The sequence below is a fragment of the Janthinobacterium sp. NKUCC06_STL genome, assembly GCF_019345455.1.
Classification (GTDB): Bacteria; Pseudomonadota; Gammaproteobacteria; order Burkholderiales; family Burkholderiaceae_D; genus Janthinobacterium; species Janthinobacterium rivuli.
In genome coordinates this window covers 1-230686 of the sequence record NZ_JAHKQY010000010.1, presented here as the reverse complement: position 1 = coordinate 230686, position 230686 = coordinate 1, and the positions used below count along the sequence as shown (strand labels likewise).

The 230686-nt window shown below is 54.9% G+C and carries 219 protein-coding genes and 10 pseudogenes (1 of these 229 cut by a window edge); 113 read left to right on the top strand and 116 right to left on the bottom strand.

Annotated elements, in window-relative coordinates; translation table 11 throughout:
- The 12 genes from KO539_RS25170 to KO539_RS25115 form a co-directional block, all read right to left on the bottom strand.
- A protein-coding gene (locus tag KO539_RS25170; protein WP_219312600.1) for a hypothetical protein crosses the window boundary here: on the bottom strand, nt 1-428 show its 5' portion. It extends 91 nt beyond the left edge of the window; the window shows 428 of its 519 coding nt (coding positions 1-428); the start codon lies at nt 426-428; its stop codon lies off the left edge, out of view.
- 20 nt (nt 429-448) lie between these two features.
- Nucleotides 449-970, bottom strand: a complete 522-nt coding sequence (locus tag KO539_RS25165) for a hypothetical protein (RefSeq protein WP_219312585.1) — start codon at nt 968-970, stop codon at nt 449-451.
- 431 nt (nt 971-1401) lie between these two features.
- Nucleotides 1402-1686 carry a hypothetical protein gene (locus tag KO539_RS25160; protein WP_219118457.1) on the bottom strand — a complete coding sequence of 95 codons (285 nt, stop codon included), beginning with the start codon at nt 1684-1686 and terminating at the stop codon, nt 1402-1404.
- A 9-nt stretch (nt 1687-1695) separates the two neighbouring features.
- Nucleotides 1696-1890: a hypothetical protein gene (locus KO539_RS25155; RefSeq protein ID WP_219312583.1), complete on the bottom strand. Its 195-nt coding sequence runs from the start codon at nt 1888-1890 to the stop codon at nt 1696-1698.
- 112 nt (nt 1891-2002) lie between these two features.
- On the bottom strand, nt 2003-2335 hold the full coding sequence (locus KO539_RS25150) for a hypothetical protein (protein ID WP_219312581.1): 333 nt from the start codon (nt 2333-2335) through the stop codon (nt 2003-2005).
- Between the two features lie 41 nt (nt 2336-2376).
- Nucleotides 2377-2643: a hypothetical protein gene (locus KO539_RS25145; RefSeq protein ID WP_219312579.1), complete on the bottom strand. Its 267-nt coding sequence runs from the start codon at nt 2641-2643 to the stop codon at nt 2377-2379.
- Nucleotides 2644-2654: 11 nt separating this feature from the next.
- Nucleotides 2655-2927, bottom strand: coding sequence for a hypothetical protein (locus KO539_RS25140; protein ID WP_219312577.1), 273 nt, complete (start codon nt 2925-2927; stop codon nt 2655-2657).
- A gap of 205 nt (nt 2928-3132) precedes the next feature.
- A complete protein-coding gene (locus tag KO539_RS25135) occupies nt 3133-3312 on the bottom strand; it encodes a hypothetical protein (protein ID WP_219312575.1) in 180 nt (59 codons plus the stop codon).
- 7 nt (nt 3313-3319) lie between these two features.
- On the bottom strand, nt 3320-3577 hold the full coding sequence (locus tag KO539_RS25130; RefSeq protein WP_219312573.1) for a hypothetical protein: 258 nt from the start codon (nt 3575-3577) through the stop codon (nt 3320-3322).
- 15 nt (nt 3578-3592) lie between these two features.
- Nucleotides 3593-3874, bottom strand: a complete 282-nt coding sequence (locus KO539_RS25125) for a hypothetical protein (protein ID WP_219312571.1) — start codon at nt 3872-3874, stop codon at nt 3593-3595.
- Between the two features lie 597 nt (nt 3875-4471).
- The gene (locus tag KO539_RS25120; protein WP_219312569.1) at nt 4472-4780 is read right to left on the bottom strand and encodes a hypothetical protein; all 309 of its coding nucleotides are present in this window, start codon (nt 4778-4780) and stop codon (nt 4472-4474) included.
- A 17-nt stretch (nt 4781-4797) separates the two neighbouring features.
- Nucleotides 4798-5019, bottom strand: coding sequence for a hypothetical protein (locus KO539_RS25115; protein ID WP_219312567.1), 222 nt, complete (start codon nt 5017-5019; stop codon nt 4798-4800).
- Between the two features lie 181 nt (nt 5020-5200).
- Here KO539_RS25115 and KO539_RS25110 point away from each other — a divergent pair, with 181 nt between their 5' ends.
- Together KO539_RS25110 and KO539_RS25105 are read left to right on the top strand one after the other, a co-directional pair.
- The gene (locus KO539_RS25110; protein ID WP_219312565.1) at nt 5201-6910 is read left to right on the top strand and encodes a TnsD family Tn7-like transposition protein; all 1710 of its coding nucleotides are present in this window, start codon (nt 5201-5203) and stop codon (nt 6908-6910) included.
- Nucleotides 6911-7405: 495 nt separating this feature from the next.
- A pseudogene (locus KO539_RS25105) lies at nt 7406-7792 on the top strand (ATP-binding protein); the annotation flags it as partial.
- Nucleotides 7793-7819: 27 nt separating this feature from the next.
- Here KO539_RS25105 and KO539_RS25100 read toward each other — a convergent pair.
- Complete coding sequence (locus KO539_RS25100; protein ID WP_219312563.1) at nt 7820-8362, bottom strand: fimbrial protein; 543 nt, start codon at nt 8360-8362, stop codon at nt 7820-7822.
- Nucleotides 8363-9162: 800 nt separating this feature from the next.
- On the opposite strand from KO539_RS25100, the gene aqpZ reads away from it, so the two are divergent.
- Complete coding sequence (gene aqpZ / locus KO539_RS25095) at nt 9163-9852, top strand: aquaporin Z (protein WP_219312562.1); 690 nt, start codon at nt 9163-9165, stop codon at nt 9850-9852.
- Nucleotides 9853-9996: 144 nt separating this feature from the next.
- Here aqpZ and KO539_RS25090 read toward each other — a convergent pair whose 3' ends face one another.
- The 3 genes from KO539_RS25090 to KO539_RS25080 form a co-directional block, all read right to left on the bottom strand.
- The gene (locus KO539_RS25090) at nt 9997-10224 is read right to left on the bottom strand and encodes a hypothetical protein (RefSeq protein WP_219312559.1); all 228 of its coding nucleotides are present in this window, start codon (nt 10222-10224) and stop codon (nt 9997-9999) included.
- Nucleotides 10225-10607: 383 nt separating this feature from the next.
- A complete protein-coding gene (locus KO539_RS25085; protein ID WP_219312558.1) occupies nt 10608-11384 on the bottom strand; it encodes an SDR family oxidoreductase in 777 nt (258 codons plus the stop codon).
- Between the two features lie 73 nt (nt 11385-11457).
- Nucleotides 11458-11736 carry a hypothetical protein gene (locus tag KO539_RS25080; RefSeq protein ID WP_219312556.1) on the bottom strand — a complete coding sequence of 93 codons (279 nt, stop codon included), beginning with the start codon at nt 11734-11736 and terminating at the stop codon, nt 11458-11460.
- A gap of 299 nt (nt 11737-12035) precedes the next feature.
- Between KO539_RS25080 and KO539_RS30400 the strand changes: the two genes are divergently transcribed.
- The 3 genes from KO539_RS30400 to KO539_RS25070 all read left to right on the top strand — a co-directional run bounded on the left by KO539_RS30400 (nt 12036) and on the right by KO539_RS25070 (nt 13578).
- Nucleotides 12036-12164 (top strand): hypothetical protein, encoded by a 129-nt coding sequence (locus KO539_RS30400; RefSeq protein WP_257626457.1) that lies wholly within the window; start codon nt 12036-12038, stop codon nt 12162-12164.
- Between the two features lie 206 nt (nt 12165-12370).
- Complete coding sequence (locus tag KO539_RS25075; protein ID WP_219312554.1) at nt 12371-13276, top strand: EAL domain-containing protein; 906 nt, start codon at nt 12371-12373, stop codon at nt 13274-13276.
- On the top strand, nt 13273-13578 hold the full coding sequence (locus KO539_RS25070; protein WP_257626456.1) for a hypothetical protein: 306 nt from the start codon (nt 13273-13275) through the stop codon (nt 13576-13578). Before KO539_RS25075 ends, KO539_RS25070 begins: the two co-directional genes overlap by 4 nt.
- An 84-nt stretch (nt 13579-13662) precedes the next feature.
- Here the strand turns inward: KO539_RS25070 and KO539_RS25065 are convergent, their stop codons facing one another.
- The 11 genes from KO539_RS25065 to KO539_RS25015 all read right to left on the bottom strand — a co-directional run bounded on the left by KO539_RS25065 (nt 13663) and on the right by KO539_RS25015 (nt 27872).
- Nucleotides 13663-14898 carry a fimbrial protein gene (locus tag KO539_RS25065; protein WP_219312552.1) on the bottom strand — a complete coding sequence of 412 codons (1236 nt, stop codon included), beginning with the start codon at nt 14896-14898 and terminating at the stop codon, nt 13663-13665.
- 194 nt (nt 14899-15092) lie between these two features.
- Nucleotides 15093-16250 carry a fimbrial protein gene (locus tag KO539_RS25060; protein ID WP_219312550.1) on the bottom strand — a complete coding sequence of 386 codons (1158 nt, stop codon included), beginning with the start codon at nt 16248-16250 and terminating at the stop codon, nt 15093-15095.
- Nucleotides 16251-16352: 102 nt separating this feature from the next.
- The gene (locus KO539_RS25055) at nt 16353-18977 is read right to left on the bottom strand and encodes a fimbria/pilus outer membrane usher protein (protein ID WP_219312548.1); all 2625 of its coding nucleotides are present in this window, start codon (nt 18975-18977) and stop codon (nt 16353-16355) included.
- Between the two features lie 10 nt (nt 18978-18987).
- Nucleotides 18988-19752 (bottom strand): molecular chaperone, encoded by a 765-nt coding sequence (locus tag KO539_RS25050; RefSeq protein ID WP_219312546.1) that lies wholly within the window; start codon nt 19750-19752, stop codon nt 18988-18990.
- Nucleotides 19753-19825: 73 nt separating this feature from the next.
- Nucleotides 19826-20479 carry a fimbrial protein gene (locus KO539_RS25045; RefSeq protein ID WP_219312544.1) on the bottom strand — a complete coding sequence of 218 codons (654 nt, stop codon included), beginning with the start codon at nt 20477-20479 and terminating at the stop codon, nt 19826-19828.
- Nucleotides 20480-20931: 452 nt separating this feature from the next.
- Nucleotides 20932-21603 (bottom strand): response regulator transcription factor, encoded by a 672-nt coding sequence (locus KO539_RS25040; RefSeq protein ID WP_219312542.1) that lies wholly within the window; start codon nt 21601-21603, stop codon nt 20932-20934.
- Between the two features lie 167 nt (nt 21604-21770).
- Entirely contained in the window at nt 21771-23138 is a 1368-nt protein-coding gene (locus KO539_RS25035; protein WP_219312540.1) for an EAL domain-containing protein, read from the bottom strand.
- Nucleotides 23139-23269: 131 nt separating this feature from the next.
- On the bottom strand, nt 23270-23581 hold the full coding sequence (locus tag KO539_RS25030; protein ID WP_257626455.1) for a helix-turn-helix transcriptional regulator: 312 nt from the start codon (nt 23579-23581) through the stop codon (nt 23270-23272).
- Nucleotides 23582-24036: 455 nt separating this feature from the next.
- Complete coding sequence (locus KO539_RS25025; RefSeq protein ID WP_219312538.1) at nt 24037-25278, bottom strand: MFS transporter; 1242 nt, start codon at nt 25276-25278, stop codon at nt 24037-24039.
- A gap of 15 nt (nt 25279-25293) precedes the next feature.
- Nucleotides 25294-27624 carry an ATP-binding protein gene (locus KO539_RS25020; protein WP_219312536.1) on the bottom strand — a complete coding sequence of 777 codons (2331 nt, stop codon included), beginning with the start codon at nt 27622-27624 and terminating at the stop codon, nt 25294-25296.
- A gap of 17 nt (nt 27625-27641) precedes the next feature.
- A complete protein-coding gene (locus tag KO539_RS25015) occupies nt 27642-27872 on the bottom strand; it encodes a hypothetical protein (RefSeq protein ID WP_219312534.1) in 231 nt (76 codons plus the stop codon).
- Between the two features lie 446 nt (nt 27873-28318).
- Here KO539_RS25015 and KO539_RS25010 point away from each other — a divergent pair, with 446 nt between their 5' ends.
- Nucleotides 28319-31081: a pitrilysin family protein gene (locus tag KO539_RS25010; protein WP_257626454.1), complete on the top strand. Its 2763-nt coding sequence runs from the start codon at nt 28319-28321 to the stop codon at nt 31079-31081.
- A gap of 97 nt (nt 31082-31178) precedes the next feature.
- On the opposite strand, the gene KO539_RS30775 is transcribed toward KO539_RS25010, so the two are convergent.
- Nucleotides 31179-31352 carry an IS3 family transposase gene (locus KO539_RS30775; protein WP_219312530.1) on the bottom strand — a complete coding sequence of 58 codons (174 nt, stop codon included), beginning with the start codon at nt 31350-31352 and terminating at the stop codon, nt 31179-31181.
- Between the two features lie 187 nt (nt 31353-31539).
- Between KO539_RS30775 and KO539_RS30770 the strand changes: the two are divergent.
- Nucleotides 31540-31733: pseudogene (locus tag KO539_RS30770) on the top strand (transposase); the annotation flags it as partial.
- A 174-nt stretch (nt 31734-31907) separates the two neighbouring features.
- Here KO539_RS30770 and KO539_RS24995 read toward each other — a convergent pair.
- The 5 genes from KO539_RS24995 to KO539_RS24975 form a co-directional block, all read right to left on the bottom strand.
- Nucleotides 31908-33899 (bottom strand): prolyl oligopeptidase family serine peptidase, encoded by a 1992-nt coding sequence (locus KO539_RS24995; RefSeq protein ID WP_219312528.1) that lies wholly within the window; start codon nt 33897-33899, stop codon nt 31908-31910.
- Between the two features lie 109 nt (nt 33900-34008).
- Complete coding sequence (locus KO539_RS24990) at nt 34009-36786, bottom strand: TonB-dependent receptor (protein ID WP_219312526.1); 2778 nt, start codon at nt 36784-36786, stop codon at nt 34009-34011.
- 771 nt (nt 36787-37557) lie between these two features.
- Nucleotides 37558-37839, bottom strand: coding sequence for a hypothetical protein (locus tag KO539_RS30395; RefSeq protein ID WP_257626453.1), 282 nt, complete (start codon nt 37837-37839; stop codon nt 37558-37560).
- A gap of 131 nt (nt 37840-37970) precedes the next feature.
- On the bottom strand, nt 37971-38876 hold the full coding sequence (locus tag KO539_RS24980) for an EAL domain-containing protein (RefSeq protein WP_219312524.1): 906 nt from the start codon (nt 38874-38876) through the stop codon (nt 37971-37973).
- A gap of 575 nt (nt 38877-39451) precedes the next feature.
- Entirely contained in the window at nt 39452-40225 is a 774-nt protein-coding gene (locus tag KO539_RS24975; protein ID WP_219312522.1) for an SDR family oxidoreductase, read from the bottom strand.
- A 115-nt stretch (nt 40226-40340) separates the two neighbouring features.
- On the opposite strand from KO539_RS24975, the pseudogene KO539_RS24970 reads away from it, so the two are divergent.
- Nucleotides 40341-40542 (top strand): annotated as a pseudogene (locus KO539_RS24970) (transposase); the annotation flags it as partial.
- Nucleotides 40543-40696: 154 nt separating this feature from the next.
- On the opposite strand, the gene KO539_RS24965 reads toward KO539_RS24970, so the two are convergent.
- The 4 genes from KO539_RS24965 to KO539_RS24950 all read right to left on the bottom strand — a co-directional run bounded on the left by KO539_RS24965 (nt 40697) and on the right by KO539_RS24950 (nt 46473).
- Nucleotides 40697-41602 (bottom strand): LysR family transcriptional regulator, encoded by a 906-nt coding sequence (locus tag KO539_RS24965; RefSeq protein WP_219312520.1) that lies wholly within the window; start codon nt 41600-41602, stop codon nt 40697-40699.
- A gap of 322 nt (nt 41603-41924) precedes the next feature.
- Nucleotides 41925-43418 carry an ATP-binding protein gene (locus KO539_RS24960; protein WP_219312518.1) on the bottom strand — a complete coding sequence of 498 codons (1494 nt, stop codon included), beginning with the start codon at nt 43416-43418 and terminating at the stop codon, nt 41925-41927.
- 12 nt (nt 43419-43430) lie between these two features.
- Nucleotides 43431-45611, bottom strand: a complete 2181-nt coding sequence (locus KO539_RS24955; protein WP_219312516.1) for a Mu transposase C-terminal domain-containing protein — start codon at nt 45609-45611, stop codon at nt 43431-43433.
- Nucleotide 45612: 1 nt separating this feature from the next.
- Nucleotides 45613-46473, bottom strand: a complete 861-nt coding sequence (locus KO539_RS24950) for a TnsA endonuclease N-terminal domain-containing protein (RefSeq protein WP_219312514.1) — start codon at nt 46471-46473, stop codon at nt 45613-45615.
- Nucleotides 46474-47561: 1088 nt separating this feature from the next.
- Between KO539_RS24950 and KO539_RS24945 the strand changes: the two genes are divergently transcribed.
- The 4 genes from KO539_RS24945 to KO539_RS24930 all read left to right on the top strand — a co-directional run bounded on the left by KO539_RS24945 (nt 47562) and on the right by KO539_RS24930 (nt 52915).
- Nucleotides 47562-48074 carry a DUF2844 domain-containing protein gene (locus KO539_RS24945; protein WP_219312512.1) on the top strand — a complete coding sequence of 171 codons (513 nt, stop codon included), beginning with the start codon at nt 47562-47564 and terminating at the stop codon, nt 48072-48074.
- A 13-nt stretch (nt 48075-48087) separates the two neighbouring features.
- On the top strand, nt 48088-49296 hold the full coding sequence (locus KO539_RS24940; RefSeq protein ID WP_219312510.1) for a DUF3443 domain-containing protein: 1209 nt from the start codon (nt 48088-48090) through the stop codon (nt 49294-49296).
- Nucleotides 49297-49417: 121 nt separating this feature from the next.
- Nucleotides 49418-51505 carry a hypothetical protein gene (locus tag KO539_RS24935; RefSeq protein ID WP_219312508.1) on the top strand — a complete coding sequence of 696 codons (2088 nt, stop codon included), beginning with the start codon at nt 49418-49420 and terminating at the stop codon, nt 51503-51505.
- 471 nt (nt 51506-51976) lie between these two features.
- Entirely contained in the window at nt 51977-52915 is a 939-nt protein-coding gene (locus KO539_RS24930) for an IS5 family transposase (protein WP_219312653.1), read from the top strand.
- Between the two features lie 269 nt (nt 52916-53184).
- Here KO539_RS24930 and KO539_RS30390 read toward each other — a convergent pair whose 3' ends face one another.
- From KO539_RS30390 to KO539_RS24885, 9 genes are all read right to left on the bottom strand, one after another.
- A complete protein-coding gene (locus KO539_RS30390; RefSeq protein WP_257626452.1) occupies nt 53185-53553 on the bottom strand; it encodes a transposase in 369 nt (122 codons plus the stop codon).
- Between the two features lie 112 nt (nt 53554-53665).
- The gene (locus tag KO539_RS24920; protein WP_219312506.1) at nt 53666-53839 is read right to left on the bottom strand and encodes a hypothetical protein; all 174 of its coding nucleotides are present in this window, start codon (nt 53837-53839) and stop codon (nt 53666-53668) included.
- Nucleotides 53840-53858: 19 nt separating this feature from the next.
- The gene (locus KO539_RS24915) at nt 53859-54047 is read right to left on the bottom strand and encodes a hypothetical protein (protein WP_076572324.1); all 189 of its coding nucleotides are present in this window, start codon (nt 54045-54047) and stop codon (nt 53859-53861) included.
- Nucleotides 54048-54061: 14 nt separating this feature from the next.
- Nucleotides 54062-54448: a DUF6283 family protein gene (locus KO539_RS24910; protein WP_219312504.1), complete on the bottom strand. Its 387-nt coding sequence runs from the start codon at nt 54446-54448 to the stop codon at nt 54062-54064.
- Between the two features lie 14 nt (nt 54449-54462).
- Complete coding sequence (locus KO539_RS24905) at nt 54463-54714, bottom strand: hypothetical protein (protein WP_219312502.1); 252 nt, start codon at nt 54712-54714, stop codon at nt 54463-54465.
- A 41-nt stretch (nt 54715-54755) separates the two neighbouring features.
- A complete protein-coding gene (locus tag KO539_RS24900; RefSeq protein WP_219312500.1) occupies nt 54756-54944 on the bottom strand; it encodes a hypothetical protein in 189 nt (62 codons plus the stop codon).
- A gap of 33 nt (nt 54945-54977) precedes the next feature.
- Nucleotides 54978-55232, bottom strand: a complete 255-nt coding sequence (locus KO539_RS24895) for a hypothetical protein (protein WP_219312498.1) — start codon at nt 55230-55232, stop codon at nt 54978-54980.
- Between the two features lie 70 nt (nt 55233-55302).
- Nucleotides 55303-55500 carry a transcriptional regulator gene (locus KO539_RS24890; RefSeq protein ID WP_257626451.1) on the bottom strand — a complete coding sequence of 66 codons (198 nt, stop codon included), beginning with the start codon at nt 55498-55500 and terminating at the stop codon, nt 55303-55305.
- Nucleotides 55501-55514: 14 nt separating this feature from the next.
- Entirely contained in the window at nt 55515-56174 is a 660-nt protein-coding gene (locus KO539_RS24885; protein WP_219312494.1) for a site-specific integrase, read from the bottom strand.
- Between the two features lie 73 nt (nt 56175-56247).
- Here KO539_RS24885 and KO539_RS24880 point away from each other — a divergent pair, with 73 nt between their 5' ends.
- Together KO539_RS24880 and KO539_RS24875 are read left to right on the top strand one after the other, a co-directional pair.
- Nucleotides 56248-57114, top strand: coding sequence for a tyrosine-type recombinase/integrase (locus KO539_RS24880; RefSeq protein ID WP_219312492.1), 867 nt, complete (start codon nt 56248-56250; stop codon nt 57112-57114).
- A gap of 224 nt (nt 57115-57338) precedes the next feature.
- The gene (locus tag KO539_RS24875; protein ID WP_219312490.1) at nt 57339-58127 is read left to right on the top strand and encodes a DUF5677 domain-containing protein; all 789 of its coding nucleotides are present in this window, start codon (nt 57339-57341) and stop codon (nt 58125-58127) included.
- A 76-nt stretch (nt 58128-58203) separates the two neighbouring features.
- Here the strand turns inward: KO539_RS24875 and KO539_RS24870 are convergent, their stop codons facing one another.
- The gene (locus tag KO539_RS24870) at nt 58204-62154 is read right to left on the bottom strand and encodes an ATP-binding protein (RefSeq protein ID WP_219312488.1); all 3951 of its coding nucleotides are present in this window, start codon (nt 62152-62154) and stop codon (nt 58204-58206) included.
- 598 nt (nt 62155-62752) lie between these two features.
- Between KO539_RS24870 and KO539_RS24865 the strand changes: the two genes are divergently transcribed.
- Nucleotides 62753-66508 carry a hypothetical protein gene (locus KO539_RS24865; RefSeq protein ID WP_219312486.1) on the top strand — a complete coding sequence of 1252 codons (3756 nt, stop codon included), beginning with the start codon at nt 62753-62755 and terminating at the stop codon, nt 66506-66508.
- 99 nt (nt 66509-66607) lie between these two features.
- Nucleotides 66608-67438 (top strand): hypothetical protein, encoded by an 831-nt coding sequence (locus tag KO539_RS24860; RefSeq protein ID WP_219312484.1) that lies wholly within the window; start codon nt 66608-66610, stop codon nt 67436-67438.
- 133 nt (nt 67439-67571) lie between these two features.
- Here KO539_RS24860 and KO539_RS24855 read toward each other — a convergent pair whose 3' ends face one another.
- The 5 genes from KO539_RS24855 to KO539_RS24835 all read right to left on the bottom strand — a co-directional run bounded on the left by KO539_RS24855 (nt 67572) and on the right by KO539_RS24835 (nt 72354).
- Nucleotides 67572-69473, bottom strand: a complete 1902-nt coding sequence (locus KO539_RS24855; RefSeq protein WP_219312482.1) for a hypothetical protein — start codon at nt 69471-69473, stop codon at nt 67572-67574.
- A 53-nt stretch (nt 69474-69526) separates the two neighbouring features.
- Nucleotides 69527-70273: a hypothetical protein gene (locus KO539_RS24850; protein ID WP_219312480.1), complete on the bottom strand. Its 747-nt coding sequence runs from the start codon at nt 70271-70273 to the stop codon at nt 69527-69529.
- On the bottom strand, nt 70270-70419 hold the full coding sequence (locus tag KO539_RS24845; RefSeq protein ID WP_219312478.1) for a hypothetical protein: 150 nt from the start codon (nt 70417-70419) through the stop codon (nt 70270-70272). The genes KO539_RS24850 and KO539_RS24845 overlap by 4 nt, the downstream gene beginning before the upstream one ends.
- 254 nt (nt 70420-70673) lie before the next feature.
- Entirely contained in the window at nt 70674-71573 is a 900-nt protein-coding gene (locus tag KO539_RS24840) for a hypothetical protein (RefSeq protein WP_219312476.1), read from the bottom strand.
- Nucleotides 71574-71706: 133 nt separating this feature from the next.
- Nucleotides 71707-72354: an SOS response-associated peptidase family protein gene (locus tag KO539_RS24835; protein WP_219312474.1), complete on the bottom strand. Its 648-nt coding sequence runs from the start codon at nt 72352-72354 to the stop codon at nt 71707-71709.
- A 123-nt stretch (nt 72355-72477) separates the two neighbouring features.
- On the opposite strand from KO539_RS24835, the gene KO539_RS24830 reads away from it, so the two are divergent.
- The 3 genes from KO539_RS24830 to KO539_RS24820 all read left to right on the top strand — a co-directional run bounded on the left by KO539_RS24830 (nt 72478) and on the right by KO539_RS24820 (nt 79214).
- Entirely contained in the window at nt 72478-77853 is a 5376-nt protein-coding gene (locus KO539_RS24830; RefSeq protein WP_219312472.1) for a hypothetical protein, read from the top strand.
- A gap of 175 nt (nt 77854-78028) precedes the next feature.
- Nucleotides 78029-78781 carry a hypothetical protein gene (locus KO539_RS30385; RefSeq protein WP_257626450.1) on the top strand — a complete coding sequence of 251 codons (753 nt, stop codon included), beginning with the start codon at nt 78029-78031 and terminating at the stop codon, nt 78779-78781.
- A 148-nt stretch (nt 78782-78929) separates the two neighbouring features.
- Complete coding sequence (locus tag KO539_RS24820; RefSeq protein ID WP_219312470.1) at nt 78930-79214, top strand: hypothetical protein; 285 nt, start codon at nt 78930-78932, stop codon at nt 79212-79214.
- Between the two features lie 102 nt (nt 79215-79316).
- On the opposite strand, the gene KO539_RS24815 is transcribed toward KO539_RS24820, so the two are convergent.
- On the bottom strand, nt 79317-79529 hold the full coding sequence (locus KO539_RS24815) for a hypothetical protein (protein ID WP_219312468.1): 213 nt from the start codon (nt 79527-79529) through the stop codon (nt 79317-79319).
- 760 nt (nt 79530-80289) lie between these two features.
- On the opposite strand from KO539_RS24815, the gene KO539_RS24810 reads away from it, so the two are divergent.
- Nucleotides 80290-80634 carry a hypothetical protein gene (locus KO539_RS24810; RefSeq protein ID WP_219312466.1) on the top strand — a complete coding sequence of 115 codons (345 nt, stop codon included), beginning with the start codon at nt 80290-80292 and terminating at the stop codon, nt 80632-80634.
- Between the two features lie 36 nt (nt 80635-80670).
- On the opposite strand, the gene KO539_RS24805 is transcribed toward KO539_RS24810, so the two are convergent.
- Together KO539_RS24805 and KO539_RS24800 are read right to left on the bottom strand one after the other, a co-directional pair.
- Nucleotides 80671-81609, bottom strand: coding sequence for a hypothetical protein (locus tag KO539_RS24805; RefSeq protein WP_374106489.1), 939 nt, complete (start codon nt 81607-81609; stop codon nt 80671-80673).
- Between the two features lie 297 nt (nt 81610-81906).
- A complete protein-coding gene (locus tag KO539_RS24800; protein WP_219312464.1) occupies nt 81907-82368 on the bottom strand; it encodes a hypothetical protein in 462 nt (153 codons plus the stop codon).
- A 608-nt stretch (nt 82369-82976) separates the two neighbouring features.
- Here KO539_RS24800 and KO539_RS24795 point away from each other — a divergent pair.
- The 4 genes from KO539_RS24795 to KO539_RS24780 all read left to right on the top strand — a co-directional run bounded on the left by KO539_RS24795 (nt 82977) and on the right by KO539_RS24780 (nt 86339).
- On the top strand, nt 82977-84047 hold the full coding sequence (locus KO539_RS24795) for a YhcG family protein (protein WP_374106488.1): 1071 nt from the start codon (nt 82977-82979) through the stop codon (nt 84045-84047).
- The gene (locus KO539_RS24790) at nt 84040-84624 is read left to right on the top strand and encodes a recombinase family protein (RefSeq protein WP_374106487.1); all 585 of its coding nucleotides are present in this window, start codon (nt 84040-84042) and stop codon (nt 84622-84624) included. The genes KO539_RS24795 and KO539_RS24790 overlap by 8 nt, the downstream gene beginning before the upstream one ends.
- Nucleotides 84625-84856: 232 nt before the next feature.
- Complete coding sequence (locus KO539_RS24785) at nt 84857-85732, top strand: DNA-binding protein (protein ID WP_219312462.1); 876 nt, start codon at nt 84857-84859, stop codon at nt 85730-85732.
- A 175-nt stretch (nt 85733-85907) separates the two neighbouring features.
- Nucleotides 85908-86339, top strand: coding sequence for a helix-turn-helix domain-containing protein (locus KO539_RS24780; protein ID WP_374106492.1), 432 nt, complete (start codon nt 85908-85910; stop codon nt 86337-86339).
- Between the two features lie 67 nt (nt 86340-86406).
- Here KO539_RS24780 and KO539_RS24775 read toward each other — a convergent pair whose 3' ends face one another.
- The 7 genes from KO539_RS24775 to KO539_RS24745 all read right to left on the bottom strand — a co-directional run bounded on the left by KO539_RS24775 (nt 86407) and on the right by KO539_RS24745 (nt 98927).
- Complete coding sequence (locus KO539_RS24775; RefSeq protein ID WP_219312458.1) at nt 86407-87657, bottom strand: tyrosine-type recombinase/integrase; 1251 nt, start codon at nt 87655-87657, stop codon at nt 86407-86409.
- Nucleotides 87654-88454, bottom strand: coding sequence for a hypothetical protein (locus tag KO539_RS24770; RefSeq protein WP_219312456.1), 801 nt, complete (start codon nt 88452-88454; stop codon nt 87654-87656). The genes KO539_RS24775 and KO539_RS24770 overlap by 4 nt, the downstream gene beginning before the upstream one ends.
- Before the next feature lie 1481 nt (nt 88455-89935).
- Complete coding sequence (locus tag KO539_RS24765; RefSeq protein ID WP_219312454.1) at nt 89936-90526, bottom strand: transposase; 591 nt, start codon at nt 90524-90526, stop codon at nt 89936-89938.
- A gap of 2771 nt (nt 90527-93297) precedes the next feature.
- On the bottom strand, nt 93298-93369 hold the full coding sequence (locus KO539_RS30765; RefSeq protein WP_374106491.1) for a hypothetical protein: 72 nt from the start codon (nt 93367-93369) through the stop codon (nt 93298-93300).
- Between the two features lie 2437 nt (nt 93370-95806).
- Nucleotides 95807-96796 (bottom strand): ParB/RepB/Spo0J family partition protein, encoded by a 990-nt coding sequence (locus tag KO539_RS24755; RefSeq protein ID WP_219312452.1) that lies wholly within the window; start codon nt 96794-96796, stop codon nt 95807-95809.
- Entirely contained in the window at nt 96793-97839 is a 1047-nt protein-coding gene (locus KO539_RS24750) for a ParA family protein (protein ID WP_219312451.1), read from the bottom strand. The genes KO539_RS24755 and KO539_RS24750 overlap by 4 nt, the downstream gene beginning before the upstream one ends.
- Before the next feature lie 815 nt (nt 97840-98654).
- Entirely contained in the window at nt 98655-98927 is a 273-nt protein-coding gene (locus KO539_RS24745) for a hypothetical protein (RefSeq protein WP_219312449.1), read from the bottom strand.
- Between the two features lie 1109 nt (nt 98928-100036).
- Between KO539_RS24745 and KO539_RS24740 the strand changes: the two genes are divergently transcribed.
- A complete protein-coding gene (locus tag KO539_RS24740; RefSeq protein WP_219312447.1) occupies nt 100037-101386 on the top strand; it encodes a replication initiation protein in 1350 nt (449 codons plus the stop codon).
- Between the two features lie 92 nt (nt 101387-101478).
- On the opposite strand, the gene KO539_RS24735 is transcribed toward KO539_RS24740, so the two are convergent.
- Together KO539_RS24735 and KO539_RS24730 are read right to left on the bottom strand one after the other, a co-directional pair.
- Nucleotides 101479-101826, bottom strand: coding sequence for a hypothetical protein (locus tag KO539_RS24735; protein ID WP_219312445.1), 348 nt, complete (start codon nt 101824-101826; stop codon nt 101479-101481).
- Nucleotides 101813-102778, bottom strand: a complete 966-nt coding sequence (locus tag KO539_RS24730) for a tyrosine-type recombinase/integrase (protein WP_219312443.1) — start codon at nt 102776-102778, stop codon at nt 101813-101815. The genes KO539_RS24735 and KO539_RS24730 overlap by 14 nt, the downstream gene beginning before the upstream one ends.
- A 622-nt stretch (nt 102779-103400) precedes the next feature.
- On the opposite strand from KO539_RS24730, the gene KO539_RS24725 reads away from it, so the two are divergent.
- From KO539_RS24725 to KO539_RS24710, 4 genes are all read left to right on the top strand, one after another.
- Complete coding sequence (locus tag KO539_RS24725) at nt 103401-104345, top strand: hypothetical protein (RefSeq protein ID WP_219312441.1); 945 nt, start codon at nt 103401-103403, stop codon at nt 104343-104345.
- A gap of 11 nt (nt 104346-104356) precedes the next feature.
- On the top strand, nt 104357-105634 hold the full coding sequence (locus KO539_RS24720; RefSeq protein WP_374106486.1) for a DUF1173 family protein: 1278 nt from the start codon (nt 104357-104359) through the stop codon (nt 105632-105634).
- Between the two features lie 1823 nt (nt 105635-107457).
- Nucleotides 107458-107769 (top strand): hypothetical protein, encoded by a 312-nt coding sequence (locus tag KO539_RS24715; RefSeq protein ID WP_219312437.1) that lies wholly within the window; start codon nt 107458-107460, stop codon nt 107767-107769.
- Between the two features lie 294 nt (nt 107770-108063).
- Nucleotides 108064-108240 carry a hypothetical protein gene (locus tag KO539_RS24710; protein ID WP_219312435.1) on the top strand — a complete coding sequence of 59 codons (177 nt, stop codon included), beginning with the start codon at nt 108064-108066 and terminating at the stop codon, nt 108238-108240.
- 49 nt (nt 108241-108289) lie between these two features.
- Here the strand turns inward: KO539_RS24710 and KO539_RS24705 are convergent, their stop codons facing one another.
- From KO539_RS24705 to KO539_RS30760, 7 genes are all read right to left on the bottom strand, one after another.
- On the bottom strand, nt 108290-108721 hold the full coding sequence (locus KO539_RS24705; protein ID WP_219312433.1) for a tol-pal system YbgF family protein: 432 nt from the start codon (nt 108719-108721) through the stop codon (nt 108290-108292).
- A 3-nt stretch (nt 108722-108724) separates the two neighbouring features.
- Entirely contained in the window at nt 108725-109141 is a 417-nt protein-coding gene (locus tag KO539_RS24700) for a hypothetical protein (RefSeq protein ID WP_219312431.1), read from the bottom strand.
- Between the two features lie 500 nt (nt 109142-109641).
- Nucleotides 109642-110088, bottom strand: a complete 447-nt coding sequence (locus KO539_RS24695) for a hypothetical protein (RefSeq protein ID WP_219312429.1) — start codon at nt 110086-110088, stop codon at nt 109642-109644.
- A gap of 12 nt (nt 110089-110100) precedes the next feature.
- Complete coding sequence (locus KO539_RS30375) at nt 110101-111645, bottom strand: PAAR-like domain-containing protein (protein WP_257626447.1); 1545 nt, start codon at nt 111643-111645, stop codon at nt 110101-110103.
- Complete coding sequence (locus KO539_RS24685; protein ID WP_219312427.1) at nt 111642-113102, bottom strand: DUF2169 domain-containing protein; 1461 nt, start codon at nt 113100-113102, stop codon at nt 111642-111644. Before KO539_RS24685 ends, KO539_RS30375 begins: the two co-directional genes overlap by 4 nt.
- Before the next feature lie 6 nt (nt 113103-113108).
- On the bottom strand, nt 113109-115262 hold the full coding sequence (locus KO539_RS24680) for a type VI secretion system Vgr family protein (RefSeq protein WP_219312425.1): 2154 nt from the start codon (nt 115260-115262) through the stop codon (nt 113109-113111).
- Nucleotides 115263-115458: 196 nt separating this feature from the next.
- Nucleotides 115459-115602 carry an RRXRR domain-containing protein gene (locus KO539_RS30760; protein WP_219312641.1) on the bottom strand — a complete coding sequence of 48 codons (144 nt, stop codon included), beginning with the start codon at nt 115600-115602 and terminating at the stop codon, nt 115459-115461.
- A gap of 807 nt (nt 115603-116409) precedes the next feature.
- Here KO539_RS30760 and KO539_RS24670 point away from each other — a divergent pair.
- The 5 genes from KO539_RS24670 (at nt 116410) to KO539_RS24650 (ending at nt 120639) form a co-directional block, all read left to right on the top strand.
- Nucleotides 116410-116790, top strand: a complete 381-nt coding sequence (locus KO539_RS24670; protein WP_219312422.1) for a hypothetical protein — start codon at nt 116410-116412, stop codon at nt 116788-116790.
- Between the two features lie 538 nt (nt 116791-117328).
- On the top strand, nt 117329-117895 hold the full coding sequence (locus tag KO539_RS24665) for a hypothetical protein (protein WP_219312420.1): 567 nt from the start codon (nt 117329-117331) through the stop codon (nt 117893-117895).
- Nucleotides 117896-118032: 137 nt separating this feature from the next.
- Nucleotides 118033-118293: a hypothetical protein gene (locus KO539_RS24660; protein WP_219312418.1), complete on the top strand. Its 261-nt coding sequence runs from the start codon at nt 118033-118035 to the stop codon at nt 118291-118293.
- Nucleotides 118294-118370: 77 nt separating this feature from the next.
- Nucleotides 118371-119396: a primase-helicase zinc-binding domain-containing protein gene (locus KO539_RS24655; protein WP_257626446.1), complete on the top strand. Its 1026-nt coding sequence runs from the start codon at nt 118371-118373 to the stop codon at nt 119394-119396.
- A 175-nt stretch (nt 119397-119571) separates the two neighbouring features.
- Entirely contained in the window at nt 119572-120639 is a 1068-nt protein-coding gene (locus KO539_RS24650) for a DUF932 domain-containing protein (protein ID WP_219312416.1), read from the top strand.
- A 624-nt stretch (nt 120640-121263) separates the two neighbouring features.
- Here the strand turns inward: KO539_RS24650 and KO539_RS24645 are convergent.
- Both KO539_RS24645 and KO539_RS24640 read right to left on the bottom strand, forming a co-directional pair.
- Nucleotides 121264-121401, bottom strand: a complete 138-nt coding sequence (locus KO539_RS24645) for a hypothetical protein (RefSeq protein ID WP_219312414.1) — start codon at nt 121399-121401, stop codon at nt 121264-121266.
- Nucleotides 121402-121892: 491 nt separating this feature from the next.
- Nucleotides 121893-122585, bottom strand: coding sequence for a S24 family peptidase (locus tag KO539_RS24640; protein WP_219312412.1), 693 nt, complete (start codon nt 122583-122585; stop codon nt 121893-121895).
- Between the two features lie 339 nt (nt 122586-122924).
- Here KO539_RS24640 and KO539_RS24635 point away from each other — a divergent pair, with 339 nt between their 5' ends.
- The 28 genes and pseudogenes from KO539_RS24635 to KO539_RS30370 all read left to right on the top strand — a co-directional run.
- On the top strand, nt 122925-123263 hold the full coding sequence (locus KO539_RS24635; RefSeq protein ID WP_219312410.1) for a hypothetical protein: 339 nt from the start codon (nt 122925-122927) through the stop codon (nt 123261-123263).
- A 709-nt stretch (nt 123264-123972) separates the two neighbouring features.
- Entirely contained in the window at nt 123973-125883 is a 1911-nt protein-coding gene (mobH, locus tag KO539_RS24625) for a MobH family relaxase (RefSeq protein WP_219312406.1), read from the top strand.
- A 5-nt stretch (nt 125884-125888) separates the two neighbouring features.
- Nucleotides 125889-127799, top strand: coding sequence for a conjugative transfer system coupling protein TraD (traD, locus tag KO539_RS24620; protein WP_219312404.1), 1911 nt, complete (start codon nt 125889-125891; stop codon nt 127797-127799).
- Entirely contained in the window at nt 127796-128413 is a 618-nt protein-coding gene (locus tag KO539_RS24615) for a DUF4400 domain-containing protein (protein ID WP_219312403.1), read from the top strand. Before traD ends, KO539_RS24615 begins: the two co-directional genes overlap by 4 nt.
- Nucleotides 128414-128719: 306 nt before the next feature.
- A complete protein-coding gene (locus tag KO539_RS24610; RefSeq protein WP_219312400.1) occupies nt 128720-129106 on the top strand; it encodes a hypothetical protein in 387 nt (128 codons plus the stop codon).
- A gap of 132 nt (nt 129107-129238) precedes the next feature.
- Nucleotides 129239-129796 carry a lytic transglycosylase domain-containing protein gene (locus tag KO539_RS24605; RefSeq protein ID WP_219312398.1) on the top strand — a complete coding sequence of 186 codons (558 nt, stop codon included), beginning with the start codon at nt 129239-129241 and terminating at the stop codon, nt 129794-129796.
- A gap of 272 nt (nt 129797-130068) precedes the next feature.
- Complete coding sequence (locus KO539_RS24600; protein ID WP_219312396.1) at nt 130069-130503, top strand: OmpA family protein; 435 nt, start codon at nt 130069-130071, stop codon at nt 130501-130503.
- 182 nt (nt 130504-130685) lie between these two features.
- Complete coding sequence (locus KO539_RS24595; protein ID WP_257626445.1) at nt 130686-131066, top strand: hypothetical protein; 381 nt, start codon at nt 130686-130688, stop codon at nt 131064-131066.
- Nucleotides 131067-131110: 44 nt separating this feature from the next.
- Nucleotides 131111-131410 carry a type IV conjugative transfer system protein TraL gene (gene traL / locus KO539_RS24590; RefSeq protein ID WP_219312394.1) on the top strand — a complete coding sequence of 100 codons (300 nt, stop codon included), beginning with the start codon at nt 131111-131113 and terminating at the stop codon, nt 131408-131410.
- Between the two features lie 16 nt (nt 131411-131426).
- On the top strand, nt 131427-132029 hold the full coding sequence (traE, locus tag KO539_RS24585; protein ID WP_219312392.1) for a type IV conjugative transfer system protein TraE: 603 nt from the start codon (nt 131427-131429) through the stop codon (nt 132027-132029).
- Nucleotides 131980-132786, top strand: coding sequence for a type-F conjugative transfer system secretin TraK (locus tag KO539_RS24580; RefSeq protein WP_219312390.1), 807 nt, complete (start codon nt 131980-131982; stop codon nt 132784-132786). Before traE ends, KO539_RS24580 begins: the two co-directional genes overlap by 50 nt.
- A 6-nt stretch (nt 132787-132792) precedes the next feature.
- A complete protein-coding gene (locus KO539_RS24575; protein WP_219312388.1) occupies nt 132793-134163 on the top strand; it encodes a TraB/VirB10 family protein in 1371 nt (456 codons plus the stop codon).
- A complete protein-coding gene (locus KO539_RS24570) occupies nt 134147-134923 on the top strand; it encodes a DsbC family protein (RefSeq protein ID WP_219312386.1) in 777 nt (258 codons plus the stop codon). The genes KO539_RS24575 and KO539_RS24570 overlap by 17 nt, the downstream gene beginning before the upstream one ends.
- A gap of 2 nt (nt 134924-134925) precedes the next feature.
- The gene (locus tag KO539_RS24565) at nt 134926-135588 is read left to right on the top strand and encodes a TraV family lipoprotein (protein WP_219312384.1); all 663 of its coding nucleotides are present in this window, start codon (nt 134926-134928) and stop codon (nt 135586-135588) included.
- 26 nt (nt 135589-135614) lie between these two features.
- Nucleotides 135615-138182, top strand: a complete 2568-nt coding sequence (gene traC, locus KO539_RS24560) for a type IV secretion system protein TraC (RefSeq protein WP_219312382.1) — start codon at nt 135615-135617, stop codon at nt 138180-138182.
- A gap of 5 nt (nt 138183-138187) precedes the next feature.
- Nucleotides 138188-138532 carry a hypothetical protein gene (locus tag KO539_RS24555; RefSeq protein WP_257626444.1) on the top strand — a complete coding sequence of 115 codons (345 nt, stop codon included), beginning with the start codon at nt 138188-138190 and terminating at the stop codon, nt 138530-138532.
- Nucleotides 138529-139053: a conjugative transfer signal peptidase TraF gene (gene traF / locus KO539_RS24550; RefSeq protein ID WP_374106485.1), complete on the top strand. Its 525-nt coding sequence runs from the start codon at nt 138529-138531 to the stop codon at nt 139051-139053. The genes KO539_RS24555 and traF (KO539_RS24550) overlap by 4 nt, the downstream gene beginning before the upstream one ends.
- A gap of 81 nt (nt 139054-139134) precedes the next feature.
- Nucleotides 139135-139761, top strand: coding sequence for a type-F conjugative transfer system protein TraW (traW, locus tag KO539_RS24545; protein ID WP_219312376.1), 627 nt, complete (start codon nt 139135-139137; stop codon nt 139759-139761).
- Nucleotides 139758-140765, top strand: coding sequence for a conjugal transfer pilus assembly protein TraU (traU, locus tag KO539_RS24540; RefSeq protein WP_219312374.1), 1008 nt, complete (start codon nt 139758-139760; stop codon nt 140763-140765). The genes traW and traU overlap by 4 nt, the downstream gene beginning before the upstream one ends.
- A complete protein-coding gene (gene trbC, locus KO539_RS24535) occupies nt 140755-141528 on the top strand; it encodes a type-F conjugative transfer system pilin assembly protein TrbC (protein ID WP_219312372.1) in 774 nt (257 codons plus the stop codon). The genes traU and trbC overlap by 11 nt, the downstream gene beginning before the upstream one ends.
- A 2-nt stretch (nt 141529-141530) precedes the next feature.
- Nucleotides 141531-142844: a conjugal transfer protein TraN gene (traN, locus tag KO539_RS24530; protein ID WP_219312370.1), complete on the top strand. Its 1314-nt coding sequence runs from the start codon at nt 141531-141533 to the stop codon at nt 142842-142844.
- A complete protein-coding gene (locus KO539_RS24525) occupies nt 142838-143251 on the top strand; it encodes a hypothetical protein (protein ID WP_219312368.1) in 414 nt (137 codons plus the stop codon). Before traN ends, KO539_RS24525 begins: the two co-directional genes overlap by 7 nt.
- Entirely contained in the window at nt 143248-144111 is an 864-nt protein-coding gene (traF, locus tag KO539_RS24520; RefSeq protein WP_219312366.1) for a conjugal transfer protein TraF, read from the top strand. Before KO539_RS24525 ends, traF (KO539_RS24520) begins: the two co-directional genes overlap by 4 nt.
- Before the next feature lie 12 nt (nt 144112-144123).
- Complete coding sequence (locus KO539_RS24515; protein WP_219312365.1) at nt 144124-145545, top strand: conjugal transfer protein TraH; 1422 nt, start codon at nt 144124-144126, stop codon at nt 145543-145545.
- A gap of 26 nt (nt 145546-145571) precedes the next feature.
- Entirely contained in the window at nt 145572-148445 is a 2874-nt protein-coding gene (locus KO539_RS24510; protein WP_219312364.1) for a conjugal transfer protein TraG N-terminal domain-containing protein, read from the top strand.
- Between the two features lie 446 nt (nt 148446-148891).
- Nucleotides 148892-149461 (top strand): hypothetical protein, encoded by a 570-nt coding sequence (locus KO539_RS24505; protein ID WP_219312363.1) that lies wholly within the window; start codon nt 148892-148894, stop codon nt 149459-149461.
- Between the two features lie 300 nt (nt 149462-149761).
- Nucleotides 149762-149941, top strand: a complete 180-nt coding sequence (locus KO539_RS24500; RefSeq protein ID WP_219312362.1) for a hypothetical protein — start codon at nt 149762-149764, stop codon at nt 149939-149941.
- A 304-nt stretch (nt 149942-150245) separates the two neighbouring features.
- Nucleotides 150246-150534: pseudogene (locus tag KO539_RS30370) on the top strand (IS481 family transposase); the annotation flags it as partial.
- Nucleotides 150535-150631: 97 nt separating this feature from the next.
- Here the strand turns inward: KO539_RS30370 and KO539_RS24490 are convergent.
- Nucleotides 150632-150775, bottom strand: a pseudogene (locus KO539_RS24490) (IS5/IS1182 family transposase); the annotation flags it as partial.
- 120 nt (nt 150776-150895) lie between these two features.
- On the opposite strand from KO539_RS24490, the gene KO539_RS24485 reads away from it, so the two are divergent.
- The 11 genes and pseudogenes from KO539_RS24485 (at nt 150896) to KO539_RS24435 (ending at nt 158098) form a co-directional block, all read left to right on the top strand.
- Nucleotides 150896-151186, top strand: coding sequence for a hypothetical protein (locus KO539_RS24485; RefSeq protein WP_219312360.1), 291 nt, complete (start codon nt 150896-150898; stop codon nt 151184-151186).
- The gene (locus KO539_RS30365; protein WP_257626443.1) at nt 151113-151703 is read left to right on the top strand and encodes a MauE/DoxX family redox-associated membrane protein; all 591 of its coding nucleotides are present in this window, start codon (nt 151113-151115) and stop codon (nt 151701-151703) included. The genes KO539_RS24485 and KO539_RS30365 overlap by 74 nt, the downstream gene beginning before the upstream one ends.
- Nucleotides 151697-152317 carry a peroxiredoxin gene (locus KO539_RS24475; RefSeq protein ID WP_219312358.1) on the top strand — a complete coding sequence of 207 codons (621 nt, stop codon included), beginning with the start codon at nt 151697-151699 and terminating at the stop codon, nt 152315-152317. The genes KO539_RS30365 and KO539_RS24475 overlap by 7 nt, the downstream gene beginning before the upstream one ends.
- Nucleotides 152292-152675 (top strand): hypothetical protein, encoded by a 384-nt coding sequence (locus KO539_RS24470; protein WP_219312356.1) that lies wholly within the window; start codon nt 152292-152294, stop codon nt 152673-152675. The genes KO539_RS24475 and KO539_RS24470 overlap by 26 nt, the downstream gene beginning before the upstream one ends.
- Nucleotides 152676-152679: 4 nt before the next feature.
- Nucleotides 152680-153315 (top strand): annotated as a pseudogene (locus tag KO539_RS24465) (integrase core domain-containing protein); the annotation flags it as partial.
- Nucleotides 153316-153570: 255 nt separating this feature from the next.
- Nucleotides 153571-154053, top strand: a complete 483-nt coding sequence (locus tag KO539_RS24460; protein WP_219312354.1) for an Ivy family c-type lysozyme inhibitor — start codon at nt 153571-153573, stop codon at nt 154051-154053.
- 512 nt (nt 154054-154565) lie between these two features.
- A complete protein-coding gene (locus tag KO539_RS24455; RefSeq protein ID WP_219312352.1) occupies nt 154566-155222 on the top strand; it encodes an OmpW family protein in 657 nt (218 codons plus the stop codon).
- A gap of 22 nt (nt 155223-155244) precedes the next feature.
- Nucleotides 155245-155635: pseudogene (locus KO539_RS30610) on the top strand (recombinase family protein); the annotation flags it as partial.
- A gap of 570 nt (nt 155636-156205) precedes the next feature.
- Nucleotides 156206-156589, top strand: a complete 384-nt coding sequence (locus KO539_RS24445) for a hypothetical protein (RefSeq protein WP_219312350.1) — start codon at nt 156206-156208, stop codon at nt 156587-156589.
- A 7-nt stretch (nt 156590-156596) separates the two neighbouring features.
- The gene (locus KO539_RS24440; protein WP_219312348.1) at nt 156597-157241 is read left to right on the top strand and encodes an adenylosuccinate synthase; all 645 of its coding nucleotides are present in this window, start codon (nt 156597-156599) and stop codon (nt 157239-157241) included.
- A gap of 50 nt (nt 157242-157291) precedes the next feature.
- Nucleotides 157292-158098 (top strand): DUF2971 domain-containing protein, encoded by an 807-nt coding sequence (locus KO539_RS24435; RefSeq protein ID WP_219312346.1) that lies wholly within the window; start codon nt 157292-157294, stop codon nt 158096-158098.
- A gap of 72 nt (nt 158099-158170) precedes the next feature.
- On the opposite strand, the gene umuC is transcribed toward KO539_RS24435, so the two are convergent.
- The 5 genes from umuC to KO539_RS24410 form a co-directional block, all read right to left on the bottom strand.
- Nucleotides 158171-159475, bottom strand: coding sequence for a translesion error-prone DNA polymerase V subunit UmuC (gene umuC / locus KO539_RS24430; RefSeq protein ID WP_219312344.1), 1305 nt, complete (start codon nt 159473-159475; stop codon nt 158171-158173).
- A 1-nt stretch (nt 159476) separates the two neighbouring features.
- Nucleotides 159477-159944 carry a LexA family transcriptional regulator gene (locus KO539_RS24425; protein ID WP_257626441.1) on the bottom strand — a complete coding sequence of 156 codons (468 nt, stop codon included), beginning with the start codon at nt 159942-159944 and terminating at the stop codon, nt 159477-159479.
- A gap of 94 nt (nt 159945-160038) precedes the next feature.
- Nucleotides 160039-160527: a hypothetical protein gene (locus tag KO539_RS24420; protein ID WP_219312342.1), complete on the bottom strand. Its 489-nt coding sequence runs from the start codon at nt 160525-160527 to the stop codon at nt 160039-160041.
- A gap of 60 nt (nt 160528-160587) precedes the next feature.
- Complete coding sequence (locus KO539_RS24415; protein WP_219312341.1) at nt 160588-161010, bottom strand: hypothetical protein; 423 nt, start codon at nt 161008-161010, stop codon at nt 160588-160590.
- Between the two features lie 64 nt (nt 161011-161074).
- The gene (locus KO539_RS24410; protein WP_219312339.1) at nt 161075-161869 is read right to left on the bottom strand and encodes a DUF5131 family protein; all 795 of its coding nucleotides are present in this window, start codon (nt 161867-161869) and stop codon (nt 161075-161077) included.
- Between the two features lie 657 nt (nt 161870-162526).
- Here KO539_RS24410 and KO539_RS24405 point away from each other — a divergent pair.
- The 7 genes from KO539_RS24405 to KO539_RS24375 all read left to right on the top strand — a co-directional run bounded on the left by KO539_RS24405 (nt 162527) and on the right by KO539_RS24375 (nt 167120).
- Entirely contained in the window at nt 162527-163525 is a 999-nt protein-coding gene (locus tag KO539_RS24405) for a S49 family peptidase (RefSeq protein ID WP_219312337.1), read from the top strand.
- Between the two features lie 678 nt (nt 163526-164203).
- The gene (locus KO539_RS24400) at nt 164204-164374 is read left to right on the top strand and encodes a hypothetical protein (protein WP_219312335.1); all 171 of its coding nucleotides are present in this window, start codon (nt 164204-164206) and stop codon (nt 164372-164374) included.
- Between the two features lie 172 nt (nt 164375-164546).
- On the top strand, nt 164547-164786 hold the full coding sequence (locus tag KO539_RS24395; protein ID WP_219312333.1) for a hypothetical protein: 240 nt from the start codon (nt 164547-164549) through the stop codon (nt 164784-164786).
- A 120-nt stretch (nt 164787-164906) separates the two neighbouring features.
- Entirely contained in the window at nt 164907-165161 is a 255-nt protein-coding gene (locus KO539_RS24390; RefSeq protein ID WP_219312331.1) for a hypothetical protein, read from the top strand.
- 1068 nt (nt 165162-166229) lie between these two features.
- Nucleotides 166230-166520, top strand: coding sequence for a hypothetical protein (locus KO539_RS24385; RefSeq protein ID WP_219312329.1), 291 nt, complete (start codon nt 166230-166232; stop codon nt 166518-166520).
- A gap of 22 nt (nt 166521-166542) precedes the next feature.
- The gene (gene tnpB / locus KO539_RS30755) at nt 166543-166776 is read left to right on the top strand and encodes an IS66 family insertion sequence element accessory protein TnpB (protein ID WP_219312634.1); all 234 of its coding nucleotides are present in this window, start codon (nt 166543-166545) and stop codon (nt 166774-166776) included.
- Nucleotides 166764-167120, top strand: coding sequence for a hypothetical protein (locus KO539_RS24375; protein WP_076567848.1), 357 nt, complete (start codon nt 166764-166766; stop codon nt 167118-167120). The genes tnpB and KO539_RS24375 overlap by 13 nt, the downstream gene beginning before the upstream one ends.
- A 95-nt stretch (nt 167121-167215) precedes the next feature.
- Here the strand turns inward: KO539_RS24375 and KO539_RS24370 are convergent, their stop codons facing one another.
- Together KO539_RS24370 and KO539_RS30350 are read right to left on the bottom strand one after the other, a co-directional pair.
- Nucleotides 167216-168523 carry an IS66 family transposase gene (locus tag KO539_RS24370; RefSeq protein WP_257626439.1) on the bottom strand — a complete coding sequence of 436 codons (1308 nt, stop codon included), beginning with the start codon at nt 168521-168523 and terminating at the stop codon, nt 167216-167218.
- A pseudogene (locus tag KO539_RS30350) lies at nt 168489-168656 on the bottom strand (transposase); the annotation flags it as partial. The gene KO539_RS24370 and the pseudogene KO539_RS30350, both read right to left, overlap by 35 nt.
- Here KO539_RS30350 and KO539_RS24365 point away from each other — a divergent pair.
- Entirely contained in the window at nt 168600-168947 is a 348-nt protein-coding gene (locus tag KO539_RS24365) for a hypothetical protein (protein WP_219312661.1), read from the top strand. The pseudogene KO539_RS30350 and the gene KO539_RS24365 overlap by 57 nt on opposite strands.
- Nucleotides 168948-168966: 19 nt before the next feature.
- On the opposite strand, the gene KO539_RS24360 is transcribed toward KO539_RS24365, so the two are convergent.
- The 3 genes from KO539_RS24360 to KO539_RS24350 form a co-directional block, all read right to left on the bottom strand.
- A complete protein-coding gene (locus KO539_RS24360; RefSeq protein WP_219312327.1) occupies nt 168967-169275 on the bottom strand; it encodes an H-NS family nucleoid-associated regulatory protein in 309 nt (102 codons plus the stop codon).
- A 280-nt stretch (nt 169276-169555) separates the two neighbouring features.
- Complete coding sequence (locus KO539_RS24355; protein WP_219312325.1) at nt 169556-169822, bottom strand: hypothetical protein; 267 nt, start codon at nt 169820-169822, stop codon at nt 169556-169558.
- Nucleotides 169819-170892, bottom strand: coding sequence for a PRTRC system protein D (locus KO539_RS24350; protein ID WP_257626438.1), 1074 nt, complete (start codon nt 170890-170892; stop codon nt 169819-169821). Before KO539_RS24350 ends, KO539_RS24355 begins: the two co-directional genes overlap by 4 nt.
- A gap of 1282 nt (nt 170893-172174) precedes the next feature.
- On the opposite strand from KO539_RS24350, the gene KO539_RS24345 reads away from it, so the two are divergent.
- The 3 genes from KO539_RS24345 (at nt 172175) to KO539_RS24335 (ending at nt 174364) form a co-directional block, all read left to right on the top strand.
- Nucleotides 172175-173248, top strand: a complete 1074-nt coding sequence (locus tag KO539_RS24345) for an integrase domain-containing protein (RefSeq protein ID WP_219312323.1) — start codon at nt 172175-172177, stop codon at nt 173246-173248.
- A 73-nt stretch (nt 173249-173321) separates the two neighbouring features.
- Complete coding sequence (locus tag KO539_RS24340) at nt 173322-173855, top strand: restriction endonuclease (RefSeq protein WP_219312321.1); 534 nt, start codon at nt 173322-173324, stop codon at nt 173853-173855.
- A gap of 83 nt (nt 173856-173938) precedes the next feature.
- Nucleotides 173939-174364, top strand: coding sequence for an SAM-dependent methyltransferase (locus tag KO539_RS24335; protein ID WP_219312630.1), 426 nt, complete (start codon nt 173939-173941; stop codon nt 174362-174364).
- Between the two features lie 388 nt (nt 174365-174752).
- Here KO539_RS24335 and KO539_RS24330 read toward each other — a convergent pair whose 3' ends face one another.
- The 5 genes and pseudogenes from KO539_RS24330 to KO539_RS24310 form a co-directional block, all read right to left on the bottom strand.
- Nucleotides 174753-175670: a hypothetical protein gene (locus tag KO539_RS24330; protein ID WP_219312319.1), complete on the bottom strand. Its 918-nt coding sequence runs from the start codon at nt 175668-175670 to the stop codon at nt 174753-174755.
- 271 nt (nt 175671-175941) lie between these two features.
- Nucleotides 175942-176199, bottom strand: coding sequence for a hypothetical protein (locus KO539_RS24325; RefSeq protein ID WP_219312317.1), 258 nt, complete (start codon nt 176197-176199; stop codon nt 175942-175944).
- Nucleotides 176196-177628 (bottom strand): annotated as a pseudogene (locus KO539_RS24320) (IS481 family transposase). Before KO539_RS24320 ends, KO539_RS24325 begins: the two are co-directional and overlap by 4 nt.
- Before the next feature lie 105 nt (nt 177629-177733).
- Entirely contained in the window at nt 177734-177892 is a 159-nt protein-coding gene (locus KO539_RS24315; protein ID WP_219312315.1) for a hypothetical protein, read from the bottom strand.
- Between the two features lie 193 nt (nt 177893-178085).
- A complete protein-coding gene (locus KO539_RS24310; RefSeq protein WP_257626437.1) occupies nt 178086-180170 on the bottom strand; it encodes an ATP-dependent DNA helicase in 2085 nt (694 codons plus the stop codon).
- Nucleotides 180171-180788: 618 nt separating this feature from the next.
- Between KO539_RS24310 and KO539_RS24305 the strand changes: the two genes are divergently transcribed.
- Nucleotides 180789-181625, top strand: a complete 837-nt coding sequence (locus KO539_RS24305) for a hypothetical protein (RefSeq protein WP_219312313.1) — start codon at nt 180789-180791, stop codon at nt 181623-181625.
- 220 nt (nt 181626-181845) lie between these two features.
- On the opposite strand, the gene KO539_RS24300 is transcribed toward KO539_RS24305, so the two are convergent.
- The 5 genes from KO539_RS24300 to KO539_RS24280 all read right to left on the bottom strand — a co-directional run bounded on the left by KO539_RS24300 (nt 181846) and on the right by KO539_RS24280 (nt 185953).
- Nucleotides 181846-182235 (bottom strand): hypothetical protein, encoded by a 390-nt coding sequence (locus tag KO539_RS24300; protein WP_219312311.1) that lies wholly within the window; start codon nt 182233-182235, stop codon nt 181846-181848.
- 1243 nt (nt 182236-183478) lie between these two features.
- Nucleotides 183479-184114, bottom strand: a complete 636-nt coding sequence (locus KO539_RS24295; RefSeq protein ID WP_219312309.1) for a hypothetical protein — start codon at nt 184112-184114, stop codon at nt 183479-183481.
- A 381-nt stretch (nt 184115-184495) separates the two neighbouring features.
- The gene (locus tag KO539_RS24290) at nt 184496-185035 is read right to left on the bottom strand and encodes a hypothetical protein (protein WP_219312307.1); all 540 of its coding nucleotides are present in this window, start codon (nt 185033-185035) and stop codon (nt 184496-184498) included.
- A complete protein-coding gene (locus KO539_RS24285) occupies nt 184978-185343 on the bottom strand; it encodes a hypothetical protein (RefSeq protein WP_219312305.1) in 366 nt (121 codons plus the stop codon). The genes KO539_RS24290 and KO539_RS24285 overlap by 58 nt, the downstream gene beginning before the upstream one ends.
- 76 nt (nt 185344-185419) lie before the next feature.
- On the bottom strand, nt 185420-185953 hold the full coding sequence (locus KO539_RS24280) for a hypothetical protein (RefSeq protein ID WP_219312303.1): 534 nt from the start codon (nt 185951-185953) through the stop codon (nt 185420-185422).
- A gap of 975 nt (nt 185954-186928) precedes the next feature.
- Here KO539_RS24280 and KO539_RS24275 point away from each other — a divergent pair.
- From KO539_RS24275 to KO539_RS24235, 11 genes are all read left to right on the top strand, one after another.
- On the top strand, nt 186929-187195 hold the full coding sequence (locus KO539_RS24275) for a PspA/IM30 family protein (protein WP_219312301.1): 267 nt from the start codon (nt 186929-186931) through the stop codon (nt 187193-187195).
- Nucleotides 187141-187638, top strand: a complete 498-nt coding sequence (locus KO539_RS24270) for a PspA/IM30 family protein (RefSeq protein WP_219312299.1) — start codon at nt 187141-187143, stop codon at nt 187636-187638. The genes KO539_RS24275 and KO539_RS24270 overlap by 55 nt, the downstream gene beginning before the upstream one ends.
- 112 nt (nt 187639-187750) lie before the next feature.
- Nucleotides 187751-188680, top strand: coding sequence for a hypothetical protein (locus tag KO539_RS24265; RefSeq protein ID WP_219312297.1), 930 nt, complete (start codon nt 187751-187753; stop codon nt 188678-188680).
- A 9-nt stretch (nt 188681-188689) separates the two neighbouring features.
- Nucleotides 188690-188929 (top strand): hypothetical protein, encoded by a 240-nt coding sequence (locus KO539_RS24260; protein WP_219312295.1) that lies wholly within the window; start codon nt 188690-188692, stop codon nt 188927-188929.
- A 117-nt stretch (nt 188930-189046) separates the two neighbouring features.
- Complete coding sequence (locus tag KO539_RS24255; protein ID WP_219312293.1) at nt 189047-189628, top strand: hypothetical protein; 582 nt, start codon at nt 189047-189049, stop codon at nt 189626-189628.
- Nucleotides 189629-189704: 76 nt separating this feature from the next.
- Entirely contained in the window at nt 189705-189995 is a 291-nt protein-coding gene (locus KO539_RS30750) for a DUF6283 family protein (RefSeq protein ID WP_374106484.1), read from the top strand.
- Between the two features lie 1215 nt (nt 189996-191210).
- Nucleotides 191211-191489: a transposase gene (locus tag KO539_RS30345; protein WP_374106483.1), complete on the top strand. Its 279-nt coding sequence runs from the start codon at nt 191211-191213 to the stop codon at nt 191487-191489.
- Complete coding sequence (locus KO539_RS24250; RefSeq protein ID WP_219312291.1) at nt 191395-191736, top strand: transposase; 342 nt, start codon at nt 191395-191397, stop codon at nt 191734-191736. The genes KO539_RS30345 and KO539_RS24250 overlap by 95 nt, the downstream gene beginning before the upstream one ends.
- Nucleotides 191737-192064: 328 nt before the next feature.
- The gene (locus tag KO539_RS24245; protein ID WP_219312289.1) at nt 192065-192415 is read left to right on the top strand and encodes a hypothetical protein; all 351 of its coding nucleotides are present in this window, start codon (nt 192065-192067) and stop codon (nt 192413-192415) included.
- 89 nt (nt 192416-192504) lie between these two features.
- Nucleotides 192505-192810 (top strand): hypothetical protein, encoded by a 306-nt coding sequence (locus KO539_RS24240; RefSeq protein ID WP_219312287.1) that lies wholly within the window; start codon nt 192505-192507, stop codon nt 192808-192810.
- Between the two features lie 171 nt (nt 192811-192981).
- Nucleotides 192982-193740 (top strand): adenylosuccinate synthase, encoded by a 759-nt coding sequence (locus tag KO539_RS24235; protein WP_219312286.1) that lies wholly within the window; start codon nt 192982-192984, stop codon nt 193738-193740.
- Between the two features lie 313 nt (nt 193741-194053).
- Here the strand turns inward: KO539_RS24235 and KO539_RS24230 are convergent, their stop codons facing one another.
- The 3 genes from KO539_RS24230 to KO539_RS24220 all read right to left on the bottom strand — a co-directional run bounded on the left by KO539_RS24230 (nt 194054) and on the right by KO539_RS24220 (nt 196987).
- Nucleotides 194054-195142 carry a GIY-YIG nuclease family protein gene (locus KO539_RS24230; protein ID WP_219312284.1) on the bottom strand — a complete coding sequence of 363 codons (1089 nt, stop codon included), beginning with the start codon at nt 195140-195142 and terminating at the stop codon, nt 194054-194056.
- 216 nt (nt 195143-195358) lie between these two features.
- Nucleotides 195359-196279, bottom strand: coding sequence for a hypothetical protein (locus KO539_RS24225; RefSeq protein WP_219312282.1), 921 nt, complete (start codon nt 196277-196279; stop codon nt 195359-195361).
- A 39-nt stretch (nt 196280-196318) separates the two neighbouring features.
- On the bottom strand, nt 196319-196987 hold the full coding sequence (locus KO539_RS24220) for a hypothetical protein (protein WP_219312280.1): 669 nt from the start codon (nt 196985-196987) through the stop codon (nt 196319-196321).
- A 497-nt stretch (nt 196988-197484) separates the two neighbouring features.
- Between KO539_RS24220 and KO539_RS30340 the strand changes: the two genes are divergently transcribed.
- Nucleotides 197485-197631, top strand: coding sequence for an IS66 family transposase (locus KO539_RS30340; protein WP_257626435.1), 147 nt, complete (start codon nt 197485-197487; stop codon nt 197629-197631).
- Nucleotides 197632-198154: 523 nt separating this feature from the next.
- Here the strand turns inward: KO539_RS30340 and KO539_RS24210 are convergent.
- The 3 genes from KO539_RS24210 to KO539_RS24200 form a co-directional block, all read right to left on the bottom strand.
- Nucleotides 198155-198301, bottom strand: coding sequence for a transposase (locus tag KO539_RS24210; RefSeq protein WP_219312276.1), 147 nt, complete (start codon nt 198299-198301; stop codon nt 198155-198157).
- A gap of 129 nt (nt 198302-198430) precedes the next feature.
- Nucleotides 198431-198874 (bottom strand): hypothetical protein, encoded by a 444-nt coding sequence (locus KO539_RS24205; RefSeq protein ID WP_219312274.1) that lies wholly within the window; start codon nt 198872-198874, stop codon nt 198431-198433.
- Between the two features lie 791 nt (nt 198875-199665).
- Nucleotides 199666-199974 carry an RRXRR domain-containing protein gene (locus tag KO539_RS24200; protein ID WP_374106490.1) on the bottom strand — a complete coding sequence of 103 codons (309 nt, stop codon included), beginning with the start codon at nt 199972-199974 and terminating at the stop codon, nt 199666-199668.
- A gap of 1034 nt (nt 199975-201008) precedes the next feature.
- Between KO539_RS24200 and KO539_RS24195 the strand changes: the two genes are divergently transcribed.
- Nucleotides 201009-201614 (top strand): hypothetical protein, encoded by a 606-nt coding sequence (locus KO539_RS24195; protein ID WP_219312270.1) that lies wholly within the window; start codon nt 201009-201011, stop codon nt 201612-201614.
- Between the two features lie 1180 nt (nt 201615-202794).
- Here the strand turns inward: KO539_RS24195 and KO539_RS24190 are convergent.
- The 6 genes from KO539_RS24190 to KO539_RS24165 are packed head-to-tail and all read right to left on the bottom strand — an operon-like array spanning nt 202795 to nt 206937.
- Nucleotides 202795-203592, bottom strand: a complete 798-nt coding sequence (locus KO539_RS24190) for a PRTRC system ThiF family protein (protein WP_257626434.1) — start codon at nt 203590-203592, stop codon at nt 202795-202797.
- A 29-nt stretch (nt 203593-203621) separates the two neighbouring features.
- Complete coding sequence (locus KO539_RS24185) at nt 203622-204266, bottom strand: PRTRC system protein A (RefSeq protein WP_219312268.1); 645 nt, start codon at nt 204264-204266, stop codon at nt 203622-203624.
- Nucleotides 204259-204999, bottom strand: coding sequence for a PRTRC system protein B (locus KO539_RS24180; RefSeq protein WP_219312266.1), 741 nt, complete (start codon nt 204997-204999; stop codon nt 204259-204261). The genes KO539_RS24185 and KO539_RS24180 overlap by 8 nt, the downstream gene beginning before the upstream one ends.
- A gap of 22 nt (nt 205000-205021) precedes the next feature.
- The gene (locus KO539_RS24175; RefSeq protein ID WP_219312264.1) at nt 205022-206050 is read right to left on the bottom strand and encodes a PRTRC system protein F; all 1029 of its coding nucleotides are present in this window, start codon (nt 206048-206050) and stop codon (nt 205022-205024) included.
- Nucleotides 206047-206466 (bottom strand): PRTRC system protein C, encoded by a 420-nt coding sequence (locus tag KO539_RS24170; protein ID WP_219312263.1) that lies wholly within the window; start codon nt 206464-206466, stop codon nt 206047-206049. The genes KO539_RS24175 and KO539_RS24170 overlap by 4 nt, the downstream gene beginning before the upstream one ends.
- A 9-nt stretch (nt 206467-206475) precedes the next feature.
- Nucleotides 206476-206937: a PRTRC system protein E gene (locus KO539_RS24165; protein ID WP_219312261.1), complete on the bottom strand. Its 462-nt coding sequence runs from the start codon at nt 206935-206937 to the stop codon at nt 206476-206478.
- A 563-nt stretch (nt 206938-207500) separates the two neighbouring features.
- On the opposite strand from KO539_RS24165, the gene KO539_RS24160 reads away from it, so the two are divergent.
- The 5 genes from KO539_RS24160 (at nt 207501) to KO539_RS24140 (ending at nt 210578) form a co-directional block, all read left to right on the top strand.
- On the top strand, nt 207501-208082 hold the full coding sequence (locus KO539_RS24160) for a RadC family protein (protein ID WP_219312259.1): 582 nt from the start codon (nt 207501-207503) through the stop codon (nt 208080-208082).
- Between the two features lie 109 nt (nt 208083-208191).
- A complete protein-coding gene (locus KO539_RS24155) occupies nt 208192-208482 on the top strand; it encodes a hypothetical protein (RefSeq protein WP_219312257.1) in 291 nt (96 codons plus the stop codon).
- Nucleotides 208469-209191: a hypothetical protein gene (locus KO539_RS24150; RefSeq protein ID WP_219312255.1), complete on the top strand. Its 723-nt coding sequence runs from the start codon at nt 208469-208471 to the stop codon at nt 209189-209191. Before KO539_RS24155 ends, KO539_RS24150 begins: the two co-directional genes overlap by 14 nt.
- Nucleotides 209192-209328: 137 nt before the next feature.
- The gene (locus tag KO539_RS24145) at nt 209329-210120 is read left to right on the top strand and encodes a DNA adenine methylase (RefSeq protein WP_219312253.1); all 792 of its coding nucleotides are present in this window, start codon (nt 209329-209331) and stop codon (nt 210118-210120) included.
- A 53-nt stretch (nt 210121-210173) separates the two neighbouring features.
- On the top strand, nt 210174-210578 hold the full coding sequence (locus KO539_RS24140) for a hypothetical protein (RefSeq protein ID WP_219312251.1): 405 nt from the start codon (nt 210174-210176) through the stop codon (nt 210576-210578).
- 271 nt (nt 210579-210849) lie between these two features.
- Here the strand turns inward: KO539_RS24140 and KO539_RS24135 are convergent, their stop codons facing one another.
- From KO539_RS24135 to KO539_RS24125, 3 genes are all read right to left on the bottom strand, one after another.
- Nucleotides 210850-213372: a DNA repair protein gene (locus tag KO539_RS24135; protein ID WP_219312249.1), complete on the bottom strand. Its 2523-nt coding sequence runs from the start codon at nt 213370-213372 to the stop codon at nt 210850-210852.
- Nucleotides 213373-213469: 97 nt separating this feature from the next.
- On the bottom strand, nt 213470-214741 hold the full coding sequence (locus KO539_RS24130; RefSeq protein ID WP_219312247.1) for a metallophosphatase family protein: 1272 nt from the start codon (nt 214739-214741) through the stop codon (nt 213470-213472).
- 341 nt (nt 214742-215082) lie between these two features.
- Nucleotides 215083-216411 carry a hypothetical protein gene (locus KO539_RS24125; protein WP_219312245.1) on the bottom strand — a complete coding sequence of 443 codons (1329 nt, stop codon included), beginning with the start codon at nt 216409-216411 and terminating at the stop codon, nt 215083-215085.
- Nucleotides 216412-217058: 647 nt separating this feature from the next.
- Here KO539_RS24125 and iscB point away from each other — a divergent pair.
- From iscB to KO539_RS24090, 7 genes are all read left to right on the top strand, one after another.
- Nucleotides 217059-218486, top strand: coding sequence for an RNA-guided endonuclease IscB (gene iscB, locus KO539_RS24120; protein WP_219312243.1), 1428 nt, complete (start codon nt 217059-217061; stop codon nt 218484-218486).
- Nucleotides 218483-219331, top strand: coding sequence for a hypothetical protein (locus KO539_RS24115; RefSeq protein WP_219312241.1), 849 nt, complete (start codon nt 218483-218485; stop codon nt 219329-219331). The genes iscB and KO539_RS24115 overlap by 4 nt, the downstream gene beginning before the upstream one ends.
- Nucleotides 219332-219624: 293 nt before the next feature.
- Nucleotides 219625-220191, top strand: coding sequence for a hypothetical protein (locus tag KO539_RS24110; RefSeq protein WP_219312240.1), 567 nt, complete (start codon nt 219625-219627; stop codon nt 220189-220191).
- Nucleotides 220192-220527: 336 nt separating this feature from the next.
- Nucleotides 220528-220803 carry a hypothetical protein gene (locus tag KO539_RS24105; RefSeq protein ID WP_219312238.1) on the top strand — a complete coding sequence of 92 codons (276 nt, stop codon included), beginning with the start codon at nt 220528-220530 and terminating at the stop codon, nt 220801-220803.
- A gap of 926 nt (nt 220804-221729) precedes the next feature.
- Entirely contained in the window at nt 221730-222476 is a 747-nt protein-coding gene (locus tag KO539_RS24100; RefSeq protein ID WP_219312236.1) for an autoinducer binding domain-containing protein, read from the top strand.
- A gap of 67 nt (nt 222477-222543) precedes the next feature.
- Nucleotides 222544-223764: a fatty acid desaturase gene (locus tag KO539_RS24095; RefSeq protein WP_257626433.1), complete on the top strand. Its 1221-nt coding sequence runs from the start codon at nt 222544-222546 to the stop codon at nt 223762-223764.
- Between the two features lie 647 nt (nt 223765-224411).
- Entirely contained in the window at nt 224412-224906 is a 495-nt protein-coding gene (locus tag KO539_RS24090; protein WP_219312234.1) for a hypothetical protein, read from the top strand.
- Nucleotides 224907-225031: 125 nt separating this feature from the next.
- Here KO539_RS24090 and KO539_RS30335 read toward each other — a convergent pair whose 3' ends face one another.
- Both KO539_RS30335 and KO539_RS30330 read right to left on the bottom strand, forming a co-directional pair.
- Entirely contained in the window at nt 225032-225226 is a 195-nt protein-coding gene (locus tag KO539_RS30335) for a hypothetical protein (RefSeq protein WP_257626432.1), read from the bottom strand.
- Nucleotides 225227-225272: 46 nt separating this feature from the next.
- Nucleotides 225273-226022: a hypothetical protein gene (locus tag KO539_RS30330; protein WP_257626431.1), complete on the bottom strand. Its 750-nt coding sequence runs from the start codon at nt 226020-226022 to the stop codon at nt 225273-225275.
- 75 nt (nt 226023-226097) lie between these two features.
- Here KO539_RS30330 and KO539_RS24080 point away from each other — a divergent pair, with 75 nt between their 5' ends.
- Both KO539_RS24080 and KO539_RS24075 read left to right on the top strand, forming a co-directional pair.
- On the top strand, nt 226098-226619 hold the full coding sequence (locus tag KO539_RS24080; RefSeq protein ID WP_219312232.1) for a hypothetical protein: 522 nt from the start codon (nt 226098-226100) through the stop codon (nt 226617-226619).
- A gap of 808 nt (nt 226620-227427) precedes the next feature.
- Nucleotides 227428-227737, top strand: a pseudogene (locus tag KO539_RS24075) (transposase); the annotation flags it as partial.
- Between the two features lie 222 nt (nt 227738-227959).
- On the opposite strand, the gene KO539_RS24070 reads toward KO539_RS24075, so the two are convergent.
- From KO539_RS24070 to KO539_RS24050, 5 genes are all read right to left on the bottom strand, one after another.
- The gene (locus KO539_RS24070) at nt 227960-228214 is read right to left on the bottom strand and encodes a hypothetical protein (protein WP_219312231.1); all 255 of its coding nucleotides are present in this window, start codon (nt 228212-228214) and stop codon (nt 227960-227962) included.
- A gap of 95 nt (nt 228215-228309) precedes the next feature.
- Nucleotides 228310-228606, bottom strand: a complete 297-nt coding sequence (locus tag KO539_RS24065) for a hypothetical protein (protein WP_219312229.1) — start codon at nt 228604-228606, stop codon at nt 228310-228312.
- An 18-nt stretch (nt 228607-228624) separates the two neighbouring features.
- On the bottom strand, nt 228625-228921 hold the full coding sequence (locus tag KO539_RS24060; protein ID WP_219312227.1) for a hypothetical protein: 297 nt from the start codon (nt 228919-228921) through the stop codon (nt 228625-228627).
- 66 nt (nt 228922-228987) lie between these two features.
- On the bottom strand, nt 228988-229224 hold the full coding sequence (locus KO539_RS24055) for a hypothetical protein (RefSeq protein ID WP_219312225.1): 237 nt from the start codon (nt 229222-229224) through the stop codon (nt 228988-228990).
- A 1110-nt stretch (nt 229225-230334) separates the two neighbouring features.
- Nucleotides 230335-230686, bottom strand: a 352-nt coding sequence (locus KO539_RS24050; RefSeq protein WP_219312223.1) for a tetratricopeptide repeat protein, incomplete at its 5' end; no start/stop codon positions are given.

Sequence of the window (230686 nt, the reverse complement as noted above, 5' to 3'; positions counted from 1 at the left end):
ACTACGGCTGTAAGAAGGGAGGTCACCAGGTCGCTAATGTCGACGTGGTGCCAGCCGTCAGGGAGAGTTGGCACGACAGGACGGCCGTACGTATAGGCTATTCGGCTATCTGCGGTGCCATTTTTTAAGCTACGCGACTCAGCAGTTGCGGTGTGAAGCAGCCCACACCGGGCTCCCCACAAATCGCCCGCAGTAACCCCCTCCAGCCCGCTGTTGTGATGGGCAAGCATGTACTTATCTACCCACGCAATGAAGTCAGTGCCTTTTGCTTCACCAGTTCCGCTAATCGATAGCCACGCCATTTGGTCTATGGTTGTGTAGACCAGCATCAACGCTGGTAGTCGGTACCCGTTTTGTAAAAGGCAAACAGCAGCCTCCTGCATTTTGAAGGCATGTGCAATTACTGGCGGCAGTGGCGGGTTGGTCATCGTTTTCCTTGAGACTTCGATCAAATTTTTATAGGTGCGAGCGATGACACTGTCGATTCGCGTAGCAAAACGTAATGGACGCCGTTATCGCACATCCCTGAGTGGCAATTTGCAGGCATATGACCATAGATCATCCAGATGCCAATAGCACCTAACCGGAAGTTGCGTTGATTCAACGTCATGACGTCGCGAACAGAGTCGAGCGCATCCCACGCTTTGGTAGTCTGCGGTGGCATTTGCTTCCCGGCTTCCCGTAACAGAAATTGAATCCGTAACCTGGCCTCATAACTCTGATCGGCAATCGTCGTTTCAAGGTTGATGGTGTAGCGTGGGTCCGCATCGACTTCAACCCTATAGATTGCACCGCCTGGCCTGTAGTAACAGCGAGCAACTTCATGTTCCTGCGTCAGATAAATGCCGCGCCCAAAGATAGGATTGGACGCGCAGCGCCGGTATTCAAATTGCGTAAACAGTTCGCTGCTCCCGTGATAGAACTGTCGAGGGAAATCACAGATGCTGTGCATGCTATTGGTCGGAGTCACGCTATCGATTTCCTATTCAGTGTTCGTCGTCGCTCGGTGCAGCTTCCATGATTTGCTAATACGCTGGCCTCTGTCGAGCAACATCACGCACTGATGGATTGCTGCGGCCCATTTCGCAAGTGGAAAGATCCAAGGTATCCGACTGTCGGCCGGAGCATGGACTGTTAGCGCCCCATAGACCACCAATCCCAGAATAAGCACTTGCACCCAACTTAGAAGCAATGCATGGATGACTCTATGCCGTCCCCGAACGATCCAGCGATAGAGTTGAATCCAGCGAACTGGCTTTCTTAGACCTCGACGCTTTTTGGTGAATAACTTAGCCCATTGCTCTCGAATTTTTGTTAGAGGTCGCACAAATACTTTACCTTGTTGAGCCGGCGAGCCGGCCGGAGCGGTGGCGCGTTGCTACGCCGGTATTTTCATCGATCTTATGGCGCTGGTTTCAAGAGTTCAAAAAGCAGCGGCGCCTGAGTACGCTCAGCGGCAAAGTCAAAATTGTCGAGCAGTGCATTGACGCCGTCCTGGGTATCAAATGCAGTGCGTAGATGCGACGCAGGGATAACGACACGGCCATTACCTGCCAGCACCTGTCGAGCCAAACTCGGTCCGATTACGCCACACGGTACGGACAGGGGTCCATCAATTCGGCTGAGCAGTTCGAGATTGGCATGTGGCCTTGGCGTTACGATAACCATGAGTTTTTTATTAGACATGTCGGTTTCCTATCCCTGTACTGGTGGCATCGAGCCAAGCATTTCGACGCGGTCAAACTCGATCCCGGCTTCAAGCACCTGATGTTCTACATCGTCCTTCGACGTGCAGCCAGCCACCCGGCCGTCCTCAACATCGCCACGAAGAATTCGGCCAGCCCATTGACCGCTTGCCGCCTTCCATATTTGCAAAATGACTTCCTTCATGATGTAGCTCTCTTCCGTTCAATCTTGGTTTCATCGCTGGCCAGCATCACAATGGTCTTCTCATTGCACCAGGCCGCGTCGTGAGCGGACGTAGGTGCTGTTGGACGTTTTCCTAGACCTTCGTGGCAGGAAGACGGTCGTACTTCACTGCACCGTTTGAAAGCAGCGTGAACACAATATCGGATTGGATAAAAATGTCCGCTGTCACGCCGTTGTAAATCGAATCGCACAACCATGCTGCCATTGCTGCATTAGCAGCATGCATCTCGATTTCAGTCGTCGGTTTTTTCGCTTTTGCGGCCGCGATCAGCTCTTCGGCGAAGAAGGGAACCGCACCTTCAGTCCAAACCCGTCCGCGCTTACGCGCCCCGGCTTCTCTCGACTCGGCCATAATCGTCAAGCGCAACGCGTCGACTTCCGTCTCTCCTACCAACTTAGTTTGCATGGTCTCATCCATACGATAGACACTTATCAACATACTATTCCCTATTGTTCATCAAGTACTTCAAGCGCCTCTTCACCAGCAAGCGTTGGCATCAATTCAAATTGCGACTCCCAGAGGTTCCCGCTATCGCGTACAAACAGAAAACCAGCGGTCTCCAGATCCTTCGCGGCTTTAGAGAGCTGCTTGCGCTTTACACCAGTCGCTTCGACCGCTTCAGCCAGAAGCTTGCGAGCAGGCGATCCGAGCCTCACTAGAATTACTGCCGATTCCCGTGCTTGCTCCATCGACTCATGGGCGATCAGCATCATCTGGGTATTCCTTAGTATCTATCAACTTCCACTCCACCACGTCGGGCCTTTTTGCGTGCCCCCAGTACAACAATGCCATTCGAACCCGCTGTCCATCCTAGACACATCAAGCCGGTCGTGGCCACAGCCTCAGAGGCGTCAAGTTTCCATATCGCCGTCACCAGCCCCATTACGGCGCTGATCACCAGCACTCCAACGCCTGATTGTGCAGCTACTGCACCCGCCCCGGCTTTGTACCAGGCTTCACGCTCACGGATGAACTGGGGATCCATTTCAGTCATCATTCAGCTCCAGTGTCCTTTTACAATCAACCCGACGATAGCAATTGCGCTTCCCACCAACCACTTCCATTCTTTAGCGCAGAACTTTGCACAGGATCGTATCAGACGTGCTGACCAATGCGCCAGCTGATAAGGTTCACCTAAGTAGTTATAAAATGAGGTGGGCTTTTCATCTCCCCACCATTTTCGGAACCTGTTCATCCTTCTCCTATTCTGCCTTGAGTGCAGCTTGGAGCAGCTTGTGCATGTCGGATTCAGCGATGCTCAGCTTCAACCGGCGAGCTTCCGCCAACGCTGCATTTACCATTACCAACGTGACGTTGTATTGCACTTCGGTTTCCCCGCCCGCACCAACTTCCAGCTGCACCATTCCTAAATCAATCTTCATCTTTTCCCTAGTGAACTGCGGCCGGATATTCAAAGTCTACTTCCGGGGTAAATTCGTACCGCGTCGGATCGCCTTCAAAGACCACGTAGCCCTCAATGCCGCGCTCACGCATACCCTGCACTGCGCGGCGGGTATTCACGACCGCGAACTGATCCAACTGGCCCTGGTCAACCTTGACGCCACCAGTCGATACGCCTTCACCCTCGATCAACAGCGCCATGTCGTCCTTCGATCCGACCTTGCGGCCATAGATTTTATTCTTCATCTTTTCCTTGGTCGATCACTTCATCACGGCAGCAAGAAACGCTTCTGGAGAATCGGGCCACTTAAGCCCATCGCGCTCAGCCGCTTGCCGAAGCGTTGTTTGTCCTGTCGCGCCACAGAGGTTTGCTACCTCTTTAAATTTGACCCACGCAGCGACAGGGACGACAGTATCACCGTCCATTTTGTACACTGCCAGGAAGCCTTGAGGCATCCGGTGCAGTTTGAAGCCGCGTAGACTGGCGGCTACAAACAGTGGCGTTTCGGAAGGATGAAGCTCGATTTCTTCGTTATAGGACATGGGAATTTTCCGGTATCAAATCAGTTCGTCGGCCGGATCAGTTGCCCGGAGTTTTTCCAGCACCTGCTGGTAGTTTGGATGCAGATCCGGCCAACCGGTTCCAGGGCGCAGGGCAGATGCGTCCAAACGGCCCATAGCGACCGCCAGGCGCACGCCAGGATGTCGATGGCCCACGGTTGCCTCCAGCCCGCACATGCAACCTCGGCGCCATCCTTGGACTGGTGGCAGGCGAACATGCTCGCACCGAAGTCTGGTCCCATGTTGCGGGTATCCGGACAGCAGTTCGCCAGGCCTTCCGCCAAACTTAAATCAAAGTGCGGGATGTCTGTCGCGTCCCGGTTGACGCGCCAGGGGCACGATGGGCAAGGCTTAGCGAGAGTGGTCAGCGTACAAGACGACATAGCGATTTCCTTTAACTAATATGCGTTACAGCGCATTGCACGGGTCATTATTTTTTTTGAAGAGGTGAACCGCTCAACCGTTTTCCAGTGTGTTCCAACTTTTTCTAATTTTGAACGCCGCAATCGAAAGGATTGGTAAAGCGCACGGCGCATCTGGCGGATGGAAAAACTTTCACCGCTTTTTTCCGATCTGTATTCAGTGTTTTCGTGCCACAGCAATTCCACGGACCACCAGGTCATTTTTCCACAGCCCGAAGTGACATACCAGCTTGTAGCAGACACGAACGATCAGCAACACGAATTTTGACTGATAGCCTCCGTACTCAGGGGATTGATACATCCGCGAAAATTTGGATTCGCGTACACCAAACCCAAGTTGCCCAGTCAAACGACCAGCAATCAACAGACTCAAGTAGGCTGCGAGTACCCACATCGTGACGATGTGTCCGGTCAAATAGCAGGTGGCAGCGAAGACCGCGACAAGAGCGAGATAAAAATTGCGCATAATTATTTTCCTTTGTCTTACCAGTTCAGTGCATCCTGCGCTACTTTACCGATTACGACGCAAAAACCTTGGCTGGCTTTCCAGTAGTAGAAGTACGGCCCATAGTCCGGCAACAGATGCGGCACCCAAATTTTCACGACATCGATATCGTTCGTCGGCTTATAGTCCAGCATTGCCAGCGCTGCCGCCGCCAGGTCATAGAGGCTCGTTTTCGTTTCCAGAACCTGAGTTGTCGACACATAAAAAAGTTTGACACAACTTGCCTATACAAATCAATGATTTACGAAAAATTCGTAAAAACGATTTTAGAAAAAAGTTTGACACAAACAAACTGGATTTTAAACGACATCGAAATCTTGCAATAAAAAAGTTTGACACAATATCCAAGAGCCCCCCTCTGTCTGTACCACACCGCCCTCGATGCCTGCAAAACTCCTTTTCTTTCCACCTGCGTTCCCTGACGAAACCCTCACTTCGAGGGTCTCACGCTACCATCTAATGTCAGGCAATAGAACTGACCAGTCCACATTTATCGAACTTTTCGGTAGAGCGGGTTTTGGGTTAGGGGCAGTAGTGCCGCCGCATATTAAGGAACTGGCATTACGCCTGCCAGGAGAGCTTGACACCAATGTAGCCACCATCCTCAGGCAGAGCACCTTGCTTCCGGCATTTCGCCCGTTTTTAGGGAGATCAAGCAAATCTCCCTCGCCCCTCAGCGATGAGGGTGAAGAGTGCGCAGGAATCAGCCACCTGCCCAGGCACGTGGTCGGCATGAGCGGAGAGGCGAAACTATGCCTGAGCTGCGCCAAGGATGATGAGATGTTGCATGGCGCAGGGTATTGGCACCGATCACATCAGATCCCAGGAGTGACTGTATGCTGGAAACACCAAGAGGCACTGATTAGCAGTTGTCCGAATTGCCGATATCCGTTTCAACATGCAAATCGACTACTCTCCGTTCCTTGGGAGTCTTGCTACCAATGTAAGCAGCGTTTGAACAAGACTGGCCAAGGGCAGGCCGTATCGGAATTGGAAGTTACGTATGCGAGCTACGCACAAAATTTACTCCAGGAAAACATAACGTCGGTGCCGCCCGACATTCTCATGAACACCTATCGGGAAAAGATCAGACAACGCGGCTATGTTCGAAAGTCCCTAATCGATCTCAAAAGTTTTCAGGAAGCAATGATTCAAGATCTGGGACATCCATTTATCCGCAAGGTGGATCCCGCTTTTTCGTTGAACCGAACCAGCACCTGGCTGCGCTTATCCTACTTGCAGTCAGCACTGGATCTGCCGATTACCCGTCACCTCCTGATGGGAATGCATCTGTTTGGCACTGCCTCTCATTTTCATGTCGAAGTACAAGCGATGCAAAACTCCGGGCATATTTCACTCCGCAAGAAAGCCACGCAGTCCCACGCCAGCCAGAACATGCTGCGAGATGAATTCAGACATAAAATCACAAAGGAATTGAAGAAAAATCCGGCGCTCAGCATGGAAAAACTTTGGAAGAAGCAAGTACGTACGATGGCATGGTTATTCGAGCACGACAAGACCTGGCTGAACAACACACTGACCTCGGGCGCCAGTAGAGAGGCCGATGGGTTAGCGTCCAAAATAAAGGCCGACGATGCCCTCGATCGTGAAGGTGCACGTCAAGTTGAAGAGATATCACGTAAGCTGTTTGAACAGACAGGTAAACCTCAGCGAGTGACGATCAGCAAGATTCTCACGGCTCTCTCCAAGGCAGTAGCCAGCACAGCAGGCAATCGGGAGCGCTATCCACAGTTGTTTGCCACAATCGACCTGTCCAAGGAAACCGCTTGGTGCTTTAGCGCACGCCGGATATTGTGGGCCTTGGGAGAACTGGATCGTTTCGAGGAGACAATCACGGTAGGCAACATCGTGTTGAGATCTGCTGTCGGAACCCGCGCCGTGGAGGAAATATTGCAATTTTGTGGCTGGGATGGAGAAAAACTCAGCAAGACCACGATCAACCCAAAAATCTTACTGGCGAAAGCAGGCATCACGCGCACCTGGCGTGGCCCGTCCGAAAATAAGTTAGGAGAATTTGCTGGCCGCGGCTACGTGTCAAAAGGCACCCGCCGAAAAAAGTTGGCTATTTAACCCAAACTGCACCATCAGTTGTCCAGGCCAACACCAGCGAAAACAAGACGCAGGCCACAGCACTAATCGGGAAAAGCGTCAGGACCACAGGCGCTCTCGACGCACTAGCGCCTCGTGCGCTTGGATATCAATATGGATTGACAAGCCGATTCAATAGCCGTTCTACCTCCTTGGCCAGGGGAGGTCTCAATCTGGCCATATGCATCAACTGCCACGATGGCGGAAAGCCCTGCAGATACATTTCCCGCGCGGCCCAAGACAGTCGGCGACACTGAAATTGCGCCGTCGTCTCCACGCATTCAGCAAGCGCAACAGCGGTCAGAGGCAACTTGATCAACTGTTTTTCCAGCACCGCGAGCCGGCCCATTTTGCGGCCTATTGCCGATCAACTGACTCGAACCGGCTTTCCCAATGCGTAAAGCTCATGGCTACATTCCCGCACAACGTCGGCCATTTCCTGGTCTCGTCGGCCGGTAAAAGGGACAGCGCAAGGTTGGCCATCACGCCAAACAATGGTGCCTGGTGGACGCCGTTGCTCTTGATGAGCTGCGATATTTGCCATTTCCGCCCTTGAGTGGCGCGCTAAGGTTTCATCTGATCAGCCAGCTTTACGAGAAGACCTCCCTGATCATCACCAGCAAACTGTCGCATAGCGAATGGGGGCAAGTGTTTGGCGACGCCAAGATGCCGGCCGCCTTGCTTAATCGAGTCAAACTTCACTTCGACACCCTGAAGACTGGCAACGAGCTCTCCCATTTCAAACAGCGCAAAGGCCGTGCCCAGAGGGAGGGGAAAAGTGAAAAGTACCGGACGCAGATTGACAGGCAAGGAAACGTGCAAGGACATCCGGATCCGCGCACGAGGCCCGTCTTTCCAATTTGACGTAGGCTTGCTAGCCTGCCCGGTGGATTACAGGTAGCTGATCGAGTAAGTAACGCTGCCGCGCACGGTACCGGCAGTGGCTAAGCCAGTGGAAACGTATTGCACGGCGTAATGCAGATAGGTCGTACCGGAACTTTTTATGACATAGCGTGGTTTGCTAGTTTGTACGATATCACCGGCCTTAATCACGAGACCTTTGTTGGCGATGTCAAGCAATTGCAGTTGAGTCTGTTGGGCTGTGCCGGTATTTTTCAGATTGCCAGTGGACGAGTCAACACCGCTGCCTGCTTCAAAATAGGCAAAAGCTTGGGGGGTTGCACCAGAGCATGCGCTTAACGCAATGTAAAAAGCGGTTTGGCCGGCTGTAGTGCTAGCCGTCCCCAGCTTGACCGCCGATACTTTCGGCAAAGTCACGGTCGCAGCGGCAGAGCCGACGCTACCGTTGACATTGACGGTACAAGTCGAATCGAGCAGTGCGCCGGAGAAATTGATTGCGCCATCGGAAGCGTAGGCAGATTGGGCTAGCACAGCGGACAGCAGAACGCCGAAAATTCGGGCATGGGAAATCATATGAGCAACTCCTGGAAGAATGAAGGAAAATGCGCACCTTAAAGTTCGAAAATGCGGCAATTGTGGCAAGTTTCCACTTTAGCGAGACCAGGATTTTATTCATATAGGATTATTCCTAAATGCACTGCAACATTGATATGCAAGTGCCGTCAGCCAAATCCCACTGAAATAACCCCCTGATTTACCAGCCACAGCCTATGCGTTATTGTTACGGATAGGAATAGGACTAAAAATATGACTAGGAACAAGCAAACAATCGAGGTGGTGACGGTGAACCAGGAGCGCCGCAGGCGCTGGTCTGCCGAGGGAAAGCAGCCCTGGTAGCAGTTGAGCAGCAAGCTACGCTACGGGCATTGCATGAAGACCGGTGCAGGCAAGGTCCGCGTTTGTTATTCGCCATGCTGACACCGGTGAGCATTTTAGGAACACTCTTATTTGTTCCACTTATAAACCTCCATATACTTCCCACATCTAAACGTCGGGATAACTCCATGACCGCCAGCGAGCATATTCCCCCATCCATCACGGTGAGCGAGATCCAGTTCGTTCATCGCAGGGCACCCATCATCAACCCGCACTACATTGTAAGGTGAGCGCAAGCTGCGCAGTAAAGTCGCTGACGTGCCGGTTGCAGTGAAGGCGTCGATCGACACTAGCTGCAAACCCGCGATGGACGGGCTTCTTTCCAACAAAATGGAGGGAGATGCCTGCCGTCACGTCTATTGGAAATCGAAATGACCTTAAGTTGAGTTGCTCGGCCCGGGCACTTTTTTTCGTCACTTTAAATGAAGGAATACATCATGAAACAATATGGCGCCGAGTTTCTCGGCACGTTCTGGCTGGTCCTGGGCGGTTGCGGCAGCGCCGTGCTGGCCGCCGCCTTTCCCGGACTAGGTATCGGCTTTGCCGGCGTGGCGCTGGCGTTTGGCCTGACGGTGCTGACCATGGCCTACGCCATCGGCCACATCTCGGGTTGCCATTTGAATCCTGCCGTGTCGATCGGCCTGTGGGCCGGTGGCCGCTTTCCCGCCAATCAACTGTTGCCATACATCATCGCGCAAGTGCTGGGCGCCATCGTGGCCGGCGGCGTGCTGTACGTGATCGCCAGCGGGCAGGCCGGTTTCGATGTCAGTAAGGGCTTTGCCTCAAACGGCTTCGGCACCCATTCGCCGGGTGGCTATTCGATGCTGTCGGCGCTGGTGATTGAAATCGTGCTGACGATGTTCTTCCTGATCGTCATCCTGGGCGCCACCGACAAGCGCGCCCCGGCCGGTTTTGCCCCGCTGCCGATCGGCCTGGCGCTGACCCTGATCCACCTGATCAGCATTCCCGTGACGAATACCTCCGTCAACCCGGCCCGCAGCACGGGCGTGGCCCTGTACGTGGGTGACTGGGCCACCAGCCAGTTGTGGCTGTTCTGGCTGGCGCCGATTATCGGCGCCTTGCTGGGCGCGCTGGCCTACCGCTTGATTGCTGGCAAAAAAGTGTAATTTGAAGCGCCACGAGTTTCCTCGACACCCGTGAGCGCTTCTAAATACCTACGCTCGAACTCAGCTGGCGAAAGCCAGCTATTGGATCCGTGGTGGCGTCCCGGGGCGATGCATTTGGCAGCGTAACCATCAACCAAGTAGGATCTACAACACCTCCAAGTCGTACTTACCTCGCATGAACGACGCGAAGTTGGCGGCGACCAAGGCACCCCAAGGGTAGATTTTATTGTTGATCGTCCAGTCCGAACGCAGGGTGATGAGCAATTGGTCGCGCATGATGAAAGCGGTAGCGTCGTCCGGTTTCGGTAATTTTTTCATGCTGCGTCCATCGCGCAAAAATATCTCGTTGTGATCATGGTCGATCTGACGCACGATGAACTGCCGTTCATAACAACGTTGTGCCGCTTGCGCTCTGCCATCGGCCTGTCGCCAGCGATCTATTTTAACGACAGGATGTCGGTATTAGCAGCGTTAGCTACGGGCGCTTGTGCGTGGACGATACCAGCTGAGGCGAGGCCGAGCAACAAGCTGCCTGCGAGGGTCATACTCCACAGCATGGAAGCGCCATGGCCAATGTCTCTAACTGACACTGCCAGCAATACTGCAGTAGTGTTCTCATACAAGTCATTTGCGCCCATTGAACGCGCTCGTTGGCATTGCAGAAGGCGAGACCAGTAGCGTGCGTAAAAGCATCATCTTTTCCACAACCTCAGCCTCGACCCGCTCCAAAAAAATTTACCTAAGCGCAGTAGCCATCAGTCGTGGTAAGCGATCGATCGGCCGCCATCAATGACAATGGTACTGGCGTTGATAAATGGCGCTTCATCAGACGCCAGAAAAACCGCTGTCATACCGACCTCATCTGGACGACCAATGCGCTTCGGTGGCAGTGCGTCACAAGTAGCTTGCCGTGCTGCAGCGGGATCGGCAAACCTATTCCAGTACTCGATGTTCCGGCGCGTTTCAATGTAGCCTGGTGCAATCGCATTGACGCGCACGCCGCGCGCCGCATACTCTAGCGCCAGTGCCCTGGTCAAGCCGATCACACCGTGCTTCGCGACAGGGTATGGAAAGCATCCCGGGATGATGGAAAAGGACTGAGTAGAAGCCATATTGATAATGCTGCCGCCGCCGCCCTCGAGCATTGCGGGCAACGCAGCTTGGCAACAGTGCCACATGCCATCGAGATCGACTGACATGCACAACTTCCAATCATCCGCTGTCGTTTTCAGCGGGTCCCGGAAAACGTTGATACCTGCGTTGTTAACCAACACGTCGATGCGTCCGAATCGCACCAATGCCGCTGCCACCATTACTCTAACCGATTCGGCTTGGGCCACATCGGTGTGCACAAACAATGATGGGACGCCTTGTGCCGCGAGTTCGCATGCCTTGGCCGCTCCCATTGCTTCGTCCAGCTCAGCAATCACCACACTGGCGCCCTCCCTGGCAAAGCAGTCTGCCACTGCTGCACCAATGCCTTGGCCGCCACCGGTCACGATGCAAATTTTTCCTTGAAGTCGATAAGTCATGTGTTTCCAGTCTCAGTATGTGAGAAATACACCTTGTTCCCTGGATGGTGTACCGTTGTGTGTGGACCTGACGCTATCTATCCAGCCAAGCAGAACAAGCGCCCTCTTGGTCTGGTGGAACTGTATCGCCGCCTTGCTGTGCTTCCGGTAGTGCCAGTAAATGTCGTAGCCCAGCCAGATGAGAGGCAAACCACACGCCTTCAACGCAGTATTTCCATAAAATCAGCGAAAAAAACAATAATATAATTAATAACCATAAAACAAAAAAAGAAAAAATCACCATTAATGCCATCAACATCAATAATGAAATAACTGCAACAACACCAATTGCAAACCCATATTTTTCAGCCACTTCTCCTCGCCCCATTTTTTTGGATATACTACCTCTGCATTGACATAAACATCCTTAGTGCTGCTCATTTCATCCTTCCATAATAAATATATAGAATAGAAATATGCAAAGATCGTAGTTTTTAATTTCAAAATAGGAAAATCGCTTAACCAATGAAAATTTTATTGAAGTAATTCAGAAAAAAATATAAGATTGGTCTGAAAATTAAAATATAAATGTACGATCCCCCCCCTCTGTCAAAATAGTTGTCGCCTCCAGCAATTGGAGTTCTAATCTGCCCTAGGACGATGGATTTGACGATGACAAAATACACCAACGAGAAGAAAGAGCATGCGCTCAGCCAGATGAGCGCGCCGCATAACAAGCCTGTGGCCGCAGTGGCGCAGCTAACCGGAGTGCCGATACCGTTTGGCCATAAACGCGTTTAACTGCCCAGTCATAGGCACATTTCTATCCGAAAAAATAACGCATAGGCTGTGCGTGGAGAACCAATGGCGGTTTCAGAAAATTCCACTTCCAACCGCGATTAGTTGGTAGGGGGGCCACATGAGACTCGACATTTAGGAGTACTCCGATTTTCCCGCTGGATCGAGATTCTTATACTGTGTACTTCTTCTCTAGCGGGAAAAACTCCATGAACGCCTCTGTGCATGCCATTCCATCCGTCATGGCGGGCGAATCCACTTCCTTGCGGCACCCAACCGTGATTATCGATCCGCAACACGGGCACATGCAGGCAGGTGCCACATACTCATCAGCCTTACCTGGTGATGCAGATGCTATCCATGCAATTACCTCGGGTATGGGATTGCGTATCGTCTATCAACCGCAGTATGACCTGCAGACCAGACGCATTATCAGCGCCGAAGCGTTGCTGCGCTGGAGTCATCCGAAGTACGGCGAGGTGCCTCCAACGCTGCTTATTGTCATGGTGAACCGGCTTAACCTCCATAGGCAGCTATTCAACCTTGTCGTCACACAGGTCATCGATGTACTGAGCTGCCTCTGCAACATGGGTGCGGAAGTGCCGATAGCGGTCAACGCTTCGGTCGATACCGTTTGCGAACCGGGCATACAGGATTTTCTAGCCAGCAAGATGTGGAATGCCTGCCTGCCGCCAAGGTTGTTGAAAGTAGAAATGACCGAAGAGTTGCCGGTGCTCGATGAACTATCCCTCTCGGCATGTCTTAACTCGTTGCGGGCAAAGGGGTTTGCACTGTCGCTGGATGATTTTGGTGCAGGTTTCGCAACCTTGAATATGTTGATCAAAATGCCTTTCGATGAAGTCAAAATCGACGGTACCTTTATCCGCGACATGACAACGAATGCGCACTCGCATGCCATCGTCTCGACCATCATTACCCTGGCGCGACGTCTGAAGGTAAAACTGGTTGCTGAAGGCATAGAGAACGAAGCCATGATTACGTCCTTGCGCAAGATGGGTTGCCACATCGGCCAAGGTTATGCATTGTCGCGCCCGATGGAGCGCGGGGACTTTCTCAAGTATCAACTTGAGAATAATATGGGAACTGCATCATGAAAAATAGAGAACAGACGACCCAGTGTCCCGATGACGTCGACGCAAAGTACAACAAGATGAACGCACATGACTATCATGGTGCTGCGGCGCTGCTCGATTGGCTGCTCGTTTATATGGGCCTGCGCAATGATGCCTGTCTGGCGAGGGAGCTAGGCGTGCCGCCATTCACCATTGGCAAATTGAGAACGGGAGCCTCAACGATTGATGCCGATATGCTGATACGCATGCACGAAGCATCGGCGCTCGGGATTGTCGAACTGCGGGCGGGTATGGGCGACCATAGGCGCCGTTTTCATTGCTAGACTATTGTCATGAAGGCAGGCGGAGGATCTGCTGTGGCAAATCACACGCTGACGCTGTTATTCAGAAAACGCATAGCAATCGCCCTATTGGTAGTTCAGCGTGTAAGTCGCCACCGCATTGGCCTTACCCGGTGTCATGCTGGTCTCTGTTTGCAAATACCGCGCACCGAGGCTGATGGTAATCGACTGGGTATTGGCCACAAGCTCGGTGTTCAGCGGCACACTTCGAGATAATGGCATGGGATCACCATTAGCGGAAAGCACCTGTACCCCCACACCGGTCGCCGACTCTGGATCTGCCGACAGACTCAGCACGCCGTTGATGACATCGATAGCTGGTATCGACGGATCCAATCGAAGACTGAGGGTATTCGCTATCCGCGTTCCGGCACTGATCACTGCGTTTTGCGACGAAGCGGGATTAGCAAGGGGGTTACCATAATATCCGGGAAAGCCTGGACACCCGGTCAAGGCGATTACAAAATTGACCGTCGGCGTGTACGAACCTTTTCCCGAGCCTATCCCTTTCTGCGAAGACATTTGCTGTTTGCCCAAGGGCACATTGACGTCGGGGGTCTTACACGTTGTGCCCACGACCTGAATATTGCCAGTCAAGCCCAGGAAGCCGACAAACATGATTGGACTACTTCCAACATCAACAAACATTCTCATCTTGCCCAGAGCACTGCCGCTGATGGTGCCGATACCCACTGGCCCCGTCTTGATCAACACCAGCGCCGTCGTCGAAGGGAACTTCAGCTGACTTGTCCGGCAGCTGCCGATAGGAACTCCGAAAGCCCAGCTACAGTCATTCCGAATGGGGGCGGCAACCTCGGCATTCAAGAGGCTATTTTGGGTCGCGCCGACCGCCCCCACGCCTGACTGTCCGGCGAACCATGCAACACCGATGCCGGGCACGCCGGTCTCATAAATTTTTCCCTTGTACACATTTATACCATCGTTGTAGCCGGTATTGGCGCCAGCGCCATCGATCCAGTAATAGACCGTCGAGGACGCAATGAGCTCAGTGCACTGATATTGGGCGCCGGCACCAGCCTGAATGAAATTCTGCCGGTAAATGATGGTCCCGACAGGCATGTCGCGCGGCACGACGAGGGAATTAATCTGCAAGGCCATATTGCCTGTGAATCCCGCGCTGCCGTTGACGACAGTGCAGTTGACCGCCGCCTGAGCCGCTTGCGCCGCAGCGGATAAACCCAGGACTGCCAAGGATAAACGTACGATTGCCCAAGCTTGCATGTTATCGCCTCCATCAATTATCGCATTGCGAACGATATTTTTTGAACAATAGCCATCCATTCAGCGTACCTGGTACTTCGGTGGTATACCACCATTCCTCCCAATTTTTTGCATTTGACCTGGCGTGAGCCGAGGCTAGCTGCACGCAGTGGGCGCCCGGGCCGCCAGATGCCATGAGACAACTGTCAATCGAGCCTTCAAGAGCGGCCTATGTGGCTTGATGCAAGCCCCCTACTCAAACTACGGCGATAACGCTATTGGTAGCTCAGGGTGTAAGTCATCACCGCATTGGCCCGCCCCCCGGTCATCTTGGACGCCGTTTGAAAATAGCGCGCACCGAGGGAAATGTTGACCGAGTTGGTATTGGCGTCAAGCGCGACGTTCTGGGGCACACTTCGAAACAAGGGCATAGGGGACCCATCAGCCTTAAGTACCTGCACCCCCACGCCTGTCGCAGTGCCAGAGCCTGCAGTTAACCCCAACACACGCTCGCCGGTACTGGCATCAATGACCGTTGTCGATGCATCCAATTGAAGGCCAAGGATATTGGGCGTCCAAGCGCCGACACCGCTCGACGCGGCGAGGGAGGGGTCAGATACTGCGGCACGGCCCGGAAAGCCAGGGCAGCCCGTCAATGCAATAGCAAAGTTCACCGTTGGTGAATACGATCCTGGCCCCGCCCCTATTCCCTTCAACGATGACATCTGCTGTTTCCCCAAAGCTACGCTGACGTTCGGCGTAGTACATGTCACGCCCACAATCTGAATTGTGCCAGTCACGGCAACTTCCGCGTCAATGTACAAATTACTATTACCAATACCCGTAGTCATTTGCGCCCTGCCCAGTGCCGCGCCGTTAATGGTGCCAGTGCCTGCTGGTCCCGTCTTAATCAGCAGCAACGCCGCGTCTGGTGGGAACTTCAACCCACTTGCAAAGCAACTACCAGAAGGAGGAGCGCCTACCCCGGTCGACCCGGCACATCCACCACTAACGGCAGGAGTCTGCGTATATCCTGGGCCGAACGCGCCCACCCCTGCCCCGCCATACCACGCGATACCGATGCCAGGCACGCCCGTCTCATATATTTTTCCCGCATAAACCCCGGCCGAATAGCCAGTGATGCTTGGCGCACTAACGAGTATGAAATAATCAGTCCGTACCCCACTGACGACAGGACATTGCAACGTCAGGCCCATTCCGGGCTGGTTGATCTGTTGCTTATAAAGTATGGTACCCGCAGGCGCGTCTCGTGCCACTGTGAGAGTATTAATCTGCAAGGCAATGCTGCCAAAGTAAAAGTTGGTACCATTTCCTCTAATGCAAACGTCGCCATCTTGGGCCTGGGCGGACTGTGTTGCGACAGATAACGCCAGGGCGGCCAAGCATAAGCGAACTATGGTGCCAACTTGCATGATATCGCCTTTCTAATAAATTTCATTTTAAGTAATTTTATTGATAATGCTTGCCATTGTGCACACAAGCCCACGCCGCAAGCACGGCATTAATATGATGCTTTATCTTGGAGGTCCGTTTTGAGCACTCGGCCTGGCGATAGCGCCGGCCAGTGGCACGCCGGCAGTCACCTTGGTCATCATGACTTCTGGTGAGCACACGGCATCGACCTGCTGCAATTTTCCGCCAAGTCCCTGCATGACAGCGATCGGGATGAGCAAGCCGCAACGCTCATGTGCTTTGCTACCCCAAAAAACAGTCAATCGCCGACTACTTTCCTGGAGGCGCGCATACAATTGGCCGTCCTGACCTACCATGCCTACCGTCAAGCCTTGCTCATCCTTGACAGCGGCGCCGAAGGGCAGCGCCGCGCCGCCGGACAGGCGCACATTGAACAGTACCGCACGGCCCGTGCTGGTGACATACTTCAGGTACACGATGGCGCCATCGCGCGGCGCCACTTGCTGGCTCGTTTCGCGCAGTTCGACATCCATCGATGTCCCCACCGGATCGATCCCTACCTCATTCAATTCATATGGACGCAAATAAGGCACAACCGCATTGCCGTTGGCATCAAGCTTGAGTCCCGCATAGCCGGCCACCTTGGCGCCAGCGGCACCAGGTGCATGCACCACGGCCATGGTTTCGCCACGGTATGGCGACAAGGTCACGCCACCTGGATGGGCAACAACGCTACCGCTCACGTTGAGCGAGGCACTGCTATAGCCCTGACCGCGCCCGAGGGAACCGCCGACGAAGGCTTGCGCCCCCGTGAACTGGCCATTCAGGCTGCTGCTGGTGTTGCGGCCATCACGGCTGACAGATGCGCCGTAGCCAAATTGATTTTCATCGCCGGCGGTGCCACTCAGTGATGCCAACTGGCTGAGGCGGCCATCCGCATTACGCGACACTTGGGCCGATAGCTGCGGAGCAGACAGGCTGCCTCCGCTTCCAAGCGGCAGGCTCAAGGTCAGCTGCAAGCGATTTTCCGTGCTACCGTATGCATTCTTGCCGCGGTTGGCGCTGATGCCGTAACTCGCGCGCCCCAGCTGCTTGTTATAGTTGATCTGGTATTGCATATCCTGGCCGCGCCGGTTCCAGTAATTCTGTGCAAAACCGCTGATGCTGACGTTACCCCAGTCGCCCAGGGCCTGGTCGGCAGTCAGTGATACGCGGTTGCGAGGACGATCCAGCATGTTGGAGGCATAGCCTTTTCGTTCGGCATCGAGCATTTGTATGGCATTGGCAAAATCCAGGTAGCCGCTGGTGGAGAAACGGTAGGCGGCCATCGAGAAATTACTGCCAGTACTGAAGATATTCTTGTTGTACGAGAAGCGCGCACTCTGTCCTTGGGACGTGTCAGCGGAGAGTTTTGCCTGCGCGTGACTCAAGTCGACGGACATGGCGCCGATGGCCGTGGAAAAAGCCATGCCACCCAACACCGATAAATAGTCCGTGCTGGCCTGTATACCGCCATAGCTGGTCATGGTGTTGTTCAAACCATACTGCATCACACCCTGCAGGAATTGCGCCTGCCGGCTCAGATAAGTATTGCGCGTTATGCCAGCGGTCGCACTGAAGCGCAGCGAGCCAGGTCGCAACAACTGACTGACGGCGGCATACGGCACCAAGAAACGCTGCTCGCTGCCATCCGCTTCCAGTACCGTGACACTCAAATCGCCACCATAACCGGTGGCATACAGATCGTCGATAACGAAGGCACCAGGCGCCACCGTAGTTTCTAGCAATAGATTGCCAGCCTGGCGTATGCTTACGCGGGCGTTGGTACGCGCCACGCCGCGCACCACAGGCGCATAGCCGCGCAAGGAGTTCGGCAGCATACGGTCGTCACTGGCCAGTTGCACTCCCCGGAAGGATAGTGAATCGAAGATTTCGCCGGTGGTATTGCTATCGCCCAGAGTCAACTGACTTTTCAACGCGGTAATGTCGCGCCGCACATAGGTATCGAGCACCTGATAATGGCTGCCACCCGTCTGCCAATTCAGCGCGCCATTATGGCGAAAACGCCAGCCACCCATGTTGAAGCTGCCATTGAGGCCTAGATACGCGGAACCCGAAGCAAAACCGCTACTCTTGCTGTGATAACCATTAAAGTTATACGCCAGCATGCCCGCAGTGACGCCGCTGTCCCATAATTCCGGGCTGACATAACCGCGTGCATCGCGCCGCAGCGATGCCTGCGGAATGCTGATATCGACCTGCTGGCTATCAGGCAGGAACACGGCAGTCGCATTATCGATCAGTTTACTCACATCTACGCACTGCCCTTCCTCGAGCAAGGTGACGGCTTCGCGGGACAGGCGCGACAGATTGACGCCCAGCAGTTCGAGAAATTTGCGCGACACACACACCACAGGATGGCTGCCGTCATCATTGGCGTTGATGCGGACATCCTGACGATTTTTCAGCTGGCCATTGAGCGCGATATCGGCGCGGTAGGTACCCGGCAGTACCGGATTTCCCTTCTGATAAGCGGTCAGATCCAGTCCGCGCGAGCCCTCCGGCAAGAAAGCCGCATTGAACTCGACTTCATCCGCATACACCGTTGGCATGGCAAGGAGGCACGATGTCAGCACCACCATCTTGACGACTTTAGCGGTAAAGCGCTTGGTGCCAGAATAACGGCCAGCATGCCGAAGAGAGTGCACATGGAAGTAAACATTCATATATTGTGCCTCAAGGCGCGGGCCGTACGGCAGGCGCTGACAGCGCGCGCCGGGTGATTACTTGCGCACCATAATCATTAATAGCGCTAAATTCCACCTCTGCTCCGGCAACCGGCAAGGCCTTCAGGACGGGCAAAGCAAATTGCATGGCTTCACCAGGCGCCACCATACTGCCCTCAATCTGGCTGCGCTCGGCTCCAGCAATGAGGGACACACCGGCTATCGAAACGTGAAATGCGGACGGATTGAATGCCTCCAGGGCAAAGCCGTCGCCATTGCTGGCTGGTACGGCCCGCCATTGCACCAGCCCGATTGCATCGCTGGCATTGCCGACCAAACCCTCGGGGCGATAAAAAATCTTGATACGCGAACGGAATGCCATCTGCAGGGAATTCACGTCGACCTCTTGCGACTTGGGTGGAATCTCGAGCACATTCAGCCAAAATACCGTTTCTTTCGTCGTCGGCAACGGTGCGCCGACAAACATCAGCCTCAGGCTTTGCCCCTTGCCCGGGTCAACGCGAGACAGGGGCGGCGTGAGCAGAAAAGGCGTCTTGGCCGTGGCGAGCGTCGACGCGACATCGCCGGCATCGACCCATGCTTGCACCAGCGCGGGCTGAGTGCCGTCATTAGTCAGCTTGACCGTGATTTCTTTTTGCTTTTCCAAATAAATCTGTCGCGTGCCCGTGATCACCACGCTGGCCATTGACGAAGAACAAGACAGCAATGCCAGAGTGAGCAGTAGTGCGCGTTGTGCAGGGTAGTAACGGGACATGCGAAGACTCCAGGATCTGTGCAGGAAGCGCACCCCGCCAATTTGGCGAGGGCTTGCTTGCCTGACCGTTGGATTACTGATAGGTGATCGAATAAGTAACGGCACCGATTACGGTACCGGCAGTGGCTACGCCGGTGGAAATGTATTGCACGGCGTAAGGCAGAACGGTAGTGGGAGTGGTGCCGGTGGTATTTTTTTTAATCTTGCTGGTACTGGTGGTTTGTCCGATATCACCGGCCTTGATCACGGTATCGCTGGTGAGGTCAACCAGTTGCAGCGCAACCTGTTTGGCAGCGCCGGTATTTTTCACGTAGCCAGTAACCTGATCAACACCGGCGCCTGATTCAAAATAGGCAGCAGCGCTGGTGGATGTACCAGCGCATGCACTCAGCGTAATGTTAAAAGCTGTCTGGCCGGCTGTAGCTTTATCCGTCGACAGCTGCTTCGCCGATACTTTCGGCAAAGTCACGCTCGCGGCAGCAGGACCGACTGCACCGTTGACATTGACGGTACAAGTCGAATCGAGCAGTTCGCCGGTGAAGTTAATGGTGCCGTCGGAAGCGAAGGCGGATTGGGCTACGACGGCGGACAACAGAACGGCGAGAATTCGGGCCTGGGAAATCATTGTGCAACTCCTGAATGAATGAAAGTAGATGCGTTCTTTTAAGTTGTAGAACGCGGCTTTTGGTACAGAATCGTACTTTACAGAGATCGAGATTTTGTCCATATAGGATTGCTCCTAAATACACTGCAGCATTGACAAATAAGCACCCTAGGCGAATCCGAACTGCAAAGCGCTGCCGGCATACAGCGGCGGCTCTGGATTACACAACTGCGGCACGAGGTAGCCTTTCCCCCGTCACGGTTGAAGGCAGTGCATTTAATGGGATAGGAAAGTTCTACAGCTACGCTAACGCCGGGGGTACACACAGCACAGACGATTTTGCTCTGACTGCATCGAGGGAGCAGAAATGAAGAGGGGAAGGGATGCGAAACTGGGAACGATTAGCCTGCACAGCCATTGCAAACCGTAGCGGTCGCTAGTGGCGTTTGGCAGGCAAGACGGCCGCACCACGCACGACTTGCGCGGGAAGTGGCGCATCAACCCTGCCGGGGAGTGAGTATGGGGTGGACTAAGTTATTGCATGCGAGATGCGCTCGCGCGCGCTTGCCAGCACCTCACGCCTCGCCTATGGTATGCCTGATTTTGAACAGTTCGTTGTTTGATGTGACACCGAGCTTGCGGAAAGCGGCGGTTTTTTGCGAGCTGATGGTTTTAATGCTGCGCTTGAATTTTTCGGCAATTTCAGTCACTGTCATGCCTGCCAGATAGCAGCGGATCACTTCGCGCTCACGCGCTGACAGTGCTGCCCCCACCAAGGTATCGGCGCTGCCATCTGTCGCATCGATGTCACAGGTGGTTGTCGCCTCCGCCACCCGATAGGACATCTCCGCACTGAGGTAGACGGCGCCAGAAGCCACTCTGCGCAAAGCACTGATCAAGTCTGCCATCTGCTCGCCCTTGCCAACAAAGCCCCGCGCTCCTACCCTCAGTGCCAGCGCTACTGTGGCCGGCTCGTGATGCGCGGACAATACCAGGATAGGACAGTCAGGAAACTTGACGCGCAGCGCGCGTATCAGCGAGACTCCATCGAGCTCATCGGGCCCCAGGTCATAGTCGAGTAACAAGATATCGGCCTGACGAAACTGCAGTCCTGCCATCAACTCGCGGCTGCTGCCGTAGGAGCCCACTACCTCAATATCTCGCTCAGCGGCGAGTTGGCTCCCGAGGACATGGCGCACCACAGCATGATCATCAAGCAAGGCAATACGTAAACGGTTCGTTGGCATGAATAGCGACCAGGAAACAAGCAGGGAAAATTTCTTTAGTCAAATTATTCTTATTAATTGACTGCCACACCTACAGTGGCAGTCAATCAAAGAAATGCTCCGCCAAAGCGATTAAAAAAAGACAGCCATATTCAGATAAAGAGCAATGTCGCGACTTTCTTGCCACTTCATACTTTGCGTAAGTATCTATCGGCAATTCTAGCAGGCAGTTGACCTGGCACCTTCCCCACTCCTCGCCCTTTTCCGACACATAAAAAAAAATCATCGAGTTCCATCGGGCGAGCCAGCGCATAGCCTTGTCCGGTACTGCAGCCAAGATCGAACAATGCCGAAATACTCGACTCATCTTCAATACCTTCAACTACCAACTTCATATTCAACAGCCGCGTCAGGGACAGGATAGCGGTAATGACGGCCCGTGAGGAGGCGTTCGTTTCCATATCGTGCACAAACGATCCATCTACCTTCAATTCATCGAAAGTCATCTTTGCCAATAAATGCAGGGTCGCTGAACCTTGGCCAAAATCATCGAGCGAAACCGGAAACCCTTTTGCACGCAAAGTATTGAGCGAAGCAGACAGGCACAGCTCATCGTCGACAGGCGAGTCGCCAGTCAGTTCAATCTTCAACAACTGCGGCGACAGGCCGGCCCGTTGCATCTTTTCAGCCAGCCGTTCAGGAAGTCCTGGTGTGCACACTGTCTCGGCGGAGGCATTCAATGCTATGGGCAATTCCACCTGCTCCTGCTTTAGCAAAAGCAGAACGTCAATAACGCGCGTCTCGATAAAGCTGAACAACAGTAGATGTAAGCCAAGGCGATTGACCATAGGAATCAGTACAGATGGAGACACTTCGCCATAATTTGGGTGATGCCAACGCAACAGCGCCTCTGCCCCGACGATGCGCCGCGTGCACAAATCAAACTGCGGCTGCAACATCACACGCAGATTCTTTCCTGTGGTCAAGGCCTCAATCACATCGGCCTCAGTTGGACCTTCCTCCGTCAAAACCGATACAGCACCGCTCAATGGCGAAGAAGTAAGCAGGAGCTGGCGTAAGGCATCGACAAATGCCACTTTGCCTCCCCCATGCACCATCCCGATATTGATGCGTTCCTGACGTGCCAGCCGAGCATGCAACAACAGCGCCGCCACGGACAGACCGCCGATCCGAGGCCCTGTTACCTTCCCAAAAATCGTTTTTTTCTGCGTGGGAATGACGTTCGCCAATGTGGGCTGACCTACCCATAAAATATGCGGGAAACGTGGCAGATGGCTTGCCACATCCAGCGACTTGAGCAGGCAGGGCAGCATCAAGCCACCATGCTCGACATTGCACACGATCACGTCCACATCGCCTTCGCGCAGACGCGTGGTAGCCAGGCCCAACGACGGAAAATTTTCCACCTTGCCGATACCGAGCGCATCGAGCATGGCATTGAGCCATCGCATGCTATCCATATCTTGACCGGGCACCAGCGTGATCACGCGCAAGGCATTGAACTCGCCGCCCATGGAGGAGATGATGGTTTTCACGGCAGTTTCCTAATTTTAAAAGAGCAGATGATATCGATGCCCCCCAGGCCAACCAATCGGAATAGGACTAAAAAAACGCCGCCCATATGAAAGAAAATAGCCGACAAACAGGGGGAAGGCAGCGAAGTTAACTAATCCTTAATCCCGAAACGCTTGCGGTCGTCACCCATGCATGCCCTGAGTTCTAAAATACTGAGACCACTTACCTCATGCATACGTATCAAGATGGCCGCGCTGACCGGCAAAGTGCCGTTCTTTATTTTTGAGATAATGGGGGGAGATACCTGCAACTCGCGTGCCAGGGCCGCATAATTTTTCAGTCCAAGAAAATCGATAAGTGTATCGAGCAAGTCGGAGTTTCGATAACATATCTCATCATTGTGGGGGCGACGATTGCGAAGTCCTGTTACACGCACTAATGGCTGCTTTAATTTTTTCTTCATGGCTACGACCTTCGAATAGAGAATTTACTGACGCATGCAAGGTATGAACACACAGGGATCAGCGCGGACCTGGCGACGGCATTAATATTTTGACCATTGGCCACCGCCCATACAGAGCAAAGTGTAGCCACACACTTTCCTGGCTGAAATCAGATCAGTCCTAAAATAGGCGATAGGAACCGCAAAAATGATCATTCACGCGCAAGCAAGTGCGGTTGAGTACCGCGACACTACTGACGAAGGCAGAGCTATGATTCAGATGGGGCGCAGACGTGGCGCGACACTTGGCCTTGGCTTGGACAACTCGCAAGGCACGAATAGTGCCTGCCATCCGTGTTGATCAGGCAGGTAGCCGAAACGCGCGATGAGCGGCTAGGCCCGACTTGTCGACGTGGCCCCTACCCTTGTTGAAGTTGTCGGCAGCGGCCTTCATTTCGTGGCCGATGCCGCGACCTTCACGCCCCGGCAACTGGGCAAGCCCTCTGCAGCCTCTTTTTTGCCAGCCAGACTAGCGCTGTGGCCAAAAACAAACTTCCAGTAATACACAGCAGCGCCGCGACCAGCCAGCCCCAAGTGGACTGCAAAGAAAAGAATACTGTCCGGACAAAAAATAAAGGGAACGAAGAAAACGCCATAAAGAATGCAGTCGCGCGCAGGCTCTGGGACGACGCTAGCGACTGGATGAGGGCAGCAAGGCTACCAATATACAGCACGGCGCCCACTCCCATGGTCGCCAACGAGCTCAAAATCACCTGCGCCGGCAGCGGCATTTGCCAGCCCACAAATAACACTCCCCCAACAGCGCCCGTCAGCGGGAGTGCCACTACGAGTATCGTGTAGGAACCATAACGATCAAGCAACCAGCCCCCCACTGGCGCCAGGAGACCGACAAGTGCGTAAGTACCCACGATGAGCCTGATGGTTTTTCCGGGAAAATTCTGTATTTCGCGTAAATATTCCCCATAGACATTAGTTACACCATATAAAGCAAAGGGCAAACACACGCTGGCCAGGGCTAGCAGCAATGGAGCGGGAGACCATACCGACAAGGCGACAGCCGGGGCGTCAGCAACGATCAGTTGCACGCGCGTTTGCACGCTTGCCCCCTCAAACAGGCGTAAAAATAACAAAAATAAAAACAGGAGTAGTAGAACTACGATACCGGCCAGCCACCATGATGACGGGTACCAGCCTCTGAAGTCCGCCAAGGACAGGGGCAAGAAGGGAGTGATGATCCAAGCGATACAGCTAATGAAAGAAAAACAGCCGATGACCATGCCAGAATGTCGTGGAAGATAGCTGACGCCTATGCTGATCCAGGCGCAAGTATAAATGCTCCCGCCGGCGCCGGCCAGGAAGCGCCAACAAGCCACCTCGGAGACTGAACTGGCAACTGCCGTCATCACGCAGGCCACGATCAGCAATGTCAAGCCACACATCAAGGTGTATATACGCGACATGGCCGCTGGCAAAAATACAAGCAACAAGCCGCCCAAGCTCAGGCCCAAGTACTGGCAGAATTGAACCAGCGGCTGGCCCCAGACCTGCTCGGGCAAGCTGAATGGTTGTTGCTGTGATTCTTGCAACACAATACTGGCGTCCATTAATGACAATGCTGTTGTCAACACTTCCGCAAGCAGCGCAATCATGATTGCAAGCGCAGCCTTGTGGGTATTGCTGAGCCTAAGATGAGGCATATGTCCTTTCTTGGATTACTGATATTTCTTACAAGCCTGAAGGGTCGCTTGAAGTGCCAGGACGCAGCGCTCATCGCCAGTAGGGACATTGTGGCGCAGTAGTTGCTCCAGTTCACCGACCGCCGGTGCGACTTCCGCCCACCCCAGCGTCAGCGATGCGCCATACAGCCGGTGCGCGGCGCGTATGGCATTTTCGCTTTCACACAAGGCCATACTTTGCAGCAGGTTGGCGACATCAGCCGCCATGGCCTCGCGCACCAGAAGCATGGATAATGGCGGCGCGCCAATGTCGGCAAGTGCAGCCGGCACCAGCGTCAAACCGCACCAGAGTTCGATCACATTCTGCAGCTTGGCCAGGCGAATCGGCTTACTCAAGGTGCCGTCCATGCCTGCGTCAAAACAGTTCTGCGTATGCTCGTCGCCCGTTAGTGCCGATATGGCAATGATTGGACAGCGTACCTGCTCCTGCTGCGCCTCCAAGCTGCGCCAGGCTCTGGCGAGGCGAAAGCCATTAGTATCTGGCAAGTCACAATCCATCAGCACCAAGTCATATTCGCGCCGCTGGAAGCAGAGCAATGCACTCGCACCATCACGGGCGAGTTCGATATCACAATCGAGGCTGGCGATCTGAGCCAGCAGCACCTCTTGATTGATCGGCTGATCCTCGATCACCAAGATGCACAAGCGCTGCTCTGGCACAACAACAGCGCGCGTATCGTCTGCCAGCGCGTCAACCGTCGGCACCCCATGTTGAGAAGCCAGGTCCGCAGGCAGCGATATCGTAATCCGTGTTCCTCTGCCCGGCGCGCTGTCAAGCGCTATCGTGCCTTGCATAACATCGACCAATTGACGACAAATGACCAGACCAAGCCCGGTGCCTCCAGAGCGTTTATAGCTGCCTGCCACTTGCCTATAAAATTCAAACAGGGTCGGCTGCACTTCAGCGCTAATGCCGATGCCCGTGTCGGCGATGACAATTTCCAGCAGGCCATCCGAGACGGCAAGGTGAATTTCGACGCCGCCGACTTCCGTAAATTTAATGGCGTTGAAAAGCAGGTTGTGCAATATCTGCGATACCCTGATCTCGTCCAGCACCAACAACGGAATAGCCTTCAGCACCATCACCTTCACGGTGAGCCCTTTCTCCTGTGCACGTAAGCGCTGCAAGGCAGCCACATTGTTCGCCAGCAACACGACATCGACAGGTTCCAGCAGAAGCACGAGTTGTCCAGCTTCCAGTTTGGATACCTCGAGCACATCATCGAGCAGGCGCAACAGCATATTTGCACCGCTCTGTGCCAAATCGCCAAAATGGCGCTGTTGCGCATCGAGCCGCGTCAGGCGTAGCAATTCCACCGCCGCCTGTACCGCGTACAACGGAGACCTGATTTCGTGGCTCATGACAGCCAGGAACAAGGCACTGCGACGTTCGCTGCGCAACGCTCGCTGGTGTTTACAATAGGCTTGATAGGCCAGCCCAGCAATCAGCACCAGCAAGGCGGCGCCCAGCATAGCCTCCCGGCCGTAGCGCTCGCTAACAAGTTGGGCTGACGACATCTCCTCATCCTGCATACTAAGCCAGTCCTGGCGTACCATTCGTTGCTGAGGCAGCGTTATCGACGCCAGCGATTTGTTCAATATGGATACGAGCAAGGGATCGCTGTCACGCAAGGCCATGTATGCCGCCAACGCCAATGCCGGTGCCTGTATGGAGAATTTCAAATCCCCTCCAAATTCGCGTCGCAGCTCTGCGCTCAACTGCGCCTCGCTCCCCAAGGCGGCATTTGCTCCTCCTTTGGCCAGCACCACAAGCGCCTGACGCATGTCGGGACTGGCTATGATGCGGATGCTGTCGTGCCCCTGTCGCAATACTGGCCCGTACAGGTCAGCCTCCGTCACCGATAGTGCGACCGTTTTATCTTCCAGCGAATTGCTATCACCAAGCGACAGTGTGCTGGTACGGGTGGCCAAGAAGGCTGGCATGGCAAGATAGGCCGAACTATACACAAGACCCGGCGCAGGCATCGGCACACCGACATTCAGTACAAGGGGTACCAGATCCACCTTTCCGCTTTGTAGTGCGGACAGCGATTGCGACCTGTTGGACACCATCACTATCTTGAAGACAAGGCCACTATGCTGGCTGATCAACTTGAGATAATCGGGGGCAACACCCCGCCACATACCGTCGCGCTGCTGAAATATAAACGGCACGTGGTTTGGCATGACAGCAAGCCGTATTACCGGGTGGGCGCGTATCCAGGCACGTTCCTCGACACTGAATTTATCGGAATTTTGTTGAGCATTGCTCCCAGGACAGGACAGTGCCAGTATGATCATCGTCATGCATGGCCGCCAGCCTCTCATATTTCACCGATCACTTCTCGTGCGTTGAAGAATTTTGCATACGCAGGCACGCAAAGCTTGCTGCAAGCCGTGCTATTTTTCAAACGAATAGTTTTGCTACCGTGTTTGAATTTGCCAGCAAACCAGGTCACGACGACGCTCGAAGGCGGCCCTCTCAGGGGTCTGACAAACTCAAACATCCCTTCCCACTGGCCTTGAAAATAGGAGTTTGGTTTTCGTGTTTTCACGGCTACCTCCTGAAATTTCGATATATAAAACATAATAAAACATAATACATGCACCACCTATAGGACTAATCCTAAAAACGGTATTTATTCTTAGTCTTAAAATATACACCAAGGTAATCAATAGCGACCCGGCGTTGCAGTCGCCGCTTGAGTCTTTGATGCATGAGCTTCTTCGAGAATGCGAATTGATCAGCACTTTTCCAGGCTGAAGCCGTCATTTTTTCCTTGATACTGAGATGGTCCTTTTTTGGGACCAATCTGATTGGCTCCTTAAAAGACTATTCCTATACTCATTCACCTATTCCATATGCATCGGACGCTTCCGGCGATGCCTTAAAGTTAATCCTTGCAATTTATTACCATATATAAAAGGAAATGTTTTGAAGAAAATAATTGCCCTTACCTTGGTTGCCTGCGTCGCTGCCCCACCAACAGTATTTGCTGCGATGCAAGTACCTTCAATCCCCGCAACCAGGGGCGCTGCACAGAAAGGTGTTATCAAAGTCACGTCCGTCGAAGGCATCACCGAATACCGCCTGGCCAATGGCTTGCGCGTGCTGCTGTTTCCCGACGCCAGCAAGCCGACGCTGACCACCAACATCGTCTACCTGGTCGGTTCGCGCCATGAAAACTATGGCGAAACGGGCATGGCCCACTTGCTCGAGCACTTGCTGTTCAAGCCCAGCGCCAACTTCGGCGTCAAGAAGGGCACGAAAACCCCCGTCGAGATTTTGAACTCGACGGGCGCGCAGTTCAACGGCACCACCTGGTACGACCGCACCAATTACTACGCCACCTTCCCCGCCAACGACGACAACCTGCGCCAGATGCTGGCCATGGAAGCGGACCGCATGGTCAACGCCGCCATCGACCAGAACGACCTGTGGAATCCGAAGACGCAGAAGGGCGAAATGACCGTCGTGCGCAACGAGTTCGAGATGGGCGAGAGCGACCCGATCGGCGTGACCAGCGAACGCATCCAGGCCATTGCCTACGATTGGCACAATTACGGCAAGTCGACCATCGGCGCCCGTTCCGACATCGAGCAGGTGAACATTCCCCACTTGCGCGCCTTTTATCACAAGTACTACCAGCCGGATAATGCCGTGCTGATGGTGGCGGGCCGCTTCGATGAAGCCAAGGTCTTGCAGCAGATCAATGCGCTGTTCGGCAAGATTCCAAAACCGACGCGCGTGATCGAGCCAACTTATACTGCCGAACCGGTGCAAGATGGCGAGCGCGCCGTGACGGTGCGCCGCAGTGGCGGCACGCAATTCGTCGGCGCCGGCTACCACGTGGCGCCGTCCGGCAACCCGGACGCCATCGCCATCGAGGTGCTCGGCCACGTGCTGACGGACGCCCCGGCTGGCCGATTGCACAAGGCGCTGGTGGAAACCAAGCTGGCCAGCAAGATCGAATACAACTCGGTGAGCAACCTGGAGCCGGGCTACAACCTGTTCGGCGCGCTGGTGCCCGTTGATGGCAACCTGGATGCGGCGCAAGCTGCCATGCTGAAAGTGCTGGAAGACTTGAAGTCGCAGCCGATCACGGAGGCCGAAGTGGCGCGCGTGAAGCAGCAATTGAACAAACAGATCGAACTGGCCACCTCGAACACGGCGCGTCTGACGATCGCCCTGACGGAGTCCTTGGCGGCCGGCGACTGGCGTTTGTTCTTCCTGCAGCGCGACCAGCTCGACAAGCTGACGACGGCGCAGGTGCAGGCAGCGGCCGAGAAATACCTGAAGAGCTCTAACCGCACCCTGGGCCGTTTCATCCCCACCGATGCGCCGGACCGCACGGTCGTGCCGGCCTACGCCGACGTGGCGCCGCAACTGGCCGGCTACACGGGCCGCGCCGTGGTGGCGCAGGGCGAGGCATTCGACCCGAGCCCCGAGAATATCGAAGCGCGCACCCAGCGGTTCACCTTGCCGAACGGCTTGAAGGGCGCCTTGCTGCCGAAGAAAACCAAGGGCAGCACCGTCAGCGTGGTGCTGCAATTGCAGATCGGCAGCGAAGAAAGCTTGCGCGGCAAGGCGCAAGTGGGCAGTTACACGGCCAATCTGCTGTCGCGCGGCACGGATAAGCTGTCGCGCCAGGAAGTGAAGGACAAGTTCGACCAGCTGGGCATGCAAGTGGCGATTGCGGGTGGCGCCGAGGGCGTCACCACCATGCTGACGGGCAAGCGCGAGAACTTGCCGGCCGCCATGGACCTGCTGGCGCAAGTGCTGCAAAAGCCAGCCTTGAACGAAACGGAATTCCTCGAATTGCAGCGCGAGCGCGTCGGCCGCGCCGAGCAGGAATTGCCTGAACCGCAACCGCTGGCCGTGAACGCCTTCCGCCGCCTGCTCGACGCCACGCCAGAAGGCCACGTGCGCCACGTGGCTACCCTGCCGCTTGAGCTGGCGCAATGGAAAGCCATCAAGGTTGCCGATGTGCAAGCGTTCCATGGCGCCTATTATGGCGCGTCGAACGCGACTTTCGCTGCCGTGGGCGACTTCGACCCGGCCGCGCTGAAGGCGCAAGTGGCCAGCCTGTACGGCAACTGGAAGGCGCAGCAGCCGTATGTGCGCATTGCTGATGCCGTCAAGCCTGTCAGCGGCGAGAAAGTCACGCTGGAAACGCCTGACAAGGCGAACAGCGTGCTGTTCGCCATCCAGCCGGTACCGCTGAAGGATGACGCCGCCAACTACCCCGCCTTGCTGATCGCCAATCACATGCTCGGTGGCGGCGCCTTGCGCAGCCGCCTGGCCGACCGCATCCGCCAGAAGGAAGGCCTGTCATACGGCGTCGGCTCGCAAGTGAGCATTCCGTCGCGCGAGCCGGCCGGCTACTGGATGGCGTATGCCATCAGCGCGCCGCAAAACACGGTCAAGGTGGAAGCGGCCCTGCGCGAGGAAATCGCCAAGGTGCTGGCCGACGGCTTTACGCAAGAGGAACTGACCGAGGCGAAGAAAGGCTGGCTGCAATCGCAGGAAGTGGGCCGCACGCAGGATGCGGGCCTGGCGCGCGAACTGGCCGGCTACCTGGCGCAAGACCGCACCATGGCTTACGACAAGGACCTGGAAGCGAAAGTGGCAGCATTGACCCTGGCGCAAGTGAACCAGGGCTTGCGCGACTACCTGAAGCCATCGGCCGTCTCGATCGTGACGGCCGGCGACTTTGCCAAGGTGGCGAAGGATACTACTCCGTCAGAAGCCGCTATTAAATAAATAACCCTCGGTTGGCTGATTTGATTTTTCATCTGCTTGCCTAAGAACCCCGAAATTCGACATGAATTTCGGGGTTCTTTGAATCGTCACGGTTCTGCTAGACACCCGCGAGCCGTTCAAAATGCCTTCGCTCAAACTCTACTGGCAAAAACCTGTCATTAAATCGATGACGGCGCTTGCGATTACAGAACATCTCGATGTAGTCGAAGATGTCCTTCCTGACGTCGTTTCTGGTAGCATCGGTCTTCCGGTTGAAGCGTTCGCGCTTCATTCCGCGATAGCAATGTCGTGGCAATACTGTATGGCAATGAGACCGCCGGATTCGGCGATGCCGGTTACCAGGGGTGGGAAAGAGGCCGGAAAACAGCGGCAAATCGGTGACCTGGCATTTGGCCAAGCAACGCTCGAAACGCAAAGCGCTTCCCTGCAACAAACTGGGACGCCCGACGGAAAAGCTGGAGCAATTGAAGGCCAACGTGCGGGCGAAAGTCGAACACCCGTTTCATGTCATCAAGAACCTGTTCCGTCATCGTAAAACGGCTATCGCGGCCTGGCCAAGAATACTGCGCAACTGTTTACGCTGTTCGCCTTCGCCTATCTAGTGCTGGCCGACAGGCGTTTTACGATTACCGAATACCGTAGTTCGTCCTAATCACAGAATGACGCGAAACATCGCGTCGAATCGAACGAAAAACGGGCTTGAACGAATCGCCAGTCGGCCATTTGGCGCGCCAACCTCAATAAGAAAGCGAATTGACCAGCACTTCCCTAAGGTTTGCCACGTTATGACGGGGAAAACGGGCAAGGGTTGGATCGCTGATGCGCCTTAACGTGTAGCAGCAGGACCAATATAGCGATCAATGAAACGGTACACTGTTTCACCCCACAGTATATTGTTGCTTTCCTTTGCCCAGCCGTGGCCTTCGCCCGTCATGACCATCCACTCCACCGTATTGCCTTGCTTGCGCAATTGATCGCGCATTTTTTCGCCGTGGATCAGGGGGACGCGCACGTCTTCACTGCCGTAAGCCATCAGCACGGGCGCCTTGATCTTGTCGGCATTGCCGATAGCGGAAGCTTTTAGGAAGTACGCATCGTCGGTTTTTGGATCGCCATGCATCTTGGTTCCCAAGTTATCCATACTAGGTCCGGACATATCGGACCAATTGACAGTAAAAAGCATCTTGACGTCCGTGACCCCTACCCAGTTGACGCCGCATTTGTACAGATCCGGGTTTTTCACCAGTCCATACATGGTGGCGTAACCACCATAACTCGCACCGATGATACATACCCGGTTACGATCGACGATACCGCGCTTCACCAGATCCTCAATGCCATCCGTGATATCGTCCTGCATGGTCAAGCCCCATTGTTTCCAACCTGCGACATGGTGTTTCCAGCCAAAGCCTGTCGACATGCGAAATTGTGGTTGAAAAACAGCGTAGCCACGCGAGGCAAGCATCTGAGTCATGGGATCGTAGCCAAAATGGTCGCGTAAGTGCGGTCCACCATGAATATAGGCAACCAAGGGCAGGCCTTTGGGTGCGCGGCCTTCGGGTAAAGTAAGATAGGCGGGTATGTTCAATCCATCGCGGGCACGGTAAGAGATTACCTGCTGTTCCGACAACTTCTTTCCCTCCAGGATCGGCTTCACGCTGTACAAGGGTTCCAGTGTTTTTTTACGTGTATCAAACAGATATAGTTTGCCTACATTGTTCACACTGGTGGTACCGACCACCGCATGGTCGCCACGCCACTGAAAATTGACTTCTTCGCCGGGGAAGCTGGCGTTTAGCAATGCCTGCATACGGGCATAGTCAGCATCGAAGTACTGCTTTGCAGGCTTCATGCCATCCACATTCACCCCGACAATTTTCTTGCGAGCCTCGTCAAAAATCAAACCATCGTCGATATCGGCTTGCGCATCCTCGGCAATCAACTCGCCGGCGCTACTGCTGGAGAAGTTCCAGCTATAGACACCGACTTTGTCGTGGCCGTTGAAGCGTCCCCCGACAAACAAAGTCTTGTTATCGAAATCGAAGCCCAGCAGCTCCATCGCCTTGCCTTCGTCAAGATAGGCCTGGTAGATAGATCGCCATGGCGCCTTCTCTTCTTCACGGTAGTATACGGTTTGCTTGATGCGCTTGCTGCCATCCTCCACCGTCAAAGTCGACGCCATACGGATCACATTCGCGTGATCGAGCAGCCAACTGTTGACTGCACCGGGATTGTCATAGGTCAACAGGGTCTTGCGACCAGTGGTGGTATCCAGACGAAACAAGTCACTAGCGTGCAGTTTGTCAGTCTGACCGCGCTCATTATTCGCCACGATCAAATCATTGCTGTCGTCGCCTATCCGCTTCAACACCTGCACAGGTTTATAGGGGGTCCCCGCATTCATAGCATCCTTGACGCTGGCAACAAGAATGCGGAAAGCGCTGCCGTCGCGGTTGACAGCAAACAAGCCGCCGCCCGTCTGCTTTTCCATGACCTCATCACCACCCTTGCTAATGCTGAACACCAGGCGTTGATTATTCACCCATTGCGGGTTGGCGACATCCCAGTCAGGATCAGAAGCCACCACGCTGGAGATCCGTGTCTCAAGGTTGATAATGGCGAGTACAAAGCGCCCATTACGCGGCGTGAGTACAGCAAGATTACGACCATCGGGTGATAGTACAGGGCGGCCGTTGAATTCTGATTTTTTGAAGAAATCAGCAATGGGAATGGATGTGTCGGCGTGCGCTGCGCCCGCATACAGGTTACCACCAGCTAACAGCACGGCGAGTATCGTAGGTACAAAATAGTGTTTCAATTGGTATCTCCATCATGAATGGGGCTACGGTCTGGCTGGCATGCCAGCCAGACCGTGTACAGCAAGGAAAAGCCACGCGGAGCGTGCCGATTCACCTGCCTATATTGCCTTACTTGAAGCTGTAATCGGCGGTCACCTGGAAGTAACGCCCCATCGGGTTATGCATAGAAGCAATATAATTATTGCCAGCATATGGATAAAATGGTGGCTTCCGGTCGAAGGCATTCTGCACTGCAAAGCTCAGCTTGGTATCCTTGAAACCGGAATAACTACCACCCAAGTTGAACACGGTGAACGAAGCAATACCTTTGCATAAATTGGCATAGCCTTCGCTCGCTAGTGCGCATGGTTGGGTTCGGTCGGTGAACGAAGACATCTTGCCGGTAAACGCCACATCGGCCGACAGGTTGTAGGCCGCCTTTTTCCACGCCAGACCGAGATTGCCCTGTACGGTGGGATTGCCCGCGGTGCCGGCATATTGAATCAGCTGATCTTCTGCAGACGGAGAAGTTTTGACGGAGCGTATATGGGAAATGTTCAACTGCGGATACAAAGTACCATACTCACCCAGATTTGCCCGGCCGACCATTTTCAAATCCAGACCGCGTACTTTCGTCACTGACGTATTTGTCAGCAGCATCATGATGTCGGTAACTTCGCCAGCCGTCGCACCGGCCATCTGGTCGGCCGGTTTGAGCGCGGCGCGCGTAATCTTCACGGCTGGGTTGTTGGCAAAACGGGATGGATTTTCGAGAACTTTATTTACGTCCAAGGTGGAAATTTCGTTATCGCGTTGAATTTCCCATACATCGAGCGTGGTCAGAAAGGAGGAACTGGGCTCCCAAGCCAATCCCAGGGTGAGATTTTTGGCGGTCTCTGGTTTGAGGTCCTTGTTCGCGCCGCTTTGATATTTACTTTGGGTGTTGCAGCCAAAGGTAAAGCTCGCGTTGCAGCGCGCAGGATCCTTGAACGAATAGTAGGCATTGCGTACATCGGTTGAATTCTCCACAAGTGTAGGCGCCCTAAAGCCTTCGGAATAGGTACCACGCAACAAAAATGCTGGAGTAACAGACCATTTCAACCCCAACTTCGGCGTTGTTGAACTACCATAGTCCGAATAGCGATCGTGCCTTGCCGCCAGACTCGCCTCCAGATTTTTCAAAAGGGGAATGCTGAACTCGCCGTATATCGAGGCGATATGACGGCTGTTCGAAATACCTGGGGGCGATTTAGCCAAATGATAGAGCTCGCCAGCAATGGAGAGTGGGTCAGGCGAGGTCGTCAACGCTTCGCGACGGTATTCCGCCCCCATGGCCATCCCCACCGCCCCTGCGGGTAAGGTAAACAATTCACCCGAGACCTTGGCGTCAATTTGCGTCAGGGTGGACTTGAACGCACTGCTGGAATTGGTCAGGAATGTGTTCGATAACGCTTGGTTGGCTTCAGCACCGCCGAAGATAAAGCTGCCATTTTCGTAGGCATTAACGAATGGTGTCGTCCGAATAGCGTTGCTATCGTGGTATTGAACTCGACTACCGGTGAAAAGGAGGGCGGTTTCCCAGTCCCAATTTTTGTAATCACCTTTGATGCCTGCCAGGTAACGGCCAAAATCGGTCGTAGCCTTCTTCCCCAGACCTGGTAAGTCCCGTAGTGAGGCACGCACGTATACTGAACCATCTCCACCAGCCAGGGATTTTCCGTCAGGGCCAATCAGCTCTTTCGGAAACTGCGGATGCGTAATGGGCAATGATCCAGTGGGCTCGCCAGGTTCGCCTTTCAAAAAATTCGGTATGCCAGTCACTGTTGCTGTATTTCGGTTAAACATCAATTCGCCAAACACCGTGGTGCTGGCACTTGCTTGCCAGGTAACCCTGCTAGTGAGTCCCACACGGTCGGTCTTGCCACCGGAATTGACGGTGGTATCTTGCAAACTATCAAATACGCAGGCTTGCCCCAAGGAGTTGCGAGTCAGTGCTTGGGAGGCCGGTACAAGGCGATTCTCAGGGCATTGCTTGTCGAGCGTGCGCGAGGTGAAAGTGCCAGTAGCCTTGTCCACCCAGTAAAGATTACCCGGGTAGGTGTAGAGCGTACGATTGTCTTTGTAGCCCCAGGCACGTAAATCATTCGTGCCCACGTAAGCATCGCGCTTATATGAAAACATTGGCTTGCGCGAACGGACATCCAGCGTGGCATAGGCATTGAAGTGATCTTTGACCAGGCTGCCTTTGCCGAAGCTGATGCTGGCGCGCTGCGTTTCGCCATCGCTGCGGCTCGACTGGCCCAGTGAGCCGCTCAGTTCCAGGCCCTCGTAGCTGCTGCGCAAGATGATGTTGATCACACCAGCCATGGCTTCGGAACCATAGATTGCCGAGGCGCCGTCCTTCAGAATTTCAATCCGTTCGACCGCTCCCACCGGAATGGAATTCAGGTCGACAAAGGTAGTCTGGAAGTCCGGTTGGGCATAGGCTGCCAAACGACGGCCATTGATCAGCATCAGCGTCGCCTGGCTACCGATACCCCGCAGGTTCAGGCCAGCGGCGCCGGCCGTGAAACCGTTGGTTCTGTTTTCATCGACGCCACCGACATTGGCGGAAATAGTACGCAGAACCTCGTTGAGCGAGGTGGCACCACCGCGTGTCATTTCTTCACGTGTGATAATTTGTATCGGTGAAGCAGTTTCCAGATCAATGCGCCGCACGTTCGAGCCGGTCACATATACCCTCTTTGTAGGACCGGTATCGCTTGCTTCTTCCTGCTGATCTGCACTAATCGGCGGATTGCCTGCAACAGTCTGCTGCGCAAGTGCCAGGTTGCTCATGCCGAACCCCGCCGCTGTCGCCAAAGCCAGTCTCACCAATATGACAATTTTTTTCTCGTTGAGTAACATCGCACTATCCCTTGTTTATATGAAGTCATTGTTGTGGTGGTCAATAACAAATCCAGTCGCTTCGTCCGCGGCGTCTGGTATGGCACCGGCGCTAAGTGACTGGAGTCCATGCAAATACCGTATTCTTGCAATGGACGACTTCAAATATACGGGGCGTGCTTTACAGTAAAAATAGGACTGCTCCTAAAGCACATCAAAGTGTACAAAAGCAACATAAAAATTTTTGCCCCGTAAATAAGGTAGCAGACTGGTTTAATGCGTATTCCTACAATCAGTGTCTTTTGATGGCAACTCACCAGGAGCTCGAGTACGGCGGCGTTGAGAGCACATGGCGAGGCACGCGACGTCGACGATCACCCCAGTTTCCGCTACTGTGGGGGCAACCCAAGTTAAGCGACAGGCTGCCCTCAAGCAGCCCTGTAGGCCATGTATTTATGGGGCTTCTAAGCGTTGGTTTGCCGTGCTCTTGATTGTCCTGGGCGATGTTGAAACGTTCGCTTGGAGATGAGGGCAAGCGCGTCGGCGAGCAAGTGGGCTGCCGCCAGCTCAAACAACAACGATGGCAAAAGCGGCTTGAGTATCGAATTGACGTAGGCGCGGTTGATGCGTCTGTCAGGCGGCAAAGCATGTTACTGGCAGGCGGCGCAGCTGGCCAACGCCTTCAGCGTATCGCACACAGACCTGCATCAGGGCCTGCTGTGACAGTCCCGTCACGTGTTCCAGATGGAGTCGGTGTTTGAGTCAATTGATGGCTTCCTCGATGTGCCCGCGTTAGTAGTAGAAGTCTCTGAACAATGTGGCAGGGAATTGTTCAACGTCCAGTAAACTGGTCATCTGGATACGCACCTTGCCAGTCGAGGCAACGTCGCATATCAGACGCAAGGCCTGCGGCTCAATAGGACACTCATAGTCAAGCGCATCGCGCCGATCCAGCGCCCGCGGCTTGACGAACTGCTCCTGCAGCCGGTTCAGAAACTGATTGACGCTGGAAAAAACACCACCGCACGCCTGCTCGACATACATGCAGAAGTCACTGCAGCGCTGGTTCAACACGGCAGGCATCCAATAGCACGGGTAGGGGCTTAGAAGAGGGCACGCAACAGCGACGCGAGGCAAGCTGTAGTGCATGTCGACATGGCTGTACGTGTTTAAAATTAGGCAACTAGCTAAGCGGTGAGACGGAGCTAAGGAGTGGAGTTGAAGAGAACGCTTTTCAAAAAGTCTGCGCGTTCCAAGGGGCAGCCAAATACATTACACTGGCCAGCACCGAAATCCATGTCGCGCAGTGGTGCAATCATGAGGTCACTTTCGATACCGCATACAGGGATCTTCAGGTTGCGCAAGGATGCCTGGGAAAAAGCCGTGCTAGCGTTGGCAGGTGATAGTGCTAACGTTTTCTTTCCATCGCTCAACGCACCGTTGACTTTGACCTCTTCGAATGGCATATGGGACAACAGTTTCAGGGTTGCCGCCCCGCCATCGATAACGTCCAGCGATATTGAAAAACCTTTCATCCTGAATGTATCAAGGCAAGCGCGTAGATGTGGCGCTTCGAATGCAACAAGGTTCTCGCGCACTTCGATTTTCAGTAAGCGTGGCGGCAAGCCGGCCCTCGACATCCTATTCGAGAGTAGCCTGGCTATGCCTGGCGTGCCAATTGTGCGGACTGATGTAGATACGGTTAACGATATGTTCGCGTCGAAATCGCGCATTCGGCACAAGACGTCAATGGCCTGGGTGATGACAAAGTTGAATAGTAGTGCATCCAGGTTCAGCCGCCTTACGATCAAGGTGAGTTCGGATAAAGGCACAACGCCTTTGCTTGGATGGTGCCAGCGCAGCTGCGCTTCGGCGCCGTTCAGGCACCTGGTATTCAAGTCGTACTGCGGCCGGTAGACCATACGCAGGCCCTCACCTGATGTAATCGCGAGGATAGCGTCCGCGTCAGTTGGTAGTCGCGATAAAGTCTTTTCCATGACTAGCTGCGGCGCACGCAGCACCCGATTCCGGGTAGTTATCATCGCGGTGTTGCGCACGACATACGCCTCTTCCAGTATGCAAGATCTGCTGGCATTTACGGAGGTCGACATAGTATTTTCCAAAGGATAATTTAGGCAAAGTGTAGACACATTCAGTGCAAGGAGAAATCGGAATAGACCTAAAAATGTATAAGATAGCCCGCTGATTCACAAGACACAGCCTATGCGTTAGACCAGTTGCAGCGCCAGCTCGGCAAGAAGACGATGGAGGCGGAAATTCTAAAGGCGGTCGTCGAGTTCGCTCGCGAAAAAAGTGGATTGCGCGCTCGCCCTTTTCGGGTACTGCAAGGTTGGCATTGTGTGCATCTGGCCGAAGGCGTTTGCCAAACGCCAACAATTTTCCCGCGCGGAGCCTTTATCGGCGGCGCGATTGGCTCCGCAATAGGAGGTTGGGCCTATGCACAAGGCGGATGGGGGGGTAGCATCGTGGATAGGGTTTGCGCTCCCGGTACTGGTGCTAGGGTATTTTGCAACAGGGCTGGATATTTCCACGAATTCGCAAGAGCAACTCGATGCGATAGCCAGAAGACTAAACGAGAGCGCTAGTAGAAAAATTGACTTGATCCCTCGATGACAACAAAAGGCTCCGAGTTGCTCAAGGTAACAGCAGTGGCGACCCTTGAGGCTTATTTTGTGGTGTAGCCGCCGTTGATTAGAATAGTCTGACCGGTGATCCACCAGCCGTCGCTGACCAAGTGGCGGATGAACGGAACCACATCATGGATATCGGTCAGGCCGGTCTTGCTGAACCCTGAGAGTGCTGCAGCGGTCTTGTGGTACGCCACTGCATCAGCGCCTTCGGCCGGGTAGAAGAACGGTGTATCCATCGGACCAGGGCCGACCGCCGTCACCGAGATACCGCGAGCACCAAGTTCCTTGGACGCCGCACGGGTGTAGTGTTCCACCGGTGCCTTGGTGCCGGCATAAGCGGAGTAGAACGGTGTGAATGCGCCCAGCAGCGAGGTGACTATGGTGCAGATTTTGCCGTTATCGTTGAGATTTTTGCCGGCCTCCTTGAGAAAGAAGAAGGCGGTCTTGGAGTTGACTGCCGTCATTTCATCGTACTCGGCTTCACTAATCTCCGCCATCGGCTTCTTCAGCACCTTGCCAACGGTGTTAATCGCGATATCCAGATTTCCGACTGCGGCAATGGCGTCGATGAAAAGCCTCTCGACGGCACTCGCTGTCGTCAAATTGGCCTGGATTGCGACGGCCTGCGCTCCTGCCGCCTTGACCGCTGCCACGGTTGCCTCGGCCTCGGCTTTGCTGGCTGCGCTGTTATAGTGGACGGCGACAGCCTTAGCACCTTGCTGTGCCAGGTCGCGGGCGATCAGTCCGCCCAGGTTCTTTGCACCGCCGGCGATAAGGACGGTCTTGCCTTTGATGGAATGGTCGGTCATGTCAATCTCCTTGGAAACGTATTTGGAGTTTCGAGTATAAGCAGCATCAAATGAAAGATCAGCTACGCCGGGTTGGATGGATTATCCAGAAAAACACTCCAATCGTGAATGTCCTGAGCATTTATCGTTGTACCGCCAGTGGGTCATTCACGCGCGCGAAGACGTCGACCTTGATTGCACCCTGCTAGCGAGCGGAGTAGGCGCTGCTGCAGCCACTGCTCAATGAGGTCCGACGCCACGTGCTGGCGACCTCGAAGCTACACGCCGATGACACGCCGGTGCCAGTACTGGCGCCAGGCAATGGGAAGGCCAATACCACTTCCCCCTTGGAACTGTGCCGCCTAGATCACGTCTACTTGAAACCACGCAGCTTCCCAGCGGTATGATGTCATCATCAATCAATTCTGCGCCGGGGTCATGACGGCTCGGACGTCACGCTTGTCTTGGGTGTCGTCTCTGACCCGCAATAGTTCATGATTCGAGATGTGGCCGCATTAAAGCTTCGAACCATTCGAAAAATGCATTCAACTTACGCGATCGCTGCTTGCGGTGTGAAAAAACGAGCGACACTGGCATGGCCGCCGCCCGGAAATCCGGCATGATTTCAATAAGCTCACCGCTATCGAGCAGGTGTTGCACGTCAAAACGCGGAATCTGGATCAATCCCACCCCTGCCATACAACAGGCGATGTAATTTTCCGCGTTGTTGACGATCACCCGGCTGGGTATTGATAGTGACCGTTTGTGCTCCGTATCCAGGTATTCCCAGGGAGATTCTCTCGCGGTAGACGCTGAAGCATACCCAACCGTCCAGTGTCCTTTAGTCAAATCATCGGGGTTTGTCGGTACACTGTGTTCACGTATGTAGCTGGGACTGGCGCAGTTGATTAGTGCAATATGGCCCAGGCGACGCGCGACGATACTGCTGTCCTGCAATGCCCCGATGCGCACGGCACAGTCCACGCCCTCCTGCACCATGTCAATCGCACGGTCTGTGGAACTCAAAATCAACTCAAGCCGAGGATAAGTACGCAAAAACCCGGGTAGCGCCGGAGCGATCAGTCTGCGCCCAATACGACTGGGTACATCCACATTGAGTCGCCCTGAAATCTTATGGTGTCCCACATGAAAAAGTTGATCAATATCTTCCGCATCAGCCAAAAGCGAACGAACGCGCTCCAGCAGCAGTATGCCATCTGCGGTCAGTTGTACTTGCCGTGTGGTGCGATGTAATAAGCGCGTTCTAATACTTGATTCAAGCTGCTGTATGGCGGCGGAGATTGATGCCCTCGGGATTCCCAGCGCATTGGCAGCCTTGATAAAACTCCCCATTTCAGCAACTTGCGTGAAGACACGGTACTGATTGAATTTATCCATGAATATCTTCATATCGCCTTGATCGCGATTATAAGATCCATTTGCGGCACCTTCGTGCTGAAGGCCACGCAGACAGAGCAAAACGCCCACTCCATGCATTCGGCAGTGAAGTATGACCTGATTAGCAAACTGGCCGAAGGTATCGATCAAACTCGGAAGGTGAGACGACACGATTTGCGTATGCTTACCGAATAGTTCATACAATGTGTCCCGGTCGTCATGATGGCCGGAAAGACGATGGTATCGCGCAACCAAACTAAACAGCGATTCATCCGGGTAACTTGTGGGGAAAAATTGCAGGCGACCACAATCATCCATTGTCCTATGCACTCTTGCAATAGCTGTCGGAAAACTCCAACGCATCGGTTTGCAACCAATTGGCTAGGCGAAGGGTCTCCAGTGGATTTGCCTGTTCAGCAATGGTGGCAGAAATCGTCGGCGTTGATTGGGGGATGTTGCCGGCCAGTTGCTGCGGAGATGGCGCCGAAGGCGGCTGTTCTTCTATAGTTGGCGCGGTTGCCGTCGGCGTGCCCCTGGTAGACTTGGCATTGCGCAGTATAGACAGGCGGCTCTCTGTGGACAGTACGCCAGCATCGATCATCATATCGTCGAGCTGATCGTCTGTCGGCATCAGGTCTTCAAATTTGCGCATTTTCTTAGGATCCCGACTGCGCAGAACCGCCAGCGCTGGCTTCAGCAGTTTCATTTTGGTGTCGGCGACGTGCTTAAAGACAGCCTCAGTCAACGTCTCCTCATTGGACTGGATGGCGTAACGTTGCCCCAGTATCATCAGTTTGGCCAAGAAGTCGGTGACTCCCTGTGTGAGGTCGTATAGAGTGGCCCGTATCCCGTCGGTCAGCACCGCGGGATTGCTGACCCATTGGTACTCCCATATAGTATCGACAAGCAATGTCCAGGCATCACCACTTTCCTCGGGTTGCTTGAAATCATAAGTACCCAAGCCGCACGCGCGCCGGGCATTTCGAAGCACGTCGGAGAACAACTCGACCATCGAGTTCGTGCCGATAAATACGACCGGAATCCCGATGGTGTTGATCAGATTGACGAAAAAATTAAGCATGTTATCTTTGCCGCCGGTCTTGGCCGCGTTCAGATGCTGCAATTCGTCAATAAATATCGCGCCGATAAAATAGGTGCTGGCGATTTGCTCCATTCTCTGGATCATTTCAAGGATGCCCCCCTTGGATTTGTATCGCTTAGCGTATTTCTGCTGTCCCAAGGCTTGATCCACAGCCCGGAAGAACGCGTGGCACAGGCCAGATAGCGACCCATCGAAAGGGCATTCAATTTTTAGCCAGACAATCTGTGTGTGGATGAATTCGCGATCCTTGTAGCGCTTATGGAGTATCGTTTGCGGATACAAGCGCAAGATCGAATTGAGCGCTGTGGTCTTGCCAATACCGCTTAAGCCGACCAAACTAAAGGTAGTGGCCGAGGACTGGAAATTTGCCATGGCGCGTCGATCTGTCGACAAGGTATGCAAATGCCGCCAAGTAGCCGCTAACATGGGATTACGGCTGACATAGCCGCTGCGGATCAGCGACGAGACTGCGCTCTCTAGTTCAAGGTGAATCTCCAACGGTTGCACAACGGTTCTCAACCGATCAATGCAATGGAGCCGGACTTCCTTGGGCAAGCCGCGCTCTTGTTCGCTCCCATCAGGAAAGTGGCCTATCAAGCACGCCGCTTCCTGCTCCGATAGAATCGGCGGCAGTGCTTCGATCAAAGGATTGCCGCCATATTCAGAAACAGGAGACGGGGTGTAGGTGGCATAGACCGGTGCTTGGTTGCTCATGGTGACAGCGTATTATTTTCGGCGCAGACGGCTCAGTAGATTAATAACCTCTCCACTGCGTTGCCCATAGGTTTCGGAAACGGCGGGGACTGGCGGCGGAACATGGCGTGCAGTAATGCTTGGACGGGCAAGCGCTAGATTCACGCTGTCAGCCCGCTCGGCGGCTTTTTCAATTGCGCGGTTACCGCGGATGTCGGCCACGCTTTGTGCTGCCGACAGATGATCCGGGGTCAGCTTTTTTTCTGCGGTAGCCTGCGCAATAATACTTTGCACCTGATCATCGAGTTGGACCTTACTGGTCAGCTCGACATACTTTTCTTTTGGCGAGGCGTGCTTGATCATTGCCAGCATGTCCTGGATTTCCTCCAACCGATGGCCTTGATATCGGACCTCCGATGCGCGCAGGTTATATTGGACAAATGAATGATCGTCACCGCGTATCCAAAGGTGTTCGGGCTTGGTCGGATCGTGCCACACATCGATTGACTCACGTCCCTTGGCGCGAGCACGAGCGAATTTCAAACCTTCGCGGTCATCGGCCGAGGTGTAATACATGCCTGAGAAATAAATCCCGCCGGACTGCACGCTCGCCTTTGCCCTCGGCAAAAGATGTAGGTAGATCAATTCGTTGGCCTGAATATTTGGCGTGCCAAAGCCATGCTCGATACCCCAGTTCCAGATACCCAAGGGTGTGGAATCAATCCCTTGAGCGATCATGTCAGCGTTGAGCCAATCGGGCTGCCGACTATGGCGGTTATAGTGCAAAGTGCTGGCAATGATGATTTTGGTGAACTCCTGTAAATCAAGCGTCGCATCTAGACGATAGTCCCGTTCGCCACGCTCCTTAACTCGTTCAGCGACGCCACCAGGCGCCCACTGTATCTGAGTCAAACGATTGAGTATCCGGAAACGGCTTTCGACAATCGCTTTCCAGTCAGGGCGATACGGTGGAGGAAACACCAGGTCAATACCCAAGCCCGTTGCCAGGCTTGTGGCGGCCGTTCCCAGCATCTCGCCGCGATCGCCACATATTTCTTGCGGCAAATGATGGCAGGGCCAATCGTTGTCGCTGATCTGGATATCGAACTGCCGGCAAAATTGCACTTTGTCACTGAAAGCATTCCACAGCGCTTGCCGCGCGCCGCTCCAGCTCGGCCCCTCCAGCCCGACATACACGCCGACAATCATTCTGGAAAACACATCGACCACAACATATACCACGGGCCGACCGATGATCCAGTTGCGGTTAAAGCGGCTGACCAAATAGACGTCGGCAATGGTGGCGTCAATTTCAAAGCGGTGGCAAGGACCAAACAAACCTTGATTGGCCCGGCCCGCCAGGGCACGATGATCTTTAGCCCATTTTCGCTCACCTTTACGGCCACGCAGCACCGTAATTTCGTCGAATGCTTTCTTGCCCCAGTAGTCGAATTGCGTGAACTTGGGCAGTTCGTGCCCGGGCTTGAGTACTACCTCATCGTCCGAATAGCCTGCCACCGGTTGTGTCGTCCGGTAAAATTTGTTGAGAGTCCTCGTATAGGCGTCGGTGATACATTGGACCTCATTGTCCTTATAAAGGGCGTAGCCGATCTTGATCATGGCCTTGTCCTGGTCGGACAGAATTTTGGCCTTGGTGTCCATCACGACACCTTGAAATTTCGGAGGGCGGCCGTTGATCTTCCCATTGACGAAGGTCTTCGGCTTGCCAGCGCCACCGGAACGTACATAGTCGGGCAGCAGCGTATTTTCGGTGGAGCCAAATAGCCAGTAACGGTACAACAATCGATACAACGTCTTACGCGGCAAACCTGTGACCGCGGCATGCGCAGACAACAAAGGTCCCATGGCGCCTGGAAAGAATATTTCACCTGGATATTTGGTTAGCACAAGAGGCTTGATACGCTCCCAGCTAGTTTGACGGATGAGTTTTGCTTTAGCGTTGAGCTCGTCCTCCAGCAGCAACATAAAGGCAGGTACCTTGATGTCAACGCGGCGAATCTTTTGCTCTTGCAATAGTCCATAAAGCTCATCCAGGGGTATCGTCCACGGCTGCCGAGGTGGAACCTGCATGGTGATTAGCGTGGCGAGATTGCTCTCCTTATCCAACCACAGCACCCTCGCCGGCAGCGAGAAGTAGGCTTCTTGATCGATGGATTCGAACACCTCCTGGGTGGTAATGTTGGGAGTCATCATCTCAATCCGCCTTTAATTGGCTCACAAAGGAGATCGCGCTGTGGTGGATCGTCAACGCCGGACAAATTCCGCCAAGCGTCAGGGCCTGATGTGCGATATCAAGCCGGATTGCCTTTTGAAGAACCAAATATTTAAACAACAGGACACCATCCGGATAGGGCACATGGGTGGCGGTCGCCGCGGCACGGATCATGGATGACAATGTACGCTCTCCTCGGACATAGTGTTCCAGGGCATCCAGGAATTGAAGTTGAACGTCCTGCTTCTGCAGGTGACGCTCCAACGACTTACCTTTCCTGAGCCAGATCAGATTGGTGATTAATGTCGCTCCTAAAGTATTTTCCGTTACCAGCTTCCAGTCGTCGACGCCTTGAGCATGCCAAATGGCCTTTTCCAGTTCCAGCTTTTCAACAGTGTGTTTCAGGTCGGGGGATGGTTGGAAGGCTTCTTCGTATTTGACCGTGCGGGCCACCAGTTTGTGCGATCCATCGGGCTCCTGCAGCGTGACCATAAAGTCAGTGCTCATCACGTAGTGAAGTTGGGTGCCGTGGAAGCGGGGATAGCGAATGCCAAGCTGCCCAGCAATATCAATGGCCTGTTCGGTCGGAAAGAGTGGAAACTGCTCTCGAATATCGACTACCTGCTCGGAAAATTCGAGAACCAGAAAATAAGCAAACTCCAGTTCCGACAGAAATTCGTGCAACCGGCCCGTCTTGACACCTTGCACCTTGCGTGACCGGCCTTGCGATGGGACGTCCTGTACGCGCAGCCAGGGCTTGTAGTTTGCACCATCCCCTTGCCCGTATCCGTGTGCAATATAACGATCAATATCGGTTTGCGTTTTGAAGCGTCGTCCCCGCACTGTTCATACCTCTTAAAAAGAAATAGCACGCAATTATAGCGAAAGGCAGGCGCCCACACGCCCAGTTTCATGTCTACTTGCTCCCGTCGGCAGTGAGTTGCATGGCTGCAGATACTGGCAAGTGCATCCATGCTCGTTCACCTACTGCTGTTCTTCTCCTACCACCCAGACATGTCGCCATGTCTGGGTCAGCAGCATGCGGGCACTCGATTTCGGAGTAGTCCTATTTACCATTGCTGCGCGCCTCCGCAAATTGTCAAATTAATAAAACTTCGATGTTCTTTCCGAAATAGCCACCGCTTCATTTTTTGCCTCTCCCAATGCATTGCATTTTGGCTGTGCATGGCCGCGGCAGTTTCGACAGAACGCAGTACCTCAATCAAGGATAGGTGAATGGTATTTATACGTACGGCGGTTACTGTCTGGAAGCGAAGAATGGATGCCAGCTTGCAGCCATCTCGGTATTTGGGCAGTGCAGCTAAGGTGTTCCCACTGGTGGCGGGGCGGGGGCGCTTTCGACGTGCCAGGTGGCTCGTCGCGCTAACCATGTCGGGCTTGTCATCGGTGGCGCAGGCGCAGACAGGAACGCTCAAGCTGATGCTGGTGCCTGGCCACATCCGAGCGCTCAAGTTCGCACCGGCCACCAGGGTAGGTCAGAAATGCTCCGACGACATCATTCCCGAACCGGGATGGTTTTTCGAGTAGCGCTTCGGTTTGGACGGTGTGTTCATCGTGACACTCTTCCTGAACGTTGACTCAGGCAACGTTGCGTAGGATTTGTGCAACAGAGCCCCCCAGAGATCAAAAAATAGGACTGGTCCTATTTTTTCGATGCCAACTTCATACTAATCTACAAGTGCTGAAATGACAATTAATGGTGCCGATTGGCGGACATTATTTGGAATTCGACAATTCGACACGCTAATTAATCAATAATTTAAAAATTCGGTTTATTTAAATTATATTTGCATGTGGCTTTAAAAATAAAATCGGAATTAATCAAGGATTCCATAGGTCGGCAACAATACATGGCGCGTAATATTCGTCGGAGATATATCTTTGATTAATAAATATACGCCGCGTTCAAAGTGATCGCGGCGATCCATAAGCAATATTCAGAAAAAGTCGAATCTATGAAATTCTTTATACCTTTCGGACCCGCATGTGTGTCACTGTTTTTGCAATCAACGCCTGCATTTGCGACACTCGGTGCCCCTGTGGTTGCGCTGCCCAGTAGCGCTAAAGCGGCAAATGGTGCGCAGTCCAAGGTTAGCGGCCGCATGAGCAACTATCGCAATTATGCGATTAACGAAAAAATAGACCAGTCAGGCACCACAGTGCGGGAATACATCAATGCCGATAACGTTGTATTTGCTGTCAGCTGGCGAGGACCAAACATGCCAGACCTGCGACAGTTGCTGGGCAGCTACGCCGATCAATATGCGTTTGCCGCTAGCCAGCGGAAATCAGGTCAGCGTGGTGTTGCAATTCAGTCCGACCAATTAGTACTCCGTTCCGGAGGTCATATGCGTTCGTTCGCTGGAAGTGCATATGTGCCGGGCCTGCTGCCGCAAGGCGTGACTTCAGACGATATTCGCTAAGAGGAAGAAAACAATGCGTTTCCTAATATTTGCGTTGTTCCTGCTGTTGCAGGCTTGCGGTAACGAAAATCGCCTCGATAATACGGCGCCACCATCTGCGCCGCTATCCACAAAACCCATCGAACCTCCCACTAACACCGTTGCAGTGGTAGTCGACAGCGGGCCCTTGATTTCTGGAAAATCAATTAATACAATCAACGTGCCCTACGTCTCAATTACCGTTTGCGTGCCTGGTAGTTCCACGCAATGTCAAACGATCGATCATATCTTGCTTGATACTGGCTCAATCGGTCTGCGAATAATTTCCTCTGCCCTCGCTGTAAATATGCTGCTACCAGCGATGCTTAATACAGAAGGCAGACCTGTCGTAGAGTGCACCCAATTTTCCGATGGCTACAGTTGGGGTTCCGTGAAACAGGCAGATGTGCGTATTGCTGGCGAGGTCGCCCGCAATATTCCAATGCAGATCATTGGTGATAATACATTTCCCTCGGTACCTAGTGGTTGCTCCAGTGTTCTACCCGCACAAAACACCGTGGAAACTTTTCACGCCAATGGCGTGCTTGGCGTCGCGCCATTCGTGCAGGATTGTGGAGCGAATTGCGCCGATAAAAATATAGAGGGACGGTATTACGCCTGCTCGGACCAAGATTGCAGATCCACGGCGATGCCCTTAGCCAAGCAGGTAAGCAATCCAGTCGCATCATTTCAAAAAAATAACAATGGCATAGTGTTGCAGTTGCCAGAAATTGATGCCAAGGGGGTTGCCAGTGCTACCGGCCTTTTGACTTTTGGCATCGGCACACAATCAAATAATTCTTTAGGTAGCGCCAACATCTATACCTTAAGCAGTGTGGGAAATCTTGAAACAGTATATCAGGGGCGAGTATTGCAAGGATATTTTGATACAGGTACGAATGCTTTATTTTTCGCTGATCCCGCCATAGCTTTTTGCAATAGTGCTGCCAGAATGTTGGAATTTTATTGCCCGAGTTCCAGCTTGAGTCGTAGTGCGGTCAATACCGGAACCAACGGGCGCAGCGGCTCTATTAATTTTGATGTGGCTAGGGGAAACAGTACTGTGTTTGGTAAGCAAGCGGGAATAGGCGTAGACGATAGGGAATTTATCTGGGGACTTCCATTTTTCTTTGGCCGTACAGTCTACACTGCGATTGAAGGAATGGACGCTGCCGGTACGAAAGGCCCCTACGTCGCATATTGAAATTTTGACCTTGAAATTTCACGCGCAATACTAAAGTATCTTAAATGAAAGGAGAAATACCGCTGGGTTGAGGCGATAGTTTTGAATTTAATTTCATATTAACAAAAAAAAGGAAAATGAAATGATTAAACTGAATACATTTCTCATGAGTTGTACGGCATTTGCCATTGCCGGAATTTTAAACGGCTGCGGAGGCGATACTGAAAAAGGAGCGAAACCGAGAGCTCAAATTAAATCGCAACTAGCTGCCCGTGGTGCGACTATTGTCGCAAAAGAAGGATTATTAATCAGCGAAGTTGCCGCAAACTATAGGCGCGATAAGGGAGGGGCATGGTTTGAGGTATTTAATAACTCGAGCATGCCAATTAATTTAAGTTCCTATAAGTTGCGATCAGGGGGGCTGAATGTTTCTAATTATTCCCAATTGTACCAAAATCCATTGTCCTCCATAGATGTAAGCCCGGCGCCTGTGACATTTAACCTGCCGAGCATGATTATTCCTGCAGGCGGGTATTTTGTTTTAGCAGGAAAAGATTATACGGACTTGATCAATGCCGAGCAGAAATATATTACAGCCAATAAGACAGGCCACGCCTATATTGTTGACCCAACAGGAAAGTATGTTCCTTATTGGACCGATGCGGCTGGCTTTGTGGAATTACTTGATGCAACAGATGCCAGAAATGTGAAAACGGCCGATTTTGTTCGATTTGGAACGGAAACGACTAGTCCAATGACGGCCAATTTTTGGAATAATGGCAGTGCTGACATTCTAAAAAACGTAGCAGCGTTCCCGGAACGAATAACCCATGAAGTAAGTTTCTCGTTCGATCCCCTTGATCATAACAGTGCGTCAATAGTGCGACTGAGCAATAAACTCAGGACAACGGGTACAAACAATGACTGGACCTTGGTGGGGTTTCCCACCCCTGGCGGCAAAAACGACGTGGACGGAACTGCAAAGGATAGTGATAAAGATGGGATTCCCGATTCTGCGAAGGTCAAAGGTGGAACTTTTGCAGGCTTGGACTTGTATGGTATGGGCGCGCGTCCGGGGCAAAGAGATCTATTTATTCACATCGATTATATGCTGGATCCGAACAATCCAATCATCGACTTGCAGAGCGCCGCACTAAAAAATATTGTAGATGCTTTTCAGGCGAATCAGCGTAAGATTTCTGTGCATTTTGATGCTGGAAATAAGTTCTCCCCGACGTTTGATGCAGTAAATTATAATTTGTCTGGTAATGTATCGCATGAACAGCGCCTTGACACCTGTACCCAGCTTACATCACCACTTGCTGATGCTGTTAATGGTCTTAAGGCACTTGAATCAGGCTGTAAAAATTTATATGCCTATTCCAGTGCCGTCGATGTACGTCGCAGAGCGATCTTTCGATATGCTTTAATGGCCAGCAAGAATAAACCTGCAGGCCCATCAACTGGCTCTGGCCTTGCCGAACTTCCTGGAAATAAATTTCAGGTAACAATGACAGACCTGCTTAGTGGTCCCTTTCCTGCAGATCAGAGGTATATTAATTTTCGAATAAATACCCAGGCTAGCACGATCATGCATGAGTTGGGCCATACGCTTGGATTACGTCATGGTGGCGACGTGAATGATCACCGTAAGCCAAATTATTATAGTATCATGAATTATTTGTATCAGCTTAATGGATTGCCATCTTCGGCCACAGGGAATGATGCACTGTACCGTTACTTTCATTCGGTGAATAATTTCCCTACAGCTGCCAATGCAGTCCGAGTAAATGGTTTTATAATAGGCTACAATTATATTCTGGCTGGCAATCCTCAGGGTACAATGACGTATTGTGATGTGCCTGAAGGCCCCTGCAATACCCCGAATATGAAGATTGATTATTCGGATGGCAGTGGAGGTAGTTTAGATGAATATGCTGTCGATGAAAGTTCCTATATCGGACGTGGTGCGGATCCGGGCGTCTATGGCAATTGGAATACAAATAATACGAAAGAAACATATACTTACGTACAATATATTTCTGATCATGCGGTAGCAGGTGTCATTAAAGATCATGATGATTGGGCGGCAATTAAGCTTGTAGTAGGGAGAAATTATAAAGACCCTATGACCAGTGGCTACGCAAAACGTCTTGCCAGGCCTAACGTAAAGCCTCAACTCATCATAGGTACCGTTGCAACGGAAGAATCGCTGGCGGCTCCCCTTTAGTAATGATGATTTTTTGAAGATCGACGAGGATAAGCTCAGGCATATTCTCGCTTACATTGGCCGATTACGTCGACCATTACGACCATTCCATGGTGCGTTGTTTATCCGTACGTGGAATGTGTTTATATGTGGCGGTGATACCTGGAAAAGAATATGCCTGGCTTGGCGGCAAGGAGAACTTGACATTCTCTCTTGCCACCGCACCGCCCGTCGCGAACAGGGCCTGGAACGCTGAGTGAGCTGCTGATTCATTAGGTTTTTCGCTTGAAATTCACGCATGGATTTTTGATTTCTAAAGCGGAAAATTTCCAGAAATTGAATTCATTAGTGCTACCCTATGGAAGTACTGATTTATTCATCTGGCACCGTTTCCTGCAGCGGTCCGACCTGAGACCATAACAGTATCGCCACCATCTGGCATCAACCATGTAAAAGAGCTTCTCCAACCTTGAATACGCCGCCAAGAAGAAACTGACGCGGCGCGACCGGTTCCTGGCCGAGATCGACAGCGTGACACCTTGGGGCAAGTTGTATAAAGCCGTGGAGCAGTTCTACCCGAAGGTCGAGGGGGCCGGTCGGCCACCGTTTGGAATGGCGCGCATGCTGCGCATGTACGTGGTGCAGCAGTGCTTTGGTTTGTCGGACGAAGGTATCGAAGACGCGATCTACGACAGCCAGTCCATTCGTGCTTTCGTCGGCATCGACTTGGGCCGCGAATCGGCGCCAAACGCGACGACCTTGCTGAAGTTCCGCCACCTGCTTGAGGCCAACGGGCTGACGCGCCAGATCTTCGACACGATCAACGGGCACTTGGCCGAAAAAGGCTTGATGATGCGCGAAGGCACCATCGTTGACGCCACGCTGATCGCCGCGCCACCGTCGACCAAGAACAAGGACGGCAGCCGTGCTCCGGAAATGCACCAGTCGAAGAAAGGCAACAACTGGCACTTTGGCATGAAGGCCCACGTCGGCGTCGATGCTGCGTTTGGCCTGGTGCATACCGTCATCGGCACGGCCGGCAATGTCGCCGATGTGACCCAGGCGCATGCTTTGCTGCACGGTGGTGAGACCGTCGCGCTCGGCGACGCTGGCTACCAGGGCGTGGAAAAGCGGCCCGAAAACATTGGCAAATCGGTGACGTGGCACGTGGCCATGAAGCGTTCCAAACGCAAGGCGCTGCCCAAGAGCAAACCGGGTCGCCTGACGGAAAAATTGGAGTATCTGAAGGCCAACGTGCGGGCAAAAGTCGAGCATCCGTTTCATGTCATCAAGAACCTGTTCCGTCATTGTAAGACGCGCTATTGCGGCTTGGCCAAGAACACTGCACAGCTCTTTACCTTGTTCGCCTTTGCCAACCTGGTACTGGCCGGAAGACGTTTTACGATCACCGAATCCCGTACTCCGTCTTGATTGCAGAAAGACGCGAAGCATCGCGTCAACTTGAACGAAAAATGGGCTTGAACGGCTCACCGGTCGACCATTGGGCGCGCCAACCTCTCCAGAAAACCGAATTGATCAGCGCTTCCCTTAGTAAGAACGTTGGGACATTAGCGCATGCACACTTATCAGGCAAAAACATTTGCCCCCCCGCAAGGTAGTGCAGATCTTTTGCTAAATGAAAAAGCGGCGTACGGATTGGAAGATTTGTTCGTTAAATATTGGCGTTCACGAGGAGGTAACTAATGTTTCGAGATTGGCTTGGTATGTGTAGAAACATACGGGAATCTACTGTTGCGAAGTCCGATTGTATTTGCCCGGAATGTGGCGCAAATACAATCGACCTTCAATTCGTTGGGGACGTTGCCGGTACGACTGATGATCGTGCGCCCTTTCACTGAAATGCCTGAATTGCGCTGACGAGGAGCGACGCCAAGAAAGGCCGCGAATGCCTTGGCGTTGCAAAACCGACGAATGTCGCCTAACTGGCCCAGGATTCTTGCTGCTGTGGCCATGCCATCATCAGGGATGCTGACAAGAAGCTGAGCATCATGTTTCAGCCTGGGATGGCGACCAATATGGTCGTTAAGGGACTGCGCCAGTTGTGTCAAACTTTTTTACGTTGTGTCAAACTTTTTTAGTTCGTGTCAAACTTTTTTATTTATCAACAGCTCCACCAGTCAATAAATACAAAATACGATTCATATACTTTTCCTTGATGGGTTAGCGCAGGCCCAGGACGGCCTCAGCCTGAGCCGTGGAGACTGCCGCCGCCTTCGCGTATGCCTCGACCGCCCGGCGCCGACCAACAGCGCCTAGCGCGATCTGAGCCTTGCATTCGGCCAGCAGCTTTTCGCGCCTGGCGGCGTCCTGTTTCTGTTTAAAGTCGTTTGCCATCGTTGGGATTTCCTTTGGGTCAGATGTTCCACTTGCCGCGCAGCTGTACGATGCGCTGGCCTTTGCGTGTGCGCTCGGCTACAGCTTCGGCACCGGCCGCGATTGGTGCACCAGCCAGCGCGGCGGCGGCCATCGTAGTGTCGTAGTTCTCGACGGCGCGCACCAGGTCAATCAGTTCGCGCAGATCGGGTTGCAGTTCATTCAGCATGCTCTTTTCCGGTATCAAATCAGTTCGTCGGCCGGATCAGTTGCCCGGAGTTTTTCCAGCACCTGCTGGTAGTTTGGATGCAGATCCGGCCAACCGGTTCCAGGGCGCAGGGCAGATGCGTCCAAACGGCCCATAGCGACCGCCAGGCGCACGCCAGGATGTCGATGACCCACGGTTGCCATCCATCCCGCACATGCAACCTCGGCGCCATCCTTGGACTGGTGGCAGGCGAACATGCTCGCACCGAAGTCAGGCCCCATGTTACGGGTATCCGGACAGCAGCTCACCAAGCCTTCCGCCAAACTTAAATCAAAGTTCGGTATGTCTGTCGCGTCCCGATTGACGCGCCAGGGGCACGATGGGCAAGGCTTAGCGAGAGTGGTCAGCGTACAAGACGACATAGCGGCTTCCTTGATCAGAACAAATAGGCGCGGGCATCACCAGGCAGCGTCCAGTGTGTCGGCTCAAAACCCATCGTGCGGGCAATTTGACGCGCGTGGCCAGGCCCGATGGCGCCAGTCAATTGGTGAGCGCGAACATCAGCGCCGTCGCCTTTAACACGCAACCAGTACACGTCATTCGGGTGACTTGCTGCGAATTTCGCATCGTGCGCGACGATGACTTGGGCCGGATAATCGGCTGGTGGGGTCGCGTTGATTATCTGCATGTCTTTTCCTTGGCCATCAGGCCGGTTATGTTTTGGATCGTTCAGCCACCCATTTTTGCATCACCGTCGATCACCTTGCAGCCCGTTTTTATAGTCAAATAGATAAGTACAGCGATGATTATTACGCCAAATACAGGCGGCGATTCTTCGTGAACGAACACGAAATAGATGGCTGAAAAAATGGCGATCAGCAGGAACGGAAAAGCGACTTTGAGAGATTTTTTTTTCATAATTTTTTTTCCGGGTTATTGGGAGGCAGCGGGTTAAGTGAATTCCTGATGCACGTATGGAATGCCGATAGCTCCTGCCGCAAGCTTGCGCACATCGTTGTAGAAGTCCCATGGATTACCCATCGGTTTACCTTCGATAGGCGTGGAGATTTCCAACAAAGTCGCTTCCAAAGCCTCTATGCGCGCCCGGTAACGATTCCGCTCGGCCGACTCGCGCCTTGCTTCATGCATATAATCTGCGTGACGTTCATCGCGCAGTTCAATCAAGTCTTTTTCAGTTAGTGCCATGCTGGCCTCCCATTTCGTCGGGCTGAATTACGCTTCCATGTAGACCATTATATGCCCTCAATGAGGGTAGTCAAGCACCTTTTTCTTCTCTATCTAAAATTTCTTGAATGAACTTCCACGCCATATCTGGCATGCCCCGCGCCGAGTCGCTCGGAGGCAATATCCAGTTGTCCAGCGTCTTGCGCTTGACGGCGATTCGATCTGCGAATTCATCACGCGTCATATTGAGACGATGCATAGCGTCCCGCAAAAATTCCTGCTGTGTCATCTGTATCTTCGGCATCAAAACACCCCCGCTGCAATTGCACCCAGGCGCACTGGATCGGCGTCGATCAAATTCTTGGTGGCGCGCAGCGTCTTCAAACCCAACAATACTTTGATGCTCTTGAGGTCGTAGCCCTTGTTATGCAGGCGGACAGCAAATGTTCTACGAGCGCTGGTGGCACTTGCCCCCTCGACTCCCGCTTGCATGTGCAGTTTACGAAAAAGCTGGCTCAGTGAGTCGCATGAGTAGCTGATGGTTCCCGCCGCCGTCTTGCGCTTCGTGAGCTTGTACGGCTCCCCTTCGTCAGTCAGGAAAATTGGGCTATCGGGGTCTAGACTTCGGTATACGCCCGTCCGCGTCGTGACCATTTGACGGTGCTCAATACGGTAAGCTAGGTACTGATCCAATGCGACGATCAGATCCTTGTTTGACCAAAATACAGGCCGTCTCGTGCCGTTGTATGCGACTTCTTCGCTGACATAGGATTCGTCCAGTACATTGCCATTCACGCCCAGGTAAGCTCTAATCGGCAACCGCGCAATCTCTTGCAGCGTCATGCCGGTGCCGTACAACGTGCGCAGCATAGGTACGTTGCGAACCGGCAACTCTCCACTGACCGCGGCGATTTTCAGCATTTTTTTTAGATCGAAATCTTCAACGTAGGGGGTCTTTGCCATTACATTTTAAGCCTTATAATGCGGTATTCAGAGTTAGTTATGGAAAGAATACGCGGAATACCCGCCACAGGCAATGCAGGCAGCCAAGTCCTCGGAAAAGCAGGCGGTGCAGATATTGCGCGCCGCGTTCGAGTATCTGGCGCGCGTGCACTATCTGGGAGGCAATCCCTGGCTGGCGGTCAAAGATCCCGTCGTCGATATCGAGACCGACCCGATCCAGGTGGAGAAGGCGCTAACGGCCGAGGCGTGGGAAGTATTAATCGCGGCGCTCGAGCGGCGTGCCCAGCAAGCCGCTGGGGTGCGGGACCGGATCGCCCTTGCGATGCTGTTGTTGATGGGCGATTCGGGATTGCGTCGCGCGGAAACGGTATCAGCCCGCCGCAACGCACTTATACCCAGTCGTCATGTGCCCGGCATCTGGATGCTGAAGGTGCTGGGCAAAGGGAGGAAGAGGCGGGTGCTGCCTGTCAGTCCCCGCACCATTGACGCCCTGCGCGCGCACTGGGCTGATCTTGGTGCGGACTTTGACCAGGCCGGCAATGATCGACCGCTCTTGTCACCCTTGGTCATACCGGGCACGCCGGCGGCGCTGGCACGCCATGGTGAAGGAGCGGCAGGGCACCGTGGGTACACGGCAGGAGCGCTTTACGATGTGGTCACAGGGGCCTTGCGGCGCGTGCACGACGACCTGCAGGCCCTGGGGGCCGAAGCCGAACTGTCACCTGAAGACATGTTTGCCCTGATCGAAGCAACGCCGCATGCCTTCCGGCACACTTTCGGCATGCTGGCGATCGAAGGCGGGGTGGAACTGTATGTGGTGCAAGAAATTCTCGGCCACGCTAGCGCTGACACCACGGCCGTGTATGTTCGGGCGCGCGAGAAGCGTCTGGCGGAGGCGGTCGGCATGCTTTATCGAAACGACCCTATACGAATGAAATGAAAGCGGGGGTGGCACGCCGCTGTCGATGAATAATAAAGTCGAACACAAAAAAAATAGAGTTAGACACAAGGCACCCTTGCGACGATGCTTTCAGGAGCGGCCGCAACCGGACATTGCTCGCCTAACCGCCAACATATTTGACAGCTCGCGGCAATGTCGCGTCTTGCGCCCCGCAGCTAACACCAGTTACGCTATATGTTTGAAGAACAAATTTTGGGGTCAATGTGGACTGGCTTAAAAAGGGTTTCCTTTCTGATGACGTCAAGACCTGGAGCGATTCGCTTCTGCGGGAGTTTTCAAAAGAGTTCGCTTTCTCACATGAACTCAATGAGGCAGCGATGTCACTGCTTCAGAGAACCTCGGTTGCTGGTTCTCGACAGGTCGCAAGCGGAGCCTTCCTCGCTCGTGCACTTCAATCGTATCAAGCGGCACTTCTACTACTGGAGCGCGGCATGTTGGCTGACGCCAGAAATGTCGTTCGCAGTATTGTTGAAACTGCGGTGACCATCGCTGGACTTGCATTCCTCCACGATATGCCACGTCGTCTTGCGGCCGACAACAACAAGCACTACAAGGCCCTTGCAACTATCATGCTCGAAAACCCCTTGTTCGAAGATATGTTGCCATCGGCCGAGAAGGAGGGCCTAAGGCAGCTGCTATCCGAGACCGATACCTACATGCAAAAGCCTGCAAAACTAAGTTTGGAACAAGTCGCAAATGAGGTCGGATTGGGCCGATTTTACAACCTGACCTATCGACCACTATCAGGTGACGCCGCGCATGCAACCGTTGATTCCATGAGGCGGCACATCGAATATGTACAAGGTGGCGGCCAGAAGCTCATCTTCAGGCCGCAGGTCTCTGACTTAGTGCCAACACTGCGTTTTGCTGCGTCGGCCATTCTCACCTGCTTTGAAGCGGCTGCCGAGTCATTCGGCAACGACGAAATGCAAACTTTCGCTGACGGGTGGTCGGAACGTCAATTTAAGGAATTGGGACACCCCGACGGGTAATCACACCGCCCTTTGTCGAAGAACTGGAGCAAGTCTCTCGACGAGCCATGCACAGGCTACAACACCGGTGTTACTTTTACTGCACCAGGACTGATGGCCGCTCGGCGATGCGGCCACCGAGTAGCCAGTGGACAGCCGCCACGGTGCGGGCATTGCCAAGCTGATCCAACGCGTCATGAGGAAGCGGGTGCTTTGACGTGTCAAGGACTTGGATGGCCGGATGATCGGGCGGCAATTTGCTGAGCACCACGTTTGCGAGGTCGGGTGACTGGCGTTCAGTCCCGATGGCCAGGGGGATCAAGAGCACCCTCCGACCATCGCTGACTGCCAGTGCCTGGGCCGTATCAAGAATCTGCGCCCTATCTGCGATGCTGCCCATTGCCTCAACCGTCTGGGCTGCCAGGTAGTAGTTCGCCTTATCCAGCCAGTCCGAGTCTGCCCTTTTCAGGGAGTCAGCAGACATGTTGCGCTTAGTTCGACTGATCGCTGTGGCCGCCTGAACACTGGCCCAAGTCGGTTTAAATGTGAAGACGAGGTTGATCACTTCTTGCAATGCATTTTCGTCACCGCGCTCGACCAGGAGATTCAGTAGCACTTCAGTGACGGCCAAGTCATCTGTCTCCAGAGCCGCTTTGATGATGGCACGGGTCAGATCAGACGGTACTGTCTTCAGCGTCGCCAGCGCCCGAGCTGCGACTTGAGCGAGAGGAAAATCCTGATCTTCGCTGTCTGGAACTGAGTGATGAGACCACGTGTCCTCGCACAACGTCACCAAGGCAGCGGAATGGCGCTCGGGATGCTTCACCAATAAATCCAGTAACGAACGGCGGACGAACATGCTGGGATCGTTCGTCAAGGCAACAATGTCGTCCATGATCCCCGGGTCAAAAGCCGCCGCGAGGAGATCCAGCGCTCGCTGGCGGGCCCTTGCACGTGGGTGGGTCAAGGCTGACCGCACAAGCCGCCAGCAACCGGCCTCAGCGGCGGCGCGAACAGCTAAGTCTGCCTCGTCGGCCTGCAAGGATGCACTCAAAGCGTCCTCGAGCATAGCTTCCGTGGCTCGCCCATTTGTTGCAGTGAGCCAGATCAGCAGGATACGAAGAGGCCCCTGCATTTTTCCGAGCAGAGGAATCATCGCATCCAGTGATGCGTCGGTGAGTTGCACTTTCTGGATATCGTCGAGGGGTGCAATCGCTGCCGCAAGCTCATCGAAGGGCGCTGGTAGGCGGAGTTCGAACGCATCGTACGCCACATGTTGCCGGTCCGTATCGCCAAAGCGCCTGATCTGGATCTTGGCATCGTGCGCAAGTTCCAGTAATCGTACCGTCTGACCTTCATCAAAGAGCCCCTTAGCCACTTCGATCAACAAGTCCGGCGCGTGTTCCAAGGCACAGCGTACTGTATCTTCGCGCAGATCCGCTGCTTGGCCACCAGTACGCAATCTTTCGCGGAGGTCGATCACGAAGGAAGGGCGCCAGCTTCTCGTCAAATGTCGCCAGATTTTCTGTTCGAGGTACTCCCCTGCACTCAGTTCCAGCAGATGTCGCAACTCATCATCGCCCGCATCTGTGTCCGCGGTCGCTTCCATGGCATCAAACCACGCATGGGCAAGTGCCCGCGCATCCTTATGCGCAGCAAGCGCCTGCCACCCCGAGTCGCTTCGCGTCACCTTCGCGAAGGCAGAGACCAGTTCGCGTGCGGCGTAATAATAGTCGGTGTGGCCGTCGTAAGGCTCCCAGTCAGCGTTGAAGTGACCGTCAATGTACGGCCAGTGGTCGGGATCTGAGTACGTCTCCTCCGCCTCCTTGCGGAGCTCTGCAAGCGCGAGCTGCAGCAGCGGTTCGCGGTTGGCGATGGCGCGCATTGCACCGAGCCCGACAGCGATCGCGTTGGGGTCTTCTCCGCGATGAACAATCATCTTCGCCGCGTCTACCCACGCCGCATCTAGTCCTGATGCAATGGCATTGAGATATTCGGCTATCTGAAAGGGATAGCTGCGGGTGTCTAAGGTGAGGCCGAGTCGAATGAAGCGCACGCAAACATCTTGCGTGCGCGGATGGTTGCGGACCGTCTCATACCAGTCGTCGCTGCGATTACTGAGCTCCCAGCTGCGCGAGAAGAAATTCTTACCCGTGGCCGCAGGGCGTAACCACCGGGCGACTTCAGCGGGGATGCAGTGGCTGGAGCCAGCTCCGCACGCCAGGCGCAGCAGGCCAACGTAATCGTCATGGTCCTTGCTGAGCGCGTCTTCCAGCCAAGTGTCGATGGCCAATTGGACTTCGTGAGGTACGTCGTACACAAACTCGTTGGAATCCCTGATGAGGGCATGCAGTCGCACCGCTGTCTCGACCGCACTCTCAGTATTGCTCATACGGACGAGAGCCGTCATCAGGTGTTCCAGGGTGACTTCTGTATCTATTGGGTTGGCTCGCATTACTCGGATGAGCCCTTGCTCAACGCGGGGATGGGTATACGTAACGTCGCTGTTGGGCTGGCGAAGATTGCCGCCAGCCACTAAGCCGTTCACGAGTTTCTCCAGCTCAGGGCCGAATGTGGGATCCAGTTTGCTGATGGCTCGGCGGATGTCGACCAAATTTTGGCGGCGCACGCCACCTCGGGCAGCCATCAGACCCCACAGCACCACTGCGGCCTTTTCGTAATGGCGAGACCTCACCATTCTCTCGACCTCGTTCTCGATGGCATGAGTTTGAGTTTCGTGCAGGACACGTGACACAAACTCGTCTTCATTTTCGTCGGCGGGGATAGCACCGGTTTGAAGCAGTGCCACGAAGCGGTCGATCTCGAAGGGGGTCCGCAACGTTTGCAGAACGCGTTCTTTGGAGCGGATGGCTGCCATCTGCAAGATCGTGGAGCCGAGGCGACGGACGAGTTCTTCGAACATTTTTCCCAGCTCTTTGTCGCCGTAGTGCTTGGCCTCCAGCCGCACTTCCCACTGCTTGAGGAAGTCGCTCTGGTTCCCGACAGTGGCGGCGAGGATATCAGTGCGGCTGGTGACCACTATCTTCTGCTGGGCACTAGCCTTCAGTAGCCGCCCCTGCAGCTCAGCTGTCCATGCCGTCGTGTTGCTGCCGATCTCGTACTTACCCCACGGATCCTCCACATAGAAGAAGGTAGGGCCAGCATCTGGTCGGGCCTTCAGTTCGCCGGGACCTCCAGGCTCTATATAGTTGATTCCTGGCACGACGTTACGGTAGTGCTGGTATAAAGCCTTGGCCACAGTCGTTTTGCCCGTGCCCGACGGCCCTGTGATGACGATGGCGTTTCGCCTGTCCATCTGGGCAATGATGTCGTCCCAGTTCGTGGGCGGGACAAACTTACTGTCGCGCTCCGACGGAATGGAGCCGCCATGCCTTTTGATAATGGCTTCCACATCGACCCTGGGCCAGGCGTAGCCTGTTCGCATCCCAGCCATTGCGACCCTGCGGAGTTCTTCACGACACGCTTTGTGACGCTCACTCGGGATCCCAAGGGGACTAAATAAGTAGGCGTCGATCTTCTCGACAACGCGCGCCTCGTTGTATTGAGCCAGCACTGCGAACCGACCTGCCGCGGCTTCGACGTGCGTGGCCGGGAACACGTCAGCCGGTAGGTCGGCGTCCCCAGGGCGCTCCAGCAGGGCATCGACCTGTAGCGCACCGAGCTTGCCCGACACGTCGGCGCTGGTGAACAAGACGTATCGAACCTTCGTGTCCACCAACAACTTCAGCGCGGACGGGCGTTGCTTACCGTGCTCCACCAAGTTGCGCAGCGAGGCGGGCGTCCATTGGCCGGATCGACGCAACTTTGCCTGGACGACGAGGCGTTCGCCGTCCACGACAGCCCATGACGAAACCCGGGGCGCTTCAAGTTCCGCCTCCAGGTCTTCCTGTGTCGCAGGCTCGAGCTGGAGCACCTTGGCAACACGGTTGACCACCATCAGATCCAACGCTGCATATACTGATACGTCACATTGGTAGTGCCAGCCGTCCAACGACGGATTTCCGTCACTATGGTCTGTAAGTTTCACGGGTGATTTGCTCAATTATTGACTCTCGGAAGGCTCTGTTGGGTCGGCGATGGCCTGAATGCGGGCCTTACTGGCGACAGGGGACCACAGCATATCAAAAATTCTATGACTTGCGCTCGATCGGGCCGTTATGTATGGCTGTGATCGCTGGATTCGCCTGTTTTTGGGGAGTGGGGTAGCCTACAACCTGCTGTCTTTGCCTGCATGGTCTTTTATCCCAACGATAACAGCACGATTGGAAGTTGACACCGTGAACACAATCATCCGGTTCTCGTAACCGCGTCGACAAGTGTATGCACAGCTTTTTCCATGATCTGGTTACACTTTGTAGCGTCGTTTTTATCATCAGTCGCAAAGGAAAAGGGTTGTCTTCTTATTGCTATGAGCATAACTAGTGTAAGAGAGGTTGCAAAAGAAAGACTGACGTTTCTTGTAATTTATCGATAGTCATGAAAACAACTCTGTTGCTGAGAACCTCGACGGTGTACGATTGCGCAGCCAAATATGTGGGGACGCATCGAGGTGGGCCAGAGTTCTTAACACACTTCGATCAATTGGCATCGAAGGTGCTATATACCATAAGGGAAGAGAGAATGGCATGCAATGGATAGACACAAAGGCCCTGGATAACTGGGCTAGTCTCCTGAACGCTCGCGAGAAAATGCCCGCCATGGTGTCAGACCTGATCCGCGCGACGATCAACGATGCGTCGCGATTTCGCTTCCCAAATGGCGAGGCCAGTCAGGTGCGCGGCTGGGATGGCGACCTAGAGACGCAAGTGGCGAAGGGCTTCGTTCCAGAGGGTAAATCCAAATGGGAATTTGGTACCGGTCAAGGTGCTAAGAAGGCCAGCGCAGATTATGAAAAGCGGACCGGACAGACTCCTCCTGCCGAGATGGCGGAGAATACGCTCGTCTTGGTCAACCTGGAATGTTGGGACACCCCCGCTAAGAAGATCCCCGAATGGGAGGATGAGCGCCGTAACGAAGGAAAGTGGAAGGATGTCCGATACCTTGACGGTTCGTCGTTGGTCCACTGGCTCGACGATCATCCGGCCATTGCTGCTCGTTACGCTCGTGATGTCCTTAAGTTAGCTCCGAAACACGATGCCTTGAGCACCGACGAGTATTGGGAGGAATTCAGTACACAGTATAAGCCGCAGCTCAGTGAGAAACTTGTCATCGCTGATAGACAGCAGGAGGCCGACGCGCTGATTGCCAAACTTCTCGGGCAACCCGAATCCTTCATGCTTGGCGCCGAGACGTCCGAGGAGGTTATAGCTTTCGCGGTTGCGGCGATCCGCCGTGCGGAGCCTAGCGTGCGTGAATCGCTGGAGTCCAGGACGTTGATCGTTCGCACCGATGCCGCCGCCCGCTTCTTAGCGATGAAATCCAATATGGTCTTCATCGCTACGGGCACTGCCGAATCACTAGCAGGAATGCTCTCCAAGAATTGCCCCACCTTGTCCGCTGCAACGGGCGCACAGGCCAGACGCGGCCCCGTGCTAAAACGGCCGACGGCTTCAGGCATGGTGCCCGGCTTCATCGATATGGGGCTTGATCATGGGCAGGGCTACGAGCTGGCGCATCGCTGTGGACGCAGCCTGACTATCCTGAAACGCCTCATCAAAAATGCGCCCGTTGCCGATCCCGTATGGGTGGGGCATGCGACAGCACTTAAACCAGCGCTTCTCGCCGGTGGTTGGTCTAGCGACGTCCCCGCCGACTGCGATGTGCTCAAAGAGCTTGGCGGCTATGCCACCTATGGCATGCTTGAGGGGATCCTAATGCCCACGCTCGGCATGCCAGATCGCCCTGTCGACAGAGAGGCTGAGGTGTGGCAGGTACGCGCTCCGGTGGACGCCTTCTATTTCTACGGCCGGCAGCTTACCGATGACGACCTGTCGCGGCTACGTGATGCCATTATCAAGGTCTTCGGCACACAGCCCGAACAGCCGTCTCGAGAGCAAAAATTCAATCAGGCTAGACTTGCGTCGTCAGACTACAGTCAATGGTTACGCGATGGTCTTGCGTTGACACTGCTGATCATCGCGTCAATGCATGAGGTGGCAGACCTGTACGTCAAGGGTAAGTCGCCGCAGAGGTACGTCGACGATGTGATTAATGCGTTGCCCGAATGGGGGAGACTGCACCATTCGATAGTACGCCTTGGCGACCAGACCGCGTTGATCGCGGAGGCCGCCCCAAACCCTTTTTTGCAGGCCCTCGAGTCTATGCTCGCGGGCGCCCCGGAGCAGTTGGCACAGATCTTTGAGTCAGAGGAAAAGCACTTTTTCGGCCCGTCTAGTCCACATGTACGTTTTCTTTGGGCGTTGGAGACTATAGCCTGGGACCCCCGATATCTAAACCGTGCCGCAGTGGTCTTGGCCAAGCTTGGACAACTGGATCCGGAACCGGAATCGAATCACGTCAACCGACCCATCAACAGCCTGCGCGACATTTTATTGGGGTGGGCGCCCAACACATATGCATTGCAGCCTCAGCGCATCGCATGCCTTGATGCAGTCTTGGCGGAATGTCCCGAGGTCGGGTGGCAACTGCTAAAAAAGCTTCTACCCTCAAGTATGGACTCGACCACTCCTACCCAGCATCCAAAGCTACGCGACCTGGCGCCGGAAAAGCTCGAAGAGATTACTTACGGATTGGTGTGGGACTTTGAAACCGCGGTCGTCGAGCGAGCGCTTGCCGCAGCTGGCGACGACGAGGACCGTCTAGGAACCTTTGTCAACAAGATCGGCAAATTACAGCCGTTAAATCGGGCGAAGGTGCTCGCCCACATCGACAGCTATCTCGTTGCACACAGTGTTGCCGAAGGCAATGCGATTTGGCATGCCCTCAAAGATGAGGCGACGCGCAATGAATACTTCGGTGGTTCTGACTGGGCGTTGAGAGGCGAGGAGCTTGCCGCTATGAAAGATCTGGTCGAACGTCATCGTCCTACCGATCCTCTTGTGTCTGACCGCCATGCTTTTGATGACTGGACGCCGCATGTTGGCAAATACATCCCGGGTGCAGAAGCGCTCGACGACTCACAAAACTTGCGCAAGGACGTCCTCCAGCGCGTGCTTGGGCGAGACGGCGTGCCTGGCATTCTGAAGCTCGCGAAGATGGTTAAATTGCCGGAACTTCTCGGCCAAACCTTGGGTCAGATTCCGTGTTCACTCGAGCAAATGTTCGAGTTGATGGAGGGCGCTCTGGACCCTAACGCACCACCGAGCCTTTCATATTACGTCTCGACACATGGTTTCAACAGATTCGGCGACCAATGGATGAACCGCTTCCAGGATCGTGTTCTGTCGCAAGTCCCGGATAACACGGCAAAGGCCAAACTCCTACTAGGTTGGCCAAGCACTCGGGAGACTTGGGCCTATGTCGAAGTCCTCGGCGGCGAGGTGCGGGAACAATATTGGCATCACCTGAGCATGTTGCCCATCGAAGGATCCGTGGACGATCTTCTGTTTGCGATCGACCAATACCGAAGCGTTGGTCGGGACATTGAAGTACTGGGCTGGATGCAGAGGAGAAGTAAAGACGTACCGTCGGGCCTGCTGATGGACATGCTTGCCTCGGGTGTTGGCCAGGCGGCCGAGGGATTCGAGCGCATGGGGAACATGCTTCCCTATTACATCGGGCTGGCATTGAAGGAACTGCGAACGCGCACTGATGTCGAAAAGAGGCAGATCGCCAATGCGGAATACGCCTACTTGCCACTGTTGCGTCAAGAGCGAGAACCATTGGTCATCTACGATTTGTTGGCATCAGACCCTGAGATGTTCGTCGATGTGCTGTCCCATGTTTTCAGGGGCAAAAGCGCGCCCGCCGATCAAATTCTCACTGAGGAGGCGAAGGCGCGGGCAAATACATCGTACGACTTGCTTTCGGAATTCAAGATTGTGCCCGGTTTGCTTGACGGGAAGATCGACGCGAATATGCTATCCGATTGGGTGAAGACTGTAAGAGTTCTGGCTGCAGCCAAGGATCTCGTTGATATTGGGGATAACCGGATTGGTTTCGTTCTGGCTTATGCTCCTCAAGACGTCGACGAACACTTCTGGCCTCCTTCAGCAGTATGCAAAGTGATCGAAGCGGAGGCGTCTGTGCAAATCGAACGTGGATTTATGATCGAGTGCTTCAATAAGCGTGGCGCATATATTAAGGGCATCAACGAGGGCGGAGAGCAGGAGTACAAGCTTGCGACGCGCTACAAAGCATGGGCGGACGCGACGCTGAAGTACCCCCGAACATCGGCGATGCTGATAGCAATCTCCGAGGATTGGACTCGAAGTGCGGAGCGGGCGGACGTCGAGGCGGAAAAGAGCAAGTTGAAGAGGTAAAGCTGATACAAGCAACAAGCAGCCGCTTGCGATGAGGCTTTGCGGCGGCCGGCCAGCGTCAACTTTGCTGCTGAAACTGACTGTCTATTTGGAGTAACCTTGATCACTTCATCGTTTCGGCCCCAGGGCCATGGACAAAACCGCAGGAAACCAGATGTCCGCGTGCTTGAGATCAAGCGCGTGGCGGGCTCCAAAGATGCTGAGCGCGTCGACTGGATACTTGTCGAAAGGAAGGAGGAGCTGAAGCGGGATCCACTCACCAACGAAATCCATCGCGGCAAGATCAGCGTTTTCTATTGGGACCTCGGTGCCGAAACTGCTTCCGATATCCCGGATGGCGAATTCACGGGTTTTTACGACAAGGGCTTTGACGGCATTTCGATCACCTCCTCGTGCCTGAGCACAGGTGGATATGTCATCGTAGATCCGCCACGACTGCGGGGAGGGCGGCTGGGGACCTATTTGATGAATGAAATTGTAGGATGGGCGAAACAATGGCCGGACACCCCAGTGCGCGAAGTGACCTTACTGGCCAGCGATGCTGGCGATCCGCAGAACCGGCTCCGGCGAAATCGATTCTATGAAGGGTTTGGATTGGAATTTGACTTTACGGACAAGGACAAGTCCGCTGGCGTATCGCGTTCCATCCTTGCAGGCAACCTCAAGGAAGTAACGACTTGGGTTCAAACAATCACCGAGCACGATCTGCCTCGCTATCTGCGCGCGGCGTTCTCGGACGCAGAGGAAACGGCAGTCACTGCACGTGTACAAGTTCGAAATTTCGAGGAGCTTTGCGGTGAACTGCGTTTTGCCGAGCGCCATCCCGTGAGGTGGATTGCCCGTGCGTGGTTGAAGAATCACCCGGCTAGAATCGCTATCGCGGTTGTCGGCATCTTGGCAGCGGCTTGGAGTTGGTTCAAGTTGGCCTGATGTCCTCCATTGAGCCCAGAATGGGGACTGGCGAGAAGCTCGGCGGCGACCAGCGCCGACAGACGGGGTACTATTGCTTCGCTGGACGGGAACCTATAACGGTGACTGACAAAGGTCTGGTCCAGTCAACACATTACTTGGTATCCTCGCTTCCGACTTTGAGCCTGGGAATACGCAGTGTAGCAGTACGCATGACGAAAACCTCGCCGTACAAGACCGTCAGCATCGGCAGTTCGATATCGCTCATGATCATAACCCCACCGCCCACAAAAGCTAGGAGCGGGAGCTTGCCTGTGTTACCAACTTCGAGCCGCAAGGCGCCTCCGACCTCCGCAAGAACGGGGAGTTCGACATCGTGATTCATCATGAGACACCCCCCGACGCGTGTGAGCAGCGGCAGCTGGACGTGGCTTGATATCTTCATATCTTTGCCCACTTCCCTGAGCATTGGAAGCCAGCTACTTGCGGAAACATGGAGGCTATCACCTACGCTCATCAGGATCGGCAATTTGACGCGGCCGGATATATAGACTCCACCAACAACGCGTATTAGTCTTGGTAATTCGACATTGCTGTGGATATGCAGATCATCTCCTACGCTTGTCAACATCGATAATCTTGCATCTCCTCGAATTTCGAGCATGCCACCGACACTTCGAAGCATCGGTAGTTCACCGCTGTGGATATTGAGGTCACCGCCCACCTCAGAAAGTGCTGGCAGCTCACATCCAATCACCATATCTAGACGTCCACCTACTATTACGAGTTTTGGAAGACAAGGAATGATGTCGTTGAAAGCGCTCCAGCTCTTGTTCCACACGAGAACGCAATCGCTTCCGACGCTTAATAATTCAGGCAGATCAACGCGACTGTCCTGCTGGATGGTAAGGTTGCCGCCTATGCTTCGCAGTACTGGCATCCTGACGTCTTGCAGTATTGTAAGATTCCCAGAAACCCGAACAAGCAGTGGAAGTTCAATTGCTGTACTGATGACAAGATCGCCGATGACTTCAGTAAGCGATCCGAACTTTTCGGAATTCACAGCGTCAATTTCCAAATGTCCCATGTGTCGCTTCGACCTTTCGAAAGGGTAAGGAGACCCAGCCGCGCAGGTAAGCATCGGCACCGATAAGGTAGCTGACTTGCCAACGTTGAGGTACCCACCAACACGTTCGAGAGCAGGCATCTCGACGGGGTAGGATACAGAAATGTTTCCTCCAACGTTGGCAAGCAGCGGCAATGAGGCACGGTAATCAATTTTGATGTTTCCCCCCACACTCATAAGCGATGGTAGCTCCGCATCGTTACCCTGGGTTCTAAAATTCCCTTTCACAGTGGTTAGCATCGGTAAAGCAGCATTGCCATTGATTTGGACGTTACCCGTGACGTTTGTAAGAACAGGAACCTGTACCCGGGCCTTGTATCGAATAGCCAGGTCGCCACCCACGCGGTCCAACGCGGGCAGGCAGGCATCGGTAGTTAAGTGTACGTCACTACCTACCACCGTGAGCACGGGGGCATGCACCTCCGCCTGGTCGACGATGGTGAGGGAACCCGTGATGCTGGCCAGAGAAGGCAAGATGGCCTTGGCGCCGGATTCTTTGGCAAATGAGGCTCGGATTTTTTTGCGTCTATCAATGTGTAGATAGCCGCCCACGAGCGTTAGGGCAGGCATCTTGACATCGGCGAAAATTTTGAGGTTGCCATTCACGCTCGAAAGCGCTGACAACAGGTACTGTTCACCAGCCTTGGGGTTTTCGCCTTCGTCTCCCTCATAGCGCAGCATCGTTGGTTCCTCAACATCGTATAACGAAAGGTCCCCAGTCACACTGACGAGGCGAGGCAACTCGACTTTGCTACTCAATTCAAGGTTTCCACCCACTCTAGCGAGCACCGACAATCTGCCTACGATGGGATCAACCTGCCTCTGGGTCCCGTGCTCAATACGAATTGTAAGGTTGCCAGTAACCTCCTCGAGTTGCACGAATTGTTCGTAGTTCATGGCGGATATTTCAAGATGCCCGGTGTGTTTCATAATTTCCTATTCTGGTTTTTTCGTCTTAAAGAGGTGGCAGTACGGAGACTCGTTCATGAACCGTTCAGTCCGCACACCGCGTAGCGTTTGTGGTGCGGATCGCTGGGACGTCTCGCATGTTCGTCATCGCGCACAAGCCGCAGCAACTCCATCGAGATCAGGAGGTTCTTCGCGGTGTTGATATCGTTGCGGCGCAATCCGGTGTAGCTCTGAATTTTCTCGTAGCCGATCGACGCGAAGTTTGTATGGCGATCGCGGAAGTGCAGGATCAGCATGTACAGTTTAAGCGCGTGCAGGGAGGAGGGCCGGCGCAATTGGTCGACGAAATGCCCCAGACGCCGCAATTGCGCTTGACCGTCCTGCAGGTGCGATTGAGGCAGTGCGCACCAGTGTCCGTTCAGATCGATACCGTTTAGTGTGAAGAGGTTGCGACGACCGTCGCGTACCTTGGTGATGGCCTTAACCATCACCAATAGCTCCAACCCATCCGAGATGAGCTTGCGGGACAGCGGCACCATTGCATGGATATCGGGATATGTCGCCGCTATCGTCTCGTCCTTGCGCAAACCATCCTTGCGTTGGGCTTTGTTAGAGATGACCGCGAGCGCGAACAGGATCAGCAGGGCGGCCGTGGCGCCGCCTTTGTGCTGACTCCATTGGAGCATGGCCACCTCCCCCTCGACATAGACCTGGTTTCCCAGTTCATCGGTGTACGGGACTGTGCCTTCGCCGGCTGCGGGGAAGTGTTTCGGTTGCCGCACCCAAGACGAGGGCAACTTGGCGAACGCGCCCCGGCTCATCGTGTACCTCCGCGCTTGATGGCCAGCATTGCCACGTACAACGCCAACCCCACGACACCCAGAACCACTAAGAGCGTAATAAACATTTGAGTAGTTGGATCGTTAATTGCAGCGAGCGTTTCAAACAACGTAACTAAGATCTTCATGATGCTTCTTCCTAACTAGGTTATCGGAATCTGCATAATGAAGGAGTTTGTTAGCTGTTTCTAGAAAGCGTACCAGCCGCATACTCAAAAAATTTCCGACTTAACCATTTAAAATCATAGGGTTAAGTGAATTATAAATAGTTCAAAAGAGATATTGATTAGTTCATAAAAGGCCTATTTTAGCCCGATTCCGGTGTGTTCCACTGGCAAAACATAGTTCATTCTGGCCCGATTAGTTCACGAGAATCGGACCATCAGCGCCTTCTGTCGAGTTCGACCAGGTCACCTCGGCTGAACGCGCTGAGAATGGCTGGGCGGTTGATTTCGCGCGTGTTGTTCGTCAGCACTTCATCAATCGCGCAGTTCAGATACTCGAACATCGCTTTCTTGACGTCGCTGCGCGCATTTAGCGCCTTGTTGAAGGACTCCACCGCACCTGCTTTGTAGTGCTGCATGCCCAGTACCGCCAGCTCCCCCGGGGGCACCTCATGCAGCGCAAGATCGACGTCCTCAATTATTCCTTCGACGATTCGATGGCTTGGTATGATGGTGTAAAGCCTATTACGCTTCTCCCTCTCGCAGTAAGTGCCTATCACGTATTCCGTTAACAGGCTATCCCAACCACGCTTGTCGATCTTGTGCTGCTTTGCGGTGGCGAGCGCGCCGTGGATGGCGTGCAGCACCACGCGGGTCACGACTTCCGCCGTCAATAGCCCTTCCATGTCCTTGTCCAGGAACATGTCTTCAGGCCATCGGCTGCCGCCGGCGCGTAGCTTGTTGCGCTCGCAGTCCATCAGGATCTGGTAGGTCCCACGGACGGCTGGTCCGGAGCCCTCATACCCATAGCGCATCAGACTCAAGTGGTTGTTAATCCCGTTGAGCACGTGCTGGGCGGTAAGAGTGCTGCCCGCGAAAGCGATGAAGCAGTTGCTCTCCAGACGTGGTGTGAAGTAGCCCTGGAAATCGTAGCCGTTGAAGCTTGGCTGGTAGACCGTGATCGGTACCCGGTAGATCTTTTTGAAGCCGCTTAGCAGTGTCTGGTGACCGTCGGTAATAGTGCTATCTGCGGTTACGAACAGGCCGCGCACGCTGCCGGCGAAGCCTGGCCTAGAGGTGTCAGGTGTGATGTCGTGCCCGGCGATTACAAGAGTCATGGATTGTTTTGAAAATTACAGGTGAGTAATTGTTGTATGGACACGGGCTGCACAACGATTGAGGCAGCCTGGCTCGAGTTATTGTATAAATTCCTATTTGCCACTTTGGTGATGATCCCTAGTGGAAAAAAGATTACGCTTTCATTAGTTTTGGTGCCGGTTCCGCAGCCACAAGTTCGAAAGGGTAAAGATTCAGGTAAGCCCGCGCCAGCTCAGGATCGCGACAGTCGAGCCAATCGTCGTAGTCGGCTTCTGGCACGATGACGAGGGAGCGCTTTTTCTGGTTCGGGCGGTGAAAATGATCCATCACGCGATGGCCGTCGGCATTGATGGTCAACTGAGTGAAGGAATGCGTGAGCGTGCCACTATTCTTGTCCTCCTTAGCGCGCCACAGGCCAGCCACGGCAAATGGGGCTTGGTCGCGCATGCCGATCGCCCAACGTACATGGACGCCCGTTTCCCAATTTGGTTCGAAAAAGCGAACCATCGGTACCAGACAAAGCTGTCCTTCGCGCCACGCCTTTGAGTATGAGCGTTTCGAGCCAATATCCTCCGACCTGGCATTCATGGTCGAGTATTTTTTGATGTGAGCGGGAATATCTTTCTGCGGAACCATGTCGTATGTACCGACGAGCGTCTCGCGTCCCCCATCAGCGTGGCGCCGGATGATTGGAGCAGGGTAGTCCTGCCAAGTTTCCGCTGGCCATTCAGCGTCGGCCGGGGCCACTGTGTTGAAGAAGTCAAGTCCTTGGCGGGTAACCGGAATGTAATTGACGCACATGCAGTGCTTTCGAAGATCATGACACTTCAGATTTTACAACTAATTTTGGGCATTATCACCTCAGCAATAATGCTATCCTTCGTCAGTTAGCCGAGCCCGGCCCAAAGCCACCTTTGATAAAACTTGATGCTGCACTCGCCGAACGATATGGCAAAAAAAATAAATACAAGTATTCGGAAACACATGGCTTCGTCTAAGAACAGCTCGAAGCTGAAATCGTCACGCGGCAAAGGCGTGAAATCCGCACCTGCGACCGCGACGCTGCGTTCAACGAGCGGCGCCGGGTTCGATTTAGAGGACCTTATAAGCGCCTGGCAACTGGTGAAGGCATTGTCAGGTGAGCGAGCACCAGGTATCGACGCCGTGGTCACGCAGATCCAAGCCCAAGTGTCCACATTGGGATGGCACATCGACGATCTGCTGCTGACGAGCCAATCTGCTGCAGCGCCGCGTCGACTTGCGATCTCGGTAAAGGGTAACTTGCAAGTGACCGCAGCAAGTGTCCCCGCTGACTTTGTGAAACGCGCTTGGGACCAATGGCGTGATCTGCAGGGACCGTTTAATCGCGCGACCGACGAGCTGGCTCTAGTCACGGTCGGAACTCATCCCGAGTTCGACCCGACGTGGCGCGAGGTGAAGAACGCGTGCAGCGGCACTGATCCTTTGCTTGCGATGAGCCGCATCCGCAGCAACAAGAAGCAATTGGGCGTCTTCGACAGCGTCAAGAAGCCTGGGGAGGCATCCGACGAGGAGACCATCGAACTTATTCGCCGCCTGCACGTGCTACCGACCAATTTTCAGCTTGCGTATTCCGAGAACGAGAACCAGGCCATTGCGCAATGCCAGCGTTTGCTTACATCTGGCAGTGACGACGAAGCCAGGTCCCTTTGGGAGGGACTCATCAACGTGGCAAAAGAGGGGCGCCTTCGCAGTGGGACCATCACAGTCTCAGGCTTGTTGGCTTTGTTTCGAAACCAGTTTGGCCTGCGACATCACCCTGACTTTGAGTACGATTGGGAGGCGCTTTCCAACATCACCGTGGATTACAAGGCTCGGATTGAGACAGAGCTGCCTTCAGGCTATGCCGTGCCCCGCACGGAAGAAAAAGCTGCGCTTCAGGCAGCCCTCGCCGATAACCTTGTAACGGTGGTCTTTGGCGAGTCGGGCTCGGGAAAGTCGGCTTTGGTCAAAGCGGTCTTGGACGGTGAGTATGCATCTTGGAACCAGGTATGGTTCGGTCCGGACGAACTGAGGACGGCGCTCAGTGCGGCTCGACGCAGCACCATTCCTCTGAAACATGAACTTTCGCTTGTGCTGCACGCTACGGTCAAGCCGCAGAACATACTGGTCATCGATTCTGCGGAACGTATAGAGGCCAATGAGTTTGTCGTCATTCGCAGGCTGCTTCAAGCCATCCTGCCGAATGACGTTGAAGGATCCAGCTGGGCTTGGAAGGTCGTGATCGTTACGCAGACCCAGAGCTGGGGCGAATACGAAGAGACCATCCTCAGCGGGAGGAAAGCGCATCTCGTTGAAGTTGAAGCCCTTAAGAGTGATGCTGTGAAGCTGGTGCTGCGGTCTTGGCCTACCTTGGGGTGGTTGACTGGGCATGACGACACCATCGCAGCACTGGCCAACCTAAAGACATTGGCCTGGGTGCTCCAAGCAGGTGCGGCGCTAGGAAAAAAAGGCAATGGATTGGCATCTCATACCGCCATCGCCGACCGTCTCTGGAAACATTGGACGAAAGAGCGTCCCGACATGCAGGTCTTGATGATGAACCTCGCCAAGCGAGAGGCGTCATTTGAACGTAGCTTCGCGCTGACAGACCTGGCGCCGGCGGAAGCGGCGACGTTCACGCAACGGCCCCAGGAACTTCCGCTGCGGCTGAACGAACGGACTAGCCGAATAGAGTTTGAGCACGACCTCGCAGCGGATTGGGCGCGCTTCCAGTACTTGAAGCAGATTCGGATTGACACGCCACAGTGGGCAGCCCTGGTCGGTAATCCGCTTTGGACGAACGCGCTCCGGATGCTGGGTCAGTTTCTGCTGCGAGAGCCAGCTGAAACTGGCACAGCCTGGGATCTCGCCTTCGAGGCAACGGAAGCTGCGAACAACCAGTTGGCGGGTAATATCCTCCTTGACGCGCTTTGTTTGGATCCTGACGCTGAACGCTTCCTGACCGAGCGCGTTGATCTCTTACTCGGCAATGGAGCGAAGAACTTTACGCGGCTGCTTATGCGTTTCCACCACGTCGCAACGGTGCCGAGCGGTGGCGCTATAGATCATAGCGCGCTCGGTCTGTATATGGAGGCGCAGTACCGCTCAATTGTTTATGGCCGGTGGCCATCTGTTCTATGCTTCCTCATCGCGCAGCGGAAGCGACTAGCTGAGCTGGTTTCCTCTGCCCTCGCGAAGGTTATCCATACCTGGCTGACGAAGACGCCACAGACGCTGAGCAGCGGTGCCCGGATGCCTTACCGCCGGGAGATGGCGCAATTGGCGCTCGACATGGCTCGGAATGTACAGGTTGAGAAAGGCCACGGCGTGATTTATGCTCCGTTTGAGCCGTTGCTGTACACGGCAGCACTGGCCGGCGCAGCCGACCTGCCGACCGAAGTCGGGAATTGGGCGCTCGAACTTGCGGGGCGCCGAGAGATGGACCCTGATGTTAAACGGCGCATTACCGAGGTTCAGCTACAGAAGGCGACAGTACACGCCGAGCGTCTGAAGACCGATGCCAAGTACAAGTTGCGGCACGAGGAACGGAAGCAGATGCTGCATTCCGTTGGGTCGTTCCGCACTCGACTGCCGCCCTGGCCGCTAGGGGCAAGGCATAAGATCGATATGGATTTCCGGACTGCCTGCATCAAGGAGTATGGCATCCAGTCTCTGATGCTGGCACAGCCTGAGTTGGCTGCCGAAGTCATGCTCGCGCTCATCATTGAAGACCAGCCGGAACGAGAGTCCGGTGCCAATCGGTTCGAAATAGACCTCGGCCTAGAATATCTCCAGGACGCATACCCGACGGCCTTCTGGAAGAGCCGTTTCTTTCCCTTCTTCCAGCTGGCACCGAACGCGGCGCTTACTGCGCTTATTGCGTTGGTTAACTTCTGTACGGAGCGCTGGACTGCCGAGGTCATGAACGGGCGAGCCGGTGAGGCTCCCGGTGTGACACTGCAATTTGCGGACGGGTCGGAGAAGTCCTTTCCAGGCTGGTGGCAAGTATTCGGCTGGCCGCAGTCCAATGCCACAGGGCGCAAAGGAAGCTTGTTTTGCGCTCTCGATGCGTTGGAACGATGGCTTACGCTGCAGCTCGATGCCGGTGAAGACATCGGCCCTGATATCGAGAGGATATTTCGTGAGGGGAACTCTGCTGCGCTTGTCAGCGTGCTCGTCAACGTCGCCAAATATCGGCCGTCGTTGCTAGTGGGATCCCTCTCGGCCTTGATTACATCCCCGAATTTGTTCTATTGGGACAGCAAGCGAGTTGAAAAGGTTGGCTACAACATTATTGGATGGGACCGGCCCCAAGGTAGTCAGGCAATTTACGACCTCGCGCGTGATTGGACCTTGGCCCCCCATCGCAAGAAAAAACTCCTTGATGTCGTTGTTGAGCTCTTACAGGCCGATGCAGTCATTGCGCGGCGCCTTCAAACGCTGCTCCCAAGCTGGACGCTGCCTGAAGACCCAAAAGAGGCGCTGGAGTTCAAGCTGTTCTTTGCCACGCTTGATCAGGCGAACTATCATAACGTCACCGACCCGACGACTGGCGCGCAAGTCAAGCGCTTCGTCTGTCCTAGCGACCTGCGCATAGAGGTGCAGTCATGGCAGGCAGAAAAGGAGCCCACCCTCGCATACATTCTTGTGCCGGACCGATGTGCGCAGCGGCTTCACGGAGGGCAACCGCTCACTGACGAAGAGGCTGCTTACCTCTTCATTCTGCTTCAGGAGTGTGATGCCGGCGTACGGAATGAAGATGAGGAAGTGATATCGAATTGCCGTGTCGCTACAGCTAGCACGCTGGTCGCCTTGGGGGGAGCTTGGCTCATCCAGAATCCTGAAGCGCAGCGGCACGCGTTTGAAGTCGTGCGCGCGAGTCTGGCGGCGGTCGCATCGACCGGAGAGGAAATTCGTGGACAGCGAGCTGGAAGCCTCCGCGACGAGTTGAAGTTCGTCTCGTACGCGGTCATGCACTTATGGCTCGCCGCTGGAGATGGTGTTCAGGAGTGGGAGGCCGCCGTCTTGCGGCTTATGACAAGTGGCGACAAGCGGGCCATCACCGTTGTGATTGGAGTGGCTTATACCAATCGGAAGCAGCTTGGCACCGCGTGGTGGCGGCTGCTCCGCGCCGGGTTATTCTGGACGGGCCTGGTCTTGCTCGTTCCGCACCACGGTGATGGCGACGGCCCGGAGCGTGTCTGGGCTGCGTGGCTTGCGCGGCTGCGGCGCTTTCCGCTGCGTGGACCGCAGGCGACGCCGGATGACATCGACTTCAAGCGTGTGGCTGCGGGTCGTGAACGCTTGGACTTCCGGCGCCGGATGCGGCTCTATGATGCCGACGAACAGATTTGGGGCGGAAAGCCGGAGCGTGAACGGGGTGGTTTGCTAGATGGTCACTTGCTCGATGTCCTGTTTAACTGGCTCGTCGAAGGCAGTGGCACTGGCGATCACGACCTCGACACTCGCTTGGTGCTACGCATATGGGATTACGATGTAACCCGGGCCAAGGCCCGCCAAAAGACGGACGGGGAGTACGAGTTGCCAAGCCAGGACATCGGCTATGACATTCTATTGAAGCTCGCAGCCCTTTCCATCACAGCGCCCGCAGGGGATGGGCGCGCGATTTGGGAGCCTGTTCTCACCCACGGTCCGGCCGCACATTATGCGCTGCAGCACTTCATTCGCGGCATCTTCTTGCGTCTCGGAGAAGTTGAGGACCCGGCGGCATTCGAGCGCGTCTGGCGGGCGACCGTAGAATATGGACTCGTAGCCGATTGGTCTCAACCTGGCCTCTGGTTCTACGGTGAGCGCTTGATTTGCAACCTGCTTGGCTTCGGGAACGAGGATGCCCTGGCTCGACACAAACCGGGCGGGGCTCTGCGCATGAGCGATCTTTACGAACGCTGGGCTGCGACGCACCTGTCCCGCGACGAAGAATGCATCACACGTTTCTGCCACTTTCTGACGACGGAATTCGGTTCCCCACTTCGGCTTGACGGGCTTCTCTGGCTCGCCGTCATGCTGAAGGAGTGCGACCCTCCCAATCGCTGGTACCGTGAAGGTACGGGGCAGGCATTGGTGGAGCTGGTGGCGACGGCAGTGAGCACCGATGCGCATGCACTGTCGCAAAAGGTCAATGCGCGACAGGCGCTTGTCGACATCGCTGCTGCGCTTGCAGCTTTGAATATCCCAACAGCCTTGGCTCTGCAAGAGCGCATTAAGCAGCTGCGATCGCGGTCGAGGACAGGTTCCTTTAGGTCTGAAGAGCCTATCTAGTAACGCCAAGGCGCGAGTGCAATGCTGCGAAATGGCCTATCCAGCTTTGTTCCTGCTCGCATGCAGGGCTTTCTCTCCGCGTAGAGCAGTCACCAGTCGCGCGAGAGGATGAAGATGCTGATCTATACTGCAAAAAAGTTTGTGGGCACCTACGCCAACTCGAGCGCAAGATTGTTTGGGTACGACCAGCCCTGATCAATGCCGAGTCGACGCGCGGCATTGTGCACAAGGACTACGGAGTCGCCCCGCCTCAATCCGAATAAGCAAAAAAAATTTTCTGCTCGAACTGCTCAACTATCAATTTGGTGACCATCCTGCGGCACAGGTTGTGGCTGGACAGATCTGGCGCATAATCGCGATGGACCAAGGTCGCGCAGTCCTTAAGGGCCTTGTTGCCGCACCAGCATTACATTTGTGCGGGGGCGTCGGGTATCATGTCCTCAAGAAACATGATGGAGATACCGTGCCAAGAAAATACGCCCTTCCCACCTTCCTTGTCGGCATCGTCGAACCAATGGCCTATCAGCGCTGGCTGGTACACAAGGCGCAGGCCCATGTGAAGCGCGACCGGAAGCGCGGCAATGCCACTGCGATCGGCGAAGCTTACCGGATCGCTATTCATGCGGCGGTGGGGGCAAGCGGTGGATGCGACGCCTATAGCGGCGAGCCGCTCGACTGGACATTATTAGGCACCTATGATAACGCCGACTCTGCTGAGGGTGGCCGGACCTACAAACACGACTTTGCCCTGCTGCCAACGGTCGACCACGTCGGCGACGGTCTCGGCCCCGCTGACTTCAGAATCTGTGGCTGGCGCGTCAACGATGCCAAACACGATTTGGATGTACCAGCCTTCCTCGCCGTATGCCGTGCTGTTCTCGAACATCACGGCTTCACAGTCGCCAATCCGCGTGAAGGCTCAGCGTAATGAGCAGTCAGATTTTCATGACGGCGCACTCAAGCTGCGCATTATTCCCTTTGATGAGGAGCTGGCCAATGCAGCAAGTTAGCAACGCAGTTTTATACGTGGCTCGGGTAACTGCGGCAACTAGCTGGATGGCTCCGTGGCATCGGCCATGGTCAACTTGACCCAGCCAGTTGACATGACACTGCCATACTTGAGCCAGTTTGGCGGCATCGCCAAGGCCAGCGCCGATACTGTCGCAGTTGTGCGTGATGCCGGCAGGAGCAGCACAGGCGACGCCAATCTCTACGCAGCGATGCAGCGTGCCACCGAAGAGGGTATCGTCCCCTTTCCTGCAGGCCCAAGCCGCCGAAAGGGTGGCATTGCACTCGGGCCACATGCATATACTTCCTTAATCAAAATTAATAAGGGCGGGGCGATTATATCGAACACCTGAAGAATAGTGGGATAGCGTTTACTACGCCTCGTTTTCTCGCCCCTCCCTATTTTATTTTCACTTCACCATGTTCATGGAAATCGGGGAAGTGACAACTACCCTTTATCCTCCGATAAAGATTTTCCCCAGGATAGGCCAGATGTCCCATGTGTAGATGGGATGGACATGAAGAGCGGCGGCAATAAGCAGCTGCCCACCAAATTCAGATGCAACGAATTGCTCGGTCCCAGCCTTGAAAAGCTTGTACCAATTCAGCAGGGCGGGCGCATTTTCCAGGGCAATTGCGAGCGGGGATGGTTTCGTTTTGTGAGACATAGGGTACTCTCCTTAAGGTTGAAAAATGGGTCATACGCTTACTACAGCGAATGCGTTTTAAATTTCTTCACCGTCCGCACTCGGATTGATTGCTTGGCCGGCGTCGCACACGACTACCAGTGCGATTACGCAAGCGGCGTGCCCCTCAAACGTACTGTCACGACGAGATGTACGTGCAAGCTCAACACATCATGCCGACCAAACGACTCGTATTCCTCTGGTGGGTTTTCCAGCGGAAATGCAAGAACTCATGGCAATGACGCGTTGATGCAATCCACTGCCACCTATGTCAAGCGTGGAACTGGCGGCAAGAACAGTTGTCTGTCTCGTCTAGCACCGGGATTTATTCCCAGCGGCTAAATCTGCGCACAGAGGTCAAAAGATTGGTCAATGGGAGGGAAGTAAAGCGAAGTGGAAGCAAGCCAATGAAAGCGATGTACCCGGCAGGTACGATCACTGGCTGTTCATCCAATAGTGGGGCTTAAAGACACTGCGGTAAGACGATGGGAATGCCTTGCGGCTGGTATTGCTGTAATGGCAGACTCTAATGGCGCCCTTCTCTGTCTATAGTGTGGGTTAGGCGTTGAGTTCTCTATACTATGAGACTTCTACCGGAGCGGGCTGCTACCTGTCCTATTACGGTACTAAAAGGTGCCGAGCGCCCTTTTCCGCAATCTAGTCGTGATTACTCAACTAATCACGACGCCCCCCTTACTAAAGATCATAGGTGTAGCGACCTTCAATCGAAAGCAGCCGCTGAATGCAGGTCGGCCCATTTTTGAATGCAGGTCGCTACAGCTACCTGAACATCTCGAGCAGCATCGGCGGCGGCGCCTTGAAAATGCATCCCGCCGCGGCGTCGGGCAGCCGCATGCACGAGGAGGCGACGGGCAGCCACCGCACCTACGCCTTGCCCCCACGCATCGATGTGCTGTACCAGTGCTGCCTGGCGTTGAACTGGAACGCCGATGCCGAGCCGCGTGTGGCGATGGCCCAAGTCGCCGCCAACGGCAAAAAACCGTGTTGTCGAACGGCCGGCAGGGCGCCAACGTCCTGGACGTGGGCGCCCTGCCGGCCGGCGGCACATTCGAGGTCAGCCTGGTGAGCGTGCTGGCGGCGCGCCAGGAGCGCGGCGCTGGCCCTACTGCAGGCGCGGCGAATTATCCTGCAAGACGCTGGCCGCCTGCAGGTTTTGGTTTGCCAAGCCGAACTGCGGACTGATCAACAAAGCTTGCGCCGGCGCCAGCGACACGGCGGAAAGGTTGCCATTCCTTGCGTATTGGTAAGTCAGATCGCCGCCGATGGCCGCCGTGTCGCTGCTGCCAAGGTAGAACTCCAGCAGGGACGACGACAGCCCCCAGCTTGTCAACGCCGGGTTGGCGATGCGGGACCTGTCGAACGCCGCAGCCAGGCCATCGAAGTCGAACTGCGCGACCTTCCGGTTGTTCAAGCGATTGGCCGACGCCCCGTCGTAGTCGGCGCCTCCTTTGACGACGATTTGCAGGTTCGCGACGCTGTGGTGGTCGGCGTCGGCGTACCAATCCTTGAAGGTCAGCTGTTCCTTGGCGCCGGTTTCCAGCACCAGATCGTTGCCGCTCTTCGTGAACAGCAAGTCGGTGTAGACGATCCCATTGGCCATCGACACGGTGTTGCCCTTGCCCGCGCTCGCAAGAATCGTGTCCCGCCCCCCGCCGCGGTTGAACGCGATGATGTCGGCACCCCTACCCGTGTGGATGATGTCGTTGCCGGCGCCGCCCTTGAGCGTGTCATCGTCGGCGCCGCCCGACAGCAGGTTCGCGCCGCTGTTTCCCGTCAGCCGGTTGTCGAGCGCATTGCCCACGCCGCTGGCCGCGCCCGCCGCGAGATCCAAGTTCTCGACATGCTCGTCCAAGGTGTAGTTGACCGTGGAATACACGGCGTCCATGCCTTCGTCGGTTTTTTCCAGCACGACATCGGCCGCATGGTCGACGAAATAGATGTCGTCGCCGGCCCCGCCGGCCATGGTGTCGGCGCCTTGCGCGCCATCGAGCGCGTTGCCGGTGGCGTTGACCGCGTCCGTGCCGATCAACGTCAGATTCACGATGTCGTTGCCGAGCCTGTAGGAGACCGCGGCCAGCACGGTGTCGTTGCGCGGAGTGCGCTGGCCTGCTTAGCCATGGGTATCACCACCTTCGACGGCGCCGCCTTCGCGGACACCGTCGCAGACGCCCTCGTGGACGTCGCCATCGCAGCCGTAGCCGGTGGCACAGTCTGACGACAACGATACGTCCCGCAGTTTCCTCCTTCGCGGCTTGCCCAAATGCAGTCCGCTGCTGCTTGGAGTAGAGTAGCAAGGGGACATCCACCCGGATGGCCGCCAGTTTCCCCGCAGCGCACGTCAAGCCACCATTTTCTCCGGCTCCAGCCAACCTTGCAACCGGGACTTCACCTCGATCGCGCTGACGCCCGGCGCAGCATCACATACGATGCCCGCCATATCCGCAACTGCGGCACCGGTGGAGGTCAGCAGACACATTTGCATCACCTCGGGATGATGCTCCCGCCAACCACGCACCGTTTCGGCGATGGAACGATCATCTGACGTCAGGACATCAATCACACGCTGTCCGAGCCGTCCTAAGTTGCCCTTGAGCGTCTCGGGTTCTAGGGCTTCCTCCTCTGAGCGCAGAAAAACGACACACACATCGGGATAAGGCACGAGCAGATCTTCAAGGATGGGCGCCCAGACGTAGCGTCGGGTCATCTCGGGACTGCCTTCCGATGCGAACAGTACACCTTTGGAACGAATAAATAACACACGCGCCCTCATCGGCACCGGATGGCATACAAGTGAACGCATAGAGAACGCATCCTTTCTAGCTGAACATTCAAAATCGAAACCACTGTACATTAACACAGTTAATTTATAAAGGCGCGCAGAACCTGCGGCACTCCGCGCGCCGGCAATATGCGCAAGTGCAATCGGACGGACAGGACTTGCGGCTACTCATGTGGGAAACCAGTAAGTACCCACTTTCTCCAATACCGTTGTCAGTACAGTGGCAACTTTCCCTCCATTGGACTGCCCCATCTTTGGTGCCAAGGCCGATTTCCAAGATCTGCTGTGTCAATTCCCATCCGAGATGCATGCCCATCCCCAAAAAAGCACACCGTGCCTACTGATGACCAGCATGCACCATGCCGAGTCGCCTGCACTGCCCACAGCCACCTGAATAGCTCCATGTATGGGAGAGCAAGGAGATCGGATTGTCTTCCCCTTAGGATAAAGCCATAAAGTTGTCTAGCTCGATGGGGCCAGAATGGAACGGCAGGATAAGCGCTCCCCTCGACGATAGATGATTGCGCATCACACGGTTTCTATGGCGTTTACATGGTGCACAAATGTATTGCATAATGATCGTCATTGGCTAGGTTTGTACTAAACGAGCCGTATCGAGGAGCAAGCTGGTGGAACCGCAAGACGAGCAAGTTGCAGCATTGACAACCGGCTTGGCCGGCGACATCCGAATCCTGATCGGCGAAGCACGGACCGGGCTGGCCGCCACGGTCAATTCCGCCTTGACCATGCTGTACTGGCGCATTGGCCGGCGCATTCGCGCCGAGGTGCTGCAAGGGGAACGGGCCGGCTATGGCGAGCAGATCGTCGCTTCGCTGGCGCGACAATTAGAAGCCGAGTACGGACGCGGCTTCGGCGCCAAAAATCTGCGCCACATGCTGCGTTTTAGCGAGGTGTTCGAGGCCGAGGAGATTGTCTACGCGCTGAGTAGACAATTGAGCTGGACCCATTTGCGCAGCCTGATCTACATCGACGATCCCCTCAAGCGGGAGTTCTACCTGGAGATGTGTCGCGACGAGGGCTGGAGCACGCGCACCTTGCAGGGCCGGCTCGACTCCATGCTGTTCGAGCGCACGGCGCTCTCGCGCAAGCCCGACGAATTGCTGACGAGTGAACTGGCAACCTTGCGCGATCAGGGGGTGCTCGGCCCGAATCTCGTGCTGAAGGATCCCTACGTGCTGGACTTCCTAGGACTGCGCGATCGCTACCTTGAAAAAGATCTCGAAGACGCCATCCTGCGCGAATTGGAACATTTCCTGTTGGAACTGGGGGCCGGCTTCAGCTTTGTCGCCCGCCAAAAACGGCTGCAAATCGACAACAACGATTTTTACATTGACCTGCTGTTCTACAACCGCCGCTTGCGGCGCCTGGTTGCTATCGAACTCAAGCTCGGCGAATTCAAGGCGGCCGATAAGGGCCAGATGGAGCTCTACCTGCGCTGGCTGGCAAAACATGAACAAGAGCCGGGCGAAGCGCTGCCACTGGGCATTATTCTCTGCACAGGCAAGAACCGTGAACAGATAGAACTGCTGGAACTAAACCAAAGCGGCATTCACGTCGCAGAGTACCTGACCGGCTTGCCGTCCCGGCAACTGCTGGAGCAAAAGTTGCATGAGGCGGTGGCGCTGTCGAGGGCGCGGCTGGAAAATCGGCCGGATCCGGCCCAGATTGACAGTGAGTAACGAAAGCCAGAGCATGCGAATCGGCTATGCCAGCGTATCCACTCAGGACCAAGACAACGCTGCACAAATCGCAGCGTTGAGCTCTGCGGGATGCGAGCAGATATTCGAGGAAAAAGCATCGGCGGGCCGCTGGGACCGTCCCGAATTAAATCGCCTACTCGATCAGTTGCGCAAAGGCGATGTGCTGGTTGTCTGGAAGCTCGACCGCCTGTCACGCTCGCTCAAGGACGTGTTGACCCTCATGGAGGCGGTGGAAAAGACGGGCGCCGGCTTCATCAGCCTGACTGAAGCGGTCGACACCACATCTCCGGCCGGGCGCATGATGATGCAGATCGTGGGATCGTTCGCCGAATTCGAGCGTGCCAGGCTGCACGAACGCACCCGTAGCGGCTTATTGGCCGCCCGTGCAGAAGGCCGCATTGGTGGCCGCCGTCCCAAGCTCACGCCAACGCAACAAAAAGAAATAATCCACTTGGTCGATTCCGGCCAGAAAACGGCTGCCGATTCGGCACGCTTGTTTAATGTCCATCCATCCACCGTGGCGCGACTGCTGGCCCGCAGCAAGCCGACAGCGTAGCTGAAGAACTCGAAAAGTCCTTAGCGTACGATTTTTCCGTTTCCCCTGCTCTCCCCAGGGACGATACAACATGCATAGACACGCTGTCGTATCGACTCGATTCCTTGAAACAAGCGCCTTTTTGAAGCGTCGTCCCCTGCACACCACCTCTTCACAATTGCGCGAAAGGAATTCATAACGTATCATATGTTACGAAACAAATGATACGTAACGATACAAATTCAGGACACAAATGCCTCGCCTCGCCACCATCACGCAAGATCACGTCAACTCTATAGCAAACCGCCTCAAATCCACAGGAACAAAACCCACAGTTCGGTTGATCATCGCCGAACACGGCAGCGGAAGCCCAGGGACTGTACATCCCATGCTCAAGAACTGGGAAAGCGGCCAGCCGCAACAGGCGACGGGCATCACCCTCTCCCCAGTCCTGATGCGCGTACTGCAGGAGCATTTTGGTCAGGAGGTGGCGCGCGCGACAGCGGAGGTGCAATCGCAGCTGGCAAACAGCGAAGAAACGGCTGCGGACCTTGCAAGGGAGAACAAGCAATTAGCGGAGCAGCTTGAGGAGCACGAGGACAATATCGGTCAGCTCATGGACAGCAACGCTGCCCTCCAGGGCCGTATCGACCAATTGGAACGCGACCTGGCAAGCGCGCGCGAAGAAGCCCTGACGCAACGCGCCGGCGCCGAGCGCGTTCACACCGAACTGGCCAAGCTGGAAATGCGGCTGGAGGCTATGCCACGCCTGGAAGCTGACTTGGCATCTGCAAAGGCAGAGTCAGAGTCGGAGCGACGTGCACGAACCGCTGCCGAACAAACGGCCGCTGTCAGCACCGCCCAGCGAGAGCATTTAACCGAGCGCGTGACCGAGAACAAGCTGCGCATCGATTCACTGGAAGGTCAGTTAACCACCAGCCAGGAGCGGGAGCGCCGCCAAGTCGCCGAGCTGACGTCGACACGCGTGGCCATCGAGGCGGGCAACGCACGATTGGAACAGGCAGAACGCACAATCGGTTCGCTCAGGGAAAACCTCGCAGCCTCGCGCTCCAGTGAGCGCCAGGCAATCGAGACCACGGCAGAATTGCGTGGCAAGATCGCGGCCTGACAAGTCCAGGGACCAAAACCAATCGAGGGATAGCGGAGCCTGGAACATTGCGAACAGGAAACCACACCGTCCACCATGCTTTTATCGTAGAACGATCTAGATTAACGCGCGACAAAGAATGGCGGAGTTGATGATGAGCTTAGCCCAAATCGGTGAAGAAATTCGTAAGTAGCGTATCCATGCAGGCCTGCCGCAATCCCAGCTAGCCAGGTTGTACGGACTGTCGCGCGCGACCATCAGCCAGCTGGAAAATGGTACTTTGAATGACCTTGGACTTACCAGGCTTGTAGCAGTGATGGAGATACTCGGCATCGAGATGGAGGTAAGTCATTCGCCCAGCCTGACAAGCGCCCTAAGCGTCGCCGCACGCCGTATCAGTACCAGCTATCGCCTCGTTGTCACTCCAGACCAACTTGCATGGATGCTGCGTTCCGACCTGGCGCCAGAAGAATACCAGCCTCACCTGGTGGCATTGCTGGATGAGACACCTATTCCCGTTGTGCTACAAGCAGTGGAAGAAGTAGCCACATCCGAAGTACCCGCAAAGAAAATCATATGCCCTATCCGTCAGTTGGCGAAACAATGGACAGTACACCGCGCCATCTAGTGACCAGCGACGCACAGGCAATCCCTGCCGTCTAGCAGACATACTTCCGCCGTCGCAGGCTCGAAGACTAGCCGGCGCCCGCCGGTATGGGCACTGCGTCAACCTCGGCCAATACTCCCGGCCGGCGCCGCTCCCACGCCCTGATTTGATCCAACGCGCCCTGCTCCGTGTAGATCATGGTGGTGTCGACGCTGGCGTGGCCCAAGGCTGCGGCGACGTCCACCACACTATGCCCATGCAACAAGGTTGCCTTGGCGAAGGTGTGCCGCAGCCAGTGCGGCGACGCCTTCAGCAGCTCGGCGGCGGCGTCATGCATGCCGTCGCGCTTCAGCACCTGCGCCGCATTCGTGATCCGGCCCTTGACGATCTTGTAGAGCCCCTGCCGCGTCGTGACGCTGCCCCAGGCGCCAAAGAAGCGCCGGTCGGCCGCGCCCTTGACGGGGCGCGCGTTGATTGACAGCGGCCGGGTACGCGGCGACAGCACCATGGGCTGCACTTCATTCGGAGCGGGCAACGCCGGCAGCCCAAAACCCATCCGGTAGGCGATCAGCGCATCCATCGCCACGCGCGTGAGTGGGATCGAACGCTCATTGCCACCTTTGGCATCCTCCTCGTCGACGCGCACCACCCAGTAGGTTTTACCGGCTTCCGGATCGCTCAGCGCATACACGGCCCCCATGCTGGCGCCCACCAGTTCCGACGCGCGCAGCCCCGTTTCGCGCAGGAAGACCAGGACAAAACGGTCGCGCAGGTGCCGCTGATACGCCACCTGCCCCTCGTCCCGCTGGCGCTCCATCACGCCCAGTACCCGTTCATAGATGTCGGGGGCAATCGACCGGCTGGTGTCCGGCCGGCGCGGCTTCGGTGTCCGGGTCAGTATCATGGGGTTAACGCGCAGGTAGCCGGTACCATGGAAAGCCGTGAACATCGCGCGCGCAAAACGCATGATGTCGGCCTGGCTGCTCGGCGACGGCTGCATGCGGAACGGTGTGTAGCCCGTGTCGCCGGCGCGCGCACCTCGCGCCGAGATGGCCCGCGCCGGCAGCGCGCTTAAAAAGTTCCGAAAGGCCTTGACGTCGGGAATCGTCCAGCGCGACGGCGGCAGATGGGCGATCTGCTCGCAGTACCAGCGCAGCTTGGCCAGGTGAAAACGGTACGTCGCCAGCGTCTCGCGGGAACTGTTGCGGCTGTTATCGGCCACTTCGCCTAGCCAGATCTCCGCTGCTACCCAGTCGTCGCTGACCGCGCCGAACAGGTGCGCAGGCGGCGCCGTACTCGCCAGCGCGTCCTGCGATCCATAGCTGGTCAAATCGCTCATCGGACGGGCCCGCCATTCCGCTGGCCGGGAATCGGCGCGCCATGCCGGTAGGCGATCTGACGGAACGTCTCCAGCGTCGCCTCCTGATCCTTCAGTTGCTGCACCAGATAGGCATTGTTCTCCTTGACCGCGCGCGTCTCGCCGCGCACCTCATCCATCGCCCGCAGAGCAAACTGGCGCATGTCCTGCAGTGCCTGGGGCAGCTGTTCGTTCGCCTGCGCCTGCTTGGCGGCCGCAGCCTGAGCCAGCGCGAGCTGCTCCTGGTACAAGGCAGCCTGGCTCTGCACCACTTGTAACTGCGCTGCCAGGCGGGCGGCCGTTTCGCGCGCGATGGCCAGCTCCGCTTCGGTACGCTCCAGCCGCTCGCGCAGGTAATCGGCATGCGCACGGTGCTGCTGCAGCAGCGCCTCGGTGCCATCCTGGTCACGCCCGCTGCCGGCCAGCGCCTCCTTCACTACCTGGCGCAACAGCTCGACCAGCGATGCACCGCCCTCCCCTGCCTGGCCAGTGACTGCGGCATCGGGGGGAACCAGAGCCAGGCGCTGTTCCAGGGCGGTCTTTTCGGCAGCCAAGGTGGTGGTCGACGGTCGGCGCTCCGGCGCATAGGCCGCCAGCAGGCGCCGGTACACATCCGGACCATAGGTGCGGCCAGTGGCGCTGTGCACTGCCTCGACGAAATCGCGCACGAACGGACGGTGGTTGCGCAGGTCATTGGCGTGGCGCGTCACGATGGCAGGCAGCAAGGCCAGCAAGGCGCGCGCCTCGTCATCGGCCAGGCTGAAGGGCGGGCGGCTCATGGCCTGCCCCCATGCCAGACGCGGTAGTGCAACGGCCCGCCGCTGGCCTGCACGCCAGCCTGCGGCGTAGCACAGCCAACGTGCGCCAGCGGCAAGAACTGCAAAGGAACATCGGACAACATCATGCGCTCCCGCGTCGAGGTGTGGGGCCAGTGGCGGTACCGGCGGCGGGCGCCGCCGGTACTGGGCGGACTCAGGGTGGGCGCCAGGGCGCCGCGTGACAGGTAGTTTAACCGGTATAAAGCTACCTGTAAATATCATCTAGTTTACTTAGCAGCGATTAAGTAAACGAATCAAAGCCATCGACTTCAAATACTATGCGGCCGAAAAACTGATGTAAAGGTATCGGGTTGATGTGGTCAAACAATAAAGTTTGACACTAAACAATAGAGTTTGACACCAAACCGCACCATGTTGGTGCGGTTTCCGGTTCGCGCCACGGCACAATGCGGGTTTGCTGGTGATTTAGTGGCAAACTCTATTGTTTTCAGACGCGGTATGAAGGAAGGAAATCACTGATTTCTGAAGGAAGTGTCAAACTGTATTATTCACCTATCGAGAGATGGTTCTCATAAGTCATTGATTCGTATAGCCCGTTAGTGTCAGACTTTATTATTCGCCTACAATATTGTGACTAAATTTGTTCCCGCCCCCATGGGGCACTTTTAGGCACACTATGTCCCTCAAGCATTGTGGAATCTCAAAACACAGGAATTTATTCTCCAAAATTGAAATTCACTGAAAGGCTCTTGGCACCGCTGGTACAGCATGCCGATCGACAGACGGCGAACCTAATGCGAATGCAAGCGCTGCTGGAAGGGCGCACTAGGTGCGCTCCATCACTTACCAGCTAGCTGACCAGTGACGTGGGGCGTATGCACCTTGAGCGAACCCAGTCCGGGAGAATGGCAAGCGGCCAGGCCGTTACCGCACGCGCACGGTCGATCGCCAGCCACAGCACGTGGCCACTGCCGGCGCCACCACGGCAGCGGCCAGCTGGTGACGGCGAACCGTTCTTGTGATTGCGCCCGCCGTGGGCATGCTGGCGACACCAGAGTGTTCCAGCGGTACGCTGCCCCGCCGGTGGATACTCGCGTCGCATCGAGGTGCCGCGCGCGCCTGCTGCTAGTGGCGCGCCCTCGCCCACCGGCCAGTTTGCCAGGGCCGTGGATAAATGTTGCGCATGAGCCTTGGGCGGGCCCCGCCCGAGAGGCTGGCCAGCGGCCAGGCCTTCATCGGGCGCGGCGGAATGATCGTCAGCCGCTGACTGCGCGGCAACGGCACCGGCCGGCTGGTCGACGTCGCAACCGTTTTTGAGATTGCGGCCGCCACGCGCTTCGGTCGTTCTGGCGTCACCAGCCGCCAATAATGATGGGCTGCAAGCGCGCGGCGACGTCAAGCGTTCCATGTTTGAATATTTCAACAGGTCCCCTGTGCCACTATCACTTGAAACACCTATCCGATTCATTTGGAGGACCGAGCTAGGTCCCAATATGTACACCGGAAGCATCCAATTCGCGTCCCTGCAGATACCGAAAATGCAGTCGATCCAATATCCATCGACGCCCTGCGCCCCGATCCCGAGGTAGTTGCCATTGCCAATCGGCGAGCTTTTCCAAGGCTGAGAATTCAGGGGTAGTCTCGGCATCGTACAGCGTTCCGGTCGTGCCATTGCCTGGATGACGAACCACTGCAACGCGAATATGGTGCGCCTGCTCGATGGCAAGTGCACATTTCCCGCCATAGGCGCGGTCGGTATAGAGCTTGTCCTGGTGAGGGCTCATGCTGCACGCTTGCGTCACCACGGCTGCCGCCGCATCCCGGTCTTGCACGCTCGCGGCGGTGACCGACACCGACACTGCGATGACCAGCCCCATCGTATCGACGACGAGATGACGCTTGCGGCCCTTGACCTTCTTGCCTGCATCAAATCCGCTTGCGCCACCTTGCGGCGAGATTCGGGTGGACTGTGCATGAATGACCACCGCGCTTGGCGTACTTGCGCGTCCCATACGTACCCGCCATTGTTCGCGCAGCCGGACTTGCATCTGTTCGAATACACCGGCGTCCACCCAGCGCGAAAACGCCTTGTAGACTGCCTGCTAGGGGGAAACGACTTTCGGGTAACAGCCGCCAGGCACAACCTGTGCGCAGCACGTAAGAGCAAGCACGCGTTGACAAGATCGCGGCGGTTGTAATGCACGGGCGTGCCTCGCTGTCCAGGTATACCCTCGAACAAATCAGCAACCAGCTCCCATTCGGCATCTGTCTGGTTCGTGCTGTACGGACAGATGGCCTCCCGCCTGTGGGCCGCCGTGTAGCCATATCGCTTGACTCCCTCGGCTCGCACGGCGTCCGTACCGCGTAGTTGCTTGCGCCGTACGACGCCTAACACGCGTAGGGCACGACGAATCGTTGCTGCGCACACGCGTAGAGCGCAGCGGTGATGCAGTTCGTCGGCGATTTCCTGCAAGCGGGCCGGGGCGCGTTCTATGACGATATCGTGCAAAACTGCGATATGCTCAGGTTTGAACGCTGGCGGTCTGCCGCCAGCACTGCTTGACGGTTCAGAGCCGTCTTGTGGATGTGTCGTTGCCATGGAATGCTCTTCCCACATCGAGATAGCATGACTTAACTTCCTTGTTGATTTTGTCTACACCCTCTAAGGCTTGGCTTGCGGTGGTGCATGCACATCGCTCCTGGTCAAAGCCCGGTCGCAATCATTTACCACAACCCTACATGATCAGCAGACGACACCAGTTGCCGGGTTTCTGTCAGCGCAGTAGTCAACTACATACTCGGCGATGAGGTTAGGCTGCATTGATAGCACTTCTGAGCATCTCATGTCTATGCCAAGCACTGCTAGCGTTATGCTACAGTTGGACGAGCGTGGTTTGTTTCTGCTTGTCGTGCATTGTTTTTCACCTGGAAGGATTGGCGTGTGAGAAGGATGAGCCAACGTCGAATGCTCCAGCCGTATAACCCGGCTGTTTAGCCTGTTTGACTACAGCCCCAACCACGTCACTCTTTTCTAGAAATGATATTTGATTGGCACCAGCTCGCCTTCCAAGCCCCCCTCAAGACGCCGCCGGCCAATCCAGATAAATGGCTTTTCCTTGTTGCCGGTTGACGTTCCTGAGGTAGATTTTCAAGACAAGCAAAATCATCCACCGTCTCAATGGCACATTGACACGCTGAAATACAGCCATCCCTGATATTACTCAGTAATACCGGCTAACTCTTTGATTTAATAAAGATTTTATTGAAACGGAGTAGCGATAAACCAGACCAGAGATTACAAGTGGAGGTAGGCCATGGGTCACGGGACTACCCCGCGTGGCAGTATGGAATGCCCGTCCGCGTCTTATTGAGGAAGCATGCCTCCTGGTTGTATGTTACAAGGCAGAGTGCCTTTGAACGTTGATATCCCCCCTAAAGAACAGGAATTCCTACAGCGCTGCACAATGATTTCCGGGGTGCGTCACTGGGACCCGCCTCGCGAGTGAGCTGATTGCGCCATCTCCCCCCAAGCTAACAAGCGCTGTCCTCACTTTAAAAAACATTGATCGCGCTCAATTAATTTGGGTAACCGCAATCGACGCAAAGGAATGACGTCCTCGTCTTCCGATCCGTAAGATACAATCGGATGGCTCACTATAGCCGCCTTCACACTTTGCCGCCGTTATCCGTCAGCACATCGAGCAACCGCAGACCAGGAACTAGCCATGCCAATCCAGATATCTTCGCAGCCAATATTCTTAACCTGCCCTGAAAGGCGAGGTTTTGCGTGCAACAGATCAAAGTCACATCGCGGGGTACCTTGCATTACCAGAGATTGATTGTATAAAAGGTCCATACCTACACCGCGACATTTGTGATCGGATAACTCGATTTCACCTACCGCTGTCCCGATGCTGTAGGTCAGGAGAGGCTGGCTTCTTAACAGTGGCCGCTATCCGGCAGCGATCACTGTTCTGATGACCTACTACGCAATTTCTTCGGGAACTTCAATAAAATCAATGTGTTAGGCAGTATTACTGAGTAATATTGAAGGAACGGACCGTTGAGTGATCGCAGCCTCTGTCACCGGTTGTGGGGAAAGTATCGTTTGCCACACAGAACCGTCACCGTCGGTACGCTTCAGCAGTCGGCAATGTCGTGCCCGATGCCTTACAAAGTCGCGGCACCAGCAAGGCCCGACTGAATGTTGAAATTGCCCGTCATACGGATGGGGATGCGGCCTTTGTGCACACCCTGGCCCTTGCCGGACCGCACCATCGCCATCACCATGTCGCCAGTGCGAAAACCAGATACGCTCTTGTTCCGCCTCAGTCAAGCGTGCTGGAAGCCGAACCGGTGGCGCAGGGTCTTGCAGAGCGAACACGGCACGGTTCAGGTGACGCGCAGGATTGGCAAGTGGGTGCCGTGCCCACACAGGCAGCGTCCAGCGCATACGTCTTGACCAGGCCGAGCCGGCTGCGGTTCCACTTCGTGCGCCCGCCGGTTCCCGTCTGAATCGAAAGAGCGGTCTTTTAGGTGTCGCCAGCAGCACGCGCGTGGCATAACGGCGGCCGCATTGCGCAGCGGCATTCTCACCTGGTGCAGGATGCGTGTCAGCCTCGCCGGGGTATTCGCCAAGATGTCCCGGATGTTCTGCGCAGCCTTGTTACTGGACCAGAGTCTGCACGCTAGTGTCAGGTTGCTCACATGGTTCGAGGCGCCGGCGGCGTGCATGAATGTGTTCTATCTGCAGCGGGACGACGGTGGTATCTCAATAGGCAGAGGTGTGCCCAAATTTTCCATGCAGGTACTCGTGCACTTCGTAGTCGGCAAGCATACCCTGCTAATAGCCGACGCCGCTGATGTCCGTATTCTGCAGCAGTTGCATGTCGAAGCATACCAATTCCTGGGCCAGGTGCGCGACCGTTGCGAGGCGGCGTAGCCGGGCAACGCATGCAATGGTCGTATCGATGGATGGCTGCTGCCAGTCCGTCGGTCAGCTGCGGTTGTTGAACTGCTGTGTGCGATAGCGAAGATTGTTCCGGCGCCAGCGCCGCGCGGCTGCACGGGCCGAGCAGGGCACCACGGATGGCAGTAACACTGCTGTACCAGCTCGAACAGGAAATACACGGTTCGGCCACGCCGCTGGCGTCGACAGTGTCTTCGATACTGCATAGCGCCAGGCCGGTGGTTTTGCTACCGAAGTCGAGTGACAGCGGCAGGGTCTGCAAGACGCCTGTTTCTCGAAGACGCTCGACGAACCGGATATAGAACGGAAACAGCTATGGACCCGCGTACTGCAGCGGGCAATGAGGCTCTCTTCTCGCTTCGGTGTACACGGCATCAAGGGCTGCTACCGCTTATCCATAACCACTACAACCACGTTGAGTCCTTTGTGGCTTCACCATGAAAATTCGTAACAGTTTGCACTTACGTGCCTTCCGGCTGAGGCAGCAGATTCACTTCCTCGCTCTCCTCGATAATGTTGCAAGTTGGTATCGGCCGGCACTGGATGAAGCATCCCGGCCACGGTCTTGCACACACTTGCAAGGCAGTACCTGAATTCTCGGGCTATTCGCCTTTCAAGCTACGCTCTTCTGGGTGGGGTAGTTAAGAACAAATAACATCGTAGTCTTCGGCAATTGTGATATGCACTTCTATACCTCTATCCTATCTCATGGCGAAAGTGCAGGACTACCTAGCAAGTAAACATGATCGCGGAGCGTGAATGCAAGGACATGGCGATTTCTGGCCTCAAGAGTTTAGCTCCCCGTAGAAGCTCCCTTTAAAAAAGCAATGCCTTGAGCTGAGAGTACGTCTGCAGACACGCCTTCGAACAAACAACAGAACAGCTTGCACAACAGGGTTGAAGAACATCTGGTTAGCGTGGCACCAAGTCACTTGTGGCAGTGTGGCCTGAGTGCCTTCTGTCGTGCCGCGTGGGCTAGAACCACAAGAGAGTGCGAAGACCTGATAGCGGATAGATGACAGCAGACTGCGCAAGCCATACTAGCCACGATGCCGTTGACGTCTAGCCAGGTGAAAGACAAAGAATCTTCCCAGTCTAACGCCAAGTTGTCAGCACACTGTCAGAACGACTCCCGTCGTATCGCCGCATCTATTAGATCCAGATAGCAGACAGTAGGGTAGTCAAACACTGACAGACCTGTCTGAAATACCATATCGATGTCCTGAATGTACATTCCGTTTTGGGGCGTTAAGCACTGATTGTTGCAGTATTTGCGGCCAGTATATTAGCGAAAACTGTTGCTCAACCGGCGGTGGATGAGATTGTGGCGGCCCCCTGGCAACCCAGAAACCTATATGCCGGCGATGGCCTAAATATTCAAGAAACCGTTTTTTGTATGCCAATCAATGCTGCAGCGTGAACAACTGGCAAAAGACGATACCAGCCAACTATCGCCGCCACGTATCCAAAGTGATTTTCCTGTCAAGATACCCACGCGGGTATTGGGGGAGCTTTATCAGGGACCACTTTCGATAGTCCCTGATAAAGCTCACCTTTAATGAATAAATAGATCAGGTTCTTACTAGTTATCTGCGTAACAGCACCTCTACAGCTTCATGTAATGCTCAATACACCTGGAAAGCCATTGGCGGCTAACATGCAACGGTTTCAGGAAGGATAAGAAGTGATGTTTGATCATGAAAATGATGTCTACCAGTTAATCTACATTAGGAATGCATAGCGATGACATGAAATTGACTCCCTGCTACATCTCACCTTGAATGAAAACCCATGCTTCTAGAATAAGAGTGTTGAGATGGAAATGCACCTGGCATGTTGTACGGTATGGAGCGAGACGCTAGATAAAGCCATTCTCGGGGAGTGGTCCCTGTTCAACCTCACCATTCGCGTCATGGCTAGTTTTCTTACCTAGACAAAAAGAGCCCGCAGATGATCCTGGATGCGCTGTTGTTGCGTCACAATCCACAGCGCTCCCCAATGCGGCTGAAACTGGCCATGCTTCTGCTGCATAATCTGTAGATGTTGAATCGAGAGAAACTGGTACTGGCATAGCGCAGCAACGAGCCATTTTTAAGCAATGGTTGTCATGGTTGGATAAGATATGTGTGATCGAGTGGTCGTTTGGATGTTTGGCTTCAGTTACGCCAACAACATTAGATTTATCGCCGTTCTCTTGAGACGGGTGGATATCGACAACGTGTCAAGTATGATCTCTCTGCGTTATATTCCACCAGAGTATCCTGATATGAGCAATCAACTTCCAATAAAAAAGCCTGGGGAATCCCAGGCCTTTGACGTATAACAGATCAAGTTATTACTCAGTAATACACTGTAAGCCATTGATTTAATTGCATTTATTAAATTATTCCGTTACTTCATCAGCCATTTTTCTTAGCATTTCGTCAATCTTTTGATGCACCATCGACGCATCGATCGATCGGTCTGAAATACGCACAATGATGTCGCGGTCCTTCGCCTGCGTCAAATACCGCGGTGCACCTGAGGAAGAAGGAATCAAGTGCTTCTGCGCCCGGGGAGGGCGGCTGGCGGCGTTGATTTGCTGTGTGACCCACACTTGTATCGATCCCTGGTCAGCGCCTTCCTTGAGACGCTGAATGGCCTTCAAAATGACGTGGTGGTGGGTAGGATAGGTCTCCCACAGCGAATTGATTATTTTTGCCGCATGCGCGCCAAATAATCCGGGTTCTTCATCCAGGAGGCTGAGTACTTCGGCAGGCAGGTTGAGCATCGCCAGGCCATTGGAGACCTTGGCCTGAGAACACAGGAACATCGCAGCGACTGCCTTTTGTGTGGTCGCATATTTCTTGCTCATCGCTTTGCGGAACATCAGTGCTTCTTCATACTCGGTCGGAGGCGCGCCGGTGTTGTCGACCATGACGTCCAGCTCGGCTTCCCGATCCGTTCTCGAGACAACCAGGACGCGTGCCTGCTTCCAGCCGATGTTGATGGCAGCCTTTTTGCGCGTCTGGCCTTTGATGATTTCGTAGCGGCCGTTAGGCATCTGGCGTGCCGTAATCGGCGTGCTTTGTCCGGCGCTCAGGAACGACTGTGAAATTTCATCGATACGTTCCGGGTCATACTTCAACCGGGTTTGAAATGGGCTGTCATCAAGCAAATCCAAATCAATCAGTTTTTCCATGCCGAGTGCATTGACCGGCGTTACCGCCGCTGGGGTGCTGGCAGGCTGGGCGTTGGAAGTTAGGTCCTGGCCAATCTCCTCCGCTGAGGCATCCGCTGGTGTATCAAATGCGGTCGATGCGGTGATACCGGGTTGTGGCACCAGACGGCCTGACTGGATCAGGCCGGATACTTTCAATGGTTTTCTGCTCATAATTTTTCCTGCCCTGGTAATGTCGTGCCAGCCAAGCGCAGGCCGTATAGTTTGATAAGTGACTTGGTTAAGTCGATGATGTCGCGTGCGCCCCCGCTGTTGGGTTCTTTTTCCAGTACCGGGCCATTGCTGCTGATGTTGTCCGGATCCGATTCACGCAGGAAACCGACAAAATCACGGATGATGGTGTCGTTGATCTTCCCAGGAAATTTCGGCAGCAGTTTCGAGAGCTGATACTGGTGCGGTGTTTTCGACGTATTGAACTGGTTCACCACGATATGGACGTCCAGATGGATCCCTTGTCGTCCAAAAGCGGCATTGATCTCCTGCACGTTGGATGCCAGCACGTCGAGTGCCGCAATGGCCTGTCCCTCGGCTGTCACCACCGTCAGCAGCGTTTTGCAGGCCACCATGAATGTCGTTGCCAGTACCGAAGTGCCTGGCGCGGAGTCAATGATGATGACGTCGTACTGGCTGAAAAACTCGATCTCGGCTTCCAACAGGCGCGTAAAGGCCTGCTCCCGGTTCATGGCTCCCATCAGCCAGGATTCGTCGACCATGGTGATGTCGCTTGGGATCAGATCGAGCATGCCATCGGAGTAGATCGAACGGATTGCTTTCTCGGGATGTGCGCGCTGCCCCTGTGAGGTGCGTTTCATCAGCTCGCCAATATGCGTAATTTCTTCGTCGAGCCAATTGATGCCATACAGACTTGTCAACGAGGACTGCGGGTCGCCGTCAATTAGCAGCACGCGGTAGCCAGACAAGGCGATGCAGCTGGCGACGTTGCCGCAAATGGTGGTCTTGCCGACGCCGCCTTTAGCCATACGCGTGTCGATTACTGGTGGCAGTGTCAACGGGCGTTTGGTATCTGGAGGGATATTCAGCAGTCCGAAGCGGATAGCACGGATTTCAGCGGCACTGTACAGCTTGTGCTTGTTGTCTGCCTGTTCACGATACCGTGTGCGAAACGTTTTTGGCGTACCAGTGAAGCCGCTCAATTCCATCGCTAGTTTCTGCTTTACACCTTCAAATGCGCGCATGGGGATCCCGTCGTGATGATTATTTCAATGATGATAGCGGGTTTCAATGTACTTTTCAATCGAACTTTTCCAAATAAAGGGAGATTGACGAAAATAAAGTCTATCGACAAGTTAAAAGGAATAGTCTCTTTCAAAAGCCTGGATGCGACTTTCGGGGTCGCATAAGGAAAAATTTACAGATCCGGGCGTATGAAGGGGCTATCGGTGTCCATAGGATGTAATTTTATTGATTTAATTTTAATCAACCACATGGAGAGGATGAAGGTGTGTCATAGGTGAGCTTTAACAGGGACCCCGCGACAGCGGATGCGTTGGTATTTCAATCAGTCAACGAGTGGCCTCTTGATCCCCCTATACACAGGGGAGCTTTTACAGGGAGCATTGAGAGTTGACGTCGCTAATGAGTGAGCTTTTACAGGGACATCTAATCACGTCAATTAACATGCTTGGATTTGACGAGAAAGTACGCGTGTGAGTCACTGTTGAATTGGTTTTCGTGCATAAAATTTGTTCGAAACATGATGATATGAGTATCTAGCTAGTATACAAGTAGCATTATTGCAACCTATAGGAAATATCTGGAAAAAATATTTATGCATACTCCCTGTAATCCCTCACCTTCAGTGTGTCGCATGCGTTAGGGAGTTGATGAGGATACGAACCTTACGCATGAATATATTCTGCATCGGAAATCTAAAGTAACTAAACAGGAGCTTTTACAGGGACTGCGTTTATATGTTGCGTCTCTTTTTTTATATGTTAATCAATTGCTTAATAAATACATGAAACGTGCGCATCTCTGTAGATACCGATGCCTATTTGCTAACCTGAAGGTCATTTTTTTCTGCTATTTTCCTATGGTGAGCTTCTACAGGAACAATGATCGAGGCGATTGCTTTTGATCTATCATTTGTTAAAGAAACATTTTCTGAATAGTAAACTGGCGTATGGCTTCTTTCGATAAGCTGAAAACTGTTCAGTATCATGATGTTGTCATCAGGTAATTTTGCTTTGAAGACGTTATATTGCTCACGATATACTTGTAAAGTTAGTATGTTTTCTTGGATTACATGACTGGTTTTCTTCATGAAATGATGTAATTATCCTTTCGCAAGTGAAAAATATTGGTTTTTTACTAAAATTTTTTATATTTTTGGGCACTGGATTCTGCGTTAAACCTTCATTTGGATATTTTTTTGCTTGAGAGGTTTTTTGATAAAGAACCCTTTTAAAACCTTAAATACAAATTAAGCTCCCGTAGACCGAGTATTCATGCGGCTTTCCGGGGGATTCGGTGAGCTTGGCCGGGGACAGGGGTGAGGCTGTACAGGGAGTTCGGTGAGTCGTGTCAGGGAGTGAATATTTTTATGGTGAGACTGTACGGGTACCAAGGGGAGGGGATACGGTGACTGAAGGCTATCGAGGTGAGCTTTCACAGGGACAGTGTTTAAGGGGAGATGTGGATAACTTTTTCCCATCAGGCGCTGCTTCGTGTAGAGGCGGGTGAATTGCTGTATGAGTTTAGGCTGTTCATTTGCCGGGTACTACTGGCCAGCGGTGGCCTTGTGTTGTTACAGCAGTGGGCTGTCAATTTTTTGGGGAGGTTTTACAGGGAGTAGATTTCATTGCCGTTAGATAGAGGCCTTGGTATCGCCTGGAGATGTCTCTTGCAGGAGCTTCCACGGGGAGTGCTTTTGGTAGTGCTGGGTATTTGTGGCGGTGTGTTGGCGTGCTATGGTCTTCAGGTGCCGTTTTTACGCGAAATAGGTCAACTTGGTCGAGTGGTATGTGGTTGAGGGCACTGCGAGGCGTCTACAGCGTCGATAGGTGAGATTGCACAGGGAGCCTGAAGGACGTGATCTACGAAATTGCGTAGATCTGGGTAGCTTGCTGGTTCGGTGGGCGTGTCGATGCAATAGTTCTGGACACAGCCAGCCATGCGGCTCTGGTGTCAGATGCCTGTTTATGTGGCTGTGATATCAGGTGAGCTTGCACAGGGAGCTTGTTAGTCAACGGTGCATGTCCGCAGTTTGTGGTCCAGTTTTAAGGTGAAATATTTTTCAAAAAAAAATCACTTTTTTTGGTGAAATTACCTGTGCGAGCATGCAAAGGTGAGTCAATTCGCGTTATAGTTCGCACCATGTAAAGGCGAGTATGGGCATGTGGAGCCATGCTTTCTCGATGAAAGAGGATCGGCGTGGCAACGAGAAAACCCAAAGCAGCCAAGAATGGCGAACTGACATCACCATCGATGGAATTTCGCAAGACGAATGATGCGATCGGTCTGCGCGTGCGGGAAGGCAAGATGTCTTTGCTCACCCGTAAGGTGTTCAACGTCATGATGTATCACGCCCAGCAGCTGAAGGTCACGGGCGTCAATTCGCCGATCGATACGCCGGCGTCAAAAAAATACTTCTGGATTCGCTTGGCCGATTTGGCGCGTGATGCTGCCTACGATAGCAAAGACACCGAGTTCCTGAAGGCCCAGCTCGAAGAGATGCAAAACATCAAGCTGCTGATGGAAAATGACCGACAGTGGACGTCCGAGCGCCTAGTTGCTTCGGTCACGCTGGTCAATCCGATGGGTTTGAAAAAGCATTCTGGGCAGGTCTGGTTTGGATTTGCGTTTCCGCCGGAAGTGCATGAGCTGGTCATGGCCCCGGGAACCTATACGCGGTTCAGCATTTTCTACCAGGGCTTGCTGCGTTCAGGATCGTCTCTGGCGCTGTATGAAATTTGCCGCCGGTATGCTACTAATCCATCCAAGGTCACGTTGATCGAGACGTATGAACATTGGTATGGTGCACTGACCGGTAATCCTGTTTCCGTGGATGCGCCACCGCCGCAATACAAATATTTCAAGCGTGATGTTATTCGTCCCGCGATGGCGGAGATCAATGCACTCACGGATATCCAGGTCGAGCTGATCGAACACCGTGTGGGGCGGCGCGTTGAGCGCCTGCAGTTTCGCGTCGAGCATACCAAGCAGCCGCAGCTTGGTTTTGCGGCGCCGCCCGTCATCGATCTGGAACTGATGAGCAGCATCATGAGATTCGGCCTGACTCAGGTCGATGCAGCTGATGTGATGGCGCAACATGGCGATGACAAGATCCGCAGCGCCGTGGCCTTCGTTCAGGCTCGGATCGATCATAAGAGTAGTGCCCCACTGGATTCCCCAGCTGCCTATTTCCGCTGGACGATGAAGCAGGGAGCTGATGCGGCGAAAAACCTTCAGCTCAAAAGCAGCGCGGCAAAAAATAACGTCGTCAAGAAAGACAGCGGCACAACGGTGTTGGAAAAATTCCTCGCGGCGCGCGCGCAGGACGCGTATGACCTGTACAACGAACTCGAAAACGCCGACCGCAGCGCCATTTTCGAGCGCTTCAAGGATCAGAATACGAACACGGCTGTCAATCTGGACCGCGGCGTTGAGAACGTCCTGGCCCGTTCGCTGTTTACCAACTGGTACGCCCAGGAGCTATGGGGTGAGCCGACCATTGAGGCACTGGCGGCCTTCGTTGAGCAGTTCAGCCTAGCGCCCCGCTAGCGGCGCGCACAGGATCTGCTGCTGCTCCACTTTCGGTGTCTTGTTCGACCTACATATGCAAAGTAGCCCAGTGCCAGATCGCACCTTGGACTTTAGACTCCCGACAGGTCGATGGTGAGGCCGCGAATGAGTGCCGCGCGCAGCTGCGCTGCATGCTGTTCCCGGAACGCGGCCGGCACCGTGCCTGGATCGGCTGTTTGCAGGGCGAGCTGATTGCCTTGCAGTGTGGCGCGCAGCAGTGGCACGCCGGCCGATGCCAATATCGTTCCCGACAGCATTTGTACCGGGAGGGCAGGTTGCCGCAGCACCTGGTCGGCAGCCGCCGCGGCGTAGTGGTTCGAAGGATTCAATGGCAATGAGCGCAAATAGTCGACCGCTTTCCCAAGGGCACTTTCCAGGTCGGCGATACGTTGTTCTGCCGTTGGATTAATCGGAGTCATCGTGGCAGCTTTCAGAATAGAGTGGTGGAGCATTGTCCAGATTGTTGCTGGATGTCGATTTTACTGTGCTTTGCTGCAGTCCGGAACGGTGGCACCATGCCGCGTGGGCATGTGAGAAGCGCCGGGCAAACTCCAGCCTAGAGTAGCCCATGTATTCCCGCACCGCTTCCAGGCCCAGTCCATCCTCAAGCAGGCTGGCGCCATAGGAGTTGCGTAAAGTTTGCGGGCTAACCCTTTCGCCGCCAGCCATTGTCCCCAGGTCAGCCAGCAGCTTTTTCGCACCGACGAACGCACGGGCATAATCGACCGGATGCTCCTTGTCCGAGGGTGCGCCGGGAAACATCAAACCTTTGCTATCGCTCAACGCCAACCACCGGTCAATCGCCGGCCAGGCGGCCGGATGTACCAGGGCCCGGTGCGACGTCATGGTGCCGCATTGCGGCGCAACGATAAACCGCTCGCGTCCATGCCCCACACAATTAACTGAGGCTATGTTGGCTTGCCCAGGCTTAAACCCGGCACCCAGCATCAACGCACACATCGCCTTGGCGCGAATGCGCACCAGGCTCTCCTGGTCCAGCGGGTTGCTGGTATCGCACAGCAGGTCAAACACGCGCGCCCGTTCAGCTGGGAGCAGAAAGGGCATCGGCTTTTCGTCGGCAGGCGGGGTTGCCGGGCGAAAGGTCACCTCGGTCGGATTGACGAAATTCGGGGTAGCTTGCTGCAGGGCAGCATACGCGCGCCGTAGCAGCAGCGCATAGCGCCGGCGTGCTTCGATTCGCTTGCATACATGGGCCTGATCCAGGAAGTGCAGGATATCTTCTTCATCGGCCAGCACGACGCACTTCCCGCGGATCGTCCGTAGGTGGGAAATGAAGATTGCCCACATCGAAGTGTAAACCGAAATGGTCTTGGCGCTGAAGTTATGGCCTTCCTCGTACGCGTCTTTCATAAGCCAATAGTGAAAGGCCGTTTTGGGATCCGTGGTCCATAGGAGGTCCTTATTGTAGACGGTGTTAGCCGCGCGAAAGCGCGGTGATCTGTTTGTCATATGTTAACCTCAGTTAATTGCACTAACGTGTGAAATTGTATCTGAATTCCAAAGCCGAGCAGGTGCTTGCATAGACCTGAACTAGTGATTAGCGCGCCCGCTGGGGCCTGCGGCCATATTTTTGACTGAAGCTACACCCTTGGCGTCATTGTTGTGCCAGTAAGGCCTGCATAACCATCATCGGCGCAATAACGACTGTAGCGAAGACAGTCAATGCATGGTGTGCCCCTGGACGTGCCATGGTCCAAGTCGTGCACTTGGAATGTTGTGGATCTTAAATTACCAAGAAAAAACTCTTGTCCATCCAAGCCATGCGGTGCCACCATAAATATGAGCGGTAGTGGGCGAACTCAATGCGCGAAGGCAGCGTAGAACGCCAACATGGTCAGCACCACTACCGCACATCGGTCAGTCAAGAATAGCGGTGCTAGCCCAAAAGAACGCTAAAAACGCAAAGATGTTGCTACTTGAATGTCCAAAAAATAGGGCATGATGTATTTAACATTATTATGCGGAGGCCAACATGGACGCCGACTATGTTGCTGCATCTATTGACATGATCAAACGTGTGATGCTTGGTCAGACGTATAAACAGATTGGCCGCACCCATTCATTGAAACAGACGGCGGTCCAACGTCGAGTCAGAGTCATCGCCCGGGATATTCAATCCATCGTCGGTGTCGTCGGCGTGCCGGATCATGCAATTCCGACGACGATAATGCTACGCCAACATCGCCTCGCATATATCGAGGCACTTGAGCATTACGCACCAGATCGAGCTGATCACTCACGCATGAAGAAATGCGCTGTGCCAGATGAGCAAGTCGATACGCTTGCCAAAAAAATCCGCCTGAACAGCCGCAATCCAAAGCGTGACGAGGCGTTACTGATGATCTTGTTTTCGACGGCCGCGAAGCCCCTAGAGATCGCCAGATTAGAAGTGCGGGACTATCTTGCGTCAGACGGTTCGGTGCGTGTGCAATCAACCATTCGATCAGACGTCGCCATCAATGGCAAGGAACGGCCAGTCTATTTCTGCAATGAAGCGGTGAATATGGCCATCGATCAGTACCTTGCCGAACGGCTATTGGTACGCCACGGTACAAGTGATGCCAAACATTTCCGCGGACTGATACCATCCTCGAAGTTGTTCCTTCGCCGCGACGGCGAAAGCATGCGGATCTTGGAAAAAAATACCAATTCCGGAAAACAATATCGTTGTAACGATATCCTGCTCGCTTACAAACGCATCTTCAGCTTTGCACCGTTCATTGGCATCACAGCGATGAGTGCACGTCGCACGATAGCCCTAAAACTCGACACTCGTGGGATTGACCACGCGGAGATCGGAGCGCTGCTGGGAGTAAGCGAATTGGGAACCGTCAAACGCTTGTTGACGATGGATCCGGGTCGCACAAAATTCGGCAGAAACGTGCTGGATCAAATGAACCATGAGCATCATGCTTGATAGGTACACCTGTGGATATCCCCATCTATCTGGTCCGCGGGCGTCGCATGGCAGAGACCGATCCAGAGATGCAGCATGCTTTGGCTGAACTGCATGGTAGCTCTGAGCGCCCTCGATGCCTTTGCGTACCTGGTGGCGTCGACATGTACATCGTCAGATTGGACCGCTGGGTGCTCAAGCGCATGCCTGGAACAGGCGGTAAGCACCATCCGTCCTGCAAATCATATGAACCGGAGTACGATGATTCAGGACTGGGCGAATTGATTGGTGAAGCACTGGTCGACAACGGCGAAGAGTTAACGGAAATTTTCGTTAACTTTTCTCTCAAAAAGGGTAACCGGACGAACGGCACGCGAGGAGTGGCAACGAAACCGATGGAAGTGAAGGCGCTGAAAAAAAAGATGTCGCTTCGCGCCGTCATGCATTATCTCTTCGACCGGGCTGGCTTTAATCGATGGTCGCCGGCCATGGAAGGAAAGCGCAACCAGGGAGTGGTACATAAATACCTGATGGAGGTCGCGGATAGCACCATGATCAAGGGCGCCCCACTTTCGCAACATCTCTACGTGCCAGAGGTATTCAACGAACAACGCAAGTCTGCGATCGCGGAGAGGCGGCGAAATAAACTTAATTCCCTGCACAGTCATGGTGACGACGGCTCCACTAGCATGGCCATTATTCTCGGTGAGTTCAAAGGCGTTGCAGAGGCGGCAAACGGGAAAAAGGTGTTCATCAAGCACATGGCGGACATGCCGCTATTCATTGATGAGAAATCATGGAAAAAAATTGAACGTGCCTTTCATGCAAGCTTTCTGCTGAAGGAAGCTGATCCAGCGGCAAACTTCCGCCTCGTTATGTGCGCCCTGATCTATCCGAAGAGCGAAACCGCTTACCTCATCCACACCGCAAGTATGATGACTACCACTGTACATTGGATCCCGGTCGAGGACGCACACGAGGCGCAACTGGTGCATGAGCTGATCAATGCCCGACGCCATTTTATTAAACCGTTGGCATACGACAGCCAGCACTGCGCGCGCTTCGCAACAGCACTGTTGATTGATGCTGGTGCCACGCCAGTTCCCTTGCATGCGGTCAGTACTTTTTGGAGTGAAAAAGAGAAAGAAGAGAAGGCATTGGCACTCCGGGGTGTTACGAGTGCTTGGGTCTGGAACTCCGACCAGCCCATGCCGAAGTTGCCGGACCGTCTAGATGGGCGGCGCGCTACACCGCGGCCATCAGCCAGGACCATCCAGCAACATCTAGACTTGGGTCAATCGGATACTTGATCGGTTGCGCGCCAAACTTCGGGCTTCAGGCCGGGATTAAGAGCGCAGATGGCGCACCTTGTTGAGCATTTTGGGGCGGCCCGCAAACGAGGCCTGCGGTGGGCGAGTACAGATTAACGTCCTTGGACGGCGTCATGGTTCACATCAGGCGCTTTTCGTCGAACTTACCACTTGACCTACTTGAAACGATACGTATCAGGTGCAAAAATGATTATGCATTCTGTGAGCATCGAGCTCATATTGCTTCTGTCGTACTCATAGCGGGTAATTGGCAGAATCCTGCCGCCTCAATGCTGCAGGCGTTGCGGTCGTTACCCGCCATCCATATTATCGAACGGTTGTGTCGATACGTTGCTCATGCAACCTTTATTGTCCGGAGAATGCCCAGGCTAACTCGCGCAATCAAATGATCGTTTGCACGATGTAGGTTCAGTGTAACCGGTACTAACTATGTAAGGCTCCTGTTCAAACGAATACTGGACCTCATGTCGCATGTCTTGTTTTGGCCAGCAGCATTTCCTCTACTTCATTCTTTTGCGGGGTACCCACGTTCCCGCTCGGGGCGTCGGTCACTCCTTGTTTGGAGAACAGTCATGTCCCATCGATATTTATTTCAGCATAATCACTGGCCAACCAGCCAAATTCCTTTAGGCGAAGGTTTTTCCCCAACAGTTGTTAGGGATTTATCAGAATGCCCGATCATCGCTACGGCAATGAGGCCTCATTCTCGACTGGAGCAATACTTTACGTTGCTGCTGTGCGTTCCTTATCACTCGAACGCGCCGATGCCGTTATCCGGGCTCACGCGTTCCAAGCTAATTCTCAATGGCCTTCTGCCCGGTGTTGATTACTTGGTACCCGCCACGCTCTAAAGGCCGGTTGTGATCGGTTACCCCACAACATCAATATTTAACAAGGAGGCTAGCATGAGAACAGTGGTATTTGGCAGAGGTGTCGAACCAGAGGGAATGGACCTGGACGACGACCTCTTTGAGGCAGATTGCCCTGAGTGTTCTAATGAACGAGCTCGGTATCGGATTTGGGAAAGTGCCGAATCCTGCGCAATCACACAGCATTGCACTATCTATTGCCCGGTCTGCGGCTACACATTATCCGACAACGAAGAGTTGTAATCAGGTTTTCCGTCCTGGCAAACTGGATTGCCACGAAATTGTACGTCGGGCGGTAGGAAACCGCTGGAGAGATTTGGCAAGGCATCCTTGACAGCAGTGTACGACATTGCCGGCGACACAGGCGAGGTGCTTGGCTGCCGTCGGCTTATTAGCAGCTAATTCCTAAAGCGGACCGCACAGGTTTACGTCGCACGGACAGGGGTACAAACACGCAGCATGGTTTATCCCACTGACGGCGTTGTCGATCACTTTCTCGCCGGAGTAGCGGCCACTCAATGGCCTCCTCCAGGCCAGCCCCATTCGCGACGGTCTATTGCACCACTGCGCATGTCGCCAGCACAGTGACAGTGGCGGTTTTCAATGAAGCGCTCGCTCCGATTACCAACGACTTTTCACATTCACAATCAGGGAGAAAGCTATGAAACATCATTTTGCCCCCGTGGTGGAGCGGGGTCCAAACACCACCAATTCGGGCGGTGAAATGCATCCGCTCATCGAACAGCTGGAAGCGCTGCTTCCTGGTACACGCGTATTCACGCGTGATGGCGCGCAGTTTATTCGAACAAATAGAACGTGTATTTGTTTCTGTAACTTAGCTACCGGCCACCTATGTTCAGCAAAAGAGCTTTGCTACACGCACGGAGGTGCGCTGCAAGACGGTGTCGGGCACTTGCATTGAGGAGATTAAAAATGGATGAGGTTCTCCAAATCACAATTAGATTGATATACAACGAATACTGCCGTGCGCTGGGCATGTGGTACGCCCCACAGCGCCGCCACGAACTCATGAGTTTGATGTTGTATCGCGCTGAGGAGATAGGATATGACGACTACGCGCGGGGCAACAACCAAGTACCCTACTTTTTTGATAGCAGGGTAGAGCTGCGCGATGCCTGGCTGATGGGATTTGCCGCGGCCGGAATTCGAGACAGCGTAAATCAGCTGAGGCAACCGCCGCTTCCTCGTCAGGCGGACTGTGAAGCTGAGCTGCAGGGAAGGTAAATATTCATCTTAGGCGATCCGCGCCGTAGCACGCCACCGGGTCGCAGAAGATATGGTCATGCCCTCAGCTCGGAGGAAACTTGGCGCCGGCTGTGGTTGTCTTAGGTCGGCTGTCGCAGCGCGTTTGATATTGGGAACATTCTTAGCATGTTCCCAATATACTGTTCGCGGATAGCAAATTTTTTGAATAAGAGGGTGACACAGGTGACGATGTCACCCTACATTACCTCTATTATTTGGTCAAGTCAGGCTACGGAAAGCTGCACTTGCATTCTGGCGTCGGCCTAGCAGACCGTGCACAACGAACTGCGCCGCAAGGGCATGACGCTGGAACTGCTGTGGAAGGAGTATAAAACCGAGTCACCGGACGTCTATCAGTTCAACAAGTTCTGCGAGCACTACCGCCGCGATGGCGTCAGCAAAAAACGATGTCGACGTGGCAAACCCGGCGGGCGAGCGACTGTTCATTGACTACGGCGGCCATGCCGTGGGCGTGGCCGACGACAACACCGGCGCAGAGCTATTCAACCAGCCCAACATCACGCAACTTTTGAAGAAAAACAGGTCCGTCTTCCTCCTCTAAGAAAATTTTATCGCCATCGAGCATGTACGCCTTCAAGAGTTCATCGATACCAGCTTTTTCGTTGTTTAACGCTAGTTCGGTCTGGCCAAGACGATAGTGGACAAAGGGGTTCTCCTGCCCATCCGGACCATTCAGGGCATCAAATAGCGCATCTCTTGCTGAGCTAAAATCGCACAGCTGATAGTGTGCGTCGCCGATCGATGCTTTCAGCCACGTATATGCTTCCCAGTCCACTGCCGGTGCTGGTAACAGGTCGAGTGCTTGCCCCCATTTTGCTGCAGCTTGCGAAAACGCACCCTGATCGGCCAAGTCGTTGCCTTCTTCTGAAAGAAAATCGACTTGCCTGCTGACGTTGGTAGGTAATTCCATTGATCATTCACCTCTCGAATACGTTTTCAAAAAATTCAGATATTTCGGGTCTTCGTCTGAAAAAGCTCTTCCCTCCGACATGGTAAAAGCGCGCTTGAAATGTTCACAAGCCAGATCCTTATCATTCAGTTCATAATACGTTACCCCGATTAAAAAATCGGGCTCCGCATCGATTTCCGACGCCCGCATCAGCTTGCATCGATCGATCCAAGGCAACGCATACGTGGGATGGCCAGATGTAGCAAGCACCCGCACGGCCGCTTGAGCAAAGACATTGATGGCTTCACACTTGTTCTTGGGTTCCGGGATGCGATTCCATACCCGCTCAAATTCTGCCTGAGCTGCACCGACGTCTCCTGGTTTGATTGCTGCATGTACCATATCAGCAATGCCATTCATTTGATCAAATAGTGATTGCATGAGCTTCCTATTTCAGTGGAGGGAGATAGCGTTCTCTGAGTCTTGCGCCAAGAGAACGGCTAATTGACCGGTGTTCAAGTACATAATTTTTTGATTCCAGCATCCATACCCGGACCACCCGCACGCTTGCACCATATTGACGGCCAGTAAGATTCCACCAAGTCACACACATTCCTTGTGTTCCAGATCCGCAGATCTTATGTCGTACCATTTTCCGCCACTTGCTCTAAACATGGTCTTACCAGTCAATCGATCAGTGATTAAATCACCATCGGTACGTATGCGCTCTGGGAACTGCTGATTAATTTAGTTTATGAAAATTCACCACCATAATAATAAAATATTTACGTATGCTTTTTTGGCGAAAGGTCGAATTAATCAGCGACTCCCTAGATATTTCCTACGGAGGAGAATTAATTTTTTAAGGATTTTTTAAACCGTCACCGGCAGGTACCGCGACTGACGGTGTAGCAACATTATCCAAAACCGTTGCGACTTTATTATGAATTTCCCTGCAATTTTTCTTTTGCGATACGCATTTTGTAAAAACCTAAATATTTTGGATCTTCATCCAGAAAAGATCTTCCCTTCGACATTGTATAGGTCCGCTTGAAATATTCGAATGCCTGATCCATGTCGCCAAGCTCATAATAGGTTACTCCCTGAAGAAAGTCAGGGCCAGGATCAATATCCGATACTGGCACATTTTTGAGTTCGCTGATCCACCTTAGCGCCAATGCAGGCCTCCCAGAAAATGCCATCGCGCGTATAGCGCCGCGTACAAATGAAACGCTATCACTGCATTCTGAACGTGGAACAGGAAACAATAGCCAGCATTTCTCCAACAGTGCCTGTGCATGTTCGGGGTTGCCTGCAGAAATTTCGGCACGTACTTGCAAACCTAAATTTTGCCATTCAACCATTTTTTCCTTAGAAAGTGCACTCATGATATTTTCCTTTTACTTTATTGGTGGCAAATAACCTATTTTTAATTTAGCGCCTGCGGACCTGTTGATTGAGAAATGCTCTAGTACGTAATTATCTGGCTCTAGCATCCATGTTCGTACCTCAGGTGACCTCTCTCCATACTGACGTCCTAGACGATTCCACCAGACAACCGCGTCTTCCTTATGGGCCATATCAGCAAATTTCAACTCGTACCACTTATTGTCACCAGCGAGGAATTCGACCTTCCCTGTCGCAGGATCAGTTCGTACTTTATCTTCAGCCCGCAAACGTGCTATTACCTTCTCTCCGGTGCTAGAGCTTTTTCCGGGTGTAGCACCAAGATACTTTTTCCGCAACGACTTCAGTTTACGTAAAACCTTTACGCCGTTACCCGCCGGTGCAGCAATCGGCGGTGTAGCAACATTATCCGCAACCGTAGCGACTTTTGCTATGGCCTGATCGGTTTGAGCAGCTTTGGCGCCTGTTGTCATTATTTTGGCTGCCTCCACCTCAACCGCCACAGTGCCTTTGCTCAAGCCGGCCAATCCCTTGACACCACTCTTTACAAGGCCTGCCCCGCCGGCGACGAGTGATGCGGCGGTCAATATCTTGTCGCCTCCCGCCTGTGCGGCATTGCTCATCTCGAACATCGGCAAATGAATGGCATCGACGCCATCGCGCACTTGGGCGGCACTATCACGCATCTGTTCCGCCGCTTGCGTCTGGCCAAACAAACTGTGCATGGCAGAGGCTTGCTCCATCTCTCCAGCGCTCTGCAGCGCTGCCCCTTTCAAAAGCATCTCGCCCAACGCGGAAGGGATATTTGCGAGACCCTTTACACCGCCCTTGACAGCCTCCCATGGATGATCGACGGCCGCCCCCATTTCGTTTTTGGTGTTTTTCCACCAAGTCGAAAACCAATGTTCTTCCGCTGGCGTTTCAGCACGCACAGGCGGATCAGGGTCGCCGATGAATGTGCCGTTACTCACCGCGCAGCCTGGTGCCGGCGATGTCACGTAAATGCCCGGATTGTTCCCGCCATTCATCGTGCAAGCGTCACCATCGCGGACGACATACTTTCCTTCGACGCGCACCGTGCTGCTTCCCACCACGGGTTTGACCTCGCCAGTGACCGTCCCTGAGCGCACCCCTTTCCCGGTACCTGGTTCGTCGCCAGTGCCTTTGGGCTGGGTACTTCTGTGCAGCACATACGCAGGCTCGCCGTTGAAGCGTACGGATCGCGCAACACCCACGCTATTGGACAGATCCTGAACCGTTGGATATGGCAGCGGCACCATGGATGGACCAATCGGCGTTTTATTGATCGAGGGCGCCGTACTGATTGCTTTAAAACCGGCATCACGGCGCGCGCCGATGCGGTTGGTGCCGCCGGGCATGGCGGGGCGCGCCACGCTCGCCCGCTGTGCCGCAGATGATTCTTGGACGTCGATCGCTTGGAACGCTTGCGCTAGCATGCTCTCATGCTCATCCGAGCTCCAGATGCCAGGAGGTAGTGATGGCGCAGAATCCATCGCCCCAGGTTCCTGCGCGCTCATGCGACAGCCCGCTTCTCGGGTCTTGATCGTTGCGCAGCACGCTGACCGGACGCCGCAGCGCCGGAGTCACCAGGCCAGGCACCTGGACGCGCACGAAATTCGCAAGTGCGAATAGCAACTGCCGACGTCTTTGTCCAGCGCGAGCGCCAGACCAGTGTGATGACGCCACTGTCTGGCTCGATAATTACGGTATCGACTTGCAGCGGCAGGGTGGCGAGCGAACCGTCAAGTTGGCGCAGCAAGAGGAATATCGCTTGCTGAGGCAGCATCAAATGCAGAACCGTGTTCCCGCGCTTATCTTTGAAGGCGCCGGCTGTATTGGCAGGACAGAGGTTGGTCAGCTCAAATCGCTCGTCACCACGCAGATACGGTATTTGTTGCTCTTGCGGTGCGCAGTTCCAGTACGCTTCATCAAAATCAGCCGGCAGCGCAGCAGTGCCAGCGATAAACGCCTCGTCGATCGTACCAGCGAGGATGCGCCTGGCAGGATGGGTGTTGCTCCGTACGCCCAGGCCGATCGGATCGGTTACCCCTCTCTGTTCCTCCTGACTGAAATTTCCGCTTCGATGGCTTTGCCAAAACTGTGCGACTGTCATCTGCCGGCCAGCGGCCTCGATTTGCGGCGCTGGCACCTGCTTGAGGCCCATGGCGCGCAGATACCATTTTTCAGCGTAGCCAACACCGAACGGATTACGCTCGTAAATCGAATGCGCAACTGGCACTCGGCCCGTCATGTTGGCGGGGTGGGATGCCATCTGCGCCGCAGTAAGGCAGTAGCGCAAAGGGACCTGCCGCACCAATGGCGTATCCGCCTCAACCCGACATTCACCGCCAAAGGCATATTCATAGCGCAGGGGAAGAATGCGAAACGGCGCCGCACGTGTCAACCGCCAAGGATTGAGACGAATCAGGCTTAGTGTGGCAACGAAGATAATCGCTTGCAGAACACGCACCAGCTGCGACTTTTTGACGAAATACCGCCGGCCAGTGATGCTCAGCACTTTGTTGACCAGTATTTCACGTGGCGTGGTCAGTGTACTGAGCCGAGCCAGCTCGTTTTTCCAGGCAGTCAGCACTGCCGGCTGTGGTGACATATGTGGACTGAGTCCACGTGGACGTTCAGGCAAAGGCAAGGGGATGCCAGGTCTTGTGACGCGCAGTCTCACTTGGAAACTGGGCAGTTCCGCATTACCTGGCGCATGCGCTGTGGCATTGACCAGAACGTCACAGCGCGGTTTGACGGGGCAGTAGTCAGACTCTTGACGCACGCTGCCAGGTGCAATGTCCGAAAAGGGTGAGTTCCGTTCGCATAGTGGCACTTGCAGTTCAGAAAATACTGGCTGCCCCGAAGCGAAGCTGAGTGTCTGGCGCAATGTCGCTACCCAAAACATCTGACCATGGTGATCAATGGACTCAAACACCTGGGCCGGGAAGGGCGTGTGATTGAGGATGTTCATGGCTAATCAGTTGACATCCACGTCGTTGCCATTGATCTGCACCGGCCCGGTGGCGCCAATCGTGATATCGGCACCGGTCAGGGTGATCTTTCCATCACTGCTCATGTGAAAGTGAGATTGACCGACAGTGACTTCAAATTCGGTGCCAGCGGTGATCTCCATTTTTTCGGCGATTGTCAGGATGTTGCGCAATGCGCGCAAATACTTGGCACCCACCACGACGGTATGCATGACAGCCCCCACGGTGATCGCGTAGGCGCCGCCAATACTCAGGGCCTTGGCCAAAGTAACAGTCTCGGTTTTGGCGCGGTCCACTTTCTCAGCCCGAAAGCCAATGATGCGGACCGACTCATTTTTTCCGACGACCTCAGTGCGGTTGTGCCCGATGTCGATGTGCTCGTCGTTATCCACGCTCTCCGTGCGGTTGTGATGCACGGTGATCGTTTCATCGTGGTCCACCGTTTCTGTGCGGTCATGCTTGACGTGCACGGTTTCATCATGGTCGATGGTTTTGCGTCGGTCGTTGCCGACCCAGTGCGATTCGTCGTGCTCGACTTCGATGCGCTGGTCTTTTTCCGCATGCAGCCACAGCTCTTCCGCATCCTTGCGGTCCTCGAAACGCAAGGCGTTGGCGTGCGCGCTGGAACCTTTCTTCGAGGAGCGGCTCAGCATGCCGCTCTGGGTCTTGTTGGCCGGTAAGTCCCACGGTGGCATGTTGCGGGCGTTATAGACGCAGCCGATGATGAGGGGCATGGAGACGTTGCCATCGAGAAATTGCACGGCCACTTCCATGCCGATTCTGGGCAGGCTAATGTGGCCGAAATTCGGGCCGGCCCAGGTCGATAGCACGCGTATCCACGGCGAACTCTTGTCGTCGAAGGTGCCCAGGCGGTCCCAGTGGAATTGCACTTTGACGCGCCCGTAACCGTCCGTATGGATTTCCTCGCCGGGCGGCCCGACGACGGTGGCCGTCTGCACGCCATAGATCTTCGGTTCGTGGCTATGAAAGTTGCGGCCCGGGCGCCAGGGGATGGCGCGCTCAATGCAGGTAAAAGTGTTGTTGTAATGCGAGGTGGCATTGCGGCCGTGCTGGTAGTTGTTGCTGGCCTGGTGGCGCACCGACAGGATCAGGTATTCGGCGACGGGCTTGCGCGGGATGGCTGGGGCGCCGTCGAAATGACCACCCAGGGTGAACCAGCGTCCCGGCTGGGCCGTTCGGTCGTTGCCTTGCGCTTTGAACAGCTGGCCTTGCGCGTCAACCTCTTCCATGCGGCGCTGCGCCAGGTGTTCGCCATCGTCGATGTTTTTAAAACCGTAGCTGCCCGTGTTTTCATACACCTCCAATTGGGGCACGGCGCCTTGCTTATTCAAAGAATCGCGGCCGGCGCGCGCGCTGCGGGGGTTCTTGAAATTGAAGCTGGCCAGTGTCATCTTGCCGGATGCCATGCGCCGCACCGTGCTCCAGTGGTGCACGCCATCGTCTTCCTGCGAGCCGGCCTGGTGCTGGAAAGGCATTTCGCTCAGCTCCCCGTCGATGGGCTGGCCGGTCGTGCTGTCGTCGGACAGCCACAGCGTATGGCCATCAAAGCGATGTTCGTAGCGATAGTGCCAGCCCAATTGCTCCCAGTGGCGGTGCAGCAGGTTGTGGTCGCTCTCGTTGTGCTGGCACGTGTAGGTGATGGCGGGATCCAGGCCGCTGGCGGCCAGCTTGTAGTCGCGCATCAGGTAGGCATCGAAGACCTTGTCCGTCAGCGCCGCCACCGTCAAACCGTGGAAGGCGACATTGTTTTGCCGCAAGTGCAAGTGCGACAGCCACGGTTCCAGTACCATTTCATAAAACGCGAAGCCGCCGTCCGTGCGCAGAAAGCGGAACTCGAACACATAGCCGTTGAAGTAGCGCAAGGAGCCGTCTTCGCGCACCAGTTCGACGGTCACCATCTTGCCCATCACTTTGTCGAGCGCGATGCAAGCATCGTCGGACAGGACTTCCACCACGTAAGAATAGTCGCGCGACAGGCTTTCGCTGGCATCGAGGCTGTTGGCCAGCAGGGTGCTGGCAGGTGCATCACCCTCCGGGAAGTGCAGGCGCAGCAGGCGATCACCTTGCATGCCGTTGGACAGGGCCGCCAGTGCGATGGTGTCGCCGTCAAAGAAGTTCATGGATCTTCCATTGCCTTTGCATTGCAGTAGCAATGACTGTAGCGGGCACAACAAGAATGGTATTGCGATGTCGCAAAAATGATGAGTTAGTAGCTAGTATCAGGAAAGGTTGACATCCGTTGCTTTCCTGAAGGATGCGGACTATGACGGCGCTACGAGAAAATATGACGGCCCGATTAGTTACGTTCCTTCTTCATCAGATGTAGCTACTAGAATGCCGGGCTTTCAGGGCCGGCGCGAAGCGGCACAGCCGGGAGATCCACGCAGTGGTCATGTCGATACGATGCCGCTGGGACGGCGGTAGCCATCCGGGCCGCCATGTATGGTTGTTGAAACGCAGTGCCTAAGTTCCAGTACAAACTGCTGGTCTATGCATGCCTGGACAACCTGACGGCGTCGAAGCCGGACTCGATACGGGACTGCGCCAGGCCGATGCTCTTGCCACCCAGGCAGAGTGACAGATGCTGGGGATGAGGCGCAGAGTGCGTAGGTTGCCCCCACACTCGGGGCAAACTGCGCTATGAGGGACTTCGCGTTTCGCGCTCCATCCTTCCTGCCGGTGTAGTTGCCGCGGCGCGCATGATTGCTGGCAATTTAAAAACTCCACAAAAATCTTGCATTCTTTCCTGGGTAGTGTAAAACTTATACGGTATTTATTGCGCGACTCAGTCCCGCATGCTCTTAGCTATCCCTATCGATGGGACAAGTTGAGATCTTATTGCAAAGCAAGCAATGAGCGTAGCGGTCGTTACCCGCCAAATTATTAATCGGAATATATTTCGATTAGATCGTACCGATGATTAATTGGTTGATCCTCCTTCCCCCGTATTTCTTCTCATTTTCCTATCTTGATCGAACCCGATAAGATTGTGTTCGCTCCTCGTGCACCGAGGGGCCTCCTTGAAGCACACAAATCACTAATCTAAAAGTACTCGTTTAATACCGAGCACATTCGTTTTCCCGTCTGTTCCAATTTTGTCACGCAAGGAACTCAAGGGAAACTATCCCGACACAGAAGCCGACATCATCGGTGGACGTATTCCATATATTCCGATTAGAGCACTGCAGCACTCGTCTGCCAATTATTAATTGTGTTTTGCTGCGCGTTGCATTTTCATGTTGAAAAATCATTTTGATGGAGGTTATTATGAAATTTCTAAATATTGACGCCGATATTCGCGCTATCTTCGAAACTAGCACCAAGATATGTGGCTCATCATATGAGACATTCATACAAATTTTCTCCCAGGAAATTGACGACAATTTACGGGGATTACCGCCGGAAATTAAGGCCATTGCAGTTGAAAAAGCACGTCATTTTGGTTATTTATCACCGGCAGAGATTAATGATATGGTACGTGAATTGATAAATGACGGAAGTTGTATGCATGGTCTTGATGAGAATACATGTCCATGTGGATGTTTTGAACATGATTGGAATGATCCTTACCCGGATCGTTACGACGAATCATCTGCCGACGACATCGATGACCGTTTTCCCATCGCTGTAAGCCTTGGCGGCAAGTAATTTCCTTCAAGATGAATAGAAAATTATCGCAAGAACGACGAAAATTATCTCGACGCACCGTTCTGACGCCAATTAGATGGCTGTTGATAGTTGTGTTTAGCAGGTAGACCTAATCTACCTGCTGCATTTTTCCACCAGCAACATGCTACACCCGCCCGATGCAAATTTCGTCATACCGCATTTGACTTCGTCAGAAACGTGTTTTACATTGATGACTGTAGTTCAGCAGCAGCTGGCCCTGCAAGCATCGGCAAGCCACCATGCATTGCGCCTTAATTGCGCATCCCTTTCTTTGGCGGGCAAGTCACGCCGTCAACTTCCTTACATAGACCAACTCATCTTGAGACCTTTCGTCGCGTCGTCTCGCATCCGACGCGTCGCGTCAAAAGGTTTTTAAGACGGTAGCTGGCAGCCCGTCATCGCGGTTCAAACCGCATGTTCTAAGCCAGCCATGTATTCGCCGGCAGGTCCGGCGTATTTTTACCCATTGGGACAGACAACCCATGGGTTGGTTGCCCCACTTCAAAGAGAGGCAATCATGGATACTGAATGTGCCAATTCTATGCGAAGGGTCGCACTCAGTGCATGTCAAACACAACAAGACATGTTTGCGACAAACAATGGCGATGATGCAAATCTTGGTGATACGGATCAGGCATTTATTAGGGGGATTGATGTACAGCCCGATGTCCTGTGGGACGAACAGGCCGTGGTGGACCTTCACTGGTTACTGTTGAAGAAAATCGACGGGCTGCGTGATCCCCATACTCCACTGGAAGAAAAATTTGAGCTTCTACGATGGATATTTACCGATCCAACACACGATCGGATGCCCTTTTCATTTGCCAGTTGCCTTGAAGTGATCGGTGAAAGTCCGCTTTCACCAACCGCCTATTTCGGAAAACTCTCTCCGGAAGAGGTCAGGGAGTGGATCGCAGGCAATTTAGGCAGGTGGTTTCGCGACGCCATACATGCGTATCCGGCCTGGATACAGTCAGAGATTATTCATCATCCCGACTGGGTCGCCCGGCAGCTTGAAAAAAATCCACAGTGGATCAACCAGCAGATAAAGAAGTCCTCGGTACAGGACGACCTATTTTCCTGACCGTACCGTGTGCATTATTCGTCGAGCTGATTGGTCCAACGAAATAACGAAGATTGTACCGAATTTCACTTTTCAATTTTACAAGGGAGGCAATTGTGAATAATTCAGTTAATAAGTCCACCTATAAAAGAAGTCGCTTGATTCGCGTCACAGCGATGGAGGATCTGTCCTATCTGGTTAAGGAACAGGAATTGATGTCTGGCCAGCCAGGACGGAACTTCTTTGTCGGCAAACGCCAGGTCGTCGTTTTTTCGATCCATTCCCAGGGAAGCGGCTTCGACGTTCGAAAAATTGGTCCGAACGCCGCTAATGAGGCCCAGTACTTCACCGATCCACAGATCGAAGAAACGGCTATCGGCAAGGCCCTGCGAAACGGGACACTGTATACGTTTGGCTAAACTCGATAGACCATTTTCATCCACATGCGGGGTGCTGGCCCCGCTGGTCACACTTCGCTAAATAAAAGTGTTGATCCATGGAGATGATGATGAACAAAGTGGAATTTGACGAAAGAATGCGCAAAATGTTACCCCTGGCTCATGGCAGGTGGACGGAAATCCTAGCGCAATGTGGTGTCGATGAGAGGCTTCTTCAACACCGAAACGGGCCTTGTCCAATTGCCGGTTGTGGTGGCGAAGATCGCTTTCAGTACACAGACAAATTTGGTGAAGGAAACTATTTTTGCCGACACTGCGGTGCCGGCGGTGGATTTAAACTGCTGCAGAACTGGTTTAGATTGAGTGCCGGTGAAACTTTGCGCAAAGTTGAGTCAGTGCTCAATATATTGCCGGAAAATCCCGCACCGATTCTGCCTCGACGTAGCGTCCATGATGCACAGCGTAGCAGGAACAAAGTATGGAAAGAAACCATACTGATCCGCCCTGGTGACGAGGTAGACCGCTACTTGGACAATCGTGGCATTGCTTTGGAAAAATATCCGGAAACGCTTCGATTTCACCCGGCGCTGCCCTATTTTGTGAAAGAAAACCCGGGCGGCAGATACGTGCATGTTGCCGATTTCCCTGCAATGGTTGCCTGTCTCCAGGGAAAGGATGGGGGCATCGTCGCGCTGCATCGCACCTATTTGCAAAATGGTTTGAAGGCTCCGGTCGACGAACCGAAAAAACTCTTGGGAGATGCTTGGTTTGGTTCGGCCGTACGCATGGGTGAACCAACCACCGAATTATCGGTGTCGGAAGGCATCGAGAACGGTATTGCCGTCCTGAAACGCACTGGCCCCCCTGTCTGGCCAGCGCTGACAGCAGGCAACCTGGAACAGATATGGATCCCTGATACTGTGACCAAGCTGCGAATTTACGCAGACAACGATGCAGATAGATGCTTTGATGGCCAAGCCTCCGCATATATCTTGGCGCGCCGTTTGAGAAAGGCCCGCCGAGCCTCTCCCGTAGAGGTGGAAGTATTCATTCCCAAGGTAGGCGGTTCCGATTGGACCAATGTATTTTCGGCGAAATTGAACTGTTCTGGAAAGGCAGCTTGATCACGCCGACTTAATCGTACTGGAGACCTGCGTATGACGTCTCTAGGTATGCGCCGCCGGTAAAGCCGGTCGGCAGTTAGACCGCACTCTGTGCGCTTGGTCGTTCATTGTTTTTTTTAAACCCTGCGGGGATGTCCCCGCTTGGGTGCATCTCCGCTTTTTTTTGGAGATCATCATGAAAGAAGGTCGCACCCTGAAAAATTTGGCAGCTGAACTTGCACGTCAACTGTCCAACAAGAAAGACATGATAGTGCCATCCATGAAGATGCGGCTATCTACCAGTGGAACCGGTCACTGTACTTTATTGATCGACGAAACTGATATCGCGCGCGAATACCCCGTCAATGATTTCGCGTTGCGTCAGATTTCCGATAAACACGCGATCCCATATGGCTACTTTGAACGTATGCGTTTAGAAAAGCCAATGCTGCTCGACCAGAACGTGAACACCTGGCTACACGCGAATCCAAACGTGAACCGCCTGGTGCGTACACTCGATGGCAGGGCGCGCGCATTTCTGACCGACCGATATCGCCGCATTGATAACTGGGACCTGGCCAACTTCATCCTGCCGATCCTGGATCGCCTGCCTGGCGCGCGCTTTGAATCGGTTGAACTGACCGATTCAAGAATGTTCCTGAAGGTCGTTACCGACAAAATATGTTGCGAAGTCGCACCAGGGGACATCATCCAGGCAGGTGTGGTGGTGAGTAACTCGGAAATTGGCCACGGAAAACTTCGTGTCGAACCGCTGATCTACCGTCTCGTTTGCAGGAATGGCATGATTGCTGCAGACCGGTCAATGCGCAAAACACATTTGGGCCGAAAGCTGATCAGCGATGACGAAAATGTCGTCGTATTTCAGGACGACACGTTGAAGGCCGACGATCACGCTCTGTTCCTGAAGGTACGTGATATGGTCGAAACAGCTGTGTCGCAAGCGACGTTCCAATTGATCTCTGCAAAAATGCAGAAGACCATGGGCATCAAATTGATCGGTGATCCTGTCAAATCGGTCGAGGTGTTAGCGAACCGATTTACCTTGAATGATGATGAGCGTGGCGGCGTATTGCGCCATCTTGTTTCAGGAGGGGACCTGTCTGGCTATGGATTACTCAACGCGATGACAGGTTACTCGCAGGATATTTCGGACTATGATCGAGCCACGGCGTTTGAAGAATTCGGTGGACACATGCTCGATTTTGATCCTCCCGAATGGAAGGCGATCGCGACGGCCGCATAAAGAGCCTGATGCGCTCTATGACGTTATTCTTACGCTATCGTTTCACATCTATCCGATTCAAAGCAGCCCAGCACCTAGTGTTCGGGCTGTTTTTTTTCGCCAAGCAAAGGTGCGCGCAGCGCCCCAGCGCCTCGGCTCACAGGGGGCCGACGACGGCTCGAAGTGTGGTGATGAAAGGCTCACTTTGTCGAAGGTTGTTGAGAAAGAGTCGTTTGCCATGCATATCCGTAACCGTCGGCACGCTTCAGTAGCCGGCAAGGTTGGTGCGCGATGCCTTGCAAAGGCTCCGCGCCGGCGAGGCACGACTGAAGGTTGAAATTGCCCGACATGCGCTCGGCGACGCGGCCTTTGTGCATGCCCCAGCGCCTTCCGAACGGCACCGTCGCAAGCATCATGTCGCCGGTGCGAAACACCAAACACCGTCTTTTGTCGTATGGGGTAGGCGCGCGAGCAGCCGCATCGGTCGAGCCGGGTCTTGCGGCGCGAACCCCGCACGGTGCAGGTGAAGCGAAGGGGGTGTGGCGCACGACGCGCACCATGCCCCATGTAGGCATCATCCAACGCATGCGACTCGGCCAGGCCCAGCCGACAGCGGTTCCAATTCTTGAGAGCGCCGGTCCCCGTCTATTCAGGAAGACCGGTCTTTTTCAGCACCACGAGCTGCACCCAGTACGTGGCATTGATGGCGGCCGCATCACGCAGCGGCGTTGTCCACTGCTGCAGGAGGCGCGCCAGCCTGGCCGGGACGTTCGCCAGGAACACCTGGTTAACCTGCGCAGCGTTGTTATGGTTGCACGGTCCGCACGCCAGTGTCACAGTGTCACAGTGTCAGTTTGCTCACGCAGTTGGAGCCGCCGCCGTCGCTCGCATGCATGTTTTCTATCTGCAGCGGGACGTCGGCCGCGTCGCAATAGGTGCCGGCGCACCGAAACACGCAGCAAGGCCAACTGATGGCATCCTTACGTCAGATCCAGGTGCTGATAATCGGAGACTTGGTTCTCCGCTTCGGACTGTGCTGCCAACTGCAGTGGCTCTTCGCCGACGGCCGCCTCACACAACAGCCCCTTCCCAGGCGCTCTTCCAGTGGCAGCCCACATGGCCTAACGACGATTACCAGTCAGCGTTGCCAGTATGTCGGCGCTGGCCAACATCGAGCAGCTTCAGACGCAGCAATAGACACACCAAACCGGACGGCTGCGCCGTCCGCGGGCTTTTGCCACCGCCCTGAAGGGCGAGGATTGCTGCGCGACCGATCAAAACCGCACGGGATTAAACGCCAATTTGACCTTCCCGACGATCCTTAAGCACATTGATGGACGCTGGATGTTGATAGAGGCATACCGCGTATTCTCACATCGCAACAATAGACCGTCCTCAGGTCGCACTTCAACGTGCCGGATCACCATTTGACCTAGATATTCTAGGACGTAGATGCCGTTGGCGTCGCCACGGGTATCGATCATGTCAAAAAAAACCGCAGCGCCCGGGTTTATCAAGGGAACCATATCATCTCCCCACATCACATGTACTTGCCATTCGTGTAAGTCGGACGCCGTTTGTGCAATCAATGCACTAATCCAGTCAGGGCGCTTCTGATCCTCGTTAGCAAAATGAGCGGCAACACTATCGGCCAGGTCGTTGAACAAAAAAGCGGTGCGATGTCTGGTCAGGCCGAGCAACCAATTCGCATCGACACCGAACTGAATGCATAGGACCGCCAGCGATCTTAAGTCTGGAAGACCAGGCGTGTCCGAATCAACCCAACGACTGACTGTTTGCAATGCACGACCGGTAATTTCGCTCAAGAAACTAGGACGTTGCGTACCGGTGATATTTAATTTTGCGAGCTCAACATTTAACCTGTTGCGGAAACCAGGCACAAGATCAATCCCGATTGTGCTTGCTGTCTCTTTTGACAACGGTACAATTTTTTTAAGCTTACTCATTTTGGTGCTGCTCCTCAGAGTAAAAATACGCAGAATCAATTTATTTGTAAGATGTTTACAGCATTTGCTATTTCTACATATCAATAAAAACGTTTCCTCCTTTCAGAGCTAGCATGCAGAAAATTATAATCAAGTGACGCGTTCATCATTCTGATTCTTCTACCAAAATGAGCATTTGCTATTGACTTCCTGTTTCTGTGGTGTAGTCTAAAAAATCGAATGGGCCAGCAATCCATATCTGCGACTAAATTAATGGAAGAGATTGCTTATTTTCCCATCGGCAACCACCCCCCAGTTATTACCGTGCTTTAGTTTCATGACGACAAATTGAGGACAACCATGGATACCGACCACGTCTATAATAGTGTTCAATGGATGAACTTTCAGTTATTAACACTCATCCATTCCAATCTAAAAACCAACCCTGCTGCCACGGCATATAGCTTCCGGCTTACAAAGGAGCAGTGCACTCGACTGCTCAAGATGAGTTACACGGATATTCAGGCATTTGCAACCAACATGACCGGTGAAAGCCTGTTCCTTCCCCGAGATAACCTTCTTCAGTTACTGGATGCACCAGCCGGCCTGGCCAGCATCCTTTCTGCTGTGCGTAAAAGTGTTCCTTCCTCCATGCCACCTGGGACCAGGATGGAGTCCGGTATCACTTTTTCCTCATAATGGCGGTGCATCATGGGGCATATACAGGTGAATCGCCATATCAACGCGTTTATTCTTGCCAATACCTGCGCGCAACTAGGCGCAACGATAGGCACCGCTTCATGTGTGACCGGATTGGGTATTCCCGTGTTGCGTCGCCTTTTGTACGACCAGTCAAACGATCATCGTGGCCGTGGCCTTGCGTCTGTCATTAGCTGGTTTGAACAGGCGAGCAATATAGCAAAAGCCGACGCATGCATGTTTGCGGCAATATTTATGCGCATATGCGAACTGCATGACTTTGGAGCAAGTTACACAGCAGGAAATGCGTTAATCGATAGTTTTAAATTGTACTCGGAACGATGCCGGCGTGATCCATATGTATCTCTTGACCGCGCATTTTTACTCGCCTGCCACTTAAAGGGAATCTGGACGCAGACTTCGGTGTCGCTCGTCCTGAAGACATGCCGATACTGCACCTGTCAATATATTGTTCATCGAGAAAGTGTGACTGGCTGCAATAGTCCTTGTGTTTTCTGTCATCTAGTAAAAGCATATCCGAAAGATAAGCGTATTCGCCGGAATTTTCCGCAACCAGATCCATACTTGAGCCTGGGGACGCCAACCGGACATTGCTAATGTGCACGACTTTTCAGGGACTGAACACGCCTAGTTTCAAAACAAGATGACTCCATGTTCTACTGCCCACAAACTCGAGGATTCATTGATCATGCGCCTCCTTGCCTGGCTCAATTCGATCATGCGGCATGCTACGTACCGCAGCGCAGAAACGGTATCGACGCCAATACTGATGTCCCATCTTAACCAGACGAATCCAGACCCTCCGCTCAAGCACGATGGTATTACCATGCGTCCCGCAGATGTGATTATGAAGAGCCAGCATGCCTTTATTCAACGCATTAAATTGTCGTATGGCAGTGATCAAGAAACATTCCAGAAAGAACTCATTCCGCCAATTCAGAAATTCGTCGAATATGTACTCGACTTGCCAGCGACACCCGATCAGCACTTCAGTGCCTGCGGGGGAATGGTCGACCTGGGATTAAGGACGGCGTTTTTTGCGCTCCAGGCCACAGATGACCAGATCTTTGAAGGACGCGCGACCATTACGGCCCGCCGCCATCTTGAGCCACGATGGCGCCAGGCCACGTTTATCGCTGGCCTGTGTACTGAACTGCACCGGACACTGAGTCATATCCGGGTCAGCGATGAGCATGGCGTCCAATGGCAGCCCTTTCTCATGCCCTTGGCACAATGGGTCGCGCGATGCAAAGCAAAACGCCTAGTCGTGCGGTGGGAAGCCGGCGCGCAGGAAACACGCTCCGTCGGACTGTTTGCGCTGCCGATGATTATTACCCCGGAGACGATGACGTATCTGGCTGAGGGCAACAACGTGGTGGTGCCGCATATGCTCGCCTCGATCAGTGGCAGCGTGACACGGCAGCAGCATAATTTGCTCGATGACCTGGTGCGCCGGGCGGCCGCCTTTGTCATCGACAAGGATCTGCAGGAAAGTGCGAGGGTGCAGGGCTCCTTGAAGCCCGCTCTCCATCTGGGCCGTTATTTCGTCGACACCATGAAGGATCTGGTCGATGCCCATCCCGGATGGGCCCCAAACGGCGAGAAATCGCGGGTCTGGCTGGGTCCTGACGGTCTGTTTATCATCTGGCCCAACGCGGTCACCGACATCCTCAAGGTACTTGAAGAACAATTGCTGCCAGGGCTACCACAATCTCCTGGGGAGGTATTGGACATCTTGTTGGCCAACGGTATTGCGCAGCCCCAGGATGACGTACAGCTGACCTGGCTGATCAAGCCCCCCAACGTGGCCAGCGCACTGGAGGCGATCAAGTTCGACAGTCCCGGAATACTCTTCCAGGGCATGGTGCCACCACCTTTGCCACTATCGATGCCATTGACCGTGGCAAGCAAAGCCGCCCGCCCACCACGTCCACCCGCAACGGGGACAGGTTCTGCGGCACCCACGCAACTGCGCCCGAAGCCGCCTCCATCTCATGGTTCGAAAGCAAGTGCATCGGTCCACCATTTACGGCTCGCCGCTGACAACACCCCAGTCGCACTACCAGCAGCGGCGCCAACGACATCGAGCAAAAATCCCGCCGCCAGCATGGCACCTACTGCGGAGGATCTGTTCTCCGGAATAGCGCCTGGCAGCGGTAGCGGAATCAATCTGGACGGCATAGACGACATGCCACCAGGCCCGGAGGTACCGGCGGCGGAGCATGCCGATGGCGAAAGCATGCAGGTGCAGGAGATGGAAGTGTTTTCGTTCGCGGTCCCCATGCGTCTGCACCCCGCGATCGTCAAGCCACTTGCTGACATCATCCACACCCTGAATTTGCCGGCAGCGCAGATGGCCTGCTCTACAACCTCTACGGGGATCTTTATTCCACTCAGCGAACTATCGCGACGCCAGATTGATATGCAGATTGCCATCCGCAGCATGACAGAACTTGGCATGTTGGTGCGGCAGGGCAACACGCGCACGGCCACCGATTGGCCATTTCGCGGCAAGACCGTTCCCGGCGTTGTGCTCAAACCGGTATTCGTCAACGGACTCCATCCCGAGGATTTCAAGGACGCGGAAAATGAGGAGTGACCCGTATGCTGCTACGCAAATACGAGATGCCTTGGCGCCAGCCCTCGGAGCTGCTTGCAGGCTCGGCCTGGGCGGTCGCAGCGGTAGCCTTCATCTATATGACACCCGATGGCATGCCGCTGAAACTGGGGCTCTGTTCGGCCGCCCTCTCGTTGAGCATGTCAGCTATCCGCATGCGGCAAGGCCTGCATATCGTCAAGGTACGCGCCGCTTTGTCAGGGCGGGCGATGGAAATGATCACGACGAAAACCTTAGCAAATTATATTCAGAAAGATGATCAGCTTTTCCTGGGATTTGGCTTTGAATGGACCCCGGTGCACTCTCAACGGCTCTACGAACTGGCGAAGATCGACTACAAGGACTATCTGATTTCACCGCTAGTGCAGAAAGCGCTAGGCTTTGCGATCGGACGCAGCTATGTCATCCAGCCACAGCCCGATGCTGAAATAGGACTGCCGATACTGCACGGCGTCAGCCCTGTCGAACAGCCCCTGTACCGGCCGCTGCAAAATTTCGAAGGCGGCACGGTTATTGTCGGCACCACGCAAGCAGGGAAGGGGGTCATGCTGGGCAACTTTCTCACCCAGGCCATCAAACGCGGTGACGTGGTGATCATCCTCGATCCGAAGAATTCCACGCGCCTCAAACGCATTGTGATGCGGGCTTGCCGAGACTACCGCGATCCAGACACGTTTCTCTGGTTTCATCCGGCCTTTCCGGAAAAAAGTGCCAGGATCGACTTCACGTTTAACTGGCAAAAACCGACCGAGATCGCCTCGCGCCTGGAATCGATCCTGCCTCCCGATACGGCCGGTGCATTTACCGCCTTTGCATGGAGTGCCGTCAACGTCGTTTGCCAGGGTATGGTCAGCCTGGAACGGCGGCCCAATCTAATGAAATTGATGCGATACATCGAGGGCGGAATTGAGCCGATCCTGGAGGAGTGTTTACGACGGCACTACCAGAAATTGTTTGGAGCGGGTTGGCGCTCCAAACCAGACATGGCACACCTGCTGGAAAAATCCAGCCGTGGGCTGATCAAGAAAACGTGTCCGTCTGCCAGCGACGATCTGCTCGCGTTCGTCGCTTACTATGAGCAGATCTTGCCGGAAGCGCAGCATGACAAGGTGATCGATTCCCAGGTTGGAGTATTCCGTCACAACCGGGAACACTACCAAAAAATTACCGCCAATCTGCTGCCGATCCTGTCCATGCTGACCTCTGGCGAACTGGGCAAGTCATTGTCACCCAATCCATTTGATCCCGACGACGAGCGTCCGATCATGAATTTCGAAAAGATCGAACGGGGCGGGCATGTCCTGCTGATGTGCCTGGACTCGTTACCTGACCCGTCTGTCGCTAGCGCGATCGGCGCCCTGGCACTGGCCGACCTGGCAGCGCGGTCAGGCATGCGCTACAACCTGGGCGGCTATCGCCGCATCACCCTCGCCGCCGATGAAGTGTCCAACGTGATCAACCAGCCCCTCATTGAGATTCTCAACAAGGGTGCGGAAGGCGGCATCTATTCCATCGTGGCGATGCAAACCATTTCCGACCTCGTGAACCGCCTCGGTAGCCAGGACGCGGCCAGGATGGCACTGGGAAACTTGAATAACCTTATCGCCTTCCGCTCCAAAGATCAGCCTACGCAGGAATTTATCGTTGAAACGTTTGGAAAAACCGGCATCCATAGCATGAAATTGGGACGCAACACGGCCTCAGACGGGCATCTCTCCGATTTTACTTCCGTCACATCACAGCAAGTGACGGAAGAACTGGATGATGCGATTCCCCTCTCGATGCTGGGAAAACTCCCCAATCTGCAGTATTTTGCTTCGGTATCCGGAGGTCGCCTGATCAAGGGTCGCTGCACGCTGCTCGATCCTGGTCCTGAGGATGTACAGGGGGCCGGATGATCATTCGCATCGTCACCGTGGTGTCATTGTGCCTGCTCCTGCTCCTGGTGCTCTATCTACCTGCAGCCTATACCCCTGCGCAATTCCTGCAGCAGATCCGCGTGGAACACGCCACATGCAGCCAGTACTGGGAGGATAGCGCCGCCGCGCGGATCCTGGAGCGTGCCTTTACAATCATCGAGAACAAGCCTACGCGCACACCCCTCATCATCCATGACAACCCGCCTGCGTCACCTGCCACAGCCATGACTCAGGAAGTGGCGAAGGTCGGCACCCGCATGTTCGACAACGCCTATATCCGTTCGCTCAACGGACTATTTGCCCTCGGAGCCTACCGGCTGGCGACGGTGGTCGAATGGCTACCGCCGTTTGGGATACTCCTCGGCGCGTGCACAATCGACGGCATCATCAGGCGATCTGTCAAGAAGCACGAGTTCCTTCGGCACAGCCCTGAAATAGTCAGTCTTTGTGCCTGCCTTATCATCATGACAATATGCACCCTAGTACTATCTCTGGTCATTCCTTGGAGCATGCACCCTGTCAGCCTGCCTATCATGCTCCTCCTCATTTGCATTTTCATTAATCTTGGCATCGCCAATTATGCGAACGGGTAGGCTTCCGCCGCTGCGGTACAGTACTAGGACGACAACGGTATCGGGATGAACGTGTTTCTGGGGTAGATACCAGCTAAATGAACAACGTGCGAAAAACTGCATTTTGTCGGCGACACAAATCATCTCGACACGCTTACGATTCTCGTCATGGATTACTATTCGCTCCCCGAGAACATGTCAACTCCGCCTCTACCTTCGTCGTTGGGTCCAAATACGCCTTGCACTGAAGTCAGGCGGACACAAATCGACGACCCTAAGTCTACGCAAACTGTCTTGACACGCGTGTATTACGAGGAGTTTCAGTGCGTGAAAGCGCTCTACTCGGATACAGATAACTATTGTCCCAAGTTCAGCTTGACTGACTTGATCAGCGCATATATTTCGCTCGCCTTCACGCAGGACAATCCAGAGAGTTTGATCTTTTCCTACCTGCATACCGAGCTACTCTTGCGAGATCAACGGACGCCTCGCCGCCAGCAGGAAATTTGGAAACCCCAATACAGCCTTTTGTTGGCGTTACAGCGATCGCCCTTGAACTGTCAGCCACATCCCCATTTCTCGCTGGATCATTTCACGACGGCCTGCATTGCCATTGTGCTGAAAAAAGGGGTCTCTAAAAGTGAGATCTTCGGGCACGCTCGCAAGAATACTGCGGCGCGCTCAACTGGTTTGGAGAGTCTTCCTCAAAAGTAACAATCTCCGTTTGCATCTACCTGGAAATTACCCTGCCTCGCGCAATGCGCAGGCTTACCTGAACGACACCAAGGCCGCCTGTTTGCTGTGCAACAGGCCGTTGAACCCTATCTCAGGTGGTTTTTTACAGTCATGCAATCGCTCATCCATTGTGCCGTACTCGCTTGCACACTTATTCCATTTGGTGCACATGCCTGCTGGGAAGATGCGGGCCGTCGGCATGGCGTCTCCCCAGCATTGCTGTTCAGTATGGCCGAAGCTGAATCGTCCCTGAATCCACGTGCCGTCAATCACACGCATTTCCATGTAACACATACCTTGGACATCGGCTACATGGGGATTAATACGAACAGAACTGTGTTAAAAAATCTCGGCCTGAGCGAAGCGGATTTGTACAACCCCTGTAAGAACATCCACGCTGGCGCCAGAATATTGCGGGAAAAATTCCAGCGTTTCGATGTTACCTGGGAAGCAGTGGGCGCCTACAACGCCTCGTGCGTCAAACTCGCGCCAGCGGCCTGTCAAGAAGCACGGAAGCGGTATGCCTGGCGCGTGTATGGCTTTCTCACAAACACCAACTCATCGGCCACACGCCGGCCCACTCAACCTCGCACAGTCAAGGGAAGCGCAAAGTCTGGTAGCCAGCAAGTTTCACCACCGGTCACGCTTGTTGCAGTGAGCTTGCTATGAGATTCTCACTTGCTCCCGCTAAGCTGGCCACCTCACTATGGGCTGTGATCTGCCTGCTGCAGGTTTCCTGCGGAAGCCTGCAGCACAAGGCGGCACCGGCCGTTCCGGCCCCTCGGGCTGTTTCGCCTAGCCCACACGTGCCCAGAATCGCGCAACTCCACTACGGCGCCAATGCGATCTACGGCCTATGCATTGAGCCGGCGTGCCCCACGCTGACCCCAAAGACGTTGGCGAGACAGGATGCACATCCCGCCGCAACTGTTGAAGGCACGATGGAGCCAGACATTCTCGCGTTGCACAGTGTTGGCGCTTCAACGGAGAAGGGTTCAGTAACCGGGGCCGAATCTCCGGTAGTTACTCGCCTGACCGTGTACTTTGAACCGGGATCCTCCCGTCTGAATACTGCAGCTCAACACGAACTCAAACAATTTCTCACGCTAGTACAACCTGGCGCACGGATACACATTGCTGGCAGAACTGACAACGTCGGCACACTGGTCTTGAACCATTCCATCGCACGACAACGCGCAGCCAGGGTGGAAAACTACCTGCGCCATCATATTCATGTTCCAGCAATCCAGTACGCGGTGGAAAGCGGTGGCGCCTGCTGCTACGCAGCCGACAACGCAAGCACAGCAGGGCGCCAAAACAACCGGCGGGTTGATCTCAGCCTCACTTCTAATGAACCAATGCAGGCACTGCAATGAATACAGTGGCGTTCCTTGTGCGCATGATCTCGTCAAGGACGACGCGTCGGCTGCGCCGTCTACCTGGCCGCCACCAGCGTAATGCGTGGCAATGCTGCGTCCGCGGCCCTCCCCCTTCGTCGCTATGCCTGACCAAGCCGTAACCAAACATATCGTCTTCACTTTTAACGATCGGAATTCAAATGAACACCTTGCCATACGTCACGGTTCTTCCTTTCAAAAACTACAGTAAGCGGCCACTCGGCCATCGAATTTCCACCGCAGCCAAGGTACTGGCGCTCCTGTCAATGATCATGCTGGGCTTGCTCGCCGCGTTTCCGGCCACGGCAATCGACCTCGTCGCCTTCACCGGCATCACCGGCCCACTGACGTCGGCGCTGACGCAACTGGCAGCGCTGGCGCCTGGGGTCAAGGCGCTGGTGGGATTCATCGGTTTCGTTGTCGCCTTAATTTCACTGACCGCCCTGCGAAACTTCGGCCCGGTACTGTTCTACATTGGCATGGCCATATTCGGCGCGGTCGGGCTCATCATTGGCGGCGCCATTATGGGCGCCACGATCTGAACCAGGCCTGAAAATATAGGGCATAGCGCCGAAAGGAGAACGGGATGCAAGCCGATACCTACATTCCAAGGCGGTTGGATGATCAATGGAAAATTGGTCTATGGGATTTTGACGTCGCTTTTCCCGTTCTTCTTTCCATTTTTATCGGCTATTTGGCCAGCAGCAAACTCGGTTTTTTCCTCGCGGTGTCCGCCGGCGTCGCCGTGGCACGCTGGCTGAGCCGCAAAAAAGCGGACAAGCATCCGGCCTTTGTCCTGCACTGGGCATACTGGTACCTGCCTGTCAGTCCGCTGACGTCCATGCGCTCAACCCCGCCCTCGCATATCCGCAAGATGGTCGGGTAGCGCCAAGGAGAGCAACGTGAAACTGGAAACCTATCAGGATGACCTGGGCGCACTGCGGCGCCGCGTGTTCGACCAGCGCCTGGCCATTGGCATCCTTTCCGTCTGCCTGATGCTGGCGTTGACCATCATTGTCCGCATCGCCGGCACGGAACGCACCGTGATCGTGCCGCCGGCTATCAACAAAACATTCTGGATCGAGGACGGCAAAGCCAGCAACGACTACTTGGTGCAGATGTCCGGCTATATCGCCTACCTGATGTTGGACGTCACGCCGAAGTCAATCGAATGGAAGAAGGACATGCTGCTTAGCTGGTGCCTGCCAGAGAACGCCGGCAGCATCAAGACACGCCAGGATCTGGAGGCGGCAAGGCTGAAGAAGCTCAATGCGAGCACGTACTTCCAGATGCAGCAACTGGTACCTGACGAAGAAACGCAATCGGTCACGATGACCGGCTACCTCAAAACCCAGGTGAACGGGGCCAATACCTCTGACAACCTCAAGACCTACCGTGCGGACTTCGTCTTCCGCGGCGCGCGCGTGCATTTGAAAGATTTTAAGGAGTTGAAAGATGGAAAACCGGATACTGCCACTGGCGTGGCTGCTGGTGGGGCTCGTTGATCTCCCCGCTTGGGCCGTACAGACCAGAGAGGTCAGGGACGGCGCCACCGTCGAGGCGGTCATCGCCGCGCATGAGCCCACGCGCATCCGCATTGAGGGCGAAAAGATTATCGACGTCGTCGGCAATATCCATTCGAGCAGCAACTGCGCACCAAAATCTCCCGATGCCAGCATCCCGGTACCGACTGGTACCGCTGCCGCGATCAATCCTGCTGGCCAGGTTACGCTCGCGTGCGACCTGGCCAAAGGCGAAATCTATATTCAGCCGGTGGGCACTGCGGCCAAGCCAATCAACCTGTTTATTTCTTCCGCCACGGCCACCTATACCTTACGGCTGAACCGCGCGGATGTCCCTGCTGACACTATCGTTATCTCAGACAAGTCGGCCAAACGCCAGAGCAAGGCGGCCAATGCCACCGGCCCGGCGCCGGCCAGGTCCGCCGCGTTTATCCGCTCCCTGAAATCGATGCTGGTGTTCATGGCCACCGAACAGGTGCCTGATGATGTCAGGATGGAAGAGCGCAACGAAGTGCGACTGCTATGGGCTGAGTCTGAGATGAAACTCATCCGCGAATTCGATGGGCGTGGCTTTATCGGCGAGACCTATGCATTAAAAAATATCAGTGGCGTCCCACTGGTGCTCGCGGAACAGGAATTTGACCGCGACGATGGCGATGTCCTGGCCGTCGCCATCGAGAACCTCAACTTGCGCCCGAATGAAAGCACGCGAGTCTACGTCATCAGGGCTGGGGAGTGAACAACCATGCGCATCATGCAAACATTGAAATCATTCACGGGTCGGCTGACGCCCAGGCAGCAGCAGTACCTGGCGGCCGCCAGCATCGTGACGGCATGCATTGGCGTCCTGTGGGCGGTACTGGCCTATTCCGAGTCCGGTAGCCCGGCTAAGCAGCTCCCCAAGTCGACCGACAAGCGCACCACCGTCAACGTGGATAGTCCAAACATGATGGTGCCTGGCCAGATCTCGCCTGAAGATCAATGGGTCGGCAACGCCGGCAAGAAGCTGGCCCAGTATGACAGCGACAAAGAGGCTCAGGAAAGAATCAACAACGACCGTAAGGCCGTTGAATCCGCCTTGCTCAAGCGCCTGGCGGATCTGGAAGCAAAGACGGCCGCGCCAGGGGAACAGGTCCCGCCGCCCGCGCCACCAGCGCCCCCCGCATCGCCTATACCCCAACCACCGGATATCACTCCATCGCAATATCCACCCGGCACGCCACCTGGGGCACCGACACCGTCTACAAGTAATACAAATGGCAATAGAGAGACCGTGCATCCAAGCGAAGTGCCAGAGCCGCCAGCGCCGATGATCCGAGTGTCCTTAAACAGTGATGCAAACGGCGGGGCGCAGAGCGGAGCCGGAAAAGAGTCCGTGCCCTCGGCGAACGACAATAACACGACGCTAGATAATTTTATCCCAGTAGGAATACTTTCTGGAACATTGTTGGGAGGGATGGATGCACCCACCGGTGGTCAAGCGCAGAGTAATCCATTGCCGGCACTAATCATGCTATCCGCTGACGCCATTCTACCTAACAAGTATCGCGCCGATGTCAAAGAATGCTTTGTGATCGTTTCCGGGCATGGGGACATTAGCTCCCAACGTGCCTATATGCGTACAGACGTTCTTTCCTGTGTACGTGCGGACCAATCAGTCATAGAAGTCAAGATCGAAGGAAATGTTTTTGACGAAACAGGTGTGTTGGGCGTCCGCGGGACGCTCGTCTCTAAGCAAGGACAATTGCTCGCAAATGGACTGCGCACCGCCATTGTAAGCGGTATAGGCCAAGGCTTTTCTCAAGGAAATACGACATTCACGAGTTCCCCGTTTGGCACGTTGTCTTCGACCACCGGCGGTACTGGCGACCAATTCCGCCGCGGTTTTGGCAATGGCATGGGGAACGCGCTCAACAACCTGGCCAACTACTATATTCGGCTCGCAGAGCAAACCTTCCCGGTTATCGAAGTCCAGGCGGGTAGAAAAGTCGATGTAGTGCTAACGAAAGGAGTACGCATCCCCGCCCAACCAATGCCCTTCGCTGGTGCGGGCATTGGAGAGCGCTATAGCACGGTTGATCGGTATGCGAGGAATGGCAATGAAGACGCTGACTAAATTGAACCTCGTCGCTCTCGCCTGCGCGGCCGCACTAGGCGCCCAGGCCAGTACGACCGAGCTGAAACTACTCGCTACGCTAAAGCAGGCCTATCCCGGCACTGCTTTTGATACAGTGACGGCGACGCCGATTCCCCATGTCTTCGAGGTGTGGATGGGGGACAATGTGGGGTTCGTCGCCGATACGCGCCCGGATTACATGATCTTTGGCCGGCTGGTCGATCTGCGAGCCATGCGCGACCTGACCGCGCCGAAACTGCAAAAGCGCGCCGGCGCCGCCAGCCCTTCAGCGCAGACGGCCGCGCCGATCGATGTGCTCCAGCTCCCGCTGGCCGATGCAATCACCTCCACGCAGGGCAAGGGCGAACGCGTCATCTATCTGTTCACCGACCCACATTGCCTCTATTGCCGCCAACTCGAACCGGAACTGGCGAAGATCCTCAACCTGCGCATCTACAACTTCATGGTGCCTTTCCAGGACCAGGCTTTACCTCTGCGCATCTGGTGCGCAACCGACCGCCTCGCTGCCTGGCGCAGCGCCGTCAGCGGTACGTTGGACGGGCAGGGCGCACCAGCCCAATGCGCCCATCCGCTCGACCGCAACCTGGCCCTGGCCAGCAAATTGGGCGTACAGGGCACGCCGACCCTCTTCTTTGCTGATGGCGCGCGGGAAACCGGTTTTATCAGTGCCAGCGAGATCGAGGCCCATCTAGCGCAGGCCGCGTCCAGCCACCATGCCAGCAAGAATCCAAAGGAGTAATCATGCAACTGATGTCATCCATTTCATTGCGCGTCAAAAACCTGTCCGCCGTAGCGGTTTGCCTGACGATCCTGGCCGGGTGCGGCGACATGACAGGCCTGGGCGGCAAATCCGAATATGCCTGCAAGGCACCGGAAGGCGTACAGTGCAACTCCGTCTCCGGCAATTACTACAACTCGTTTCCATCGGGCAGCGGCGCGGCGGCTACAGGGTCTCCCGCAAAAAAAACGCCGCGTGCGGCCCCGCGCAGCATGTACACCATGGCTAAAGCTGCCTCCAGCGGCAGCTTCATGCAGGGACAGCCTGCATTCGAGCCCGCCGCGCTGCGCTCGCCGCCGCGCGTCATGCGGCTCTGGATCAAACCGTGGGAGGACAGCGACCATGATCTCCACGATCAGTCCTTTGTCTACCTGCAGACAGACCCAGGCCGCTGGCAGATCGCCCATGCGCAGCGGCAGATCCGTGATGCCTTTGCTCCCTTGAAACCGCCCGCACCTCAGCAGGCGTCATCTCCGGGTACTGCGTCTCCCTCCGGACAGGCCAACTCCAGCGCCGAAGCACAGCCAACTTCGCCGCTAGCGGGAGCGCTGGCCGATCCTCCAATCGGGGCCGTCACGAAGGTTCCAGAAGGCGCGCCGTCTCAAGCGCAGGCAACAAACCAATAGCGGTGTTGAATTCAGCGAGGACAAATATGCTCAAGTTCTTCACGCCAGAAAAAGATGGCGAAGGGTTCAGCGCTGGCATCTGGGATCTGTTCGGATTAAGCCGAGGCGAGGAATTTTCCAAGGATCAGTTTGCCAGCTGGCTACCGTACGGTCCCTATGTCGACACCGAGCAGCTGTTCATCAATCGCCATAACCGGCTTGGTTTCATGTTGGAACTCATGCCCCAGGCCGGCGCCGATGAGCGCATGGTGGAAGTGCTGCAAAGCTTGTATACCAACTGTCCCGCCAACACGGGTGTGCAATTTCACCTGTTTGGCTCGCCGGATATCCGCGCCCCGCTGATCCAATATGCCAACATGCGCATGGAAGACGAGGATCAATATGAAAACTCGCAGCAGTGGGGCCGGCCGGCCCGGAACAGCAACCTGTACCGTCAGCTAGCACGCCAGCGCGTGCAGCATCTGCTGGACGGGAGCCAGAAATCCCTGACTAAGGGATTTCATTTTACACTGCGCGACTTTCGGTTGATGATGAGCGTCACGATGGATGGACGCGCCGATGATATCGGCAAGCGCGAAGCGGCCATCGGTTTGCGTGACTCGATGGCAAGTACCCTTGACGCCGCTTCTTTACCCAGCAAAGTATGCGATGCGGCCGATTTAATCAACTGGTGCGCACTGTTCACCAATCCGCACCGGCTCACCGATGGTCTCACCCCATGGATTAACTACGACGAGGGCAGGGAGCTTCGGGATCAGATTGTGGACTTCGATACCGTCCAGGAGCCGACCAACGAAGGCATCCGCTTTTCGAAGCCAGGCAAGCCGCAGCACGTGGAAGCACGCTTCTTCTCCATTAAATCATTTCCTGAACGTTTCCCCCTTTGGCAGATGGGCGCGCTCATCGGCCACGTCATGCAACCGGCACTGCAGTACCGTGCGCCGTTCCTGCTCACCATGGGCGTGCACATCCTCGATACGAACACGACGCGGACATTGATTACAGCGAACCATATCCGCGCGACACAGAACGCCGGCAGCAAGATGGCCGCCATCATGCCGGACGTGCAGAAGAAGCAGGAAGACTGGAATGCAGTCGCCAACGCCATGGATGTCGGCGGCAACCTCGTCTCGATGTATCACCAGCTGGCAATTTTCAGCCCGCCCGCCGAGTCGACGGCGGCGGCAGAAGCGGCCAAGGCCATATGGCGTGCCAGCGGCTTTGAACTCAATGCCGATGTGTACATGCACCGCCAGGCGCTGCTGGCAAGCTTGCCCATGACCCTGACGCCCGCATTCCACAATGATATGAAGAAGATGAAGCGGGTGACGCGCAAATCCACGGCAAACGCAATCCATCTCGCGCCCCTGCTGGCGGAATGGCGAGGAACCGACACGCCAACGCTCATCTTCGCCGGCCGCCGCGGCCAGCTCGTTACGCTGGACCTGTATGACAACGACCTGGGCAACTACAATTTTGCCGTCGTCGGCGCTCCAGGTTCCGGCAAGTCCGTCACCCTCAACGAGATAGCCTGGTCATACCGATCCGGCGGTGCGCAAGTGCGCCTGCTTGATCTCGGGCGCTCATTCGAGAAGCTGTGTAAAAAAGCCAATGGCACGCATGTCGAATTCAGCGCCCGCTCGAAAATCATATTGAACCCGTTTACAGCGGTGAATGATATTCACGAAGACATCGATATGCTGTTGCCCGCTCTGGCGAAAATGTGTTCCATGAGTCAGCAATTGCAAGAAGTGCAATACAAGGCGATTTCAACGGTCCTGCTGAAGCTATGGAAATCATACGGCAATGATCTGACGATCACCGCTTTGCGCGACGAATTCAAGACCGGCAATATTGCCGAACTCGAAATCAATGGTGATGAGCGCATCCGCGATCTTGCCATTATGCTCAATCCATACTCGAAGGGCGGGCAGTACGAACGATTCTTTGAAGGCAAGAATAACGTCGACTTTTCGAATGACTTCGTCGTAATTGAAAACGAAGAACTCAAACGCAAGCCAGATCTGCATGCCGTCGTCAATATCCTGCTGATGTACCAGATCACCGGCGAGATGTACCTGAACCGCGATCGCAAGAAGCTCCTGATTATCGATGAACTCAAGCAACAGCTTGGAGAGATCGGTGCGGACGACCCGGTAAAAGCGGCCGTCGTAGAAGAAGCTGCCCGCCGCGCGCGCAAATACGGTGGCGCGCTAGGCACCGCGACGCAGGGTGCCGATGACTATTACGGTTCGGTGCAAATGACGGCCGCGTTCAACTGCTCCGACTGGGTTTTCCTGCTGCGGCAAAAACCGGAATCGATTGAGATCTTGGAAAGCAACAAGCGCATCGTCATGGATGCGTCCAAAAAGCGGTTGCTCAAATCGCTACGCACCGAGGCAGGTGCCTTTGCGGAAATGTACGTCTCGTCGCCGATCGGCGAAGGCGTCGTACGCCTGGTCATTGATCCAGCCACGCAGCTGCTGTTCTCGAACAAACTCGCCGATAACAAACCGATTGATGCCTTGCGTGCCCAAGGCTACTCCATCGACGAGGCCATCGCCCGGGTACTGGCAGACAGGGGACTCCAATGAGGATCATGCTGATCAATATCCTCGTATCGGCCTGCTTCGTGGCGATCGGCATTGCGGCATATGACCGGCTGGTGCTGCGGCCGATGCTGGTCATCGGGGTCGTCGACGCGGCGAACGTATTCAATGCAAAGCAGGAACAGTACATCAAAGCGATGACGAGCAGCCATACCGACATAGAACGGCGGCAGGCGATATCTGACGCTGAACGGTTCGTCACCAGCTTTGCTACTGCATTGGCGCAATTGCCAGATGAGTGCCAATGCTTGGTGGTCGACAAAACGGCGGTGATCGGCAGCCGCACAACGCTGATCGATCTCACTCCATTGCTCAGAAAAAAGGTGAAACTGTGACCCGCGATTTCTTTCAGCATGTGCGCAGACGCTGGTATCTGTACTTGGCGCTGGTCGTGATCTGGACACTCGCCTATGTACGTCTTTTTATCGATGCCACACCGCGCTTGCCTATTCTGTTTAACGTGACCCCCAGCTTGCCCTACACGGTCGCAGTGGTTGACTACCGGGCGGACGGCATCCGTCGCGGGGATTATGTGGTCTATTCATTCGAAGGGTCGGCGTACCGCATCTTCCCCGGCCTGTACCACCAGCCGTTCTTCAAGATCGTGCGCGGCGTGGCCGGCGACAAAGTGACCGTCCGGGATCGCCACGTTTTCGTCAATGGCCAGGAGGTCGGTATTGCCAAGACGCATACCACCGTCAAACATCTCCGGCTCGATCCCATCGCCGAAATGGTGATTCCGCCATCGTATTTCTATGTACAAGGCACCAGCCCGGACAGCTTCGATTCACGCTACAGCATCAATGGCTTGGTCCACGCCGATGCGGTCCTGGGCGTCGTGATTCCGATCTTTTGAAGCGAGGGGGAAATGATGGCATTGCTTGAGCCTGCGTTAGCAACATTGCGCTTCCGCTGTCTGCCATGCGGTGAGCTGACCATGCGTATCTTCTCCGTCGGGTTGCTGGCCAGTGGCCTCCTGGGAGCACTGGCAAAGGCCGAGGAGCTGGCCGCGATCGGTCCGACCTATCCGATTGCCGAGCAAAACCTGCTCGACATGATCGCCCAGCGCCTGCGCGCGCTGGAAAAGAGCGGTCAGCTTCACAAGTTGCAGGAACAGGCAGTCGCAAAAGGACGGGCGGCTGCGGCCAACCCGGCCCCGGTCGCAGGATTGGCACCAGCAAAGGAACCGCGGACCCATTACTTTGACCCCACCTATGTGCTCGACAAGAACATCCTCGACGCTCAGGGTCACGTCCTGTTCCCCGCAGGCACCCGCACCAACCCGCTCGCGATCACGCCCATGTCGAGAAAGCTGATGTTTTTCGACGCGCGCGATCCTGCACAGGCACGGATGGCGCGCAGCCTCCTCCAACGCGATGGCGCCCGGATCAAGCCGGTACTCGTCGGCGGCAACTATTTGGAGCTGATGAAACAGTGGAAAACGCGGATCTACTACGATCAGCAGGGCAGGCTGGTGCAGCGCTTTGGCATCCAGCATGTCCCGGCCTTGGTCTACCAGGAAGGCATGCGCCTCCGCATCGACGAAATGGTGGTGGCCAGATGAGCCTACTAAAACACACCATCGCTTTGATCCTGCTCCTCATCGGGGCAGGCCATGCCCAGGCGGCGCCGGTCGGCACCTGTACAGGAGCCTTTCCGAATCCGATCACTGATATCTGCTGGTCATGCATCCTCCCGATCTCCTTGGGCAGCGTCACCTTGGGCAACCTGGGTGGCCAGGAAGACACCGCCAATCCATCCAGTCCGATCTGCACTTGCAAAGTCAATCCGGTGATCGGCCTATCCATCGGCTTTTGGGAGCCCGTGCGCCACGTGGAAGTGGTGCGCAAACCATTCTGCCTGGTGTCGCTGGGTGGCGTCGACCTCAATCCGGGCATTGCCGCGCCGGAAGCCGCCCGGGTCACAGACGCTGGCGGCGCCCAAGACGCCTTCTACCAGGCGCACTTCTACGTGAATCCGGTCATGTACTGGCTCAAGGCGGTCGCCGATTTCCCCTGCCTGGAGGCCGGCTCCTTCGATATCGCGTACATGACCGAGGTCGACCCTCTTTGGGACGACGACGAGCTGACACTTATCATCAATCCGGAAACGGTTCTGTTTGCCAATCCGGGCGCCATCGCCGCCTGCGCTGCCGACTGCGTTGCCGCCACGGCGGGATTTGGCCGCCGCGAATTGTTCTGGTGTGCCGGCTGCCAGGGCGGTCTTTTCCCGCTCGATGGCCACGCGGCCTACCACGTAGGCGGGGTGCGCACCGCCGAATTGATGATGCAGCGCCTCACCGCCAAGATGCACCGTGAGCTGCTGACGTGGGGCATGCATGGCCAAAAAGGGCTGTGCGGTCCGTACTTCCTGCCGGAAATGGACAAGACGGCCTACAAATCCCAGCTGACATATCCCATCCCGGCCACCGACAAGGAACTGGGCAAATGCTGCCAGCCTTTTGGACGCACTACCATCGCCTGGGGAGCGGGCAAGGAATACCCGGTCAAGGGCGAAGATTTTGCATTTATGTTATTTCGAAAAAGGAACTGCTGTGTTGGCTACTAATCCGATCCAAGTGCCCCCTGCTGGCGCCAAGCCTGCTGCGCTGCGTGCCATGGCAGGGCTGGGTGCACTGTTCCTGGCCCAGGCAGTGGCGGCACAAGCGATGCCGCACATTTCCGACGCAGATATTGAACGCGCCAAGAAGCTACAACCCGTGATCACTGACGCAGATATCGCCCGCGCGGTAAGGGCCAATCCCATGCCGCAAGACCCGCCGCCAGGGCAACCATCCTCTACGTCACGGATGCGGATCGACGCCTTGCCCCGGCCTCGGCCAACGCCACCCGTCGATCTGGGCGCCATTGCCAAAGGCTACGAAGCGGCGTCCAATCCAATCGCGCTCTCCGCGTTGAATGGCGACCGGCTAATGGTCTTTATCACCTTCGCTATGCCGGAAGCCGCGCTGAAAAAGCTGGCCATGCAAGCCGCGCAGCTACAGGCGACCCTGTTACTACGGGGCCTGGACGACGGATCACTGGTCAAAACCGTGGCGCATGCCCAAAAGATCATGGGCGAGCGCAAGGTGGCATGGCAAATCGATCCGCAGGCATTTGACCGTTTTGCCGTACGCCAGGCACCGACCTTCGTTTTGCTGCGTGCCGGTGCACCCGCCCAGGCCTGCGGGGCAGGGAGTTGCTTCGCACCCGATGCCTATGTCCGCGTCGCCGGCGACGTCTCGCTTGAATACGCGCTCAAAACCATCCAGCAACGCGCACCGCGCTTTGCCGACAGCGCCGGCCGCTTTCTGGACAAGATGGGGAAATAGCCATGCGCCGCCTGATCGCCCTGATGACCGCCTGCTGCTTGAGCAGCATGCAGCCTGCCATTGTCCTGGCGCAAGTCAACCAGGATCTGGCCGGCGCCACGGCTGCCAACCAGGCCGCCCGGGCCAGCGTCACCACCCAGAGCGCAACTGCGCACGTACCCGGCTTTACGCTGACGTCACCGGAAACCGTCTACCACGGCAAGAGTAACCTCAAAAGCGATGCCAATGCTCATCTGGCGGCCTGCGCCCTGACACCCAACGACCCGGCTTGCGCTGCGCAAGTGGGTGCCCTGAACTCGGCCAACACACCGCGCCCACCCGTGCTGGCCACCGATCCGAATATCGCCGCCGCGCAAGCCATCGCCCGCGATCCTTTGAGTGCCGAGACAACGCTGGCGGCGTACACCACCGGCTGCCCTGCTGGCACGATCTGCGCGCCGAAAACGTTCTGCCTGGGCACGCAATGCTTCAATACGAGTTATTCGAATGACGTCGATTTTGCACAGGTCATGACCTACATGGAGGCAGTGCGCGAGGCCGGCGTCTATCTCGATCCGAAGACCATGACCTTGTTCAATGGCGAGGGCAATACCTGCCGCAACCGCTTGCTGAAGAACTGCTGCTATACAGACGGAGCAGGCGCGCACTTCACCAACCAGTCCCTGTTCGGCATCGGTTCACGACTGGTGTTTGACATCCTGATGAACAGCGGCAACCGCGAATTTGTCACGCAAGGCGCCAAGGCGCTCCTGACCAGCGGAGGCTTTAGCGGCAGTTTCACCAGTTTCGGCGTGACCGTCGCAGTCAATGGCACGGCGCTGCCGGCAGGTTCCATCACACTGGCCACCACGGAACACCTGGCGATTGCCTTCACGCCTTGGACGCTGGCAATCACGGCGGTGATGTACATCGCCGTATCGATGATGTCCTGCAACGCCGGCGAGGGCAAGCTGGCCATGAAGGAGGGCGCCCAGCTGTGCCACACCATCGGCACCTGGTGCAGCTCCTGCATCCGGGTATTTGGCAAATGCGTGTCGTGCATCGAGCACACGACATCCAAATGCTGTTTTAACTCGCGCCTGGCCAGGATGATCAACGAACAGGGGCGCGCGCAACTCGGCATAGGGTGGGGAGCTCCGAAGAATCCTGCCTGTTCCGGCTTTAGCGTTGCCCAGCTGCAAAGCATCGACTTCGCCAAACTGGATCTGACCGAGTTCTATGCCTCGATCGTACCGACGCTGCCCAACGCGGCGGCGCTCAAGGACGCTGCCGCCCAGCGCGCGCCAACCTGTTATATGGGGAGAGGGAAATGCTGAATCGAACCACTACGCGCAGGATTTCGCTTGCCCTCTGCGCCGCCATGCTCTGCGCCGCAACCAGTGCGGCCTCGGAAGCCACACCACGCGTGGCGGTGAACGATCCGAAAGTACTCATGCTGGCCGCAATCGACGCGCATGATGGCCGCGCCTTCGGCATTTTGACTGGGGAGCTGGCGGACGCGATCAGCCAGCGCTTCTCTGCAACCTCCGCACTCTTCATGGATGTCACGACACTGGCCCGCTACGCCCAGGACGGCTGCCGCCGGCTCAACGTCCGCTTTTGGCAGGAAGGCATCAGGCTCGCTGAGGGGCAGGCACCACAAAAGCAAACGATCGATATCGGTATCAATTACTGCCGCAATGGTCAGCCGCCCGCAACTCTTCGCCTGGAGCCAAAACTATGAACGGATTGCGCCACTACTGTCTGGCGATGCTGCTCGCATGCGGTGCGGCGCAGGCTCAAGTTCCCGCCAGTGTCCCTGCAATAGGCCACGCTTCTGGCACGCAGGCCGATGTGCGCCGCGGCTGGCATTTCTATGACGACCCGGCAATGCACGAACCGCAGAAGGAAGTGGTACCGCCTCCGCCAGTCGCGCCACCAAAGCCCAAGCCCACCACGCCACAGCCACCGCCTGAAGTGAAGGCGCTGCATGAGCTGCAGGTGCAGCTAGAACAGCTCAAGGCGGTCGCCGTCATGAATCCGACTGTCACCAATGTGCGCCGCTATATGGAGCTCGAATCGAAGGTCGTCAGAAATGCTTCGCAGTTCGCCGACGTGTCGCAGAAAGTGGCATGGGCCAATCCGGACCTGGACCCTACCACGCAAGGCCGACCCGTGAATGCCCAGGCGCTGGAAGTATTTGAACAGGTGCAGATGCAGGAGCGGTCATCCGCCCTCGCCAACATCGGGACCGACCACATCCTGATGTTCTTCTTCCGCGGCGATTGCCCGTACTGCCATGCCTTCGGGCCGGTATTGCGGGCGTTTTCCACGAAATACCGCATCCAGGTGCTGCCGGTCAGCCTGGACGGCGGCAAGGTTCCAGGTTTCGCTGATGCGCGCATCGACAACGGCTCCGCCGCCACGCTCAACGTCAAGCAAGTGCCGGCGCTGTTCCTGGCCCAGCCCATCAGCGGCAAGATCATGCCGGTCGGTATCGGTGTGCTGTCGGAAAGACAGCTGGTTGAACGGATCGACGCCCTGCGGCCGCGCGCCACGGAGACCGTTGAAGCGCCGTTTGCAAAGAATTTCTCATCTCGTTAAGGAGTATGCGTCATGCCAATACGCAAACTGATCATCGCACTCTCCCTGTCCACCAGCGCGCTATACGCCCATCCGATCTTCGCCGGCGATCTGAATAGCGAGGTCAACAAAATGTTCAATGACCTCGGCGCTATAGGCAACTACACGGCGCCGGGCGCCTTCCGCGGCCAGGTCTACAACACCTTCAGCGGCGGCGGCATGATGCTGCGCGCGCCAAACAAGACCTACCAACTCATGGCCATCGATTATCCGACGGCCAAAGCTGGATGCGGCGGCATCGATATTTTCGGCGGCTCGTTCTCCTTCATTTCGGCGGCCGAATTCAAGAACATGCTCAAAAACATCACGGCCGCACTACCAGGCGTTGCGTTTCAACTCGCGCTAGAATCGGTGTCACCGCTACTCGGCGGTATCACCAAGTGGACCAAAAACCTAGAGTCCATGATGACGAATGCCCAAATCAATTCCTGCAATACCGCCAAATCCCTCGTGTCGACTGCCGCCGAGGCCACCGGATTTAGCTCCAGCAAGGCCTGCGAGGACATCGCCGTCTCGCTGGGCCTCGAATCGGACTATGCCGCCGCAGCCGTCCGCTGCAAATCCGACAAGGGTTCAATTCTCGATACGGCGCGTAAATCTCCCGATCCTCTGGTCAAAAACAAGGCGCCGTTCGTCGGCAACCTCACCTGGGAATCGCTCAAGCTCGCCGGTAACTACCTGGACGACAAGGAGCGGGAAATGGTCATGAGCATGGTCGGGACCGTTATCTATTATTCGGAAGGACGAGATCCTAATCCCATCGCGCCGACCTTCACGTCAATCTCCCAGCTGCTCTACGGCCAGTCGGATGCTGGGGGCGGCAATGTCAACCAAACAGTGTTGCGGTGCAATAACTATACAACCTGCGACCAGGTCACCATCGATTCGGCATACGTCCATACCCCTTTCACGGTGAAGGTAGAAAAGCTGATGCGCTCGATCGCAGAAAAAATTCAGTCCCGCACACCGATACCCAACATGTCGCCGGAGGTCGGTTTCGTGAACCAGACCACCGAGCCCGTTTACCGCATGCTGTCGATCGGCGCATCGTTCCCGTCTGCGGCCACCAACGAGCAGCTGATCGGCACCTATCGCGACGTGATTGCAGCCGACTACGCCTACATTTTTCTGGAAAAGAACCTCAGGCTTGGCATGAATGCCTTGGACAAAGATTTTACCTTAGACATGAAACAACAGGCGAGAGCCCAAGAAATCCGCCTGCGCGCCAAAGACATGCTGGCCCAGCTGTCCCGCGAAAAAGCCCTCGTCTACCATAAAGTAGGCTCCATCACGGTGGTGTCCAACCACCTTGAACAGCTGGAACGGCAACTGCGCGCCAATATGCCGCAGCAGGTACTCGATCTGCTCGGGCGCCAGGCCGCCTATCTGCGGTGATAAAAAGGCGGTGGAGGTAAATAGTCATGTGGGAAATTTTCGCTTACCAAAACTCGGACAGTTTGTACGGGCTGATGAATGCCGTGGCCGCCATGGTCGGGGCGAACACCTACCGAAATGCGCTTGGCATCGTCGCAGTGTGCGGCTTCGTGGCCGCCTTGGTGGGTTATGCCTTCGCCCCGGAAAAGATGGTTGGCTGGAAGTGGCTCGCCTCGGTCGTCCTGGTATTGTCGGTGCTCCTGGTGCCGAAGGTCACCGTCGGCATCGTCGACAAGACAGGTGGTTCGGCCGAAGTTTTCGTCGACAACGTCCCGTTCGGCCTGGCGGTGCTCGCCTCGCTGACCAGTACGGTTGGCAACAGCCTGACGGAACTCGAAGAAACGGCCATGCAGGTGATCCCGGGGTCGGCCGGCATGCCCGACAAGCTCACATACCAGCAAAACGGACTGATGTTTGGGAGCCGGATGGTGCGTGAGGCTTCCAAAGTGGTGTTCCAAAGTCCGTATTTCCGAACAGACCTCATCAATTTCATCCACAATTGCACGATGTACGATCTGGCCTCTGGCTACCTGTCGCCGGATGCGTTTGCAACCTCGGGCAACGTGTGGGACCTGATGAACGACCCGAATCCCGCCCGGTTTAGCAGTGTCACGAATGCGGCCGGCACCGCGGAAGTGCTCACCTGTCCTCAGGCATATACAAAGCTATCGGCGAAAATGCCGGCCGAAGTTCAGCGCATCCAAGGCACACTGGCATTCCGCATGAATCCGACGCTTCCAGGGACGGTAGCCTCAGCCCTGATCGCGGACCAGATACAGCAAGCCTACCTGAAAGCAAAAATCGCAGACGCCTCGGCCACCGCAGCCAATATTATTCGGCAAAACGCGCTCATCAATGCTGTGAACGATACCAGTCTGATGGCGGGGCAAAAAATCAACGATCCGGCTACCATGCTGCTGGCCGTTGGCCGCGCGCAGGCGGTGGCCCAAACGAATGCCGCGTGGATTAACAACGGCAAGGTGGCCGAGCAATCGCTGCCGGTAATCCGCAACGTGGTCGAAGCGGTAGCGTACGCGATATTCCCGCTGTTAATCCTCATCCTACTGTTGACCAACGGCAAAGATACCGTGGCCGGCTTCAAGAACTATGCGTCTGTGCTCATCTGGATCCAGCTGTGGCCACCGCTCTATGCCATCCTGAACTATATGGCGACCATGTATGCAATGCGTGACTTGGCCGCCGCGGCCAGCGTAGGCAACGGCGTCAACGCCCTGTCGCTGGCCACTTCATCGACCATTTTTTCCAGCGCCATTTCAGGCGAAGCAGTCGTCGGCTATATGACCATCAGCATTCCATTCATTGCCTGGGCTGCCCTCAAGCGCATGGAGAACTTTGGCACCGCACTCGTCGACGGCATGCGCCTGTTGCAAAGTAATGTGACCAGTGCAACCAATTCGGCGGCAACTGGCAACGTATCCATGGGGAATGTCGCCATGGACCAGATGACCTTGGCGCCTGTCCGCTCGTCACCGTTCTTCAGTGGTCGGCAAAACGATCTTTCAGGAAACACCTATTCGACCAATGCGTTGTCCGGCCTCACCGCTGCCAAGGCACTGGCCAATGAAGGACCGGTTTCCAGAACAGTGGAGGGCAAGGTGACGGAAAACCATGTCGCCGCTGCCAACCAACAAGTGTCGGCAGCGGAGTCAAATGCTGTCGCAGCAACAAGGGACAAAGCGGCCGCCTTCTCGAATGCTCTTCTCCATGTCGATGGAACTGGCGCGGCAAAGAATCGGTCTAAAGGTGTCACAAGAAACAGTATTGAAGGATTTGGCGCGCGTACGCAAGAGCTAAAGCAACGTACCGAAACCATTGCGAAAGCCGTTGGAGCCAGCGAGCAACAGGTCGCAAACGTAGCTTTTGGTGCTGGAGTCGATCTGAGTTTCGGCATACCAGGTTTTGGCATCGTTCCTGGTGCAAAAATTGCGCTATCAGGACATGGCGGCAAACAGTACTCGGCTGCAATAGACAAAAAGGAATCGGAGATCAAGAGTCACTTGAATAATGAAGATGTATCTAAGTTCAAGGAATGGGCAGAGTCGCTTGCCAAGAATACCAGTTTATTGAACTCTGTTACTGCGGATCAAAGGACCGCCACCGAAAATGCAGCCAGAATCACCGAAACGGTGGCGACCTCGGAGCGTGCAGATGCAACGTTACGCGAACAAGTGGACTATGCTACAAGTATATCGGCAGCGCATTCGCGCGGGGAATCATTTAATCTGGATATTGCAAAGGATCCACGAAATATTCAACTGTTTGAATCACTTTTATTACACAACCAGAACAGTGCAGCTGCCAAAACAATTATCGATTCTCAACTCGGAAGCATTGCAAACACACCCATATTGCCAACCACAAACAGCAATCTTCCAGACTCATTTGAATCAGTAAGAGCGGCATATCGAGAAATGAAGGACAATCCATCACTGTATCCAGACATCGATAAGCAGCATCAAGCTAACAAATCACGAACACATGCGACAACGCCAAATAATTCTGCAAACAGCACTAAACACCAAGATGGCCCGACTCTACCGGTAGAAGGGCAAGATTGGATGACAGCAGAGCAAGCTAGAATTAAAAAAACGCCTACGCAAGTTCAGTCAGACCTAGAAAAAATAAACGAAAAAGCCGACGCAGAAAAAAATAAGGCACGACAAAAATTTAGAAAAGACAGTGGAATTGTCGAGACGCCGTCTGGCAACATCACGACGACAAAGTCACTATTCGGCAACGCAAATAGACAAGTAACCGAGGATCCAGATATTGTTGCGGAAGGTCTTAAAGAATTAAATAATAAAGCAGTTGAAAAAATAAAAGACATCTTGAAAAAATAAATTCACTTTTCATCTCGGAGTAACCAGAGAGGATCTAGATTTGGCTCCCCGTTCTCATCTATCCTGTACGCCTGGTTTTTGAACGGATTCTTTCCATAAAAGAAGTCGTCATACATGGCTAAGTACGTCCGAGGCGAAATTAATATGCATCCAGTCGAAATACTTTTACTTATACAAACCATAATATAAGAAAATGCATATAGAACTAGCATGAATACAATTCCAAAAGCGACATAAATTGCCGTACCCAATACTGAACCATCGAATCCAAAACACCCACCAAAAATACCACCGATGAGTACGCACGAAGCAATTTGCATTAATGTTTTCATAACAATTCCAAAAATATAGGTTCATATCCATATTAGCAAAAACCACAAAATTATCAAGAAAGAATTAACTAGGCAGAATATACACTGTTCAATTTACTATGGGAGCTTTCCATTATGAAATTACTGCATGTAGCATTTAGTTTTATTATGGCATTTACAATTTCATCGGTACAAGCGGTTGCACTCGCAAAAAAGCCCACCGACGACACAGTCTGCGATTTGTCGACGATGACTACCTATCGATTGTCCCAACGGACCTTCGTCGAGGCGCGCACGCGCGACGAGAACGCAATCTACGCCCGGCTAGCGCTGCGTTTTGTGACAAAGGAATGCAAGAACGGCCAGCTCTTGCTGCTCCATTCCGAGGATGGCATCGCTTTCGATGAACAGTATTTTCGAGTAGTTACTGCTCAGTTATGTAGTGTTTCCAATGTCACACGCGAATCTGCGAGCACGCAAGAATATCCGCATGCCTTTGTAATGCGGTGCCCGATCTCAAAGCTTAAAGAAGCCACCGCGGCATTAGCCGAAATGGAAAAAGCAAAACTGACGGAGGCCATGATCAGTGAAGGCGCGCCGATCCGCAGCGCGCAGCCGAATCACCCCGATGAGGAGCCCAAGAATTGCGGCAATGCAATTACGTGGGAGATGGTCGCGTTGGGTTGGGGCGGTAATTGCCGCTAGCCTAGTGCGCAGCGGCAACCATAGGCGTCATGTCTTGGACCGGAAGAGTACGGCCACTGCTAAGCAAAATACGACGCAATTCGGCTACTTTGTTCGCGACTAGAACCTGGCTCGCAATAGTAAACTAGTTTGATCATGCAACGGACTGCACGTGCCGATGCAGCCCAGGTGCTATTTTGTGGCTCGCGAGGACCTTTAGGAAACTCAGTCCGTACGCAGTTTTTCAAACGGGATTCATCGTCCCGGCCGGCGCCACCATCTTGGTCGGCAACTGAGTAATAGTAAAAGGAAAGCGAAATCATGGCATACAAACTGTACCTGTCGAAAACTCAAACCCAACCGACCGTCGTTACTCCGTGGCGCTGGATGATGAAATATATGGTCGAGCCGTTCCTGAAGACCGTGACCTATTACCGAGTTGATGATGGAACAGACAATCTGATCATTGAAGTTACCGACGTGCCCGCCGTCGTGCCCTGACGAGGCCGACGACAAAACATTTTTCTCAAGGAGGACTATCCATGAAAAAGTATTTTTATGCAATAATTCTTATTCTGTCTATTTCACAGGTTCACTCAAAAGCGAACGAGGAAGTCCCGATAACGAAAACGAAACGTGAAGTGATTGCGAAATTGCCTCCGATTACCTACGAAACTTTGCGTCGCTTGGAGAAGCGTCGTGGCGTTTCTTATAAAGAGGACGAGCTGCGTTCTGTTTTACAAAGCGCTGAATTTACACGCGAACAAGCAGTAGTTCTCCAAGAATTTTGTGTAAAAAAGGAGAACGCCGCTATCTGTTCGTCGCCATCGACCACGCCACGCGCCGGGTCTTCATGGACATCTATGCCGACTAATCCGATAGCTGCAGCTCCGACTTATTCAACAAGGTCAAAATTGCCTGTCCGGTCACTATCGTCAAACTATTCACTGACAACAACAGCCAGTTCACCGCCCGCTTTACCAGCAAGAAAAAGATCCCGTTAGCGGTGACCATATCCCCATCGGCAAGCATGTCTTTGGTGTACTGTACACACAACTGGCGATCGACATCGCCTCATTCCACCACTCCATCCGCTTTCGTAGCGAGTTTGGCACACCAAATAGCCGACCGGCGAGCCACTCAAGCCCGCTTTTTCGTTCGATTCGACACGATGCTCACGTCATTTTGTCATTAAGACGGACTGCGGGATTCAGTGCTCGTAAAGCGCCTACCGGCCAGCACCAGATTGGCAAAGGCGAACAACGAAAAGAGCTGTGCAGTGCTCTTCGCCAGGCCGCGATAATGCGTTTTTCGATTACGGAACAGATCCGTGACATATTACCGTGTCGATGATGGAATAGACAATCTGATAAGTGAAGTTGAAGTTACCGACGTGCCCGCCGTCGTGCCCTGACGAGGCCGACGACAAACTATCTTTCTTAAGGAGGACTAACCATGAAAAAGTATTTTTACGCATTAATTCTGATTCTGTCTGCATCACAGGTTCACTCAAAAGCGAACGAGGTAGTTCCTTTACCGAAACGTGCTGTGATTGCGAAACTGTCTCCGATTACCGACGAAGCTTTGCGTCGCTTGGAGATTCGTCGTGGCGTTTCTTACAAAGATGACGAGCTGAGTTCCGCTTTACAAAGCGCTGAATTTACACGCGAACATGCAGAAGTTCTCCAAGAATTTTGTAAAAAAAAGGAGAACGCCGCTAACCTCGCGTGTACGACCCAAAAATGATCATCGCAAGAATCTGCATCAGCTAAAGTGTGGCCACCGAAGCGGTAAGGTCTTGATTTTAGGGGACCATCATTTAAGTTTATATTACGGTGAAACAGGATTCAGGGGCCATTCCACGCGCCTGCTGTTAGGCGGCGTCTTGCAGATGGCCGCTGCCGGCAAGCTACTGCACCGGCAAGCGTACGCTCAAACGCTGGCGGAATTTGGCATTCCCGCTGTGTTGCAGCCGCAGCTGGCGTGGCTGATGCCGACGTGCGAACTGGCGATCGCCTTCATGCTGACGCTGGCGATGTCCACGTGGTGGGGCGCCATCGCCGGCGCCGCACTGCTGGCGCTCTACAGCGCCGTGCTGGTGTACAAGCTGCAGCAAGGCCAGCGGCCCAGTTGCAACTGCTTCGGTCAGCAGGACGCCACGCCGATCGGCCCCGCTACGCTGCTCAGGAACGGGGTACTGCTGTCGATGGCGGGCGCGCTGATTTACGCCGGACCGGCTGGCCGCATCTGGCCGAGATGTTAGTCACGGCACCGGCACTGTCGATATGCATCGTCGTGATGGCGGTGCAATGGTGGCTGCTACTGCATACGCTGCGCCAGAACGGGCGCCTGATCTTGCGCATGGATACGCTGGAGCTGCGACTCGACGCCGCCAACATTCAGCCACTGCATGTGCTCGACATGCGGCCGCGCGGACTGGCAGTCGGCAGCATGGCGCCGGACTTCGGGCTACCGGAAATGGGCACTGGCGAATTGAAGGCGCTTGCGCAGCTCAGGTCTGTCGGCCTGCCGGTGCTGCTGGTATTTTCCGACATCGCCTGCGGCCCTTGTGCCGAACTGGCGCCGCGCATTGAGAGTTGGCATCGGCAATACCAGGGCTTGATCAGCATCGCCGTCATCCTGCGCGTCGATGCCGGACAGCTGCACCGTCCACATACCGCTGGCTCCTACACCACGCTGCTGCAAGAGGACCGCAAGGTATCCGAGCGCTACGACGCGCTGGTGACTCCGAGCGCTGTACTGGTGTCCGCCGAGGGGACGATCGCATCGCATCTGGCACTGGGTTCAAAAGACATATACGATCTACTGGAGTCGACCGCACCGCAGATTTATGAAAACCGGAATATCGCCGCTTAAATCCCCACGACAGGCAAGTTGGCTACTGCTGACGGTCGGCACTTGCCTGCACCTGATCACCGCACTATTTCTGGCCAACAGTGGCGGCATCGTCTTTCGGGCGGCGCTGTGCGCCTGGTCGCTGGCGCCCTACCTATTGCTGGCACTTGCGCTACAACGCAGCAAGAATTGCGGCGGTCTGTTAGCCGGTGCCTTACTGATGCTGCTGCTGGACGCGTACACCTTCTGGTCGGTGTTCGTGGCCCCGCAAAGCTCCACTGCTGCATTGGGCCTGCTAATGGCACCGTTGTTCAACCTGTTCTGCATGGCGCCGTTATCGATTGCAGCCAACATGTGGCTGGGCCACAGGCGATCTTAGAGGGGAGCTCGGTTTTTTACACATGAATATCAGGGACTTGCCGCACATGTCCGATGAAGCCGAACGCCGTTATCTGTTCGTCGCCATCGACCGCGCCACGCGCCGGATCTTCATGGGCATCTATGCCGACCAATCCGACAGCTGCAGCTCCGACTTTTTCAACAAGGTCAAAATGGCCTGTCCGCTCACTATCGTCAAACTATTCACTGACAACGGCAGCCAGTTCACCGACCGCTTTACCAGCAAGAAAAAAGACCCCGTGAGCGGTGACCATATCCCCAGCGGCAAGCATGTCTTTGATGTACTGTGCACACAACTGGCGATCGAACACCGCCTCATTCCACCACGCCATCCGCAAACCAATGACATGGTCGAGCGCTTCAATGGCCGCATCAGCTAGATTGTCAGCCAGACCCGTTTCGGCTCCAGGGCTGTACTGGAATCGACGCTGCGCAACTACCTGAAAATCTATAACCACAACATTTCCCAGTGCGCCCTGAATAATGCAACACCGATTCAGGCGATGAAAAAATGGCAGGAGAAGAAGCTGGATTTATTCGTTAAACGCATCTATAACCAGGCGGGTCTTGACAGCAAACGCCAACAAATTATTGATATCCCTGCAGCAAACTGCGCGTGAATTTGTGCTTGATATGCTGATGTGCATCAGCGTGCAGCTTCTTCTCAGTGACAAGATGGCGTGGGATGCTTAGCGATGCCATTAACGCCGGACGGGATGCTTGACAAAGTAATTCAGCTTGCCGCTCGGCTCAAGATTGCAAGCACGCCGACCATTGTCTTGTCCGATGGACGTCGGATAGTCGGCACCTTGGCACCCGAAGAACTGGTGGAGGTGATCGATCAATTGGGCGCAGTAGCGCATTGAATGGAGAGCATGATGCACTGGATCAACTGGATATCGAGGACTCGCTTACTGGTCGCCTTGCCTTTTTCGCTATGCGCGCTGAACGGCTTTGCCAGGCCATTGGATGCCACCGGCTCGTGTCCCCTGTCCAGTTCGCTGGTGGTGGCCAATATACGTTCCGACCCACGATTGACGGCCGAGATCGTGCGCCGGGCCGCGGAGCTGCCGCCTTGGTTTTCAATCGTTGACCTGCAAAAGAGTACCTTGCGCCTTTATAAGACGGCGAACTCAAAGGTTCTCGTGCTCACCCGTTGCAAGCGGACAGACTGCGACGCTGAAAGGGCCTACATCGGCTTCGATCCGCAGTCTGGCGTCTGGGGTGCGAGCGTCTATCTGAAAGGAGGGGGAGTCGAGTTGGGGCATCCTGTGGTTCCAGGTGCAGCGGAGGAGATGATGCCGGACGAGATTGCAGCAGCCGTTATCTGTGCACAAAACTTGGATTGGGGAGATTAAACATGTGACTCCATTGAGGCAAGGTTTCAGCTCTAACATAATATTGTTTTATTCTTAATTTATTGGCAGATTTCGGCGTTATCGAAAGTGCTTCCATTACTTGTTTTTATCGATGCCTAAATATAAAGAAATAGAAACGTTTACGACTCACGGTGATGAGCAAGGGGAAGGTCGTCAGATCACTGCAAGGAAAAAATCATTAAACGTATGGAATTTTGGAAATTTTTTTTGGACGACCTACGGAAGAATAGAATATATCGGTACTTGTGACGCTGTATTTGTTTACGATGGTAATGGTATATATCAGTGGCAGGGAGACACGAAAGAGTACACCCGAGATTACATAAAATTCGGATAACCTTAGTGGCTGCACCTGGCTAGCGATTCATCTACTCGTAAGTCGCAGATTGTTTTATCCGCCATTTATTGATATTTGTCAATTATTTAGCGTTGCGATAGTTTAGTTTTATAGTTAGCAATGATTCTTAATTATTTCTGACAAAGGATTCATCATGGCACGGTCTAAAGCAGCGGCTATTGCAATACTGGTATTAGCTTGCGGCAACGTCCTCGCGCAGACTGATGGTACTTGGAGCGTGAAGGGCGGTTACAACCAGTTCTTTCCGCAGGTGAAAAGCGGCACCATCACAGGCGTACCGGGCGGTAAGGTCGACGTGGGCGACGGCGGCGCACCTTTCGCCAGCCTTTCCTACGTGTTCAGCGATAGTGTGTCGGCCGAACTGGCGTTTGGCGTGCCGCCCAAGCTGGATATCGGAGGACGCGGTACCATCGAGCAAGCGGGAAAGATTGCCGACGCCAAGGTGTGGTCGCCAATCCTGATGCTCCAATACAGGTTCGGCCGCCCTCATACCGTGTTTCGTCCGTATATTGGCGTTGGCGGCACGTATGTCAAATTTACCAGCGTGAACACCACCCCGATACTGAGCATGCTCACAAATCCGGGCGGTACGACGAGCGCCGCGATAGATAATGCCTGGGGAGCGGTGGCGCAGATCGGCGCGATGTACAGCCTCAACGCGCATTGGTTTATCGACGGCTCTATTGTGCCCATGCGAGTTAAGACCACAGCCCGCCTCTCAACCGGCCAAACGGTCGACGTGAAGGTAGATCCGGTTCTGGTCAATCTCGCCCTGGGCTACAGATTTTAGAATAATATTGACTGGACATTACATGAAGGTCACACGCATCTACCAACGTGTAAGTACTGCCGAGCAAGACTTGAAGCGGCAGGCCGCCATCGAGGACGCCACCACGGATGCTGGTTTCTACAATTGACGGTGTCTACCAGGAAAAGGCTTCAGGCGCACGGGCTGACCGGCCCGTGCTGCTGCGGATGATCGCTGATTTGCGGCCCAGCGAAGTCGTCATTGCAAAGAGCATCGACCGCATCAGCCGCCTGCCGCTGGAGGAGACCGAGAATCTTTTCGCCTCGATCCGGGCGACGTTGGCCAAGCTATCGGTGCCGGGCATTGGGGACTTGTCGGACATTACCGCCGCGTCCAATGGTGTCGCCACGATCGTGCTGGACAACACCGACACTATGGCAATGGTGCTGCCGTTGTGCGAACACAGCACATCGGTTTACCACTTCTCGCCGGTCGCCGTTTGTCCTAGTGCCTTGTGGCGCCCCAAGATGCCCAAACCACCCAATGCGGCCAATACTGCCGTTTTGCCGGCCTTGTGCCATTTCGTTCCTGGCGCCATGGCGCATTCATCCGTGAGATGAGCGAAGAACGGCACTTCCCTGATGCCCGTCTTGAGCACAGCCGGCGCCTCGCAACATGGCAGTATGAAGTCGCCCAGTTGCGCGCATAGCTTCAACGCTTCCCAGTCGACAATGGCGTAGTCAGCTGCGTTCACCGGCTGTCTTGCACGAGTCCAAGCATATTGTGTCATATCAATCCAATCTCTCACGACGTGTACGGAAAGGCAATATTAGTTTGCCCGAGCAATTTGAAGTTCATACCATCGTTCGTTCTGATGTTGATCAGCCTTGCTTGTTGAGAGAAAATCGGTGCACGTTCTCGAAATTGGGGATGCAGTAACTATGCCGGCAATACTTGGCGCCCCCCTCAAAAACACGCGCCCCGGGCGCCCACTTGCTGGCCGACCGCAGATGTCAAGGACAGTTATGAACATTCATGAATTGCACAAGCCGTACACCCACTGCACGCGTTGCGGGTGTGAGGTCGGTCCCGGATCGCGTACCACGACCGTGGAAGTGAAGGACGAAATCTGGAAAGCTGGCGCGACCGTCAGCACAGTCTCTGCGAAAGTGGCCCTTGTGTTCTGCGCGAAGTGCAGTCCACTTTTCGACTTCAAGCGCGTGGCGCTGGGGCGCAGGCTGACCGAGGACGATCTGGTAGTGCAAGAGGCCGCTGAAAGCGCCGAAATCGAAGCGGCTCGACCGGCCGTAGCAGCAAAGCTACTGGTGCCACCCGATGAGCTGACGGCCGCGCAAATCAAGGGCTGGTTACTGGAGCAGGTAGCATCTGAAATATTCGGCGAATCGTAGGTGTGAAATGACCAGCATGCCTTTCACCCATCCAGACCTTTGCAGCCTGGCCGTGAACCGGCTCCAGCGCGCACCTGGTCGAAGCGGCCCGGCGTGCCAAGTGGCCTTTTCGGAAGCCAAGGGTGGCTGGAACGGCGAGATTCCAGATGCCATCGGATTCAGAACGGCGGCGGAGGATGAAGGCACCGTGGTGGTGGAGGTAAAGGTGAGCCGCAGCGACTACCTGGCAGACCGGGCCAAAGCCCATCGGCAAGATGGTGCGAAGGGCATGGGCCATTACCGCTACTACATGGCGCCAGAAGGCATTATTTCGTTGCAGGAACTGGCTCCGCGATGGGGGCTGGTAGAGGTGTCACCCAAAGGCGTTTTGCGCGTCCTTTCTGGCCATGTGACAGTCAAGCGCGCAGATCAGCCAGCTCGACGACATGAGCGGGCCATCAGCCGCGAATGGCTGTTGCTGGCCTCGATGCTGTCCAGGGTGGGCAACGTCGAGGCGATGCACGCCGAGCTAAAGAGGGTCAAGAACGAACAGGCACGGTTGGCGAGGGAACTCGTTACGTTGCGCGCGCGCAAGCGTGCGAATATGCTCAGCCGAGCCGTCGCCGGCATCGACACGGCACAACCATTAATCGCCCTACGCAAATCCGTGTAAAGGGGGCCTAATTCCTGTAGAGTTGGCCATCGATCTTTTACGGTAAAACGATGGACATCATGAAGCGGCCGGAAGGCGCAGAGGTTGAGGCAAAGGCGAAGTATGACGAGTTACTCCGTACTCACGTACAGAGGTACAACTTCCAGTCGCTGAAACACCTCGATACACTGAGTCACGAACATATTTTTATGGGCGACCCAGCGGGCTTCAATGATCCGTTCGATCTTCGGATCGAGATTTCGGATGAGACCGGGAGAGGGCCTTTCGATAATGTCGACAACATCCGCAAAGCCTTCAAGATTCTCCTCGACACTAGCCCGGATATTGCAAACCATTGGTTCTACGACGACAAACTACTGGATGCAGTACGTGAGTGGGCAGATGGCAATTTACCTTCTCACCACGTCACGTCCAGTGTGAGCGACCGGCTGCGTCGTTTCGGCGTTGCGTGCTTCGCGCCAGAATGGGATATGCCGTTGATGTGGTCTCACTACGGCGATAGTCATAAGGGTTTCTGTGTGGAATACCTAGTTCGCCCGTTATCTTTATCTCTTACGGGCTCTTTTTTTCAAATACCAGTAACGTATTCATCGGAGTTGCCCAGCATTTGTCTGAGTGAGACTCTGTTCTCGCCTCACATGGTTCTTCCGCGTTTGCTAGCGACAAAGCACGTGGACTGGGCCTACGAAAAAGAATGGCGCCTGGTGCACTTGGAGGCAAAGGGGAAAATGACGCCGATGTGTGATGGCTTAAAAATTGGCTCGCTCATCATCGGAAGGAATGCATCTCACTCGGATCGCGTGCGAGTATTAGCGAAGGGTCGCGAACTGAAAGTTCCGGTGTATCAGATCAAATAGAGGTTCGGGAGCTATGATTTTTACAGGGAAGTTACCTGGCCGGTGTTTGCTTAGGAACTCGCGAATTCAATCCTAGTTGGCGAGCGCCGTAGGCAATTCATCCCATCTTGTCGTGTAGCGTGGCGTTTTATTTTCGGACCGCATGGCCCAGCGCGGCGCCAGGCCGGCCGATGCCAGTGTCACCGAATCACGCCCAAACCGCTGGTTCAGCGCATCGAGCGTCGCCATCACCTTGACGCCGCTTTCACGCGGCCGCGCTTCATCGAACAGCACGCCCTGCAGGGTTCCCCTGGGCGAAATGTCCATCAGCTGCACGCCGGCTTTTTTGTAGCGGAAGCCTTCCAGATAGATGCGCTCCAGCCCATGCAGCGCGGCGCCGGCCAGCACACGGGTATCGTCGGTCGGCACGATGATGGGCACGGTCAGGCTGTTGCCGTATTGGAGGTCATCCGTACGAAACCTATTAGTCTGAACAAAGACGTTTACGGCGCCGCATACCGAACCCTGTCCGCGCAGCTTTTCTGCCGCACGCGTGACGTACGCCGTCACGGCCTCGGCCAGCTCGTCATACGTATGCACCATCGAGCCGAACGATTTGGAACTGACAATTTCCTTGCGCGGCGGCGCCACCTCTTCCAGATCCAGGCACGACAGCCCGCGCAGTTCCAGAACCGTACGTTCCACCAAGATACCAAATCTGGCGCGCATGTCGCGCGGCTCCGCCTCTTTCAGGTCCTGCACCGTGTTGATGCCCAGGGCGCGCAACTTGTCACCGATGCGCCGGCCGACGCCCCACACGTCCCCCACGTCGATGCGCACGAACAGCCAGCGCATGCGGGCGGCCGACATCGACGACAGGTCGCATACGCTGTCGAACAGCGGGAATTCCTTGGCGATGTGATTGGCCAGCTTGGCCTGGGTTTTCGAGGCGCCCACTCCCACACACACGGGTAAATTTACCCATTTCAAAATCTTGGCGCGCATGTGCTGGCCCATGGCCGTAGGCGACTCCCACAGGCCGCCCATGCCGTTCAGTGAAACAAACGCCTCGTCAACACTGTAAACCTCAACGTGAGGGCTGTAGGTGCGCAGGATCGTCATGATCCTGTTGCTCATGTCACCGTACAAGGTGTAGTTCGAAGACAAGCCCACTATGCCGTGCTTGCGCGCCAGGTCCTGCATCTGGAACCAAGGCTGGCCCATTTTAACAATACCGAGCGCCTTGACTTCCTTCGACCTGGCCACCACGCAGCCATCATTGTTGGACAGCACCACCACTGGGCGATCACGCAGGCGAGGTTGAAATGACTTTTCGCAGCTGGCATAAAAATTATTAGCGTCGACCAGAGCGAACAGCTGTGCACGAGGATCGGCCATGCTACACCCTCAATTTCCGTACCACGCCAGTGACGACGCCCCACACTTCCAGCTCATTGCCGTCCACAAGACGGATCGGGGCAAAGGCGGGATTTTCTGGATGCAGCTCGATCACGCCATGCTGGTGATGCAGCCGCTTGAGCGTGTATTCGCCATCGATCACGGCCAGGATGATATGGCCATGTGCGGCCGTCACCGATCGATCGACAACCACGTAGTCGCCGTCCATGATGCCGATGCCTGTCAGGCACTCGCCCACGACACGGAAAAAGAACGTCGCTTCCTTGTGCTGCACCAGGAAGGCATTCAGATCCAGCCCTTTTTCCGTGTAGTCGGCTGCCGGCGACGGAAAGCCTGCCGGTATTTTGTGGCAAAACAGCGGCCGCACTGCCGGCGGCGCCGTGCGCGCTGCAGGGATGAATTCAACCTGGGTGGCGCTGACGGGCCGCAAATATTGAAGAATGGACATAGGCAAATTTATACTGTGTTTTTATACAGTATAGCATTGCAAATTTCGCGGGCGCGAAAAAGACGGCCCCTGCTGATGCAGGCCGCTTGTAAATTCACTTTTTTGGAACCAAAGGCACGATCACTGCAGTGAAATTGGCAATATTTGATGTGCGAAAAGTCACAACGCCCTCCTCTCGATCAATGCCAATAACTGACACTGCCCTGTAGCGACGTGCGAGTGCGTCCCAGCGCAGAACAATCGGCGGTAGCTCACCCGCGACGGCGCGGTCATACGGCATGGAAATGGTGATGGGTTCGAAGAATTCGGGAAGCTCGCTGCTGGCCACCCGCAACACAAGCGTTTTTGACACTGCCACGGCGCCGGCAGCAACCGCCTCTGGACGGAATGCGCCTGGCAGCGTGTTCTGGTATCCGACCAGCAGTTCCGAACCGTCGAGCGCCCCGGGGGGAATCGTGAACGAAGTTCCTTGCATTCCTGATGTAAAAGCACGAACTGATACTTTCTCACCAGCATTTGCGTCTTCTATAAGTAGCCAAAAAGCCAAACATAAGAAAATTGAGATTTTGAGGAATAATCGCACGATGATACCTCCCAAAGGAAGGCCGCAACAGGCGGCCTGGTGGATCAAAATGCGCGCCAATCAACCACGGTTCCGGCGTAATCCAAAATTGAGTTTGATCCAGCGCGAGTGCCGCTTCCAAGAAAGTAAAAAAACCTGCCGAACAATACATTTTGACTCATTCAGAGCGGCCTCAAATACGAATGGCATCATAGACCGCATGCGGTGGCCAGCCACCTTTTCAAATTGTCTCTGTACATTTTCGTACGTCCATATAGTGTATGGAATGACGTCCGACGGGTCATCCATGCATATGGTCAACCGGCGCCCAAAATGTGCTTCACTAAAGGCACCAAAGATCGCACCAGACACGACATTTCTGAACCAATCATGATCAGCTCTCTCGGCGGCATAAACTACCTGCCTTGTTTCAAAGCATAGCCAGTAAAACCCTTTGTTGGGCAAGTCTTGGTTCAACTCAATGATACTGATCAGATTATTCACGGCGATCCTCCATCTTCGATGTTATCGGCTAGTACGCCTAAAATTCCAAGGCGGTACAGGTGCACTACGAGGTGACCGGCCATGCTTTAAATTCCATGCCGGCCAGGATGCAGCCGCCCTTGTCATTTGTCATACCACCCCATTGTTTGAAAAAAAATGGTACCCCAGCCGCTCCGCACTGATCACGAAGGCGTTCCACCGCGCCAGAAGGTAACAGTCGCGCGCCGGAACCGGACTCACCCCCGACAACGACCCAATCAATCAACTCAAGCGCATTGGTTCCGTCGCCCATGTTGTTCGGATTGGCGAGCACACCCTGAAAGCTCACGGCCCCTAGGAGCGGTTCCATGCTAAGCCAGCGCACGCGCGCCGGCCTCGCCAGCAACTTCGGAATGTCGCGGTCGACCTCGTCCTGGTTTACGACGCTGATCCCGAGCCAAATGTTCGGATAGCCGTCGCCCCAATCGGCAGGCAGCATGCCGGCGACGTTGCCGATGCGCTTGGTTAGTATTAACCAATCCAGGTTCGGCGTGGCGCGCACCAGCGCCCACAATTCGTCCCGCCACCGCGAATCAGCGCGGTTGTCAAACACGTCGGCCAAGGACGCACAAAACACGCGGCGCCGGCGGCCATGCTGCGCGAAGAAGTGCGCGTGCGCGGAGTCCCAGCGCAACGGCAGGTTCCAGTTGCCAGCGCTAGTGCGTCTGCGCTGCTCCTGCGGTCCCCATACGATCTTCATCGTCCGCGACGGGGTGCTAACCTCGGCGTAGCAATGGTCGCAGCCTGGCGACACCTTGGCGCAACCGATCCACGGGTTGAACGTTGCGTCGGTCCAAGAAATTCCGGTCGTTTCAGCCATACTACGGAACGCCTCCCCCGTCGCAGGTTGTACTTCCCAATGCCGACTACTTCGGCGCGCCAACTTGCATCCGCTTAATCGCGATTGTCGCCTCGTATGGCAAGCCATCATTGTTACCGAAGCTGCCGACTAGTCAAGGCCATTACCAGCGTAGCTTCCACATCGAGCACTACAAGCTATGCACGAGGCCGGCCATAAAGCTGTCAGGAAGCATCAATTCATGCACGCGACCTACCGCGAACACCGCTTGCCTGTCGCCGCCAATGTACCCAGCAAGCAGTTCAATTAGGGCGCGCCAAACCTCGCTTACGCCATCCATGTGATCTGAAGCGAGGCAGAATAGTTGTATCTAGCTTGCTGGGATGGACTTGTCTGTAGATCCGCACAGGGCATGCTAAGTAAAATACGAAGCATTTTTGCTACTTTGTTGGCGACCATGACGCCGCAAGCGATAGTAAGCTAACAGTGATGCTTTCCGCTGGACACGGTGGAAACCGGCGTTGAAGAGCCACAAAACCCGAGCAACATCGCCACAAGATTTAGCTGTATGAGGGATCGAATAAATGCGGCGTACGGATCACTTGGGTGATTCTCACGTTACGATGGGGCGACAATTGCAGCCAATTTCTCACATCTATTTGAGGGGTAAATGGTGCCATGGAAGACGACGACAACAGGAACCAGCCTGAGCTGCAACCAACCAACCTCGCCCTGCAACTTTTAGCGGAGATGCGCGAACAGCGCGCCGGGTTCAGGGAGGAACGTCTAGCGCTTGAGCGGGACCGAAAATTCGGTCATCGGCTCAACTTGGCGGTGAAGTCTCTACTCGTCCTACTTCCGTTAATCTTCGGCTTGTATTACCTGGTCCAGATGTCCGGTTTCAAGCTAGGACCTTTTGGCGCCGTGATCGGATTGGTGCACATCGACGGCGAGATATCAGCAACATCACCCGCGTCTGCGGACAAGATCGTGCCGGTCCTGGAGCAAGCCTTTGAGTCTGGCAACGTTACCCAGGTCGTGCTGGCGATTGACAGTCCCGGCGGCGCTCCGGTCGAAGCTGAGCGAATTGGGAACGCGATCCGGGCTTTCAAGAAAAAGCATCCTAAGCCGGTAGTGGCGATAATCAGTAACGTCGGCGCATCGGCCGCTTACTTGATTGCGCTGCATGCAGACAGGATCATCGCCGGCAAATATAGCCTGGTCGGCTCGATCGGCGCGATTATCGCACCATGGCAACTGTCGCGCGCGATGGACAGGCTGGAAATTTCGCAGCAGGTGTTTGCATCCGGTCATCTGAAGGCATTCTTAAATCCGTTTACGCCGCCAAGCCATGACGCGCAAGCCAAGGCGCAGGACTTGGTGGACCGGGTAGGGCGAACCTTTTTGCGGGAACTCGAAGAACGACGCGGCCGCCTCCTGCGACAGGACGTCAACTACGGCAGTGGGGAAATCTGGAGCGGACTCGAGGCAAAGGAAATTGGCCTGATCGACGCCATCGGCACCGTGGATGACTTCGTCGGTGCACAAAAGGATATGAGGACGTTCAACTTCGGACCGCACGCAGGAGGTTTCGCGCAGATGGGCTCCCTCTTCTCAACCTCGGTCACATCAGCTCTCGACGATATCGTCACACGGCAGCGATTCCAACTGAGGTAGTGGGATGTGCAAGAAAAACACCAACACGGATTCCCATACATCTGCCCGACGCGACGCATGGCAGGTCGCTGCGCTCATCGCAGAGGCCATAGGCCGATCGGGGAGTCTCAGGTGCCAAATTACCGAAAGTACGCTCGCAGAGTTAGTCGGTAGCCAGCGTCTCAGCCGAGCCATGCGCAGAAGGATATGCCACGAGGCGCAACAACTCGGTTTTGCGTTGTACTACTTCGACCATCTGATGCCCAATGCTCGAACAGCGGTTCTTTCCCTGGCTTCGATACAGGAGGATCCGGTTCTGGAAATCGGTGACATCGTGGCCAAATTGGATGCGTCGATAAGCAGCACGACATAGTCTGTTCTATGTCAAGGATGCTTGCTGGACTTGGCATGACCCATGGGCTGCTCCTTACGGACGGATCGCAGCATCATTAGCGGCGTTGCCTTACCGTACAAAAAATAATCACGCCGACAATCAACTTTGCCGGCAGACGCGGGCAGTTGGTCACGCTGGACCTGTATAACAACGACCTGGGCAACTTCATTTTAAATCCGTGAGAGCAACAGGATCTGGCAAATGCGCCACCCTCAACGAAAATGACGAACAGTAAACCAACGAAGAACCAGAAGGTTCTAGCCAAAATGAATACAATCTTCGCGCTTGGGCGTATACGAGTGGCGATGAACATCGATCCGCAAGCAAAGCTGTTGTCGGTCGTCGAAGAAGCTCTTGAAGATGCATGCTGCCAGCGTAGTTTGCTGGAAACGGACGGTCGAGGTGGAACGCCTGAACACCTGATTTTGAATGCCAAGATTGCCCGCTGGGAATTAGTGTGGCGGTTGTTTCGTTAACATCCACTGCGTGCTGTGCATGAACGGCCGTTCGGCAAAACACTGAGGCAATCTGAACCATCGTGCAAACGCGTTTCAGCAACCCACGCCAAATCGCCAGGATGGCCACCGTTAGCCATCACTCCTAAAGTTGAATAGGCAAAACAAGAAATGTTTTATGAGGACAAAGAAAATGACAATGATAACGATTGATCGAACCGTTGAGGATGAAACGACTGAAGGCATTGAGTTCACGCGCGTATATTTCAGCGTCGACGGGCAAGCAACTGCGGAAGAAATTGATACTGTATTGGCAAGTGAAATGGCTGACCTGACCAACTTCCGCTTTGACCACCGTATTAGAAAAGGTGTCTGCGTAACCATCGACTTTGCACCTAAAATTGGGAGCTCTTATGAAATAGCAACCACTTAAAGAAAACCCTCCGACCACATACATGCGGACTTTGAGTGAGCATTGCCAGTGAAGTGACTTTTCGTAATTGATGCGACGATTTGGCAATCCTTACACAAGCGGCTTTGCCTTCGAGAACATATGACGACGATCCTACTCCTGACCAAGACCCAGCCCAAGGTCGGGCGCCTCAAACCTTCGGCTGGTCTGCAGCCTGTCGCTTACTACTGGCAGGGCCAAGGCTGGGTCTACCAATACGCCGTCGGCCTGGCCGTCGCAATAATGCCATACCGGGCGCCATCGACGGCGCAGCAGGATACGTTGGCCGTCGGCCGCCAGCGGGCGGGCACAGAACCTTGCGCCAGCTGGGGACAACACATCGCTGGCACAAGGTAAGCGTCCGCTCAGCGCCGTCTTGAGTGCTGTAGCGATTTGATCGATGATGGCATCACACCGCTGGGAAGCGGCGTGTTTCAGGCCGTTGGAATCTGCCCTGGCACTTGCGCCGGCACATCACCACGAATCAGTGGGTCCGGTCCCGTGGTGTCAATCTTTGCCTTCGGATTGTCCCGCAACCTGGCGGCTACGGCGTGTAAAGTGCGCCCCTAATGTTTGTCAGTCGGGGCAGTCGTTGTCGGCCCTAATACCTCCGACAAGCCAAGCGTGCGGCAAATGATCGGGGGGTAAATTTCCAATCATCGCGACTGAGCAGGCCTGCACGCGAATCGGCGGATCGCCCGCTTGGCGCCACGAACACGTCACGCTGGCGCAGCGCGAGACGCAATTCCAACAAAACGTAAAAGGCTTAGGCATGGAAAACGATAGCATCGCGCTCGCGCAACCCTCACCGCAACCAAGGCTTGGTGATGATTTCACGCGGCGGGTCGTTACTGAGCGCATTCAGCATCATGTAGGCACGAAGCTAGGCAAAAGCAACGAAGTGGGGCTCATCAGCAGTATTACGACAAAGTAAATGTGTTCGGCCACGCACGCTGGGTCGACGCGAACGTTTCCCATCCGACCGTAAAAAAAGCGCTAATGATACAGCCAAGTATCAAAAGCGCCTCTTGCTTACCATCTTGATGGAAGCATTGCTCTCAGGAAGGAACAATAAAATTGTTGAAAATATCACTTAAACTTCATAGCTTTGAGTTCAACATTGACGTACCACCTGCGAATCTCATTGCTGTGCTATCGCTACTGATGCACTAACCAGAAGCCTCGATCGGACTAGCCTCCGTTCGAGGCTTTTTCATTTTACTATCACGATCTAGGTCATGGTCGAAACAAAGTAGCCAAATTGCGTCGTATTTTACTTAGCGTCGCTTGCACTACTAAGGAAGCGCTGATCAATTCGGTTTTCTGGCAAGGTTGGCGCGCCAATTGGTCGTAAGCGGTCAGCCGCTTCACCTGTAACTGGCAAGGTCAAATAGCCATACTGCGGTTTTCATTCAGGAGATCGCGGTGGAGAACCTCACCCGAAAGGCATTATGGCAAGAACGCGTCGGTCAATGGCGAGATAGCGGACTATCGCAGCGCGCCTTTGCGCTGCGGGAGGGCTATCCGGTACGGCAGATGGGCTACTGGGTGCGGTGCCTGAGCAAACAGAACATGGTGCCGCTGCTGCCGGTGAGCGTCAAGCCGGCACCGGCCATGGCGCCGGCACTGGTGCTGTCGGGCCCGGGTGGCTGGAGTATGACGCTGCCGCCGGGCACGTCCGCCAGTTGGCTGGCCGAATTGCTGCGCAGCTTATGATGCAGTTGCAGGCCGCTTCGATCTGGCTGGCGACGCAGCCGGTGGACATGCGCACCGGCATCGACGGCCTGTCGCGGCATGTGCAGACGGTACCGCCTACGTCTTCAGCAACCGCCGCCGCACACGCTTGAAGATGGTGTGCTGGGACGGCAACGGCGTGTTGGCGCACGGTACGGCGGCGTACAGTGCGAGGGTTCTTCCAGTACACTGCGTAGCTCGACTACAAAGCCAGGAAAAAAGACGATGTTACGTTTGATGTTGCCACTGCTGGCCTGCGCCTTACTGGCCGGCTGCGCCCTCACCCGCGTTTCCGACGCCACGCTGGCGGCCGAAGTGGACCAGCTGCACGCGGTCGGCCTGACCATGGACGCGGCCAGAAAGGTCGCCACGGAACAGGGCTTCGAGTGCAGTCCGTACATCAACCGGGACGTCTCGGTATCTACTCCGCAAGGCACGCGCAAGACCGACATGCTCGAATGCAGCAAGAAGTCGCTGGAACTGGTCTGCCCGCAGCGCCGCTACGTGGTGTTTAATATCGAACCTTCTACCGGCTTGGTGCGATCGGTTGGCAAGCGGTTCAACCAGAATTCATGCTTTTGATGTCCAGATCAGCGTAAGCGTCCGCTCAGCGCCTTATTGAGTGCAGGGGCGTTTTGATCGATGATGGCGTCACACCGCTGGGAAGCGACGTGATCTCAAAGGGCTGCTGGCAGGTTGCAGTTCCAGCGCAAGAAATCATCAACCCGATTGACGGGATGATCGGCGATATGCGTCAGCACGTGACGCAACCAGGCTTCAGGATCGACGCCATTGAGCTTGGCCGTTCTGATCAACGAGTAGATCGCGGCGGCGCGCTCGCCGCCGCTGTCGGCGCCGGCGAACAAGTAATTGCGGCGGCCGATGGCCACGCCACGCAAGGCGCGTTCGGCCGCAGAGTTATCAATCTCGATGGCGCCGTCGTCGCAATAGCGCAGCAGCGCGGGCCACAGCTTGAGCGCGTACAGGATTGCTGCCGCCGTGTCGGACTTGCGCGATAAAGTATCGAGCATGCTGCGCAGCCAGCGCTCCAGGTCGTCGAGCAGTGGGCGCGAGAGGGTTTGTCGAACTTGCCTTCGTTCGTCGGGTGGTTTGCCCCGGATCTCGCTCTCGATCAGATAGAGCTCGGCGATCCGGCGCAGCGCCTCGGTGGTCAGCGGCGTTGCGCGCGCTGCGTGCAGGTCGTGAAATTTGCGCCGAGCGTGCGCCCAGCAGGCCGCTTCGCGGATCGTGCCGTCGTCGAACAAGGCGTTGAAACCCGCATAGGCGTCCGCTTGCAGCACTCCCTCAAACTTGGCCAAGTGGGTTTGCGGATGGATGCCCTTGCGGTCGGGCGTGTAGGCAAACCAAACGGCCGGTGGCGTCGAGTCGCCGGCTGGCCGGTCATCGCGCACATAGGTCCACAAGCGCGCCGTCTTGGTTTTGCCATTGCCGGGCGCCAGCACCGGGATCGGCGTGTCGTCGGCATGCAGCTTCGAGGCCGCCAATACGTGGCGGCGAACGGCGTCGACCAACGGGCGCAGCAACGCGCTGGCGGCGCCGACCCAGCTCGCCAGCAGCGCGCGATCGAGGTCGACACCTTCGCGGGCGTAAATAACGGCCTGGCGGTACAGCGGCAGATGATCGGCGAACTTTGCCACCAGGATGTGCGCCAGCAGGCCGGGGCCGGCGATGCCGCGCTCGATCGGACGGCTCGGCGCTGGCGCCTGCACGATCATGTCGCAGCAGGAACAAGCCAGTTTGGGACGCACATAGCGGATCACGCGGAAGCTGGCCGGCACGAACTCCAGTTGCTCGGTCACGTCCTCGCCCAGCTGACGCAGGCCGCCGCCGCAGGCGGGGCAAGCCTCGCTTGGCGGCGCGAAAAACTTTCTCGTCGCGCGGCAGATGCTCGGGCAAGGGCCGGTGCACCGACTTCTTGCGCGGCGCCTGGTCTGCTGCCGGCATCTTGCGCGCCACCTCGCCATCGTCGGCCTGCAGGTCCTCCAGTTGCAGTTCCAGTTGCTCGATCTGCTGGTCCAGCTTTTCTGACTTGCGGCCGAATTGCATGCGCCGCAATTTGGCGATCTGCAGCTTGAGGTGTTCGATCTCGACGGCACGCGTGTTCAACTCGCGCCCACCCAGCGCGAGGCGGAAGGTGGAAGGTGGAAGGTGGAAGGGCAATTGTTGGCCGCATTAAAAATGCTCGTGCCACTCACTACAAACGGTGTCATTGGACGCGAGCCCGTCACAGACCTCAACGGAACGCCGAGCTCCTCTTACTGGGCAACCTCGGGTGGGTGGGAAATGCGGATCAGCGGCGATACATATAAGCAGTATTTCGTGCAGGCCGTACAATGGCACGCGCTGCACGGGCATGGCCTGCCCGCCAGCGTCTTGAAACGGAATTAGCGCACGAAATTGCTAATGATCAAATTTTTACTTGATCGAGTGTCCTACCTGAATCAATCCACTCTTTGACCCATTTTGGTTGACGACCCCGACCACTCCATTCTTGTGAGGCATTGTCCGGATGTCGATATTTAACCGCTACTTTATGAGTCTTGGCTCGGATACCATCCCCTACCAGTTCCTTCACCGATTTTCCAACGCTCTGCGCGATTTGTAAAATTTTCGCTCTCGCTTCATCTAAGTCTTTTTGTTCTCGAATTTTTAGTTGTTTTTTAACATCATCTTGAACGGCGAGTAACTCTGCAACAGTTAATTTTTCCAGATTCATAGAAACCTCTCAGTAATGTTTTAACGACAGCTAAATTAACACATTTCACCGACAACCATCCGGACAGATCCAAAATTCGTTGGCACGAAGGACCGCCTCTAAGCATAGCAGCACCAGGTGTTGAATCTATCGAACTATTGTCATTTCTATATTTCTGATGATTGATCACGTCCATGATGAAAAGTGTGGATAGAGCCACCGCACCGTGCCTGAGCGGCAAGGCGATTTACCAACCTAATGCGATTAGACATCCTCATGAGTAATGCACACTGTTACCGTTTTAACATTTGAGTGGATTCCCAAATAATTCAACTGAAGCTTCATTCAACGAGTTATCATCCTGATCCAGTATTCTCTGTACAGGCGAAAGATTGTCACTCAACGCTGCGGGCAGCCGGGACTCGCTCATCGTCGCAAGACCTGCATAGGCGAGAATTCTGAGACGATTAATTCTCCTCGTTCCTTTTGGAAATCTGTGCAGATCGTCGAACAACAATGCATTATCCTCTCGCATCAGTATGAAGCTCATCCGTATTTCATCCTTCATGCGTCCTCCGCAGTTTCCATTTGACCGGGATCCACACTTACGCGCGCCGCCGTTGTCGCGCCACCTGGTGATTTAACAAATGCCGCACCCGCGTACTGAAAGCCCTTCACATTAGCTAAGATCGGGTCTTTAAGCTCGTGGATCGTGTGCCGTGCGAAGGCGGATTTCAGCGCTTTTTTATAAAAAAAGGCGGCCCCGCCAACTAAGATGATATTTTTGATGTCTGCGGCGTCTCCCACATACCGCATCATTTCGGCGACTGCCTGCTCCGGAATTTTGTTGGCCATCGGAAGGTGCTGGCTGATGTCATAGTCGGCCTGAAAGATCACCGGTTTTTTCCCGTAGCGCAGTGCACGGTCAATGACATCGTAATCCCGGTATTGAGACGACGTAATCCGGCTAATGCCGTCGGCAATGGATTGCAACACATCGAACATTCCCCGGTCAACAGAATGGCTGCGCTTCTCCACCTGCTGCATGCCGTGAGTAACGATCCAATCAAAAGTTCTCCGCCCCGGATCAACGATCAGGCTGCGTTCTTTGCGCAATTCGGCGACCTTATTATGAGCGACTCCGTAATACATCAAGGCTCCAGATGGTTGCGCAACTGCTTTGACGCGTGCAATCGTAACGCACTTGCCCTTGTTCAATTGATGTTCCCCTTGCACTTTCTGCTCGAGCATCGCGACCCAGCGGCGCTGTTTAAACGTGGCGACTGGCAGCCCAACAACTAACAGATCAATATGATCAACCTGCATATATTGAACGGCACCCAATAGCAATGCCATATATTCAGGCGTATTACAGTAGTGGTCGTTTTGCAACATATTTGCTGTGAAAACATCGGCGGCTAAATGAGCGTCAGGTCCGACCTCATAATACAAACCATCGATGGGGACGACAACAGTCTTTCTTTTCGCGCCCCACGCATCGTGCTCCCGCGGCGTCTCGGATGGATGAGCCTGTGACGGAAACATTTCGCATAGAGGCGTACCATCTTCTTTCACTTGGGCCACAAATTTAGTACTTCCGCGTCCCACATCCACTGCGCGTACAACTGGATCCATCATCAACTCCGGCGGGTTATTTGCTTTACTTTACTGCTTTTTATCCGTCACGTCCGACCAATAGATTGCGGTTTTTATGCGTCTTTTCAATTTGTCGCGGCTCCATCGCGTCTGCAGTACGATCCGAATGGTTTTTACATGTGCGTACTTATGCGATAAAGCACCCAAGCTGTTCTGCAAATGCGATGCAAACGCGGCTGAAATGTTGTGAACGCGCGCCAGCACGACTTTGATTCATTCGCATCAATACCTTTTACAATCAGAGGTACGATCCTTTTTTCATTTGTCAAGTGAACAAATACAGTAATATGGTTTTACAATATAAATCAGGGTTCAATTACAATTTTTCGCGGCAAAAAAAAACACCCTTGACTTCGATTTCAATTATGCCTATTCTGGCCATGCTGTCTGGACCTGCTTCCATGACCATCGCGGTCTCAATGCAGCGCCCGTGAGCGTAACCGCCGTCGCAGTCGTGACCTGCCATTGTCGACTGGATCACCAGTCCGTCGTGAAGGGACCATGGAACCATGGCCCACCGTTCTCTTTATCCGATCCTTGAGATCGATGTCCGTACCCAATCAATCCTGAACTGCCGTGAGCCGTCAGGTACGTGATCGCCAGCTGAATGCGATGCACGAGGATAGCCCACAGACATGATCTGGGGCGTGTCGGCATGACCGACATCTCAGCACTTTCTCATTTCTCTATAACATTTTCCGTCGTGCGACCATCCATCGATGACGAGATGCCGCCGTTGCCCGTGAGGCTTCGAGCATATCGGTAAGCACGTAGCGCCAGAAGGTCCGGTGGTAGGACCTGGGATATCGGCGTGGGAAATGGCCTTCTTGACATTCAAAAGTTGGGCCTGGCAGTCAACCAGGCAGCCTTTGCTACGCAAAACGCGTGGCACTGCCCGCCCTTGAGGCGGGGGTAGTCGGGCAGGTGAAATCCACCCGTCTTCGGCATGCGCATTTTTACGACACCATTCGCTCGCGCGATAGACCCTATCCAAGACAGCAATGCGCCTGGGCATGCGCATTGCCTGAACAATTTTGCCCGCATGCCGCACGCTAGTTGGCCGCGATGCGTCGTGTATGAACCCTGGCCAAACATTCGACGGCAGCCTGACAGCAACGCGTCGACAAACAAATTCGAGGCGACCATACGACAAAATCGGTACAGCGATGTAGCCACGCAAGTGAGTGCGCGCCACGTACTGGCACCCAATCCTGCACAATTCCGCACGATAAGGGTTCGTCCGCCTTCGCCATGGAGAAAAGCGATGTCGAACAACAACAACTGGAAGACTCAGTTGGACAGAATTTTACTGGAGTACAACGGCAAGCATGCGTTGCGAAACAAGGTGGTATCGCATAGCACCATGGAGGCGCGCAAGCTTGGACTCGAACGCGCCTTTAATACGCTACGCGCACTAGGTTATAAGCCGACACCTGCAAATCTGAGTGGCAAGCACATTCGTGCACTCATGAACCACTGGACCGCCCGGAGCGGCACGCAATCCGGGCAAACCGCTGCCTCCACTGTACGCCGCCCGTTCAGCGCCGCTTACATTCAACAGCAACTGAGCTTCTTACGGGTGTTCGGCCTATGGATCGGCAAACCCGGCCTGGTACTGGGCGCTGAGCACTACACAGATGACCTGACCCTGGTGACGCGGCACTATTCGGCGCAACGTGACAAAAGCTGGACTGGCAATGGTGTCGAAATCGAGCGGGTGATCGATGCGGTAGCCGCCATCGACGAAAGAGTAGGCGCACAGCTGCGCCTGCTTCTCGCCTTCGGACTGCGGCGCAAGGAAGCAGTGATGTTTTGTCCACACGCATCGGAGGTACCGGCTTACGCATTGCCGGTCGGTTATCCTGCCAGCGGAATCGATCACTACGTCAGTTTCCTGAGGATCAAGCGCGGCACTAAAGGTGGCCGTTTGCGCTTCGCGGCAGTACGAAACGATGCACAGCGCCGGGCGCTGACAGAAGCCTATCGCCTTGCCCGATTCAAGCACTCGCATGTCGGACATCCTGATCTGACGCTCAAGCAGTCACTTGATCTGTTCTCTAACGTGGTGCGCAAGGTCGGTTTAACCAAGACGCAGCTCGGCGTTACGCCTCATGGACTTCGCCATGAGTTCGCCGGCGATCTCTTTTTCGACATTGCCAATTGCCAAGCGCCGGTACGAGCGGGGCACGCCTGCCTGGATGCGGAAGCAATGCGAATCATCTATCACCAGGTCGCACTGCAGATGGGCCACAACCGCCCGCAAATCAGCAATGCATACCTCGGTTCAGCCGTGCAACACAAACCCCGGCAGGAAGCCGATTGTGACGCAGCGCACTGATGCCGGCGTGCGCGTTGGAACCCGATGACGGCGCCAGTCAGTCACGCGTGCTCATTCAATCAAGGAGATGTAAATGCCGCTGCTGTCCTTACTTTGTCGCCTTTCCTCGCGCTGGATTAATGCCTGGCGTTTGCGCCACCGGCCGCGCCATCGCAAAAACATTACCCGCTCCCGCAAGGTGCTTAAACAATTGCGCTCATGGGAAGGCCCCTATGTGAACCCCAGATGTTTCGCGTTTCTGCGTCAGGTCGATCCTCTGGTATTCGAGGAAGTGGTGATGACGGCGCTTGAGGATTGTGGCCTGTTCGTCTGGCGCAATCTACGTTACACCGGCGACGGCGGCGTCGATGGCAAGGCGTGGCATCCCAGGCATGGGTGGTGCGCGGTCCAGGTCAAACGATACTGCCAGCATGTGTCGGCCGACCATGTGCGGGAATTTGCAGATTTAGTGGCAATGCGACGATATCCCGCCGGTTTGTTCGTCCATTCAGGGCGCAGCGGCGCCGCGCTCTACCAACACCTCGGAAAAAGTCGGTTGACCCTGATCAGTGGAGAACGTTTGTTGCAACTGCTGTTGCATCGCCAGCTGGGTCAACTCTGGAAATGAGGATGGTTCATGAGCGGCGTATCGGGAGGTGAAGCGTGCAAACAGACAAAACAATCCTTGACCCATGTTGCGGAAGTCGAATGATGTGGTTTGACCAACGCCACCAGGGCGTTTTATTTGGTGACATCCGAAGCGAGGAACACACCTTGTGCGACGGGCGCGCCTTGAGCATTACTCCGGACGTGGCAATGGACTTTCGGGATATGCCCTTTGATGACGGCTGCTTCAAACTAGTTGTTTTTGACCCTCCACACCTTCGGCGTGCCGGAAAGCATAGCTGGTTAGGCAAGAAGTATGGAATTCTGGGAGACGACTGGCGAATGGATCTGCAACAAGGATTTTCAGAGTGCTTCCGCGTGCTGGCATACGAAGGAATTCTAATTTTTAAGTGGGCGGAGGTGCAGATCAAAACAAGTGAGGTGCTCAAACTCACTGAGAAGAAGCCGCTGTTTGGACATATATCCGGGAAAAAATCCAACACGCATTGGATTTGCTTCATGAAAACTTAGACGTATCGATCCCTAATTGCCCTGTCGCAGTGTACCGACGCGACGCAATCCACATATCGTCGCAAGGTGTCAGAAACGCTCGGAAATATTGGCAGCTCCTTTAATCACCTGGTCTATATACGCCGAAAACAACTCGATCAAGCGGGGACCCGATCAGGAAAAGAACGAGTCTATTAGGCCACCAGCGGAGATCAAAAGGCCCATTTCATTGGGGGCATAACGGGAAATCCGAGTTCTTCTACCAACCACCTCGCGGGACGCGTGTGTAAATGAAAGATGCCCACGTCTTCACTAGAAATATGGGGATGACACCTCGCAGCCATAGCCGAAGGCATCTCACGAAAGGATCGCCGCTATAAAGCCGCAAGCGGCGATCCGAATACCCCATTCAAATAGGGGCAGTGACGCGAAAGCCGATTTCTGGTTCGCCTCGCTCCACCTGGTGCGTGCGCAAATGAAAGATGCCCGCAACGTCGCCCGAAAACCAATGGCCGCCCCGAACCAAGGCTTCGCCCCTGAAATCGTCACCAGCCGACGGCCCGTCGCCCGCACCGATTTCATATGGCCATTCCTCGCTGCGCTCCACTGTTGGAGAGTTCGGCGAAAACGGACCAGCAACGACGCCGTTCGCATCGCCTTGCACGTCGTCGAAGATCCACGAATAGGCATTGCCGGACACGTCGAAAATGGTCTCACCGTTGGATAAGACGTGCCACCGTCGCTCGGACAGGCAGGAAGAACTATGGTTAGCAGGTTGGGGGGCGTCACACAGGCCCTTATGCAGCCCCTGGTACAACCGCCCGTGCCCTACGGCACCACCGGTCCAGTTAACAGGTTGCTTCAGGATGTTGTAAGCGATTGCCAGTGCCTGCCGCTCTGTCAGAAGTGCCATGCCGGATTCGGCACAAACGCTTTTCGCCTTGAGATAGGAAATCGATGTCCACGGTACGCTCCAAGGGTCAATTCGGATGGTACCGAAAGCGCCAAATCCAGATAAGTATTTGCCAACGCGAAACGAAGGTACAAGCTGGCCGCCGACGACGGTATCTGGAACGGTCACCATCTGGTTGTTGTGGCGTGTGCGCGCGATGACCGCGCCGCGAATAGCGCTAGCGCGCAATGGCGCTTCAGTTTCGCACGAGACGGCGTACGCTGCTAAAGCCGCCAACGCATGGCGGTCGTTAGCAGCTGCCAACAAGAGCCGCTCGGGCAGACCTGCCTCCGAACCCAGGGAGATCATGGTGGGAGCGTGAATGGGTTCGTGCAATCCATGAAGCCCAGCCAGAGAAAAAGCATTGTTTGACATGTTCGCCTCCAATAAAAAGTAGGTAGGAAGATCAGTCTAAAAGCGAGTGCAATCCTTTCAACTCCTCCACATTCGCTTTTGACTGTTGTCCTAAAGGACGGGGATTTCTTGGCGCACAAAACAACCCTATCTGAGTCACTTCGGCAGGGGCGGCGCCGCGTCGATTCGAGAAGCGCCTGCCGCCGTTCGCGCAGCGCCTTGAGCCCGCCCCAGCGTTTGTGCGGGCGCAGCGGCACGCCGGACATGTCGCCCAGTTCTCGGCAGAAGTCGGCTAGATTGCTTTGCGGGTGGGCTGCACGGTGACGTCCGGCAGGCGCGCCAGGCGCTCGGCCAACACGCGTAGCACGATGCTCTTGCGGCTACCCGGGTCGCCATGAATCATGGCGAAGCCGCCATCGCGCACATGCACCTGTTCGATGCGCCAGCAGAAGTCATCGATTTGGGGTGGCACGTAAATGGCCTCGGTGGCCAGGTCGGGCGTGAAGGGGGGAAATTTGAGCACGTATAGGGCCAGCAAGTTTTGGGTCACGGTTTTCCCCATCGTTGACAGTAGGCTGGCTGCAAGCCGGTGGCAGCGTAGTTGGCCAGTAGTTCGCGTATCAGCGGCGCCATGCTGATTGGCTCGGCCTGCGTATAAGCAGTGGCGCTGGCGATTGGAACGAGCCAGCGCCGCAACCGCACGCGTTAACTGCCTAGTCGATAGTCGAGCGGCTGCACGGCGCACAGCACGCTGTCATCCTATGCGTCAACCAAATCGACGCGGCGCAGATCCCAGCGCGCATAGAGCACATGGACGTTGGACATATGCAGGTGGCGCCACGCGATCTCGACGCGCGCTCCATCCAGGCTGAAGGTGCCGTCGGCGTGCCGCTGGCGCCACACCACCTCGACGCGGAAGGCGGCGCACAGCGCCGCCGTCGACGGACAGTCGCAGCGGACGTTGGCTCCCTCCAAATAGCCCTGCAGCGGCGTGGCGTGCAACTCCGTGTGTACTCGTCGGTGGTATTCCTGTTCGGCCCAGGCCTGCGTGGCCAGTTTGAGCAAATCGACCGTGAGCGCCTCCTCCACCGCCAGCATCGCCATCAGCCAGTCCTCGACGCGCCTCAAGAACCACTCCTGTTTGGCGTTCTGATAGGGCGCAGCGTCATCTGGTGCAGCACGCCCAGCGATGCCAGGCCTATAGTGCTCTCGGCAGCAAGCATGGCGGCGCCTTTGTCGGTCATCAGGACGTGCGGTAGACCGCGCTTCGTGAAGGCCTGGCACAGGCCGTATATCATGCAGGCGGCCGATTCGTCGAGATACCACTGCAGATGGCATACCTGATGCGAACAGTCCTCAATCACGCCCAACAGCATCGACTTGGACCAATCGACGCCGGATGTGAGCACCTTGCGCGCGCCTTGATGGAAGTCCAGGTGCCCCAGCACGTTGACATGCTTGACCACTTAGCTGTGAACCTCCAGCTGTTCGAGCCGTTCGCACGCCGCCAGCGCGCCGGGGCTGGTGCTGGTGCGCGTCAGCAAGGCCTGGTACGGAATCCCGTGCGCGCGCAGGTAGCGCCACAGCGACGGGTAGAACGGTAGCGCGCTGCAGCCCAGGGCGATCTTCATATTGTCGAAGTGCAGTTGCAGATTCCAGCCGGGGTGTGCGTCGTACTGGGTGCGCAACGTGGCGATGACCGCCGACGCCAGGCTGGAGAGGTTTCTCCGGTCGCCACGCCGACTATCAAGCCGCCGGTTGACGGGGTCGCCGGCGTCGCGCGCGGCGTAGAACCAGCTCTCGATGGTTGCGGTGGCGAAGTGGACGACGGCGCCGGAGATCGGGTGGCGCCAGGTCTTGGCCGCCAGTTCGCGCAGGGCACCGTACAACTGGCCCTGCTATGGCGGCGCCGCCAGCAGTGGACCGACGATCCAGAAGCGCAAATGCGTCCAGTGATCGCGCTCGGGAGTGGCGGGCATCGAACTCAAACAGGTCTCCTTGAATAGCAGGCGCCGACGGGGCCACATGCTCAGAAAGCCTACACGGGGAGCCAACGGGAGACTATCGGCGTCTTCTGCGTGCGCTCAACGGCCCTGCCGTGACGTGATCGGCATGGAGCCTGTCAACGGCGCCAGGAACATCAGCAGGTGCCGCATCGCCTCGTCGCCGCAGCCGGCAAAGCGCGACAGCAACACGCTCGGCGGCAGCGCCATATCGAGCGGCGGCATGAAGCGCGTGCACATCGCCTTCCACAGGCGGGTGGTAGGGAGGCTCTCGCGTCAACGCTCGACGGTGCGCTGCGCCATCGATAACGTCAATAACGTTATCAGGCAGTAGATCGAACAGCTGCAGACGCCGCACTAGACGCACCAAACTGGACGGCTGCGCCATCCGTACTCGTCACCTCGTGAAGACCGATATAAAGAGCGCAACCGATCAGTCGTGACATTTGGGTGTCGAACCAGCGCCACGGCGCCTCCCAGCCAGCATCTGAAAGAAATGCTTCACCTCCGCAGCGTCGCGAGTCCGCTTAAACGGCGGCAGGCTTTGCCAGATTCGCTTGCCATACGGCTTGGTAACGATCCGCTCATCGCAAATCATCAGTACGCCTCTGTCCTCTTCATCGCGAATAAGCCGTCCGGCTCCCTGTTTCAGGTTGATGATCGCTTCGGGAAGCGAATGATGAACAAAACTATTTTTACCCTGCCGCTCCATCACTTCGATGCGTGCGGCCAACACCGGGTCATCTGGTGGAGCGAAGGGAAGCTTATCAATAATCACCAACGACAATGCGTCGCCGCGCACGTCAACACCTTCCCAGAAACTCTGGCTACCAATGAGCACGCCGTTGCCAGCGGCGCGGAACCGGTCGAGCAATTCGGTGCGCCCGTGTTCACCCTGAACAAATAGCGGAAATGCCAGCCCACGTTTTCGAAATGCTGTCGCTAATTGCTCGGCTGCACGCCGCATGGCACGCAAGGTGGTGCACAACAAGAACGTGCGTCCGCCGGCCGCCTCAATAATCGGCAGCGCACAATCGACCACCGCATCGGTATACTCGGCGCAATTGGCCGCTGGTAGTCCGTGAGGAACAAAAAGCAAGCCTTGATTGGTGTAATCGAACGGACTTGGCCACGTTTGTGCCGCATCACCGTGTAGCCCCATCTGCGTCGCAAAGTGCTCAAAATTGTTCTTCACGGCCAATGTAGCCGACGTGAAAATCCAGGCGCGTGCTTTACCGCTGCGCTGCTTGTTGAATTTTGGCGCGATCGATAGTGGCGTACGATGTAATTGCAGCGTGGTCGCGAACGTTTCGACCCAGAAGATCGCTTTCTCGCTCTGCGGCCCAGGTGTGTCACTCCCCCATCCAGCCAACTGCTTGGCAAGCTCCAAACCCCGCTTGTGACTATGTTTCAGCGATTCGGTGCGCTCGGTGTGCATTTCCAACACGGCATTCGTGTTATCGAGTCGTTCCCGTACATTGTGTAGCGCCACCGCAAATTCAGGCGTATTGCGCAGTTGAGAGAGAGAAAGTCGCACAGGTTCACGCGGGAGCGCCAGGCGCAGGTTGCGCACGGCAGTATCCAATGAGCTAATCATTTTTGTCCAGGCCGCCTCGCGTATGTGCGCCAATCCTTCAGCGAGCACGTCACGCCCCCATTCCAGGATGTGTGACGTCGAGATCATGTCACCAAAAAACAGCGTGGCCGTTTCCGGTAGCTGGTGCGCTTCGTCAAAAATGACGGTGTCGGCCGAGGGCAACAATTCCGCCGTACCAGTCTCTTTTAGCGCCAAGTCGGCAAAGAAAAGATGATGGTTGACCACGACAAGATCAGCCTTTTGCGCCTCCTTGCGTGCCTTCAACAGGAAGCACTCCTGCGCATACGCGCATTCGGCGCCCCGGCAGTTTTCCCGTGTAGACGTCACCACGCTCCAAATGGGCGCATTCTCAGCAATGTTGGGCAGCTCGGACTTATCACCGGTTGCCGTGTTCTTGATGAAATGGGCGATCTCGCGCAGATGGGCAAGGTCTTCCCGGCTTGTCATGGTTCCCTTGGAAAGGGCACGATCAAGGTGGTAGTGACAAACGTAATTGGCACGGCCCTTGAGTAGCGTGACCGAACCAGAGGACTGGAGCAAACGGCGCACCGTCGGGATATCACGAGAAAAGAGCTGATCCTGCAGCGTTTTTGTTCCCGTCGAAATGATGGTTTTTCCGCCCCACAACAGCGCCGGCACCAGGTAGGCAAAAGTTTTACCCGTGCCGGTGCCTGCTTCAGCCATCAGGGCCGATTTACTCCCAATCGCCACCGCCACCGACTTGGCCATATCGGTTTGGGAGCAGCGTGTCCGGTAGCCAGCCCGGCCGAACGGCCCATCCGCTCCAAACACAGCCTCGATCCGCTCATCGCGTGAGCGGTTGCCCCCCTGCGGCCCGCCACCTTGCTCGAATGCAGAGGAATTACCGTCTGTTTCCTTTGCCGCCGATACGCACGGCATGGATGGTGATCGATGAGCCATGTGAATACCTCTTGAGTTGAAACGTCCGCGTTACAGAAAGATGCCCGCCCATTCCACCTCGCGACGACCACATTGACGCGCGCCGATAAAATGCCACCGGCGTTCGCCAACGCTAATAGTTAAACCCACAATTGTCAGAGGAAAACATCAAATTGTGTTTCATTAATCGACTTCGATAAGGTGCGCAGAAAGATTAACGGATAGGCAGACCTAGTTTACGGCGCGAAATTGGCGTAGCAAGGTAGCGCGCGCCTGCGCGGGAACACCGGTCCATCTGCGCGAACTTCAAGCAGACAGCTGGCCGGCCCCGACTAGACTCTTCGCTACCGACGGCTGCTACATGTGAATTGCGTATCGCGCCATATGCACAGCAGTCGCCGATGCATTCACAGCACTGCGGAACCGGGATCGCTACTTCTTCCCGGGCGACGCGACACCGGGGCTGTCATGCGATAAACTACTTGCAGTGATCTCCAACAATCTTGACGACGCACTGGAAATGACAGATAGGTCAGACAACAACAGCGATGTGCGGATTGACTGTGCGAAGGACATCATCGAGCAAGCGCGATGCGCTGGGCGATAGGGGCATTGAATTCTCATCCAAGGCGCAGGAAGATGCCGAATAATTTGACTCCTGAGCGCAGCGCACGCCATCAGATACTTGACCTAGCCTGCGAGGTCAGCCTTTACCGCGTAGTCGGTCGCCCATGTTTTTATGAGTTGGTCGAGCGTGCCCGCCATGTCGCTCAAGCAGCCGCGCGCGAGGGCGTGCCGTTGCATACGCCGCTGACGGAGCTGTTCATCGAGCAACAGCATAGGTATGGCAGCGGTGAGACGTTGGGATGGCATTATCGCCGCGCTTACTGCAGCGTCGACGCCAGCCTTGATCCCATGCAGTTTTTTTCAATCACCTACGCCAATAATTTAATGACCATCGAGAGCCGAAGGGTACGCGGCGCCAGCGGCGAAATTGTACTGAATGAAAGTTCATTGGACCAGATTATCGCGTGCGTCGAGTACGACACCCCACAAAGCTACAACAGCTGGGCTCCCGATGAGCACCCTGTCGGTGGCGCTCCCCTGTTACTGCGCATCGACGACGACCAGCCCCAAGTCGGCCAGCTTTGCCTGGAAGCTGGGGATCTCCACCCTTGCCGTGGTTCGCTCTACTTTGGCGAGCAGGTGCAAGAGAGTGAGCAAATGACAGCGTTCTGTCGACTGGGAGCGCTTGTGCACGCTTTATTCGCCGAGAATCGTCCCACTACGGCACAACGAGCCAATGCAGAGAAACGGGCATCGGAGATTATTGGTAAAGCCAGCTCCTTCTGCTTCTTTCCAAGTAGCGGATTCTGCTACTCATGCGGTGCTGATGTAACCGAAGGAGTGACCAATCTAGCCGCAGCGGCCTCAAAAACCGGCTGTCACTTATGCGGCGGAACGTGGTGCGATTGAACCTGAACGACTTCATTTGGCACCTTCCCCGCCCTTAAAGATAGGGAGGGTGTCAATAGCAGAATACCCGGAACACGAAACGACGGGCCGCCAGTTCGTCTGGCGCCTACAGCCGTTGCAGGTAGGTGACGTTTCAGCACATTTACGCTAGTGCCGAGCAACGGCCGCCCGATCGGGCTGGCGCTGCCGGCAAAGTCGACCACTTCGAGCCGGTAAAAGGTCACGCGCACGGTGGTTTCCGAGATGCCGCACAAGTTGACCTGGTCGAACGGTTGCGCGCGGCCCAGTCCAGCAGCGCGGCCGGTGCCAGCCGGTCGTCGCCGAAGATGACGTAGCGCAGCCGGCCCAGCCCGGACCTGGTGCTAGCAGGCTCGTTCCGGAGCCGGATCTCTGCCGCGTAGCGCAACTGGCCAGCCACCCAGTCGGGATAGGAACACGAGCGCGGAGGAAGGTCCGCGGCGGCGTTCAGCAAAAGTTCTAAGAAATTGAGCAATATGCTTAATGAAACACAGTCGGTGATAAGGCGCGCGACGATGGCGACGCCGCTCCGGCAGCACTCGTGAATTCCGGGGTGGGCGATGCGCAGCGTGCCTTCCCATACCGTGCACAAGGTTTCCTAGGCCGCGCCGGAAGCCGCCTGGTGCCTTATGCCTGAAGCCAGCGCGGGCGCCGATACCGGAGTGGGTAGGGCGGGCCTCCCTACCTTGCCGGAAGAATTCAGCGGCACTGCCGGTAGGGAAACGAAATCCGCCTGCGCCATGTAGGCGGGCAGGCCCCGGCCGAAGAAGTCGATCCGCTAGGAGCGGGTGAGAGCCGGGCCCGTCACCGGGTAGGCCCCCAGTTCATGGTAATTGCCAACGGCACCGGAGCCAGTAAGCTTCCCGCGGCCACGGCCGGGCGAGCGCAACCGGCTTACGATTACGCCGAGTTCAATCTGGAGACCGAGGATTTTTACCTGGTCGTTGGCACTGCCCAAGTATTTCTAAAGTGGTATCGGCCTGGCAGCTTCCCTGGTCGCCGCTGCGGTAGGCGCGCCCACCGGAAGGCAGCATGACGAAGCACTGCACGTTCTGCCGCGGGTCGTTACCATAGCGGCCCCCCAGGCCGGTGCCGCTCACGCCTGCCGCCACCGGGTGGACCGCTCGTCGAACACCAGCACCTGACAATTGGCCAACGCGCGCCCCAGCGGCACGATGGGCGCGTCAGGCAGCCGCCCGGGCGATGCGCAGGCCGGTCGCGTCGACGCAGCATCCGGTCGGTCCTTAGACATTGCTCACGGCGATGCGACATACGGCCGCGCTCTGGTACAGCGCGAGCGGCAAGAAAAGAGTACCTGGCGGTCCGAAGTTAGCGCCCAGGGCGGCGCAAGCGCTGTCGCGCAGGGGTGCAGTGCCGCCGCGTGAAGGCGTCGGCCAGGTTGCCGCATGGCTGCCAACCCTGGTGCAGGTATGCTGGCCACTGCGGCAGCGTGTTAGGCGAGCGCGGGGTATACGCCAGGATGATTCCCCCGCCGCAGCCATGCGCGCGTCCGGTGCAGCGAGATGACCATCAAAGGCATCAGCGGCAGGGCCGCGACGATCTGGAGGCCGATGCCAAGTTCAACTCCAAGAGCACAGAAAGCGTCTGCCCAGCACCGTCTGCAATTGGTACGCATGGGGCATAACCGAAGACTGCACCACTCAACGCGGAGATGACTGACAGTCAAGGCCTGCGCAATGCGATAGCGCCATCCTTTTTCATCGCGCTTAACGTCGATACGATCGCGACAGTGTTCCGGTTACGGAGGTGTAGGGCTGATCACGATCCCGAATTTGCACGAATTCGGTCTCTGTTGAAGTAAGGGCCGGTTAACCTCACATTTGGCCGTAAGGGTGAGCCGGATCTGCGACGACGACCTGACCATTGACTCGCATCATGAAATTTAATTCGGTCCTTAGATCGGCAAGGCAGCGCCAAGCGAAGCACTCTTCGGCGAGGATGCGCATCGCGGCTGAAAACTGATCGACGTCTTCTGGAGGGACAACAATATCACCTGATGCAATTCTATAACTGACGTCCAGCAGACGTGCGTGTACAAGACCTGGACTATCGGCGCGAAATGAGCCCCGATATCCATCAACGACCGAAACGACCCATTCGGGGCAGCCTTCCTGAAGGCGCTCAACAACCGCCGCGTGATAAACAGTATCTTCAGCATCGCTGGCCTGCTGTTCGAGCAACAAATCAACGCGCGGAAAATAATGGGACCGAGTACTCAACTTCTGCATGATTTTCAAGGTCGTCAAGTCGCGTGTAAGTTTCAGTACGCGTTCGTTATCGATGGCATAGACGAGTGAAAACGCCCCGTGCCCGAGAAAGTTGCCGACCCCGTCGTCCAAAATTGATCGCACGATAGGGTCGCACTTGGGCAAGATACTCAGGCGGTTCTGCGCTGCCCATTCTCGATTCAGTCGCGCCATTTCCGCTTGTCCGTGGGCATTCTGGTTCAAAATTCGTTTGCTTGGTTGGTCTCTGCGCATATGTTTTCTGGCGTAAGTTAAATTGCACAATGGGATAATCCCTCATTTCTTGTAGACGCTCTTGAGGCTAAGCGTGAACGGCTGGGCACTACACCGGGCGGCTCCAGCGCCGCAGTCCAGTTCCAGTGCTCATGCGTCTTGAATTTGGCGATACACTCTGCCTTCCATTATATTATGTAGCGCTACGGCGAGCGCGGCTCGCACGCCCAGCTTTCGGTTCAGCTTATAGCATCAACACCTAGCATCGCCGTCGAGTCCACGCTGGCACGAACGACACCACCACCTGACGCCCTTCGAGCAAGGGGCGCAGCTCCTCCACCTGGCCGGCGTCGAGAATCGCGACGTTCTCGCTCATGTTCCTGGTGAGATCCCCGTAATTTGATCCAGGTCGCGGCGGCCGTATGTCTTATTCGACATCATCATGACCTGTCCGGTCGAGCGCTCTAGGCCCACATAGTTGTGGTACACGTCCGGATCGTTGACCAGCTCAGGATAATCGTGCACCAGCTCGGCGGCGCGCTTCAAGCTGGCATCGTCCGCGTAGATGCAGAACACGCACGAATAGCGCTTCATCCCCATGAGGTAGACGATGTGCGGCTGCTGCCCGGCCGCTGCAATCGTCGCGTACACCGTCGCCTCGTCCATGGCATGGACCGCGAGCCATTCGTGCCACTCGCGCCCCGCCTTGATGTTCCCCCTGTCAAACTTGAACGGGACCATCTTCTTGCGCTTTGCCGACTCCTCGGCGCGCAGGCCCACGCAGTTGACCACAAGGTGCCAAGCCGGATGGCCTGCCGCCTTGCGGGCGTAGGTCAGGTGCCGGATCACCTTCGTTATCGGCCCGCGCTTGAGGTCACTGGTGCACTGGCGTTGCTCGGGCGATGGGAACATGCCGCGCTCCGCAACCATTTCAAGCAAGTCGCGCCGCGCGCGGCAAATGTGCAACGCCGCCCGCTGGTAGTCGCCTGGATGTGCGCCACAGCGCCGGCCCACTCGGCCCGGACTAGGTCGGCATGCACGAGCACCAGTTGGTCGGCCGGCACGATCTCGCGTAGCTGCAGATACATCGCCTGGCTATCCTTGCCGCCGCTGTGATTTACAACGAACAGGGCGCCGCGTTCGATCAGCACTGCCACCTCCGGTGGGACCGTCGCCGGTCCCGGCACGATGAAATCGAAGCTGCTTTGAATTGACGTCATGTTCGCCCCTGTTTGACTGAATGCATATTTCATCGCGCTGACTGCCTGATCAGGTGACATCTTTAGCAGTTGTGGCTCAGGCCAAACGTTGATCAGTCGCTTCCATCTCAAATACGGCATTCAACATTGCGACTATCAACACTAGAACCGACAGGATGGCGCAGCAAATCAGTGCCACATATTCGTAGGGCTCCATCACGAGTGGCATCACGTTCTTGGTATAGACGGACTCGTAGGCATACTGCAAAGTGGTCAGAAAGCCGTACACGCAAACGCCGTGCACCACCATGGCAATCACATACACGCTCCACATAGTCACGACGATGGTGGCCTCGTCGGGAAATTTGCTCGTCACGCAGACGCACCAAGAATACAGCGCCGCTAAGGCAAAGGTCAGCAGAACGTTGCGCCACGGCGCGACGCCGCCGCCAGTGACGAACCGGTAGAGGTGTTCGGCGGCGATGGGAACGCCGAACCACAGGGCGGTGAAGATAGCAACGGCTGCGGACATCACCAGGCCGGCGAGCACGCCGCATAGAACTACATTGATGGCGCAGCTCAGTGCAACATCGTGAAACGACCGCGGCTGCTTTAAATTTTTTTCATTCATGTTGAACTCCAGGTAGGTTATGGATGGCGACGGACCTAGTGGGCCCTCCGTCGCATTAATGAACCCCGAATCCGGTTGCCACCTTCGCTGAGGTAACACTGCGTTGCGGCCCAGCGCGTATTTACAATATATATTGACAAACATGGCTTTCAACGTGATTTGTAAATATGTAAGCGTGATAGTTTTGCTAGCGAAAACGCAATCGGGGCTTTATGCCCAAACCAGCGGAATTATCAGAATCCGCTAAAGGCGTCTCTGTCAAAATGACTTCCAAGCCAATCGAATGCCGCTTACCTCGGATTGCGTAATGACCAAAGAACTGACCGATGGATGTCGGACGTAGATGAAACTGTGCTTGTGGTTTAAGGAAAATGCCCAGCAGCTCCACCGGTCGCACACGACGCGGCCTGAATGGAAACAGTGGGACATCGTCACCTTGGCGTGCGTCTGGCGGGCGCTATGGGGTAGCCTGAACGAATCTGCGCTGCGCCTTGAAACTGGTAAGCGGGATGTGCAATCAAACTACTAGCTACTGCTGATGAAGCTCCCAGTAGTACCCCCAGTGCCCTCATGACTACCATGGGATATTGATAAGGTTGGGCAAGGTGCTGGACAGCGAGAAAAAGATTTCACTCGTCGATCTGGTCGACGGCGATCGCCACCGGAGCCAGGTCGGATATGTCGCGGCTCTGCAGGCGCAGGCCAGCCCTGGTGCGCATTTTCAGCGGTTGCGTTGGCGTGATTGCCCCGCAGCTACGACGCCAGCGCCACTCTGATTCTCCATTCTTCCCATCGCGGCCTCGCATCCTTAAATTTCTCACACGAAAGTGAGACTTGATCCATCGCAAAGATCATCGATATTGCAGGACGATCGATTGACTTTGCATTTTTGTGGATCAGTATGGATGCGTAGTGGATGCGTAGTGGATCCAATTTTTACTTAATCAGGCTGATAGTTACTGAAGGGGAATCGACATGTTTGGACTGCTGAAAAAAATCTGGATACAACTGACCGGCACGCTGCATGATGCTGTCGATAACAACAGTAACGTCGGACGGACGGCTCGTCAGGGCGTGCGCGAACTGGAGAAGCAAATCGGCAAGGCGGAGGACAGCATTGCTGCTGTCGATGCCGAATTGCGCCTGATGAGGAAGGACCATCAAACAGCCTTGAAGGACGCCGCCAAGTGGGGCGAAGTCGCCGGACGGCAGCCAACGAAGGACGCCGCGAGGAGGCGCTAGGCGCGATCAACAATCAGGTGTTGGCGGAGGAGCGCGCGCAGGCGTACGAGAAAAACGCCAACGACTTGGCACCGTCGCTCGCCGTGCTGAACCAGCAGCTTGCCGAGCTGCGCATGCAGAAGCAGCAGCGCGAAACGGCCGCCACCCTGCTTGAGGCGCGCAGCAAGGTTGCCAAGGCCAAAACCAATGCGGCGCGCACCATCGGCAACGTCGGCCAGAACCCAGGCGTCGATTTCGAGGCGCTTGATCGCAAGGTCGACCGTCAGGAGGCGACGGCCGCCGCCCTAAGCGACATGGCGAGTGCGCGCGCGGCCGTCAATCCTGATCTGCATCTTGCAGATCTTCGACGGCGCGACACCGTCGCCGCCAAGGCCGCCGAGTTGGGGTTGCTGACGGTGGAATCGGCTTCCCCCGGGCAGATTAGCAGAGACAAACATGCGTAGCCCAGCATGCCTGTCACTACTCCTGCTAGTGGCTGATCCTGTGGTCGCCGAGCCGCTAGCGGCATCCGCTTTAAACGGGTTCAATTCGGCGTTATGGCCGCTGCTGGACGTTATGAGCACCGTTCTCGGCATTGTCGGCTTTCTATACCTGGCCATCTTGGTTTATCGCGCCCTGGCCAACGACAGGGATATTGAAAAAATATTTGTCGAGCTACTCATGGTGATGGTAATAGGATTTGGGTTGCAAATTGTGAGAATATTTATTGATCGCCCTGCCCAAAACGAGGCCAATGCCCCCGGCCTGTTTTCGCAGCTGGTTGAGTGGGTGGGCAACCACTGGAGCGGCTTGGCGCTCGGGGCCGGTGGCATCGCAGCTGCTGCTGGCGTCGCGCACATGGCGTTCCGCTTGCACAACCGACGCGCTATGTCGCGCAAGGCTCGCCGCCAAGTGCGCGAAGTGCTCAACGCCCTCGACATCGTGGAACACTACCGCATGTACTGGGTCGGCACGAGTCCAGTGGACGATGCCGTGAAGCGTCTTCGTCTAAGCCGCATCGAGTCCCTCGATGTAGCGAAAGACCAACTGCTGAATCTGCTGGAGCATACCCACAATGGTGTGATACTGGACGATGAGATGCTGAAGAACTTCAAGCACATCCAAAACGACGTGGAGAAGAAGGCCATCGACGGCATCGGCACGCGAGTTGTGTGGCCTCCCGGTGGCGAGGCAGATAAAGGTAGCGACGAAGGTCATGCTGACGCCAAGTGCGGGGCATTCCTCATCCAGAAGCGGCCGGACCGGACTGGACAGCATGGAATCGACTGGGTTTCACGAGCACCTATCCAGTCGGACCAAAATGGTGCCGGCGGACTAAGTCTAGCTGCGGTCGGTCTTGTCGTCGCCGCAGCGCCAGTGCAGCAGACCGACTTCACGCCCGGCGACTCAGGATGCCGCGCAAGCGATGACGGCGGCCGCATCGTGATATCCGGAGGAGATAGCTTTGGCTGCGCCGGCAACGAATCAGACAGCAACTATCAGTAGGAGAAATGGATGGACCATACTCAACCGCAAAACATCGTGGACGCATTAACCGAATTGAGCAGAACGAATGAAGGTAAGTCGAATACCGCGCGCCTGCGTGAAATCCTCCCGGCCGTGGAGGCCACGCTGAAATCCGGCGTCACCAGGGAAAAAGTGTTACTGACCCTGAATGCCCAAGGTTTCGACTTAACGATGATGGGTTTCAAATCGGCATTGCAGCGCCTGCGCAAAGAGAAACGGTCCAAATAATGACAAGGGCGTGGCGGCCGCAACGGCCGGCTGCGATTCGACACATAAGTCAATCAATTAATCAATCAATCAACGATGCCATTTCTATTCGCCTTTACGTTACTGGGATGGGCCCACTTGATCGCGTTGTACCGATCGCTCACGAGCGGCCGCCAGCCCTTCCTTCATATGCTCGCCCTCTTCGCCTTTATGCTGGCCTTCCTGGACGCGGCCTACCTTTCCCCGCTTAACAGTCGGGGCGTGCCTGGGGATGCGCGGAACTGGGTGCCGACGGCCGTGCTTGTCTTCGGTCTCCTCAGCATGGCCGCCTTCGGATGGAAGTTCTACTTGATGTACCGCAGTGGCGGCGATAAAACCAAATCAGGGTGGAGCTCCGGCCTGAGCCTGACGTTCGTGTTGCTGGGGGTATACATGACCGGTGCGGCCGTCGACCACATGACGTTCTTCAGCGATCCGAACAACGCCGGTAAGGCCGACGCCTACGCGCTCGGCGCGAAAGACATCCAGTGCGAGCAGATGGTCCTCGTGCGCCTGACAAGCACCGGAGCCGACTACCGCTGCCCTGTCTCGCTTACGCTTGGCGTCATGTCCTCAGCTCCTTTCGTGCCTTGGCCGTCGTATTTACCCGGCCACAGCCGCGAACTGAAAACAGCGATCGAGGCGATTTCCGTCGAGGCGTATCGCCTCGACGGAAAATGAAACAGTGTGTACTTTTAGTGTTTCACATGGACGCGCAATCTAGCGCCGCAACGACACATGCCCGGATAAACGCGGCATGGGACCAGATCTCGGGGCCAGTATGTTTGCCTACCACCAGTCAAAGGCTGGCGCTGACCTGGCTTGCGGGGGCTGGCTGGCGACAGTAGGACATAGGCACCCCGGCGTGCGGCTCGCTGTCGCTATGGGACGCTTGAATGCGTCCCTGCTGCGGCCCGGCGAAGGCTGGCCGGAACTGCATCCGGACTACCAGCAGGTGCTGGATAAGCTCAGTGCAAGTGCCCTTGTTCATGAATCACTTGTGCGGTGCGAAGCACGAGCGAGTGATGACGCCATGCACCGTGTTTGACGAATCGTGGAACTCACGCTGACCACCAAGGAAATTCGCGCCTGGTGGCGCCCGAGCGCTGGCCGGTAGCCAGCATGCGATGGAGACAGCCATGGTAACGAAGAACAAAGCGCCCAGACCAATAACCAAGACCCCGGTGCCGCGCAACGCACCGAGCAAGAAACCCGGCAAACCTTCGGGCGACGGTCGCGGAAACAATCCGCCGAAGAGCAAGTAGCTACTCAGCGCCGAACCGACGCAACCTCGCATCATAGGAAAAGATGGTGTCGGCATTTGATGAAATCTTCAGTTGTAGCTATGAGAGTGAGACGCACTCTTGCCTATACATGCGTCGGAAGGATCAAGCAAAGATCAAGCGCAGACGCAGTGCACCAAATGCCTGGCTGGGAAAGACTCATTGGAACCACTTACAGACTCGGCTCGTCTAACAAGGAAAACCGAACGTGGCAGTGATCGACGCATTGTTCAGTAAGGCCAACATGAAGTGTACCGTGTGTGGTGCGCCAGCTGGCGACTGCGACTGCTGGGAGCGGTGCAGCTGTGGGTGGTCTGCGTGTAAAGGCGAACCGTTCAGTAATCCAAAAACCAAGCGGTACACGACCAAGGTCAAGTAGGGCAATTATAACCACTCCACCAAGCGGTATGAGTAGGGGACAAACCGGCGCCAACTTGGTGCTCCGCACCGGCCGGTAGCCGATCAGGAGGTCAATTTATGATTACGTTAACTCGCAGCACCGTAGTGATGGTAGTTGCACTGGTCTTATCCATTCCAATCTTGATTTTCGATAACGCACGAGTGCTTTTAGGAACCAACCTTTACCTTCTTCTGGTGGCTACAGTAGGAGCAACCTATTTCATTGGTTTTAGCCTTTGGGCGTTCGATCGAAAATAGAAAATACGAACCACGAACGGCTGCCAAGGCTGGCTGACCAGAGATCGAACCGGCACTTGCCAAAAGGATCGCACGCGTCCAGGCACCATTTCTTGTGAAAGCCGAAGAGATGGCAAGCCATCCAGCTAAAGACCTTCATTAGATATCGGAACATCCTGCCTCCTGGGCGCCCCATACCGGCCGGCGCCGGCAAGGAAAACATATGATTCGGGCACGCCATACGACAGATGATAGTTACGACGTCGCCAAAGGCCATATGAGGCTCACAGTTCAGTTGCATGTACAGGCTCCATCCGTAGACACATATTTCCCCGTTCAAGGGCGTGCTGCATGCCGATGCGTATGCCGGCTTCAATGCCCTCAAAAAAGGCGGCGCAATCGAAGAAGCGGCCTGTTGGGCGCACCCGCGTCGCAAGTTTTACGATCTGCATACGGTACGGCGCGCGCCACCGGCGATTGGGGCGCTGCGGCGCACTGCCGAACTCCATGTCATCGAGGCCGAGATCCGTGGCAAAACCGCCCGACGAACGCAAGGCTGTTGGGCAGAAATGCTATCGACCGCTGCTCGTCAATCTCGAGTGGTGGTTGGGCACCGCGTTTGACCAGCTATCACGAAAATCGGTCACTGCAGCGGCGATTAAGTTCTCCCTCAACCTGTGGCCAGTGCTGCTGCGTTACTGTTGCGTCGGCGCCATCAAAATTGACAACTCAGCCGTCGAACTGGTCCTGCGCGGCGTAGCCATTGGCTGCGGCAACTACCTGTTTGCCGGTACCGACAGAGGGGGAGAGCGCGCCGCCGCCATCTATCGCATATCAGCCGGTTATGTAGTAGGGCACAGGACATGCTAAGTAAAATGCGACGCTATTTGGCTATTTTGTTGGCGGCCATGAAGCCGCTGGCGATAGTAAGCTAACGGTGATGCTTTCCGCAGGCAACGCTTCAAGTCGACGCAGACAGCCCGCAAAAGTCAAACTACGGTTGCGCCGTCAGCGCTCTTGACCCCGCCCAGAAGGGCGAGCTTCGCCGCAACCGATCTAACTCAAATCGAAATGCTCTCAATCGCCTTGACATAGGAATGGCGCATAACTATCGTGAAGTTGATGCCATTGATTTTCTAACAAAGAAAACATCCACTCCAATCCCCACCGTCTTCTTCAACTGGCGAAAGGAAAAACCATGTTGGAAATTATTTGGACATTCATATTTCTCGCCATCAGCAGCTATTGCTTTTGGCGCGACTCTGATCCCTGCCCCAGCACTTGGTGGGGGTGGCAGGAAGCAGGAGTACTTGCTCAGATGATTGTGTTGGTTCTATCCGCAAGAGTAACAGTCGTTCCCGTTTATGAATGGCTAGAAATAGTCATACCTCACTCTCCGTTTCCACTTTACATTTTAACTATCATTTTTTTGATGTTTGCTATTCTTATAGCTTACCTGGGCGGCATCGCTCTATTGCTGATTGCAGCGGCAGAAAAATGCAGAATGTGGACGTCAGCAAGAGGGAGAAGCTTGAAGCACAGGCAGTAAGTGCCCAAGCAAACCCGTAATTACCTCATAAAAACCCGCACCAGATGGTGCCCGTCTGCTGGCCGGCCGCTGGCGAAAAGGAAATTGCTATGTTCGATATCAACCGATTTTGTGATACAGCGCGTGCTGATCTTGACGCCTATGCAGCTAGCCGCAAGCGCGATGTGGCACGAGGTGCCGAAACCCCGGAACTGGCCGCTTTGCTAGTGCAAAAGTATGGATACGGTTTAGCGAAGGCCGTTCGGCTTGCTGCCGAATTGGCAGACCATCCATTGCCAGATTTAATCGCCGACGTTGATCGTGCGGTGGCTGAAATCGATCAGGACTGGCGCGTCAACCAAGTGCTCCGATTTGAGTCAAGGCCAGCATCAATCAGTTACACCAAAAATGGGTAAGAATTTCCCTGGAGTATGTTACCCGCCCCGGATGTCAGCCGGACAATGAAGCGCGATGATCATAATTTGTTTTGTAGAGTTTCTTGATGGAAACTTAAAAATCATTCCCGGCGTTGTCTGCATCAAGGCTCCGCGGACCTATCCGGTCAGTGATTGTGGAAAAAACAAAAAATGAACCACGCAGATCTCTGTAGCTTGGGTGTCAAATGGCTACGACGGCCTGCAAGCCAAGTTGGCCCAGGCTGCAATATCGCGGCAAGCGAATGCACCGGATCCTACAACGGAGAGATTACTGACGCGATCGGATTCCGTAGTGTCGGTGGCGAGCTATACAGTGTGGTTGTTGAAGCAAAAGCCACACGCTCCGACTTTCTCGCCGACGCAAAAAAGCCGCACAGGAGCGGTGCTGTCGTCGGCATGGGGATGTTTCGATATTATCTTGCGCCAGCTGGCCTGATCCAGATTACGGAATTGCCAACAGGCTGGGGGTTGATCGAAGTTTCGCCGCGAGGCGCATTACAGCTTAGATGCGGACACGTCCTTGAAAAGCCTCAAAAAGAGCTTGGTTGGCGCCGGGATTATTCCAAGTGGAAACATACTCACAATGCCGACCGAGAAACAGCGTTGTTGGTTCGTCTGCTTGCCCGTGTTGGTGATGTCGAAGCACTACAGTTGAGTTTGAAGGTAGCCCGCAACCAAGTCGCCAAAGCTCAAAAGATCATCGCCCAGCAACAAGTTGAGCTGCGGTCATCCCTGGTCCGGTACTATGAACTGCGCCAGGAGTATGAGAAGGTGACGGGTAATGGGCTAAGCCATCCGGTAAAACGCAATATTGACCCTGCGAAGGTAGCTGCTTCAATCAAGGAGATTTCTCCCGCCTTGGTGACGCCGGTATGTCGGCCGGCCGCCGACAAAGGACGGGAGCCATGAGTGATTTCCAACAGGTAGTTCGGACCGCGATGCGTTCGTCAGCTTGACGAGCGCGGAGGAGGCTTGCGATTCGTTGGTTTTCCATGCGACAAATTCGCGGAAGTGATCAATCGCAACGACAACGTTGTTTTCGACAAACGCGAAGCCAATTTCCTTTTACGCCCCCCGAACTTGCTCAGATCTATGTGGCTATTATCCAATGTCGATCTCGCGCGGGACATTTAACGATCACGTCACTATGATTGCTATCGAACACCGGCGTCCTCAGAAACTGCCCTCCGCATGCCTGATGTTATTGCATTTGGAGCGATGGTCAAGCTCGCAGCAGGTACCGCATCTGAGGAAACAGAATAGCAGTGAACTCATCATAACGGCGGTCGCGTTCTGCTGGCAGCCCTCGTAGCCAAGTTTCGACCTTTTCGGCCTGCAAGGCTGTGGCCGACGGTACGAACGCCGTCCAGCCCAACAAAAATAAGTGATGGAACGGCGGGCCGTTGCGTCGTTCACGCGTCATCGCCCCCGCCAGCACGCAGAAGGGGTCTTGGCATTTGGACGCTAACGGTCGGTTGCCGTGGAAGCTGAGTAATACTGGCAAAATGCCTTTCTCGTCCCAGAATGCACCGTCCAGTCCCGCGTCAAAATCGCTCTGCCAGAATCGGTAACGCGTCAGTCCATACAAGGCCGAAAACAATTCAGTGCGCGAATCGGAGGTCGACGATTGGTAGTACTGCACGGCCAGCACGAGTATGTTGTCGAGTGCCACTTGCCAACTGTCCTTCACCTCATAGGCGCAGCGATTCAGGGCGGCTCGTGCTACCCTCCCCCATTGTTTCTGCGAATGCAGCGCCTTATCTACAGCTGCCTGATCAAGATCGCAATACTGCCCACCCCGGACGCGATCGCGGCCGTATTGCTCCATCATCTGAATCGTCAATGCACTTTCTATGCATGCGGCGTCACTTTCGGATGTCAAGCCCGTGTCGGTGCAGCGCTGCACGCGCAACGGCTTATGCCGCGTGGTCCATTGCGCGGCTACCCCGGATTCGTGCTTTTTGAATCGCGCCTCGACATTGCGAGCTATTCCGACGTAGAAATTGTCATTGGCTAGTTCAAGCACGTAGAGCCAGAAAGTGCGCGCTCCCGCACGTGGTATCGTCGGCTCGACAAGCTTGGTAGTGGTGTCATGCCCCGCTTGCCCTAGTTCGACGAATTTATGCGCACGCTCGACGTCGATCGTCTGGCCGATAATCCTGCGTCTCCATCCCTTCGATAGAGGCAAGGCGACGCCGAGCAGCCCAAGCTGCTCATGAGTGAAGCCATTTCGCGGGCTGGCGCCGGAGCATAGAAATTCTTCTGTAATTTGCACGGTTGGGACGGCATTCTCATCGCGATGATCGGTCATTCTACGTTCTCGTATGGAAAATTATCATTAAATGTTGATCCTGATTGTGCACTCCCCTTGTTTCTCTAAACGACTTTCTTACCCCTCTTCATCGATAGTAGTCGGCCTAGGGGAACAGTAGCGCGGTGTTCCACCCACAGCAGCATCAACGTCATGGCTTTGCGGCGCAGCTCGTGGTCCAGGCGGCCGTGTCGATTTTTAATCCCTCGTGGGCGCTCATGATGCCGCCTTGGCAGCGATAGCGGCGATTTCGGTGCTTTTCAATGCCCGGATAACACTCGCGCATTCACCCGCGTCCAACATGTGATCCGCCCGCATGGTGGCATCGTCAAACAATTCGATGACTTTCGCGGCGAATTCGTAGGCACCATCAGTGGAATCGCCCTGCGCTGCTGGGGCGGCGAGTTCCAACATGCTCCTGAATATTGATTCGGCAATGTCCTGCTGGATTTCTGTGCCTTTCAAGTCGGCATCGAAGTCATGCACAACGCCAGCCCCGCGCAAGCAGTCTTGCAATTGCTCTGCACCACGTATGACCATTTCATCGGTAGGCCAGCCATCCGGCACGGCCACGGGCTGCACCGGGGCGCGGAAAGCCATTTGCTCGGCAGCTGAAAAGCAGGATGCCTTGCAGAATTTCCCGGCGGGTAATTCAACCGAGGTTACGCAGCCGCCGACGCCATTGCAGCCGCATGCAACCGGATCTTGCGCCTGCATCGGGGTGGCTGCAAGGGCGGCGCGGGCCACCAACATGGCCGCAGCTTGCTCCCTTACAAAAGGCGGTGCGCTTTCATCATTGACGGCAGCGAATAGATCATCTTCACTGCATGCGGCTGTTGTCGGGTCGCTCGCCAGCAGGCGCGCAAGTGCTGATTCAATCCGGGCTGCGCGCTCATCTGCTACCACTTGGGACGCGGCGGCGGATGGAAGCTGACGAGGCTCAGCATACGAATCAGGCAGCAGCCAATCAGCAAATGCAGTCGTAATGTGGCGGCCAAAGCCAATCGAGCGCAGCAAGCCGATTTCCACAAGCTGGCGAATTTCATCCTTTGGCACATCGTGGCCACCTGAATCCGGGTCTTCGCAGCACTCACGAAAGCGGCGCAGTGCTTCGATATAATTTTCCTGAATCTTCATTCTCTTCTCCTATGTGCGGCCCGACGTGCGGGCCAGTCCCTACCCCAACCCTCCGCTGCGCACCATGGAATCGTTTTGCGCTACCGAATCAGCGACAAGAGCACTTGCTTTGGCACACACGCCGGCGATAAGCTTCCAATGTTCTTCGCTTCCCTGCTCGATGCTATGCAGCACGCGCACCAGATCGGCTACAACCTTCCGCCATTCATCCGGAACAGCCAATGGCTGCACTGGCGCAGAAATACTGCCGCCGCGTTGCTGGATCATCATGGCAATGTTTGCCACGTCCAGAGGGTCACCCTTGTCTACATGGACGCGCAGCAACGCCGACAGCGATGCGATGCTGCACTGTGCCGGATCATCCCAGCCACCACGGCCTTTTGCGCGGGATGATGCCAGCTTGTCTTTCATGGCGGCGGCGCAGCGATCCACTGCTATATCGTCGGAATGTTGCGCCTGCACTGTGGCGCCGGAGAGGGCGGCGGCGCTATACGCAACAATTTCAGCATAAGCGCATGGCGCATAGCACAAGATAAACTCGACCAAATCCCGCTGAGAGATGTTGATCTTTGCGATTGTTGATGAACCACCCCAAGCTTTGGGGCCAGCGATTCGATAGGAAGTATCCGCACCCTTGACGCCAGCAGTTGCAAGAATCCCACCTTCTGCATTTTTTGCAATCTCAAACTCGTAAATTTCCATATCCATACTCTTCTCCTATGTGCGGCCCGAAGCGCTGGCCTGGCTCTACCTCTTCCCGCCGATGTGCGGCTTGGAATCGTCTTGCGCTGGCACGCACGCCAGCAATATGCTTCCAATGATCTCACTACTATCAGCAGTCACAAGTCGGCATAAACCAAAAAAATGGCCGTCGACGTCGTCGAACACCCGGTCCTGGCGCTGCGCTGCACATGCGGCCAACGCCACCGCAGCGCATTCGTGGAGGCTGTCACGCAGGCGGTGCACTACGGCCCCAATGTGTGGGCGTTGCGAGTGCGCATGACGCAAGAACAATTACTGTCGTTCGCGCGCGCCACGCAACTGATCAATGACCTGTTCAGCATCGCCATCTCGCCGGCCACGCTCCTGACCTCAGTCGACGAGGCGAGCGTGGCCCTGCAGCCAACCGCTGGCACCATAGCCGACAGCCTACGCGCCGCGCCGTCGGTGCACGCCGACAAACCGGACTGCGCGTCGAGAGGAAATTGCACTGGCTGCATGTGGCCGCCAACGACAGCCACACCAGGAATGGCATGCATGCCAAGCGCGGCATGGAGGCGATCGCCGCGCAAGCCATTCTGTCGAAACTGCTTGGCGTACTGATCCATGATTGCGGGGCGCCGTACTGGTAACTGGCCGGCATGCATTCCCTGTGCAACGCCCATTCGCAGCGCGAATTACTCTACATCCAAGAACTCATCGGCGAGCTCTGGCCCGCCAGGATGAGCGAACTGCTGCTGCGCGCCAACGAATTGTGCGAAGCGGCACGGCGCAAAAACATCGCACTCAGCGACGCCGACATGCCCGGCTTTGCGTACCCGCTACGACGCCATTCTGTCCAAGGGGGAACGGCGTCATCGCGCCCGATTCAAGCCCGGTGGCAAGGCTGGCCGGGTCAAGCAGTCCTTCACCTTCATTTTTCGCCTTGGACACTGACATGTCCGTGTCACGGTAACGGCCAGCCGGGGCACCATCGTCGCCAAAACCGAGCGCCGGTTAAAGCGGTACTGCAAGTCGACCAGGTAGCGCTGCGCATATTTAGCTAATTTGAAGGATCAGGTAAATCTCCAGATACCACTTCGTCAGCGGCAGCTGGCTACGCTCCATCATGGGGCCGGCCAACAGGCTGGTCTGATGCTGCCACGCCAGGCATTGTCAGTAGCGCAGATTGCGCCGCTTAAACGTGTACTGGAAGGCGTCGCTGCCGCATGCAGGATACTGGATGTCCTGCGGCCAGCGCTCTCTCAGCAGCGTCACCTCACACTGTTTCTCCGTGCCGTAAACGGCCAGGAAGTGGGTCACCAAAAGTCGTTTTTGTAACTGGATTCGCTTCCCTATGATAATTCCTCGTATCACGTTGGACGGGTCACAGCGGAACTGGTCCTGGCTTTAGGACATAATCAGGTTTTGCTATGCGGAAGAAATCGTTTCCTATTCCAGGCTAGATTTCTGGTGCTCAACAATTTTTTTCGTGGCTCTTTCAATTTCCTGTTCATGCTGCCATTCCTTAAATTCAATTAGCGTTTCAACAGTAACCATTTCGACAACCCGATTTTCCAAGAAGTTTTTTAATTCAAGTTTTTCTTTTATATCCAACATTGCCAAGCTTTGCGCTACTATTTCAGAATTTAAACATTTCCAAAATAACAGGAAAGCAACAGCAGATATTGTCAAAAATAAAATGGATGCCAAGCATGCTCCAAGATAATAAAATTTTGGTAGCCCATCAAAAAACGCGACATAATCGAGTAATTTCATGAGTATATATCCAATTGGCGCTAAAATAGACAATTCCAATATTCCGAACATAATAATTTTTGTCATTTTGGAAATTATTATGCTATTCACAGTAACGTTCAAATTTTTGCTGCTCATATATTTCTCCTTTTGCCTTATGTAAATATAAAAATATATAATGCCTCACGTATACTCAGCAATCGATTCAATTAGTTCGCATACTACATCTAGATGTAAAGTTCGATCACCATTGCACATACACTGTCTCGCCCCTACAAAACGTCTCCCCACAAGTTGATACTCGCATCATTGGCTATCCGATAACAGGTAGGCGATTTCGCTGATAGTGCAATGCAATCATCACAAGCCTATGCCATAAAACATTTACTTCAAGGGAGAGACATAGGCCCCACTGTGGCTTGGCCAAAAGTCCGCTGGATGTTGAAGCTGACGGTCATGCACACGGCTGCGCATACCTGGTGCAGACCCTGTCGTTTTCCGACCTGCACCGTCGCCTGCGCCATGTCGCCGGTGCGAAAGCCAAACACCGCCTTTTATCGTGTGAGTTAAGCGCGTGGAAAACCAAACTGATCGAGCCGGGTCATGGTCGGGGCGATCGCTAGGAACATCCGGATGTCTTGCGCGGCCTGTTGACCAGGAGCGCTCTTAACCCGGTCCTTCAGGGCGGGGCGTAAACTGTCATAGAAGATGAGATTACTGTCACCAAAGATGCAATTGGGATCATCATTTAAATGCGGTCTTTCTCCTATGAGAACCTGTTCAGATTAGTCGAAAATGCCGTATTAGGTAGGTGCAACCACGCCGAAATTGAGGGGAAAGCTGCTGGGTTGGTAGGTGGGTAGTTATGAAAGGAAGTTTGCTACCGCGTCGGCAGACATTAAGCAGCAGAGTGCCGGCTTTCCCTATACTTACGTTGAGTCCAGGCCGATGATCAGCAGCAGGAACAAGGTGACGCCGGTTAGGCACCGGGCAGCAGCTGGTGCGCGCCGTCGACGTGGTGATGGCCAGCGCGCGGGCGGCAGCCGAACAGCTGCAGGAGCAGCTCGGCCCGGCCCGGCGCTGGCTTCGTAGCCGGCCAGCGTCACCTGCTGATAGTCAACGCCGCTGATGTCAGAATTCAGCAGCAGTTGCGTGTCGAAGCGCTCCCGTTCCTGGGCCAGGTGCGCGACTGGCGCCAGGCGGCGCAGCCGCTCTATCCACGCCATGGTCGTGTTGATGCGAAGCCCATGGACGGCAGTAACCGTCCTGGCGGCAGGGTAATTTGTTGAAATACCGCGCGCAGATACCCAGAATGCTCAGACATCGCATGGTTACGCGAGAATGCGGTCCTTCTGGGAAGGCAACGATGCGATGCGTTAGCTTGTGCAGAATCTCCAGTTGCACGACGGGTCCAGCCCGGGTCATCGAAATGAACGATGTTCGTGATTCCTCACAACGCCATACCTTCGTTCAGCTCGAACCTACTAAAAGCACCGGCCTCTGTCGACGTCAATCCGCAAGTAGGCGACCACGACTTGAAATTTTAGTATAGGGGACTAAAATGACGGTGCTTTTTGTGGGAATCGCTCTCACATTGCTCTTGTGTTCGCCAATCGCTGGCTGCATGAGATCTTGCAAAGAATGACTTTTTGCAAGCGTTGCGGTCGTTACCCGCCATCATAGATATCGGCTTCGGTCGATGACGTGTTTTTCAACGTCGTATCGCACGTACGGTGCTTGTCATCGCACGCATTTCGTTTTGCCTTCTAGCAAACGATAGCAACGGTGGTATGCCGTTGCCATACAAGGCCCAGCTTTCGAGTTTCGGGCCTTCTTTTGTTTGCGCGCTGCATTTCATCAAGGCGCGTTTTTGCTCATTCGGGGAACATCCGTACCCCGACAACGGGCATAGGTGTCCCCATTTTTTTTGGAGAGGCATCATGACCACATTACATCGCGCTTTTTCTGACTCGTCCAATTGCTGGCTTGTCGGCGGAAATGGTCACAAGAAACCAGGTGGCCAGCGACCTACACCATGCTACTTGCTGGTTACCCGACCAGTTGCCATTAGCGTTGACCTGGAAAAATGTCCTCCGTCAACGCTGCAAACGGTCCTCGATAAATGCTGCAAGCTTTTCAACGTATTGCGCGCCTGGTGATCTACCAGCGTCGCAGTGTCTCGCAGTCCTAGTACTGCGTTAGGCATATTTTAGCGGGAACGTGGAGGTTCCCACCGGGACCTGTCGTTCCCATTTTTTTTAAGGGGAACAACATGTCCACAAAAAATTATCATCGCAATCCGGATCAACGTGACCTCGATGTAGAGGAACACAACCGCGGCACATGGCAGGTACCGAGTAACGACCAGCATGACGCCGTCCGCCGTTACGTCAGCAAGGCTCAACAACGCCCTGGCAAAAGAAAGCCAACGGCGTTGGATCAATGGGAGCAACGGGCCTGGATCAGTTTTTACAGGAACATCGGTGATCCCATCGTGGCGGCCGAAGTCATCCGGCTCCTCGACAGCAATGGCGATGTTCGATCCGAGCATCTCGGCCTGTACATGCAAGCGAAACGTTCGATTCGCTTGAACAAACAGCGACAGCTGCGAGAGGAGCGAATTGCGGCAGCGGTACGCATTTGTATGCGTGCGCTATTCATTGCACCGTGGGTTGCAATAATTCAAATTGCGATGCGCACTGTGCGATTCGTGGGCAATGTTTTGGTGGCATGCACACCCGACCGGGTAGCAGAACCAGCAGAACGGCGTCTGCACGAGTTGCGTCAAAAAGGAGGGTTTGCCGAGCCAGCCGAGACCAAAAATGTCGCTAAGTCGAACAGCAGCAAATCGACCAGTGCCAAGTCGGCTAGCAATTAGCGATCCCGAATGAGGTGCATCGGCTTAACCAACCTGGCGAATTGCAGCAACGGTATCATCGATGAGTTGATGATATATCTTGGAGTCAGGTGATGTGCCCCAGTAATGTTTTTTGCATTGTTCGATATAGACGTCGAGGTCATCGATGCTTTTCACCCCCACTGGCTTAATCAGAGTGAGGCGTGTCAAGCGTTCGATATCCCTCGACGTTAGTCGAATAGTATTCCCAAGTCTCAACATAAAAACCCCGATCCTCCGCTATTCTGCAATTTATAGTGGTTAGCATTGTGCAACCTGACGGCGGCACAATACTGCACCGTTTAGCATAGACACGGTCGCTCCGCAATTCAAGCTCATGCCTTCGGATCACGGCATTTTTCGCTGGTTTCCCCATCAGCAGGTTTTGATCAGGTAGGGGCTATGCCGCTTCTATCACCGAACGCTGACGACACAAAAAGTGAACCAGGTGGCCGGCAACCAGTCCATCGGCATGGCCGACTTGCGTAAAACGCTTTCGGACTCGCGTCGCGGTCCCGCCCCCTGGCTGCGAGACGCACGCTGCGACCCAAGGGGCAACAAGCCGTCAAGGACTTGGAGAAGGCACGCATGCATTATTCCTGTCGGTGCCGCCGTATTCCCTCCCTTCAATTACGAAGGTATTGGCGACATGCGTCCGCTGTCCAGAACCGAGCCAAATCAGTCGCGACCAGGCCAACGGACGTTTTTTTTGCCCAAGTCGGGCTAGCTGCGGTCCTGGCTCTACCGAAACGTGCTGGTCGATATGCGCAACGTCCCCCTTAGACAGTCGCGCCGCAGGTGATCGACGGCACAAGGTTGGTTATGCTGCCACATAGACGAGCAAGAAGTGGCCGCACCACGTCCACCTATCGGCTGACAACCGAAAGGCTCAGGTAAAATCCCTATGCACCAAATGCGGTTGAACAATAAGACGCCAATGTAGTCAGCGCGATTAATGTTTTGAACGTGCGTACCGCTTTCTCGCCTGTGAAAAGTCGGTCCAATCAGGCCTTTCGATGAAGGAAAGGCGCATCGCCCACGCCGCCGAAGCGATAAAAATGGTGTTCGTTTATGCACCGTCCGAGTGTTTTTCCCTCCAAACAGGAAGGACGTCAAATGCCGGAAAACAACGCCACCTCACACGACAACCCTTTCGCCGACCCTACTGATAACCGAACCGGCGCCAAGTTTCCCTATCGATAGCGATGGGCGCGGTGCGCTTACTGGCAAGATTGCACATCACACCGTGGTGTTCGATTGACCCTTGGGAGAACAGCTCAAATAGTAACTGCGACGCGAAGCGAACGACGATATCGTTGGTAAACAAACCCTGCGTGGCAACCGACATGCGCACTGAGCAGGATGGTTTATTGTCATCGGCGATCATGGGATCGAGTAGTTCAGGAAATAACTCCGTCACACACGGCAGACGCGGTCCCCGCTCACTGTCAGGGGACCGATGTGGTACTGGCTCCCCCAATATGACCTGTGCATCCGACTCACGGTTGCCCAGGTCAAGCCAGTATGCATAACGTTTTCGCGCAAACAGGTATGTGTGGATGTCGCGGCGCGCGGCACGTGTATCGACGCAGCTGATCAGGATATCACGCTGCGCGCCATAGCTTCCACCATGGGATTGCCAATACTCATGGATCGTACAGGGATAGGCCATCCAGTCGAGTCCCCAAAACTGATTCAGGCGGTTGATGCTGACCACTGCTTTGTGCAGGCCAATATCGGCCTCACTGAACAACTGCCGCCCGACATTGGCGGCGCTCACCTTCGCAGGATCGATAGCCACCACCGATAAACCAAAGGGATGCCCCAGGCCCAACATGACACGATCCAGCCGGGCAAGACATGCAGCCATTTGTGCGCCGTTGCCTCCCATGCCGGCAATATGTATCTGGACACGCTTGTTCAACAGTGTTGGATCAAGCCTGTGATGCAATGCCTCCATATTGTTCTCCCCCTCGTTATATGACGCTTCTATTTTCCCGCCACGCATGGCTCCTGCAAACAGGCCGTATCGCGCTCCCACGGATTCGGCAAGGGAACAAAAAAGCCGCCAATCACCAATCGAAAACGGGCGCTTGGGTTCACCGCATCAAGATTGCCAAACACGCCAGCCACTTTAAATCCCTTGTCGTCGTGATCGTCATCGGAAGAAAAATATGCCGGGGCACCCCCATGAGTATGCAAATCGACGGCCAGCACTTCATCGCTTGCTAATGCGGGCATTCGGTAGTCGACACGGCATTGATCCACATATTGCTCTTCAAACAGTCTCAACCGCAGCAAGCCGCTTTTCGAGGAATAGATCAATCCACCCGCAAGTTCGTTCGGCAAGCGGCGCCGCCCCTCCTCAACGAATGCGGTCACCAAACGTCGGGGAATCATGCCAAACGCAAATTCAACTCGTTCTTGCACATCTCCATATGGCAATGCCAGTTTTCGATGCGTGGAGCCAACTCGCACGAGGCAGCTAAGCCAACTGAGTTTAACTTCAACAAATACACCATTCGCCGCCAGCACGATGCGCTGCCCCGCATCCATTGTTGCGAGTTGACCAAATCGAGGTGCGGCGACCACTGGGCACGCCGCCTGCAAGGCAATATCTCGGGGATCAAGCATGATTTTTCTCCTTAGAATGAATTATGTCCTTCAACCGCATGCCAAGCCGTACCAGCACGCTATTCGGAAAGCGAGGTACTGGACGGTCAAGCATGTCACGCCAGAATGCATACGCCCCGCCTGCGTAATCCAGTAAATTGCCAGACGTATTTGAGTGAGTAAAATAAGTACGAAAAAATGCATCATTCCATTGCGCAATATTGTCAAAGGAATTGGTGTTTGGTAACGTGATATTGCCCCGACAGATATTGCCATCGACGTACACGTTAAAGTAAGGCGCGCGCCAGAGGATGGTTTCAGGCGTTGGCCTGCACCGCCCCTTGACGGCCCACACCATCCAACGTTGTTTGTCACAAAGAAAAACTAGCCCCGGATGCGGCAATGTTCCGGCTCGTTCGTTGGGCTGCCACTGGGTGCAGCGAAACGCAATATGACGAAGGCCAGGTGGTACCCACCACACCAAGCTGTCTCCATCGGCGTACAGCACGGTATTGGGAATAAAGCCGCTATGGCGAACCGAATCGGACAAGGCGCGGGACAGACCAAGCAAGGCTGTCGTGGTCGCGGCGTGCCCCGGCAGGATTACCGGTGCCGTTCCCGAATGGTCAATGGCGTGGATAGTTGCATACGACTGGCAAGAGCCAACACCAGCACCCCGATAGATCAGGATCGCTTCTGATAATCTGGCTCGCCCATGATGATGCAGGCTGATGGAAAAATGGTGCCGGTCCATAAGGGCCTCCTTTCATAGGTTATTATCGCGCCGCGAGGTGCTCGATCAACGCGTCGAGCAAGGCAATCATCCGCAATTGCCGGCGCATGGCGCGCATCCAATCGCGCATGCCCTTGATGTCGCCAATATGCAATTCGATCTCGCCGATGTGGTCGTAGGTTTCCTCGTCTCCCTCCCATGCGCGCCGTGCCATCGCGTCAGACAGGCGCATCGCAATGTCATTGTCGCGCCAGCACAGCACAGCGCCAAAACCGATGTACACGCCCTCGCCCTCGCACTTGGGCATAAAATTGCTGACGGGACGCAACCGCAACAAGCGCAGTGCGAGACTGGCGGCAGTTCTGACGAAGCGATCTGTATGCCTTGTCGCCACAGTCGACAATGCTCGTTCGCTCAGTCGTGCCCGGGTCAGATTTGTCGCCCACGCAGGAAACGCAGCGTCTATGTCCTCTTTGGTCACAATGTCATCACGCATCGCTTCTATCTCGCTCTCGCTACACTGCCCGGCCAAATCCTCGAGCAGCAAAGATTCATCTTCCTCTCCATACCAGAAAAGCAGGGAAGCTTGCTCCAGGGCGACCGCAGGAGTGAAGAGTGGATAGACCAGCCCGCCTTGCTTGTCAATTACGTCCAGTACTGTTGCGCCCAATCTCGGAACCGCTTGTTCCAAAGCTTCAAAGCCCGCGCCCACTGTCCACCGCGACACGTTACGCTCACCCCATTTAATACTCAGCCCTATCACGGGCGCTTCTATCTTGTTGCTTGGTGTTGCTTCGGGGTCAATTTCATACATGGATTCGACAATGAAATGTGGGTCCAGGCAACCAAGATGGGGTGCTTCGCGCCGAAACCAGTTCTCCAATGCCTGCAGTGCGATGTCTATCTCGTCGTCATTCCCCGCTATCCAGTCCGGAGGTACGGAATATGCATCGATCATGCCTGCTTTGGCCAGAAACGCGGCAATGGCACAGCGCTCAGCACGTCCGGCAACAGGCAGCAAGCGGGCCGGTACCGCGCCATGAAGGCGCGGCAAAGACAAGCTCGTATTCATGCTATAGGGCCAAGTAACTCAGACGGTGCGACCGTGCGGCACTTGCGCCCGTTTCCGGCCGCATCCGATGAGCAGCCCGTAATGAAGTCGATCAGCGCCGACGCACAGACCGCCGCTTCCGGTGTTTGCAGTGCGCTGGTGGATACTGGTTCCGATGCCGTGCTTGTGCTGACCCGTTGAACGTATTGCCGAAAGTCGGCCAACCCGCCGCCTTTCGTTCCCACTGCTTTTCTGAAGGTAATATCCAACACGCCGTCGACGACACCTTCCCCGACTGAAATTTCCGCTGTGGTCAGCTCCGGATACAGTACGCTGTGCAAGTCGCGCACCTGTTCGGGACTCATACCGTCCGGCGCGGGGAGCGAAATGCCGTTGTACCAGTACCTGCGTTGAAGCTCTTTCGTGACGATACTCATTATTTCCCCCTATTCCTCAAAAAGCTGCGGTTGGGCACCCTTACGCCACGATAAATCCGGTGAATCAATAGGCGGATTGTTCACGTGAGTGTCTTTGGGAGCAGACCCCTGCTCGCTTTGGCCTGTACTGGCACTATTGACCGACGCTTTGGGTGGCGGTTTGCCGCCTTGATTCGCGGTCTTCGCTGAAGCCGCCTGCGCGCGCTCCAACACTTTATGCGTGGTTTCGGCCTGCAAGCGCAGGCTGTCGCGCTGGGTGCGATAGCCCGTGAGCGCCGTGATGAAATCGGCTTCAAACTCATCAGGTGTGCCGGTCAGCGTCAGGTCTTTCAACAGCGCAGGTTCATTCAGCGTCTGCCGTGGCTTGGGAAAAACGCAGATGGTCATCGTGCCCTGTACCTGATCGGAGGTAATGATCAGCGATAACGTGACTTCATTGCTGAGTTGATAGAGTTCTTGGAAGAAATGCATGGCGGTCTCCTCAATGTTTGTGTTCGTTATTCAATGATAAATGTGGCCGATGCCTTGTCTAGTCACCTGTCAGGCACAGTTGGCGGCACCGGATTCATCAGTGAAAAGGAGGGAATCCTCCGATCTACCAAAACAACGCGTTTTTTGAAGCACTCTCCTTGGTATCGCTTGAGGCCCCTTGTACTGTGCGACATCATTGACAATAATGGAGCTGTTGCTGGTCCCCGGACCGATCTCCTCATGGAGAACCTGATTTTCAGGCGTCGCAGTCGTTACCTGCCACCGTCTCGTGCCCTTCGGTGCGACTCAAATCTACCTTACTGTTCAAAACGCCGAACACTACCGTGTTCTGCTGTCTTTCTTGGCGCATTGAGTCTGTTCGCTCGATACCGTCGACCTTCGTCTATAGATCATGCCGGTGAGTAGTCTCGCCTTCCGTAACCCTGTTTCAGCGCGTCACTGCACCGCGTCATCTGCACGTATTGAGCATGCCCCTGCCGGGAGAACCGTTCCCGACCAGGGTACCGTTTTCCCTTTTTTCAAATCTATCTTAGGAGAACGTCATGACCGATATAACTCTCATGTCGCGGGATGACCTTGCCCGTGAACTTATCTCTGTCCCCGGGGCGCGCATCAACGCCGCTGCTCAGAGCGTCAGCGAAGCGCCAACGTCATCGGGAACACCCGCATTCGATAAACAATTGCAGCGCAAATTGGATGTTGCGCGGGAAATTCTGCTTCGGGATCTGGCCGAACCATTGAAACGCTCCTGGACCCTTTCGTCGTCAGCAGCAGTGCGTGAATGGTTAGCCATCCGCTATTGCAGAGTTGAGCGTGAAATTTTTATTGCCCTGTTTCTGGACGTGGAAATGCGCCTGATCTGCACGGAGGACGTTGCGACAGGCACCTTGACGAGGGTCAAAGTCTATCCTCGCGAAGTGGTCAAATCCGCCTTACGCCATAACGCTTGCTTCATTCTATTTGCCCATAATCACCCGTCCGGCGAGATCCAGCCGAGTAAAGAGGATGTGCTGGTGACCTTTTTGCTGAACAATGCAATGGCCACGGTCGACATTAAAGTCCTCGACCACGTCATTGTCGGTGCGGGCAACTTCTATTCATTTGCGGACAAAGGTCTGCTCTAGCGGTTTTGTACACAGGTAAAGGCGCCATTGCCGCCATCAGTACACGTCCAGTTACGGATCAGCCGCACGGGCGCGCCCTAATTCTTGTCATTACCCCAAGGAGAACACCATGCGTAACTTTTTCATATGGGCCCGTTTTAACCTGGCCAAGACTTTTATATGGTTTGACGAACGCACCGCGCGCGACGCCATGAGTGCTGCGTCCGCCCATGCCCTTGCCAATGGAATGGTCGATACGGTGCGCGGCCGGCTGCTGCCACCAATGATATTGCAAGACGAACCCGTGTTACTTGCAGCCTGGATGTACGGACGCGATCTTGCACAACGTATGCGCGAATGCGTAGCGTTGGAATCAGGCAGTCACTGGAATCAACTGCAAGGAGAATATGATGAAAAATGACTTACCAGACCAAACGGCCTATCTTTTCCCGATAGATGCCAATCCTGTCGAAATGCCGCGCATCCGGACACTGGTGAAGTTGCTCGTGGAAAACAAGTCCATGACGCAATCCTGTCTGGTGGACCTCATTCACTCCTGGGGCAACTCCATCAGATTGGCCGAGCGAGCCAAGGGCCAGGAATGTGCTACCCGGCTGGTGACGGCGTTGTTATTCGCGTCCGATGTCGCCCCAGAACACAGCGATAGCTGCGGTCCGGCAGAACCTGTCGTCGCTCCACGGATCGATCCTGTTGCACTCGCGGCATTGGTCGAACAATTCGTGCATCTTCCTTATCACTATTCGTTTGCCGCATTGGAACAATTTATCAGTCGTTGGGCACAAAAGCTGTTAAGCCGTGCAATGTCCAGCCATTCTCAGAACCAGGACGCGCCAGATGCGGCCGAACGACCTGAGGGATCAGGTTACCACTACGATTCCGATGTGCCGGAGACAATCGACCGTCTCGCCGCAAAAGCACGGTTTGGCACTATTCAAGGAACGGTCATTCAGGCCGGCAATCTGGATGAACCTGGCGTATGCGGCCTTGCTATTCGCCGGCCGAATGGGGACGTCGTCACTATCAGGGGAGTGACCGCTACCGAGATGGAAGCAGCCGTTGATTTGCTCTTCGCTCCCATGGTCATTACTCCTTATCCAGCAGCGGCCTAATAAGGGTGTTATTTGTCTCAATATCAACCCTGCAGGACAGCGTTGGTCCTCTCCTCCGATCCGGTCGGGGGACCAACGCACTAACAGGTACCAAGTAAATTGTAAGGGAAGGTGGCGTTTTTCGAAGGGAGTATGTCATGGCAATACCAATCATTCCCTGGATGGGTGGCAAGAGACGATTGGCCAATTACCTGATTCCCAAATTTCCACCTCATAAGACGTATGTGGAAGTATTCGCTGGAGGAGCAGCGATCTATATGTTGCGTCCCCCTGCCGAAGTCGAAATCCTCAATGATACGCACGGCGAACTGGTGAGGTTATATCGCGTCGTCCAAAATCATCTTGAAGAATTTGTGCGGTGCATGAAGTATTCGTTGGCCAGCCGCCAAATGTTCGAGTGGTTCAAACAAGCGCAACCAGAAACACTCACGGATATTCAGCGCGCTGTTCGTTTTTTTTATCTGCAGCAATACGCCTATGGTGCAAAGGTCAGTGGGCAGACTTGGGGCACATCGGCCACGACTCCACCCGTCAATTTGCTGCGGATAGAGGAGACCCTATCCGCAGCCCATCTCAGGCTTTCCGGCGCGTACATCGAGAACTTGGATTGGTATCCACTGATGTCCAAGTATGACCGGCCTACAACATTTTTTTACCTCGATCCCCCGTATTGGGAAGTCACGGGCTACGGCGTTGAGTTCGGTATAGAGCAATACGAAAAGATGGCCAACCTGGTAGGCAACCTCCAGGGACGGGCAATAATCAGCCTCAATGATCATCCAGACATGCGCCGTATCTTTAAGCAATTTGACATCGATGCCGTCCCGATCAAGTACCACGTCGGTGGCGCACACCATATCGTTGAACGTAGCGAACTGGTGATTTTCAGCTGGGATCGATCAACTGATCCAGTCGGCTTATTTCAATAGTGCCCAAGACTGAATCTCGGGTCGGCACAGACCAGTACCTGGCTCGATGTTCTATGCCGCGCACTGACAATCTTTCCTATTCAATCCGGCGTCTTGCCGGCATCCAGCCTGACCTGGACAGCTTCCCGACAGGGAAGATATGTATCCCGGTCAGGCGGGACACATTTTTTTCAATGGAGGCATTGAAAATGCGATTCACATTTAACAAGAAAGCGCAGCGGTCCGCGCTGCAGGCACTGAAACACCTGGAAACGGGGTCGTTCGCCAGCGCTGTACTTGGCTCCTTTAGCGCCAGTCCTCGCACAACCGCGTTGGTCGCCCTGGGCCTGTTCGTCGTGTGCCGCGTATGCTCGACCATTATCGTCGGCATCGAAGACACGGAGACCAAAAAAGCTCCTGCACCCAGTACGGTTCCGGAAAAGCCCGCCAATAATGGCGAGGAAAACGAAACCAATTAGCCTTGCGGCTATGTTGAAATGGACTACACTTCCGTCACAGAGAGAACTGGAGGAATATGATGTCATTTGCCAACATTATTATTTTCTGCGACATTGTTGCTGCGTTGGCTGCGGTGACAATTACTTGGAACTATGTTCGACACGCTAATAAGCAACGTAATGTGGGCGCGTCATAGCAACGGTTCACATTTCACAAAAACGCCGACTCACCAGTCGGCGTTTTTTTAACATTACTATGGCGTCAACCAACATTGTCCTGGCGCCGGCCGCATCATGTCGAAGCATTCGGTTGGCAATATTCCTTCCTGCTGTCGTCCAAATCACGGCACAGTTGGCGAGGTACATGCCCCTCAGCAGCGAATTGATCAAGATCCAGCACGGCATCGGCCATAGTGACCAACTCCGGTGTATGAGAAATGAAGAACTCTCGATGGTACCCCCCCAGGCGAAGTACTTCTCGCTTCATGGCCATAAACACGCGTTTGTGGTCCTGGTCAAATGCGCCGTCGGCTTCGTCGGAGAATAATGTATCGCTGCCGCCATGCCCGGAAAAAGCAGCCGTCCGTTGCGCCAGGTAGAGGGCCATCGCCCGCGTGAGGCATTCGTTAATCCATATTTTCTCTCCGCCGCTCATCAACGTCACGCTTTTGTGACCATCATTGAGGCCATCATGCACCACTATGTCGAACCCTTCCCCCAGCTCGCCTTTTGCATTTTTCTCCACTTGGGTCTTGATCGCGACGGTAAATCTCGCACCATGACAAGTAAGTAGAAGATCATTGGTCAGCGTCGATAATTCTGGACCTGCATCGTCAATGGCAAGTGCAATAAGCCCGTCATTGCTCAGGCATTTTGCGAGCAGTGCCCATGATCCGATCGCGGTTTCGATTCGGCCAATGCGGCAATCAAGCAAAATGATTTTTTTTGCCAAGGCGGCCTGCCTAAGACGCGCGTCGCCGAGTTGCTGTTCGCAGCGCACAGCCGCCAAATAGCGCTGTTCAATGCGATTCACTTCTATGTGACAGCGCAAGACCTCCTGTTCGGCAGCCACGACACGCTGCGGATCGAACGGAGGTGGCATCGCGTCGAGAAGACCTTGCACCCGATCTAACAATAAACGATGCGACCTGGCCTCCTCGTCGCGGCGATGTGCCGTTGCCGTGATCGATGCGGTGGCGGCCGAGCGCTCTTCATGCGCGCTCTGCCGGCCGAGGCTCTGCGCCTTTATCAACTGATCTAGTTGTTCGACAACTAATACCAGGCTTTCCTGGGCATTGGCAAGCTCTCCGGCCCGGGCAGCCAACTGCGATTCCCACGCTAGCTTGGCACGCACGACGCCAAGTTTGGATTCTGCATTTTTAAGCTTGTCCGGTGTATCGCTCAAGGCCGTTGCCTGGGAGACCAGCTCCGTGATGTCGGCCATGATCGATCTGCGTTCGTTTTCCAGCCGTACCACCTCCAGATGCGCTGAGGGCACCAATGGTTTCGCAGTGTGTGCATCACCAAGCAGCTTACAGCGCTCTTGCAGCTCCGTCCCCGCACACGGCACCTCGGCAGTCAGTCCAAAGCGGCGCCTCAAGTCCTCGGCGCGAAAAACAGCTTCGCCGGCGGCACGCTCGACCAACGCGATTTTTTGGCGGCAGGCGGCGATGCTCGAATGCAGTTCATTGAGCTGTGTAACATGGCGCCTTAACTCTGCTACCGCATCACCTCGGCGTTGCCCGATCAATTGTAAGATAGACTGTCGGCGCGTTGCTCGGCCTACGAAGCGCCCACTATAGACGATGCGTTTCAGCCTTTCCTGTTCATCGACCAGTCGTTGTCTGTTCTTTTCGGTGGCGGTGCAGGCTTGCGCGACCCGACTGTCAAGCGCTGTGAGCCGCTCTTGCTCACGGACCTTCTGTTTGTCCAGTTCAGTGACAATACGACGACCGCGTGAAATAATGTCGGCGCGTTCTTGCAATAGCTGTGTCCGTCTCGCTTCCTGTTCCTGCATTGCATCACGCTGCGCGCACACGGTGGCAAGACTAGCTTTCGCCTCGTCCGCTGCCAAATGGTGCTGCTGTCGCTCGAATTGAACCTGTTCAATGTTCAATTGACTGTCCGCCAGACGTGCCATTTCGCTCAGTACGGTGCTGAGCTCTGTCTGCACTCCTGTACGTTCTTGCCGTATGGACAACAGCCCGGATCTAGATTGACGCACGATATCGTTGGCTTGCGCTCCCAGGGCGCGAATGTGGTCCAGTCGGAGCAGATCGCCTAACAATGTTTTGATTTCAGCGTTGTCGTAGGCCGACAGGTGGCGTCTTCCCTGGGCCGAAAATGCTGTGGTGAAAAAAGTCTCCGGGCTACTCGCATTTGACTCAAGGCAATGATTGTGGGTGCTCGTTTTTCCGTCGGATTGAAGGCCATCATCGCCGGTCAATGGCTCCCATCTGCCGTCACGCCAGATGTGCAGGTAGGCCTCCGTCCGGCGCCTGCCATTTTTCCTGATCACAACATGCGAACGATAGCGCGCGGCACCTTGCATCCAAGTAAATATCTTCTGGCTTTCAGGTAAGACGACGTGGTCATAGTAGGTGAAGCCGCCATAGCTGTTACCTTTTACATGTGACGGCATGACCAGATAAGGGTGCATATTGTCGAGTACGGTGGTTTTGCCACGTCCATTCGCGCCGACCAAGGCAATGAGTTGAGCATCTCCAAACGCTTCAAAATTGATGGTGATTTCGTCTCGTCCGATTCCGTCTCGGATTCCACGAAAGCCTATCAATGTCAGTTCCAATGGTTTCATCTATTCCTCCTTCAAGGTGGCCCATAATGGAGCCTATTCGAAAGCCAGCGCGAGCGGTAATTTGGCCGCGCAACACGGCGAAGGACAGTGCTGTTCGTTACGCCGCGATCTCCCGGTTCCCATCCCCGCTTGCTGTGGGCCGTGCATGGTCTGCCGCTGCATCCAGGATATTGACGACGATGCTCTCCGCACTGTTGTTTTGAAGCTGATGCAGTGTATCGATCAGGGGTCCAACCGCAGCTTCCACTGTCTGTGCCCACACTGCCACCTGCGCCTCCAAGGTCGGTGCGCGCGCGATTCCACTGGCACGGGTCCGTAACACCGGAATGGTCCGTCCTTCCATCTTCAAGCCTGCGGCGCCAGCGAATAAACTCGCGATTTCAGCACGACAAACCTGATGACGGTCTTCTTCAGGACATTGCCACCGTACTCTGATCCAACGGCCTTCCATCGATTGGCTTTCGACCATTGCGCGTAAAACAGCCATGTCAGGCAATCCAGGAAACTCAACATCCTCCGTCCGCCGGGCAGGGGTCGGAACAAGTGTGAATTGGGCACCGTCGGCACCGACCTCCCACATCAAGAAACCTTTCTCCCCCTGTTCGCCATAGTGCAGACACCCGATTGATCCCGGATAGGCGATCACGTGGTCACTGCGTGACCAGGTTTGGTGCTTGTGAATATGGCCCAGCATGAAGGCACTGGCGTCGGCAGAAAACAAAACCCCGGTCGTAAACTCATGATCAAATCCAGCCATTGGCACGCCATGCTCGGTGAGACAGCCGTAAACGGTTCCATGCGACAACCCAACGGTAGGAATACCAGCAGCGCGCGCACGCCGGTTGATCGGTCCGAATCCGGCCAGCAGCTTGGACAACTCTTCACCGACGGCCCCGCTGGCGTTCTCGGCGCCGACACTCGATGCGACCACCGCCTTGTTCACCGTGGGCACACACGTACACAACAACATTGTGTTATCCGGTAGGACATCAAACCGCGTGTTGTATGACGCAACCCATTCGCCGTCGGTCGTCAGCGCCACTTGTTCGATGCGGTCCGCGACGTGTATGGGGTAACGCCCGCCGAGGTAGCGGAACACGTCGAGCGTGCCGGGTGGCTCATGGGAATATGTACCTTGTAACAGTAGTACCGGGCAGTGATCGGCCATACGCCGAATATTGGCCGCCAGAGCGTCATAGGCGGGACAGTGGGCCTCCAGGGCGTGATCTGTTGCATCACCTGTAATGATCATCGCAGCCGCTTTGCGTTCGATTGCCGAGTTAACTGCGAATGAAAAACAGCGATCCACTTCTTCAAGGGTATTCGAGGCGTAATGCAAATCCGAGGCGTGCGCAATAAGGATGCTCATAGGATATCTCCTGTTTGAAAGGGCGGTGTAGCATCGCCGGTATCTCCATGTTTTCACGACGCTTGCACGAATCAAGTTCGCGCAATGGTGGCAACATCCCATCAACAAAATACGGTTCGCACTGCAAATGCAGCAGAGGTTTCCAACGGTATCAGGCATTGAAAGCGAGCTATGGAACGAGCATTGCGCTTAACGGCCATACCAACATCTGCCTATACGCAAATCGCGCACAGTGTTTCCTTGCATGAAGGTCAGAAAACCATTCGATCCAATACTAAGCGCGTGTGTCGTTCAGCGAGCACGATAGAATTTAGATAATCGTGCTCCTGCGAAAGGACGAGCTATACCGATCCAATGACAGACTCGACCTTGTCTTTCAACCCCTCAGGATGGTTCGCATAGCGCGTCAATTCATCGAGTACGCGGGCGCGCCCACGCGGGTTGATGTGCCAACCACTACCCCACACCTTGGCCGCATAGCTCTCGAAATCGCGCTGCGCGATCCCGACGTCGCTTACCAACGACCATATTGTCCTCAAGTCGGCCGGTATGTCGCTCCCCTCCTCGTTCTTCGCGTTCTGGTTCACCGCGCTGGCAACCTCGCCATCCTCCTCTATACCATTGACAGAGCCGGACGCCGCCCCGCATTCAGCGTAGACAACGGCGTCATGTTCATAATCCCCATGACTCATGCCATTGAGCACTTTTTCCGATTGGTCCGCCAGCTGCAGCGTTTCCCAATCGTCCTGATTCGTGAGCAGCATGGCGACGTCGATGGGCGCCTGAAGCTCAATGATCCAGTTGGATGTCTTCACGGGCCGCCCGTCATCGCCGATACGTGATACGTCGCGCAACATCTTTGTGATGTAGAAGGTTGATCGATTTGAGTCAAGGTACCCGCCGATTTTCCCGCCGCGCATAAAGGACAATGCCTCAAACCGTTCGATGGCACGGCTCATCGCATAAAAGCTGTTGGTCGCCAACTCAAATGCATCGATTGATTTGATTCCAGGGATATAGAACACAAAACGCCCAGACAGATTGCATTGCCGGGCCTGGAATTGCGGGCAGCATTCAGGATCGCAAATGCCGTTGTTTTCAGGACGCAGTTGCTTTGCTCGTCCGCCGAAAGTGCGGATGATACGCTTGCTACCCGCCTCTACCTTTGCCGGCGCGAACATCATGCAATGCCGTGTTCGACCATCGTCGGAGTACTCGCTCCAGTACCGTTTCTCGCTAGCGCTCCAGGTCACCAGCTCATGTGGCATGATGACTTGCCACGTATCAGTGGGAAATATCACCGGGAATTTGTACAGGCGCCTCCCTTCGCCGCGGTCCTCACCGTACAAATCCATGATCTGCCCGGCAATTTCACGATTGGGGAAATCTTCCGGACGGACGGTAAACCAAGGAACATTCTTAGGTACCAAGGGCCTTTTGATCTGCGGAAACTGATCAAGGATCAGCTGAGAAATTCTCTGAAATGAGAGATTCTGGCTCACTCCCTGCTGGTAAATCTCCACGATTTCAGGATCCTTCGCCGCAACCGGTGTCAGTATCTGAATGCCTGCATGGATTTTGCCGCCAGTCGGGATGCGTTTTTGCCGATGCCCAAGCACGGTCACCGGAACGGGCTGGGCATCCCGCACCGCTATATCACTATGGTTCATGTCTGCTCCTTTTTTTGGATGCGCGAGTTACCTCGCACTTCGATGATCGCGCGCGCTGCGACCAAGTCAACCGAGGTCTCGCAGCTGGCCAGGCAAATCACTGGACGACAGAAAGAGGCGGCAAGGACTGCCCCCTGTCAACGTTGTGCAGATTGACTCTGCTCCGCACATTTTTTTTCAGCGATATTCTTTACGAAATTATTTTCCAAGCAGTTTTCGGTGGTTTGAGAGATGCCCTACACCACCATCAACAGAAGAAAATTACCCTGGTTCATCAAATCACAATGTAAATCCAAATAAAGCGTAAAAACGCGAGTTTATTGGTCAACAACATAGAGAAAAATGGTTCAACATGGAGCTACGCAGTTGCAAACGAGCGTTGGGAGGCTGAACGTTAACTAACCGCCCTAAAGGGCAGAGCTTGAAAGACGAAAGCCTCGATAGCTCAGGTTCACCCGAGACAGTGCAAGAGAGAGAAAGCCCACCGGCACTATGTTGCAAGTAGGTACAAGACCTACGCCGGCTTGCAACATTCTCAAGGAGAGCGAGGCAGTAAATCCGCTGTTTCCGTCACAAGGCGCGTAAGCGCACCGGCCACGGGTTTCAGTGACACCTAGTAAGGAAGGGGCAGAAAGGAGGGAACTGGCATGCCAGTCTTCGTTTTGGATAGAAACAAACGACCGCTCATGCCGTGCAGCCCGAAGCGCGCGCGCGCACTGCTCACGGCCGGGCGTACACGGGTGCATGGGTTGTTTCCGTTCTGCATCCGGCTTGTCGACTGTCTTCTCGAAACCAGCGTCTTACAGCCCCTGCGGTTGTCACTCGCCCCCGGCAGCAAGACCACCGGCTTGGCGCTCTGCACTATCGAGGACACCGTCGACGCTGACGGCGTGGCCGAACAGGTCATGCACATCCGGTTCCTTCTCGCGCTGGCGCACCGCGGTGCCGCCATCCGTGATGCCCTGCACTCCCGCGCGGCCTTGCGGGGCGGGCGCCGCGGTAATCTTCGCTACCGTGCACTGCGGTTCAACAACGGCAGCAAACCGAAGGGCTGGCTGCCGCCGTCCTTGCGGCTTCCCCTCGATTCGCCCCCGGCGTGGGTCGCCCGACTGCGCCGCCTGGCGCCGGTCACGCACCTGGCCCAGGAACTGGTGAGCTTCGACACTCAACTGCTGCAGAATCCCGACATCAGCGGCGTCTGGTATCAGCAGGAGACGCTGGTGGGCTACGAAGTACGCGAATACCTGCTCGAGAAATTTCATCGCACCTGCGCTTATTGCGACGCGACCGATGTCCTGCTGCAGATAGAACACATGCATGTGAGTGCCACCGGCAGTTCGAACCGCGTGAGCAATCTGACACTGGTGTGCGGACCGTGCAACAGGCAAAAAGCCGCGCAAGATATCCAGGTGTTCCTGGCGAACGCTTCGGCCAGGCTGGCACGCCTACTGCAGTTTGCGACGATGCCGCTACGCGATGCGGCCGCCGACAATGCCACGCGCTGGGTACTGCTGTCTGCACTGGAAAAGACCGGTCTTCCAGTGCAGACAGGGACCGGCGGGCGTACGAAGTGGAACCGCAGCCGGCTCGGCCTGGTCAAGACGCATGCGCTGGACGCTGCCTGCGTGGGCATGGGCGTGGTGCGCGACATGCGCGGCACGCATGTGTCAACCCTGCGCGCCACCTGCACCGGGCGGGGTTCGCGCTGCAAGACCCGGCTCGGCCGGTTCGGCTTCCCGCGCGCCTACCTGACGCTGAAGAAGACGGCTTTAGGATTCCGCACCGGCCACATGGTGATGTCGACGGTACCATCCGGCAGGCGCCGGGGTGTGCACAAAGGCCGCGTCTCCATCCGCATGACGAACAATTTCAACATTCATTCGGGCCTGGCCGGTGCCGGGACTATGCAAGGTTTCGCGCACCGGTGTTGCCGGCTGCTGCAGCGTGCTGACGGTTACGACTATGCGTGGCAACCGACGCTTTTTCCACAACCCGTGACAGAGGCTGCGACCGCTCAGCGGTCGGCTCCTGTCCTCCCGGCCCTGAAGGACCGGGTTTTTCGGAGCAACATATGATGAATCCGTCAAACGGCAACGTCAGCGTAATCCGTCAGGATCACGGCGAGATGAATCAAAAACTGCTGGAACGTCAGGCACCGGCGTCACTTTCTCCAGTCGAGTCAGCCGGTCGTATCGTCAAAATGAGCCTTTCGAGCCCAGAAGGAAAGCGTCTTTTCCTCCGCTATTTTGATATCACACAGCTCCACATGCACTACATTTCCAAAATTGCGCGCCTGTCCTTACCTGACGCCGATATCGAGCTGGTCGAAAAACAGGTTTTTGATCTTGTCCAGGAAAAAATCAATATCGTTGACAAGGAAATGGTCAGGGTCGAGCAGGAACTTCGCAAACACAATATCGACTCACTGGCAACCTATACGATCGTCCCCCTTACACTTGAGGCACGTGTGCTGGGTAAAATTGGACGTCGACTGTTGGAGTTGACAGGCAAGATCGACCAACTGATGCCTATGCTTGAAACGATGGCGATCGATGAATTAATTTCAGAAAGCCAGCTCAACATCAAGAAAACCTTTTTTAAAAAGTCAGTCCGTGCCGTTGCCAGCGTCGTCCGTACGCTCAAGAGCAGCCTGCAGAAGAAAAGCGCCGCTATTGTCAATTCCGAAACAACTGCCACTGGGAAAAAAAACCCTGGAGACCAAACCGACCATTCATCATCTAGTGATTTTGCGTCGGAGAATAAAGTTGCCGACGTTGATATTGTTGAAACTGTTCAGTCAACCGACATAAAAATCATGACCAATAAATCGGGTAACGAAATCGACACCGTTAGCAGTGATATTAGCAAACTAGTCGGCGCGACCGAACCCATAGAACTACCTGCACCAGAACATATTTGAATAGAAAACTACGGAATATCAACAATTCATCACTAAAAGAAGACGTAACATTAAATAATTTCGTTTATCATTCAACAAAGAAATAATGATGCAAAAAAAATACATAACAATTCTTGGAATTTATAATAATTGCAAGTGATGGCACAATTTCAATGATAATAAAATGCAATATCACAAATTTAATTGCGATAACATAGTACTAGTATTGGCACATCGATAAAAATTTATAGATTGGTAAAAATATAAGTTATGTCGCTGTTAAAATATGCAACAATTTACTGAAAATTACGGCCATGAAAAAAATACCATACTCAGTTCCTGCCACATTAAGCGTAGCCGCTATTGGCTATGGCTTGGGAAAATTCTTCTTTGATACGATAGTGGAACTATTCAACGAATGCAATTCAATGTTTTTAGCTCTTTCTTTCATATATTATTTTTTTGCTCTCGCATGCGTTTATATTTGGACATTTTTGATGAGCATGGTCATAGTTTTCTTTTGGAGAAGCAATGTTAAAGAAGAAAAACCCTCTACATTTGGCAAACTAGTAGTTACTATTATGACTGCAGTTGCAGCTATCGGCGCTTTTGGAGTAACTAATGCCGCCTTCGCTCTAATAACTGGATATCTAACAATTGCCCAATTATTTTTTGTACCACCGTTCACGCTAATTATGACAATAATAGTGTGGTCAATTATTGTGGCTATAGTTTCGCCTTGCAATCTCGGCTATCACCCCATCAAAGTACTGTGGGAACTTGTTGATTCATACGGAACAAATAATTCAAAGACCTCCATTCATCCAACCGGTAAAATTATTAGACAAAACAATGAAAATATTATAAAGAAGCTTCGCTGATAAAAATTCTATAATATTCTTCTTGGAGACGGTTTAATAACTTAGCGGAAATTTAGTTGATGCAGCAGCAACGATCCTATGCGATGCATATTATATTCAGTGGCTCGGCGCCTGGAATTCAGAAGGCCGGCACGGTGACGGTGCAAGGCATCGCGCACAGGCGTTGCCGTCAATTGCAGCGTGCCGACGGTAACGGTTATGCATGGAAAACGACGCTTTCTGCATAACCCGTGACAGAGGCTGCGACCGCTCTGCGGTCGACGTCGGTTCTCCCAGGTCTGAAGGACCATGTTTTTTCGGAGCAATATCTGATGATATCTTTCCGTTAAAAAACCTATGACATCCAAAGATGAACAAGTCCCGGTGAACTATGATACATACGGTCGTATGAAATTTCACGCTGATTACCATGGCAGGCAAAAAACACCATGGACTACTTCCGATGAAAAATTCCTGATTGAAAATTACGTAAAAATTGGACCGGAGCAAGTAAGTTTCGCGCTGGAGCGAACAATTCACACGATCATGACGCGGGCATATCAGCTTGGTAAGTCCGGACGTATGGACAAGCCGATCAAGAGAACCAACATGAAGCGCGCACGCTTCCAGTGAGCGAAAATTGATGATTTAAGCCAACAAGCCAACCTGCTTGATACCCAAGTCTATGGCACAAATTGCCAACCAACTTGATGATTGACTATGAGCAACTAAACTATGCCCAAAAGGCAGCAGGGTGGAATGCCTGAAGATGCAAACTGACCAATTAGTTGCGCAATGCAGGTTGCTGAAAGTGCTAAAGCAAGCGTTGTACGACCTTTCTGCGGCCGAACTTGGCGCTTGGGCACTCTGCTGCAAAAACCAGGCAATGCGTAACCATTAGGAAAAGAGATACCGCAAACGCAGGCCATTGAGTTTCACGGCATTAGATGCTCGTCAAAGCAAGCCGGTCATATGGAGCTAAAATCGAAGTGTGGACTTACCTGTATTGCCGTCGAACCATAATACTTCACTTTATAGAAGATTAATGGAGGTAAATCCTTGTCTGCGTTTTTAGCGACGTGGCCAAACACCATGAAAGAAACCATAAAATTCATTCAATGAACTGTGCCAAAATAGAATCTACACATTATGAATTTATCCCTCGGATTTTCATGCCCCTACTGCGAACATCAATATGATGATGACCTGGAATTATTGGATACAGATGTGCAACATGAATGTCAATGCGAGAATTGCGGGAAGCAGTTCGCTCTACTGACAAAAGACTGTCAGATGTGTTTTGGAGAAACATCCTTTACGTGGCAGGAATCGCCAACGGTGGCACAATTATTATCTATTCAGTGTGGAAAATGTCGAAAGTTAATATTCGATAGCACCGTGCAAGATCAAGATGATTAGAGGGATGATAATCAGCCCAGATATTATCATGTCGAACAAGTAAGAAGTCGAAGCTGTTTTTTATGTTACTCGCCAGTGGCAATCCGTTGTTAGTTCCAATAAGTGGGTCCGTAACATGCCTGTCGCCTTGGAGGAAACAAATGAAAATTCCGCATGTTTCAACGTCCTCAATGGACGTGATCTCTCAGCTTGCCGACTGTGCGACAGAAAATGAAGCGAATGAGTTGGTCAAGAAAGTGGTCGAAATGCTTGGAGCGCAGTGGTTTGTGTACAGCATGTTTTTACCATCAGTTCAGGACATGACGAGCGAAAGCTTTCGATATTTTATCGGCTGTAGCCCTGAACTTTGCGCCCTATACAGCAAGCGCAAGTGGATGATGAATGATCCGTTTTTCGAGTATGCACGTACCAGCAGCGCGCCGCTCCTAGGTTCAAAAATCAAGGTACAGACACCGGGTCAAGCGGAATTGCTTCAGATCTGCGCCCAGCATGGATTTCGCAGTGGCTTGGTGGTGCCAACCCACACAAGCATGGAGGCAAGTAAGCGGATGGGACTGCTGTACATCGGATCGGAATTACCGACCGAAATCGGCGAGCCTCTGCTCATGCAGCAGCGTGTGCAGTTTGGCGCTCTGGGCACGGAACTTCTTCTATGGTGGAACAACCGGCTTAAACAACAGGCGATGCGAAGGTATAGCCTTGAGGAAGAAGAAATAGAAACTTTACAACTATCCAAGAATGGAAGAGTTGCCATTGAGATAGCTGCGCTCTTTGATATTAAATTGTCGGCCGCGTACAAGCGGCTCAATTCGATTAAGGAAAAGCTCAATGTTGACAAGATTGACCAAGCGGTCAGCAAAGCAGAAACTCTTGGGTTGCTGGGCTAATATGCTGCGTTTCACCCTGGTGTATTGTGGAAGCAGTTGATTGCCCCGTGTGAAGGAGGAGCAGGCAATGACGATGCGCGGGGTACCGCTTAAAAATGCGGGATATATCCTATCCTTGCTGCCTCAGGCATTGCTGGTTCTCGGCACATACTTGGACTTCCCCTGGCTGTCCGTGCTGTTCTTTTTCGCGGCGCTGCCCCTGTTGCGGCACTTCATCGGCAACGACATGTCGCCAGCTATTCAGTCCCCATCACGTTGGCTGGTCCTGTACCTCAACAGTGTTCCTCGCCTGTATTGCCTGACTTGGGCGCTGGTGGTGCCCTGGGTGGTCTGGACACTCGCCACCCGGTCAATGACAATCCCCGCATACATTGGATTTAATTTGTCTCTATGGATAGTGTGCTCATTGAACACTGCCATTGCGCACGAACTGATCCATGCGGCGAGCAGTGTTGACAGAAAGCTGGGAGGCCTGCTGGATGCATCGATCGGCTACTTCTATTTTGCCGAAGAACACCTGAGCCACCACGCGCGCACCGGCCATTATTATGGTGGCGACGCGGCCATACCTGGGACCTCCATCTACTGCTTTGCTATGAGGCGCTACCGGGATTCGCTGACGACAGCCTGGCAATTCGAGGTTAGTCGGCTCAAGCGAATGAACCTTTCCTGGCATTCAAATCGGCTGTTGCGCAAAGCGCCTATACCTTTGCTAATCGCCACAGGATTCTTTTTGTTCGCGGGCACCACCGGGCTTGGTATTTACCTGTTCCAAGTTGTGGGAACCGCATTCACCATTCAGGCAATCACGTACCTCCAGCATTGGGGCTTATCGGAGAGAGAGACGCCAGAACTGAGGGACTTTGGATTTGCATGGGAGGATGGTTGCTGGATACAGGCATGCGTGACACTCAACCACGCATACCATGGCCGGCACCACTTGAATTTGCGTAGACCCTACTATCAATTGGCTTGGGATAAAGACAGTTTATCCTTGCCGGCGTCGTATCCGGTGATGTTCATCGTCGCCCTCTTTCCCGCCTTCTTCACGCGTGTAATGCGCTGCAGACTGACCCAGTGGATTGAGGACTTCAACCAGCGTGACGAACGATGGCACAATACCGACTGCATCGGTGTGGCCAGAAAGGCGCCGGCTCTGCGGCACCCGCCTGCTGAGAAACACGAAAACCTGCCGGCGGAAAGGGTCAACGACTTGGCAACTTCCAGCAACCCGTCTAGGGTTCGTCCGTCGCGAAGCGTTTCCGACGGAGATCCGATTTCGAAGTAGCTGTGCTGGACATATCGGCGCCATACGGGATCATCATGGTCCCCGTCCGGTAATGTAGCTCTGGCATGCAGCCGGCGTTGCCAATCGGTAAACGCCATAATATCGATGCGATCAATGGGGCGGCGCAGGAATCGCAAGCACCCACAACTTAGCGATGAATCCCCATAAACCAGTGATTTTCATCACTTCATAAAGCAACACGCTGGATGGTTTCAGCGTTGATCTGGACAGTCCCTATTACTCATCGTCACTAGCAGCGGGCGATAAATGCACATTCCCAATCCATTGGTTTCTGCCAGCCACCCTCCATTTATTGTCATTTTCCACATCCGGCATATTGATACCCCGGTACATGGTCTTCCCCATCATCCAGGATATCGCACGTCCATCACGATGTTTCTCCCCGTATATTCTTTCATACTAGCATTTTAACCATTACTAAATTATATTAAATCTTTAATAATACATCACAAAATCCCTAACCACCAAATATTTCAGCACCTTGTGATTGAGCAGCATTCTGCATAAAAATGAACATTACGACGCCGGTGTCATCAATAGTCCTTGTGGCGATAGAGAACCCGCTGGCGCCTCGATAGCATCACCTGTTTACAACTGTTTGCAGCAACTGGGGGGGGGGGGATGCCATGAACGGCACGAATGTACAACACAACGTCCTAACGCAAACCAGCTTTTTCGAAACCATCGTGGACTATGTATCAAAAAAACCGCAGAGTGACACAAAATTAATACAATTCGCCTATGCCATTGACCGACTTCCCACGCATCATTGGCTGGAGGTAGGGTACGCAGTATCTGATATTCGGTTCGCACTTGCTTTTCCATTGATTTACTTGGTAACTGAACAAGTAATCGGCAGCGAATGGGAACACTTATGTAAGAATTTGATCGCCGATGGTCAGCGCTATGCCGCCGCAGTAAGCGACAAGCCGCAGATTCGGAATGCGTTCCGGGGAGGGAAATACATTTGGAACGTTGGACATGGAGTGGCCGGTGCGGTCGCCGAGTTACTGACTGGTAACAGTCTGCAGAGACGGGGCATGCCGCCAATGTTCTTTCCCCTATTTGATCAAGCCGGTATCAACGACCAAACACTTTTAATGGCAACTCATTATCATTGAAACGATAACGAACAACATGTAATAAGTAAAAAAAAATCAATGAATGTAGTCACACTGGCTGCAGGCGATGCCGTCCAAATTGGGGCGATCGGGGAAAACGGAGATTATCCGGCGCTAAGGCCGAATCAGCCCGGTTTGACCCGCGTGCGCAGCAGACTGCCAGCCGCGTTCGCCTCGAATCGGCTGGCCTCCTTGATATAGCCCTGCACCGTGCCGTCGTGGCGCCAGCCACCTTGTTTCTTGCTGTCGTGGAAGTCGGCGCCGGCACGGTGCGCGCTGGTGGCCATGCCACGTCGCAGGCCGTGACTCGACAAGTCCAACACATAATCTAGCTGGGTCAGCGTCGCGCAGTCCTCCGGGGCGATTTCACGCTGCCCACGCCCATGACAGCGTTCGCCACCACGCCCCACTTGCTGATCGACCGTAACACAGGCCCGGCGGCGTCGAGCCAGGCCCGCAGCGCCGTCGCCGGGCAGCAAGGGCCGTCGCTGTACGGGACGCGTTGACGATCCCTTCGCCCAGCTGGTCGGTCCTCGATCGCGGCAGCATGATCTCGATGCCCTCCGGCGTCCAGCTGAGGTGCTCGACCACGATGACGACCAGCTCGTTGCGGCGCAATCCCCCGAAGATCCCTATCTGCAACAGCGCCTTGGCCTTCTTCTTCGGGCTGCCGTGCGTGCGCGCGATCCCGGTCAGGGTCTTGTGCACCGTCGGCGTCGACGCAGGATCGGGGAATGCCTGATGGGCGTCCCACTGCGAAAACCCGGTCAGGCGCAGGGCCAGGGTGCGCGGGTTGAGCGTCGCGGCGTAGGCGAGCTGGTAGCGGATGATTTCCGCTTCGTCGGCCGACAGCACGCCGCCACACGCCAGGTAGTGGTTCACGGCGAAGCGGTAGGCCCGGCGCGTGTTATCGGCCGTGGCGGCGGCCAGCACCGTGCGATCCTGGCCGCCGCTGGGGCCGGCCTGCCGGTGGATCTGCTGGAGGCCGTCAAGGGCGTCTACTCGCGCGTGGAGGCCCGACGCGCAGCACCAGATCGAGCTGGCGCGGGACGAGCACCTGGCGGCGTTGGAAACGGCGCAGGAGCAGCTGCGCCAGTGCCAGGCCCATGGCGGCATGTTGTCGCTGTCGGCCGATCTGGCGCAGACGACGGAAGCGCTGGCCCGGCTGCAGGGCGCGTCCAAGAGGACGACTTGGCCAGCGCCCAGCAGCAGCTGGGCCAGCTGCGCCACGAGCTTGCGGCACGCGTCGACGACGAGCGCGCGGCGCCGGAAGAACTCGCCACGGTGCTGGCCAAGCGGGCGCAGCTAACGCACCGGTTGGCCAAGGCCGACGTAAGCGCTGAAGCGGTCGCGGCAAAGCTTGAACGGGCTGGCCAGGACGCAATCGAGGCGCGCATGGCGCTGGCGGCGCAGCAGGGCCAGGCGGAACTGCTGGCGGGGAAGCTTGTCGGCGTCGGCGCCGAACGCGACCAGCTGGCCCAAGAGAATGCGGCGCTGCCGGAACGCGCGCTCGCTGGCGCGCCCCACGTCCACATACCGCTCCCCTATCGATTAACCGTGCCTCACCCGCCGATCGTCGGCGGAAGCAGCTTACGTGTAAGCGTCGTTTCTTTCCTCCAGCGCCACCCGCTGCCATTAACCCACGCATCAAGTTCCTCGGGTCCAATGTTGCCGTTTCGCATCGCTTCGGCAACCGCGGCGACGGCCTGGTGATAGCCACGCCGGAATGTTCCCTCCACATCCGGCTCAGCCCGTCCCATGTCCAGCCTAAGTGGTTGCAGTATATCGCCGTTGTCTAAGTCAATACTTACGGCAATGGGCCGTAGGCTTGCTTCGGGAACAGACTCGCGCCGTGCCACAGTCCACGCCCAATTCTCGGTGGATGGAGGTCCCATCAAGGTGATACAGAAGCCCTGGCCACTGATGTCCACATCCAATTCCCGTATCACGTTTTGCGACATGACCCGTCCGACTACGGCTTCGATCAGTTCCTTGCCTTCGCGGAGCATTCTCCCGCTCGCGTCTAGCGATAAATTGTTCCCGTCGCGCGTACAGGCCCAGGTATGTCCGTTTGGATTGCCGTTAATGTTCCGCAATCCCTCTGTAATGAGCATATGAAACGGGCTGGTATTGAACAGCGTTCTTAGCAATGTGGCGAGATGCGCGTCATCTGGATTGTTGGGGTTTGGCATTTTGTGCGTCCTTGTATATGAGGTTGCGCCATGGATATCGCTGCGACATGGTGGGTATGGTGGGCATGGTGGGCATGGCTTCCACGTCCAGATTAACATGTAAGAATGCCGCGCTACCAACGCCTCACGGAACGCAGCGCAGGGACGCAAAGCGGCGTTGGGAAACGTCGGGTGGCCGGCGCGCGGTCATCGCATCCGCGTCGGTCGAAGCTGCAGCGCCGGATACATCACTTCGGTAAGCAATGGGATGGACGCCCCCAGCCGTAACGGCATCAAGTGTGCCAAAGTGGCAGTATCAAACAACCACTTGAATCGAGGGAGGCGTCATCATGAACATTACTACGATTGGCATCGACTTGGCAAAGGTGATTTTTCAAATCCACGGCGTGGATGCGCAAGGCAAAGCAGTCCTGAAGAAGCAGCTCAAGCGTGACCAGATGATGGCGTTCTTCACGAGCCTGTTACCCTGCCTGATCGGGATGGAAGCGTGTGGCAGTGCTCATCATTGGGCCCGCAAGTTGCAGGCACTGGGCCATACCGTGCGCTTGATGGCGCCGCAGTTCGTGAAGCCCTACGCCAAGACCAACAAGAACGATATGGCCGATGCCGAGGCTATCTGCGAGGCGGTCAGCCGCCCTCGTGCCAGCTACAGGCCAGCACGTGGGCGCCATCAGGGTGCGGTTTCCTCGATTACAGACCAGCGACGTCGAGCGCGGATTGCAGCGCCAGTTTCACTCCTGCGTAGTTTTTTAAGTAAGTGGCTTCGTCAACATGCTTAGGCAGCACACCGGTTTCAACCAACTTCTTCATCGCCGCAGCGAGCATTTCTTCAGTGACATTCATAGCGATCTTTTCCGTGAGTTATCGAAAGTTGGCCTTGATTGCCTGGTAATCAATGATCCAGACATCGGCCATGACCCGTTTGTATCGAGGATCGGTGCCGCAGAACTGCTCAAGCAACCCCGCAAGACTCGGCGTGATTGCGAGGGCCACTTGCGCTGGCGCACTGTAGATCAGCGTGTCGTTGATCGCAACCAGGCCAGCGAAGAACTCCCGCACGCCCTGTTCGGTAACGGGCGTGCTCAGAATACCTTGCATGTTTTGCGGGAGATTCATGTTATGTCCGTCTTGCTGGCCAAGCACCTTGCAGGCCTTCTCACTGCACAAGGCCCGTCAATGCGGGCCGTGGGGTGCTGCTGGGCGTTTTCCTCTCACGCGCAAGCGCCGTATTGGCCTTCCAGTTTCAGATTCCGGAAGGACCGACGGACGCTGGCAACTATCGGCTTCAAGTTCTCGACCAAAGGGTCCCACCAGGCGATAACTTGCAACGCCGAATCGGGCGAATCAGCCAAGCCGATATCCAGCATCTCGGCAGCGATGCAGTCACGGCGCGGATCGTCGTTGGCAAGTACGTCGCTCGGGCACACCCGACCGTAGAGTGCGATCAGCTTGACCTTATCCGCCTCACGGATGGTTGCCGGATCAATTGGAGCGCTGGTAGACTTCATATGCAGATTTCCTTGATGTTATGGGCGGAAAGCTGCAGCAACGATCAGGCAGCTAATTACCCATCCTGCGAACGAGAATTCTGGTGATACTAATCCAGCGGAAGAGGCCCAAAGTACCGAATTAAATACCAACCCGATCACCCACTCAGGCGCCATGCCACGAATCATTGCTTTCCATGATTCTGCACGACGCCGGCGTATTGCTGGATCACTAGCCATACGTGCCTGATGCTCGTCCAAAGTTTTGAAAAGTGGATCGCTGCACGCAGCGGAATTTACTTTTTGGAGTACGGCCTTCGTAATCTTATAGGTCATGGTCATTCCTTTGGCGCCAGCGGCCGGCCAGCATACGGGCGCCCCTGGGCGCGTTTTCCGTGGCGGTTACAGGTCGAACCTGTGGAGCTTCACACCCGCCTGCTGGGTCAGCCTCCGCAGCGCAAAATCGGGGTTGCTCGGGTGCTCGCCAATGACAGGAAGAAAGCCGATCTTTCGCGTAGCCGGCGAAGTCATGTCATAAGGCCGTGCAGGCTCAAGCAGAAACGCAGGAACTCCATGTAACGAGGGCGGCGCCGTAATGCGCCGGTGTTGCAGCAGTGCTTTACGCATACGTTGCTTCATCAGAATCTCCAATGCTAACGGCCGGTCAGCTACGGGCGCCGTTGGACGCTGTTTTCCTCTACGAGTTAAATGCTCAGGACTTCTTCAGATTTTTCTTCCTAGCAGGGCGTTCCTGCGCCGCATGTAATAATTCTTGAACACGGCTCCAGCCAGCATCGCTCATATGGACAGGACCCCGTTCATCTAAGCGCCGAATTTTATCTGCCCGAATTTTTTCCGGGTGAGCTCGCTTAGATTCATCAGGGCGACGCGCCCGCGCGTCCGTACTGACCACACTAATAACGTCTTCACGCGAAGCTCCCCATATCTGTCTAACAATACCCACGTTTTATCCCCGCTGTTTCATCGTAATTCTGTAGTCGATCCTGGACACCCTGGGCGCCGGGATTTTCCTCGATCAAATCTTGTTTGTGCCAAGGCTTTTCTGTTCCGTGCCGGCAGGACACACTGATCCAGTGCGGACCCAGCGGGCCATGGACATTTCACAGCCTTGTGCCAGGCACAAACCATTCGCCATTCCTGCATGCGTGACTCGCTTGCCGCAGCCACAGTGGCAGTTCTTGCGGCGCCCGCGCCGTTTCGGCAATGGCTCGCTGTAGCGGACGTGGTCAGTAGAAGATCCAACCTGGCCCCAATCTGATGTGCCGCCGACAGCGCCTGGCGGCTAAGTTTGTTCAGGTCAATCATTGCCAAGATTTCCTTAGCCTCGTTAATGTTTATGGGATGGGCTCGATCCGTTGGCACACAACGTTTCAACATCAGCCCAAGCCGCCTCAACCTCAGTGTCAGTGCCGACCATGATCAGCTCACCGCGCGCCGCTAGCTCGGCTGCGAGTTTACAATTACCGGCAAGCGCCGCGATCCTTATTTCGATGAATAGTGGTCGTAACTCTCTGTCTACCATAATTTCCTCTAAACGATTTATACAGTTTTCCCGCCGCGAGACCGCCGCTATTTTCCCTCGTCCGCAAAGGCTGAAATTGCCCCGTCATTGATCTTCCGGTTTCTGCCCTTGGGGAGTCAGCTCCCAAGGAGCGCCTGCCGATCTGTCGCCAATCACTTGTAGCCCGACAGGTCCAAAAAGGAGACAGTAAAATTGGCGGTATGGGCTTACAATCCCAGCTTTTGCCGGATAGCCAGCGCGGCTTGGTAATTGCCCAGGGCGGCCTTGCTGTCGCCCTGCGCACTTTGCATGTCGCCCATTTTGTTGTAGCAGACCGCCAGGTCGTGCTGCAACCCGCTGTTGCCGGGATCGGCCGCCGCCAGCTTTTGCGCAATCGCCAGCGCGACTTGGTAACTGCCTAGCGCAGCCTTGCTGTCGCCCTGCGCACTTTGCATGTCGCCCATTTTCTTGTAGCAGACCGCCAGGTCGTGCTGCAACCCGCTGTTGCCGGGATCGGCCGCCGCCAGCTTTTGCGCAATCGCCAGCGCGACTTGGTAACTGCCTAGCGCAGCCTTGCTG

Coding starts and splice junctions, on each gene's coding strand:
- KO539_RS25160 (WP_219118457.1), bottom strand. CDS start 1,686: ATGTCTAATAAAAAACTCATGGTTATCGTAACGCCAAGGCCACATGCC.
- KO539_RS25155 (WP_219312583.1), bottom strand. CDS start 1,890: ATGAAGGAAGTCATTTTGCAAATATGGAAGGCGGCAAGCGGTCAATGG.
- KO539_RS25150 (WP_219312581.1), bottom strand. CDS start 2,335: ATGCAAACTAAGTTGGTAGGAGAGACGGAAGTCGACGCGTTGCGCTTG.
- KO539_RS25145 (WP_219312579.1), bottom strand. CDS start 2,643: ATGATGCTGATCGCCCATGAGTCGATGGAGCAAGCACGGGAATCGGCA.
- KO539_RS25140 (WP_219312577.1), bottom strand. CDS start 2,927: ATGATGACTGAAATGGATCCCCAGTTCATCCGTGAGCGTGAAGCCTGG.
- KO539_RS25135 (WP_219312575.1), bottom strand. CDS start 3,312: ATGAAGATTGATTTAGGAATGGTGCAGCTGGAAGTTGGTGCGGGCGGG.
- KO539_RS25130 (WP_219312573.1), bottom strand. CDS start 3,577: ATGAAGAATAAAATCTATGGCCGCAAGGTCGGATCGAAGGACGACATG.
- KO539_RS25125 (WP_219312571.1), bottom strand. CDS start 3,874: ATGTCCTATAACGAAGAAATCGAGCTTCATCCTTCCGAAACGCCACTG.
- KO539_RS25120 (WP_219312569.1), bottom strand. CDS start 4,780: ATGCGCAATTTTTATCTCGCTCTTGTCGCGGTCTTCGCTGCCACCTGC.
- KO539_RS25110 (WP_219312565.1), top strand. CDS start 5,201: ATGCCTGCAAAACTCCTTTTCTTTCCACCTGCGTTCCCTGACGAAACC.
- KO539_RS25100 (WP_219312563.1), bottom strand. CDS start 8,362: ATGATTTCCCATGCCCGAATTTTCGGCGTTCTGCTGTCCGCTGTGCTA.
- aqpZ (WP_219312562.1), top strand. CDS start 9,163: ATGAAACAATATGGCGCCGAGTTTCTCGGCACGTTCTGGCTGGTCCTG.
- KO539_RS25085 (WP_219312558.1), bottom strand. CDS start 11,384: ATGACTTATCGACTTCAAGGAAAAATTTGCATCGTGACCGGTGGCGGC.
- KO539_RS30400 (WP_257626457.1), top strand. CDS start 12,036: ATGACAAAATACACCAACGAGAAGAAAGAGCATGCGCTCAGCCAGATG.
- KO539_RS25075 (WP_219312554.1), top strand. CDS start 12,371: ATGAACGCCTCTGTGCATGCCATTCCATCCGTCATGGCGGGCGAATCC.
- KO539_RS25070 (WP_257626456.1), top strand. CDS start 13,273: ATGAAAAATAGAGAACAGACGACCCAGTGTCCCGATGACGTCGACGCA.
- KO539_RS25065 (WP_219312552.1), bottom strand. CDS start 14,898: ATGGATGGCTATTGTTCAAAAAATATCGTTCGCAATGCGATAATTGAT.
- KO539_RS25060 (WP_219312550.1), bottom strand. CDS start 16,250: ATGCAAGTTGGCACCATAGTTCGCTTATGCTTGGCCGCCCTGGCGTTA.
- KO539_RS25055 (WP_219312548.1), bottom strand. CDS start 18,977: ATGAATGTTTACTTCCATGTGCACTCTCTTCGGCATGCTGGCCGTTAT.
- KO539_RS25050 (WP_219312546.1), bottom strand. CDS start 19,752: ATGTCCCGTTACTACCCTGCACAACGCGCACTACTGCTCACTCTGGCA.
- KO539_RS25045 (WP_219312544.1), bottom strand. CDS start 20,479: ATGGACAAAATCTCGATCTCTGTAAAGTACGATTCTGTACCAAAAGCC.
- KO539_RS25040 (WP_219312542.1), bottom strand. CDS start 21,603: ATGCCAACGAACCGTTTACGTATTGCCTTGCTTGATGATCATGCTGTG.
- KO539_RS25030 (WP_257626455.1), bottom strand. CDS start 23,581: ATGAAGAAAAAATTAAAGCAGCCATTAGTGCGTGTAACAGGACTTCGC.
- KO539_RS25025 (WP_219312538.1), bottom strand. CDS start 25,278: ATGCCTCATCTTAGGCTCAGCAATACCCACAAGGCTGCGCTTGCAATC.
- KO539_RS25020 (WP_219312536.1), bottom strand. CDS start 27,624: ATGACGATGATCATACTGGCACTGTCCTGTCCTGGGAGCAATGCTCAA.
- KO539_RS25010 (WP_257626454.1), top strand. CDS start 28,319: ATGCAAGTACCTTCAATCCCCGCAACCAGGGGCGCTGCACAGAAAGGT.
- KO539_RS30775 (WP_219312530.1), bottom strand. CDS start 31,352: ATGAAGCGCGAACGCTTCAACCGGAAGACCGATGCTACCAGAAACGAC.
- KO539_RS24990 (WP_219312526.1), bottom strand. CDS start 36,786: ATGTTACTCAACGAGAAAAAAATTGTCATATTGGTGAGACTGGCTTTG.
- KO539_RS24980 (WP_219312524.1), bottom strand. CDS start 38,876: ATGTCGACCTCCGTAAATGCCAGCAGATCTTGCATACTGGAAGAGGCG.
- KO539_RS24975 (WP_219312522.1), bottom strand. CDS start 40,225: ATGACCGACCATTCCATCAAAGGCAAGACCGTCCTTATCGCCGGCGGT.
- KO539_RS24965 (WP_219312520.1), bottom strand. CDS start 41,602: ATGGATAAATTCAATCAGTACCGTGTCTTCACGCAAGTTGCTGAAATG.
- KO539_RS24960 (WP_219312518.1), bottom strand. CDS start 43,418: ATGAGCAACCAAGCACCGGTCTATGCCACCTACACCCCGTCTCCTGTT.
- KO539_RS24955 (WP_219312516.1), bottom strand. CDS start 45,611: ATGATGACTCCCAACATTACCACCCAGGAGGTGTTCGAATCCATCGAT.
- KO539_RS24940 (WP_219312510.1), top strand. CDS start 48,088: ATGCGTTTCCTAATATTTGCGTTGTTCCTGCTGTTGCAGGCTTGCGGT.
- KO539_RS24935 (WP_219312508.1), top strand. CDS start 49,418: ATGATTAAACTGAATACATTTCTCATGAGTTGTACGGCATTTGCCATT.
- KO539_RS24920 (WP_219312506.1), bottom strand. CDS start 53,839: ATGGCAAACGACTTTAAACAGAAACAGGACGCCGCCAGGCGCGAAAAG.
- KO539_RS24915 (WP_076572324.1), bottom strand. CDS start 54,047: ATGCTGAATGAACTGCAACCCGATCTGCGCGAACTGATTGACCTGGTG.
- KO539_RS24910 (WP_219312504.1), bottom strand. CDS start 54,448: ATGTCGTCTTGTACGCTGACCACTCTCGCTAAGCCTTGCCCATCGTGC.
- KO539_RS24905 (WP_219312502.1), bottom strand. CDS start 54,714: ATGCAGATAATCAACGCGACCCCACCAGCCGATTATCCGGCCCAAGTC.
- KO539_RS24900 (WP_219312500.1), bottom strand. CDS start 54,944: ATGAAAAAAAAATCTCTCAAAGTCGCTTTTCCGTTCCTGCTGATCGCC.
- KO539_RS24895 (WP_219312498.1), bottom strand. CDS start 55,232: ATGGCACTAACTGAAAAAGACTTGATTGAACTGCGCGATGAACGTCAC.
- KO539_RS24890 (WP_257626451.1), bottom strand. CDS start 55,500: ATGACACAGCAGGAATTTTTGCGGGACGCTATGCATCGTCTCAATATG.
- KO539_RS24885 (WP_219312494.1), bottom strand. CDS start 56,174: ATGGCAAAGACCCCCTACGTTGAAGATTTCGATCTAAAAAAAATGCTG.
- KO539_RS24880 (WP_219312492.1), top strand. CDS start 56,248: ATGCAGGCAGCCAAGTCCTCGGAAAAGCAGGCGGTGCAGATATTGCGC.
- KO539_RS24865 (WP_219312486.1), top strand. CDS start 62,753: ATGCAATGGATAGACACAAAGGCCCTGGATAACTGGGCTAGTCTCCTG.
- KO539_RS24855 (WP_219312482.1), bottom strand. CDS start 69,473: ATGAAACACACCGGGCATCTTGAAATATCCGCCATGAACTACGAACAA.
- KO539_RS24850 (WP_219312480.1), bottom strand. CDS start 70,273: ATGAGCCGGGGCGCGTTCGCCAAGTTGCCCTCGTCTTGGGTGCGGCAA.
- KO539_RS24845 (WP_219312478.1), bottom strand. CDS start 70,419: ATGAAGATCTTAGTTACGTTGTTTGAAACGCTCGCTGCAATTAACGAT.
- KO539_RS24840 (WP_219312476.1), bottom strand. CDS start 71,573: ATGACTCTTGTAATCGCCGGGCACGACATCACACCTGACACCTCTAGG.
- KO539_RS24835 (WP_219312474.1), bottom strand. CDS start 72,354: ATGTGCGTCAATTACATTCCGGTTACCCGCCAAGGACTTGACTTCTTC.
- KO539_RS24820 (WP_219312470.1), top strand. CDS start 78,930: ATGGTCAACTTGACCCAGCCAGTTGACATGACACTGCCATACTTGAGC.
- KO539_RS24815 (WP_219312468.1), bottom strand. CDS start 79,529: ATGTCTCACAAAACGAAACCATCCCCGCTCGCAATTGCCCTGGAAAAT.
- KO539_RS24810 (WP_219312466.1), top strand. CDS start 80,290: ATGCAGGTCGGCCCATTTTTGAATGCAGGTCGCTACAGCTACCTGAAC.
- KO539_RS24800 (WP_219312464.1), bottom strand. CDS start 82,368: ATGCGTTCACTTGTATGCCATCCGGTGCCGATGAGGGCGCGTGTGTTA.
- KO539_RS24785 (WP_219312462.1), top strand. CDS start 84,857: ATGCCTCGCCTCGCCACCATCACGCAAGATCACGTCAACTCTATAGCA.
- KO539_RS24775 (WP_219312458.1), bottom strand. CDS start 87,657: ATGAGCGATTTGACCAGCTATGGATCGCAGGACGCGCTGGCGAGTACG.
- KO539_RS24770 (WP_219312456.1), bottom strand. CDS start 88,454: ATGAGCCGCCCGCCCTTCAGCCTGGCCGATGACGAGGCGCGCGCCTTG.
- KO539_RS24755 (WP_219312452.1), bottom strand. CDS start 96,796: ATGAGCAGAAAACCATTGAAAGTATCCGGCCTGATCCAGTCAGGCCGT.
- KO539_RS24750 (WP_219312451.1), bottom strand. CDS start 97,839: ATGCGCGCATTTGAAGGTGTAAAGCAGAAACTAGCGATGGAATTGAGC.
- KO539_RS24745 (WP_219312449.1), bottom strand. CDS start 98,927: ATGAAGAAAACCAGTCATGTAATCCAAGAAAACATACTAACTTTACAA.
- KO539_RS24735 (WP_219312445.1), bottom strand. CDS start 101,826: ATGACTCCGATTAATCCAACGGCAGAACAACGTATCGCCGACCTGGAA.
- KO539_RS24730 (WP_219312443.1), bottom strand. CDS start 102,778: ATGAAAGACGCGTACGAGGAAGGCCATAACTTCAGCGCCAAGACCATT.
- KO539_RS24725 (WP_219312441.1), top strand. CDS start 103,401: ATGGACGCCGACTATGTTGCTGCATCTATTGACATGATCAAACGTGTG.
- KO539_RS24715 (WP_219312437.1), top strand. CDS start 107,458: ATGGATGAGGTTCTCCAAATCACAATTAGATTGATATACAACGAATAC.
- KO539_RS24705 (WP_219312433.1), bottom strand. CDS start 108,721: ATGGAATTACCTACCAACGTCAGCAGGCAAGTCGATTTTCTTTCAGAA.
- KO539_RS24700 (WP_219312431.1), bottom strand. CDS start 109,141: ATGCAATCACTATTTGATCAAATGAATGGCATTGCTGATATGGTACAT.
- KO539_RS24695 (WP_219312429.1), bottom strand. CDS start 110,088: ATGAGTGCACTTTCTAAGGAAAAAATGGTTGAATGGCAAAATTTAGGT.
- KO539_RS30375 (WP_257626447.1), bottom strand. CDS start 111,645: ATGAGCGCGCAGGAACCTGGGGCGATGGATTCTGCGCCATCACTACCT.
- KO539_RS24685 (WP_219312427.1), bottom strand. CDS start 113,102: ATGAACATCCTCAATCACACGCCCTTCCCGGCCCAGGTGTTTGAGTCC.
- KO539_RS24680 (WP_219312425.1), bottom strand. CDS start 115,262: ATGAACTTCTTTGACGGCGACACCATCGCACTGGCGGCCCTGTCCAAC.
- KO539_RS24670 (WP_219312422.1), top strand. CDS start 116,410: ATGAAATTTCTAAATATTGACGCCGATATTCGCGCTATCTTCGAAACT.
- KO539_RS24665 (WP_219312420.1), top strand. CDS start 117,329: ATGGATACTGAATGTGCCAATTCTATGCGAAGGGTCGCACTCAGTGCA.
- KO539_RS24655 (WP_257626446.1), top strand. CDS start 118,371: ATGGAGATGATGATGAACAAAGTGGAATTTGACGAAAGAATGCGCAAA.
- KO539_RS24650 (WP_219312416.1), top strand. CDS start 119,572: ATGAAAGAAGGTCGCACCCTGAAAAATTTGGCAGCTGAACTTGCACGT.
- KO539_RS24640 (WP_219312412.1), bottom strand. CDS start 122,585: ATGAGTAAGCTTAAAAAAATTGTACCGTTGTCAAAAGAGACAGCAAGC.
- KO539_RS24635 (WP_219312410.1), top strand. CDS start 122,925: ATGGATACCGACCACGTCTATAATAGTGTTCAATGGATGAACTTTCAG.
- mobH (WP_219312406.1), top strand. CDS start 123,973: ATGCGCCTCCTTGCCTGGCTCAATTCGATCATGCGGCATGCTACGTAC.
- traD (WP_219312404.1), top strand. CDS start 125,889: ATGCTGCTACGCAAATACGAGATGCCTTGGCGCCAGCCCTCGGAGCTG.
- KO539_RS24615 (WP_219312403.1), top strand. CDS start 127,796: ATGATCATTCGCATCGTCACCGTGGTGTCATTGTGCCTGCTCCTGCTC.
- KO539_RS24605 (WP_219312398.1), top strand. CDS start 129,239: ATGCAATCGCTCATCCATTGTGCCGTACTCGCTTGCACACTTATTCCA.
- KO539_RS24600 (WP_219312396.1), top strand. CDS start 130,069: ATGGAGCCAGACATTCTCGCGTTGCACAGTGTTGGCGCTTCAACGGAG.
- KO539_RS24595 (WP_257626445.1), top strand. CDS start 130,686: ATGAACACCTTGCCATACGTCACGGTTCTTCCTTTCAAAAACTACAGT.
- traL (WP_219312394.1), top strand. CDS start 131,111: ATGCAAGCCGATACCTACATTCCAAGGCGGTTGGATGATCAATGGAAA.
- KO539_RS24580 (WP_219312390.1), top strand. CDS start 131,980: ATGGAAAACCGGATACTGCCACTGGCGTGGCTGCTGGTGGGGCTCGTT.
- KO539_RS24575 (WP_219312388.1), top strand. CDS start 132,793: ATGCGCATCATGCAAACATTGAAATCATTCACGGGTCGGCTGACGCCC.
- KO539_RS24570 (WP_219312386.1), top strand. CDS start 134,147: ATGAAGACGCTGACTAAATTGAACCTCGTCGCTCTCGCCTGCGCGGCC.
- KO539_RS24565 (WP_219312384.1), top strand. CDS start 134,926: ATGCAACTGATGTCATCCATTTCATTGCGCGTCAAAAACCTGTCCGCC.
- traC (WP_219312382.1), top strand. CDS start 135,615: ATGCTCAAGTTCTTCACGCCAGAAAAAGATGGCGAAGGGTTCAGCGCT.
- KO539_RS24555 (WP_257626444.1), top strand. CDS start 138,188: ATGCTGATCAATATCCTCGTATCGGCCTGCTTCGTGGCGATCGGCATT.
- traW (WP_219312376.1), top strand. CDS start 139,135: ATGCGTATCTTCTCCGTCGGGTTGCTGGCCAGTGGCCTCCTGGGAGCA.
- traU (WP_219312374.1), top strand. CDS start 139,758: ATGAGCCTACTAAAACACACCATCGCTTTGATCCTGCTCCTCATCGGG.
- traN (WP_219312370.1), top strand. CDS start 141,531: ATGCGCCGCCTGATCGCCCTGATGACCGCCTGCTGCTTGAGCAGCATG.
- KO539_RS24525 (WP_219312368.1), top strand. CDS start 142,838: ATGCTGAATCGAACCACTACGCGCAGGATTTCGCTTGCCCTCTGCGCC.
- traF (WP_219312366.1), top strand. CDS start 143,248: ATGAACGGATTGCGCCACTACTGTCTGGCGATGCTGCTCGCATGCGGT.
- KO539_RS24515 (WP_219312365.1), top strand. CDS start 144,124: ATGCCAATACGCAAACTGATCATCGCACTCTCCCTGTCCACCAGCGCG.
- KO539_RS24510 (WP_219312364.1), top strand. CDS start 145,572: ATGTGGGAAATTTTCGCTTACCAAAACTCGGACAGTTTGTACGGGCTG.
- KO539_RS24505 (WP_219312363.1), top strand. CDS start 148,892: ATGAAATTACTGCATGTAGCATTTAGTTTTATTATGGCATTTACAATT.
- KO539_RS24500 (WP_219312362.1), top strand. CDS start 149,762: ATGGCATACAAACTGTACCTGTCGAAAACTCAAACCCAACCGACCGTC.
- KO539_RS24485 (WP_219312360.1), top strand. CDS start 150,896: ATGAAAAAGTATTTTTACGCATTAATTCTGATTCTGTCTGCATCACAG.
- KO539_RS30365 (WP_257626443.1), top strand. CDS start 151,113: ATGCAGAAGTTCTCCAAGAATTTTGTAAAAAAAAGGAGAACGCCGCTA.
- KO539_RS24475 (WP_219312358.1), top strand. CDS start 151,697: ATGTTAGTCACGGCACCGGCACTGTCGATATGCATCGTCGTGATGGCG.
- KO539_RS24470 (WP_219312356.1), top strand. CDS start 152,292: ATGAAAACCGGAATATCGCCGCTTAAATCCCCACGACAGGCAAGTTGG.
- KO539_RS24460 (WP_219312354.1), top strand. CDS start 153,571: ATGATGCACTGGATCAACTGGATATCGAGGACTCGCTTACTGGTCGCC.
- KO539_RS24455 (WP_219312352.1), top strand. CDS start 154,566: ATGGCACGGTCTAAAGCAGCGGCTATTGCAATACTGGTATTAGCTTGC.
- KO539_RS24445 (WP_219312350.1), top strand. CDS start 156,206: ATGAACATTCATGAATTGCACAAGCCGTACACCCACTGCACGCGTTGC.
- KO539_RS24440 (WP_219312348.1), top strand. CDS start 156,597: ATGACCAGCATGCCTTTCACCCATCCAGACCTTTGCAGCCTGGCCGTG.
- KO539_RS24435 (WP_219312346.1), top strand. CDS start 157,292: ATGGACATCATGAAGCGGCCGGAAGGCGCAGAGGTTGAGGCAAAGGCG.
- umuC (WP_219312344.1), bottom strand. CDS start 159,475: ATGGCCGATCCTCGTGCACAGCTGTTCGCTCTGGTCGACGCTAATAAT.
- KO539_RS24425 (WP_257626441.1), bottom strand. CDS start 159,944: ATGTCCATTCTTCAATATTTGCGGCCCGTCAGCGCCACCCAGGTTGAA.
- KO539_RS24410 (WP_219312339.1), bottom strand. CDS start 161,869: ATGGCTGAAACGACCGGAATTTCTTGGACCGACGCAACGTTCAACCCG.
- KO539_RS24405 (WP_219312337.1), top strand. CDS start 162,527: ATGGAAGACGACGACAACAGGAACCAGCCTGAGCTGCAACCAACCAAC.
- KO539_RS24400 (WP_219312335.1), top strand. CDS start 164,204: ATGAACATCGATCCGCAAGCAAAGCTGTTGTCGGTCGTCGAAGAAGCT.
- KO539_RS24395 (WP_219312333.1), top strand. CDS start 164,547: ATGACAATGATAACGATTGATCGAACCGTTGAGGATGAAACGACTGAA.
- KO539_RS24390 (WP_219312331.1), top strand. CDS start 164,907: ATGACGACGATCCTACTCCTGACCAAGACCCAGCCCAAGGTCGGGCGC.
- KO539_RS24375 (WP_076567848.1), top strand. CDS start 166,764: ATGTTACGTTTGATGTTGCCACTGCTGGCCTGCGCCTTACTGGCCGGC.
- KO539_RS24370 (WP_257626439.1), bottom strand. CDS start 168,523: ATGGCGAGGTGGCGCGCAAGATGCCGGCAGCAGACCAGGCGCCGCGCA.
- KO539_RS24360 (WP_219312327.1), bottom strand. CDS start 169,275: ATGAATCTGGAAAAATTAACTGTTGCAGAGTTACTCGCCGTTCAAGAT.
- KO539_RS24355 (WP_219312325.1), bottom strand. CDS start 169,822: ATGAAGGATGAAATACGGATGAGCTTCATACTGATGCGAGAGGATAAT.
- KO539_RS24350 (WP_257626438.1), bottom strand. CDS start 170,892: ATGATGGATCCAGTTGTACGCGCAGTGGATGTGGGACGCGGAAGTACT.
- KO539_RS24345 (WP_219312323.1), top strand. CDS start 172,175: ATGTCGAACAACAACAACTGGAAGACTCAGTTGGACAGAATTTTACTG.
- KO539_RS24340 (WP_219312321.1), top strand. CDS start 173,322: ATGCCGCTGCTGTCCTTACTTTGTCGCCTTTCCTCGCGCTGGATTAAT.
- KO539_RS24335 (WP_219312630.1), top strand. CDS start 173,939: ATGTGGTTTGACCAACGCCACCAGGGCGTTTTATTTGGTGACATCCGA.
- KO539_RS24330 (WP_219312319.1), bottom strand. CDS start 175,670: ATGTCAAACAATGCTTTTTCTCTGGCTGGGCTTCATGGATTGCACGAA.
- KO539_RS24315 (WP_219312315.1), bottom strand. CDS start 177,892: ATGTGCACGCGCTTCATGCCGCCGCTCGATATGGCGCTGCCGCCGAGC.
- KO539_RS24310 (WP_257626437.1), bottom strand. CDS start 180,170: ATGGCTCATCGATCACCATCCATGCCGTGCGTATCGGCGGCAAAGGAA.
- KO539_RS24305 (WP_219312313.1), top strand. CDS start 180,789: ATGCCGAATAATTTGACTCCTGAGCGCAGCGCACGCCATCAGATACTT.
- KO539_RS24290 (WP_219312307.1), bottom strand. CDS start 185,035: ATGTTCCCATCGCCCGAGCAACGCCAGTGCACCAGTGACCTCAAGCGC.
- KO539_RS24285 (WP_219312305.1), bottom strand. CDS start 185,343: ATGACGTCAATTCAAAGCAGCTTCGATTTCATCGTGCCGGGACCGGCG.
- KO539_RS24280 (WP_219312303.1), bottom strand. CDS start 185,953: ATGAATGAAAAAAATTTAAAGCAGCCGCGGTCGTTTCACGATGTTGCA.
- KO539_RS24275 (WP_219312301.1), top strand. CDS start 186,929: ATGTTTGGACTGCTGAAAAAAATCTGGATACAACTGACCGGCACGCTG.
- KO539_RS24265 (WP_219312297.1), top strand. CDS start 187,751: ATGAGCACCGTTCTCGGCATTGTCGGCTTTCTATACCTGGCCATCTTG.
- KO539_RS24260 (WP_219312295.1), top strand. CDS start 188,690: ATGGACCATACTCAACCGCAAAACATCGTGGACGCATTAACCGAATTG.
- KO539_RS30750 (WP_374106484.1), top strand. CDS start 189,705: ATGGGACCAGATCTCGGGGCCAGTATGTTTGCCTACCACCAGTCAAAG.
- KO539_RS24245 (WP_219312289.1), top strand. CDS start 192,065: ATGTTGGAAATTATTTGGACATTCATATTTCTCGCCATCAGCAGCTAT.
- KO539_RS24240 (WP_219312287.1), top strand. CDS start 192,505: ATGTTCGATATCAACCGATTTTGTGATACAGCGCGTGCTGATCTTGAC.
- KO539_RS24235 (WP_219312286.1), top strand. CDS start 192,982: ATGAACCACGCAGATCTCTGTAGCTTGGGTGTCAAATGGCTACGACGG.
- KO539_RS24230 (WP_219312284.1), bottom strand. CDS start 195,142: ATGACCGATCATCGCGATGAGAATGCCGTCCCAACCGTGCAAATTACA.
- KO539_RS24225 (WP_219312282.1), bottom strand. CDS start 196,279: ATGAAGATTCAGGAAAATTATATCGAAGCACTGCGCCGCTTTCGTGAG.
- KO539_RS24220 (WP_219312280.1), bottom strand. CDS start 196,987: ATGGATATGGAAATTTACGAGTTTGAGATTGCAAAAAATGCAGAAGGT.
- KO539_RS24205 (WP_219312274.1), bottom strand. CDS start 198,874: ATGAGCAGCAAAAATTTGAACGTTACTGTGAATAGCATAATAATTTCC.
- KO539_RS24195 (WP_219312270.1), top strand. CDS start 201,009: ATGTCCACAAAAAATTATCATCGCAATCCGGATCAACGTGACCTCGAT.
- KO539_RS24190 (WP_257626434.1), bottom strand. CDS start 203,592: ATGGAGGCATTGCATCACAGGCTTGATCCAACACTGTTGAACAAGCGT.
- KO539_RS24185 (WP_219312268.1), bottom strand. CDS start 204,266: ATGCTTGATCCCCGAGATATTGCCTTGCAGGCGGCGTGCCCAGTGGTC.
- KO539_RS24180 (WP_219312266.1), bottom strand. CDS start 204,999: ATGGACCGGCACCATTTTTCCATCAGCCTGCATCATCATGGGCGAGCC.
- KO539_RS24175 (WP_219312264.1), bottom strand. CDS start 206,050: ATGAATACGAGCTTGTCTTTGCCGCGCCTTCATGGCGCGGTACCGGCC.
- KO539_RS24170 (WP_219312263.1), bottom strand. CDS start 206,466: ATGAGTATCGTCACGAAAGAGCTTCAACGCAGGTACTGGTACAACGGC.
- KO539_RS24165 (WP_219312261.1), bottom strand. CDS start 206,937: ATGCATTTCTTCCAAGAACTCTATCAACTCAGCAATGAAGTCACGTTA.
- KO539_RS24160 (WP_219312259.1), top strand. CDS start 207,501: ATGACCGATATAACTCTCATGTCGCGGGATGACCTTGCCCGTGAACTT.
- KO539_RS24155 (WP_219312257.1), top strand. CDS start 208,192: ATGCGTAACTTTTTCATATGGGCCCGTTTTAACCTGGCCAAGACTTTT.
- KO539_RS24150 (WP_219312255.1), top strand. CDS start 208,469: ATGATGAAAAATGACTTACCAGACCAAACGGCCTATCTTTTCCCGATA.
- KO539_RS24145 (WP_219312253.1), top strand. CDS start 209,329: ATGGCAATACCAATCATTCCCTGGATGGGTGGCAAGAGACGATTGGCC.
- KO539_RS24140 (WP_219312251.1), top strand. CDS start 210,174: ATGCCGCGCACTGACAATCTTTCCTATTCAATCCGGCGTCTTGCCGGC.
- KO539_RS24135 (WP_219312249.1), bottom strand. CDS start 213,372: ATGAAACCATTGGAACTGACATTGATAGGCTTTCGTGGAATCCGAGAC.
- KO539_RS24130 (WP_219312247.1), bottom strand. CDS start 214,741: ATGAGCATCCTTATTGCGCACGCCTCGGATTTGCATTACGCCTCGAAT.
- KO539_RS24125 (WP_219312245.1), bottom strand. CDS start 216,411: ATGAACCATAGTGATATAGCGGTGCGGGATGCCCAGCCCGTTCCGGTG.
- iscB (WP_219312243.1), top strand. CDS start 217,059: ATGCCAGTCTTCGTTTTGGATAGAAACAAACGACCGCTCATGCCGTGC.
- KO539_RS24115 (WP_219312241.1), top strand. CDS start 218,483: ATGATGAATCCGTCAAACGGCAACGTCAGCGTAATCCGTCAGGATCAC.
- KO539_RS24110 (WP_219312240.1), top strand. CDS start 219,625: ATGAAAAAAATACCATACTCAGTTCCTGCCACATTAAGCGTAGCCGCT.
- KO539_RS24105 (WP_219312238.1), top strand. CDS start 220,528: ATGACATCCAAAGATGAACAAGTCCCGGTGAACTATGATACATACGGT.
- KO539_RS24100 (WP_219312236.1), top strand. CDS start 221,730: ATGAAAATTCCGCATGTTTCAACGTCCTCAATGGACGTGATCTCTCAG.
- KO539_RS24095 (WP_257626433.1), top strand. CDS start 222,544: ATGACGATGCGCGGGGTACCGCTTAAAAATGCGGGATATATCCTATCC.
- KO539_RS24090 (WP_219312234.1), top strand. CDS start 224,412: ATGAACGGCACGAATGTACAACACAACGTCCTAACGCAAACCAGCTTT.
- KO539_RS30330 (WP_257626431.1), bottom strand. CDS start 226,022: ATGCCGCCATGGGCCTGGCACTGGCGCAGCTGCTCCTGCGCCGTTTCC.
- KO539_RS24070 (WP_219312231.1), bottom strand. CDS start 228,214: ATGAATCTCCCGCAAAACATGCAAGGTATTCTGAGCACGCCCGTTACC.
- KO539_RS24065 (WP_219312229.1), bottom strand. CDS start 228,606: ATGAAGTCTACCAGCGCTCCAATTGATCCGGCAACCATCCGTGAGGCG.
- KO539_RS24060 (WP_219312227.1), bottom strand. CDS start 228,921: ATGACCTATAAGATTACGAAGGCCGTACTCCAAAAAGTAAATTCCGCT.
- KO539_RS24055 (WP_219312225.1), bottom strand. CDS start 229,224: ATGAAGCAACGTATGCGTAAAGCACTGCTGCAACACCGGCGCATTACG.